The sequence below is a fragment of the Enterococcus sp. DIV0170 genome (genome assembly GCF_051710765.1).
Taxonomy (GTDB): Bacteria; Bacillota; Bacilli; order Lactobacillales; family Enterococcaceae; genus Enterococcus_A; species Enterococcus_A raffinosus.
Window position 1 is genome coordinate 692,060 of sequence record NZ_JBIOLG010000002.1, and the last position, 230,686, is coordinate 922,745.

Sequence of the window (230,686 nt, forward strand, 5' to 3'; positions counted from 1 at the left end):
TGCTCCCAACAGCCACCCTATCAATAGAACTGTTCCTTCAATTAATCCACGAATAATTCCTATTGGAACATTGGGCAGCCGCTTACCAAGAGCAACCATTAGTGCATCACGAGGTCCGCAACCGAGAGAAGCTCCTATATAAAAATAACTACCTACACAGATAGATACCTGCCCTAACAAAAGCATCAATACACCAGAAATAAAACTGTTCATTTGTGGAATAACATCCATCCCTTGAATCAGATCAACAAAGGTTCCGATCAAAATCGTATTTAAAATTGTTCCGAATCCAATTTTTTCCTTCAAGAGAACATCAATAATTAAAATGACGAATCCACTGATAATCAAGATGTTGCCATAGGTTTGATTCGTTAAATTTGCAATGCCCATACTAAACGCTTCCCACGATGCCAATCCGATATTCGCCTGAATCGTCAAAAAAGATCCCAACGCAAATAGAAACAACCCGAAGATCAGCTTTACCAGTCGAACACTATACCCTTTCATTTAACCCCTTCTTTCTACTCCCTAAACAGTAACATCAATATTCGTGCTTCTTCACCTGTTGTATTCGCATATTTATGGTTGCAATTCGCTAAAAACTGGATAGCTTCACCTTCTTCTAGAATAAAGCTCTTTTCACCAACTTGAATATCTAGCTTGCCTTGCGTACAAATAATATATTCTCTGATCCCTGCCTCATGGTATTCTGATAGGCGCTCTGAATGCGGCGCTATGACGTGCCGTAAAATTTCAAAACGTTTATCTGGATCAAACTCAAATAACGTGTAAGTATCAAACCCTTTCGACGTCGAATAATGCTTCGATGAGCCTTTTTTGATGACGGAAACCTCTGGTGTTTCCATATAAGTCAACTGCGCGAGAGGAACATTGATACCCACACAAATTTTCTCTAGCATCGAAATCGTTGGACTTTTTGAACAGCGTTCGATCTCACTAAGCATACTTTTACTTACATTAGACAAATGTGCAAGATCATCTAATGTCAGATTTCGTTCTTGACGAATCCGCTTAATATTGCGGCTAATCATTTCATTCGCTGAAATCATAGAAACCTCCATATTACTATCTCGGATTAAATCCACTATAGTGAATAGATTACTGACTTAACTTCTTCTTGTCAATATGAATCCAAAAAATTAAAAGAAAGTGACATTAAAAAAATCCTTCCTTGGGGTAGGTTTGATTTCTTCATACAAAAAGGCCTTGTCAAAACCAAATTGGTCTCTAACAAGGCTTTTTCAATTAAAATGAATTACAGGTGGTTTTGAATTAAATTTTCTCTATTCTTGTAGAGACAGGATGGCTCGCTTCGCCCAATCTGAATCCTTCAGTATAGCACGACCCACACCAATCATATCCGCTTTCTCTTCAAGCAGTAAGTTTTCAGCAACCGAAGCATCAACAATCCCGCCAGTTAATAAAACCGGAATATCAATTTCTCTTTTTAGCGCTTCTGTCAACTCGCTAAAATAGCCCTGTTCTTTCGAAATAGGATTTGTATAAAAGCTAAAGCCGCCTGAAACATCCAGTAAACAAATCCCCGCTTTTTCAAATTCTTTTGCGGCGATGATACTATCCTCAATCGTCGTGCCGCCAGCCATGTGGTCACTTGCGCCTAAGCGAATCGCAATCGGATAATCCAATCCGACAGCTTCACGAACTGCTTGAATGATCTCTAAATGAAGTCGAATTCGCCCCTCAACATCTTCTCCACGATAAACATCTTTTCGTTTATTCGTTAATGGAGAATAGAACTGGTTTAGCAAATACCCATGAGCGGAATGCAGTTCGACACCATCGAAACCGGCTTTTTTTGCTCTTAGTGCTGCCGACACAAAGTCAGTAATGACTTTTTGTATTTCTTCATAAGTCATTTCCTGCGGAATAGCTGTGCTTCGAGCAGTTTTAGGTAGCACAATGGAACTTGGGCCTTTGGGTTCAAGACCTGTGAGTGGTTGCTTTGCCAGTCCACCAGCATGTGCGAGCTGTGCGAATACTTTGGTTCCACTGTGATGGATCGTCTTTACTAGCTTCTTTAGTCCTATAATATCCTCATCTTTCGCGATAGATAGCTGTCCACTGCTTGCCCGCCCTTCTGGACTGACAAAGCTATGCTCCGTAATGATCAATCCAATATAGCCGCCAGTGGATTTTTCTCTATAATATTCACAAAGGGCTTCTGTTACTTCTCCGTTATCTTGAGATTTTGCCGTAGCCATCGGCGGCAATACTAGACGATTAGGCAATTTCACTTGGCCAATAGTAATCGGTGACCCGAGTAGACTCATTATCCTTCCTCCTAAACTTCTATACTTTATTTATTAGTTTATCAGTTTGTTGATTGCTGCGATAGCCTCTTTAACAGATTGACTTCAACATGAAGAAGCGTTTTTATTTATGGTTTTTTTGCTTCAACAATAACCCACCTGACTCAATCATTTGAGTTAGGTGGGTTTAAGTTTATTCCTTCGTTAAATCTCGCATAAAGAACTCAGTATCTACATCCATCAAGTGATAATCCTTTGGCATAGCTGACTTATCAATGCGCTCAAAATGATGTTTTTGATAAAATCTTTGCGCTGCCTTCAATACCTCTACCGTTCCTAGATACAAGCGTTCATAGCCTTGATCTTTGCAATAAGTAACCAACGTTTCCAGTAATTTTTTGCCAACTTGCTTTTCGCCGCGAAAGGACTTCGCCGCAAACATTTTTTTAATGGCGCCATAATGATTCTCCAGCTTCACTAAGGCAATGGTTCCAATTACTTTGCCTTCAGAAAGCGCGACCCAAAAATTTCCGCCAGTATCGATGTATTCTTCCTTGATTCTCAAAAGATCGGGCTGATCTTCAATGCTGATATCGATATTGAATTCATCTCGCTGAATTGGAAGAATCAAATCAACTACTTCGTGGGTATACTTTTCTTCAAATGGTATGATGGTGACTTCTGACATTGAAATCCTCTCCTTTAAATAAATGATTGCAACTACTCTAAATCATTTGGGACAACCCTATATAATATTTTTTCGATCGTATTCATCGCAGCCACCAGCTCTTGATAACTTTCTTGATCTAAAGGCTCCAGTAACGCTAACACCTTCTTGTCTGACTCCTCTTCCACATAGCTGTTTAATTCTTTCCCTTTATCAGTGAGATAAAGCTGTAAGCTCCGGCTGTCTTCAGGATCTTTTTCCTTAAAAATATACGCTTCCCGCTCCAATTTACTTAACTTGCGACTTAAATAGCTTTTTTTAATGTTTAACCATTTTGTCAGTTCATTGGCGGTAATACTAGGGTGACGTCCGATTTCTCCCAAAATCCGCATCTCAATCATTGAATAATCCAGATTAAACACCTTTTGATCGAAGACGCCCAATATCCGCGTATAATAGCGATTAAACCGTCTAATATCACGAGTATCCAGACTCATCACATCCTCTCATTTAATAGTTTACTAAATCAACTAATACAAGTATAAAACTAATGGTTTACTTTGGCAACTAATTAGTCCTTAAATTTACCCGCAATAAATAGAAAAGACTTGTAGAATTGAAAGGAATGCTATATTCTAACGTAGGTATGAATCATGCAACACAAGGAGGAGATCCTGATGATAAAATCATCTTGTATCGTACGTTCAAAGAAATTAATAATGTGCCATTAATTATTAGTTCTTTGAAGGAAAACTATTTTCCTCAGAGAAAAGAAACGAGGAAAATCATGAATACAGAAAACTTACTATTACAACCAAACGAATATTGGTATTGCAAACAACAGATCAGCGAACTTGTCAGCGCCTATCACTCAGTGAACGATAAACAGACTATCGTGACTCTGCAAACATTAATCAAAGGAAAAACGGAAGAATTCTTCAGCCGCAGTACTATGCTGGAAGCCTATTGGGACAAATTTCTTGATACCAGCCTTACCCGTGAAAAATTCGAAAAGCTTTTTGAAGAAATGAAAGCTTTTGTAATTCCAATGGAAGCCCCCTCTACGAAACAAATCGAGAAGAGCTTTCGAAAGGTTAAAAAGATGCAGTATCCAGAATTGGATAGTTTAGATTTTCGTGAGTTAAGCTATTTAGGCTGGAATGATAGTGGGACAAATCGCAAATATTTGCTTCGAAAAATTGATGGGCGGTTCACTGGTGTTTATGGAAGCTTCAGTACCGATGTCCAAAAAGGACATTGCGCCATCTGTAATCAAATCAGTACTGTTGCCTTCTTTTTAGCAACGACTAAATCTTCTGGTGACGGAACCTATACGAAAAAGGGCAACTATATTTGCACCAATAGCGATCAATGTAACCGCCAGCTAACGCAACTGGATACTTTGAACCGCTTTTGGGAAACAGTAACGAAATAATTGAAAAATGCTCTAGCCTAAAAAAGGCTAGAGCATTTTTCAATATAAGTATGTGAAATTTCCAAAGCGAAGTTAAAAATCTTTTCTCATCAATCGAAATAAATAGATGACCTTCATTTATTCGCATTCAAATAAGCATAGACCGCTCCAAATATTCCCGCTTCATTTCCTAAAGAAGCTTTTTTAACGGAAAAATGATTTTTGATTTGCGGAAAAACGCACTGGTCCATTTTTTTCTTCAGCGGAATCAGCAACGCATCGCCTGCCTCTGACAAACCGCCGCCGATAACAACTTCTTCCACATCAATCGTATTCATAATACCTGCTAAAGCCTGGCCTAATACATCTGTAAACTCATCCAGCACCTGTATCGCGTACTCATTATTTTGCGCTGCCTTTTCAAAGACGATTGGTGGTGTCATTTCCGACCATTGTTCTCCTACTGTCTCAAGCTTCTTTCTCATTGATAACGCTAAGCCATTCGCTGAAGCAAAGGTTTCTAAACAGTTTCTGCCGCCGCACCCGCACAACCTGTCTTCATCCGAACGAACAGGAATATGACCAATCTCTCCACCAGCGGAGTGACAACCATTCAAGACTTGACCATTTATCACGATACCGCCACCGACACCAGTACCCAGTGTTACAAATAGAAGGTCTTGTTTGCCTTTAGCAGCCCCTTGCCACATTTCCCCTAAAGCAGCCGCGTTGGCATCATTTAATAAACACACTCCGATTCCTAAATCGTTTTCGAGCATTTCTCTCAATGGCAGGTCTTTCCAATCAAGATTGACAGCTTGAACGACGGTCTTGCCGTCTGGAGAAATAGGACCTGGCACACCGATACCTATCCCAGTGACTATTTTTAGTGAGTCCTCGCCTAACGTCTTACGAATGGAAAAGCAAATTTCCTCTGGGATGAACCGCCCCTTTTCAGAGATATTCGTCGGAATCGACCATTTTCTATCAATTACGCCCAACGAGTTCATTAACGCAAATTTGATAAATGTTCCACCAATGTCTATACCAATGATTCTTTTTTCTTGATTATCCAAAGGCGTCACCATTAAACAAAGTTTCGCAAATAATGCGTGCTTTGTTTGATTGAGCGCTTAACATCCTCGTAATCCGTTTCATAAGCCCGGTCTTCTACTTCAATACAGGTATAGCCATTATAGCCAACATCCGTTAATGCTGAGACATAGTTGCCCCAATCCACATCGCCCAAGCCAGGAAGCTTAGGTGACATATATTCTAACGGTGTCGCCATTACACCGACTTCCTGTAATTTTTTCCAATATAGCTTGATATCTTTGTAGTGAATATGGAACAATTTATCCTTAAACTCATACAATGGAGCTAAGTAATCCATCTGCTGCCATACAAAATGAGAAGGATCAAAATTTAACCCGATATACTCACTATCCAAAATAGCAAAGATTTTTCTGAATAAGTCTGGCGTGGTCATCAGATTTTGTCCGCCGGGCCATTCATCTTCGGTAAACAGCATTGGACAGTTCTCGATAGCAATTTTTACCTGCTGTTCTTCCGCATAAGCAATAATTGGTTTCCAGACTTTCTCCATTTCCTTTAAATTTTCGGAAATAGTCTTTGTTGGCATCCGACCAATAAACGTCGTCACTAAATGAATATCCATCATTTTGGCCGCATCAATCACTGAATATAAATGATCGATCACTTGCTGCCGTTTCGCTAGATCCTCGTCTAAAGGATTGGGATAATAGGCCAAGGCTGAGATCGCAACCTTCTTTTCTTTGGCATAAGCGTTGTATTTTTCTGCTTGGTCTTTTGTTAAATTTTCTGTATCAATATGTGAAACTCCTGCATAACGCCGTTCGGCTTTTCCAGCTGGCCAGCAAGCAACCTCAACACATTCTAGTCCATTTTCAGCAACAATATCGATCATTTCATAAAAGTCACTTTGATCTAAAATTGCTGAAACTAATCCTAATTGCATGTTTTTCCCTTCTCTCTATTCAAAATCTACCGATCGATGTTCTCTTGCGGATACTCTAATGGCATCCACTAGTTTCATTAAGCGTAAAATTTCTTCTGGTTTTACCTTCAGGTCTTCTTTACCTGCTATATACTCATGATAATGATCAAAGAACATTTGATGATTTACATGAACTTCTGGTAATTCTTCTGTCACTAGACGGCCTTCTGGCGGGGGACCAAAGGAACGTGTCGGTCCAGCGGCTGTCATGGTGATTTTTCCAGGAACATTCGTTAATAATTCACTAGTTCGTACGATTTTTCCTTGAGGGTTGAAGCCATCTACATAGGCACTTCCTTTATTTCCACCTGCAAACCAATGGCGTTCAAACCAAGAAGCTTCATCCTTCAAGAAATAGGTTCCTAATTCAACCTGTCCGGTAATTCCACTATCAAAATACATCTGTATGTTAAAATAGTCGTCAACATTTTCATTAATGACGTTACGCACATCGGCATAGACTGTCTTCAACTTACCAGGGATCATCCAAAGCATTTGATCCAATAGATGAACGCCCCAATCGTAAAGCATCCCTCCGCCAAATTCAGGATAAACATGCCAATCATGCATATTTCCATTAAAGCCATAAAGACTATTTTTAATAGTAAAGATATCCCCCAGCGTGTGACTGTCAACAACTTCTTTTATTAAACGATAATCCTTGTCCCAGCGACGTTGATGATGAATCGTGAAACGAACTCCCGCCGCTTCTGTGACTGCCATCATTTCTTGAAATTCTGTTCTATTCATGGCAGCTGGTTTTTCTAAGATGATATCTTTTTTTGCTGCAGCGGCTTTTTTTACCATTTCCAAATGCAAATGATTCGGAACAGCAATAATCACCGTATCAATTTCCTTTACTGCTAGAAGTTCATCGGCTCTTAAAAATGTTTTTACGTCTTCTGAAACATCCTTAAGCTGATCCTTATTGATGTCGCATACTGCGAGTAATGTTGCATAGTCTAATTTTTTGATCGTTTCCCCATGGGTTTGTCCCATGAAACCATATCCAATGATGCCAAAATTCAGCATACTTCCTCCTCCTTACTCTCCTAAATCGTGACCGTTCGTTCCTTCACCCCCACCAATGGGACAGGAATATAAGCGGTTCTAGTCGCAACTGTTAATTTGACTTGATGGTCTCCTTTGACTAATCCCCCAGGCTTTAAAACACGGATGTACAAGGGTTCTCCATACTCCCATTTATATGTGGTAACTGTAGCCGCTTCCGATAGGTAAAACCAATCTTCTCTGTCAATAGAAATTTGGATCGTATCAGGAGCGGCTTCTTCCTCGTCTATTGCTACTTTGATAAACTCCACCATTGATAATGGGACTCCGCGATAATAGGTGATTAAGGTTTGTAATTCATAACCGATCACTTCACCGTTTTCTTCGAAATTCTTACAGGTATCTTTTTTAAAAACATTATTGTCAAACATTTGCTTCTTCCTCCTATCCCTGAATCTCTTTCAGACAAGCCTGCAAATATTTTTGATTTGCCGCAACTTGTTCTTTTTCCTGCATCGGTTTTCCAGGCAATGTGAAGCGATTCCCTTCATATTCCGTTGCCACGTACCCGTCATAGTTCTTTTCATGCAAGTATTCCAAGAGTCCCTTGTAATCCATAGAATATTCAGGGCCTTCTGGTGTCATCTCGAACATTTTAATATGAAAATGCTTGATGTATGGTATATATTCATCCATCACTGAGAATGGATAATTTTCGTAGCCATCGCATAGAGGCGCAAACATTTGATCTTCTTTGGTTTTAATGACTTGCTTGAAGTCCTCTGGATATTCTCCGTTGTTTTCTTTTACTACACGGTGAAGATCCGTTCCTTTTTCGAATAAACGATCTAAGTAGGCAAACATTTCAGGGCTAGCACCATTATTGATTTCATAATTCACGACTACTCGTGGAAATTTTTTGCAGAAGATTCCTGTATCGATTACCAAACCAACATAAGGAGAATCCAATCGTTTCATTTCTTCGATAAAATGTAGTGTTTCGGGTTCGTCAAAAGCCATCCCTGCATGGATCTCTAAAGCAATTGTCACATCATATTTCTCACAATAGGGCAGTAACGGTTCACATACCCAGTAAGGGACCATAGAGACTAGACGAATTAATTTGATTCCTAAGCGATTGGCTTGCTTGATTTCTTCTATTAATAAATCAATACATTCTCGCTTCGTTAACTGACGATTGTTGTACAGATTTGTATTCAGAAAAACATCTGCAATCACTGGCTTGATCCCTGTCTCTTCTAGAAGCTGATGCCAATGAGCAACATCCTCTTCTGCTGGATGGGGCGCATTTTTGATCATTTGATCTGGTAAAAGTTCTACCCCTTCGACATGATGCTCCTTCAAAAAGTTCATCATATCAGCCAAATTCATCCGATGGTTCAAATACTCATCTTGTAAACTATATAAACTTACTGCTGTCTTGATTCTAGACATTCGTTTTCCTCCTAATAATTGAACTAACGGCTTGGACGAGCGCAAATTCGTTTGACACTCGTCCATCACCTAAAATTACAATTCTACGACTTTACCTGTTTCGGCCGATTTGTAGATTGCTTCTAAAATTTGTGTTACCACAATTGCTTGTTCAGGTTTTACGACTGGTTCTGTATCGTTAAGAATTGCTTCGACCCATTGTTTCGCCTCTGCGTCCTTTTGTTCCAAACTACTTCCCTCAAAGCCGAAGACCCCGCCAGCATCAGAAGGCTCCGTCTGCTCCAATTGGTTATGATCAGCTTTGTTGAAGACCACATACCCTTGATCTAAGAAGGCTTTTCCAAACATTTCCGCACCGCCTTCTGTTCCGCATAAGGTCACCTGTGCTTCCTTCGGATTGATCATGTTTAATGCCCAAGCTGCTTCTAAGAAGATTGTTGCGCCATTTTCCATTTTGATTAGCCCAAATGCTGAATCTTCTGTTTCAAATGTTTCTGGATCCCATGGACCAAACATATTTGCCATAGGGTTGTCCTTCAATTTCTGATAAGTAGAACCTAAGACCATTTTTGGTTTGTAGTTATTCATATACCAAAGTGTTAGATCCAATGCATGAGTCCCGATATCAATTAACGGGCCTCCACCTTGCTTCTCTTTATCTGGGAATACGCCCCAAGTAGGGACTCCTTTTCTACGAACAGCATGTGCTTTCGCAAAGTATATATCTCCCAATTCTCCTTTGCTGCAGGCATCGTAGGTTGCTAATGAATCCGCACGGAAGCGATTTTGATAACCGATCGTCAGCTTCTTCCCTGTACGTTCTGCGGCATCCAACATTTTTTTTGCTTCCTCATAGTTAATCGCCATTGGTTTTTCACACATGACGTGTTTTCCGCTTTCCAATGCAGCCACAGTAATAAATGAATGTGAGACATTTGGTGTCAATACATGAATAACATCAATATCTTCCTGTTTCACGACTTCCTTATAGTCTTCTGTCACTAACGCATTTTGGACGCCGTATTCTGCTGCTGCACTTTCTGCACGCTCTAGTACCGTGTCACAAAAAGCAACTAGCTCCACTTGTTCACTTAGTTTTGCCAATGCTGGAAAATGTTTTTGATTAGCAATTCCACCACATCCGATAATACCGAATTTTAATTTTTTCAATTTTCTTCCTCCTTATAAGCCGACAAATTTCTTAAGCTGGTCAACTTTTTCGTTTAGGTATCGCTTACATTGATTAGTTTACTTAAAAACGCTTTTTCTTACTCTTTAATTCTCCCAAAAAAGATCAACTCTTTTTGCATTTATTCTTCTTTTCTTTATTGATGTGCAATTGAATACCACACATTTATGTTCAATCATTTTCTTTTTCACGTTTTTCATCTAATTGTTTCCGAATATCATCCGTATCCTTGTCACTTAAGTTCCATAATAAACAAGCAAGCGCCGATACAAAGAATAAGATTGCCGGAATTAAATTAACGACTAGATTGATTCCGTTTTTCGTCGCCAATGATTGCTCCATGTTTGCTTTGTAGCCAAAAGAATGAAGCAGCATAATTCCCACTGATGCGCCGAGAGCATTTCCGATTTTAGTTGCCAAGCCATACGTCGCATAAGCTGTGCCATCTGTTCGAACCCCAGATTTCAACTCTTGATAATCAACAGAGTCTGCTACTAAAGAGAGCGAAATTGGAAAGCCCATATTAAACAGTCCAAAGATGACATGCCCCGCAATAATCATCGGCAAGTTATCAAAATCTGCGAAATAAACCACCAACAATCCGATCCCTTGAAGGATCAAAGAAATCATAAGCACATTTCGTTTGCCAAAACGTTTAACCAGTGGAACAACGGCTAAAGAACAAACGGCTCCACCAATCGAAGGAATTGTCATAAGCAAAGCGATTAAGGTAAAAGCCCCTAAACAATAAATGACATAAAAAGTTGTTACGGCAATTCTGCCCATAAATGCAGTCATTTGAAGTATCATAATTAAAAAGACGATCATCAAATACTTGTTTCCGATGACATTTTTTAGCGTCGTACGTAATGGAACTTTGTTCTCATTTTTCATCGGTTGAACGACTTCTCTAGAGGTCACAAAAACCGCAAAAAACAATGGAATTGAGATCACCGCATAAATCAAAGCGGTCATGAAGTAGCCTCGCCCTGTGGCTACTTGAGAACCGTCAGAAAACGCCAACATAATAAATGAGGACATTGAGTTTACAATAATCATTCCAACATTCATTCCAACAGAACGCCAAGCATTCAATTGATTTCGTTCATTTGCATCCTCACTCATTACTGCAGCCAAGGCACCATATGGAATATTAACCAATGTATAAATCATTCCCGCAACGATATAAATGATTGCTGCCCAGATAACACCCGCTGTCCCATTTCCAAATGGACCGGTAAATGTTAGAACTGAAAACAACGCTAGAAAAGGGGATCCAAAGGCAATATAAGGACGGAAACGTCCAAATTTACTTCTCGTCCGTTCAGCGATCATTCCCATCATCGGATCATTGATCCCATCCCACAAACGTGCCACCAACATGATCATAGAAACCGCGACTGGCGCTAAACCCACGATATCAGTATAGAAAACAGTTAAATAAGTGCCGACGAATGTCCATACAAACTGACTCGCTAAATCACCCAAGCCATAGGCGATCATAGAAAACTTCGTTAATTTCTTCTTTTCAACCTTCATTCCATTATCAAAAACTTCCTTTTCCATGTGTACCTCCCAGAATAATTAGTTTTTGTAAACGTTTACAGATTCTATTTTAGCGTCCTCCATAAAAGAATACTCTGCACTTTCTAAACATTCTGTTGATACTTTCAAAGGATGATAGGCAACGTAGACACAAAAAAACAAGATTGTATTATACAATCTTGTTTAACGAGAAACTTTTTGAACTTCAATTAATTGAATATCTTGGGGTGATAGTTCCAATTCAATTTTTAATTGACGATTCCTAGAAACAGCTTCCTTAACCTCAATTTGCGGTTGGCAGCGATGCTTCAAATAGGCGATCAATTCTTCATCCAGTCGATCCGAATGACTCAATTGATTCATTTCTTCTAAAATATTCCCTGATTTCGGACCGATTCGGTAACACTTCAATCGATAAAGGCTCTCCTCTTCCTTCAAGTTCATCAATACAATCTGTTTCTTTTGTACACTAGCTGAAGTAAATAAAGCTTCTGCATTTCTACGTGTAAAAACACTATTAAAATCATAATAATACGTAGAATTTAAGTGACTATAGGAAAAACACAATAGCTGAATACGGTTTGGATCGTCCTTTGTAATCAGCAGCTCCTCTGATTGATAGACAACTTCATCACTTAACTTACCTAAAAAGCGATAGGCATAGTAGCCGATTTTAGGGACCCCGCTTTTTGAGATCAATCCAGAACCGCCGAATATCTCCTTATTTGCTGTATCAAAGGTAGTCACAGATAGATCCGTCAGCTGCCAATAACCAATCAAATCGCAATAAGGCACTACTGCGAGAACATTTTTTAGAATATAGCTACCTTTAAAGGCCGTATCATTGATAATATCCCGACTTAAAATCGTAACATTGAATTCTGTAATGTAGGTTCTCCCCTCGTAACCAATGTCTGTGAGCAACTCCTTGAACTGCTTCATTTGATGGAGCATATAATTGGAATCTGGAGAAATAGGTTCATGATGATTTTTGTGCTGGTGCACCTGCTGCTTCACAGCATCCATCGGATAAATCGACAAGCTGATAAAATCTGGTGCTGCAGTTCCTTTGACCCATTGCGTCAGAAAAGAGCTTAGGTCGCGGTCTTCAATGTCTAAGCTCAAACCGCAGCCACCAATTTGAATCCCAGGAACAATTTGACGAATGACTTGTTGGATTTTTGAAAAGACATAGATATAATTTTTTTCGTTGGCTAGATTTAACTGGACACCATTATCATCTATTCTTGTTAGTTCTTCGCTGCCAATCGTTTTTAAAACCAGAGGGTTAGGCTTCCATATTTCGATAATCCACGTCGATACCTCTTCCAAACCAAATTTATCCACACAGTGATGAAAAAAAGCTTGGAATCGCTGTAGCAAATGAGACAACTCATACGATTTCCTCGTAAATAAATGACTTTTTATAATTTGTGTATGGGATTCATGAATCAATTTTCCTTTGAACCCCAGTTCTAAAAATGGCCTAATCCCCGCTTTAATCATAACCTGAAGAATTTCATCCACCGCTGAGAAATCATAAGCGTCTCCCACCTGCTCCAAAATTTCTTCACTTAACAATCCCCAGATCCTTCCATATAAAAAGGGACTATTCTCTTGTAGATAATGGATTTGTTCTACAAATGAGGCATGAGTAAGATCTCCAGCGTACCCTAAATTAATCATGTTTTTTTGAAAATTTTGCCGTGAGTATTCCTGCATATCCACTAAGAGTGTTTCGTCGTCAATTTTCGCATCCTTTTCTTTGAAATACACCTCTAAATTCTGAATGTCTTCCTCCGCTAAATCGTGCTGCTTCGTTTCAACTTTTACCGTGTCTTTTATTTCCTTGCGAAACTCACTGGGGGTCAAACCTTGATACTTTTTGAATAAGCGATTAAAGGAATTAATGTTTGAAAACCCAGCAGAAAAGGCAATATTCGTCACGGTTTTTTCCGTTTCCAATAACTCCTTTCGTACCTTTTCCAAGCGTTTGCGAATCAAATATTCATTCATTGGCATGCCAATCTCACTAGAAAAGCTTCTGGATAGATACTGATCAGAAACATATAATTTATTCGCAATATCAGCCAAACGAATATCCTTGTCGAAGTTGTTATCAATGAAAAATTTCAGCTCATAAACCTTTTGCTTCATACTTCGGTCTTCATCTAGACTAGAGAACACGGTGTATTCCTTCTCTAGTAAATGAATCATGCGAAAATACTCTTCAAAAACTTCAGAAACAGAATGCTTCTCTTGCAAAATATACAGCTTCAATAAACGCTCAATAGACTGAACTATTTTTTGATCCGAACTTTTGCCTTGTGTGACAGAATTCCCTTCAAACGCCCGTCCTTCTTGATCTTCGAAGGTATAAGTTAAAACGATTTCAAAAGCTCGAGCGTTTTCCCCATAAACAGTATGTACTAAAGACTTTGATAAAATATAAAAATCGTTTTTTTGCAGCGAAACAATCGTGTCTTCTTTTTCGACGGTTACCTCCCCAGCTAATACATAAATGAAATGAATGTTCTCATCAAAATGCTGCATGACCCGATTTTCTGACAGCACATTGATTCTGATATTCTCCCATGGTTCAATCAAGCGCATAACTATTCTCCTCCAAGTTTCACAAAATAAAGTCATATTACTATTCCACTAATTAAAAGCGCTTTCGATTCATTCAATCAATTTTGCCGCTTATCTCAATAATACATGAAACTCTTGCTAGCATTCTATCTTTTTTAAAGTTAAAGAGAGAAAAAAGACACCTTTCCTGATAGAAAGGTGTCAATAGCCTTTTTCAGTTTAAAGTGAAGCTATCTCTTGACTGCTTACAGACTATATTTAAAATTTGAAAAATCACCAAGCTTTATTCTTTAGAAAAGAACCAAGTAAGGTTAATCCCATAAGAAGTCCCCCACAGATAATCACCAGCCATTGAATCTTCACGATATCTGCCAACGGTCCAAATAGAGCAGTTCCAAGCGGCATAAAACTATTGTATATCGCCCCCAAAAGGCCAAAAATACGACCCTGCTTTTCCTCTGGAACTTGCTGCTGAAGCATCGTTGTCGTGGATGATTGTACAACGGGGATGAAAAAGCTCATCAAAAACATCAAGGAGGCAAAAAGCCAGAAAGAATAGGTAAATCCAAGAGCGAAGGAGAACAAACCAAAGCAAAATAAGCCAAAAATAAAGGTTTTCCATCTTTCCTCAAAACCGCCCCAAGCGCCTAAAAAAATCCCTCCTAAGACCATTCCGGCAAAGCCAGCCATTTCATTCACTGTCAAATACAGATAATTGTTACCAAACGTTCTTTCAATCATTAATACCGTTAAGAAGCTTGATGGCACACTTAGAAAAATAAACGTCCCATAGGTGATTAGCAATCGCCTTACCTTTGATTCTCCTATGGCATAACTAATTCCAGCGCTCATATCTTCAAAAAAGGTTGAAGATTCTGCTTTCTTAGTCCTTCTTTTATTCACCATTGGTATGAAAGATAGTATCGAGATACCAATAATCGCTGTGACCACATCGATTAATAATACCCAATGAAACGACCCCAATGATAGAATCGCTCCCGCTGCTGCCGGCGAAGCAAATTGAACAATCGCCATCATGCTGCCATTGATCCCGTTAAACCGAATCAAATGATCCTCTGGCACAATTTGAGGGATAACCGCACTGACTGCGGGTGTTTGTATCCCCGATCCAATTGATCGTATAGCCGAGACTACGATTAATAACGGCAGAACATTTATTGACTCTCCAGAGAGAAAGACCACCGCTAAAAATAGCGTGACCAATGCGATTCCCGCATCTGCCAGAATGATCAGCCGTTTCCGTGGATACCGATCCGCCCACACGCCTCCAAAAAAGGAAAGAATCGTTTGTGGAATTGTTGAACTAAGTGTGAGAAGAGTTACCCATAATCCTGATGAAGTTTCTAAAGCTACCTGCCAAATAATCGCCATCTGCACGATTGACGAGCCGAACAAAGTAATCGCTTGGCTAAAAATAAATAGAATGGTTTTTTTACGCCAACCTACCGATGGTTCTTGTCTCTCATTTTCTTCCATTTTGCTCCCCCACTTTCTTGTAACTATGGTAGTTTACCAACAAACGAATGAGTGGTGGGTCAGTGGAGGGTTATACGGCGATACTTTTAGATGAATCAAAGAGATGTAATTAACAATACTTAATAGGATTCGTTTAACAGCTTTTCACTGAAATATTAGAGGATTTGGGATATTTCTTTTGCGATATTTTTAATTCATATTTTCAATCTTACCTTGTTAATTTTATTATGTAATCAACCATTTAGAAAAAACTTCCAACAGTTGAATGGTAATTATACAACCATTTGTTGATCACTATATTTTTTGTTGTCAGATTAAATTTCATCTAGCACAATGTCACTTATTGCTTACGTCTCGCAGATTTCCAGATGCGCATCGCTCTTTTGCAATTTAAGAAGTTCTTTAATGAAGCCCGATATTTCTCCCAGTGAATACCGAAAGACGGATAATAGCTTGAAGAAAAAAAAAGCCTCGGACCATTTAACTTACTTAAACCTGTCCGAGGCTGTGATACCTACATGATTCTTCCCCTCAAAAACAGCTGAGGAATCTCCCCAGCTGTCCTAATAATTATTAAATTGTCTATTCCACCAAATTCTCAGCATTATCCTTAATCGTTTCTTTGTACCATTCAAAGGAATCTTTGCGTGAACGTGCTAAGGTACCTTCTCCTTCATCATCCAGATCAACATGGATAAAGCCATAGCGCTTGCTCATCTGACCAGTCGTTGCACTTACTAGATCGATCGGTCCCCACATTAAATAGCCGATGCAATCTACCTGGTCGATTTCAATGGCTTTTTTGATTTCTAGAATATGATCCTTTAGATACTCTATGCGATACTCATCATGAATTTGCCCGCCTTCTTCGACTAAATCTACTGCTCCAAGACCATTTTCCGTGATCATGATTGGCAAGCCATATTTGCGATACGTATAATTTAGTAAATAACGAATACCGATGGGATCAATGGACCAGCCCCACTTGCTGACCTTTAAAAATGGATTTTGCAGACCGCCAAAAAGGGCACTCGCACCATCTTCGGCTCCTTCATATTCCGCAACCGAGGAAGCATAGTAATTCATCCCGATAAAATCCAGTTTTCCATTTTTAAAGGCTTGTTGATCTGCCTCGCTGATCTCAAGCTCAATGCCGATGGCTTGATATTCCTTCATTTTATACTTCGGAAATTCCCCATTGCACATCGCGTCAATTTGGTAAAAATCTCGATCCATTTGTTGAAAAGCATTCAAAACATTTTGCGGGTTGCAGTCCACAGGATAGACCGGCTCAATGCCAAAGACACATCCAACTTTGTTTTGCGGATCAATTTGCCGTGCTAGATTCACAGCTAAGCAACTAGCTAAGGTCATATGATAGCCAATTTGTGCCAACGTATCTTTTTTATTTTCAATCTCAGAATACTTGAGTCCCGCAATAATATAAGTAAAAATATCACTCGCTTCCGTCTGCGGATCAATATGATTCATCTCATTAAACGTTACCCAATACGTCACTTTTCCCTTCAAGCTACGGAACATCGTTTCACAAAATTTCAGGTAGAAATCAATTACTTGGCGATTTGTCCAAGAACCGTATTCAGTGACTAAATGGATCGGCATTTCAAAATGATAGAGCGTCACGATTGGTTCGATATTATGTTTGAGAAGTTCATCAACGACATCATTATAGAAATCCAACCCCGCCTGATTCGGAACTTCCTCATCCCCTTTTGGAAAAATTCTCGACCAATCAATCGAAATTCGCAGAGCCTTAAATCCCATTTCAGCAAATAAAGCGATGTCTTCCTTATAACGATGATAAAAATCAATTCCCTGATGAGAGGGGTAACGGCAGTCTTCTTTGAATGCCTCATGAATTTCTCTTGGTTGTCCATAAGCCCCTACCGTCACCAAGTCCATAATACCCGTTCCCTTATTTCCTTCGTTCACTGCACCTTCACATTGATGGGCGGCGATGCTGCCGCCCCATAAAAAATTCGTATCTATCTTCATCCTTTATCCTCTATTCAAAAATAATATTCATTGAGAGATCACTATCACAGACAGGCTTATTTGTTTCTGGAATCACATCCAGGTAATCATTGGTATTAGTCACAACTACGATCGTTGTCGGATCATAGCCCGCCTGCTTGATCGCTTCAAAATCAACAGTCCCTAATTTTTGCCCTGCATGGACTTTATCTCCGGCTTTTATCGAAAGTTCAAAGCCTTCACCATCCAGTTCAACCGTATCAATACCTATGTGGATCAAGATTTCTGCGTTGTTCTCCCCTTTGATCCCAATCGCATGCTTGGTCGAAAATACTACAGTTACCTCTCCATCGATTGGCGAATAAATCGCATTGTCCTCAGGGATGATTCCGACACCTTTTCCTAAAGCACCTGTTGAGAAGGCCTTGTCCGCAATCTCTGATAATTGAACCAATTGGCCTTTAACCACACTCTTTAATGGAATGGAGCGGACACTGATCTTTGTTCCTTCTTCAACCGCTTTTTCAGAAGAAAGTTCTTGCGTCTCCTCGTCATTTTCAGCCGGCACACCTAACATGTAAGAAGCAATCGCTGCACCTAAGAAGCTGATCGCAACGGCTGCCACCATGAACCATAAATTCGCAAAGTCTCCTTGACCGATATATGAAGGTAGGCCAAACAATCCCCAAGCCATCGAATAGGCCTTAACTCCCGTAATGCCGGCAAATAATCCGCCTAATCCGCCGCCGATCATAACGGCTACGAATGGACGACGATATTTTACAAATACCCCGTAAATCGCTGGCTCAGTGATCCCTAAGATTGCCGAAAGAGTCACCGTACCAAATAATTGTTTTTGTTTGTTGTTCTTCGTACGTAAAAAGTACCCAAGCATCGCACCGCCTACCGCGATATCAGAAATCGTACAAGCCGTAATAAAGGCTGGATCATACCCATTCGCCGCAATCAGTGAAGCCACTACTGGCATGATAAAATTCCCTGCCCCTAACATAATCAGAAACGGCTGCAATGCTGAGTACAGCATCAATACGAACCAGCTGCCGACAGTATTTAGCAACCAATTGAATACACCGATAATGCCTTCCCCTAAATAAAAACCTAACGGACCAAAAACTAATAACGTTGCCGGCAGCATCACGATCATTACCAATAAAGGGGTTAAAAACAGCTGCAATGAATCAGGAACAATTTTCTTCACGTATTTCGTCACATAGCCCATGATCCAAACGGCTAATAAAATTGGAACAAAGCTGTTAGAATAAGTGATTTCAGGCAATCCGATCCCGAACATGTTCAAACCAGATACGCCGTTAATCGAATCCGATAAAATGGTTACCGCTAAAGCAACCGCTAAATAAGGATTCGCCCCCAGCCGCTTCGCACAGCTCATTGCCATAAAGATCGGCAAGAAGTAAAATACCGCGTTGCGTAATGTATCAAAGATCATATACGTCGAGCTTTCCGGTGAGATAAGCCCGGTTAGTGAAACAATCGAAAGAACCGCCGCTAACAGCCCTGCACAGATAATGGGTTCTAAAATCGGGGTCATTGATTCAGAAACAACATCTAAAGCTGCTTTAACAAAATTCTTTTTTTCTTTTTTGCCTGTTCCTTGGGCTTCAGAGTCTAGCCCAAGCATACTGATCAATTCCTTATGAACGTCATTCACGTGTGTACCTACAATAATTTGATAAGCGACTGGATTACTGACGACATCAATGACCCCATCCATTTCTTTGATCGCCTCTGTTTGCGCTTTTGATCGATCCTTCAAGGTAAATCTCAGTCTGGTCATACAATGAACAACCGCTTCGATATTGTCTTTTCCACCCACTAAATCAATAATTTCTTGATTGAATTCTTGGTATTTCATTCTTTTTCTTCCTTTCTCTCAGTCACACGATTAATGTGAATCATCAAATAGGTATATTCGTCCTTCGACAGATATTGATTGAATCTGCCCTTCACATAAATATCAATTTTTTCCGTTGCCTTAAAGGCTTCTGGGTAAAGCAGTCTTACTTGTTCGAACAGCCCGACACTGTCTTCACTGTAAACCTCCTGCTTTCTTAACCGCTCGATAAAATACTGCAAATGTGTTACTAACCGCATATAATTCATCGAGGTTTCATCTAATGAAATATTGAAATGGTACTTAATAATGTTCAAGATATCTCTCAATATTTCCATGCTTTCCAACGTTTCATCCAATAGTGATTGACTTTCCTGAATATTGACAAAATGTAAGGCGATAGACACAGCTTCCTCATCTGGAAACTCATAGTGGAAGGTTTTACGCATCAACTTAACCGCATACAACCCGATATCATAGAACTTGGGATAAAATTTCTGGACCTCCCAGGTCAATGGACTGCGAATAAACTGATCCTTTTCTCCCCGCTTTATCGCAAAAGTAAGATGATCAAGCAGCGCTAAATACAGATAATCATTGGCTTTTTGTTCTGCAACAAACTCGCCGTAAGCGACAATATCATTCAACAAATGAATCATTTTCTCATCTGAATGAGTCAGCAAATAGCTGAAATGCTCTAATCGATCCTTAGAATCTAAGACATACGTTTTTTCAATTTCGGAATCCGTTATTCGTTGGCCAACGCTTTTTTTAAAGGAGATTCCCGGTGAATAAACGATTGATTCATGACCGCCCTTATCAATGATTGCGATATTGTTATTTAAAATTTTTACTACTTTCATCATTTACTCCTTTCCAGAAAAAAAACTCAGATTACAGACTAAACAAACTGAAAAGATTTCAGTATATTTAGTGCATAATCTGAGTTCTGCCTGCATTACCAGTCACATAACTCTAAGAACAGCTACCTTGCTATTCCTAGCTCTTTTTCTTTCTTACAAGCTTATAATAACTGCCGAAAGTTTTGTTGTCAACGCTTTCTTTAGTTTTTTCTAGAATAAGCTCTAGTTATTATTTAGGCAGGAGAGAATATAAATAGCCTCTTTTACAGGATCAATGCATCATGAAAGTCCTTTTTATACAAAGAGAAACTGTAACTTTATACTTAAAAACCACTCTTTTTATTATCTGAGATCAAAACTCTCTGATAAGAAAAGAATGGTTTTTTTGCATCTATTAAATCACTTGCTGGCGTCTTTTTTCTAACTCAGCAAGAATGTGATCTTCCTGTTTTTCAAATCTTACATAAAGCAGCATTATTACGGCTCCAATGATGCTCGTCATCAACAACATATAATTCTGACAATGACCATCTTTCGAAATGTTTAAATCAAATGTACGATTCTTTTGTCTCAAATACTCCGCCTCCTTTTTTCAGAACCTAGTCTACCACCCATAAGAAAGCGCTTCTATTTTCGATTTCAATCAAAAGTTAAGAGATTTCACTTTTTTGTAATGAGATTTCGTGCATTCCATTCTAAGAGATAAACTATTACAGACCAAAAAAACACCAAACATCCTCTTCTGAATGCTTGGTGTTCCTCTCTTCAACCTATCCCTTCGTCAATCTCACAAATAGTTCGAGACTTTCCCCCAGATCTCGACAGCGTTCTTCTACTTGCCAATCTGAAGTCAGAAGATTCAATGTATAGGGTTGGTTTTTTGGTAAATTTATTTTCCCTTTTATCTCTTCTTCTGTTTGAGTCCATTGAAGCTGGATTTTACCGAAGGGGGTTTGGATACTGCCAGATATAGTCTCGAGCGAAAAAGCTGTTTGCGGAGTGATGAATATTTGTCCATTTATTCCTTCTGGAAAGCTGATTCCTAGAATCTGCCTGACCATCCACGCGGAGTAGGAAGAAAACATCGCATGGTTTAATGAACCGTTGTACGTTGCCGCTCCTTCTTGAAGAGGAAAATGTTCGGATAAGGTTCCAGTTTCAGCTAGCATCGCTTGATAGCTTGGTGCTTCCGACCTAGTGAGCCAATCAAATAGAATCATCTGATGCTCCTCGATAGCAAGCAGTTCATATATCCAAGCCATCCCAAAAATTCCTAAAGATATGACACCATCGTTGGCAGCTATCTTCTCGATTAACTGCTGGATCAATTCCTCTCGAGATTCTCCTTGAACCAAATTCGCTTTTAAGGCGAAAACTGCACTCGATTGTGTTCCTTCTCCAAAAGAGCCATCTGCATGAGCATATTCAGAGAAAATGGATTGGTTTACTTCCACAATTTTTTTAGAAAGAAGACCGGCTGATTCATATTCGGCTAACTCTTTCATCAGCTGCTGATACTCTTGCAGAATAATGCTGTAGCTGCAAGCAGAGCAAAATTCCTGGTCTGGCGAAGTAATAACAGCGCCATTGGTTTTCTCATCAATTGATCCCCAGTCGCCTAAGCTGCAGGCTTTGATATAGTCAAAGTCAAAGCTAAGAAGATAGTCGATATGCTTCTTGAAACTAGCAGTACATTGTTGAACAAAGTGCATTTCATCATAAAACTGTAACAAACTGTTGGCAATCGTCGGCAGCACCAGCTGCCAATCAATCGCACCGGCTTTATTACTTGGTCCATTCGTCATAATACCTACAAATGGTGCTGTCGCTGGAATGCCGCCATCGATGGTTTGATCGTTGATGAAATCGATCATCACCTTTTTCAGCAAAGCTACGCCATTAATTGAATACTGATGGGACGACATCAAGGCGACAATATCTCCGCCATAACCAAATCGTTCTCTCGTGCAGTCTTCAAAATAAGAATGGATATTATTTAATCGTGTTTGCAGACCACTCCGCCATAATTGATTCAACAGCGGTAGCGATGTTTCAAATTCAGTGATCACTTCAACATTCGTATGCACTCTATAAGCGCAGAGTTCTTCAATCACCGCTTCAAAAGGAACGGCTTCGCTAAAAATAAACTCTACATAACGAAAAGAATGATAAGAGTATTGATTAGAAAATTGAAAAGTCGCTTTTTTAGTTTTCTCGAGGGTATCACTTTGAATAATCCGTTGATTCGCTGTAATCCCCAATTCAGGATCGGTAATACCATAAACGCCGCTAATCGTGCTTGAGAAATCCAGTGCTTTTTTATCATACATTCTCTCAGAGTAATTGAGAATAATTTTTCCAAGATAGTTCTTTGAAACAGTCAACGATATTTGACCAGATAGAATCTCTCCAAAGTCTACAATTACTTTATTTCCTATAGTAGTTATTTTCTTTGGTGAGCTTTTTTCGACTCGTTGTATTTTTGGAATACTTCCAGGTATCAGCGTTCCTGCAGGCCCGAGAATTTTTACTGTTTTGGCTTTCTTTTCACCGCATTGATCTGTAACTTTTTCTCCGACAAAAACATTATTCATTAGAATATTCCCTTCGGCGCTCTTCCATGTGGTATCCGTCAAGACCTGCTGATGATTGCCTTCAAAATCTTTTACCTCGATACTAGCTATTAAACAAGGTTTCCCAATCGATAGCTGTTTTCGTACATTGTATTTCCCTAAAATATTGATTGGAGCCGGATTATACCAACCGTTGCCCAACTCAACCGAAATACAATTCTCCCCTACTGTCAAATACTTCGTGATTTCGTAAGTATCATAATAGACAACCTTATTATAGTTGGTCACATCATTGATTAAATAGTCTTTTCCAACACGTTTGCCATTAATAAACAAGGTATAGTAGCCTAATCCGCAAAGATCAATCCACGCCTGTTTCACTGATGTATCAAGCTTCAGTTGTTTCGATAAAACAATTGTAGGATTGTCTCTAAAATACGTGGCTTCTTTCAAAATCGGATTATCTAATCGGGTGATCCACTCTGCTTCTTGGATTCTTTTGCTCGCTGTTGTAAATTGACTAGTCAGTTTTTTCTGCTCTTTAGTTGTAGAAAACAAAGTGAGCTGAACAAAATATGTTTGCCGTACCTGCTCTAAATGACTTAGGTCAACGTTCACTTTCATTGCCGTCGCTTGCTTTTCTTCTTTAAAAATCTGTTGTCCCTGCTCGTCAGTTATTCGTAGTGTATATCCAGCTTGGTCAAAAGCCACTGTACGCCAGTCAATTGACAGCGGGGAATCTAATAAAACTGTGTAAGGTTCAGCTATACCATTAATCAAAATACTGATAACTGTCCCCTCCTTCCCTTCTCCGATGATCAAGCCAAATCCGTCGCCTTTTCCGCTTCATAGATTTGCTTGTCAGCTGCTTTAACAAATGGCAGCCAGAGGAACGTAACCACCACTAACAGCACAATCTGCAGGATCGATCCTCTGATACTTCCAGTAACAAAATAACCGCTAAAGATAATCGGTGTCGTCCAAGGCAGTTGGGCTAAGCCTGTCGGTACTGGAACTAAGCCTGTCGCAAAGGCAATGTAGGAGACAACTGTCGAAATGGTGTTTCCTAATAGGAAAGGAATGATATAACTGAAATTCAGCATCAACGGAATCCCAAACAAGGTGGGTTCTCCAATATTAAACAGATAAGGAACAAAAGCGATCTTCCCCACTTCTCGATATTGACGACTTTTTGCCACAATCAAGATTGCGATAATCGCTCCAACTAAACCAATTGATGCAAAGTGATTTCTAAAGCTCATGCTGATAATATTTTCAGGAAGCTCCCCTGCTAAGGAAGCAACTTTGTTTTGATCCTCTAGCACCTGATGAATAGGGTCCATAACCGCTGCGATGATTGAAGAACCATGTAACCCAAAGAACCATAAAAATTGTTCAAAGATTTTTACCACAACAATACCGCCTAAAGAACCTCCAAGTAAGGTCAAGGGCACCCCTAAAACAGTATTGATCAGGCTTAGTGCATCATTTTTCAAACCAATCTCTAAGATCATTCGCAAAATAAAGAACACCAGTACAACAATAAATGATGGAATCACTGACTCAAAAGGTCCAGCCACTGCTGGCGGGACAGACGCAGGCATTTTAATCTTTATATCCTTATCTGCAATCAATTTGTACAGTTTTACACTGATGATGCTAACAACAATGGCAAGAAACATAGATTGTGCGCCAATACGTGAGATGTCCAGCATTGGACCACTTTCAGTTTCAGTTAAAGGGGTCAATAATAGAAATGAAACTAACGCCGTTAAAATATTTTGGGTATTGTTCACATTCAGTTTTTCTGCTAATGATTTGGATAAAGAAATTACAACAATAAGTCCGCCTATAGCAAGCGTGGCATTGTTTACATACAGCAATTTATTTTGCCAAACACTGGCATCCGCTGTTCCCAGCAGCTTTGTAATAAAATTCGTAACCGCGTCGATTGGAAAAAAAGCAATAATCAAAAAGATCGAAGCCACAAAGGTGAAAGGCATATACGCGAGCATTGCATCTCGAATCGCTTGGATATAGAGATTTCCATTTACTTTGGCCGAAAATGGCCCCAACTTTTCTTGTATCTTGTCCCCTAAAGGCATTTTTTCACTATTCATCTTGTCACAGCTCCTTCTATATTCTGTAGTGACTATCAATGATGTCCGGATCATCTTTTATGATATCGCTATCATAATCATCATAAAGGATGATTCGCTTCAAGATAATATCTAATTTTGACAAGAGCATTGACCGATTTTTACTTCTTCTCTTTTATCCGAGTAGAACTTCCTCGTTCAACTCTAATGAAATAAAATTAAGAGATAGATTGATTTAATAGTCTTAATCAATACTCTCAAATGATTAGCTGAAATTATAATTTTATTGACACCGCTATCATTTTCAGTCTACCATAGGAATGAGATCAGTGGATATTGACTATTTTTACAGGAGGGAAGCGCATGGACAAAAATGAAATTCGCAAACGATTGACTGCCTACACCGATACTGAATTAGCACTGCTTAAGCCTTCCGAGTCCAAAGACGTCCATTCATTAGATGATGAGAATTTTTCCTTTGTTCTCACGGAGGCGGGACAAAAAGTCTATCTATATACCTACAAAAAGCATCTAGAAAGCGCCTTGAAAAAAGATTTTGCCTATAAAAATTTTTTAGAAAGCAGCCAAGTAATTATTCTGAAGCACGCCCGACATTCCTATACCCCTTTCCACATGCATGATTTCATTGAAATGAGCTATGTCTATTCAGGCAATGTAGAGATGATTATCAACGAGGAAAAGGTTCAGTTGAATAAAGGAGCCTTTTGCCTATTAGATACCGAAGTCATTCACCGGATCATGGAAACCTCAGAAGAAGATATCTTGATTAATTTACTGATGAAAAAAGAATACTTCTCTTCTCGAATGCTTAGCCGTCTCGCCTCCAACAGTACGATCGCTCAATTTGCTGTTGATGCTCTTTCTGAGACGCAAAAACACGATCAATTCATCGTGTTCGAAGCGCTGAACAATGAATTTCTACTCGATGCAATGGAAGGTCTGCTCTCTCATTATTTCGATCCTAGTACAGATTCACACGAAATTATTGACGCCTATATGATCATCATTTTTTCAGAATTGTTGCGTTCCTTTCAAAAAAAACAGGCGCAAGAATCCAGAAATGCCAACGAATTTTATATCGGAGACATTTTGGATTATATGGAGAAGAACTATATGAACTGTTCGTTAAAGGAAGTTGCCGAACACTTTGGCTATAACCCCAGCTATCTGAGTCGGATGATCCATAGACAGGTAGGCAAGTCTTTCATTTCAATTATTCAAGAGATTAAATTGAATCATGCTAGTCTGCTGCTGAGAAACTCGACTCTCCCCGTAGAACAAATTATTCAACAGGTAGGCTATAAAAATTTGAGCTTTTTCTATAAGATCTTTTATGAAAAGTTTGCCCTCTCTCCGAATGACTATCGACAATCAATAAGTTAATAATTATTAGCAAATACACCTCTCACTTCCTTTTCTATAATGACTTGATATAAGTCATAAAAAAAACTGCAAACAGCTTCCGTAAAACGGAAATTGTTTGCAGTTTTTTTACTTACATAATCGTTCCCATCGCCACATTTTGATCCTCGTCTATAGTTACAGCGGCAGCGATTGCTGCTTCCAGACCCTTAGCAATAGTTTCTACCGGCATGCTTGGTGTGCCGACTGGCAGGTCTATCACTTGTTCGGGTAAATACGGAACGTGGATGAAGCCGCCTTTGATATTCTTGTTTTCTTTATCCGCTAAGTATAGTAAACGGTACATAATATCGTTGCAGACAAAGGTTCCAGCTGTGTAGGACACGCTTGATGGGATGCCAGCTTTTTTCACATTGCTGACCATCGCTTTGACTGGAATAGTCGCAAAGTAGGCTGTTTCGCCATCTTCGTGAATGACTTGATTCAATGGCTGCTGCTCCTCGTTATCGGGGATGCGGGCTTCCATTAAATTGATAGCGACTTTTTCAATCGAAATATCTGAGCGCCCGCCTGCTTGTCCGACACAGATCACGATGTCAGGATTTTGCTCTTGGATGGCTTTTGCTAAGACTTCCCCATCCTTTTTGAAGACGGTTGGGATTTCTAATTTATGAATGTTAGCACCTTCGATGGTGTCTGGCAATAATTTTACTGCTTCATAGGCGGGGTTGATTGCTGCTCCGCCAAATGGATCAAAACCGGTAATTAATACGTTCATTATTCTCACCTTTCTTTATACAAAACTTATTTGAAAACAATCATGTAGCCAATTTGGAAAACTAAGAAGACTACGGCCAATAGTGCTTGATTCTTGATTACACCAAAGCGGTCTTTCATTTCCAGCATAGCAACGGGAACGATGTTGAAGTTTGCGGCCATTGGTGTACATAAAGTTCCGCAATATCCGCAGGTTAATGCCACCATCCCAATCAGGGTAGGATCAGCGCCATAGGCTAAAACAAATGGTGCACCAATTCCGACAGTCATAACGGTGATCGCCGCAAAGGCATTCCCCATAATCATAGTAAACAACATCATACCGATAGCAAAAACGATGATCCCTAAGTTGACATTTCCTTTAGGAATAACTTTTGCGACAAGCTCTGAAATGACTTCCCCAACTCCGGCAGCGGTAAAGATCGCTCCTAAGCTTGCTAACAGCATCGGCAGCATACTTAATGGCCCCACTGTTGACAGCATCCGTTCCGCATCATCTAAAAACACAATCGGTTTGTTTGAGTTTGAGTAAACCATCAATATAACAATCGCGACTAAAACACCGACACCCACACCGACTAACGCGCCTAATTGAGTGAATACCGCGAAAATGATCGCGAAAATTCCCATCGCTAAGGCTGGAATGAAGATTTTCATCCCGATCTTGTCCGCCATTTTCTTCGTAACAGCTTCTGTTGGGGCACTTTCTTTTCCTTTGTTTACCTTTTTAAAGATTGGCGGCAGGGTCATAAGAATGACTAAGACACCATTGATCATTGGCGGAATCCAACGACCAAACATCATAACGATTCCTAAGGCACACCAAAAGATCGCTGTTCCAATCGGGGTTGCGTTGGCTTTGTCACGGGCGTTTTTGATCCCGGTATAGATAGCGACAGCACCCATAATAAGATAAATAATTTCAAGTAATTTTTCAGATAATAAAACGTCTTGACTTAGAAAAAATGACATGTATGTTCCTCCCTATTTCTTACTGCCGTAGTATTTTTTGTATAATTTGCGGTCTTTTAAGAAGTAATAAACAATCGCCACGATGACGGCAAATAACGCAACGGGAATTTCAACCTTGGCTAGATCAAGCAGGCTGGTTTCGTAACCTAAATCCTTCAATGTCGCTTGCACCAATAACGCTCCCGGTCCGCCGACGAACAATACTTGGAAGAAGAACCATGCGATATTTTCCATTCCTGAAGACATGCCCTTCAGCTCTTCCACATAGTCCTCTTCTGGTTCCTTGCCTTTAGCTTCGATCGAACCGATCACCATCGGCATGATAATCGGACGTACAAATCCAGCTACCCCACCAAAGCTGATGTTAAAGGCCGCAAAGATGGAACGCATAATTCCGTAGGCACCGATAACCGCACCAGCTGACGCATTCTTGATTTTACTGATTAATTTCGCTGCAGATTCCTTCAAGCCATTTCGTTCCAAGGTTCCTGTTACAAGCATGATTAGAATGAAAATTGCCATTGAACGGTTTGAAACAAAGCTTGTTCCCAGGGTCGTTAGTAACCCTTCTACACCTAACCCGCCGGTGAGCGCTGTAACGACGGCAGCTACTAAAATAATCAAAATTGAATCCAATTTTAGCGCAAAGCCGACAATTACGATTAAGATACCTATTAATTTAACTAATTCCATATAAAAATTCCTCCTTAAGTTGTTGCAATAATCGGTCGAAGCCGAGTATGACTAATAACAATTTCTTCTGTCGTTAAAACAGTCGAAGTTTGATAAAGCATGGTGGCCGCCAGTAATAAATCAATGATGGCTAAGTCATGCACCACGTGGGCTTGGGCACATAAGGTTAAGTAATCTCCCTGTGCAGTCTCATCCGCAACTTCACTGGTATAGGCGACTGAAGTCAGCCAAGGGAAGCGAATAGACGGATAGCGATGCTGCGGATCAGCCGCAAAACCGATCCAGTAATTGATCATTTCCTTGTAATATTCAGCTGGAAAGAGCTTCGGCAGCCATTTATGGGCATAGGTCTCAAATTGTGCCGCCCATTCTTCATTCCAATGTTTCATCTCAGGAACCGCACCAATCGCTTCTGCGATCGCGTCTTCAATTTTTTTGTTCAATACAATATTTGAACGATATTCTTCATTCGTAGGCACCCAGAAATAGCCGTATAATAAGGAACGCGGCAGCCAAAAGCCCTTATAAGAAGGCGATGTATAGCCCGAAAATGGCTGCTCCCACTCGTGAGTAGGCACCCCATGATTATCAACCATGACATCTGGAACAAACCGTTCGTAAAGTCTTGTCATCCCCATTGCCTCTGGATAGTTGGTATCGAGATTGAAGTATTCATAATAAAATTCTTTCCCCACACCATTGAAACGAGCAACATGCAGCTTCCATTCAGGATTATCCTTCTGCAATTCATAATGAATCGCCGCCCCGTCCACATTTTCTAAGGGAACAAGAACCAAATTCAACCGATCAGCAATCCCGTGATACTTCGAATCAGTCAATAATTCCTTCAATAGTAGGAAAGCGCCGTTGGTTCCTGAAACTTCGTTGGCGTGATGCCGCGCGTTAATGATTTCTGAGGGATAGTTGGTCAGCCGTTTGGTTCTGGAGACGTATCCTGTTTGCGCTGCCTGCGATACGAATTCAATCGCATAAATTTCTCGTCCTAAATAGGAGTTCGCGATTTTATAGACCTCAAGCTGCGGCACACGCTTCAGCTGTTGAATGATTTCTAAGTATTCTTCATAACCGATCACTTGATCGGGGTAGAGATTGATTTGATCAATCGTCAAATCTTGGGAAATCTTAGTCGTTTTCGGCGTTTGCTTCACCAAAAAGTGCTTATCCGCCACCTGAAAAATAAGCTGATCGTATAAATCAAATTCAAATTCTTTTGCGACAAGATCTTTTCCTAGCAAGCTTGCATATGCCTCTACCACTTCAGGCGCTACACCCTCGATCTGGATCGTCGCGATCAATTTTCCCTGCTGATACGTGATGGAATGAAGCGTACACTGGACTTCTTTGCGCTCCTTAGGATGAGGCAACACATGATCGCCCGCCAAAATTTGCGGTTCTTTTTTTACATGATCAAAAATCGTTGCTTCAAATTGCGGCTTGCCGATCTCCTGACGGATCACAGGTAAAATCAGCCCCGGCTCTTCAAACATTGCACCGCAAGCTTCTAATCCATAGTTTTTAAAATAATCCGCACCAGCAAAGTAAATATCCTCATGTAGGGCATCCAAACTTGACAATAGGTCTTTACGGCTTGCTAATTGCTCATTCGGCTCACTAGCAGAAATAGCTAATTTCAACTGCGCGAAAAAAGGCTGCTGTTCTATAGTCAATTGATCTTTTCCATGTTCTTCGACCCACGCACGAGTAGTCGGCAGCACTTCCTCTTGATACAGCGTCCAAATTTTTTCGACATCTGTTGCGAATTGCTTAGATAAACAGCACTCTCCGTTAATTGTCACTTGAATTCGACCCGTCGGCGGATGAACCTTACCCATTCCAGGATAAGCGGATAAATAGGTTCTTTCCGAATAGCTGGCCTGATAGGTCCAACGCTCAATGCCAGTCTCCGTTTCCGCTAATACTTCATAGGTCAGCTCTCCTGTACCGGAATACGTCGCAAACTCGATCTGATCAGCCGACAAATCCAGTGCAGTCATGAGATTGTCTTGAATCGGATACAGCTCTTGCAAATAGCGAATCGGCAAGTCGTTCCATTTCTCAGGATCATGGCCATCCACAGTATTATAGGTGGGCGTCGCACCCGCTTCATCCGTCCAGTCGGTGATCCCTTCAGGTAAAAAAGGCTTGAAATTGATCGTAACTTTTTCAATTTTCTGACTTTTCAGTGTAGGTAAAATAATTTCGTCTATCCACGAATAGCCTTGCTTATGAGCGCAAATCAACTCAACGGTTCCGGTTACCTGACGCGCCTGCAATTCTGCTTCAATTTGGTCTTTTAGCTCTGCTCGTACTTGCCGGTCTTCGCTTAAAACTCCTTGAATCTCAATCTGATCTCCTGGCTGTAACTTCGAGTAAACAGCAGTCAATTCGGTTAGAAACACATCCACTTCCCAGTCTAAATCAAAGGATTTCTGCCAGCTTTTCACCATCGAGCGATGATTCACAAAGTTTATTTCAGGCAATGCTGCCTCAATTTCTGCTTGCCGCTGCGTGATTTCAGGAGAAACGTAGGCAGTGACCTTCTGATCTGAGAGACTCGACGCATAGGCCAATTGCCCATCCAGATTTTTCAGCAAAAAGCCGTCTACCAGCTTTTGCAGATAACTGGTCCAGGTTTCAAAGCTTGAAAGCTTTGGGAACTGCTCACAGATAATTGCTGAGATTTCTTCTAGCTCCTTGCCGCGACCTTCGATGATCACCAACTCGTCTTGCTGCCGAATTTGAGAACTTTCCGCTTCACGAAAAAGAATGGCGGGACCGCCTTGATAATTTTCAACAAGGAGCCAATCACTAATCGCTGTTGTTTCCATCCCTAAACGAAAGGCTAGATTACTGGCGGCTGTCACGAAAGATGCATCACATTTTTCTGGTAGAATCATTTTGACCGTCAGCTCATCCGGCAATAAGTCATTATTTTGATCCTTTATAAAAGGCCCAATGCTGAAAAGCTTCTCTAAGCCTGTTTCCTCACGCCAGTCAAAAATCATCATTTTGTCGGTGTACTCATTCACCGCTTGATAATTCTCTGGCACTTGCACACCTTCTCCATCGACTTTTTGCTTCGCTGCCAACTCCTGCAATGATGGCGCGGCTTCGCCTACTTCTGTGCTGGCAATTGGAAAGGTTGTCTGTTCACAGTAAAATCCAGAAAGTAAGGCCACTTGAATCGCTTCTCGTTGTTTACTAAAGGATTGTCCACCTTGTACCTTTAACATCGCTTTTCCTCCCGTCATTTCTTAAATAGTGTGCCAACCTCGCGTCCTGCTAAAATATCGAACAATACCTGAGGGCTCTTTCCATTGGCTAGTACCATGGAAATATTGGCGGTTAATGCACCGGTCGCAGTCTTCAACTTACTGCGAATGCCTCCACGGCTCAATTCTCCTAAATGAGGATCAGATTCTTCCAGTAAGCGTTGATCAATCTCACTTAAATGCTGAATCATCGTCGCTTCTTCATTCAACAAAGGATTCTCAGAATAAAGGCCGTTTACGTCCGTCAGCATCACTAATAGATCCGCCTGCACCGCCTCAGCTACTAATAAGGACAACTCATCATTGTCTTCAAACTTCATTTGGTGCCCTTCCCCATCTATCGTTACCGCATCATTTTCGTTAATAATCGGAATTATTTGATGGGCCAGAAGTTCCTGCAGTGTTTGAATAAACGCCTGACGACTATTTGGCTGCTCTAGAACCTCTCGACTTAGTAGAAGCTGACCGATTTTTTGCTGGTGCTCCTTAAATGCATCCTCATACAAACCCGTTAAAATTCCTTGGCCGACCGCTGCTGCCGCATATTTCGATACGTCACCTAATTGCGTAATGCCCACACCAACAGCACCAGATGAAACTAAAATCAGACGCTTCCCACTGGTGGTCAATTCCGATAACACGCTAGCCAGCTTAAATATCGCTGACTCACTCACACCGTTTTCTGGTGAGACCAATAAGCTGGTCCCCACCTTTATTACAATAATATCCGCTTCTTTGATTTCTTCTCTCATCTAAAACACCTTAACTATAAAAAACAGACTACACATCTTAACAAAACTACAATCGTCTATTACACTTTTATTATTTTTGGCTAATCATATCACAAATCGAACCGCATGAAAATATTTTATTTTTCTAACCTTTTCTTCCTTTCAAAAATAATCTCTTTGTGTTAAAGGATTTTATTGATCAATCATAGGATAAAAAAATGATTTTACCAACAAAACAGTTATCTTAACCAAACTAACTATTATCTTATTATAATAAAGATTTATTTTAAAAGAACGTATGTAATCATTTAAAATAATCATTTCACACAAAGCTGTGTTCATTTTATTTTCCTACACGTTCAGAATTACCTCAGATTTTTTTTATCCTGAACAAAAAAACTGTACATACCTTTGATTCCCACGTTGGAAGAGAATCTAAGAGTATGTACAGCTATTTCTCAACAGCGAACTTCTAAGCGTTGGTTGATGGTAAAATTGTTTCTACCTCTGAATGAGGGCGTGGAATAACGTGAACAGATAGTAATTCACCTACACGCTGCGCCGCTGCTGCACCAGCATCCGTTGCCGCCTTCACTGCACCGACATCTCCACGTACCAAGACGGTCACGATTCCGCCGCCGACACGTTCTTTCCCGACTAAGGTCACATTCGCCGCTTTCACCATTGCGTCTGCTGCTTCAATTGATCCGATTAATCCTTTTGTTTCGATCATTCCTAATGCATCTGATTTCATTTTTGTATTCCTCCTAAATTATTTTCTAATTTTTATTGATGTTCCTGGCATAACACCAAGAGCATTGGCTTCTTCGGTATCAATATGACACTCCAAGCCTGAATTCGCAGTCGCGCGAATTACTACATTGTTTAATCTTCCGCCGCGTTCTCCTTCAAAATCGATAGAGACGACTTGACCGTCAGTCACACCAAATTGCTCAGCTTGTTCTGGTAACATATGGATGTGACGTTTGGCAATAATTACTCCCTGCTGAATTTCATAGGAACCGTTTGGCCCAATCAGGGTGATTCCAGGAGTATTGGCTAAATCACCTGACAACCGCAGGGCTCCCATTACTCCTAATTTAAAGGTATCGCTTTGCAAGATTTCTACTTGTGTCGCTGATCTGACTGGCCCTAAGACACGCACCTTCTCGATTACACCTTTGGGGCCAGCAAGCGTGACACATTCCTTGCAGGCGTATTGGCCAGGCTGAGACAAGTCCTTTAGCTTAGTTAATTGATACTGATTGCCGAATAATTTATCGACTGCCGCTTGACTTAAATGAATATGGCGGTTCGAAATCCCAACAGGAATCGTATCGTCTTTCGGTTTGTCTTCAGGATTTAAATGCGCCATGATGGCATTTAGAATCACTTCATAATCTTCCATTTGTACTCCTTTATTTCTTTATTTGCCTCAGAAAGCTTAGGCATTCATGGTGGTTAAGACTTTTCGAACAACCTCCGCTAACTCAGATAATTCAGCAGCAGAGAAATTGAGTTCTTCTGAATCCCCGCCTTTTGGCTCGCTAGTAGCTGTTTGAGTGGTCAAACATGCATCGATGGGATCTTCCAGTTCTGGATGTGTGAAGCTGTTGTCTTCAGTGACTAAAGTCGTAACATCCTTTAAGCCATAGGCCACCTTCTTAATATTTAATAGATGCTTCGGACTAACGTTTTCAGAAACAGAGCTTCCACCAAAGGTTCCACAGCCAAGAGTGAAGGAGATTGGCAAACCGGTGCTGATTCCTGTACCACCTTGACTCCCGCCAGTGTTGACTAAGATTCGAGAAGCCGGTTTTGCGGCAAATTTCAACACAATATCCCGATCATTCGTATGAATACTCATCGTATGCCCGATGCCGTTTTGTAATAAATTAATACTCAGTTGGCAAGCTTCTTCCCAATCCTTCACGGTGTAGAAAGCTAGAACGGTGGTTAATTTCTCAAAGGACAATGGATTTCCAGCACCCACACCATTTTGTCGACCAACCAAAACTGTGGTCGTATGAGGAACAGTAAAACCAGCCGCTTCTGCGATCACTTGCGGTGTTCGACCGACAAATTTAGCGTTCATCGCATGACTCCCGCCTTTGAAGAGTAAGCCGCAAACCTTCTTAGTCTCTTCCTCTGACATAAAGTAGGCTCCTTGAGCTTTCAGCTCAGCGATTACTTCTGCCTCATTGCTCTCTTCACAAATGATTGATTGTTCTGAAGCGCAGATCGTTCCATTGTCAAAGGTCTTGCTGGCAATAATTTGACTGATCGCTCTCTTCACATCCGCGGTTTTCTCGATATAGGCAGGAGAATTCCCCGCACCCACACCAATCGCTGGTTTTCCAGAGCTATAGGCCGCTTTCACCATTCCAGGACCACCTGTTGCGATAATTAATTTCACCTCAGCTGCATGCATCAGCTCATTGGTAGAGGCCATGGTTGGTGTCGTTACACAGCTAATAATTCCTTTCGGTGCGCCTGCCGCTTCTGCTGCTCGGCTCATCATATCCGCCGCTTTTTTTGTACATTCAGCTGCAGCCGGATGCGGTGCGAAGACGATCGCGTTTCTCGATTTCAGTGCGACCATCGCTTTGAAAATCACAGTTGATGTTGGATTGGTGGAAGGAATAATCCCTAATACTAATCCGACAGGCTCCGCCACATCGAAGGTGCCCTTCGTGGTGTCCTCGTGAATGATCCCAACAGTTTTCTCATCTTTAATTTCTTCATATAGCAAAGCTCCCGCCGCATGATTCTTATAAGCTTTATCCGCGACCTTTCCAAACCCTGTTTCATCCACCGCTGCTTTTGCTAAGCAAACTGAAAATTTTTCTGCGGCATCCTTCATGTTCTTCAAAATGTCATCTACTTGTGCTTGAGTAAATGTCGCGAATTTTTGAGCTGCCGCCTGTCCTGCGCGGGCCAAATCTCGTGCTTCTTGGACGGAGCATAAATCTTTGTCAAATGTCGTCATTTTCTTTTACTCCTTTAGCGCTTAAATTGCTGACTGCCTCTGCAATCAGTGTTTTTTTCAAATTGATCGATCTACTTCTTAGTGAAGTGCTGCATCAATGCCGCAATAAGCTGCTCTTTATTGGCTTTATGGACATCATTCTTATTAATAGAGAAGTTTTGCTGCTTCTTCGCTAGCTTTCGCAGCTCTAAAACCTTCATAGCAGACAATTCGTTTTCAATTTCTGCTGTTTTGCCGGCTTTTCCTAGTTCTGAGTACGAGACTTCTGTCATTTCTTGGCTAGGAGAAGTAGGTGTCGTATCATTTTCTGTTTCCTTTGACTCTTCCTGAAGTGTCTCAGCTTCTGACTTTTCGTTAGCTGCTTGGCTCTCTGCCTTGACAGCCCCTTCTTCTTTTTGTGAGTTGAGATCATCCGCTGGATTTTCAACTTCAGCTTTTGTTTCGATTTCCACTTCGGCGGCAGCTTCAAACAATCGTAAACTCTCATCTGGTCGAGGGATCACGTGTGTCGTCGCCAATAATGATTCTCCAAGCTTTGTCACAGCGGAGGCTGCAGCGTCCACGGCTGTTTTTACCGCGGCTACATCCCCCTGCACCATAATGGTCACTAAACCTCCGCCTACAACTTCTTTTTGAGTCAACGTTACTTCAGCCGTTTTCAGCATGACATCACTGGCTTCGACAGCTGCCAGTAACCCTTTTGTTTCAACTAATCCTAATGCTTTCATACTCTTGCTCCTTTAATGTCAGTCACGGCTCGTTGGAAGGATTTCACAACAAATCCGGCCAATTTGCTGGATACGTCGCGTAAAACAGTTTCACCTTGTTTGGTGAACACCAAGTAACCTTACTGTCTTTTGGCACAAAGACGACGTCTCCCGGATTGGCTGTAAATGTTTGACCCTCGATCGTAATCTCCAAAGTGCCGCTGATCACATAATCGATCTCCTCATAGGTTAGCTCCCAGTCAAAGGAGGAATGATCGATTTCAAGAAAGCCGGCGCTGATCTGTGCTTCTTCCTTACTAATCAACTCTTGATAGCAGACCTTGGCATTGGGATCACCTGTGTCGAAGAGCGCCATTTTGACACTTTCACCCTTTACGACTTTCAAGCCGCTGTCGTGCTGTTCACATTGGAATGAAGCCGTTTCCCCTGCCAAAATCATCTTTAATAGTTGGATTAACGTGTTCTTATCGAGCTCATTAGGAATAGCCGCTTCTGTTAACGTCGTTTCACAGCTTTCCTTGATGGGCAGTTGAAAGGCTTCAATCAAATCTTGTGCCGCTGGTGTGATGATCGTATTTCCATCAACGCATAAAGCTATTCCGTCTGCCTGCGCCTGTTCAACATCCTCGACACAAATCAATTTTTTCATCGCTTCCGATCCTTTCTATACAGATTCACAACTTTCATCAATAATACCGATTACCGCCGCATCTACTGGAATCGCATCATTTTCCAGCATTCTTCTGGCGGCACTCCCGCAGGTGACAATCACGCGATCACCGATTCCAGCTCCGATGACATCACAGACAATCAGCTGTTCGCCATCACGAGAACCGCCAATTACCTCTGCAATCATCAGCTTTAACCCATTTAGCTGCTCCGATTTGCGTGTCGCCCAGATATTATCGATCAATCGTGCCGTTACCATTTTCGTTCCTTGTCTTTTCGTTTGATTTCTTCAATGGCTGACTCAACGGATGCGGTATCGCCAAAAATTGCCAAAAGTATCATATTTTGCGGACAGCTGCCACGAATATCCTCCACCGTCACACCGACAGCTTTTTCCGCGACATCTGCGGCACAAACCATTTCGATCAGTTTCCCCTGTACGAGTCCCACTGCGTCTGGTGTTTCCAAAGCCGATTTTGGTCCTGAGCCTTTGCGGCGATTCAAGATGGCTAGGGTGCCTTCACCAGGAGACTTAATTATGCGACAATCCATTTTACTGTTCCTCCTCTACCTCAACTGCTCTGCTCCGGCAATATGATAAAAGAATAAAAGTCCTGCTTTGAGACTTTTAGCTTATTGCCAGATTCGCCTACAATATTTCATCCGTACAGCTCAACGCGATCCCTAAAGGCGTTACGAACATGGGGTTTAACGGTTTATAGGTCTTAATTCCTGTTTTTGACTCGATGATTGTTTCGATTCCTGTCAAACAAGCTGTCCCACCAACTAAATACAGTCCATCAATTTCGAAGCCCTCGATTTGTGCTGTGATGATCGTGGCGATTTTTTCTACTACTGGCTTTAAGACCCCGATCAGCTCTGAATGATTGTTCTGATCTCGTTTGTAAAGTTCCGCTTCAGAAAATGAAAAACGATAGGCCCCGGCGGTGACTAGTGTCAAGTGGGTCCCCCCAGTTGCGTCATCTGCAACTTTTACTACCTCTCCATCCTTAATAATGGAAATCCCCGTTGTTCCGCCGCCGATATCGACGACCGCACCATTTTGAATGGATAAAACTTGATTGGCAGCAGTTGGTTCGTCTAACACATTGGTTAACTCAAAGCCCGCACCTTGAACCACATTTTTTATCGCTCCACCATCCAACGCATCGGTTCCTGGGGGAATCGCCGCTGCTGCGTAAATTAATTCGGTGTCCAGCTTTTCCTCTAGCTCCGCCTTTAATTCTTTGACGATACTGATAGCGCCGATATAATCAACGACCATCCCATCTCGGACAACATCAGCATAGCGATAAGCTCCCGCCACAGGTTGGAAATTTTCGTCCATAACAGCCAAGACGATACAGGCTGTCCCAAGATCGACACCGGTATAGTAAATCCCTGTCGCGCTTTTTTTCGGCTCTTTAATTACTGCTTCAAATTCTGCGACTAATTGGTCACAGGCCTTTCTATCGTTCATGATCATCACAGAAATTTCCTCCGACTTTTAGAAATTTTTTAAAGGTTTTGTAGCTGATCTTCTGCTTGTTTCATCCAGTAAATCAGTTTTTTTAGAGCGAGCTCTTGTTCTGCTGAAACAAAAGCTTGTAAGGTCCCCGCATAAGCAGCCGCACGATGCAGACTTAAAATTACTTTGCCGCCTGGCTGAAAAAGGAGCGCTTCATTTAATTCAGAAAGGTCATTCTCTTCATCAGAAGCAGCTTCCGACAGCTCAAGCTCATCAAATTTTTCTTCCTTAATGCGAGTTACTGTTTGTGCTAAACCAACGATTCGACGGCTGGCTGCCGTGCTTAGTTCATTTGCTTTCAACGCGGCTTCCCATAGCTCGATCTCGAGTAAAGAAAAAAAGTTTGCTCTTTTAATCGCAACTTCCCTTTCCTTCGTGTCATTCCCTTCAGCATGACTTCCTAGTTCTGATCTGCCCTCGCTAATAAGCTTAATCTGATGATCTGACAGAAACTGCTTTGCTCCGGGGGTTAGTCGCTCATTCGTATCTAAAAATAGTTCTTTAAAAGGCTGGTGACGGTTCTTCACTTGCAGCTCTTGTTCTGTGACGTAGCGCATCAATGACCACCTCGACAAATCCTAGAGTAAATACCTGCCAGATCCTCACAAGTTACTTTTCGAGGATTCGTTAACGTGCATTTATCCTTTAACGCAGCTTCGGTCATTTCGGGAATAGCCGCAAGAAACGCCTCTTCGTCAATCCCTAGCTCAGTGACATATTTCGGCACCTCAAATTTCCGCGTCAGTTTCTGAATCCCCGCGATAAGCAGGCTCACCGTCGTCCGCTCAGTCATAGAGCGAAGTCCTAACAGGTTCGCGGCTTCTGCGTATTTCGTTAAAGCTGGTGAAGCGAAGTCACCCTCTATTCCTGCATTGAATGAAATCACATGGGGTAATAGAATGGCATTCGCACGACCATGCGGGATATGAAAACGTCCACCCAGTGCGTGCGCCAAGCTATGACAAATCCCTAATGACGCTTCACTAAACGCCATACCCGCTAAACAAGAAGCATTGTGAATTTTTTCTCGCAGCTCTTTGTTTTCGCCATCTGCAACAACCTTGTCTAGATCCTGCCATATGATCCGCATCGCCTTTTCCGCACAGGCATCGGTGAAATCTGTTGCATCCGTTGAAACATAAGCTTCTAATGTGTGCGTCAACACATCGATCCCTGTATCCGCAGTCACTCCGCTTGGTACAGTGAAAGTAAAAGCTGGATCAAGAATCGCGATTTCTGGAATCATTCCGTCATCTACTAAGGCATATTTTCCATTAACAGAGGGATCAGAAATCACCGCAAAGGAAGTCACTTCACTGCCTGTTCCACTTGTGGTGGGAACACAAATCAACTGTATCTTCTTTTCCTGTTCAACTTGCTGGTAGATTTGGCGAACTGCTTTGGCCGTATCCAGAGCAGACCCGCCACCTAATGCAAGGACCGCGTCTGGTTGAAACCCTGCAGCATAAGCCACTCCTTTTGTCACTACCTCAATCGTTGGATCAGGGACAATTTCAGAGAAAAGCTGAAATGCAATTTCACTTTCTGTTAGAATGGTCGTCACTTTTTTTACCATTCCGCTGACGACCATAAAAGGATCACAGATTACTAATACTCGTTGATAATCGAAATCCATTAAAGCGTTTATCGCTTGATTACCGGAATATATTTTTGTCGCCATTTTAAATGTTTCCATCGTCTCTCCCCCCTTCTAAAATAATTTTTTTAATTGAACACAGATTAGGCTTTGCTAAATCAAGCAAGCCGTCAATAGGATCTATACCACAGGAGAAAAGCTGCCCTTTCGCTTTTCTCAATCCTTCTTCCGTATAAGCTTCGTGATAAGTGATTACGCCATAAATAGGAATTCGAAACGCTTTTGCAAAATTCGGCGGGTAGCTGCGGCGACTCGCCGTAACTGGCTGCAGAAAGATACCGCAATCCGCCGACTGCTGCAGGGCAATGACATGCTTGTGCATCCAAGGACTTTCCAAATAGCTGTCAGGAACAATGATTGTCCGTTTGTGATAAACGATACTGGCGACTTTTCTTAACGGTTCTTCCTTTTCTTCAAAATAATTCGCCAAAGTCATTTTCCCACTACTTCGTGGACCCACTAAAAGAATTTTCATGTTCGAGTCACATCGACGACACTAAATTTCAGAACTTCTTTGAAGACTCGCAGCACTTCTCTTAAGCTAGTTTCTACGCTTTCTACATCACCTGTAATTACGACCGAGCCGGTAAAACGGTCTAAGAAACCAATCTCTACATCCGCTACCTTTGCTGCAGTATCAGCCGCTATCATCGCCGTTTCAAAAGGTGAGAGGGTCAAAATTCCGATGGCTCCCGCCTCATCAATCCCCAATGATTGATAGACACTGCCTATCGGCGCCGCGATGACATGCGCCAACGTAATCTGCTTGCCTGGCACCGACTCTTCAATCACTCGTTGCGCGATTATTTCTGACATGACTGCTCCTCCTTAATGTCGCACGACTCTGACCGGGAAATCATATTCAGCAATCCAGCCTTCAATCTGATCCAGCTCATTATCTGACAAGCTCGGATCGCCCTCCACAGGATAGTCCATCCCTAACTGGCCGTATTTATTGACGCCCAGCTTATGGTACGGCAGCAGATCGATCCCCTTAAAATTCGGCAGTTCCTTGTAAGGAAGTAAAAAGTCGACGATTTCCTTAATTTCCTCATGGCTGTCATTAATCATTTTCAACATCGGCATTCTGATCTGAACTTTGTAGCCACGTACCAGCAATTCTTTCAAATTCGCTAAAATTTTCTCGTTACTGATACCCGTTAATTCATTGTGTCGAACAGGGTCCATATGCTTCATGTCATATAAAAAGAGATCAGTGTAATCCGCCATCTCCAACAGCTTCTTCATCCCGCTATGGCCGCAGGTCTCAATCGCTGTATTGATGCCATCTGATTTACATGCCTTCAAAAGTGCCAATGCCGCTTCTGGCTGGGCGGTGCATTCACCACCACTAAAGGTTACCCCTCCGCCGGACATTTCGTAGAAAGCATCGTCTTCGTGGATGACCTCCATCAATTGTGAGATCGTTTTGATCGTCCCTGTAATGTTCAACGCCTTCTTAGGACAGGCGTCGACACATTTTTGACACCCGTTACAGGAAATATCGCGACGCACTTGATGTTTGCCCTTTTCATCCAGATAATGAATGCCTAAAGGACACGCCTCAACACACGTGCCGCAATCGTTGCACACGCTCTCTTTATACATGACTTCAAACTTACGCTTGATTCCTTCTGGATTGGCACACCACTGGCAACGCAATGGACAGCCTTTGAAAAAGACGATAGTTCTGATCCCAGGACCGTCATACAGGCTGTATTTTTGTACATTGAAAATCATCGCTTGCCGTTCAATCCGTTCCTCTTTCACATCAACCATCCATTCCAAGCTCCAGCTTATTTTCTAAAATTTTGTCAACATTGTCCGTGAGATAATTTCATCCTGAACATCTTTACACAGCTCTACGAAGAAGGCGCTGTAGCCCGCCACACGAACAATCAAATCACGGTATTGTTCAGGATGCTTTTGTGCCTCGATCAGCGTATTATTGTCCAAGTAGTTAAACTGCATTTCTCCATTTCCTAAATGACAAGCCGTTTTCAACAATGTAATCAGGCTTTCTTCTCCTTCAGGCGTATCCAACAGCCCAGACATGATCTTGAAGTTGTGTACCATTCCGATGTTCATGCTGTCATTAGACATTTTTGAGATGGATTTAATGATAGCTGTCGGCCCTTTGTAATCGGCTCCTTGGGTTGGACTGATCCCATCTGATAATGGGGTCCAAGCTTTTCGTCCGTTTGCGGAAGCACCCGTCAATTGTCCAAATGGTGTATTGTTAGAAATTGACAACGTTCCATGGCTCAAAACAGAATACAAGGTTTTGTATTTACGATGCTCTGATTCTGTAAAGTTGATCAAATCTGCTGCGATTAGATCGGCATAATCGTCATCATTTCCATACTTCGGCGCGTTCAAGCAGTCCGTTCTCATGCGGTCATAGTTCACGAAGTCCGCTTTTAATCCTTCGTTCAATTCCTGCAATGAATATTTTTTGTCATCAAAAACAAGTTTTTTGATGGCCGCCATTGAATCGGCGTACGTCGCTAAACCTGACCAAACAACTCCAGGACCAAAGTTATACATCGCCCCACCAGAAGAAACATCTTTTCCGTTTTCCATACAGCCTTCATACATGATGGACATTAATGGTTTTGGCGCTAGATCACGATGAACTCGTTGTGAAATGACGGTTGCCACATCTGTCCATTTAGTGATGTACTTGATCTCTTCTTTAACCGCCGCTTCGAATTCCTCATAAGTAGTAAAGCGCGACAGATCCCCCATATCTGGGCAAACTTGTTTCCCATACCACAGTGGAACACCCTTGTTTAAAACCAACTCGATACAAATCGGCCATTGTGTATAGGCAGTTGAGGTCCATTGATACAATCGACCCGATTTTTGCGGCTCCACACAGCCCATCAAGCAATAATCCCGAGCATCCTCGATCGAAACCCCTTTAGCCAGCATCATTTTGATGTGAGTATCATCGAAATGACAAGCTGGGAAGCCCATTCCTGCGCGAACCACATCAACGATTTTCTTCAAGTATTCTCGTGGTGAGTGATTATGGATTCGGCAAGCAAGAGACGGCTGATAAACCTTCACATGACGAACAGCATCCATTAACAAATACGTCAGCTCATTCGTCGCGTCACGACCTTGGCGTGTCACGCCGCCGACACACATATTGACAAACGGTTGGTATCCTGCGAAGAATTTAGACCCGCCTTCACTGGTAATCCACATCATTTCTGACATCTTAATCAACATACAGCCCGCCAGCTCAAAGGCTTGGAACTCGTTCATTCGTCCTTCTTCCAAGTCCGCTTTGAAGTATGGGTACATGTATTGATCGACCCGTCCGATGGACATTCCTGTTTGATTTTCTTCAACAACTAGCAAGGATTCAATAGTCCAAACAGCCTGAATCGCTTCCCAGAATGTTTCCGGTTTATGCGCTGGAACTTTACGATTAACCTCTGAAATTTTCAGAAGCTCGGCTTTACGTCTTGGATTGGTTTCCTTTGCTGCAAGCTCCGCAGCATAATCAGCCATACGACGGGCATAGATCATTACACCCTCTGTCGTATCAATGATTGATTTATAGAAGTAGATTTTTTCAATATCCTCTGGATTTTCATAGTCAAGCTCTTCCAAATGGGCCTTCGCTTCATTTTGAATATCCAGCATGCCTTTTTTCATCAAGATTACATCGTAGCCAGGGTTCGAATCACCACCGCCATTTAACGCATGGTAAGAACAGTCTGAAACAAAGGACTCACCAGACAATTCCCAAACACCCGCTTCACGGTATTGGTCCTCGCAATATTCATCCACAGATTTACCCTTCCAAAATGGGAAAAGCTCTTCTCGCATGATCTTCTTGTCTTCGTCAGAAATGTAAAACGGGTCCTGTGGACGATTGCCGATCGTATCAATCTCATCCTCCATCCAACGCCAAGCGATATCTGGTGAAAATGCTCCGGCACGAGGTTTTCCATTGGGTGCCCCGACAATCAGTTCATGATCCTGAATCACTAACGGCGCTGTTTCACAGCAATAGCGGAAGCATTTCGCCCGCAAAACAATTTTTGGCATACCAGGATTTTCTTTAGCGATTTTCGTGATGGCACGGGCACGATAAGTCGTAATTGATGGAACCTGCTCTAAATAATTATCCTTTAAGGCCTGCAAACGTTTCGTAATCCCATTAGGAATGGCAGTTCCTTCTTCTGAGGCTAATGTTTCTGTTACGATGTCATCCTTTTTGACTTCATCGGAAACAGAGGCGAACATTTTCATTAGCGCCTGTCTTTCTTCCGAGCTTAATTCTTTGGTTGCTTCAGCCAGCTTGGCTGAAAATTCTTTGATATCCATTTATCTCCCTCACTTTACTGCTCCATAATTTTTTTCAAAAACTTTTCTAATAGTGCTTGTTCATCTAAGATCGGATCGTCTTTCACTTTTTGCCCATTAAAGGTCTCACCCTTTTTGTACCCAATCTCACGAACATACCTGAGGTCTCTGGCAGTGATGCTTTCTGCTTTAAACCCGCGTCCAGTCGTCAAACCACCTAAGATCAATGACACGGGCAACGTTGAATCCAGTCCGATTCCGGCTAAGCTCGCACCAGTGTTGACGAGCATACGGCCCACGGGTTTCTTTAATGCGAATTCGCGGATAATCGCTTGATCCTTAGAATGAATCGCTAGTGTATGACCGTTCTGCTTTTCTTTTAACAATTGAATACACTTGTCACAGGCGTGAATCCAATCTGATTCCAAGTAGAAAGTCAGAATCGGACACTGAAGAGCCGTTGCGAATGGATTCTCGTCAAAAATATACGGCTGTTCCGAAACTAGTACACGTGTTTCTTCAGCGACAGTAAATCCGGCCAAATCAGCCAATACCTTGGCTTCTTTCCCAATAAACGCGGGATTGATTTCACTGCCTAAATACAGATGTGCTAGCAGCTGCCGCTCTTCTTCCCCACTCATGAAGTGAGCTCCCGCCTGCATCATCTGCATTTTTACCTCACTGGCAATCATACTTTCCGCAATCACAAACTGCTCAGCAGAAGGCAAAAGTCCATTATCAAAGGCTCGGCTGGAGATTATTTCTTCTGCAGCCTGTTGAATATCCGCAGTTCGTTCAATGAATACCGGTGTAGAACCGCTGCTCCCATAAATCATCGGTTTTGCTGCAGTTTTCAAATTGAAATACGCAGGACTACCGATATTGATAACCAAAGCTACTGATTCGTGTTTCATCATCGCTTCAATTCCTTCTAGCGCTGTGTTTTCCATGAGACAAACACTTGATTGAGGAAATCCAGCTTTTACAGGTTGAAAAATGTCAAAAAGCTTTGAAGCAATGGCTTCTGTTTTGCCCGTAGGAATTAAAATGACTGAATTTCCAGATTTTAATGCGCTTACAGTCGCAAACAAAGCATTTAGCAGAATATTTTCTGCTGGCAGAATCACTGCAATCACTCCCAGCGGCACGCCAATATGTTTTAGTGAACCTTCTGTCTCCAAAGAACCAATGGTCTGCTCTTCCAACGCTTCGCTAAGCTGCCCTAAAAAGGATTGCCATAGCTGTAATTTATCCTTCTCATTTCCTCGCTTTGTCTCAGTCACTTCATAGGCGACCAGCTCCGGTAGCTGTTGCTTTACTTCGCCTAGGAGTTGTTCGAGCATGCGGTCAATTGTTTTCTGATCATATTCCCGCAATAAACATTGCGCGTCACGAGCGGATTCTGCTAAGATACGGGCTTCTTGGATCGATATTAAATCTTTATCCACAAATTCCATGCGTTCCACTCCTTATGCTGGAAGCAGCTGCTCCAACGAATAACGATCAATGATTTTTCCTAAATCAATATGAGGACTAGCAATAACGACAGAGCTGTATACTTCAGCACCCATCTCCTCAACTGCTGCGACTCCTGTTTCCACAGCTGTTTTACAGGCTGCGACATCGCCTCTTACGATGACCGAAATGTAGCCAGAGGCTACATTTTCATAGCCGACTAGTGCTACATCAGCCGCCTTGCACATCGCATCGGCCGCTTCTAAAACAAAAACTAACCCGAAGGTCTCAATTGCTCCGATTGCTTCGTATCTTTCCATATTCCCACTCCTTATTGATCAATGTCGTGAACAGAAACAATATCTCCCACCGCTCGGATGGGTCTTGGCATCACGTTTTGCGCGGTTAATTTACCGATCGCTTCAGCAGCGCTAGCACCAGCTGCCACCGAGGCCTCGACTGCCGCCACATCTCCTTTGATCATGATTGTGACTAAAGTCGATCCAATGTTTTCATAGGAAATCAGTTCTACATTTGCTGCCTTCAGCATTTCATCACAAGCCTTTAGCGCAGGAACTAATCCGATCGTTTCAACCAGTCCTAGTGCTTCTTCACCCTTGTACCTCACCTTTTTGCCTCCTTACATTTTTCGATATGCCGCGTCCACATATTTCATTACAGTGCTTCGTCCATCCTCTGTAATCTTGTAGCGCATCACCAATTCATTCTCTTTATCCAAATCGTAGCTAGTCATTTCGACTAAACCATTCGCCTCTAAAGCTAATAAATGATCCAAATACATTTTTTCGTTAAACTGTTTTTCACTTCCATAGTCTTTTTTTAGCGCGGTCATTACTTGCTTTACATCCACTTCAGTATCGTCAGACATATGATTTAAAACAGCCATTCTGCTTGGTAGTACCATCCTATGCATCTCCTTTTCTGATTAAATCTAAAGGATTCATCGTAACGATAATCGCCCCTAATACGATGACAATTGACCCAATGACGATCGTTGCCGTTAACGTTTGTCCTAAGAAGATTACGCAGAACAAAACGCCCCAGAAAGCATACGTTACGTTTAGAGACATTCCGATCGCACAGCCTACCATCGAATTCGCTTTGTACCAGCAAACGAAGGAGACTGCCGCACTTAAACCAGATAAAACCAGCCACAAAATCGGGATACCAGCCGTTAAGGTACCGCCTAACAAATTCATTCCCCCCACAAGAGGAACGATTAGTACTAGAACTACCAAACCAGAAATCAATTCTCTGAGGTTCACTGCTACGTCTGTATCAATCATGGCACCGCCAAAGCTAGAGAACACGCCCTCAAGTCCCCAGCAAATTGCCGCGATCAATGCACAGATGATCCCCAACGTAAAGTTCGGTGCCCCTTCTGGTTTCACGAAGTTGATGATGATGGCACCAACCACACACAAGACCATTCCGAAAACAACGCGTTTTGTCGGACGTTGCTTCAAGAATATCCAAGCGAACAATGCGCCAAAAAGGCTACAGGTTGCTGAAATCGGAATCGCGTAAGCTCCAGCCATTGCTAGACCGATCAAATATGCGCCGTTTGCTACTGGTCCCCCAAGTAAAAAGCCGATCACCAGCATTTGTCCCGGCTTTGTTTTCAATGTACGAGATAATTCCTTTAAACGCCCCTGCTTCGCGTTATAGAATAAAAGCCAGATTCCTGCAAAAAAGTCATTTAAACCTGAACAAACAAAAGGTGCCGCTAAAAAACCCGCTGCGCTAACCAATGGATCATACCCGCTGGCAACCATTACTAACGTGGAATAAATGCCGTAAGTTAAACCGGAAATTAACCCATTACTTATTCCAGCAACACGAAATTTTTTACCTACCGCTTTCATTTTTGTTTCTGCAGAAACTGCCGATTGCATGACACTTTTCTCACTATTCATATCAATTCCCCTTATTCATTCGTTGTATGCGGCAGAATGGATTCAACTTCCCCATGAGGACGTGGAATCACATGGACAGACAATAGCTCCCCTACTCGCTGTGCCGCTGCTGCTCCAGCGTCAGTTGCAGCTTTAACCGCTCCAACATCACCACGAACCATAACGGTTACAATACCGCCACCGACAAGCTCTTTTCCGATTAGAGAGACATTTGCCGCCTTGACCATTGCGTCTGCTGCTTCAATCGAGCCCACGAGTCCTTTTGTTTCTACCATTCCTAATGCATCGTATTTCATTTGAGTTCCTCCCATTTGCGTTAAACACGCAATTAATTTTTCCTTCTTCACTTTAGATTGTTCCCTTACGGTAGGAGTCAACAAAATATTTTAAAAAAATTGTTCAATAGAACACAAACTTTTTTCTTGAAACAGAGAGTATTCTCAATTAACTGTACCAATCGAGAATCTACATCCGTTAACTCGGAAACAAAGCTTAGAATCTTCTTGTTTGTTCCCTTTAACTTATTTAAAATTATTTTTCTCTCAACGACTCGTGTCCCCATCTCAATTAATACAGAAACAACGAAAAAAAAAGAATCTCAGTAACAATTTAATCTTTTTTGAAAGGTAAAAGTAAATCATTTTAAGGAAATAAGTCATGAATGAAAACGTTTTCTTTGTTTTCTTTTTTTAAATAATCCTATTTTGACGGTCATTTCTTTGCATTTGTTATGAATATTCGGAAACCTTGCCCTTAGAGACAAGGCTCATTGACGTTTCAGATTTTCAGAAATTTTCCTCTGTATTTTTCATAAATTGATCAAAAGAAACAGCCAAGCATCATAAGGACGCTTGACTGTTTGCGCTTATCTTTTTGTTGCCGGAAGCATTATCTCTGTTACAAATTTATTCGGATCTTGAATAGACCAATAATCAATGACATATCGCTCATAACAGTTGGGTCCAATTTCATAATTGTTTTCGACTGCCCACTCTTCTATAAGACGATACTTTTCAGAAATTGTTTTATGATCACCTAAATGATACAAACAAGCAAAAATTTGACCGCCGAAATCCTGTCTTGGTATAAGCATTTTACTATTGCGAACCGGTTTTTGGATGACAGTCGCTCGTTGTATACTGCCATTCGCTTTTGAATGATAGTCACTAAAACTTAAGATAACAGGACCCGTAATCTCACTTTCAAAATGTTCTAGATAATTCGTCCACTCGATATTGATAATCGACGACTTGTAATCGTATTCAAAATCCTGTTCTAAAAAATAATAGGAATCACGATCAATGTACTTCAAACTAATGTTATTGATGTGGTTCTCCATTGCCATCGTTCCCTCATTGAGCAGTCCAACCCAATCGGACACTGACTCATGGCAATTTTGAATGCGTTCTTCTTCTCTTTTCAATTCATCCAGCTTACTTAAAAAATTTCGTTGGTGATAAAAATAATCTGTCGTGTCTGAAACACCTGTCATTTCCTGCAAACGAAACCCCATCTGCTTGTAATATTTCAAGATAGGTATCATCATTACTGTATCTTCACTGTAATAACGATAGCCGTTTTTCGGACTTACATGATCCGGTACGAGTAGCCCTAATTCTTCGTAAAACCGTAATGTTTTTCTAGAAACGCGACAGATTTCTGCAGCCTCCCCGATGCTATGCAGTTTTTTCGCCCCCATGTTCATTGTCATTTATCCAGTCACCTCCCACATAATTTCTCTAAAAATTATGGAGCGTTCTGTTATAGTTGTCAAGATAAATTATAATCTGCACTATAACAGCAGGACTTATTTTGTGAATAAATGTATTTGTATCAAGGCTTTTAACAATAACTTTTCTTTTAAAAGAAAAAAATAATAATCGAATAGTCACATGAAAAAAAATTAGGGTGATAAAACAGACAACGTCAATTTTTATCACCCTATACTTTCGTATCTATCCGTTATTTTATATCTAATTGTCAAACTAAACAAAAATAACATTTTTTACCATTCTATTCAATTAGATATCTTCATGCTCTTGTACCTCACGAGCGTATTCTTTACTCGCTTCATATTTAGCGATCGCCTTCTTCCGACGATCCTTATGATCAACAATAGGCAATGGATAATCCTCACCTAAAATTACACCGAACTCTTCCTGCTCCTCTTTTGTCAGCTTTTCTGGCTGATGAATCCAATTATTAGGCAATGCTACTAGTTCCTTTACGTATTTTCTGATAAATTTTCCCTCTGGATCAAATTTTTCCGATTGTGTTGTAGGGTTAAACACGCGAAAATATGGAACAGCATCCGTTCCAGTGGAAGCCGCCCATTGCCAGCCTCCTATGTTACTGGCAGGGTCATAATCGATCAGCATTTTCTGAAAATAACGTTCTCCCCAACGCCAATCAATCAACATATCTTTGGTTAAGAAGGATGCCGTAATCATTCTCAAACGATTGTGCATCCAGCCGGTTTCATTTAGCTGACGCATCGCCGCGTCGACGATCGGAAAACCCGTATTCCCTTGCTGCCACTTTTCAAATTTTTCTTGATCATTTTCCCATTGAATGAATCGAAACTGAGCTTGAATCGGTTCTTTTTTTTGGCGAGGTGCATTGGTATAAATCATGTTGTAGAAATCTCGCCAGCACAATTCTTTTTCAAAGGTTCGGCTCCCCTGCGTTACCTTTTCATCCTGTAAAACCTGCCACACTGTACGAACCGATAGCTCTCCTGTACGGAGATAGCGAGATAGATGGCTTGTTTGATCTAAGCTAGGAATATCACGCGCCTTTTCGTAGTTTGCGAGATATTTTTTTACAAATTTTTTCAACTGACGTTTTGCTGCTTCCTCACCAATCTCGGTATCCCTAGGAAAGCTCGAAACAAAATCCTCAAATATTTTTTCATCGTCTAAAAACAACGGCTTTGAGTAAATTAAATCTGGTTCGAATGATACCGCAACTGGTGTTTCCTTGACACGTTCCTTCCATTTGTTGTAATAGGGAGTGAAAACTTTGTAGTATTCTCCCTGCTGATTTTTTATTTCTCCAGCACCATGCAGATAATGATCTTGAAAACGAAAATACTCGATGTCGTTTTGTTTAAAGAACGCCTTTGCTTCCGCGTCGCGAATAGCACCATAACCTGTCGTATCCTCGTTAAAGTAGACCCTCCTCCAATCTGGTAAAGCCTCCTTTAATTTTCTGAACAGCTCTGCTGGATCGCCATATTGAATGTGAAGATGACTTGTTTGGTCGATCGTCTCCTTAAATTGCTTTACGCTGGCAAAAAAAGCTTGATGGTTTTTGCTATCTTCCAAAAACTGGTTCGGGTTGACTTGAAATAACAGAACCAACTCGTCCGTATCTGTTAAATCCTGAATCGCATGATACAAAGCTTTGTTATCCTGTATACGTAAATCCCGTCGAAACCACATTACTGTCTTCATAAAATGCCTCCTTCAACTGATTGATTCTCTCATTCGACGCTACCATATTTTTGCGGAAAAGGCATTTCAAACGTACTGCCTTGGTTACCATCCTTCCACTCATGGAGATTTCAAAATAACTGATCTGCTTTGTTTTTATTCTAAATGCTCTTTCTAATAAGTTGTTATTATTTCCGATTCATTAGTAGGCTTGCCGCCTGACAAATTCTTTTAATAGACTTAGTGTTCATAAGATAAAGAGAAAAACCAAAGAAAAAATTTTCTTTGGCTTCTTGTTAATTCTATTGACCTTCTGAATCTGACTTCCCATCTTCACTGATAAAATGGAACGGTCCTTCATGTGTAAATGGTCTCCTGGCTCCGCGGTACTTCTTATCTGGAAAAGTCATAAAGCTTTTGACGTAATGATTCAAGGTATCAATCGTATAGGAAACGCATAAGCCGGACTCTTCTATCCAATCAACGGAAAAAATCCCCCCTGGATATTGCTCGACATGGATTGTTTCAATATCTGTTGCTCCGGCGTCTTCTTGCCGGATAGATGTCCATCGCAATTGATTGTCCTGTAAAAAATCAATGCGAAATTGAAGTCCTGAATCAAATAGAATTTTCGCGCTCCTACCTTCTAATGGATTGCTCTTCATCGCTACACCTGCTTTTCTTGTATTTGTTAAAAGATCTACCTCCATCATACAGGTTTTAGAATAAGAGAGCTATCCTTTCTCACACCGACTAATTATTAAGAAAACATTAAGGTGAACAAATTTACACTTTCTTTCTCTTCTTGAATCCTCGCAGTAAGAAAACCCAAATCCTCTTCATATCAAGAATAATGCGGAAAGCATAAAAGCTCATCGTTGTCAAAGTACTGAAAATTGCATTGGGGGCTGAATTTTACAGTTTTTTTCTCTCTACTTTTTGCTAAAGCCTCTTATACGAGGATTCTTCAAAAATAATGCGCATTTCCCCTGCAAAATTGCCCCCTTCATGTAATTTTCTAAGGTTTGACCTAGTTTGCATTTGTGCTTTATCTTTATGCCATCGGCCGATAAGAAGAATTATATGAAATGGAGGATTTACCTGTGATTGATCAGACATTGACTTACCGTCAACTATTTAACCTAAGACCAACAACACTTGAAAAACGAATTAAAGAATACTATTACACAACTCAAAACAGCAGTTTAACCATCAAATACATCTTGACTTTACGCATACGCCATCAACTTGGTGCTGAGGAATTCGCCCTTATCTTAAAGGATCTCGTTCATGAGATTTTTATGAGTACCAAAGCGACTCGTACCATGAAACGCTTCTTCTATTATTTTCAAGATTATTTTATGGCTCCTGAATGGAAAGCGTTAAAGCTTAAGCTTTTCCCCATCCGTAACTTCGGTGAAAAAGCCGTATCACTTGTCCATTCCCTTATTTCTAAAGTTCGCCCTTCTGAAACAACCGAACCCTGATAGGAAGGCACTCTAGCCAGATAAAAAATAAGAAAGGAAAACAATCATATGAAACAGGATTTAGTTGCGACTTTTACGAATGGTCTAGGAAAAAAACACGACTGGACATACAAGAATTTGAAGAAGGATTTACCGATCCCCGTTATCAAGGAAGCCTGCAACCTTTTGACTTCCTTAGATATTTTTGAAGAAAATGGTATAAAGCTCTTTGATAAAGTGGTAACAGCAAAGATTGTCACTACTAAAGAAACCGAGATTTTTGATATAGAGAAGGAAACTAAAACGAACGACTACAGAAATGTCGAACCTTCAGCCGCAAAAGCAGAAGCACTGTTGAAAAAAAATGAAGAAGCTCCTGTAAAATCAACAGAAGCTCTAAAAAATGAACAGTTAATGCAACATTCATTTACACCTGTTCCAAAAATAAAACCGCCGTCAATGACAGTAGTAAAAAAACGGTCCGATGAAAATCCTCCTCCTGTCAGGATTACTAGGGATTCCTTGCTTCCTTCTTTGAAGCCTATGGAGACTATAAAAGGGTTGGTCTCTTGGATTCGTAATAGAACAAAAAATGAAGAAGAAGCACAAAAAGGACATGACTCTAGCTAAATTTTGCCGCTATGCTTTCAGTTTTTCTCGATTAAATCTCCGACATTCTCCTTTTTATGAATGTCGGGGATTGGGAAACATTTTATTTAAAATAGTTGAAGTTGAAAAGACAAAGCGTAATTAGAATCAAGTTATATTCAAGTACTCTTTCTATTTAATCTTATGCAGCTTCATTTCTTTTATCTTCTTCTGGTTATTGAATATCTGTATTATCAGATGTTCCTTGTCCAGTTTTAAAATATGATACTCCGTATTGCTGCCGCTTCGTGCTAATACGATCCTTTTTACAGAAGAATTGGTCGCGATTTGTGCATCTCTCATAAGGATATAGCCATTTTGTTTAACATCCCACGATCTGCATGTCTTATTTTTCGCCTTAATCGCGTATTGCTCAGAACGATGAGCCCATGTTCCTTCCAGCCAAGCGGCATTATTTTCCACTTGTGCATTGATAAAGCTCATCAGGGAAATAGCACAAAGAACTGCCAAACAAATGACTAGCTGCCTTTGCCTTTTTGTCAACCTTTGAAAGAGCTGACCAAATTTATATAATTCTTTGTCTAGTTGACTAAAATACTTCGTTATTCCTGTTAAACGTCTTACCAACCAGCTCTCCCTCACTTTTATACACATTTATTTAAACTATAAAAGAAAACCGTTTCAATAGGAGCAAACTATCCTAAAAGGTCTGATTTCCATCATGAACGTTGCTTGCTGCTTAAGAATTTCTTGGGAATCGTCACGAAAAGTGTATCATACAGTTGAAACTGCAATGTTTTTATTCATCATTCTCCAAATGCCACTTCTCAATGGCTTCTTTACGCTCTTTGAATCGCTTTTCGTTTCCTTGCATGGTTGGCAGATAATACTTATGCCCTTCTAAAGAAGGCGGCATTGTCTTCATAGAGGTCAGTTTGTCTTCGGAACTGTGGGCGTATTGATAATCTTCTCCGTAGTGTAGGTCTTTCATTAGCTTCGTAGGGGCATTGCGAATAACCAAGGGAACTGGCTCATTCCATGTCTCATAGACATCCTTTTTGGCTGACTCATAAGCAGCGTATACGGCGTTGGATTTAGGGGCCAAAGATAAGTAAATAACTGCCTGTGTCAAATGAACATTGCATTCAGGCAAACCGATAAATTGGCAGGACTGAAAAACTGTATTCGCTAACTCTAAAGCTCTGATGTCTGCCAAACCGATGTCTTCGCTGGCAAATCGAACGAGACGTCTAGCAATAAACAATGGATCTTCACCAGATTCAACCATTCTTGCCAGCCAATAAATCGCTGCGTCCACATCGCTATTGCGCATCGATTTATGCAAAGCAGAGATGGTGTTGTAATGTTCCTCGCCTTTTTTATCGTAGAGAAACGATTTTCTTTCAATCAGATCGAGTAGTTTCTCCTCTTTGAGGGTAACGGTACTTGCTTCCTTCTCTCCGTTAAGAACTGCCATTTCCAATGTATTCAGCGCCACTCTGGCGTCTCCATTGGCATATTTTGCGATGGAATCCAGTACTTCATCGTCCATCTTAAATTTAAGCTTAGGAAACCCTCGCGGACTATCGATCGCTTGTTTCAATAGACGCAAAATATCTGTGTCCTCTAGCTGATTCAATACAAAAACTTTGCTTCTAGATAATAACGCTGAATTGATTTCGAATGAGGGATTTTCTGTGGTAGCACCAATTAGAATAATACTGCCATTCTCCACATATGGTAAAAAAGCATCTTGTTGTGCTTTGTTGAAGCGATGGATTTCATCCACGAATACAATCGTTTTTACCCCATAAGCTTTGTTTTGTTCAGCTTCCTTCATCACCGTCTTTATTTCCTTAATCCCGCTTGTCACCGCACTGAAATTAATAAATTCTGACTTCGTCTGATTCGCAATGATCCGAGCTAAGGTTGTCTTGCCCACACCTGGAGGGCCCCAGAAGATCATTGACGACACACGGTCATTTTCGATGATTTCTCGCAGTAGTTTCTCCCTCCCCAATAAATGTTTCTGTCCCACAAATTCATCCAAAGTCTCCGGTCGCACACGTGTAGCTAAAGGCTCGGTTTCTTCTCTTCCTCTTTCAAAAATTGATCCTTGTCTCATTCTATCCCTCCTACAGAAAAACGAACGTTTGTTCTTATTTTAGCATTTTTCGTTTGAGATTACAAAATGAGCCCCTTGATCAAGAAAGTGTACAGAAAAAGCCCAACGATTTAGGTCGTTGGGCGGGATGTACATGGGGGTGACAAGTAAAATTCTTTTTACAAAGATGTTGTCCAAACACGAAGATCCGTTTAGTTTAATATCCTTGCTGCATACCAAGCGGTCCCTTCCGACCTCCACCCGGCTTTCACCAAACTATCTCTTTCAGAAGACAACGGCGTGTAGTGATGACTGTCTTCTTTAGGTGCAGCGTGAGGATTATATAAACGATAGACCGGTACAGTTCCTCCTGATAACCAGGATACTCCTTCATACTTCCAACCAGCCTTAACTAGATCATTCTTCTCAAATACATGTGGCGTATAGTGATGTCTGCCGTTATTAGGATTGTACATTCGATAGACAGAAGCTCCTGTTGCAGGAGACACCCAACCGACACCTTCGTAGTTCCAACCAACATTGATCAGGTTAATCGCTTCACTAGTCAGCTGTGTGTAGTGATGATGCCCTGCATTCTTGTTATACATTCTAAAAATGAATCGCTCATTTGCCGCTTGCCCTTCTGTAGATGGATAAACATTTGGATTCGTGCCCGATGATTTCAAGATTCTTCTAGCAAACGTTGGATAAAAATAATTAATATCTACCGCGGTAACCGTTTGACCTGGCTGAGGAGAATGGATCATTTGATTGTTGCCAATGTAGAGGCCAACATGATAAGTGGCGCCTCGACTACCATAAAAAAGCAGATCTCCTGGTTCTAAGGACTTCAAACTTGCTTCTTCCCCATACTTTTCTTGATTGATCGTCCCCATCGGCAAGTCAACATTCACCGCCTGCTTGTACACATATTTCACTAAACCACCACAATCAAACGCATTCGGCCCAGAAGCTCCCCAAGCATAAGGCTTGCCAATTTGCGCTTTGGCATTAGAAACTACCGCATTCTGTTGACCAGTTGCTCGGCTCATCGGCGACATAGAAGCCGTTTCTAATTGAGGAATACTCATAATTTGATCAAATTGCTGTTCCGTGTAACCAGCCTTTAGCGCCTGCTCCTTTTCAGAAAGTCTCTCTGCTGTATTTTTTGGTTCACTCTCCGCTGTTTCAGACTGTATTGTCATACTACTCGTATGACTAGTTTCCACCGTTCCCTCTGCTCGTACACTATCTGTAGCAGCAAAAGCAATGAAACTTAATAGGCATAAAGAAGTGCTAAATAAACGTAATGTTGTAGTATCCTTCATAAAATAACTCCTGTTTTTTGTATTTTTGATATCGGAACAGCTTATAATAAACGAAATTGCTTAATTAACAAACCAAAATCCTTGGTTTAATAAATAGTTTCATTTTCTATAAAATAACCATCCGTCACAAATGATTGTACAGGAATTACTTGATTTTTTCACCCCTACTTTTTTAGCGATTAATTTTTAGTTACCTATATAACTTTTTATATTAATAATAACTATATTTGTAATTCATCATAAAAAAAACAAAGATATCCTCAACGGTCAGTTTTTCACCTTAAACGCATTCCAGAACTTTCAGTCACCATTAACGATTGATTATCGACCGTTTACGCTATAGCCCTTATCAAATCAAAAAAAGTACTTAAAATAGTTATTAAGGAGGTTCGACTTATGAGAACATCAATTGTTTTAGAATCAAAAAAAGGAACAGTCATTATTCAAGCAGCCGAATTACTTTATATTACTGTGGACTCTGCCAAAGACCATTCCCTATGCTTTATCACAAAAAATGAAAAATACTACTGCAAAGGCGACCTCAACGACTTTGAGGATTCCAATTGGAACTGGCTATTTCGTTGTCATCGCTCATTTATTGTTAACCTATTATCAATCAAAGAGATTAATAAATACGAAAGACGTGTTTATTTTTTAGATGATTATTCGAATAGCAGCTGTCCTTTTTCAAGAAGAAAGTACGCACCGTTGAAGGATTCATTGAAAAATTTTCTACTTACCGAGCAAAACGCTTAACTGTCTAATAAAAATTAAATTTTACATTGTAGTTAGGAAGCAAATGGATTACAATCGAACAATACTGAGCGTTTATTTACAAGAGGTGTAAATCATGACACACAATTTCACGTTGTTTCTATTAAATAAAATTCATGCGCGAAGCCACATGTCCGAAGACGAATACGAAAATGTCGCCTACTCACTAGAACTTTTGTTCATCAATATTTTTAAAAGTATCCAGGTCTACGTTGTAGCGTTTCTCTTAGGTGTGATTTTTGAAACATTTGTGATGAATTTAGCTTATGTTCTTTTACGATGGCAGGCTGGTGGTTGGCACGCGAAGTCGTCACTCAATTGCTCGCTTTTTAGTCTATTTAGCTTTGTGGGAATACCATTGATTTTTCAACATACTGGTTTTATATTAAACAGTAACTGGTCATTAATCTTAGCGCTGTTTGTTTTATTCAACACGGCGCTCTATGCGCCAGCTGATACAGAAAAGAATCCTTTAGTCAGTGTAAGTGAGCGTAAAAAAAGGAAAATTCTTGCCACTTGCACCGCATTTGCTCTAGTTGTTATCGCCATGTTCTTCGTTAAAAATGACATTAGGACACTTCTATTAACTGGGTTGTTTGTGGAAATCATTATGATTCATCCACTATTTTATAAAATAAATAAAAGGAGCTATAAAAATTATGAAAAATATCAAGTTCAACCATAGTCAATTGTTTCAGAACATTTCAAGAATTCTTATCGTAACTGCTATTGCATTACTTGATCGACCATGTTTCCTCTTTGGTTACGAACCTGAAAATCCAAAACTAAAAAATTTAAAGAAGAAAAATGGATAGCTTGGTTTTTTTGCCAGTCATCTTTGCTTCCTTTGTAGAATGTATGGCACAATTGCTCATCTATTCTAAAGTTGTAAATAAACGACTTCCTTTGAAAATGATTATTTTACTTCCCGTACTTTCAATTATTACTTACTTTATGTTTAATTACGGGATTTTTTTATTGATCTTTTTTTACTTTCTTTTTATAGGAAAAAAACTCAATAAAGATCTCAATAATAATATGATTTGGTTTTATAGCATATACACAATATTTTCTTATAGTGTATTCGCTTATACCATGAATTCAACAATACTTTTTTTTATCGGTGAGGACATATTTAATCAACATATGTATCTGATTAATATGTCTATATCTCCGATTTTTTCAGTCATTTTCAATCTAATTCTTTTACACTTAATCAGACCAAGTATTGTTTTTTTAGAGGAAAACCAAGATAATGTTAATCAGTCCTTTCTATTATTGATAAACATTTTATTGACTCTTTGTTACGTTATTCAATTCGGAAACTATTGGATTGAACAGTATCTATTAATTGATGAAAATCCCATTCGAAAATATTTGATTGCTTTTTTTATCTTGATAATCGTTTTGCTAGTCGTTTATTTAAATAGAAAAACTCGCCAACTAGACAAACAGAGGATTCAACAGCTAAAGGACAATCAGTTAGCGGATCTTACCTCTTACGTTCAGCAAATAGAAACCATGTATAGCGAACTTCGCAGCTTCCGTCATGATTATCAAAATGTTCTTATTAGCTTGAATGAAAGTATTAAAACAAAGGATCTTGCTGTGATTGAAGATACGTATAATACTATCTTGAATAAAGAAGGTATTGTATTAGAGGATGAGCATTACTCGTTAGCCAAATTGGACAATTTAAAAACCTTGCCGATTAAAGGAATCATATCTACTCATGTCATTCAGGCGTGGCAAAAAAATATCCCTGTTCATTTGGAAATTGACGATGTGATTCAAGATGAACCCATCGATATTTTAGACTATGTACGAATAACTTCTATTTTATTGGACAACGCGATTGAAGCGGCAGAAAAATCAGAAAATCCTTTTCTAACCATTGTCTTTTTAAATAATGCTGAAGATAATGAAGTAAAGCTTCTGATTGAGAATTCTTGTCCAAACGAAGTGATTGATATTACTAAAGTATTCAAAAAAGGCTATTCAACAAAAGGTAAAGGTCGTGGTTTAGGTCTAGCTACTGTGCAAACGATTCTTCAAAGCTACATGAATCTCTCATTACAAACCGAATTTCAAACAGGCGTGTTTCGACAGGTCTTGATTATTAAGGAGGAGCTTCCACGATGAATATTTTCTTATTAGAGGATGACATTCTGCAGCAGCAAAGGCTAGAATTGATCATTCGAGAAATCTTAGTGGAAAATCGCTGGTCGGCTAATTCCCTCATTACTACCGCTAGACCAGACTATCTTTTAGAAAAGGTCCAAGAAACAGTCGATCAGAATATTTATTTTTTGGATATCGAGCTTGATGGTGAGCAGAAAAAAGGATTAGAGATTGCCAGCGAGATTCGGCAAATTGATCCCCAAGGCGTCATAGCGTTTATCACTACCCATTCTGAGTTTGCGCCGGTCACTTATGCTTACAAGGTTTCAGCCTTTGATTTTATTGCAAAGAACAGTCCCGTTGATGATCTAAAGCAGCATGTACAAGACTGCTTTAAGCACCTCTTGCACACGCAATCTTCGGGGAAAAAAGAAGAGATATTTATGTTTAATAATCAGCACACCAGCTTTCAGGTGCCTTTTTCAGATATCCTTTATTTTGAGACCACTGAAATTTCTCATAAGTTACGCCTTATCTGTAAATCTCGTTTAGTCAATTTCTATGCTACACTTGATGAAATTGAAAAACTGGATACTCGCTTTTTTAAAATTCACCGCTCATTTGTCGTTAACCTTGAAAATATCGCGGAAATCAATCGTTCAGAAGGTCTTGTCTATTTTGACAAAAATCATTCTTGTATGATCTCCAGAAGAAAAATTCGAGCGGCGCTTGAAAAAATGAATTCACTTCATCAAATTACGAATAAACACTAAAATTGTAAAAACTATAAGGAGAGTACAAGGAACCCAGTGTACTCTCCTTTTTGTAAAATTATCGTATATTTACGTCGATTACTTGATAAAAAGCATTCGTCGTATCGCTAATATTCCAGACAGCTAGAATAATATTGTAGCCTTTTCGATTCGAAGGAATTTTAATTTTTTGATTCACAATCTTTTGTGGTACAGCACCATGATCATCGATCTGTTTGATCTGTTCAAAATCACTGATTTTCAAAGGATTGTTAGGGTTCCACCCTGGCTTGGTGATGTAATAATCCCACGTACTTGTTCTATGGGGTGCGGTCAAATACCAAGTGATACTTAAACTTCCTGTAGAAATAGTGTTTTTATGCCATCGTGACATTGTTTGATCATCCAGCGGCTCAAACCCGCTCACTCCTGCACTTGCAATTTTTCCTTCTATAAAAGTATTCTTTTTCGCTTCAATGCTTTGCGGCTCCCATTGTGCACGCCCAACATTTTGATTGAGCCTTCCACCAGCAGTTGTCCCTAGATACGCACGGCTTCCAGGAGATGAAACATATCCGTGAGCGAATCCTTTTATTGAAAAACCAAACATCCCTAATAACACACTAAAAACAACTAAGCAACGACTTAATTTCCTCATAAATCAGCCTCCTAAATTTTTATTCGATTGCGAACGCATTCAAAAATGTAACAAGCTAGCTCAGTTATTATTTTATCGTTAAAATAATAGTACAACAACGAATCATCACTATAACTTAGCTGATTATCACAGCTCATAAGAATATTAACTATTCTCCTAATATATAATGTTAGTTATTTTAAATTCCCGTTATCTCATGCTGCACTATTCCCCTATCAGCCTATTCTTAAAATCTAGTATCCAGAAGGAATGATTATAAAAAAATTTTCGGGTAATGAGAACAATATCCTTTATCCTCATCATTTCTCAATATAACTATTATCACGTTGACTTACTCTTCACAAAATCTTTGTGACAAAATCGTTAGTCGCTTATTATCCAAATCCATGGTGCCTCGAGCTGATTATTGTTAACTTTTAAGTATTAGATATTTAGGGGGAATTTTTTTTGCATACTGATACCTTAAAAAAAGGATTTTCAACCTTTGACTTGAAAATTTTAGGAATTGTTCTAATGTTTATTGATCATATTCATCAAATGTTTGTGCCAATGGGAGCACCTGATTGGCTAGATTGGTTTGGCAGACCTGTAGCTACACTGTTCTTTTTTGTCAGCGTCGTCGGATTCAGTCATACCCACAGTAAAAAGAACTATATGTTGAGATTGTTTCTCTCAATGGCGCTCATGTCCGTGTTTACTTTTGCATTAGGACAAATTGTCGGTTATGATCAAGTCGTTTTAATGAACAATATCTTCAGAGACCTTTTTGTGGGAACATTGATGATGTACGCTATCGATCTTTTTGTTGCCGGAAAAAATGCGAAAAACTGGAAGAAAATCAGTTTAAGTGTACTATTGTTCATTCTACCAACGCTACTTTCTTTTTTGGTTCCAATTATTCTTTCTAGTCCAGCACTATTACAAAATCAAGTGGCGTTTCTTGCCATCACCTCTCTTCTACCGGCATTAATTTTGGCGGAGAATAATTTTATGGTCTTCTTGATTCCATTATTATACATTTCAAGAAATAATCGAAAAATTCAATGTTTATTAATCGCCATCGTTGCGGCAATTTATTTCTTTTTAGGAACAACTCAATGGATCATGATTTTCGCGATTATCCCAATAATGCTATACAACGGCCAAAAGGGAAAGGGAATGAAATACTTTTTCTACGTCTTCTACCCTGCCCATATTGCCGTACTCTATCTGTTGTCTGCTTATTTGTATAATCGTTAAAATCCAAAAAGAACTCATCTCTAACGTAATAAAAATAAGAAAAAGTGTCCTTCCTAGAAATAGAAAGGGCACTTTCTTTGAATGTTCATATGGATAGATTCAATAGAAATTATTATAGACTGTCTATCAAGTAAAGTTTTATACTATTGCTTCTAGTTTAATAGTTCTCTTTGAGCCAGATTCAATGCTTCCTCAATGACTTGATGCATATCAAAATATTGATACATTCCTAACCGACCACCGAAAATTACTTGCGAATTTTTTAGGGCTAAGGTTAAATATTTCTGATATAGCTGTTGATTGGTGTCGTTATTGATTGGGTAATAAGGCTCTTCGCTTCTTAGCCATTGTTTCGGGTATTCTTTAGTGATCACTGTATTTGGTTGTGTCCCGAATTCAAAATGCTTGTGTTCGATAATACGTGTGTAAGGGCATTTTTTATCAATATAATTCACTACTGCATTCCCTTGAAAACTATCAATAGGGAAATGTTCATGAACAAAAGTAAGCGACCGATATTCCAACTCACCAAAACAGTAATTATAAAATTCATCAATCATACCTGTGTAGATGATCCTGTCATATTTATTTAACCACTCTTGTTTCTTGATCATAAAATCAGTCTGTAGTTGAACGGTAATGTTGGGATGGTCAAGCATTTTTTCAACGATTTGAGTATACCCGCCAATTGGGATTCCTTGATAAATATCATTGAAATAATTGTTATCGAAGGTAAATCGGAGAGGAAGCCGTCGAATAATGAAGGCTGGCAGCTCCTTACAGGATCTCCCCCATTGTTTTTCTGTATACTCTTTGATTAGCTTCTCATATATATCTTTTCCTACTAATGACAGAGCCTGCTCTTCCAAATTTCTAGGTTTTTTATTTTTGAAGCCTTTTGTTTGATCCGCAATTATTTCTTTGGCTGCCTCTGGGGTTTCCACTCCCCAAAGTGCATAGAATGTATTCATATTAAAGGGCAAATTGTATAACGATCCTCTGCTTTTTGCTAACGGTGTATTGGTGAAGCGATTAAACGTCGCGAACTGATTGATATAGTCCCAAACTCGTTTATTCGATGTATGAAAAATATGTGCTCCATATTTATGAACCTGAATACCTTCCATTTCTTCTGTGTAGATATTGCCAGCAATGTGATTTCTTTTTTCGATTACCGTTACTTTGTCTCCACCATTGGCCATCTGCTCTGCAAAGACCGCACCAAATAGGCCACTTCCTACTACTAAATACGATGTCATCTTAATCGATCTCCATTCTTCTAAAGCCACCAAATTAGCTAGTGCCTTCGCCAAAAGTGAATGTAGCTTTTATTTCATACTATTCTATTTCTATGATTAAAAAATAATTTTTCCCAATATTGAGACGTTCTAAATCCAATGAAATGAACTATGAGATACTTGTTTTACAACGTCAAAATCTATTATTTTTTGAAAGGAGATTTTTTGAACAATATGGGACGAAAAGAAATGCGGAAACAATTAGAAAAGGATATGAAAAGAAAAAATAAAGATAATAAACATGGGAAAAATTGGATGTATGCCACTTTAACAGCTGTTGGTGGTGTCATCGGAGTCACTGCTGCCTCCTCCAGTGCTCAAGCAGCTGAAACTACTCCCCAAACTAATGCTGGAATAGAAGCTGATACTGAAAAAGTATTGGCAAATAGAAATACAGCCACGATTCCGGCCTCATCGACGGTACAGTCGACAAGCAACTCAATGGCTGCACCTACAAGTGCTTCAACTAGTAGTTCGACAACTGAATCAACTAGTGCTTCTCTAACAGAGTCAGCAAGCACCTCGACGACAACCTCTAGTAGCGACTCTATAACTGAATCAACCAGTACTTCAACAACCGAATCAACGAGCGGTTCTGTGACTGACTCTTCAAGTGCAAGCTTAAGCTCTTCTACCTCGGTAAGTGAAAGTACGAGCACGATCAATTCTGAAATCTTGAGTGATTATTGGAGTGAAAGCTCTTCAGAAAGTAACTCTACATCGTTTAGCGAAAGTTCGTCTGAAAAAAATTCGGCTGTAAATAGTGAAAGTTCAAGTACTCGTAACTCTGAAATTCTGAGTGAATATTGGAGTGAAAGTACATCTACCTCTGCTTCAGATAGCTTAAGCACTTCCAATTCAACTAGTGGAAGTACTGCTTTAAGCAAAAAAACAACAGCAAGTAGCACTACTACTGGAAAGAAATCCTCCGTGGCAGGAACAAAGACTTCTTCAAATAGCGGTGGTTCCAGTTCTAAAAATACAACAGCTTCTACAAATGCAAAAACTTCTGGAGGTACAGGAAACGAACTTCCTAAAACAGGTGAATCAAACAAAGTGAGCGCTGAATTATCAATACTTGGTTTTGCCACAGTGTTCGGAGCAGGCGCCTTTTTCCATCATTTAGAAAAGAAAAAAAGTTTATAGCTTCTATTTATAAAAGAGTGACCAGTTATCTAGATAATTGGCCACTCTTTTATTTGCTTAACGAAATTTTTTTACTCAACTACCTCAGAAGACAAACGAATGAATTCTGCAGCGGTCAAACGTTTTGGTCGAATCGCTTCAATTGCTTCTTGATCAATCCAAGCAGAGAGTTTATCAATAAAAGAGTCTACCGGCTCATTTCCAGAGATCGCAGAACAATTCCAGAATGGATATTCCCACCACTTCAATTTCAATAAACGACGACAGATATCCTCCTTAAATCGACAACGGATGACCTTCGCAGGTACTCCTCCAACGATGGCATATGGAGGAACGTCTTTGGTTACTACTGAACCAGCAGCAATTACTGAACCAGTACCAACACAGATACCTGATTTCAATAATACGTCTTGTCCAATCCATACATCATTTCCAACAATTATTCCGGTTTCATTGAATTTGTGTTGATTAAAAGGAATTTGAGTAAATCCGCCACTTTGAGCTTTGATATCAAAGTCCCATGATTGACCAATAATTTCTCCAGAAATGGTTACTGGAGAAGTGGTGAATCGAGTTAAAGGGTGTTGCGCTGACATGATTCTAACGTTTGGAGCAATGGAACAATATCTTCCAACGGTAGTTTTTGAAGAAAGCATACTCGCAGAATAGCTATACATCCCCATCGTTGGCAATGTTTTGTCAAAAGAATCCACTGTATATAAACAATTGCTCTCCATAAAAAAAGAGTCATCGATTGTTAAATAGTGACCATCTGCCAATCCTTCTTGTCGATAGACTGAGAAAAATATTTCTTGTCTTTTAAAATGTGCTCTAATTGCTGGTGTAATTTTAATAGTATGCATAAATTTCCTCACTAATCATCAATTCTTCCATCTACTAGTTTGTATAATCCATCTTTTTGATCATATATAGATAATCCCAAAAGTCTCTTTCCCATTGATCCCACACAGAAAAATGTTCCCACGGCATCGAATTTTTTTCAAATTCAACAAAGTGTCGTACTTTTATATTTTTTCGTGCTTTTTTGATTTCTAAAAATTTGTCTGGGCTCATTTCTTTTGCCCAGCCAAACAACCAATGATCATCTTTTTGGTAGTTGTATTCATAGGGCAACAGCTGGACACTTTCTTCACAAAGAATATTTAAAATTGTTTGATCTAGATATAAATATTTACGACCATGTATCCTATCTAAAATTTCTTCAGGGCGAATCACCTGGTTAAACTTCTCTACATTAAATAGGATAAAACCGGAATTAAAATAATTTTTCATTGTCTTGACCCCAAAGTATCTAGCGCTATCTTCTATTTCACTGATAATTGAAAAATAAAAATCTCTTACTGCGGCAATTGTATTTTCTTCCGAGACCAGCTTAAAAAAAGGCGTAATGTCCTCATATATTAACGTATCATTATCTAAATACAATAGAGTGTCATAATCCTTTAAGTAGGAAGGCAAGAACAATCGCCACAACGTAACTTCTGGAAAACGCGCATTTTCGTAATTCCTTATGCTTTTGACCATTTCAGGTGGATACCAAATATTAATTGAAATATTTTTATCTCCATACAATTTTGAAATATTTTTTAATTTTAAAATATCGTTATTATTTAGTTTGTCCACAATAATCACTAAGTCTATCGATTCTTTACTTTTATAATTTTTTACAATTGAAGCGATTGATACTGCTGTTAGCTGTATGTGCGAACCTGTAACGCAATAAACAACTGCATTCTTCTTCATTTTTTCACCTCCAACTAATTCTTTGAACTACCTTTTATAAGCAGTCAGCTAAGGTGCTCTACAATTCCGATTTAAAGTATTTTTTTCAAGTAATATTTTCTCCCATTTTTTGGAATACATTTAATAAACAGTTGATTTATCAAAATGGGAAATATAGTTATTGCATATGTTCTTTTACAATCGAGCAAAGGGAAAAATTAACTAACTTTCCTCTTTTACTCGCCTGATTTACCCGATAAGTTTACGCACATCTTTTGGACGTTAGTTTGTATAGGAACCTTTTCCACTTACCGAGCCTTGGTATCATTCTGTTCGTCGAGCCAAGACTTTGATACACGCTTCCCTCAGTCACATATTCACAAATGCCACCTTGCTTTTCTCAAGCGATTGGTCGATGTGTACCCTCGCAGTGGACTTTCACCACCTAATTAGTTGCTTTGCCTGGCACACTATAAAAAATCCAAAGGAAAATTTCCTTTGGATAAAAAGCCGTTTTCAATTATTGAGTAAGGTATAGAGTTCAATTATTGATCAATTGAACCCTGTACCTATTTCATTTATGAATATTAGTCTTTTTGTTCTTCATCTTTCTTTTTCATTAAGGCAATTGCTGCAAGGACACTTGCTAACCCAACGAATGAAAGTTGTAAACTTGATTCAAGTGATTCACCAGTTTTCGGATATTCTTTTCCAGAAGAACTTGTTCCACCTGAACTCGTTGTGCGTGATACTCCCCCTGAAGAGGCTAATCCAGAACCACCAATTTGTGATTTTGGCGTTGATCCTGTAGTACCTCCACGACTACTTGTCGACGTGCTTACAGAAGTCGGAGCAATCGCACTCATTGAAGCGCTGCTACTCATACTTGCTGACTCGCTTGTACTTAAGCTATTGCGCGTACTATCGCTAGTGCTTGCTGACGTGCTACCGCTATAGCTTTGCGATTCGCTTCTTTCACTTGCACTAATTGAGGTACTCAAGCTTGTACTGTCACTGTTACTAATGCTCGTGCTGATTGAGTTTGAGTCACTGATTGACGTACTCATGCTCGTGCTTTCGCTTATGCTTGCTGACGTACTTCCACTGTAACTTGCTGATAGACTCGCACTTTCACTATTGCTTGCGCTTGTGCTATCCGACCTTGAATCACTGATTGACGTACTATCACTTGCACTGTCGCTCGCGCTTACTGATGTGCTGCCACTATAGCTTTGCGATTCGCTTCTCTCACTTACACTGATTGAGGTGCTCAAACTTGTACTGTCGCTATTACTAATGCTAGTACTGTCCGATCTCGAATCACTAATTGATGTGCTTGTGCTTGTACTATCACTAAGACTAGTACTCGTGCTTGTTGAGTTTGAATCACTGATTGAGGTACTCAAGCTCGTGCTTTCACTTGTGCTTGCTGACGTACTTCCACTGTAACTTGCCGATAGGCTTGCACTTTCACTGTTACTTGCGCTTGTGCTATCCGATCTTGAGTCACTCGTTGATGTGCTATCACTTGTACTTTCACTTGCACTTACTGACGTGCTGCCACTGTAGCTTTGCGATTCGCTTCTTTCGCTTGCGCTAATCGAGGTACTTAAGCTTGTGCTTTCGCTTATGCTTGCTGACGTACTTCCACTATAACTTGCTGATAGACTCGCACTTTCACTATTGCTTGCGCTTGTACTGTCTGATCTGGAATCACTGATCGACGTGCTATCACTTGTACTGTCACTCGCACTCACTGACGTGCTGCCACTGTAACTTGTTGACTCGCTTGACGAATCACTCACACTTGTCGAAATAGATTCACTGATTGACGCACTGATACTTGAACTTTCGCTGTTACTGATGCTGGTGCTGATTGAATTCGAATCACTTAGTGATGTGCTTAAGCTACTGCTTTCACTATCACTTACGCTGGTGCTTTCTGATCTTGAATCACTGATTGAAGTGCTATCACTTGTACTTGTGCTCGTACTTACTGATGTGCTGCCACTGTAGCTGGTTGATTCGCTTGCCGAATCACTCGTACTTGTCGAAATAGATTCACTGATTGATGCACTGATCGAATCACTGATACTTGCACTTTCACTGTTACTGATACTGGTGCTGATTGAGTTCGAATCACTTAGTGATGTGCTTAAGCTACTGCTTTCGCTATCACTCACACTTGTGCTTTCTGATCTTGAATCACTGATTGACGTGCTATCACTTGTACTGTCGCTCGCACTTACTGATGTGCTGCCGCTGTAACTGGTTGATTCACTTGCCGAATCACTCGTACTTGTCGAAATAGATTCACTGATTGATGCACTGATCGAATCACTAATACTTGCACTTTCACTGTTACTGATACTTGTACTGATTGAATTCGAATCACTTAGTGATGTGCTTAAGCTACTGCTTTCGCTATCACTCACACTTGTGCTTTCTGATCTTGAATCACTAACTGACGTACTATCACTTGTACTATCGCTTGCACTTACTGATGTGCTGCCACTGTAACTGGTTGACTCGCTTGCCGAATCACTCGTACTTGTCGAAATAGATTCGCTAATTGACGCACTGATTGAATCACTGATACTTGCACTTTCACTGTTACTGATACTGGTGCTGATTGAGTTCGAATCACTTAGTGATGTGCTTAAGCTACTGCTTTCGCTATCACTCACACTTGTGCTGTCTGATCTTGAATCACTGATTGACGTGCTATCACTTGTACTGTCGCTCGCACTTACTGATGTGCTGCCGCTGTAACTGGTTGATTCACTTGCCGAATCACTCGTACTTGTCGAAATAGATTCACTGATACTTGCACTTTCACTATTACTAATGCTGGTGCTAATTGAGTTCGAATCACTTAGTGATGTGCTTAAGCTACTGCTTTCGCTATCACTCACACTTGTGCTGTCTGATCTTGAATCACTGATTGACGTGCTATCACTTGTACTGTCGCTCGCACTTACTGATGTGCTGCCGCTGTAACTGGTTGATTCACTTGCCGAATCACTCGTACTTGTCGAAATAGATTCACTGATTGATGCACTGATCGAATCACTGATACTTGCACTTTCACTATTACTAATGCTGGTGCTAATTGAGTTCGAATCACTTATTGATGTGCTTAAGCTACTGCTTTCGCTATCACTTACGCTCGTGCTATCGGATCTTGAATCACTGATTGACGTGCTATCACTTGTACTGTCGCTGTTACTGATACTTGTACTGTCTGATCTGGAATCACTAACTGACGTACTATCACTTGTACTATCGCTTGCACTTACTGATGTGCTGCCACTGTAACTTGTTGACTCGCTTGCCGAATCACTTACACTTGTCGAAATGGATTCACTGATTGATGCACTGATTGAATCACTGATACTTGCACTTTCGCTGGTACTAATGCTGGTGCTGATTGAGTTCGAATCACTTAGTGATGTGCTTAAGCTACTGCTTTCGCTATCACTTACGCTCGTGCTATCGGATCTTGAATCACTGATTGACGTGCTGTCACTTGTACTGTCGCTGTTACTGATACTTGTACTGTCTGATCTGGAATCACTAACTGACGTACTATCACTTGTACTATCGCTTGCACTTACTGATGTGCTGCCACTGTAACTTGTTGACTCGCTTGCCGAATCACTTACACTTGTCGAAATGGATTCACTGATTGATGCACTGATTGAATCACTAATGCTTGCACTTTCGCTATTACTAATGCTGGTACTAATTGAGTTCGAATCACTGATCGACGTGCTATCACTTGTACTGTCGCTCGCACTTACTGACGTGCTGCCACTGTAACTGGTTGATTCACTTGCCGAATCACTCGTACTTGTCGAAATAGATTCACTGATTGATGCACTGATCGAATCACTGATACTTGCACTTTCACTATTACTAATGCTGGTGCTAATTGAGTTCGAATCACTTAGTGATGTGCTTAAGCTACTGCTTTCGCTATCACTTACGCTCGTGCTATCGGATCTTGAATCACTGATTGACGTGCTATCACTTGTACTTGTGCTCGTACTTACTGATGTGCTGCCACTGTAGCTGGTTGACTCGCTTGCTGAATCACTCGTACTTGTCGAAATAGATTCACTGATTGATGCACTGATCGAATCACTAATACTTGCACTTTCACTGTTACTGATACTTGTACTGATTGAATTCGAATCACTGATTGACGTACTATCGCTTGTACTGTCGCTCGCACTTACTGATGTGCTGCCACTGTAGCTGGTTGATTCACTTGCCGAATCACTCGTACTTGTCGAAATAGATTCACTGATTGATGCACTGATCGAATCACTGATACTTGCACTTTCACTATTACTAATGCTGGTGCTAATTGTGTTCGAATCACTTAGTGATGTGCTTAAGCTACTGCTTTCGCTATCACTTACGCTCGTGCTATCGGATCTTGAATCACTGATTGACGTGCTATCACTTGTACTGTCGCTCGCACTTACTGACGTGCTGCCACTGTAACTGGTTGATTCACTTGCCGAATCACTCGTACTTGTCGAAATAGATTCACTGATTGATGCACTGATCGAATCACTGATACTTGCACTTTCACTATTACTAATGCTGGTGCTAATTGAGTTCGAATCACTTAGTGATGTGCTTAAGCTACTGCTTTCGCTATCACTTACGCTCGTGCTATCGGATCTTGAATCACTGATTGACGTGCTATCACTTGTACTTGTGCTCGTACTTACTGATGTGCTGCCACTGTAGCTGGTTGACTCGCTTGCTGAATCACTCGTACTTGTCGAAATAGATTCACTGATTGATGCACTGATCGAATCACTAATACTTGCACTTTCACTGTTACTGATACTTGTACTGATTGAATTCGAATCACTGATTGACGTACTATCGCTTGTACTGTCGCTCGCACTTACTGATGTGCTGCCACTGTAGCTGGTTGATTCACTTGCCGAATCACTCGTACTTGTCGAAATAGATTCACTGATTGATGCACTGATCGAATCACTGATACTTGCACTTTCACTATTACTAATGCTGGTGCTAATTGTGTTCGAATCACTTAGTGATGTGCTTAAGCTACTGCTTTCGCTATCACTCACACTTGTGCTGTCTGATCTTGAATCACTGATTGACGTGCTATCACTTGTACTGTCGCTCGCACTTACTGATGTGCTGCCGCTGTAACTGGTTGATTCACTTGCCGAATCACTCGTACTTGTCGAAATAGATTCACTGATTGATGCACTGATCGAATCACTGATACTTGCACTTTCACTATTACTAATGCTGGTGCTAATTGAGTTCGAATCACTTAGTGATGTGCTTAAGCTACTGCTTTCGCTATCACTTACGCTCGTGCTATCGGATCTTGAATCACTGATTGACGTGCTATCACTTGTACTGTCACTCGCACTTACTGATGTGCTGCCACTGTAGCTGGTTGATTCACTTGCCGAATCGCTCACACTTGTCGAAATAGATTCACTGATTGATGCACTGATCGAATCACTGATACTTGCACTTTCACTGCTACTGATGCTGGTACTAATTGAATTCGAATCACTGATTGACGTGCTATCACTTGTACTTGTGCTCGTACTTACTGATGTGCTGCCACTGTAGCTGGTTGATTCACTTGCCGAATCACTCGTACTTGTCGAAATAGATTCACTGATTGATGCACTGATTGAATCACTGATACTTGCACTTTCACTATTACTAATGCTGGTGCTAATTGAGTTCGAATCACTTAGTGATGTGCTTAAGCTACTGCTTTCGCTATCACTCACACTTGTGCTTTCTGATCTTGAATCACTGATTGACGTACTGTCACTTGTACTGTCGCTCGCACTTACTGATGTGCTGCCGCTGTAACTGGTTGATTCACTTGCCGAATCACTCGTACTTGTCGAAATAGATTCGCTAATTGACGCACTGATTGAATCACTGATACTTGCACTTTCGCTGGTACTAATGCTGGTGCTGATTGAGTTCGAATCACTTAGTGATGTGCTCAAGCTACTGCTTTCGCTATCACTTACGCTCGTGCTATCGGATCTTGAATCACTGATTGACGTGCTATCACTTGTACTGTCACTCGCACTTACTGATGTGCTGCCACTGTAGCTGGTTGATTCACTTGCCGAATCGCTCACACTTGTCGAAATAGATTCACTGATTGATGCACTGATCGAATCACTGATACTTGCACTTTCACTGTTACTGATACTTGTACTGATTGAATTCGAATCACTGATTGACGTACTATCGCTTGTACTGTCGCTCGCACTTACTGATGTGCTGCCACTGTAGCTGGTTGATTCACTTGCCGAATCACTCGTACTTGTCGAAATAGATTCACTGATTGATGCACTGATCGAATCACTGATACTTGCACTTTCACTATTACTAATGCTGGTGCTAATTGAGTTCGAATCACTTAGTGATGTGCTTAAGCTACTGCTTTCGCTATCACTTACGCTCGTGCTATCGGATCTTGAATCACTGATTGACGTGCTATCACTTGTACTGTCACTCGCACTTACTGATGTGCTGCCACTGTAGCTGGTTGATTCACTTGCCGAATCGCTCACACTTGTCGAAATAGATTCACTGATTGATGCACTGATCGAATCACTGATACTTGCACTTTCACTGCTACTGATGCTGGTACTAATTGAATTCGAATCACTGATTGACGTGCTATCACTTGTACTTGTGCTCGTACTTACTGATGTGCTGCCACTGTAGCTGGTTGATTCACTTGCCGAATCACTCGTACTTGTCGAAATAGATTCACTGATGCTTGCACTTTCACTATTACTAATGCTGGTGCTAATTGAGTTCGAATCACTTAGTGATGTGCTTAAGCTACTGCTTTCGCTATCACTCACACTTGTGCTTTCTGATCTTGAATCACTGATTGACGTACTGTCACTTGTACTGTCGCTCGCACTTACTGATGTGCTGCCACTGTAGCTGGTTGATTCGCTTGCCGAATCACTCGTACTTGTCGAAATAGATTCACTGATTGATGCACTGATCGAATCACTGATACTTGCACTTTCACTATTACTGATACTTGTACTGATTGAATTCGAATCACTGATTGACGTGCTCAAGCTACTGCTTTCACTATCACTTACGCTTGTACTATTGGATCTGGAATCACTGATCGACGTGCTATCACTTGTACTGTCGCTCGCACTTACTGATGTGCTGCCACTGTAGCTGGTTGACTCGCTTGCCGAATCACTCGTACTTGTCGAAATAGATTCGCTAATTGACGCACTGATTGAATCACTGATACTTGCACTTTCGCTGGTACTAATGCTGGTGCTGATTGAGTTCGAATCACTTAGTGATGTGCTTAAGCTACTGCTTTCGCTATCACTTACGCTCGTGCTATCGGATCTTGAATCACTGATTGACGTGCTGTCACTTGTACTGTCGCTGTTACTGATACTTGTACTGTCTGATCTGGAATCACTAACTGACGTACTATCACTTGTACTATCGCTTGCACTTACTGATGTGCTGCCACTGTAACTTGTTGACTCGCTTGCCGAATCACTTACACTTGTCGAAATGGATTCACTGATTGAATCACTAATGCTTGCACTTTCGCTATTACTAATGCTGGTACTAATTGAGTTCGAATCACTGATCGACGTGCTATCACTTGTACTGTCGCTCGCACTTACTGACGTGCTGCCACTGTAACTGGTTGATTCACTTGCCGAATCACTCGCACTTGTCGAAGTAGATTCACTAATTGATGCACTGATTGAATCACTAATGCTTGCACTTTCGCTATTACTAATGCTGGTGCTGATTGAATTCGAATCACTGATTGAGGTACTTAAACTACTGCTTTCGCTATCACTTACGCTTGTACTATTGGATCTGGAATCACTGATCGACGTGCTATCACTTGTACTGTCGCTCGCACTTACTGATGTGCTGCCACTGTAGCTGGTTGACTCGCTTGCTGAATCACTCGTACTTGTCGAAATAGATTCACTGATTGATGCACTGATCGAATCACTGATACTTGCACTTTCGCTGGTACTAATGCTTGTACTGATTGAGTTCGAATCACTTAGTGATGTGCTTAAGCTACTGCTTTCGCTATCACTTACGCTTGTACTATCAGATCTGGAATCACTGATTGACGTACTGTCACTTGTACTATCGCTCGCACTTACTGACGTGCTGCCACTGTAACTTGTTGATTCACTTGCCGAATCGCTCGTACTTGTCGAAATAGATTCACTGATTGATGCACTGATCGAATCACTGATACTTGCACTTTCGCTGGTACTAATTGAATTCGAATCACTGATTGACGTACTATCGCTTGTACTGTCGCTCGCACTTACTGATGTGCTGCCACTGTAGCTGGTTGACTCGCTTGCCGAATCACTCGTACTTGTCGAAATAGATTCACTGATTGATGCACTGATCGAATCACTGATACTTGCACTTTCGCTGGTACTAATGCTGGTGCTGATTGAGTTCGAATCACTTAGTGACGTGCTTAAGCTATTGCTTTCGCTATCACTCACACTTGTGCTATCGGATCTTGAATCACTTACACTTAGACTTTCACTTGTGCTAATACTTGTACTGATTGAATTTGAGTCACTGACAGATGTACTTAAGCTGTTACTATCACTAAGTGAATCAGAAGTAGACTCGCTTGTACTTTTACTATCACTTTCACTTATCGAAATAGACAACGATTCAGAATTGGAAATACTAATTGATGTGCTTTCACTGTCTGATAAACTACCGCTTTCGCTCTCACTATCACTAAGTGAATCAGAAGTAGACTCACTTGTACTTTTACTATCACTTTCACTTAGGCTTTCACTTATCGAAATAGACAACGATTCAGAATTGGAAATACTAATTGACGTGCTCTCACTGTCTGACAAGCTGCCACTTTCGCTCTCACTATTGCTAAGTGAATTAGAAATGGACTCACTTGTACTTTTACTATCACTTTCTGACAAGCTTTCACTCACTGAGAGAGATAGTGATTCAGAATTGGAAATACTCTCCGATGTACTATTACTATTCGAAGTACTATTGCTCTCACTGTCACTTAAGGAATCAGAAATAGAGCTGCTATCACTCTCACTATCACTGTCTGAAATACTTTCACTCACTGAAAGAGATAGTGATTCAGAGTTGGAAATACTTTCGGATGTGCTGCTACTTTCGGAGATACTTTTGCTTTCACTTTCTGAATTAGAATTTGATTCGCTTTCTGATATAGATTCCGAAATTGATAAACTTTCGCTTTCTGAGTCTGAATTCGACTCACTTTCTGAAATTGAAGCCGATAAGGAATCACTATCACTGTCTGAATTAGAGATAGATTCACTTGTAGAAAGCGATTCAGATGTAGACTCACTTTCACTGTCTGAATTAGAGTCAGATTCACTGTCTGAAATTGAAATTGACAACGATTCACTCTTAGACACAGATTCGGAGGAAGAAATACTTTCGCTTTCTGAATTAGAATTTGATTCACTCTCTGATATAGATTCCGAAATTGATTCAGACGTGGAGTCTTCGGATTCTGAAATTGATTCACTCTCTGATATAGATTGTGAAAGTGAAGTGGATTCACTATCTGAATCTGAGTTAGAAATAGAACTACTTTCGCTCTCTGATCTAGAAGTAGACTCACTTTCTGATGTTGACGTTGATTCAGACACAGGATCGACCTCATAATTTACAGTGAAGGCTTGTGGTGAACCATCCGTTGAAATACCATTGTTTGAAGTTGTATCAAACAAACTGTTATTTGCCAAAGCCTCAGCTAATGTCGCATAAACTTGTCCATCTGGACCAGTCACTGTATAGATATATCCATTTCTAACTAAATCTGCATCCGTTACACCTAAAACAATTGTCCCATTGGAGACACCGGCTGCACCGTATTGTCCCTCAGAAACACTCGTCGGTAATTGGTCATAAGGATTACCGGTTGCTGGATCAGTAGCTGGTTGGGTATTAGAGATGACCCCAGCCAATTGATAGTCAGGATACAATGTGATAGTTAAAGTTTGTGGTTCGGCATCTGTTGTATTGGTTCCATTCGCTGTAAAGTCAAAAATAAATGTACCATTTGCATCTGCATAATAACCTGCCTCAGTTAGATAACCGTATACCAAATCCGCATAACTAATTTCAGTTCCTGATGTTCCATTAATCGAAACCGTTGGAACTTGACCTACTAAAGGAGTCCCATCTGAATTAACAAAAGTTACGTTAACGGTTTGAATATCTGCTACAACATAAATTGTAACCAAAGTAGCATCTGTTCCAACAGTTGTTGAAGTTGGTTGCACAAAACCATTCAGCTCAGCCCCAGTTGCATAATGATACCCTGAAGCTACATTAGTCGTAGTATAGTACGTATCTAACCAATCAATAATATTTCCATAGTTCGCAGGTGGTAAGTTCGTCCCCGACGCTTCTTGTCCTGAGCTCAAGTAATCCGCGGATATCACCATTCCTGTTTTAGCATCTACGTATTGATATTGAACATTATTATTTTCAACACCATAAACGTAAATATTGTAAACATATTCTGTGCCCTCCATTGGAACAATGGCCACGTTCGCCTGTCCATAAGCATCACCATCATCAGCCGTTGTTGTGCTATCTCCGCCACTTTGTTTATCTACCAATGCAGAAGCTGGAACTTGGCTTGCGATTGCCCACATATAATTCGGCGGCATGTTTGTTAATGCGTAATCTTTATTTACTAAGTTAATATACTGCCCAATGTAATTCGCATCTTTGTCGATAGGAACGTCAATTGTTTTAATGACGTTTCCATACTGATCTACATAATTAACTTTTACAGTACCTGGATCTATGGCTACAGTTGCTAATTCGCGAGTACTACTATCAACAATATTAGATGTAGTTATGTTTCCAGCAGTATCCTTAATAGTAGTTGTACTTCCTGAAATAGTCATTTCAGCAAATTTATTATTTCGATTTCCATTAGGTGTCGCTGCTTGTGAATCGCTCCCTTGCCAGGTACTAATTTGTGAATTATTCATGGTAAATGTTCCCGCTCCAGTGAATATTGCACCATTAGTCACCGCTCCAGAGCTCGTTAATCTCGCTAAATGTAGTGCTTTCGGAGAGATAAAAATGATTTTCGAGCCACTATCTGTACGAACAACGGTATTATTATTCCACTGTTGCAAGTCTAAAATAGTCCCTGCATTAAAGGTTACTGTAGAATTATTTGTTGCATACAATGAATTATTTCCAACTGTTCTAGTTGCAGTCATTTTCAAATTTTGACCGAATGTAACTGTACGTCCACTTCGATTGCTACCAGTATAACGATCTAAGTCCAACAGCATTTGAAACCCATCTTGTGTCCAATTAACATTGTCCCCTACTAATATTCCGTTATAACCGTAATAAACTAGCGGATAGTTATTAGAATTATACGTACTTAATTCATTACCAATAATTGTCGCACCGTCTCCGGCTGTAAACGTATGGTCAAATCCTGTATCTGCTGCATTATTAGCCCTAATTCCCATAAAGTAGAACATAGAGTAACCAGTTGTGCCCACTGTTCGATTTAACTCGACATGTGCCCCATTAACTATCTCAACTTGACCTATCTGCATTAACTCTTGTTTTACGTCAGCCTTAACTGTACCCGAAAGAGTAACCTTGCTGTCTTCAGCATCTAATAAACGACGTCCTGAATCACTAGTGGTAGTGCCACCATTTCCTTTAAGGATTACATTATTAATATTGAAATTCCAATAACCATATCCGCCAGTCGCGTTTCGTGAATCAATTACTCCATCGGCCGCTGTACTATCACCACTATTAGTCCCACTTTGCCAGTGGATCAAATTAATATCGGTAATAGTAAATATTGATCCTCTCGTTGTGGAAGACGTACCCACATTAAACGCTGCACGCTCCATGTTTACAGTATGTCCGCCACCATCTATGATTATTCCGTTTTGACGCCAACCTAAATCTCGAACAGCTACGCCAGATTCTGCAGAAAAATCAGCAGTTACTTCAATATAGGTTATAGAATTATCCCCATACGCTGCTTTTAACGTCGCCCAATCATTTACCGCCGCATAGGTTCCATTAGCTATAGCTGTTTGTTTGTATGCCTCCTTATTTGTAACCTGATCAGAAGCTGTTACCGTAACAGAGGTCGGATTTTTAGGTGTTTGCCCACTGTTAATCGCATCTTCAAAATCCTCACGATTGATATCTGGATCTGAGGAAACATTGATTTTCGTAGACTTTCCATTAGCTCCTCGAACGGAGAAATACGCAATTAAGTCATTGGCAGCCGCATATTTTTGTGCGGCATGAATTAAAGCAGTACTTGGTGCCACCCCGGTTTTCATAGTAAAAACGAGTTCCTTCGTTGCTGAATCAACTTTTACTTCTGTACCATTTGGAGTAATTTGATCAAAAAGTTCTTTGGCCTTATTAGTATCGGTTTTACTTTGCTCTTGAACAGAAGGTTGCTTACTCTTTGCTTCATTTAATGAATTTGTCGCACTTCGTTGAACAGAGTTGCTCATTGATTCGGACAAACTGGTTGAAACCCACATACTAGAAGATTCTGAACTTTTCATAGAATCAGAAATACTTGTTGACTGCTTTTCATCCAATGCAGCAAGCTCACTCGTTGAAATCGACTCACTAACTGAAGTAGATTGACTCGTCGAATCCGACAAACTAATTGATTCAGATACGCTCATTGATTCGGATAGACTTTGTGACTCGGAGGTCGTTTCTGATTCTGTTTGACTCTCTGACTGTGTCGTACTTTCTGATTCTATTTGACTTGATAATTCTGTAGTGCTCTCAGATTCCACTGTAGTTGAATTTGTGATATTTTCCGAATCTACTACAGCTGTACTATCTTGGGTAGATGAAGCTGGAATCTGAGCGGTATTCTGGTTAGCGAGTACCTCATCTGTATCAATTTCCATACCTGTATCATCAGGACTAGTGGATGTTGCATGTGCATCTGGTGTGATTAAAGTACTAGCTCCTAGCACACTAGTAAAAGCAGTAATAGTAGCAAACATCCAATGTTTCCCGCTCTTGTACATCTTGTATCGCTCTTTTTTATTCGATCTCAAAAGCTTATACAAATTATTTTTACGACTCATAATTAAGCACAACTCCCCTTTCTTCTATATAATTTTGTTGTGTTTCTCCGTGGTGCTGAAGGAATTATCTCACAGAACATTATAAGTAGATTAAAATGTATCAATATTGGGAAATAAGTTTTTTATCTAAGAATATTATCCCTAACTTTCTATTGATTCTAATTAATAGATAACTAATATTTTAAATGTGATTCATTTTACGAAAAAAATTTCATCAATAAAAAATAATCTTCCATTCCAGAATAGTAATAACATTTTCTGCTAAAACAATAGTAGTTCTTTTTTTTAGCGAACTAACAAAGGTATTCATAAATGAAAAAAAAATTAAAATAACATAAACTTTATTTTTTAGATATCTGCTGTGTTGTTGACTAGTCCAACTTTTTTTGCTTATAATAAAATAGTCGATTGGGGAAGTACTCAAGTGGCTGAAGAGGCGCCCCTGCTAAGGGTGTAGATCGTTAACACGGTGCGAGGGTTCAAATCCCTCCTTCTCCGTAATCTGATAATTATATTAAAAGGCCCGATCCTCATTTAGAGGATCGGGCCTTTTAATATAACTAATGGCTAACATTTAGTGCAAAGGTCGCCACTCGTTGATCTCCTGAAACAAAATCAATTTCAACTTCATTGAAATCAGAACCTATTACTGGTAACTCCCAAAAAATTTGAGTGGTACTCGATTTTCCTTTAGGAACCTCATCTTGACCTTTTTGCTGATTTACTGGTGTCAATCGTTTGCCATCTTTCGAAAAAGCTTGAAAAGATTGCAAGTAGGGCAAAAATGGAGTGTCCATATCAATATTTTTATACTCAATTGTCACTGCAACCATACGCTCGATATTATAGTTTTCCAATTCCCTCATTCCTTTAGGAAAGGAAGAAGGTTTCGTGGTGGCCTCCACAATTTTCATTTCAGCCAACTTATTCTCTCCATCGCCAAACTCAATGCTTTCATTATTCGAGAAAGTTTTTACCTCCTCTGTGAAGCGTAAATCCTCATTTGTTGATTCTTCCTTCTTCAACGGTTTGTTTTCTGCTAGTTTCTTTTTTAGTTTAGAATTTTCAGTTTTTAAATGTGCTACTTCCTTTTCCAAGCTGGAATTTGCTGTAGTGGACCACTCGGAAGAACAGCCTGAGAGCAAAAAAATCGATACTAGCAACCAACTAATTACTGATTTCTTTATCATTTCAATTAAACGCCTCATTCTACGACCTATAAAGGATTGTCATCAAATCCAACCAATGAACTTAACAGGTCAGCTTGTTCTTTTAAAATATCTGCTACTTCATCTGTAGTTTCTGTTGGTTTTTCTTCAAGCATAGTCTCGCTGATAGAAGCTGGCTCCACTTCTTGATCGCTTACCGTCCCTAAGTCTGAATCTCCTTCATCAGACACCGATACAATACTTTTTTCAGTTTTCGTATCATTTTCTTCTGAATATTCTGAATCCGATAGCGATAAAATTGTTTCTGATTGCGTCTCTTCCTTGCTCTCATGACGATCGCGAAAGTTGTCTCCTAAAAAAATCGTTCCAAAACTATAAATCCCACATGCACTTTTATTGTCTAGCTGTACACAATTTAAACCAAAGCTTTCTAAGTACCGGTTCACACTTTTTTGATTAATAATCCCTGATTCCAAATCTCTGATAATGACATTATCTGCATACTGAACATCACTATCCTTTGTTAAATAAGACAATACTTTCTTCGTTTCCTCATTCGTTTCCTCACGTACCAAATCAGTCAAATCGATTTGTTGGCGGCCGTTAACAACAAGCAGTGATTCACTATTTGTAATAACGTTATAAACCATATCTTTATCAATTTGAAGCGGACGTTTGTCCGTTTGAACACAGTTTGTCTTATATTCCTGTACGATACGGTCTGAGAATTCATAAATACCATGTGAAATATTTTCGCTTTTAATTAATTCTCCATTATCATACACATCGCATTTTACATGGTGGTCACTCACGTCGATGACATAGTTAAGACCATCAAACACGCGAACTTTTCCTTCATCATGTTTATAATACTGTCCGTGTTCAATTTCCAATATTGAACAAAAGGTTTTTGGCACAAGTACAGCTTTTTCTATAATGATAGATAGCTTTCTGCCATCTACAGTGGTCTCAAATGATCCTTCAAAATGCTGTTCATTTTCCATTAATTCCTTTGAACTTTTAGAATTTACTCCTATGAAAATGGAACACTTAAGCTGATCTTCTTCCACTTCATCAAACAGATCACGACGATTTTTCGCTAGATAGGAAATGGCGCTTCTAACTAGATTAAGCGAATCAACTTCTTCTATTTGTTCAAGAACATCTCCAAACGTATGATAGGCGTTTGTCCGTCGACTCTGCCTTTTCTTGATCCCCCATAAAATGGTCTCGGACATGTCGGGTAGTTTAATCTCACTCCCTTCTATATCTGTTGTCTGATTGTTAAAAAAAGACGGTTTCCAGGAATTTTTTTTTACTCCTGAATACACTGAACTAAAAATCTCTTTATAATTTGTGCTAGATATCCCCACTCTAAACTGATCAATATCTAGTGCTATTATATTCTTCACCATAAGCTCCTCCAATAGTCTTTATTACGCCATTCCATTCTTAAAACAACTAACTTCTTATTATTCTGACGCTAAAATTGATGCAGAAAGAGTTCGCAACTGCTCCTCCTGCTTTTCAATCATTACCGAGATCGTTTCAACATCTTTTACCATTTCTTCTACTTGGTCATAGCAGGCAGTGAAGCCATTAATGTAGCAACAGAGTTCATCAATTTTAGTGTATTCTGAAGCTAATAGATCAATGCTTTCTCTCACTTGAAAAAAATTATCCAAAGTTATGTTCTTCATAGTTTTTATTTCTGAAATTAGTTCTGTTAAATCACTGATCTTTACATCTCGAACTTCAACGAGCGTATCGATACGTTGTAGTAGTTCATTTAACGTAGCTTTGCTAGTTTCAAGCTCGTTTTCTAAGCCTATCATCGTCATTCTATTTACTCCATTTCTTTAAGAAGAATATCGTGCTCTACTTGAATTAAAACTTGTTTTGTAAAAAGTCCTTCTCTTAATAGACAGCCGAATCGATTCACCCGTTGCTTTAATTGTTTTAACTCATCCTCTTCAATGCCTGCCATTAATGGATCAATCTCGGACAACGAACTGATGGCAAAACCTAGTCTGTATTTCACTACAAAATCTGCTATCGCTGAATCCTGCCACACAATTACAGGAAGACCTAACGCCAAATACAATGAAACCTTATGCGGCGAATTGTACTTTGTATATTCTTGATAGTTTCCTCCCTGGAATAAATCGTTGTCCCAAGCAATTCCAAATCGGTCCTTTGGTATTCGTCTAAGTAACTCAGGCTGAGAATACACACCTTTGTAATTTACCGTCTCACCCAAAGGAATATCGCCCTTAAGCCCAAAAGCATCAATTCCTGTTTGATATCTCCAGTCTTTTAAAAATACAGACTTCTGTAGATTTCCTGCGAAGACAAGTGAACGATTAAGCGAAGAAGTGAACAGTATCTGATGCTCATCTATTAAATAATCAAATAGTTCTTTTTTTATCATTGGCGTCAAAATGCCAAAACTTCTTAGCTTATTTTCCATCTTTTCTCCATGTGTAATAAGCATATCTGCTTTATTAAACAAATGAATCTCTTTTAGGAAACTATTATCCCTCAGCAGCTCAGAATCATGGATCAATAAAACAAGTCTTGCACCTCTTTGCTTTACTCGATCAACAAAGGTTTGCTCAAACTGAAACTGATTATAGCTAGGATATTGATAGACAATTAAATCTCCTTTAGCTACTCCAGCTGTAATTCCATCAATTCTTGCTGTCAGGGCTCTTTCATCTTCTCGCTCATCGAAGTAACGATAGATGTACAGTTTGTTATAACCAATTGACTCAGCTACGGTCGCTACATCTCCTCTAGCTTTAGAAACTGAATCGACAGACTGGCCTTCCACAATATAGGTTACCCACTTATTCAAAGACACATTTCTCCTTGATAGTTAAATTTTTGAAGAAATCAAATTCATTTCTTGGTAAATAAAAGGACGAATTAGCCATATCGGACTTGATTTTTTGAATGACGACATCCTCACTAGAAATATCTTTCTTTACATATAGATAAGCTAAAAATTGAAAAATTTCTTTTGTTTGCAGATTTTCACCATGCTGTTGCTTTAGAATTGATGTCGCCTTATTCAACAACTTAATCGCCTGTTTATGATTGTTCATATCCACAAAACATAAAGATAAGTCAATCACACAGCCAATAAGAATATCTTTCCACTCATTTGACTGATTTTTCAAAAATTTCTTCAGTATGCTATTTTCTAGGATAATACTTTCTTTCTCCATCACTGAATTGGAACAAGAAAAATTCAGATTCACCCGTAAAGTTGCTAAATAAAGCAAAATATCAAACATTGTGAAGTAATCAATAGATGAAAAATAATCGGCAATTTGTTTTACTTCTTGACTAGAATCATTCCCGTAACAACAATGCACTACTAAATCGGCATACGTTAATATAAGCTTATAGGAGATATTATCTTCACTAGCATTACGAAATTTTTCTAACGATTTACGGAGCGTTAAAAACTGTTTACACTCTCGTTCCTTGTTCGATAGAGAGGTATAAATTACTAATCCCAACATTTGAATCTGTTCATCTGTAGAAGAAACAAATAGGTTTAATAATTCTCGATCTGACATATTTAAAACTTTTTTTAGTCCCATCACCAATTCAAGCGGTAAATCTGTTTGATACCGCAGCCATCGGTAATATCTAGATTTTGAAAGATTAATCTTTCTTTCTAGTGTTCGAATTGGAATTCCTTTTCTTTTCCGTATTTCTTCGATCGCTTCTCGATCAATGTTTACCGCTACAACCGAGTTTTGTGGTTCGGTCAGAGTTGGATTCATCGTATTAATTAATCTGCAAATGCTCAAAAGACTACTTTTCATCATTCCACGCTCCTCAGACTCAACAGTAAAACTATTTCTCCACTTATCGTCTATTCTTTTATCATGCAAAAGGATTAATTACATACTTACCTTCCAATTGACTCAATCAAAGAATAGACAAGTGATCCTAAGATAACACTGGACATAATTACTGAAATAATAATAGTCAGCAATTTAGAATGTTTGTCCTTATCCTCAGCATTATCTATAACCTTATTGCTTTCCTGCTTAAATTTTTCTTCTATCTCTCGTGATAACTGATCTTTTTTCATTTGCTGCCCTCCTAAAAAATCTTCTCTAAAAGGATATAAAATTTGTTGAGAGGGATCCTTTTTAGAGAGTTCCATTTTCACTGTATCGAAAAAGGACCCTATGCTTCTCCAAGTACCTGTATATTTTCACTTAATTGAGCAATCTGTAAATTTTGATCAGTGGTCTTTTCTATAATTTTAGAAAGAGCCTGCTCACTTTCTACAAAAAAGCAACGTTTCAAAACATCTTTTTCCGTCTTAAATGACACCGAAATTGTTAAATAAATTTCCTTCAACAAAAGATATTCATCCATGTATTCTTTATGAACCTGATTAAAACACTCCTTCATCGTTTTAATAGTTTCAATAGTTGTGTCTGATTGATTAAGCATGTTCGTCATTTCTTGATGCAGCTTTTGTAACTGATTCACCTTATCATGCTGCTTAGTGACTATATCTGACGCATTTTTCTGCTCCGTTGCAAAATCTAGTAAGGACGATGAATGCTTTTCTATCATTTCATTCATACTTAATAAAAGCTCGTCTGCTGGTATCACTGTATCCATTATTTTCTCTCCTTCATGTCCTCAAAAAAAGCGTTTAACCTGAGGGGCTATTTTTCTATTTCATTCACGATACTCAAAATAATTTTTTCATTTTCGTTAATAACGTATTGCTTAGCGATGATCTTTTCGGTATCATATGAGACCCTCAACGTTAACAATATTTCTTGTAGTGCTGCATATTCTTGTTTGTATTCTTCGAAAAGACCATTAAAATCTGTTTTTAGCTGTTTAATTTGATCAATCGCTGCTTGGCTACCAGCTAATTGCTTGATTTGTTCGTTGATCGCCTGCATGATTGTTAATTGTTTCTTTTGCTGCTCTAGCAATGTTTCTGCTCTCTCTTGTTCCTGATCAAAATTTAACAGCGAATCAGGATTTTCATTGACTAGCTCTTGAATCTTCTTGAAAACTTTTTCTGCTGGAATCGTCATAGTTAGAAACTCCTTAATCAATAATAGTTACTTTATCTAAACAAACATTTTTATTTGTCAATTTTTGGTACTGTGTTTTTAACATCTTTACTTCTTTGATATAAGAAATCCTATTCTCAAGTATGCTCAATAAGTTTTCCTTAATATCACCGGTATTAGTAAAGGGAGATTCGCTCAAATAGAGCACATTGTCCGACTTTGTTTGGGACAACGAAAAAAGTTCCAATCCCATATAAGCGATCGACACACGGTCTTCTTCAGTAACAATATTTGCTACTTGATCCGCTAAAAACTGGACAAGACTGCTATATTTATTAGAAACCTTTCCTGTATTTTTATCTCTTATAGTCACTAAGTTAATTTGTCCCTCATAAAAAAAATATTGGACAATCGGATGTTGCTGACTATCAAAAAAATCAATTTCTTGGACAGCGTCGTTAAAAAAATGAATATTGCTATAAAGTGCTCCGTCATCTGCATACTCTTCAATGAAATCTGTCGTACCATCCCTATTCAGATAGTTAACTTCTTTCACATGGCGGCGTGTTTCTGGGTACGTCACGACCTGTCCGATTTCATCTCCATCATTAATTACAGAGATACTACGATCTTCATTCATATAAACTTCCGCTGTTGAAACTGTTGGAATTTGATTAAAAAAGAGAAAGGCATCTGAATGATGGTTTCGTTGAGTGAGATGATCTAAAAGATTTATTCCTTCAACGCCTTCAGATTCTTTTAACTTGTTAAATGTCGGGCTAGGAGAAAGTGAAATAACTTTTCCCTTATTAGTAATTAATCGCTTTTTTTGGCTTTGCCAGATATTATTTGTTGGTTTAATTACACTCACTAACTCATAATCCATTGATAAGCTCCTTCCATTGGTTCGCAATAATTGAATCCTGATAGTCCCTAACCGATATTCTTGTATTGTTGACTATTTCTTGATGATTTGCCTTCAGCAATTGAAGAATTCCCTCCTTCAGTTGTTCACGGCTGTATTCTTCATCTGTACGAGAAAAATCCTTTAAATATCCATTCACTCCGTTTTTTACTAGTTCTAACGCGCCGAATCTCGCTTTAAAAGTCACAATCGGCAATCCTGCATCTAATGCTTCAATATACGTTAGGCCAAACCCTTCAGAATAAGAACCAGAAATAAAGGCATCGTAATTTGGATAGACTTGAATTATTTGATTGGAATGTCCCTTTAGTTTTACAAAAGTCTCCGCCTTCATTTCTTTGATTACTTCGCGCAACTTATTATCTTCTCCACCCTGACCATAAATATCTAAAGAAATCATTGGAAATTGTTTCCTAGCATCACAAATCGCTTTGATAACAATATCGATATGCTTTTCTGATGCCAGACGCGAGACAGTGATAAACTTCTGAATCGGTTTATTTTTGAAAGGTTCGCTTTCTTGTTGAATAGCCTGATCTCGGATGCCTCCAACTGGAATCGCGCAAATTTTTCCAGTTTCCTTGGGAAAATCTATTAATAAATCTTCCCTTTGAAGTTTTGTAGCCACAACGACTCGATCAACCATCCCCATATGCGTCAATAGATACTCATAATAGTTATTCCATAATGGGGCAGAAGGAACATCCCGATCTGAGAGATGGTCTGCATGAATAATTTCAATAATATTTGTTCCCTCAGGCTTATGATTAAATAATGCCGATTCAGCTTCCTGCCCACGATCAACAAAATAATTTTTGACTCCTGAAAATTGTTTAGCCAAACACTCAAAGAAGAAACGCTGCAGCAATACTTCTGTTCGGAAAAATAAATGTTCTCCTTCGAAATCAAAAAGATGGATATTACTGATCAGCTTTCCTCGGTGTTTATCATCGATGTATTCAAACATTACTTTTCTTTCCGACGTTTTATAATCAAATATTTCCGTCTTATACGTGGAGACTAATAATAAGTTTTCCTTTTTTTTACTTGGCGATTTTTCCAAATGTTCTACAATAAACATCCCAGACGATGTGATTGTCTCTTTCGTCCGATGTGTATTTGTAAAATCTAGAAGAATCTCCTCTTTGTGTTCATATGTTTTTGTTGCTCCTTTTTTTAAATACTCATTTCCAAAAACAAAGTATTCCCACATGTTAATGACTTTGTTATCTGGTATACGCCAAGCTTCCATGGCTTCGTGTAGATTTTTTACCAGCTCCACAAATACATATTTATATGGAAGCTGAACCTTTTCGAAACATTTTGCTCGATAAAACTGTGCATGCTCCACACCAGAATTTCCAATCCCCATTGCTTTATTTATAAAAAAGTTCATTTATCCTTCCCTCCTGATCGTGTTTTTCTGACTATTTGCAGAATCACGAGATGTGGACATGTCCACAAACGACGAATTTCTTTTCTTAATCGAAACAATTGCCTGTAAAATAGTGGTTTGATAATGATTCAAAAATGCTTTTTCCTTCAAAAGAGCAGAACGATTCTCTGTGTTTATTGGCATCTCGTGCATTTTGCATCTAGGTATGAGTTTTTCTAATATATATGGTAACGCTCGATTTTTATGATCCAAATTATTGAAACGAAGACCTCTGTTAATCTCAATCGGTGAGCTTTTAGGGATTGATTGAAGTCGATCCACTACATAGGTTGCTGCTTCTAGCCAATCGCCTTCCGATTCATTACTCAATAGAAAAAAATAATTTCTGTACTCGTTTATCTCTAAACTCGTCACGTACCTTGAATTTTTTAAAACAACGACCGTCGTCTTTAATCCTTCATAGGAATGCTTGGCTTTAAAAAAAAGAACACTTAAATTCTTGTTTAATTTGAAATCATATTGTTCCTTGAGCGGCTCGCTAAAAATCAATAAATACTTAAAAATAATAAGCTCATGTTTTTTATTGACCAGCTGAACCTTGTACGTGACAGCGTTCTCTGGATAAGTAAAGTTTCCTGTTAAATCTTGAAAATGAACTTTATCAATTAAATCCTGATTGACATCAAAAAATTCAATGGTCAATTGACCTGCATCAGCATTATCAAACTCTGCCTCCAACACTATTCTGTATTCCTTTCCGTTCATTAAAATAGGAAGCATAGGCGACTTTCGATCTGCGTGGTATTCCGTTTTTGACTGCCATACTTTTATAGGCGTTCCTGCGGGCATAAATGGAGAAGAAAAACGAACAAAATCATTTTTTAACAGCTCTATTCTAGCTCCGTAATTATAATTGTCACTAAAATCAGTTCCCCACTTTATCATGTAAAAATTTTCCAAGACCTCACCCCGCTTGTTATTCAAAATCATCCATGATTCTTTGGAAACTATTGAATAAGATATTTCGATATTGTTTTAAAAACCACTTATTTATTCCGGTACTATTATCGTTATGTCTGCCGGTTAGCCCCTTGTACAACACTCTGGCAGTAGAACGGTTCTCTTTTAATACCTTAAAAAGTTGCGGAAAGGCATCCTTGTCATAGTCATCCTGTTTCATATACGCCACTGCAAAAGTAGTATGACTATAATCTCCAGCAGAAAACTTATCCCAGAACTTTTTATTCAATCTTTCTGCCGCCTGGATGGATGATTCTCCAGTATTGTAAAAAAGCATGTCTAAAGAAGTTGGAAACCCATTCGGTCTTAAAACGCGTTCATTCAATGCAATTGTTCCAATATTGGCTAATGGTTTACCGATAATGACACTATTCGGTCTTAAATCACTTGCATAATAAAGGGCACCAAATGTTCCCATAGATAAGCCAGATAAAATGAGGTCCGCAGATGTAAATCCTAAAAGCTTTAATTTATCCTGAATAGTCTCGACAATTTTCTGTTCAAAGGCCTTACTGCCTAAGTAAAAATTTCCACCTTCTAATCTAGGATCTGCAATCAACATATAGGGGCCTCCTCCCATGCTGCTCATCATCCTTCGCCCTTCAAATCCTTCCGCAGGTCGATAACCTGAGAAGTAAACGGCTAATGGTGGTTTCAAATCTCCCGCATTAAAATAGTAGAAAACTTCTCCCGTTAGATTTTCTGAATCAATGATTTTTTTTCCACCAGGAATCATTGAACTACTATCTGCTAATGCTTTCCGAACGTGTACTTGACTAACTCGAAGTTTTCCAGTACCTCCTCGCGCATACAAGGAAACGTTAATATACGTATTCACCTGCTCCTTAAAAGTAACTTTTTCTCCTTGCTGAAGCCGAGCTAATGGAACTTCAATCACTTGAACAACTTGCGAAGTATTCTCTTTCACTAGAAATATTTTGAATAATAGTTCTATTTCTCCTGAAAGAACACCTACCTCCGAAAAAAACTCCATTTTTTCATCTGCTTTGATGAGATTTGTCATCTTCCAAGAAATTACTTGTCGAAACTCTTTTGAAAAATTTCCATTTAGCTCCACGTAGGAATTTCCACACTTTTGGATAGTTCCATCAAAATTCGGTTGCACTTTGATAAAGTCATTTGACAATTTATAGCCGGATTGTCTAACTAAGTACTGTTGATTGATAAATTGAAAAACCTGGCCCATTTCCTTCATTTCAACAGAAATGGCTTGCTTTAAGGTCAGTATTTTTTCTATTTCACTCGAAATAACTGCCTCGTTGTCGTAAAAAATTTGATAAGCAGGCAACTGTACTAATAAATGACTATTTGATACAAGAAGTTCCGCATGCGATTCTAAAATAAAAATAGCTCTTCCAAAAGCTGTGTTAAACTGACCCTCAATAAATATCCCTGTCTCATTTTCATCTTGAGAAAAATCATAATTACTAGGCAACCACTTGTATTGAAATTTGGAGGACAGCTGATCTACATTCTCTGCTGCTTTTTTTCCGATGTGAAAAAGATTAATTTTCTTAGCCATTCAACGCCTGCCTCCATTTTTCTAGTATGATTTGTGGACTAAAATCCTCAATTATCGTTACATTTTTAACTAACGCATTGTTCCAGTTACTTAAATTTTCTAAAAAGTAACTCAATGCTGGTTCTAGTTCAGAGATTCTCCTTATAATACGACCATTTTTATAGTCTTCGATAAAATCAGTTTTCGCTTTCGTAATCTGAGGGATCCCTGCGCTGATCGCCAATGACTGCATCTGTAAATCGTATTTATCACTGATATCGATATAAAGTCTTGTTCTCTGAAAATCATTTCTAATGGACAAAAGTGTTGGCTGAACTCGAAATTCGATTCGATTATAAACATCAATTGCTTTTACCAAATTTTTCCATAAATCCGTTTTTCGAATTTCTTCAATAGCAAGTTCATCTGCCTTATACAAATGCTTCGTCCTTTTAGCTTCAATAAAGTGTGCTGCTTTTTTAAAATCTTCAGACTCACTATCGACATCAAAGTAACCATCAATAAAATCTTTTTGAAGTTCCTGAAATTTACTTTGATCAAGTATTGTGCTCACTTCGATAATTAAACTGTACTTGGTATTGCTGATTAGGTTCTTAATCAAAACCTCATTTGCTTCAAATAAAACATCCGATAACTGAGTTGCTCGCCAATACATAATCAGCTGCGCAACTGAATTACTCATTCCTAAATCCAATTCGGTATTGAACATTGGAATAGTATGAATTGAGGTGTTGCTTAATGCTGGATAAGCTTTTCTTACTGAAAGTAGCTCTCGATGCTTGGCGGATGTGTCTGTGACAATTGACTTTGCAGTTTTCATGCAATTTATAAAAAGTTCTCTATTATACTCACGAAGAACGTTGTCATCTGAGACAATTCGAACAAGTGATTCTTTCTCCTGAAGAACCTGTGTCGCTTTAAGTACATCCTCGTCCGTCGTTGTGAGAATCTTCTTGTCATTCTTTTTGTTTTTCTCAAACTCTATTTGCAGAACAGCCGATACGACCTCATCCATTGTGAAAAATTTGGTCTTTTTCAATTGATCGTTTCCTGCTTCTTCGATGATTATCTCCGGATTATCACCTAGGAGCTCTGTGACTGTTTTTTCACCGTACTCATTGAAATACTCTCGTTTATATATTTTATTTGATTTTGATGCGAATTCTTTTTGTGATAAAAACCCACGGTCATCGTAATAATCAATGAAGTAGCCATCTGATTCAAAAAATTTCACACGCTCAATACAGCCATACTTGTTATAGGTTACTTCCCCATAGGATTGATTGTTTTGAAGAAGCACCATCCCAAAAGGGGTATAGACACTTTCGACATCCTTTGGAAAGCATAAGTCCTCTATGCTCAGTGGATGCCCTTCTTCTAAGGAAACGTTTTGAATGACATCATAAGCTCGCCAGTAGCAGTCAGAAAGCAATGAATACTCCTGCGCCTTATACCTTAAAAAGGGCAGATAATTCAATAAAAATAATTTGTATTGCTCGCCACTTTCTGCAAAAAGTCTTGTAATATTTAAAATCCGGTCATTCTCTAAATTATTGTCCGCCTGTTTCCAATTCGGGATTAAGTAAATCATGAATTTGTACACTCCTGCTTCTCGCTAAAAAATATTGTAATTTCGTTTCGAAAAAATAAACCTAATTTCTTGGGTGAGCGTATCCAGAATGATAATCAACATGAAGACACTCCCAAAATAGAAGGCCAGATTTGCTATAATTTCTATTTTTAACCCAATAAATAATGGAACAAGGGAGACGATTACTAGATAAGAATTCCCTACCATTGCTATAGTCGATAGTTTCTTTTTAATATACGTCTCAGTGTCTGCACCAGGAACTATTTCATATATATAATCTCCTGATTCCTTTAAATGCTTAGCGATGTCATGAGGACGAACATTTATATAGCTAAACCCCATCCCCAATGCATAAAGAATGATCCCATAGGTAATTATTCCTTCAACCGTATTAAAAGAAAAAAGCCTTGAAAGGACACTAGAAAAAAGAGTATTAGTCCATCGATCGTTCAATAGCAATAATTGTGGAATTGAAAAAACTGTTACCGCAAACATAAAAGGCATGGCCCCTGCAGTTAATAATCGAATCGGAATGTATGAATGATTGAATTTACTATCTATTCCTGTTCGTTGAATAGCGATTCGATATTCTGAATTGTATAGAAATACCGTTACAACAATATAAATCAGAGTGATAATCAGCAAGCCGATAATAAAACTGCTATTAATTCTCAAGGTCCCGCTTTGTCCAGATACGAGCATGGCAGGAATATTAGAAATCAATCCCGGTAAAATAAACAAGCTTTGTGCTCCGACGCCCTTTTCACTATTGATATCTGATAGCCAAGAGACAAACATCGCTCCTGTTGTTAGTATGAGAATTGCTACACAAAAAAAGGTGAGCTTATTTACGTCAGGAAAGGATTTATAATCAATCAGATTTTCAAATTTGAACATCAAGGCAATCCCTTGTGCAATAGCGAAAATGAGCGTCAGTACTCGCTGAATATAGCCCCTTTGTTTAATAGAAAGATTGTTAATTCTATCGGTATCAATCATGCTTATTGTGGTCCAGATGATCAAAGCTGTCATATAAGGTCCCATACCAAGAGAGAGTAGTGTTGGTTTAGCTAAATTCCCTCCGGTTGTCGTTGATAAAAAGCGAATGATTAGGTTTTGTGATCCCTCTTGTGGAATAGTTAAAAATCCTGGAACATCAATTTTTTTCCCAAATTCCACTATTGTAAGCAGTAGGATGCTCCAACAAATTCGTTTGACTATTTCTTTATTGTTTTTCATGGTTACCGTCCTTTTTTTAATACTCATCTACAGCTGAACTAAGGAAAATCTACATCAATAGAACCATCGGAATTGTAAACTAAATCCGATAATAGTAAATTTCTAAGGATGTTTAGCCATATTTCCTCCTTCATTTCAAAAAAGGATCGTCTTGCTTCAATTTGGAATTCATAGATTGGTCTGTGCTGACCCCAACTTCTTCCATTCACAACAGATTTTAATTGCTGTAAATTATCTGATTGTTCGATCCACATCGCGTCAACTGCTTTCAAAATGACAATCCTCTTGAAGTAGAGCTGTTGAAAGCTGTCTGGAATTTTTATTTGCACTTCTTCAATTTGTCTTGCAATCAGCATATTTAAGTATTCAGTCACACTTTTCTTACTATATTCCTTAAGCTCCTGATCAAATAAAGACGAATCAAAGTTGTATTGAATATTGTTGTAAATGAAATCAATCAGTTCGTTTCTATTCAAATTATTCTTATTTGAAACAAACGCCTCGATCACCTGACTTTTTGCACGTTGGATGAGTTCTTCTAAAAAGATTATGGAGCCTTCCATCACATTATTTCGAGCGGAATAAATTTTTTCTCGCTGTACACTGATAATCTCGTCATATTCAAGAATATTTTTTCGACTTTCAACTTCCTGATTTTTCCGATTCGCCTGTGACTTATTAATGATTTTTTCGTACTTCTTTTCATTCAACGGTTGATTGTCGCTGCTTGGCGCATGTTCATTCTTTTCAATTAATTTTTTTCTGGACTTCGCTACCCATTTAGGTGCACTTTCTACAACAATTTTATCCTCCATCGAAACAAAGAAAATGGTATCGCCAGGATCTCCTTGTCGTCCTGCCCGTCCTCTAAGCTGGTAATCAATACGGTCACTTGTCATTCTTTCCGTTCCTAAAACTAACAAGCCACCATTTTTTCTCGCTTCCTCATCGAGTTTTATGTCTGTTCCTCTTCCAGCCATTGAAGTTGCAACCGTAACTGCACCCTTTCTTCCGGCTTCAGATACAATTAAGGATTCTTTTGCGACTGTCGTAGCGTTCAAAATATTATGAGGAATTTTTTGCTGAAGCAGTAGTAATGAGTATAGATTCGACATTGCTACAGAACCTGTTTCGACCAAGACAGGACGATCTTTTTGAAGAGCATCCTTTACAACTCTCAATGAAGATAACACTTTCTCCTTATTCGTTACGTATACCTCATCAGCATGATCTACTCTTTTAATAGGCTTATTGGTTGGTATCTGAATGACATTTACATTGTAAGTTTCGCGAAATTCTTCGGCATCCGTCTTTGCCGTTCCTGTCATTCCAGATAAAATTTTAAATTTCTTAAACAGATTTTGATAAGTGATGGAACCCATTGAGCGTGTTTCATTGGTAATTTCTACACCTTCTTTTGCTTCAATCGCTTGATGTAATCCTGCTTGTAATTTTGTTCCAATTAACTTCCTTCCGTTTGCCTCATCCAGAAGTAGTATTTCTCCCTCTTCAACGACATAGTCGCGATTTTCTTCCAATAGTTGATTCGCTCTTAGCGACAAAACCAGATGTCGATATAAATCCCGCCATTCTTCTGTAAGAATCCCTTGAATACCAAAATATGTTTCAGCTTTTACTATTCCATCATCTGTGAACCAAACATTTCTTTTATCTTCACTTCTTAAGAAATCCTCTCCTTCTCTGAGACTTTTTACAAACCAATCAGAGGTTTCAAACAGATTAGATTGCACTTTAGGTGCACCAGAGATAATTAACGGCGTCTGCGCCATATCAAGTAAGATGGCATCAATTTCATCAATTAGTACGTAATTAAACTTATTAACGTACTGTTCCTCTATAGTTGTCGCTAAGTTATCAAATAGATAGTCAAACCCTAAGGCGCTGTGTGTGGTGTAAACAATATCCGAACCATAGACAGCTTCTTTATCAATCTCTTCTTCGCTAGCGTCTTTTGGAACACCAACAGAGATCGTTAATCCTAACCATCTATAAACTTTCCCAACTTCTTCGGCATCCCTCCAAGCTAGATAGGAATTTGAAGTAATCAAGAAATTGCCTTTTCCCATAATGCCTCTTAAATACATCGGCATTGTAGCGGTCAATGTTTTCCCTTCACCTGTTTTCATCTCCGCTACATTTCCAAAAAATAAAGCAATCCCGCCTAATATTTGTACGTAGTAGGGCTCTAACCCCAATACACGTCTGTCCGCTTCGGCGACCACGGCATAGGCTGTTGGAAGCAATTTCTCTATCTTTTCGCCATTCTTTACCCGTTCCCTTAGCAACATTGTTTGCTTTTGTAATTCACTATCTGACATTGCTCGATATGTGGGTAAAAGTTTAATAATTCGATCTGCAATTTTTTTATACTTTTTTAAATGTTTATCTCTCATGTCAGTCTCGCTACTCTTTTTATTTTTCTAAAACTTTCTAGATAACAATAATCTCTAACAATTTAATCGCTCACTATTCGATATCCTTTTCCCCAAATAGTTTGTAAATCGCAATTAACGAAGCCCGATTCTTCAAGCTTCACTTTAATCCGTTTCACAATGGTTGACGTCTGAGCTAAGTTAGATTTTGTCACTTGAGACCAAACTTTTTCGCATATCTCTTCTCTTGAAATTAGTCCTCCCTTTGCGTTATACAAAATTTCAAAAACCTGTTTTTCTTGCTTGCTTAACAGCAACATGGTATCTAGATCTCTAATATCAAAAGACAAAACATTCAGACTATTTTTTTCTTGACTATTCATTTGGTTTCTCTTCAATTTTTTTCCTATTTCTTCTAACGGTTCGTCCATAAACAACATACTTAAAAAGTCACTGCTTTGACTTTTATAATTTCCCAAAAAAGTTGTTGCTTTCCTAAAAAAACTTGCTGCTTGTACCGTTTCGTTTTTTAGAATCTGATCTACCTCTTCATCAGATACCGTTTCACTAAAAACGATAATAGGAAAATAGTTAATCACCGGATAAATGGATGTTTTCACTGTTAATCCTTTTAATAATTTACTGCTACAAAATACTTCGTGCCCAAGCATACTTAGCTTTCTAACTAACTCTTCTTCCGCAAAAATACATTTTGTCAAAATCAATACATTCATTTTTATCTTCCTTTTTTCTTTTGTAGTTTCTTTTTTTATAAAACAGGTCTTTTTTCTCAAACACATTCCAACGATAAACATAAAACTCAATTGGAAAGAAATCCTTTTTGTTTTGTAGAGAATATTTGTTATTATATATTGAGACTTGTTGTTTTATTTTTTTCACCACATTCCAAAAAATGATTCAAAAATTTTACGTTTAAACAATTGTTTTGATAGTTAATCATTCATTCCATTTTTCATACTTATCTCAATAATTTTTTTGTTTTTAAGTATAAAAAAAGTTCTTGGTCTTATAAAAAACTAGAAAAAAAGCTCAACCTCTTGTGTATCAAGAGATTTGAGCTGAACATGACGTCGAATGACGGCTTAATTCTTTTTTTCACTATTGAGAAAAAAGGAATGCTATTTTAAATCAAAGAAATTAGATTTCAAAGAATCTATTTTCAAGTTTTACGGCACTTAGAAAGCGCTTTCCTAATAAAGTAAATTTTTTTATCCGAATATATACACCTTCTTTTTTTAAAACGTTTTACTAACTTGCCCAGTTCTCCATTTTTGCTATTACTTGATATCTTTGCTCTAATAGGGCATGTACGTAAGTGTCTAATGTCATTTGGGTAGAGGCATGACCCAGAAGGGCACTGACAGAAGAAATATCTCCTTTCATCTCTAGGCAACGTGTAGCAAATGTATGCCTTAATTGATGGAAGTGTATTTTAGGCAAATTCGCCTTTTCTCTGATCTTATGAAAATAGTAAGACAACAATCGCGGCTCCGTTGGTTGTCCATTAGTAGAAAAAACAAATTCACCTTTAACTGTCTTTTTATGATTAAGCAGTAATTTCTTTAATGGTCTTGTCATGGGGATCATTCGTACCGAAGATTCAGTCTTAGAATCAGCAAATATCAGTTGTGTACGTTTGTTTCCTAAAGATAGCCCTATTCTCTGATACGTGTTGTTCACATGAATTAAATTGGATTCAAAGTCAATGTCCGACCAACGTAATGCTGAAATTTCTCCAATTCGCATACCAGAATGTAAAGCTAGTAACACAGGTAGCCCTCTTTCATTTTTCTCTACGGATGCTATTTCCATTATTTTTTTTTGCTCCGAACGCGTTAAAGCACTCACTTTTCTTCTCTTTACCTTTGGTAGTTGGATCTGGGAAAAAGGATTTGAAAAGATTTTCCCATTTTTTTTAGCGTTGTTCACACATTTATTTAGAATTCTAAAAATCACTTGAATTGTTGAACGGGATAGCTTTCCAGAAAGTTCCTTAAGCATGATTTTTCCTTGCTCCTTTGATAATTCGTTCAAAGGTATATCTCGAAGTGTGGGCAAAATGTATTTGTACATTTTGTAGTAATAGCTTGAGAATGTGGCTGGTTTAACTTCATGCTGCACATTTCCGAGCCAATTTATCGCCCATTCTTCAAATGATTCGCAGGAGATACCATGAACTTTTTGCAGTGTGTGGTATTGAATTCTCAAAGGAAAAATTTTTTCTCGAACCTCAGTATAACTTTTTCCATAAACATACCCATATTTTATTTTTCCATCCTTTTTTCTGCCTTTTGAATATCTTCCTTCCCATCGTCCATCCTTTCGTAAGTATATGTTTTCCCCTTTTCTCATAGACAAAATCCTCCTATTTTTGACGGCTTAAATGACGGCACATTTTTTCTTCTATTGACTAATTAATCCTTTAAAAATATAAAAATTACATACTCTTTTTACAAATTAAGTTTTTGAAAACTCAGATATGATTAATTATATGGTCAATATTGCTTAATTCTAATCTATATTTTATAATAGCATTACAAAACGATTCCAAAACGATAAATAAATAAGTTAATTTAATTTTCTAGATAACAATCATTTTCTAGTTTTTTATAAGACCAAGCAATTGATGAATTAAAAAAAATTATTTTATTTTTCTAATCCTTTATATTTTTGGCTTTATAAAAGAAGCCTGTAGTTTTTGAAAATATACTCAAAATTTGTACTCCTTTCAGAATTTGCCTTCACTCATAGGTACTAAAAGTTCCTCGGCATAATTAAGCTAAAATTTTCTGTACATAAAAAATCCCTACTATCAACTAGTAGGGATTTAAAACATTCTCAGAGCTACTCAATTGGAATAGCTTTTTTGTGCTCCAATTTTTCTGCTGTTTTTGGCAATGTCACTTTTAAGATGCCATCTTTGTATTCTGCTTTTATCTCTTCTTCTCGAATATCCCGAATCGCAAACTGGCGATGAACACTGCTGAAGCTTCGTTCACTTCTTACCAAATTTCCTTTATCGTCTTCGGATTTCGTATCTGCCTGATGTTGCCCTTCAATTGTTAGCACACCATTTTCGTAGTTGATTTGAATATTTTCTTTTGGAATTCCTGGTAGCTCTGCTTCTAATACATATTCTTTGTCTGTTTCATGAATATCTGTTTTAACCATATTGCCTTTAAAACCTTCAAAAAAATTTCGTCCAAAGTCCTCAAAAAAATTGAAAGGTGTCATGTCAAATAAATCAGAGCGACGTGGAATCATATTGTTAGCCATCTTGACCATTCCCTTCCTTTTTTATCTTCCTTCACCTATAATTTTACTCGTAGCAACAGAAATTTCAAGAGTGAACAGTTGCGATCAACCGCGCGTTTTGTTTGCTTTTGCTGTCACTTGGTATAAAAGTTTGTAAAAAAAGGAGAACTAATTCTTACTAGTTTCCTTTTCGGATAGCTCATTAACCAAATTTTGAATCGCGACAATAGCTTGTGGTGTGACATAAGGATCCATTAAAACTAGTGGAAAATCTTTCGGCAAGTCTTCTCTTGACCCTGTAGTGATTAAACCATCATAGGTCAAAATTTTCTTGTTCATTTCTTCTTCGCCATACCACGCATCCTTAAAGTGATGGATCTCAAAATTCCCATAAACAATTTGTGAGATAACGTTGGTGATGAACTCCTCCTCTGTAGGCGAAAGATCCGAAAGAATTAATAAGTGAATCGTATTTTCTTGAGAAGCCAATCGCTCTAAACTGTCTGCTTCGGCAGTTAATAGCAAATAAGCATAATTAATAATAAAATCCTCACTCTGATAGATCTTGTATGTCTGTACAAACTCCTTTGCAATCCCTAATACCTTCTCAACCGACTGCTTGTGCATGATTTTTACCATTTTTAAAAAGATTGCTCGACTTTTCCGTAAAATAGTCAAAAATTCTCCCTTTTCATCAAACAAATAATGGTCATTAACTAACAACGTGGTAATTTCTAGTATTCGTTCTTCCTCAAAGGAGCCTACCATCAACTGAGTAAATTGCTCCGTCATTGTGCGATGTGCTGCAAATAATCTTTTGTACCGTGGATTATCCTTCAGGGCTAAATCTCGATGTTCTTTGCTGAAAACAATAGCATCAGAAAAAGAAAGCCACAGGCAATCGCGCATCATTTCTTCAGTTAGATTCAGTTGATAGGCTTCAGAGACCATATCTCTAAAAAGCTTTGCTGTTTCGTCTTTGGGCAGTGACAAACCATTTGTTCGTAACTCTTCTTTCGGAAATGGATGGCCATTTTTAATTCGCCAGAGACTGATAAAAATATTATAGGTCATTCGTTTTTGATAAATATATTTTTTTTGCAACCCATTAATTTCAGTAAACTCCTGAACAAATTTTTCAATTGTACTCAATTGATAATCCTTTATATCTGGTAGAACGGTTTTCAACGCGTATTGCTTCTCAATGAAATATAAGAAAAAGAAATGGCGTACCACACTTTCTCTACCTTCCAAACGCAATGGTCTGTAGCATAATTTAATGTCGACCTTCTGCAAGATATCTTCCATTTTTTTCAGGTATCGTTGTGTATTTGAAGAGCTTAAAAATAGCGCTTTTGACAATGAACCAATATTATCGTGTTGTTCGTAAAGCAGCTGTTCCAAAATTTGAAATTCCGGTGATGTCGTCAAAGCGGAAGAGTACAGCTTTCCTATACTGATGTCTCCCTTCAACTTGACCCGATAGACACCTTTTTCCTTCTCAACAAAAAAACTATCCTGTTGTGTATTTATCAAATTGATATCATTCAATAAAACCGGCAATGAACAATGTAATTCACTAGTCAACTGCTCACTTGAAGTTCCTTCCCGATTGTAATACAGTATCTCTACTAGTCTTGTTCTACGTCTGTTACTTACTCCCAAAACCTGGCGAAAATCCATTATTTCCCCTCCAAATTAGTCTGAATACGACTCTTTTAACCACTACAGGACGTTCCCTGAAAGCTATTTCAATGAATATAAAATAACTAACATCATTTAAAAGATAAATGGTCCTACATTATATTTATTTTACCCTTTTTCAATTCGTATATATAGTGTTTTTACACATAAACATGAGTATAATTTTAAAAGTTTTTATCTCATTAATTATTATCAATTTAATACTATTTACCAACTATTGTATATAAGAAATTTATGTAATAAAATGCTTTGAGTCTCCACTTCCAAAACAGCTAAAAAGGCTATTACATACTATTGATTTTTAAGCTAAAAAAAACGACATTTCTAAATTAAGTGAAATGTCATTTGATATTCTTAGATTTTTTAAAGTTTTTTAGAAGTCGCTCCAAACTTCTTCAGCCTCTGCTTCAGCTTTTTTTCGTTGTGCTTTAGTCTTTCGTGGTCGATCATAGTCCGCATGATACTGCGCATTTCTGCCATCCGCTTTGGGAATGATCAGTGCCAATAATATATATAAAAAGACGGGTGCTCCTACTAAAACGATACTGATGAATACAAAGATGACCCGGGCGATGGTTGGATCGATTCCAAAATATTCTGCGATCCCGGCAATTGTTCCGGTTATCATCCGATTCGTTTGTGATTTTGTCATTCTATTTTTCATTTTTAGTTATTCCTCTCTATTTATCATAATCTTTCAAGAAAATATTTCCTGCCTTAGAGGAGACTTCGATTTGTGCTGAGTCTCCTGCTTTTCGTTGGAAATGTAGAATTTTTTGTGTATCTCCATTCCTTTCCTGCATGGTTTCACAATTTGCAAAGCGATAGTTGATGGTTCCTATTCCTGTTTTTGCAGAACCTTCGATACCGACTGCTTGCGGCAGTGAAACTTTAACATCGCCGTTGACCGATTGCGCTTCGATTTTCTTCAAGTTATCATTTTTTGCAGTTAGTTTAATGTCCCCATTAATTACTGAATACTCTGCCCGAACGGTATCTGCTCTTGAAATAATTGTTCCTGTTACTGTTTCAATTGACGCGTCTAAAATTTCACCTTCACGAATCTCGACTTCATTGTTTGTTCCTTCAATTTCCAGCATCGAAGAATCCAGTGCTTTAATCAGTATTGTCCCACTCGTTGCTTTGATAGCAGCATTTTTGGCCATAGCTTCTTCAATCATTAAGTCCCCGTTTAATAGGCGGATCGATAAATTATTGTATTGTCGCTTTGGTAAATAAAAGGTCAATTTCGCATCGACTCTTTTATTGGGGACATGAAATAAAACTTGATAGTTATTCACATCGATTCGACTACGTTCCAAGAATGCATCGACAGGGTCTGGCTCGTCCATTTGCCCCAGCAGAGCAACGGATGCTTCAACCTTGATATCGTTGATTGATTCATTCTCCCAAGTTTTCAGAATGACCTTTCCCTTTGCCAATTTAATATCAATGGTCTGGGCATCAATGTCTTCGAAGGTAAACTGATGGGTGAAATGTGTTTTCGCTGTCCCATAAAATTTTTGATTAATGCTTTTCCAGTCAAAATCACTATTATTGACCGTATCATTCACCGTTTTTGCTGCACGATTCACCACTCGTCCAATCCGACTGGCCCAGTCGTTCGGCTCCACCTGTGGACGATCCATCGGCCGGTATTTTTGCTCTTCAAAATCATCGGGAACTTCAAAAAAGCCATCCGATACGTACGGTCTTTCTGGCGAAGCAAAGAGATCTTCATCTATCGCCTTTCGCTCATGCTTTAATAACTCGATTTCCTCTTCTAGTTCCTTCAATTCAACCTTCATTTGTTTATAAAGAACGTCATTTTCTGCTGAAATAATCCCCAATTCAGCCTCTAGATTTAATTCTCTAAACACTTCTTTTTTTTCTCGTAATGTTTCAACTTTGGTTTGCAGCGCTTCATCAAACTCATCAATTTTTGACCTTACTGGATCACTTTCTTTTGTCTCAGGCTCTGCGATATTTTCCCATTCATCGATCATACTAGCAACACTATCAGAGATCTGTTTTTTTTCTTCGATAGCTTCTTCTGGAATTTGTATTTCTGGTTCCTGTTCAAATGTTTCCTCAACGGCTTCTTCTGAAATGTCCAACTTTTCTTCGCTCAATTCTATTTCCGGCTGAAAGGAGTCAGAAAAATCCGTTTGTTCTTCAAATTCAGTTTTCTCTTCAAAGGATACCAGTTCTTCTATATTTATTTCATTTTCAGACTGCGGTACTTCTTCTAAATCAGATGATACATTAGTCTCCGATTGTGAGGCTGTTTCACCTTCACCCTCTGTTTCTTTTAATCCAAGACTTTCTAATAAATCCAATCCTTCTTCTGGAGATAGGATGCCTTTTTTAATTGATTCTAAGATTTTTGACCGTTCATTCATACTGATCTCTCCTCAACGATTTGTTCTATGTTCCTATTATGCACAATCATTTTCACCTCGTCATGGGTCGAAAGGACTATCTTTTATCCATTAACCAACTAAAAGAAAAAAGAGCAAACCGTTTTTAAACCGTTCGCTCTTAGATTTATTAATAAAGATTGAATAGATCAATCGTTGTTTTAAAAATTAAAAATCACTCCATGCATCGTCAGCGGTTGTTTCTGCTTGCTTCGGCTGGCTATTGGTTGTTTGAGTATAAGGCTGTCTATATTCATGAGAATTACTTCCCGCTTTTGGCATGACCATCATTAATAGAAGGTAAAGGAAAATCGGTGCGCCTTCTAAGAAAAAGACACTGAGAACAAAGGCTACCCGAACCATCGTAGGATCAATACCAAAATATTCTGCGATCCCCGCTAGTGTCCCCGTTAATACTCGATTGTTTTGTGATTTCATCATTTTTTTCATTTTCATTCTCTCCTTTGGATTTTTAAAAACACTTTTTTAGGGACGCATTTTTATGCTACCTGTTCATTGCTTTTCCTGTTTGCTATGTGTTTTTATTTTATGTCTCTATTATGCAGAATCTGCATTGATTCGTCATAGGTCGAAAGGCCGATTTTTTGTCTAGTTATTTGGTAGGAATTCTTCTAGTGCTCGGGCAAAACATTTAAATCTAGTTTCATTCGTAAAGTGTGGTAAAGTAACTTTTATAAATAGGAAGCATTTTTTTGAGAGGAAGCGTTTAGTTGATTCAAATCCGCGAAATGACCACGCAGGACAAGCCAAGACTGCGTGAACTTTATTTAGATAGTCGTAGAAAAACATTTTATTGGGACGATCCTGAGTTGATGCTCATGGAAGACTTTGATCGTGATACAGAGGATGAGCGTGTCTTTGTTGCCGAGTCGAACCAAGCAGTCGTTGGCTTTATTTCCTTATATGTACCAGATAGTTTCATTCATTGTTTATTTATAGACGACCGCTTCAAAGGACAAGGTATCGGGCATTTGCTTTTAAACGAAGCCAAGAAGCAGCTAACTCTACCAATGCGTTTGAAATGTCTGTCTCGCAATACGCCCGCATTGGCCTTCTATGAAAAGGAAGGCTGGGAGAAAGTGCACGAAGTAAAGGTGCATGATGCTTATTGGCAGATGATTTATCGCTAAGTATTTTGAATAAAACTGAACAAAAAAATGCATACGTTCAAAAAAACGCTTGCATTTCCATTGATATCATGTGAAAATAAACACACAAGTTCTTCAGGGCAGGGTTTAATTCCCGACCGGCGGTGATAGTCCGCGAGCCTTTTGGCTGACTCAGTGCAATTCTGAGACCGACAGTACAGTCTGGATGGAAGAAGAAAAGTGTGTGTTTGTTGATCCTTCAGATAACAAACGCTATTTGATGAATCAATACACCCTTTTTCTACTTTGACTGTGCCTTGCAAATGTTGTTGTAAGGTTCTTTTTTATGTTTCAAGAAAGGTGTGTTGAAATGAAATTTACTGCAAGAAAGTTAGTGATGATCGCAATTTTTGGTGCTCTCGCCTATGTACTGATGCTCTTCAAGTTCCCACTGCCCTTTATGCCGCCATTTATGGATTTTGATTTGGCAGGTGTCCCAGAATTATTAGGGACCTTTTTATTAGGACCTGTTGCTGGGATCTTTATCGTGTTAATCAAGCTCTTAATTAAACTAGCTACCGTGGGTACAGCCTCAATGTTTACTGGAGAAATTCAAAATTTTATTCTAAGTATCAGCTTCATTTTGCCTGCTAGTCTGATGTATCGGCGATCAACGTTTAAAAATTCTGCCTTAAAAGGAATGCTGACGGGAACCGTCGTCGTGACTTTTGTCGCTTGTCTATCAAATGTGTACTTTATTATTCCCTTTTATACCAAGCTGTATGATCTTTCAATGGAAGCTATTATTGCTATGACACAAGCGGTGAATCCCATGGTGGACAGCGTTTGGAAACTAGTAATTATCGGGATCATTCCTTTTAATTTGATCAAATACGGTGTCACCACTGCGATCGTTTACTTTTCTCTGGATCGCTTACGCTCAATTTTTCTTAGACGGGAGTTTTTATAGTGGAATTTCAAGCAGCAGTCAAACATTTTTATCAAAAACTTGGCCGAAAGAAGATTATGGCGCTAGCGACAAGTTTAAATGACCATGTCATGGTGCGCAATGTCAGCGTCATTATTCATGAAGGGAAAATTCTCTTTAAAACGGATAAAAATTTCAGAAAAACAAAACAACTATTGGAGAATCCTCGGGTAGCAATTTGCTACTGGGGCGTTCAAATCGAAGGCATCGCTATTAATCATGGATTAGTCGCAGATCAGCCGGACCAATCCTTTCAAGAGCTGTATCAAAAATATTGGGAGAAAAGTTACAACGCTTATCCTCACAAGGATAGCGAGATTTTGATCGAGGTCGTTCCCAAACTAGTTGAAATCTGGGATCAAGATAAGAACGATAAGGGCTTTCAATTGTTCATTGATTTTGAGCAGGAAAAAGCTGAAATAGAGAACTATGATTAGGCTAAAGCAAGGAGACCAAACAGTATAATTGTTTGATCTCCTTGTTTTTATTGATTCAATTGTTTCGCTTTATCGACAATATCTTTCGCAGTCAATCCGTAATGCTCTTTTAATAAATCAGGATGACCTGACTGTCCAAATTGATCCTGAATACCAATTTTTACTACCTTTGTTGGTCGCTGTTCTGAAAGAAACTCGGAGACAGCACTGCCAAGCCCGCCGATCACACTGTGTTCTTCAGCAGTAATAATCCAAGGAGTCTCTTCAGCTGCCTGTATAACTAGCTCTTCATCCAAAGGCTTGATAGTTGAAAAATTTAGTACTCGAACACTGATACCTAGTTGTTTTAACTGTTGTGCAGCGATCAAGGCCTCTTGTACCATTAGTCCTGTTGCGAGAATCGTTCCATCGTCTCCATCAACAAGTGTTTCGCCCTTTCCAATCTTGAAAGGCTGTTTTTTTTCATGGACTCTTTCGACAGCCAGTCTGCCCAATCGTAGATACACTGGACCTTCATGCCGTAAGATCGTTTCTATCGCGGCTTCTGTTTCGAGATCATCCACTGGGTTAATAATCGTCATCCCAGGAATTACACGCATCAAAGCAATATCTTCAATTGCTTGATGAGAGCCTCCATCTTCACCAACCGTGATTCCAGCATGTGTCGCGGAAATTGTTACATTTAATTTTTGATAAGCCACTGCATTTCGTATTTGTTCATAAGCCCTTCCTGCTTCGAAGATGGCAAAGCTGCTAGCAAAAGGACGTTTCCCACCTAAAGCTAAGCCTGCAGCTGTTCCAATCATGTCCGCCTCAGCAATTCCAATATTAAAAAATTTCTCAGGTGCTTCCTTCGCGAAACTATCTGTTTTTGTCGCTGCCGATAGATCCGCATCCAGTACCACCAATTCTTTATTCTCTTTGAATTTTACCAGCGTCTCACCGTAAGATTGTCTTGTTGCCTTTTTCACTTTAAAACGCCTCCTTCAATTCAGTAAGTGCCTGCTCCGCTTCTTCAGGCGAAGGCGCTTTTCCATGCCAACTTACCTGGTCCTCCATAAAGCTAACACCTTTTCCTTTGTTCGTTTGACAAACAATAACGGTAGGCGCTTCATCATACTCTTTGGCCTTCTTGATCGCTGTTGCTAACGATGAAAAATCATGGCCATCAGCGGTCAAAACATTCCAATTAAAAGCGGCGAATTTTTCTCCAATACTCGCTACACCCATTACCTCATCGTTGGTTCCATCAATCTGTAAACCATTATTATCAATAAAGGCGATCACACGATTCAATTTGTAATGCGCTGCAGTCATCGCTGCTTCCCAAACTTGTCCTTCCTGGAGTTCTCCATCACCTAGTAAAATATAGACATTCTTTTGGATTCCATCTAACCTCTGAGCCAAGGCTAAACCATTCGCAATAGACAATCCTTGTCCCAAAGACCCGCTTGACGTATCAATCCCTCGTGTTTTGATTCGATCTGGGTGTCCTTGTAGATGACAACCGAATTTTCGTAAATCAAGCAGCTCCTCTTTTGGAAAGAATCCTTTATCAGCCAAAACAGCGTACAAAGCTGGTGCCGCGTGTCCTTTCGAGAGAACAAAATGGTCACGGTCTTTTTGATCAAAGTTTTCTAAAGAGATGTCCATTTCTTGATAATAAAGTACGGTCAGAATATCAATTGCCGAAAGCGACCCGCCTGGATGTCCAGATCCCGCGGAAGCAAGCGAACGAATGATCCACTCTCGCAACTCACCTGCTTTTTTTTCTAAATTTGTCATCTATCTCATCCATTCTATTTTTTCATTTCCTCAAGAAAGACGTTTATCAGCATCCACGAAGATTCTGAGCCAGGATCTTTATGTCCAATCGCCCGCTCGCCTAGACGCATTGCTCGCCCTTTTTTTGCAATTAGCGGAACAGTTGATTCTGCTCCTTGTTTCATGATTGCTACAGTCTCTTCCATCACTGCAATTGGGTTCTCATCATTTTTATGCGCATCCAAGTAATTCATTCCAGGTTGTAGGGCATCAATCATGGTTTTATCCCCAATTTCAGCTTTACCACGCAACTGAACAGCTTCAATTCCATTTTTTAGCATATCGGAAAACTCTGAAAAAGAGACTTCTACTTTTCCAGCAGCATCTTTTCCCATTTTAATAAAGAAGCTGCCGTATAATGGTCCTGATGCCCCACCAACTTTACTCAACAGCAGCATACCGGATTTTTTCAGTAATGTCGTAACGTCTTCTGCCTTGTCTAAATTTTCTTCCAAGTTAGCCATTACAGCCCTAAACCCAATACTAAGATTAATTCCATGATCTCCATCGCCAATATCTGAATCTAATTTTGTCCAATAGTCACGATTTTCCTCTGCGAGCTTAGCCATGTTGGCTAAACAATTAGCGAAGAATTGTTTGTCTAGCACCATTTCACTCATGTTTACACCTCTTTTTTAGTTTAGTTCATCAGAAATATTTCTGCGTATCAACTCGTTGACGACGCGATGAAACCCCTTTCCTTAAAGTTTATAGTACGGTGTATCACAAGGTGCATCAAGTAATTCTTTCAATTCATCATCTAATTTTACTAAAGTTACAGACATACCAACCATGTCCATAGATGTTGCAAAATTTCCGACATCCGTCCGATGGATCTTGATTTGCTTCTCATTTAAGATCTGATCGACACGACGGTAGCAAACATATTGATCCATCACTGGCAAAGCTCCCAACCCATTTATCAATACATATACTTCATCTCCGTCAGAAATCTTGGAATCTTCAAGAATAATTTTCATCATTTCATCAATAATCACATCTGCTTTTTCAACTTTGCGACGTTCGATTCCGGGTTCGCCGTGAATCCCCATTCCAATCTCCATATCCCCTTCGTCCATTTGGAAAATCACCTCACCTGTAACAGGTAATGTAGAGGATGAGAGTGCTACACCTAATGAATACGTATTGTCATTAGCTTTTTCGGTTACTGCCTTTACCTTATCCAAGTCGTATCCTTTAGCTGCGGCACTTCCGGCAACTTTAAATACAGGCAAATCTCCCGCCACACCTCGGCGATCTTTTTTATCTTTTGCAGAATATACATCATCAGTAGTCGTTACCGTCTCAACTCGAATACCATCTTCTTCCATGGCCATTTCAGCACCCATATCAAAGTTCATTACATCTCCCGCGTAATTTCCGTAAAGATACAAACATCCTTTGCCGCTATCCACCGCCTTTACTGCTTCGTAACAGGCATCTGGTGCAGGAGAAGTATTCACGTTTCCTACAACTGCCGCATCAGCAAAATCTTTCCCCACATATCCTAGGAACATTGGTTCATGACCTGATCCTCCACCAACGATTACTCGAACGCGCGGTTCTTCACTCATTAATTTACTAACAACTACACGATTTTCCAGATCCAATGTGACATATTGCTTATTTGCTGCTGCATACCCTTCTAACATTTCTTCTACTACTTCATATCCATCGTTAATTAATCGTTTCATATCCCATTTCTCCTCTTCACTATTCATAGTTTTTTTCTAATATTTATAAGAATAAAGACAGTAATAGTCCACCTAATAGGCCGCCTGAAACTGCAGCGATAATTTTTGGAATAGATTTTTTTACATTTCCACCAACCAGCGCAGAGGCTACCCACACACCGACTCCAGCAGCTAACCCTTGATCTACCCAAGCTGCCCCAGATTGTGTGATCATTGGTGTAGAAATTCCATGATTAATACACCAAACCGTTCCAACAATAAATAATGCCGCCATCCATCCTCCGATGGGTCCCCAATGATCAACCATTTTTCCCCATGCCATGCGAATTACAAAAGGGAACAAAAATCCACCACAAAGCGTTGCAAGTCCTAAGCCTAAAGTCATTTATTTTTCCTCCGTTTCCTAATAAAGGTTATTCTTCGCCAACTAATCGATCCAATTCTTTTTCAGTCATACCAGGTTCAGGTGCTTTTTCTTCTCGTAATTCTTCTTTTGCCACACTCTTTTCAAAAGCGGCCGCAACGATGCCACCTAGTGTTGCACCTACGATAACAATAGCGATCGTAGGCAGTGACGCAGTAAATGCTGAAGCTCCTTGTATAAAGGAATCCCGAGCGATACCACAGACCCCAATCGCGAGTCCCATGTCTACAAACGCTGCGTCATCTTCGTTGCCGGTCAAATTGAGATAATGATTCATAAACCACATAGGACCGATAATTATACCCGCAGCTAAGTACCCGCCAAATATGCCAAAGCTCCCTAATTCATTCCAAACAGACATGACAATGGTTCCAGCGATCATGTATCCTACCATACTTCTTAGAAATTTCATTTTTCTCGCTCCCTGCTTTTTTTAGTTTATAATTGTGCCAATTCCTGAATAATTGTTTCCCTTTCCTGACAAACTGTCGCCTGCACAGCCGCCGCAAATGCACCTTCTACTAGTGGACAATCCATGATTTCTGTTTTTCCGGCTAACTCTGCGTCCTCAATCAAATCAATCGCGGTTTCCGAGCTAAGTATAGCGCTTCCAATATCACAAAAAATTAAAATGTGAGCACAATCACTATTAGCTTCAATCGCTTCCATGATCATGATTGAATTCGTCCCTAGACGCCCGTCACCTGTTCCGCCAGCGGAAGTAATCCTGACTGATTCAGAGGTTCCGGTCATTTCTTCAATCATTTCCTTTGTCCCATCAGTAATTTTTTGACTGTGAGAAACAAGAATAATACCAAACATGTTTACTCCTCCTTTGCTTTTTTTACCGTCTCAACGATTGAAGCATATTGTTTCGGATTATGCCCAAATCGACCTACAAACACACCATCAACATTTTCATCAGAAACAAGCAACTTAACGTTTTCCTGTGAGACTGATCCTCCATAAATTATTCGAATGTTCTCAGCGATTTGATTATCATAAAGCTCTTTTATACACTCACGAATCAATCCATGTACTTGATGGACATGTTTCGCACTAGCCGCACAAGTTTTTCCGACAGCCCACGCTGGTTCATAAGCTAAAATGATTTTTTCTGCCTGTTTTCCTTCGATCTGGAACAAATCCAAGAATAGTTGTTTTTTCATCAGATCTTTGATTTCTTGGTAATCCTCTGTTTTGTTGACCTCACCAATACATAAAACTGGTGTCAAACCATAATCCAACGCCAAACGAACTTTTTGGTTGATCATCTCATCCGTTTCTTGAAAAATCCTGCGGCGTTCTATATGACCAATCTCCACATAACCGCCTTTCATCTCGATTAATGATTCAATTGAGAATTCACCTGTATATGCCCCGTTTGGTTCAGGCGCCATGTTTTGTGATCCTAGACCTATTTCAGATTCCTTTAAAATCATTGCAACTGGGTAAAGAACGCCCATCCCAGGACACATAAACTGCTCAATCTTTTTCTCTTCACCAACTTCCTCGACAATGGCATGTGCAAAGTTACGCGCATTGTCAATTTTATTTTGATAAAGTTTTAAACTGATACCTACAATTGGTTTACGCATGATTATCCCTCCTTCTTTATAATTTTCTTCTTCTCTATTGAACAACCGAATAAAATGAAAACTTTTTCTACTATTTATTAAAAGATTCCCAATCTTTCAAAAAAGCTTGTATTCCAGCATCTGTCAAAGGGTGAGACCATAATTTTGGAAAGAGTGTTCCAGGTATTGTTGCGATATCAGAGCCTAATTCAGCTACCTCTTCTACATGCTTCAAGCTACGAATACTAGCTGCGATAATTTCAGTTTGATAGCCATAGTATGTTAGAACTTTTTTCATATTACTGATGAGAGCTAAGCTGTCTGTAGCGATATCATCTAAACGGCCAACAAATGGACTTACAAAGGTGGCCCCTGCTTTCGCTGCCATTAATCCCTGTGCTACTGTGAAGATTAACGTAACATTCGTTTTAATGCCCTCTTTTGATAGAATATTGACCGCTCGCAATCCTTCTTCAGTCATGGGAATTTTAACCACTACATTATCGGCCCAAGTCGCTATGTCTCTTGCTTCTTTCACCATACTTTCTGTATCAAGCGCAATTACTTCTGCACTAACTGGTCCTTCGATCATGCCACAAATTTCGGTAATAACTTCCTTGAAGTCTCTTCCTTCTTTAGAGATAATCGTCGGATTCGTCGTTACACCATCCACAAGACCTAATTCGTTGATTCGTTTAATTTCTTGCACATTTGCTGTATCTAAAAAGAATTTCATTTTTTCTCACTCCTATTTTGAATATTCCGCTTCTTTTTCCATAATCTGATCAATTTTTCTTCCAGAGTTGCCACCTTCAAAGGTAACTGATAAATACTCATCAACAATTTTTTTTGCGACATCTACACCGATAATTTTCGATCCCATTGTGATAATTTGCGCATTGTTACTCAATTGTGCCCGTTCAGCGGAATAAGTGTCGTGAACTTGTGCCGCTCGAACTCCTGGAATTTTGTTGGCTGCAACAGCCATTCCTATTCCTGTACCGCAGCAAAGAATTCCGCGATCAATTTCTTTGTTTACTACTCCGTTCGCTACATTAAAAGCAATATCTGGATAATCAACCTCCTCAGGAGAAAAACACCCATAGTCTTTCACCTCAAAGCCCTTCTTTTCTATATATGCCAATAATTCACGTTTCATTTCGAATGCGTTATGGTCTGATCCGATTCCAATTTTCATTTCTCTCTCTCCTTTTTCTTTTTGTATCCTCATAATAGTCGCTAGCTTTCGTTTTGTCAATTGTTATTTTCGTTTGTTTTCGTTTTTGTTTTTAAAGCGAAACATAAACTTGTTTTAAACGACAAAACGAAAGTAAAACAATAATTTCTTGTTGTTTTTTTTCGTTAATTGTTTTATACTATATTCAATTACTCATCCTGGAGGCGTTACTCATGTATACAAACCAACGAAGAGAGAAGATTTTATCTTTATTGCAAGAGCAAGAATCTGTCTCTGTCAATGACCTAACTGAATTGTTATCCGTTTCAAAAGCAACGATTCGTTCTGATTTAAATTATCTTAGCGAGAACAACATGCTGATTCGGACACACGGTGGAGCAACTCGATCAAAAGAAGATGAAACACTAAAAATCGATAAAAACTATGATATACGAAAACAAAAGAATATAGAAAAGAAAGCAGAGATCGCAAAGAAGGCTTTCCCATTGATTAAGAATGGTGAGTGTATTGTTTTAGACGCTAGTTCAACTTGTTACGAATTAGCGAAGCTTATCAGTCAATCTGACTTACGCATCACTGTCTTAACGAATGGTCTGCGGACGGCTTCTCTTTTAAAAGAAAATTTGAATTTAACTGTTGTATTAATTGGCGGTGTTGTTAAGGGTAGCTCAAATGCTATAGAAGGAACACTCGGAATAGAAATTCTAAAAAAAGTCAATATCGATACCCTATTTACTTCTGCTTATGCCATCTCAGCTACTGAAGGTCTCTCAGATTTCAATCTTTATGAAGTTGAATTAAAAAAACGAATGGTTGAACTTGCTGCTCAAACAATTGCTTTGATTGACAGCTCAAAATTTGAGAAAAAATCAATTGCAACGTTTGCTACACTACCACAGCTTACAGCCTTGATAACAGATGATGCCATTCTGAGTGAGGTTAAAGAGCATTATGGCTCTGTCGTGACATTTTTAGATTAAATTGAGAAAAAATTCTCTAGAAATCTCTTTATCATTCGACGTGGATTGCTCTGAATTTTGATTGATTTAAGATCTCCTATCCTGCTTTTAAGCTTTCTATAAGCTAAGGATCGTACACTTTAGTCGTGGATGAACTTGGTGTTTAAACTCAGAAATGGGACTTAAAACGACGGTTTGTTTCATTTAATACGAGGTGCAGGTTCGATTCCTGTCATCCACGTTGGCATCGTAAAAAGCGATCAGGATTGTAAAAAACAATCTTGACCGCTTTTTTGAGTCTCTAGAGGATATCCATTCTTTAGTTGCCTTCCCTTACCAATGCTATATAATTTTTATTGAGGTGAAGGAATGAAGATTGAAGAAAAATACGCTATTAAAAAAAGATTTTTAATTGCTTACTTTGTGTTGCTTTTTATTGGTTTACTGCTGACTATAGGCAGATGGCTTAGTGTGCTGATGCCAGCGTTTGTACTTGTCAATGCTGAAATCCATTCACACATCTCTAATCTATCCTTGAGTATGATTTTTTACTTAGCCATTGGACATACTTGGTTACTTTCTGGAATAAAGTTTCGTTGGATTACTCTGCTCGGTTTAATGATCCTGTTAGCAAATTTGATTTGCGAGACGTTGTTAGGCTTTATAAATACACCAGATATTATTGATGCCGTTTATGGTGTAATCGGCACAAGCATTGGCTTTGTATACCTGTTTATTACCTATAAATTTGGCTTAGTTGACCTGAAAGAAAAATAAGAGGCTCCTCGTTCAATAAGCATTCGATGCCTAAAGCCCCTCATCATTTTCCACCGCCATTTACAAATGAAACCATTTACATTACTTATTTGTGACTATAGACTTAAGGTAACACGACGGAGGATGTGATGAAATGGAGATTAAAGCAATCGTCTTGGATATCGACGGGACTTTATTAACTTCGAAGAAAGTAATTTCAGCAAAAACAAAACAAGCCTTGATTACCGCTCAGGAGAAAGGCATTAAAGTAATTTTAGCTTCAGGACGCCCTACTACTGGAATGTTCACACTTGCGGAAGAATTGGAAATGACCAAATATGAAGGTTATCTTGTCTCTTATAATGGTTCGCGAGTGACAGATTGTAAAACAAATGAAGTACTTTTTAATCAAGCAATGAGTGTTGAAACGGGACAATCAATTCTAGAACATCTGAAAAATTTCGATGTGCTACCGATGATTGACAAGGAAGATTATCTTTATGTAAATGACGTTTACAACAATATATTGAAATTACCCGACGGCGATTTCAATATTATTGAATACGAAGCGCGAGGCGGAAATTTTAAGCTTTGTGAAATTGATGACTTGGCAGCGTTCGCAACATTCCCAATCAATAAAATTTTGATTGCGGCACAGCCTGAGTACCTTCAAAAACATGTAAAGGCAATCCACGCGCCTTTTGATGAGACAGTTACCGCAGCTTTTTCGGCGCCCTTCTATTTTGAGTTTACTGACAAAGGGATCGATAAAGCTAAAGCTCTTAATACTGTTTTTCCTGACTTAGGTATTCATTCTTATAACATGATCGCATTCGGCGATGGACATAATGACCGGTCAATTATTGAATATGCTGGAATCGGTGTAGCGATGGGCAACGCTGTGGACGAACTGAAAGCGGTAGCTGATGATGTGACCCTTTCTTGCGATGAGGATGGTATTGCTGCAGGGTTGGACAAATATCTGTTCAATTAAAAAATTTAAAAAATCAACCAAGCAAAAAACTTGGTTGATTACTGGTTAAATGAGGGGCATTTTATAACTAGAAATCTTTGAAAAATGACGATACCTCAATTTTGATTGTGTATTCAAATTTCGTCTAAAGTTATAAAAAGACAATACTCAGTCGCATCACATCTATAATTATTTAGTACAATCCTATATATTTTTTTGATTGGCTTCCCAATATTGTATTTACTGATGTATAAGGTAGCTCTAGATCATTTGCAACGGCTTCAATTGTTAGTTGCCCCTTATAAGTATTCAGACCACGACGCAATGCTAAATTTTGATTTAGCAAGCTTATTAAATCATTATTCGCTAACAAATTGGCGTATTCCATTGTTGAATTTGATAGTGCATAAGTCGCAGTTTGAGGAACAGCACCAGGCATATTTGCAACGGCATAATGAACCACATCTTCTTTGATATAAGTTGGATTGTCATGAGTAGTTACTTTATCCGTTGTTTCAAAAATCCCACCTTGATCAATCGCCACATCAACAATCACTGAATGGAACGGCATACCGGCAACCATTTCTTTTGAAACTAACGTTGGCGCTCTATGACCAGGAATCAAAACAGCACCTATCACTAAATCAGCTGATTTCAATACTTTTTGAATATTGTAGCTATTAGACATTAAGGTTTGGATATTTCCGTCAAAAATTAGATCTAATTGTTTTAAACGTGGAACACTCACATCCATTATCGTTACATTTGCTCCGAGACCGGCTGCGATTTTTGCAGCATTCATGCCAACAACTCCACCACCAATTACAACAACATTCCCACGTGCTACACCTGGAACACCTGAAAGCAATACTCCGCGACCACCGTTAACTCGTTCCAAAAAATTTGCTCCTATCTGTGCTGCCATTCGTCCAGCAATTTCGCTCATCGGTGTAAGCAAGGGTAACGAGTTATCGGCAGGCTGAACATTCTCGTAGGCGATTGAAATTACCCCTGCTTCTAATAAGGCGATGGTTAAGGATTTATTTGCAGCTAAATGAAGATACGTAAATAACAGTAATCCTTTTCGAAAATAACGGTACTCTTCAGCAAGTGGTTCCTTAACTTTCATAACCATTTCTGCCGCCCAAGCACTCCTCGCATCTGGTACGATCATAGCACCAGCTTCTTCATACTGTTTATCTGTAATACCAGAGCCCACCCCCGCCTTTGTTTCAATCAGAACTTTATGACCACGGTTGGTAAAATCGAATACGCCGGATGGTGGCAAAGCTACTCGGTTCTCGCTATTTTTAATTTCTTTTGGAACTCCTATTATCATAAATGATCTCCCCCACCTTTTTTATACTACAGAAGAACGCGTATTGCTGTAATCCTCATAAATCTTTTTACTAACAATTTTTTTCAGCGTTTGAACAACCAGATTAATATCTTCATAAGATGTATATAAAGCAATTGGAGCTAGACGAATCACATTGGGTTCACGAAAATCTGGGACAACACCATTATTCCTTAACGCAGCAGCAATTCGATAAGCTTCTTCATGTTGCAGACAAACGTGACCGCCACGGACTCTATCATCTGTACTATTACCATAAGAATAGCCGTAATCAGCTAATTCCTTATCGATAAGATACATTAAGTAAGCGGTTTTATTCAAAGAATTTTCTCGAATTTTTTTCATTCCCAATTGATTGAAAATCTGTAAAGAACCTTCCAACCCTGCCATTGAAAAAATGGCCGGTGATCCAATTTGCCAACCACTTGCATCAGGTTGCGGGTCAAATTGATGTTTTAATTGAAATTGAGTGTCATTTCGATTGCCAAACCATCCTGCTAACCCGGGTTTCATATCAAAATGTTTTTGATTGATATATAATCCGGCAGTCGATCCAAGACCACCATTTAAATACTTATAGGTGCACCAAACAGCAAAATCTGGTTGAATTTCTTTGAAATCAATTTCAATTGCACCAATCGCATGACACAAGTCAAAGCCAATAATAATTCCACGTTTATGTGCTTCTTCTGTCAAACGCTGCATATCAATAATCTGGGCACTTCGATATAAAACCGTTGGCAATAAAATCACGGCTACATCATCTGTCATCGCCTCAATAACCGCAGCTTCATCGATAAATTCCCCATCTAAACTTTGAACAACCTTAACAGCATCATCAATTGAATATCCCTTTAATTCAACAATACTATCAACAGCATAGCGATCTGTCGGGAAATTTAAATCATCGACTAAAATTTTATAGCGATCTACCGTCGGTTGATAAAAAGTTGCTAATGCGGAATGAATATTAGAGGTTGTACTGCCAGTTACAGTAACCTCTTGAGGGTTCGCATTAACCAACGGTGCCATTAAAGCAGAAATTTTTTCGCCATAAATATACAAATCATTCCAAGCCTGAACGCCCTCTTTTTTCCAGCGCTCAATCATATTTTCAATACTAGCTACAGCTGCTTTAGAAGCCATTCCTAAAGAGTTTCCGTCCATATAGATTTCCCCAGGCTGAAGAAAGAACTCTTCACGATATTGATGCAACTCATCCTTTTTATCTAATTCTTTTGCATAATCTAACCCCGTTTGAAATGTTGTGTTCATATTGTTCCCTCCTAATTTTTAAACGCTTCTTTCGTTGTTAATAAATAGATAATTGAACCAGCCACGCCGAGAACTGCTATACTTGTCAGAACCAGTAATCCAGCCATCCAAGAGAAGTGCTCAATTACTTTGGAAATGACTGGTGCACCGATCACAATTGCTGTGTAATAAAATAAATTGACTAAACTCATTGAGTAGCCAACCAAGTTCTCCTTTCCTGCGGATCGTGGAACTAGGATGGTAATTGAAGAGGAAGCTAACATTGCAGCTGCCGATAAGAAAAAGACTTGGGCTATGATTAGTCCGCTGATTCCACCTAAAAACGGCGCAGCTAAACAGGAAAATCCCATTGTTATAAAAGCTGCTAAAATTACGAGTCCTGATTTTTTTACTCGGTCCAGTAAAAATCCTGCAACTACACCAAAGGGAATTCCAAATAGGCCAAATAATCCTGAATAAAAATTAGCCGTTGCTTGAGAAAGGTGATAATAGTCACTAAATAGAACTGGATATAACGCAATATAGGCATATAGTACAAATGCCATACATCCTTGTAAAATTCCTAATATCCATACCGTCTTATTCTTTATAACCATCCTTAATGGTGAATCTTCTACCTCTTCTTTTGCTAAGGTATCCTCCACAGGGGCATCCAAAAAAAGGAAATAAAGAATCCACATAATTATGGATAAGCTACCAATTAAATACCAACTAGCAAAGTTTCCAAATCTCTCAGACAATGGTAAAAACAAGTTCATTGAAATCAACGACGACAAAGCTGGAAAGGTCGTAAAAATGCCGATTGCTGTTCCTGAATGAGGACTATCCTTAAACCAATAACTAATTAGGACCACAGCCGTCATCACAATTGTCGAAAATGAGATTCCTTCAATTACTCGAGTCATTAAAAGTAAAGAGAATGATCTAGCAAGCGTACCTAAAAAATTCCCTACCGCTAATAATCCGATAATCACCAATAGCAATTTCTTTGCCCCAATTTTAGTAACGAGCGCTCCACCTGGAATTGCTATAAAGATGCCTGAAATCGTGAAAACCGAGGTCAATAAAGACATCTGTGTCAATGAAGTATGAAGGTATTGAGACAACGGTCTAATAACCGGGGCTATCTTCAATTGTGACATTCCGATCAATGTTCCACCTGCATAAAGCATGAAAAATTTCATCCATTTATTCACTTATTTCCTCCTTCCATAAGTAAGTCGAAAAGCGCTTTCAAACCTTGACCTCATTATAACGAAATGCTTTTTAAGTTGAATATGCAAAAAAAAAGTTTATTTCCTCTTTTTTTTCGTTTAAACTACAAATAGTCATTTATTATTTAGCTAAAATAATTATTTCAATAAATTGATACTATTATGCCTGAAAAGGGGGAATCGATTATGGATACGATTGATGAAACTGATATAAAGATTTTGAAACTGTTATCCGCTGACAGCCGCATGCGTATCAAAGATCTTTCAAAAACCGTGAGGATGTCTGAGCCAAGTGTCAAACGACGAATTGAAAAAATGGTTGATAACGGTGTTTTGCGGAATTTTACTATTGAAATTGATTATAGTAAATTGGGCTACAATATTCCTTTCTATATAAAAATCAGTAATTTAACGATTCACTTCAATGAATTCATAAAAAGAGCACGCCATCTCAATCCTACTTTATCGATTGATTCCGTCACAGGAGAAGAGAACTATATCATGCAGGGGCGTGCCCAAACAATTGCTGAAGTAGAGAAATTATTAGCGTCAATGATGGCGTATGGTAAGGTTTCCACATCAATTATTTTGGAAGAAACGACTGGGAAAAAAATAATTGAACTTTTATAAAATACAATCCCCATAACCAAGATATGAGTAATTGTGTCTTGGTTATGGGGATTATTTAGAATCGAATTAAAACGCTAACTTATAAATCAAACAAATGATTAAGAATTGAAACTACAAAAAGAACGTAGTTGGAAACAACAAAATATGATCCTTATTTCACTGACATCTATACCTAACAAATCGCTATATTTTTTTGTTTACTAGTATTTTAAGTGGATTAATCAGTTCCTTCGCATCTTCTTTTATTGTGTTACTCCCTTCAATAGTGAATTTTTCCTATCGGAAAAGCAGGCATGTGAGTCTCAGCGCATAGAATAGCTCAACTCGCACCAAACAAGCGTAGAAAGAACGAGTTTTCTACGCTTGCTTTGCTTTTTCATTTCTTTTCTGTATGATTTTTTGACCAAGATTGGCCCAATCTAACGGTCGTGGTGGCGACAGCCAAACGACACATTCTTTCTTATAAGTATCACCAAGCGCTCGAGAATCCGTCAATAATATATCTGCCGATGCAATATCTGTTGTGATTTTCGCGCCAACTAAATGAAAGAAGTTCAAGTTTTCCGTAATGAATTGATTGTATAAACTTCCGAAAGAAAAATCGACATATACATTGATCGGCTCAACCAAGATCTCTTTCGGAAAACTATCCAAAATCAAAAAGAGATATTGAAGAAGAACTTGCTTCTTCTTTTTATATAACTCTGGGTCTGTCTTCTGCAACTGTTTGACATAGGTTCGACAAAACTCCAATGCGGCAGGGTAATTTTGTTGAAAATACTGGATGTTGATTTCAGGCTGAATCGTCTCGCTGGCACTGCTCGTCTCTAATAATTGAAAATGCAGGAAGCGACATCGTATCAAAAAAATCTCATTACAATCAGAATGATCCCTCAGCTTAGGAAAAGAAGCGACGAGCTTATCTAACAAGTTCTGACTCCAATTTGCAATTTGTGTGTTTTTATCCAGTCTTAATCCGTTTCCTAATTCTTCTGAACGAGAATAATAGTAATAAAGGAAGGCAGTCACTTCTGCTTCCCGAAAGCCATCAGGAACAGAACGAAAAAAAGGGGCTTCCATTTCTCGTTTTATATCTGTTTCACCCAACAGCGCATCCTGCGTTTCTTTTTCAATATATTTCTGCTGTTGAATCCTTAAATTGGCGATATAAAGATAATGCGTTAAATTAATTTTTTGATGGACGGTCAGTTTCGATTTTTCCAGCTGTTCTTGCATTTCAAGCACACGATGCTCGTTTGTATGAGTAAAGACTTGGTAATGACACTTATAAATTCGAGAAAACAATTCCGTCAGAAACAGGCGAACATTTTTTTCGCTTTCACCAATTAGTCGAAACTTCTTATCGATTTTTATTTCATAAGGAGACAAGTACTGATTCAACAGCTTGAAGTTGTTGTAAACAATAGGATAACTGATTAGACGCTTTTCAGATAATTCATTCAATGATTTATACTTACCAAGTACTGCGTCCAATAATATGGTAAAACCGATGGACTCCTCTACGTATTTTTCTAAAAGTGTCTCTGAACTGGCCGTACCAGTAATCTGCAGCTGAACAAAAGGATCTTCTAGACAGAGTATGATTTCTTGACTCAAATCATACTTCTCAATGTCCTGAATTAATTGCTCAATCGTACTTTTTAGGACATAATTTGAAATCTCTAGATGATCCATTAGTTCCTTTTTTGTCAGCGCAAAATAAGAACTCCGCTCTAATAGCTTCAGCAACTGATATTTCCGCCATTCTTCCTTTGCTAATAAACTATCCAACAAGAGAATCACTCATCCTCGCTGTTAGCTGCCCATTCGCTTCTCCATATAAAACAACTCCAGATAAAAGATAGGCGGATTGAGCGATATCCGCAAAGTCATTCGGTGCACCAGCAGAACCGCCACTACTTTCTGGTGGTAAGGCAGGCGGATTGACAGAGGTAAAGAAATCATCATCCAACATTAATACTTGATTAAGAGGACGGGCTTTCGATTTTGGTAAATAGGGATCTGGTTTTGGAAACTCGTTAGGTTCTTCCTCTCGTTCTTCCTTCACAGGCCCCCCACCTAACTGTTCCTCTATTTTAATTGCTTCTTTTGGCGACTCATCTTTTTCTTCGCTTTCTAAGATTACCTCAGCCTGCTGCGTTTCGGAGACAGTGGATTCATCAGTATCCATTGTTGATGAGTCAGTAGTATTCGGATCAGTTGTTTCTTGGTCAGTATTTGGTATTGGAGTAATTGTATTATACGGATCCAGCGGGTCATAAATAGCGGTATTGGCAAAGACATGTTCCGAATAGAGAAAAATCGTTGCCCCAAACGCTACCATCAATGAACGTGTCACCATTTTCTTCATTCCATCACTCCTCTAAAAGCATTTACTTACTCTCTTACTTGGTTGATTCGGTATAAACCGACCCCTAAACAAGACAGGTATAAAAACAAAATAACCCCACAATAAGTAAGATTTTTTTGCTTGTTTTTATCTTGAATCGTACGCATTTTGCTTAGTATTTTTTCTTGCATTTTTTTGGTTGGAGAACGGACAAGCTCGCCCTTTACGACAAATCTCTGATCTGTCTGAGTTGGTTTGTCACAGGTTATCAGGGTGATTTCTGCTTTCGTTCCTTCCTCCAGCACCTTCAGCTCTGTTTGCTGAATTTTTTTCGCCTCGCTGACTCGGTATTGATAGAGCTTGTTTTGACGTTCTAAATAAATGTTATCGCCAACTTTGACCTTCATTAATTTTCCAAATAGCAGGTTTGATCTTCCTAAGTGATGTCCAACGATGACAACATTTTGATCTTCAACCCTTCTTTCAGGAAATAAAATTCCCGCACCAATCAAAAGCTGTTCATTCGACAGACCTGGGAAAAGCGGCAGAGCAATCTCAACTTTTGGAATAATGATCCGACCAGCCGCTGGAAAGTTTTGCTGTTCTTTGAATGCTAAGACATCTGATAAGTCAGGTGGTTGAACGGCTTCCAATGGGACTGTTTCAAACTGATTTGTCGTTTCAATCTGTTGCACAGAAGCTGTTTGTGTTCGGAAAATAATCAATGCTTGCTTCATAAATGGAAGAAACAGCAATGTAATTGCTACGCAGTAAACCAGACTGAGACTAATCCTGAGCTTTTTTGTCATTTTTCTTTTTACGCCAAACAAAAAATAGTATAAGTAATATCAGTAATAAAAGTCCAATCAAAAGATATACCCATGTATAATCTTTTTTAATCGTCACATCGGAATCATTCAGCTTTTTCGCTTCATCTGCTTTGATCTCGAAATCCTTTTCCAGCGACCAATGGTACCGGTAGTTTTCTTCCTTTTGGTTTCCCTTAGCTTTAAAGGCAAAATCTCCGTTTTCCTCTTTTTGTCCATAGGCTTCGATCTTCATCGTATATTTTCCTGCCTTCAGGCGTTCCCCCTTCAAGGGTACAGATAAGTTGAAGTTAGAATTTGGTGCCATCTGCATTTCAGACTGTTCGTCAGTGTACAACGCATCAGAACTTCCTTTTTTGGTAATGATCGTTTTCGTCGCCAATTGATTCAAATAGGTTGCATTGGGATTTTGCAGATTTCCTTGTATGACGTTTCGAGCATTTCGCTGATTTGGATTCACCTGCTGCAGCTTCAGATCTGGATCACCATTATCGGTTGTTTGACGCATTAACAGAGCAACCACATAGGAATACTCATTTTTGATTGCTAAGCCCTTATCATTTTTATCGGAGGAGGCATTGGTTTGCTCTGATTTTTTTTCTTTAAAGGTGATTCCACCAGCGTTGACCCCATCAAATTTTTCATTCGGCATATGTATTTTGACCTTGTATTCTGCTGCTGATTGAGGCTTTAATGTAACTTCCTCTGGCGCTTCTACATAGTCTTTTAGATTGTATTTTAATGTTCCGTCGTTTTTGATCTTATTTTCGCTGTACTCTACCACTCCATTATCATTCGTCGTTGCACTAGCGATTTGTGCTTCAACGACCACTTCTTTATCAGTATCATTGCGTAGATCAACGGTTAACGTATCTTCTTGATTTGGCGCTAATAATAGATCAAAGTAAGTTTTTTGTTTGTCAATTTGATTTTCTGACGGTTTAGGCGTTACAGCGAAATTAAATTCCGAAGCAAGACCTGGGGTTGCCACTAGCAAAGTACTTAAAAGTGTCACGATTAGCATCACAGTTTTTCTAAATTTCATCGTCTATTTATCTCCTCAGTGAAAGAAAGGGATGCTGAAAACATCCCTTCTTCGTCCTTGTTATTGATTAGTTTCCTGGTGTGTCACTAAGAACCCAGGTAAAGGTAGTTGAATATTTTTTCGCGTATTTTGTCGTTGAGCCAGGCACACTTAGTTCAATACTATCTGCACCTGTAGCCGCATCTGTTCCCCAATCAAGCAAGTAAGTTCCAGCCCCTTGACCATCCTTAGCTGACATTACATTCTTCAAGTTTCCAGCCGGATCAGCGACGATCGTTGCTTGACCTGTTGGTTTTGCTGAATCAGAGGCAGTGACGATATTTCCATTTTTAAAGGTAATTTCCGCACCTGTTAATTCATCTGCATCTGCTGTTGCAAACTGACTGTTTTGTTTCATTTGTAAGGTCCATCCTGTTTCAGATCCACGATTATCTGTTACTTGAACAAAGTTTGGACCCGTTTTTTCAACGCTGTCTTTATCAATGTATTTTTGTGCCTTCGCTTTGTAAACTTCATCTTTGGAAGTAATCTTTTGTGTGCCGAAATCCAAGCTAGATGCATAGTCAATAGATAATGGTCCGGCTGTCCCTGGGTTTGGTCCGCTTGGATCCGTTGGGTCAACTGGTGTAACTGGATCAGTTGGATCTACGGGATCAACGGGTTTTGTTGGATCCGTGTTGGGTGTAAAAGTAATCACACCGTTCGAATCATAGTTGCCGCCATCTGCCGCAAATGATGCTGCGGGCGCTAAAGTAATCCCCGCTAAAATTGCTGTTGCTAAAAATAAAGAACCAAATTTTTTCATGTGTATTTTCCCCCTAAGTTCGATTAATTTCCTGGTACGTCTGACAGACTCCATGTCAATGATGTACTATATTTCACTGCATCCTTTGGTGTACTTCCGGGTACTGCCAATGTCACTGCTTTCGTTACTTCTGCATCGACTGCATTGCCGTCTTTATCTGTTTCCTTGACTGTCTCAACCGTTCCCCAGCGGTCAGCGTAAGTCCCAGCTCCCTGGTTTGCTTTTGCGGACATTACAAGACTTTCTGTGCCAGCTGGATCTAATTTGATCGTTGCAGCAGCGGTCGGAAAGACGGCCGTTGAGTTGCTTGATACGGTTGGATTGACTAACTGAACCTCTGAACCTGTCAACGTATCATTTAATGTGCCTGTCGCTTTGAACTGCCCATTTTGTTTTACCTTCAATGTCCAACCGCCGTTATTCCCACGGTTATCTGAAACTTGGACATAGTTTGGCGTTGCAGCACGACCGTCCTTGAATTGCTGTGCTCGAGCATAGTAGACTTCATCCTTATTCGTGATTTTATTAACCCCAAAGTCTAAAGAAGAAGCATAGTCGATAGATAATGGACCGTCTGTTCCTGGATTTGGACCAGTTGGATCGGTTGGATCCACTGGATCAACGGGATTCGTTGGATCTGGATCGGTTGGGTCAACCGGCTTTGTCGGATCAGGGTTCGGAATGAACTCTACCACACCATTTGAATCATAATCCACTGCTGCTGCGTAAGAGGTCAAGCCTCCAGCTGTTGATAACGATAGTGCCGCTAACGTAGCGACTGTCATTAATTTCACTTTTTTCATTGTGTTTTTCTCCTTGTATTGCTGTATTTTCTTTAAGGTACGTTTTTTAAACTCCATGTCAGGGAAGTTTGATATTTTTTTGCATATTTTACAGAGCTTCCTGGAACTGTTAATTGAATAGAGCTGCTGCCAGTGCTCTGGTCTGAGCCAAAGCGATACAGCCATGTACCAATTCCTTTATCGTTCGCAGCGGTCACAACATCCACTTCTGTATCCAGTGGCAACTCGAAGGTTCCATTCGCGAGTGGTGAATAGGCACTTGAAAGATTAGAAACCATCTCCCCGTTTTTAAAGGTCAATTTTGCTCCTTTTAGCTCCTGACTCTGAGCCGTTTGAAACTGCCCATTTTGCTTCACACTTAATTGCCAGCCGGCACCAGTTCCTCGTATGTCTGTTATTTGGACATAGTTCGGTCCTTTTTTCTTCACACCATCAAAATCGGTATACTCCTGTGGAAGCGCTGTGTACGTTTCATCTTTAGTAGAAATTGCTTGACTGCCAAATTGAAAGCTGGAGGCAAAATCAAGGGAAAGACTACCACCGGTGCCCACCGGTGGACCCGCAGGATCCGTTGGATCAATAGGGATGACCGGTTTTGTTGGATCAGGAAGTAACGGATCAAGAGGTTTGATGGCTGAACCATCACCACTTTGATACTTCATATGGGTATTCGTATCATCAGCCTGTGCTGCCGTTCCCCCGACTGTTATCGTACACAGGAGAAGAAGAAAACTAGCAAATTGAATTTTTTTCAGCATTTTCAACCCCCTTCAGCTTAGAAAGGACAAGCGCTAATAAAGCAAATCCTAATAAGACTGGGAAGAAGCTGAACGTATCTCCTGTGAGGGGAAGGATTGCTCCGTGTCCCTTATATGAAGGAAGCGTCCCCGCCAGTTCGGCTGTCGTTCCACCCGCTATTTTTTGTCCTTCTCCCTTTACAGAAGTGCCGTCTTTTTCTTCTTTATTCGTCTGATCCTTTTTAGGGTTCTCTTTTGGGTATTCATATTTTCCGTAAAATGCGGTGACCCCGTTACTATCATAGTTAGCCTCTGTCGCGTAGGCAGGTATCGTAGTAAAGAGCACCAGCAATGTCAACAAACCTTTTATTACAAATCGTCTCATCTACTCACCTAATTTCCTGGGACATCTTCTAGTTTCCATGATAATTTTCCTGAATACTCTCCTACTCGTTGTTTCTCAACTGGGACTTTCAAGTTAAAACCCTTGCTGTATTGCCAATCATCGGAGATATTTTTAGAACCGTCAGAGGTAAATTCCCCGGATTCAACAATTTGAGTCGCTGTTGAGATTTGTTTTTCTCCTACTTGAGACGTGTAATACAAGGCCTCTCCCAAAGAAATCGTGCCGTTTTTCAACACCTCTGATTGACTCAATGTCAAACGCCATGGTTTTCTGGCTCCTCCTCGGGTATCTGAAACGACCAACTCACCATTGACTGTTGGGCGGTAATTTTCTGTCTTGTTTGAGACTTTATTACTCCCGAAGTCAAGTCCATCAGGAACAGAAGCTAGAGATAAATAACCTACGACTGTTGCTTTTGTAGCTGCTTTGAAGGTTGCATCATGATAAGTCATCTCATTTTTAGGATTGATATTTCCAATCGTATTGTTTGTACTTGGACGATCTGCTTCACTCAACTCGGTAATTGGTCCGCTTTGATCTTGTAAAAAGAATTGCAAAACATCGTCTTTTACAAGCTGCAAACCCGAGATATCTATTTCCCATTTTCCATCCGCTCCAACCAGCTGTCCCGGAATTCCCGATGGCTGGTCGTTAACGGTTAATGTTATAATGCTATTAGGTTCCCCAGTGCCCGTTAACTTTGTAGTAATACTTTGGATGGCGTCCGAATGATCTACTTTAGCGGGTTCTGGTGGAGTTACATCTATTACTGTCGCTTCAATCGGGTCAGGTGTTACCCATGGACCACGTTCGGCTATCCCTGAAATCGTCTCTCCTGCTTTTTGAAATTGAACTGGATCGCTCGTATCAGTATAAGAAACATAGCCATTGGCATCCGTTGATAAATCCGTTCGAACATTTCCATAAGTATCTGTCAATGTCACCTTCGCTTGATTTTCTGATGCATAAACTGGAATATACTTAATTTCTCCATTAACCAGACCATTATTATCTGGAACTTCCCCGATAGCTACACGTCCTTTAATCGTTTTATCCGCATCAGTGACTGGTGTCCACTCAATCTTAGGATTCTGGTTCATCCCCGAAATTCGTCGGTAGTTAGCTTGCTTAAACTGATCCAAGCCAGTAACAGAGGTAGCGATCGCTTCCCTGCTGCCACTTCCGGTTACCTGCAAGCTTGGTACTTTTGAATAGGTTTCATTTGATGGACCAAGCACCGGTACACCAACATTCCACAAATCAATATCGGAATCAAGAATTGAAAAGGTATTGTTCGCTTCATTTCCATATGCGATCTTGACAGCGGATTGACTGTCATTTAGATTTCGTAAATCATATTGTGCCGGACTATTTAATGTGAAGCTGTTCCCCGACCGACTGACACTACCTGTTCCCGTACCATTCGCAGCTAAATTGATTAAGGGTTGATTACTTGTTCCGATCACGTAAAAGTAACTGCCTGTTTCTGCGTTTAAATAGGTATTGTTCGCGCTGAATGCCACGATTGACCCTGCAGGCTGCTTACTAGTTAAATTCACGACTGCCCCTTTTTTGATCGTCATACCTGCTCCTGTATCATCAAAACGTACAGCATTCCCCGGCATATCGACGTTATAGACACTGTTTTCTCCAACGGTTAAGGCCAAATAGTGCTGATAGACAGCAGGATAAGTTCTACCGGAAGTCTGTGTCTGTCCGACGTCTACTCGACAATTCTTTCCTATCGTAAACTCTCGCGAGGCACCCGTTGAGTTGGCACCAGCGGTAACGTTGTACCAAAAGACGGAAAAGTTATAGTTGTTTACATTTCCTCGATAATCCGTCCCGTCCTCCATGATCATACTTCCCAAATAAAAATTTTCAGCACGAGTATCAATATCCATTTTGCCATAAACCCTTACTTCTGAATAAGAAGCTCTCGCCAATCGTTGTACCCCCGGTTCGGTTGTGATATTTCCAAAGCGGTATTTCCACTTCGCTCCGTTCGTGTTATTCAGTCGTGTACCAACAATATCTTCTGAAGAAGCGCCGACATAATTTTGATTCAGTACAATATCATGCATGTGGAAGAGTCCGGTTGTGTTAGTTGGACTCCCTAACTGAATTGAAGAATTTCTAAAATCTACGCGATACCCTTGACCATCAATTTCTAAGTCATTTTTACGTGAATAGCCTGAAAGACTCGAGTCAGAGGCGCTAGGATTACTGAAGCTCGCCGTTAAAATAATTTTTGTAATGTTCTCATTACGCACAGCACTAACAAAATCAGCCCATGTACCTACTGCTTCTTCATCTGCTGCCAACAGACTGATATCCGTTTTTTCAATTTTGGAGTCATCTGCTTCTATCTCTGATTGCTCCGTTTTATCCTCTGACGTTGAACTTTCGGTAGTCGCACTCGTTTTCTCTGAATCAGAGGAAGATTCTGGTATTTCACTACTTTCAATGCTCTTACTAGAAGTATCTAAAGTTTTCTCCATTTCACTCTCTGATTCATTCTTTTCTGAAATTTCCGTACTTGAGTCTATCGTTTCATTAGCTTCCGCTATAAAAATATTCGCATTTGGAAGTAAAATAATTAGTAATAAGAAAAAAATTAGTTTGCGTCGTTTCATTTTTTTCTCACCTCCTTCACATCCAAAATCCTAACATATCTAATAACCCATTTTTATAATTATTTTTAAAAAAAATGGCAATTAACTTATAACCAACGCTTTAATAATATATTTTTATTAAAACCAAAAAGAAATTTAATTAATGTTAAACAAGAAAATAATGCTTGTTACATTACAAATGAATCATGAAAAATAGTCACTTCTGCTAACATTTCAAGAATACTTAAATAACATACTATTTATAATCATTCTAATTTGAAAATCAAAATAATTCATATAGACCAAATATCCATTTTAGGAATGAGAATGTTTTTAACTTTTTCTTAATTTTTATTTACTTTTGGATATTTTAATTTTTTTCATCGTTTTCCTTTAGTTAGCTAGAACCGTGTTCAGCTTTTTGAGCTCTCTTTCTCCTTTTTCGCTAAGTATCTCTTACATTTCGATCAAAACATGTTGATGAACACCTCTTCAGTAAAAAGCTTCTATATAATGACTATTTCTATGAATATCTTATTTTAAAACCGAGGCATCCATATGTAATAAAACATAACATTGAATGTTCTGAAAAAATACTTTTTTCAACAAAAATACGTTTTCAGTCAATAAAAACCTTGACCAGTCAATATGACAAGCGTAATATGTTAGAAAATATAACATATACAGAAAGGGTTGGTTTTATGTATTCTTCAATTGATGTTGTTTGGACGCTTCTTGGTGCTTTTCTGGTATTTTTCATGCAGGCGGGATTCACACTTGTGGAGTCAGGATTTACTCGGGCTAAAAATGCCGGAAACATTATTATGAAAAACTTGATTGATTTCTGCTTCGGGACATTACTGTATTGGGTGATTGGTTTTGGGATTATGTTTGGGGGAAGCAGCGCGATTTTCGGTGGGATTCACTTTTTCGCTGGAAACTCTCTAGCTTTTGATCTTCCTACACCAACCTTCTTACTTTTCCAAACCGTCTTTTGTGCAACAGCGGCAACGATCGTCTCTGGGGCAATGGCCGAACGAACAAATTTCATCGCCTACTGTATTTTCAGTGCAGTGATTAGCGGGCTGATCTATCCTATCTCAGGTCACTGGATCTGGGGCGGCGGCTTTTTAGCAGAAATGGGCTTCCATGATTTCGCCGGTTCAACAGCCGTTCACATGGTTGGCGGGATTGCAGCCTTCACTGGGGCAGCCATCGTTGGTCCCCGAATCGGTAAGTATACCAAGGATAAGAAATCAAATGCCATCCCTGGTCATAATCTTACTTTAGCCGCATTGGGTGTCTTTATTTTATGGTTCTCATGGTTTGGCTTTAATGGTGGTTCAACCACTTCAATGACTGGTGATGACACCTTGGTATTAGCTTCAAATGTTTTGGTCAATACGAATATTGCAGCGGCTACAGGAACATTAACCGCATTGGTTATTTCTTGGTTCAAATATAAAAAGCCAGATGTCTCTTTAACTTTAAATGGAACTTTGGCTGGCCTAGTAGGGGTTACTGCTGGCTGTGACATGGTGAGCGCAGGCGGCGCATGTCTCATCGGATTGGCCTCTGGAGCCGCGATGATCTTCGCGGTCGAATTCATTGATAAAAAACTTCGGGTGGATGATCCTGTTGGAGCTGTAGGGGTTCATGGGGTTTGTGGAGCTCTTGGAACGATGTTGACTGGATTGTTGGCTTTAGATGGGGGACTTTTCTACGGTGGCGGCGCAAGTTTCTTCTTTACACAAATCTTTGGTGTGTTAATTACCGCTGCTTGGGTTGGTGCTTCAACCACTGTTCTCTTTTTCGCATTAAAATACACGGTTGGTCTAAGAGTCTCAGAAGAGGTTGAACTCGCAGGACTTGATGTAACAGAACACGGTCTGCAAAGTGCCTATAGCGGTTTTGTCGTATCACCCGATATGACAGACAGTAATGAGATTCCACAGACAAATAGCAACCTTGCTTCTCCAACGATGTTCGCAAAAGAACCTGCTTTGGCAACAGATATTTCAACTCTGCAAATGGAAGCAGTAGAAACAGCTGAAGGAAAAACGACAACAACGCAATCAGGATGGAAAAGAATGAGACCTGATGAATTAGAAACGCTACCAATCTCAATGGTATCGGTGGTAGTCAACGAAAACAAATTAGAAGACTTGAAAAAAGGTTTAGAAAAAATCGGTATTGAAGGTCTGACGGTGACACAAGTATTAGGTCATGGTATTCAAAAAGGCAGCACCGAATACTATCGAGGCTCTGTCGTTCCCACCAAACTTTTGCCAAAAGTAAAGGTGGATGTCGTAATCAGCAGCATTCCAGTACATCAGGTAATTAATACAATGAAACGGATTTTACACACCGGACAGCCCGGTGACGGAAAAATCTTTGTCTCTGCAATGGATAATGTGGTTCGCATCAGCAACAACGATGAAGGAACTGAAGCATTACAAGGGTACCACGCAGATTAAGAAACCCATCAAATCAATCCTTTTCTCAGAACTCTTAATCTGCTTGAACTGTCGATAAGATTTTTCTTATCGGCGGTTTTTTTATCCTTCACCGTTCGTTTCCTTCCTGAATTAATTCTCTCAGCTTCTGCGAATCAATCAAATAGCCGCCTTTAATTTTTTCAATATACCCCTGCTCTCGCAGGTTTTTAAAGGTATGCATCAGATGCCGGTAGCTAGTACCCAAATAATCGGCGATTTGCGTATTGTTTTCATGGTATTGCTCATTAACAGCAACCTCTAACAACAACGCCGCCAAACGATATTTCAATTCAAACGTTTGGGCGTTTGAAAAATGTTCCATTCTAAGCAGAAGTTTTTCTCCGATATATCGAGCGATGTATGTTGGAAATTCAGGCTCCTGCATCAGCTCCTCTTCTATTACCGTAAATGGGATCGCAAGGCACCGAGCAGCGCCGATTGCGATCACATCCTTAGGTGTCTCCTCCGCTTTCACCAGCGTCAGTTCTCCAATGAAGTCTCCTACTTCAAGAAACTGCAGAATCAAGCTTTTTCCATTTGGCTCTTGCTGGAGGATTCGTGCTTTCCCTTCTAAAAGAAGATATAAATAATCGGGCTTGATTGTTTGCTTGACGATTTTTTCATTGCGTTCATAGGTTACTAAGAAACTTTGTTTTAAAATTGATTCTGTCAAAAAAGGAAATGGACCGTTAAATTGCGGCCTATTTTCCATGCTAAATTTTTCTTTTTTCATTTTTTCTCCTAATTAGGCTATATCTCCTAGTGATAATTTTTTTATTCCGTCATACTCATCCTATCAATTAGTTAATGGAGGAACAATTATGACGAATCAAAAAAAATTAACTCTTTCTTTTTTATACTATCTTTTAAGTGCTTTCGGCATCAGCTTAACACTGAAAGCCAGCATCGGAGTGAGCAGCTTCAACTCCCTAAATGCGACACTGGCAGAATTTAGCCACATTAAAATTGGTACGATTACCGCTGGTTTGAATCTTTTATTCTTGATTGGTTGTCTATACCTAGATCCGAAGAAGAGGCTGAAAAATTATTTGACAATGGGAATTGCCCTGCTGTTTTTTGGCTCCACAATTAATCTCTTCACGTATTTTGTTTTCCCACTTTTTTCCCTGCATGCCTATATTCTAAGATGCCTACTCTTTATTCTAGGAACAATCATCGCTGGAGTCGGTACCGGAAAAGTATTGAAATATCAGTTACTTAAATTCCCAATCGAAACCTTTTGCCTCTTCCTCTCCGAGAGAACAGGGCATAGCTTCAAGTTCTATCGTTACAGCATTGATTTGATTTGTATTTTGACCGCACTACTTTTCACCGTTTTCTTCCATTTAACCTTGATGGTGCGTGAAGGTACAGTGATCAGTTTTCTATTATTGTCTCCCGTTATCGCTTGGGCAAAGGAATAACTAATTGTATGAATAAAATTATCGTTGGCGCTATGTAAGTATCACTCATGATAGAGCTGCTCCTCTAGCTCTATCATATAAAAAGCAATAAGCAGCGTTCGAAAAGTCTTTGGGTCTTTTAATGACAGCTGAAACACTTCCTCAATCCGTCCAATTCGATACAGAAGAGAATTTCGATGAAGATGAAGCTCTTTAGCTGTGATAGAAGTATTTAGCATGTTGTTCACATAGCATTTTAAGGTAATAAAAAGCTCTTTACTGTTTTCTCTATCATAATCGGTGATATCTTTGAGAACTTTCGGGACATAACTGACCCTAGCGAGCTCTTTCACTCGCGGCAAAAGGATCGCCGAAGTACGGTAGTCATCGAAATTGTATAATAGCTTTCCCTTGTCTACTTCTCTGCCTATTTCCAGTGCGTCCTCGGCTTGCCGTTGATAGATCGCCACCTCTAATAGATTTTCAAATTCTTGACTGACGCCGCACCGCGCTCCGAATATTTCTAAAATCGCATTGACACTATCCTCAGTATGGCTTTTTTGTTCTGCTTCATACTGGTATCGAAGGGTATACAGCATATTGTTCTGAATCAATAAAACCTGATGCTCCGAGAGCTTTTGCAACGCTTTGCGCATATAGGAGAGGACATTTTTTTCATGCTCGGTCTCGGTACTGATTACTGCAACCTGAAACGGCGGCTGTAGCTCATGCTGCATATTGTAAAACCACGTCTGCAATTGCTTTTCTGTTTGAATGCGGTTATTGAACAACTCACTAACGAATACCTTTCGATAAGTGTCATTCATGCTGCTCTCAGAATCATTTCGAACGAAGAAATAGGAGCAGATATTCATGATTATGTCCATTGCCTTGATGCGTGCAGGCGTGAGCTGTTCACGGCTGCAGCACATGGTTACATACCCTTCCACGATACCGTTGACCTTGATGATCCCCTGAATTTTCGGCTGCTCTTTACTCGATCCCCAGTCGACGATATAGGGAGCCTTCTCACTATCAACGGACTGAATAATTCCATCTTCGTAAAGAGAAGCGATCTGCTCCGTGTCAAGCCCGCCTCGGGAAATCAGATCATCCCAAAGCGGGTCCCCGGTCTTTTCCTTTGGTGCATTTCCCAAAACATTGTATAAGATATCAACAACAAGAATCGGCACACCAACGATCTCATAACAAACATCCAGTAACATTTGAATATTTCTATTGGGCAGACACTTGTATATTTCTTCATACAATTTGATAAAATCCAACTCTTTTTCCATTTCCAATACACCCCCATGTTTCCCATTTTAAAAACGCTAGATTGGTCTACCTTCTTTTTTAAAATTATATAGCACTTTGGGCATTATCACAAAATTCTCTTTTTTATTTTTGCTAATCCCCCGAAGCTGAAAGAACTAGCCTTGTGATACGATGAACGTACCAACTATTTTATAGAAAAGAGGAAATTTATATGTTTGATTTAACCGGGAATGTTGCAGTCGTAACTGGTGCATCGGCGGGACTTGGTCGCCAATTTGCATTAGCTTTGGCGAAACAAGGTGCCGATGTCGCAATCCTTGCAAGAAGAACCGAAAAATTGAAAAGCGTCGCTGAAGAAGTAGAAGCCCTAGGCGTGAAGTGTCTACCAGTAACTTGTGATGTAACCGATACCAATCAGATTGAAAAAGCAGTCAAAGCGGTAACTGACAAATTTGGTACAGTTGATATCTTAGTGAACAACGCCGGCGGAGGCTCTGGTGCGCCGATTGAAGAACTATCTGAGGAAACTTGGCACAAGGTTATTGCTCTTGATCTGGATGGCGTCTTTTATTGTATGAAGTATTTTGGTCGGGTAATGCTCGAAAAAGGCTACGGTCGAGTAATCAATGTTTCTTCCATTCTAGGTAAAGGTGGCTTGAAAGAATTACCAATTTTACCTTATGCAACTGCTAAAGGCGGGGTCGTCAATATGACACGTCAAGCAGCCGCGGAATGGTCGCCAAAAGGAATCACCGTAAACGCGCTTTGCCCTGGCTTTTTTGAATCAGAAGCAAACAGTTCAGAAGCGATGGAGGCCATGAATGAGTTTATTACCTTACGAACAGCGATTAATCGACCTGGCCGCGAAGGAGAATTGGATTCTTCATTAATTTTCCTTGCTGCAAAGGAATCTTCTTACGTCACAGGAACCATATTAACATGCGATGGCGGTTGGACAGCAATCTAACCCCAAAAGAAAAATGAGGTGCTTTAAATGACCTATAATTATCAGAAATTAAGATGGCCGATCAAGATAAACAAGATGCGAATAAAAAACCAATGCCCTATTTTTAGATAAAAAAATCTGAAAAACAGCACACTATTTCATAAAAAGTAAAACCGCTTGTATCGTTTCAATCATACAAGCGGTTTTTAGGATGTAATCCTTTAAGTTAGATAAAGCTTTTTTGTGAAATATTTTAATAAAAACGGCGACGATAACGTAGTGAATAAGATGACCAAAATAATAGAAGAATAATACTTTCCCGTAACTAGATGTGCTTGGAATCCTAGCTGCACAATAATCAGAGCCATCTCACCACGAGACACCATGCCTGACCCTACCATTAAACTGCTTTGCTTATCAAACCCGCAGAAACGGCTGCCCATAAATCCGCCTAACAGCTTGGAAAAAATAGCGATAACTGTGAAAAAAAGAATAAATAGCAATTGCTTCGCTAGATCGTCAAAAGTCACCTCCAGACCGATACTAATGAAGAAAACCGGAATAAACACTGCATAACCGATTGCCTCAATATTGTAACGCACATCCTTCCAAACGTTGGTTTGACCAATCGCGATCCCGGTAGAAAAAGCACCAATCACTGAACTTAAGCCTATGAAATCCGCGATAAAAGACATACTTAGACAAAGCGTTAAGGATACGATGATGACAGAGGACTGAGCGAATATTTTCTTACTTAATCCCATCAAGTAAGGCGCCCCCCAACGAATCAAAAAGAAGACTGCGATAAAGAAAAGAACCTGTGCGATCAGCATGAAGCCTAGCGGACGTTCACTTCCGCCTTCAACGCCTAATAACGGCATGCATAGACTAACGATCAAGACGACTAAAATGTCATCTACCACAGCCGCGCCTAATATGGTGGACCCTTCTTTGGTTTTCACGACCTTTAATTCTTTTAGAACTTCGACGGAAATACTAACAGAGGTCGCCGCTAAAATTAATCCGAAGAAAAAAGATTGGCTTATTGGAACACCGAAGAGACTCCCGCTCCCCGTTCCTAATAATAAAGGAAATAAAATCCCCAACAAGGCAACGTAAACGCCGGGCCGAAAATACTTTCGCAGCAGCGGTAAGTTGCTTTCGATTCCTGCTAAAAACATCAGTAAGATCACTCCGATCTCAGAAAAATCCTTCACTAGGATATCTGGATGAACAATCCTTAAGCCGCCGTTTCCCAAGAGAATTCCCACGAGCAATTGTCCGATCACTGCTGGAATCCCTATTCTTCGTGAAAAGTGACTAGCTAAGGTAACACTTACTAAGATCAAACACAAAACACCAATAAACTCCATCTCTTCGCCTCCACCTACGCAAAATGAAAAGCTAGCGTTAATTCAATTGTATCCGCTTCCAACAAGGAAGTCTATTGGAAAAAGCAAAAGAAAATAAAAAGAATGAGCACCTTTTTTGTTAGTGAGTGCTCATCCCTCGTTTCCATCTATTCGCGAGTATCGTCCGCTTCGTAATTAACGTTCCACAATTTAGATGCTAATCTCAATTCAATAAATGATTGTCTGTCCACTAAAAAATAGTATTCGGATAGCTCATAAAAAAGAGTCAGTTCCCACCCTGATAACCTAAAGGTTTTTTTCTTGGAAACGCCAGGCATCGGTAATAATCTCTTCAATCTCGCTATGAGCAGGATGCCAATTTAAAAGCCTCTCGATCTTATCGTTAGATGCAACTAAAATCGCCGAATCACCTTTCACACGGGGCTTCACTTTGATAGGGATCGGTTTTTTCGTAACTTTTCTAGCCGCCTGAACCACCTCTAAATTAGAGCAGCCCTTGCCGGAGCCCACATTAAGAATCTGGCTTTCCCCGCCATTAGTCAAATAGTTCAACGCTAAAATATGGGCCTCAACCAAATCTAAAACATGGATGAAATCTCTAATACACGTCCCATCAGGTGTGTCGTAGTCATCACCGAAAAGCAGCATGGTCTCATCCTTCAACGCCTTTTGCAAAATCATTGGAATAAGGCGCTGCCGAACTTCTCCAAGAGTCCCATCCTTTTTCGCTCCAGCAACGTTAAAATAGCGCAAGGCGATAAATCTCAACCCCTTCGCCTTGCTTTGCCAGTCCATCATCGTTTCCATCATCCGTTTGGTTTCTCCATAAGGATTGATTGGTGCTAAGGCGCTCGTTTCCTTTACCGGGACCTTTTCCGTATTCCCATAGACAGTTGCAGAAGAAGAAAAGACGATGTTTTTGACTGAAAATTCTTCCATCACCTCTAATAACACTTGAGTTCCACCTACGTTGTTACTAAAATAATCCAACGGTTGCTCCATTGATTCTCTGCCTAGCGATAAGGCGGCAAAATGCATGACCGCTTCAATATCTTCCTTTTGAAAAACAGAGCGTAGAAAAGATTTATCCCGAATATCCCCTTTATAAAAGCGCGCCTCCTTATGCACTGCTTCTCTAAATCCTGTCACCAAGTTATCTACTACAACAGTCTCATAGCCTTGAGCAATCAATGCATCCACAGCATTGGAGCCAATATATCCTGCGCCACCTACAACCAAAATCGTCATACGATCCCTCCTAAAATCTCTACAATTATTATTGTCATTCATTTATTTATGCAAATTTTTTAAAGTATATCGCACTTTCATCGGAAGTCCGTTGATTTTGCTTCGTCCAAGCAGAAAGAAAAGGACTAACCTGAATTCGCTAGTCCTTAACTATTGCTTTTTACTTTTATGATCAGGCCTGAAGTCCCTTTTGATACTTTCTCCATGAACCGTAATGTGTAATGTTCTTCTTTTTTTCTGCGGAATAATTTTGGCAGACAAACCCTAGTTTTTCTGTGCCATTTTCCAGCCTCACTTTTCCGATGGCTAAAGGGTAAGGAATCGTTTGAATAAACTGACTAAGCTGTTTATAAGGAATGCTCCAGACCTCTACTTCGATCGGTTGACCGCACTCCTCACTGCGAAACAAGCCAGGCTTGCGGGGGGCTGTGTGCAGCTCATATAAAAGATAATCAGAAGAAGTCTTAGTTTCATAGGCGAACTCTGCTCCATAAGCATGCATTTCCTTTTCAAGAGGAAACCCTCTCATGTGAAGACCGCATACAACAAGCTCCGTCTTCGCCTCGGTTGAATCAAGCTCTGACGCAAAACTTCTCAGCAGAGGTTCATCTTCTGGAGTTGAAAATAACGTGATTCCAAAAGGCATTTCACTAGCCACTGGCGCAGGAACCGCCGCAGCACTCAATCCTAGTAAATTGCAATGATTGGTATAAAGTCCCATTTGACTATTGGTAAAGAGAGGATCAGCGACAACTTGGTCGATTCGCCAAGTACCGGTGCAGGTCGGCAATACCAGCAGGCTGTCCGCTAGTTTATTTTTTAGGTAGCGTTCAACTCGTTTACAAACATGCTGGGCTTCAAAAAGTGCTTTTGCTGAATAATCGGCTTGTCTTGCCTGCTTTATTATCGTTGTTAATGGCGCCACAATCGAAGCTTTATGTGAATCCGCAAATTCGCCAATCGCGACATCCCGTTCAACTACAAAAGGCCCTTCATAAAGAGAACGCGCCACCTGCTGAAGCTGAGCCATTTCTATCGTCTCGACGTGCGCTGATTCTCTGAAATACTTTACGGTCTTTTGCCAAGCAGCTTCATACATTGCAGCATATGGGCCGAAAAATTCTACTTCATCAGGCAAAAGAAGCGTTTCAGGCTGCGGGTTTTGATTAGATGTTACTGTCGCGCTAGCGTTTAACTGCTGATCAATCAGGCAAATATCCTCCATCCCGCGAGCAAAAATTGAAACACAATCAAGAGATTCACAGGCCGGCACCACTCCTTCTGTCGAATAGCTTCCCAGTGCGGCTTTATAGCCAAAGATATTGTTCAATGCCGCTGGAACTCTTCCTGAACCGGCAGTGTCTGTTCCCAGCGCAAAACATACCTGTCCTAACGCCACCGCGACAGCTGAACCAGAACTCGAGCCTCCGCTGATTAGCTCTGGATCAAGAGCATTTTTCGTTGCACCATAGGGAGAACGTGTTCCCACCAAACCGGTAGCGAATTGATCCATATTGGTCTTTCCGATAGGAATCGCCCCTGCATGAATCAACTGCGCCACTACCTTGGCTGATTTTTCAGGTATATAGGAAAACTCCGGGCAGGCAGCAGTCGTCGGTACATGAGCCAAATCAATATTGTCCTTAATCGCAAATGGAATACCCCACAATGGCTTTTCTTCAAAATTCGGAGACGGAAGCTTATCTACATAGGCCATAATCTCCGTTTTTTCCAGTAAATAAATCCAGCAATTATAGTGTGCGTGTTCCTTCGCTGAGTCGAGTACTTGATCGACAACTTCCTCTACCGTGATGTTTTTCTCTTGATAGCACTTTTGCAGCTGACGAATCGTTTGTTTCAGCATTCTTCAGACCCCCTCAATGTACGCCAGTGATTCTCCCGAGCGTAAAATATCTCCTTGCTTAATTAAAATTTCAGATATTTTTCCGTCACAAGGAGCATGATAAGCAATCTCTGTTTTCATACTTTCTGTTACGATCATCGGTTCGCCGCTTCTGACGAAATCGCCTTTGTCGACCAAAATTTTCCAAACACTGCCGGGAATCGCGCATTTCAATACTTCATTGTTTTCAGGGACTGCCGCTTCAACTGCCGGCTCTGGATCCCCTGTTTCCGGAGTATACTCAGCCAAGCCTTTTTTCCGCCAAGACTCTCTTTCAGCTTCGAAGGCCGCTTGCTGCCGCTCTTTAACCTGAGTAATTTCTGAACGGTGCTCCGCTAGCTGCGCTTGGTATTCTTTGATCGAAAATTCTGTTTCCTCGATATCAAGCTCATAGTTTCCATTGAGAAAATCTTTACGGTATTGCAGCAGCTCTTCAGGAGAGACGAGGAAAAACTTCAGTTGATCAAAATAGTCTAGTAGCCATGGCTTTTCTTTTGAAAAATAATGCGTCTCCTTCTGCAGGTTCCACATTTGGATCGTTCGACCAAACAGCTGATAGCCCCCAGGACCCTCCATTCCATAGACGCACAGATAGGCTCCGCCAATTCCTACAGCGTTCTCAGGGGTCCACGTTCTTGCGGGATTGTATTTCGTGGTCACTAGTCGATGCATCGGATTGATCGGCACAGCGACTGGCGCACCTAGGTAAACATCCCCCAAGCCTAATACCATATACTTAGCCGACAGGATTGTTTCCTGAACAGCAGCCCGGCTTTTTAACCCATTGATTCTGCGGATGAACTCAATATTATCAGGGCACCACGGAGCATCGCTACGAACATTGTCCTGATAACGTTCCATCGCTTTAACTGCCTGAGGATCCTCCCAAGATAACGGCAGCTTGACAATTCGAGAAGGAAAGACCGCATTTTCCAGATTCGCCAATTCCTCATCCATTCTGACGACTTCTCGTAACACGGTCTTCAGGGCAATTTTTTGAGTATCAATTTGAATTTGCAGGCTTCGAATTCCCGGTGTCAGGTTAACAATCGGCAATGCACTTTCCTTCAACTGACGATACAGTGCATGAATACGCACTCTTAAAATAAAATCCAAAGCCATTTCACCGTACTCCAGCAGTAAATACCGATCACCAGATAAGCGGATGGTCAAATCAATTCCTGCCGGATTTTTTCCTTGATAAAAAATTGGATATTCCGGCTGCTTGACCAGTACCGCTGTTTGATCCGTTTTTCCATTACAATAAAGCGCCTGAAGCATTGTGGCACTTAAAGGACGTAGCAGCAGCTCTTCTTGCTCCTTGTTTAAGCGATTAGCCGTCTCAATATCGACTAAACAAAATTGCAGTGTATCCCCTGGTTTTAACTGACCGATTTTCCATAAATCACTGGAAATAACAGTCGCTGGACAGACAAAACCGCCCAAGCTTGGACCGTCTGGGCCTAGAATAATTGGCATATCGCCAGTGAAATCAATAGTACCAATCGCATAGGCGTTATCATGGATGTTCGAAGGATGCAACCCTGCCTCCCCACCATCCTCTCGCGTCCATTTTGGGGCAGGGCCAATCAAACGGACACCTGTACGTGAGCTGTTGAAATGAACCTCCCATTTGGCTGCGCAAAATTCCTGTAAAAACTCAGGCGCAAGAAATTCAGGCGTACAGTGAGGACCTGGTGTGACATGAATCTGCCAGACTTGCTCTTCTTTCGTTAGCTCAAAAGGCTCTTTTACTAGCGGCGTTTTGCTGGTTGCGACAGATAACGGATGCAATACATCTCCAGTTTGCAGCGAACGACCATTTTTCCCGCCAAAATTTCCCAACGTGAAGCACGAAGCACTTCCCAGTACTTTTGCGGCAGTGAACCCGTTTTTTACCGCTAAATAGCAGCGCATACCCGTCTTCGACTCGCCGAAACTCAAGACTTGTCCAGCTTTTGCTGTGACCACCTGATACATAGGAACTGGCTGACCATCCAGTGTTGGTGTCAGATGGGCGCCAGCCAATGCAAATTCCATTTCGCCGCGAAATAACCACTTCCCGCCTGAAAGGGTCAACTCGATGACCGGCGCCTCTTCCGAATTATTCAAGATTTTATTAGCAATTCGGCCAGATAAAGCATCCATCGAACCAGAAGGCGGTACCCCAACACCCCAATAGCCGACTCGCCCGGGATAATCCTGTAGTGTACTATTCAATCCACCATCAAGTACTTCCAACGCTGGAATTTCAATTGACAGCTGCTCCAGCGTTTTGGTTGTCACTGTGCCAGCGGTTATCTGTGGTTTCTGCAATACTTCCTGGAGGAAGAAAAGATTCGTCTCAATGCCTTGAATTTGCGTTTCCTTCAAGCTTGAAGTCAATCGATCCAAAGCCGCTTGCCGCGTCTTCCCTTTCGTAATCACCTTAGCCAGCATTGGATCATAAAACGGACTAATCTCTAAATGATCTGAAATGAAGGTCTCAATTCGGGCATGCTCGCCCCATTCGACAGCATCAATGTGACCAACACTGGGGCGAAAATCGTGATAAAAATCCTCAGCGTAAATCCGTGCTTCGATGCTGACTCCTTGTGGAACCAACACTCTTTTCTCCAAATCAGGACACTCGCCACCCGCTTCCAGGATCATCCATTCGACTAAATCAATGCCAAAAACTTCTTCGGTAATCCCGTGTTCTACTTGCAGACGAGTATTGACCTCCAAGAAATAAAACATTTCAGTAGATACATCATAGAGAAACTCGACCGTTCCAACACTGCGATAGCCGACAGACTTCCCTAGTGTTTCTGCTGCTTGATGCAGCGCCGAACGAACAGCGTCTGTAAGACCAAAGGCCGGACATTCCTCGATCACCTTTTGATTTCGACGCTGCAATGAACAGTCCCGCTCACCGATGATTATCAGCTCTCCCGCCTGATTCCCAAAAATCTGAACCTCAATATGCCGAGCATTTTCAATATATTTCTCTAAAAACACTCCGCCGTTCCCAAAATTCGCCTCCGCCTGATTCACCACTGAATCAAAGGAAGACAGCATCTCCGCTTCATTGCGGCAGATCTTCATCCCAATTCCGCCTCCGCCAGCCGTGCTTTTCAGCATGATAGGATAGCCGATTCTTTCTGCTTCTTTTTTTACTTGATACTTTTTACTTAGCAATTCCGTTCCATTAATCATGGGAATCCCCACTTTGTTCGCGTATTCTCGTGCCAGATGCTTCATGCCGAACTCTCTTATATGCTGAACCTCTGGACCGATAAATATCAAACCATTATTAGCACAGGCTTCAACAAAATCGGCATTTTCACTAAGAAAACCATAGCCGGGAATCACAGCCTGTGCCCCGCTTTTTTTCGCAATCGCTAATAATTGTTCCTGATTTAAATAAGTCTCATCGACCGTTTCTCCTTGCAGTAGATAACTTTCATCTGCCAGCTCGACATGTCGGCTCTTTTCATCTGCTTCAGCATAAACAACCACTGAAGTAATGCCCATTTTCTTCAATGTTCGAAGAATTCGAACAGCAATCGTTCCACGATTAGCAATCAATATTTTTTTAAACATGCCATCACCCTTTTAGTTGATTTTCTGCCAAATTGTTTTCAAACGCTCGTGTATTTTCCTCGCAGCTCGTCACAACTGAATCGAGTAAATCAGCCGACGTTCCTCCATAAACCTCTAGCTGTATTTCTCCTTTTGGATACTCCTTGACTGGGTTCAGAGGATGCGGCGTATTAGATAAGATCAATAAAACCGGTGCATCAGTCCGTAAAACGACTTCCTTATTGAAGGTATTTTCTGGCTGATAACTCAGCTCTCCCCCCTTTGAAGCTGTGACTTTAGAAAAGAGGTTGATCACTGAAGATAGATCCCGCTTATCCAAACCGCGTCGAAAGAGCTCAATCGAAAAATTCTCATAACTGCCTCGGTGACGCTGATTGCGATCTGTTTGATAATCAGAAGGACCATATTGTTCATTGATTTTTCGCAAAAGAGTATGCCCGCACACAGTGTCGTGCCAGCCATATGTATCATGCAGCATACTCAACAGCATCTTCCCATTATCACTCATCAATAAATTCCCTTGTGTCAAAAAGAAGGTATGCTGTGCTTTTAAAGAGTCCGGCATATTGTATTTTTCTTCGGGATGCTCTGCGTGATAAGCACCCATCACTACATTGCAATCCTCTGCTTTGGCTATCAAACGTATAAGTTTATTCGCGCCTAAATACTCAGACCACTTTTCTCCCGGCAATAAACGTTTTGTATAGACTAATTTCATGCGTCTGCTCCTTTCCAAATCAGCACTTCAATAGGGGTTGGATTGTAATCGTTACAGGGATTGTTCAATTGTGGGCAATTGCTGATCAATACGATCACATCAGCTAACGCCTCCAACTCCACATAATATCCTGGTCCTGAAACACCATCCTTAAAATCTAGCTCACCTTCTGGATCAACCGGGACATTCATAAAAAAATTGATGTTTGGAGCTAGATCTCTTTTCGAAAACCGATACTGGTCGAAAAACTGACTCATTTGCAGCATGAAGGTATCGCGACAAGCGTGCATCGAGACTTTTTCTCGTTGGTAGCGGACGGTATTGCTCTGACAGGAGCAAGCACCGCCAATAGTGTCATGCTGACCACAAGTATCAGCAGTTATCTTAAGCATTTCCTGTCCAGCTTCACTCATTAATATGGTTCCCGTTGTTAGATACAAACTTTTTTGTTCCTGAATCGTCATACAAGCACTATAGTGATCAGCCGGATCATTTTTTAGAAAAAATAAGGTGTCGGCGGCCTGATTCCCTGCTTGATCAATGATTCGCAGTGTATCGCCCTTATGAATGGTCTTCATCCAGCCGTCACCGGCTAAAATCTCCTTTTTATAATCTGAATTTTCTGACTTTTTATTGCTTACTGTTGGCGTAAATTCCATTTGTTTTCCTCCTACTCACAAATATCTACGTATGAATGATCTGATCGATTTTTTTCTTCGTTGCAATAAACGTCGGCTCATCCTTCAACGTTAACTTCCTTTTGTATGGCAGATAGATGGGCACCGATTGTTTGATTTCTCCAGGGCCCGCACTCATAATCACGACACGCTGCCCTAAAAAGGCGGCTTCTTCAATGTCATGAGTGATGAATAAAATGGTCGGACGCTCCACTTCCCAGATTTCCCGCATCAGCAGCTGCATATTGCTCTTCGTTTCTGGATCTAGCGCGCCAAAGGGTTCATCCATCAGTAAAATTTCCGGACTATTCGCCAACGCCCGCGCAATAGCCACTCGCTGCTTCATCCCGCCAGAAAGCTCCTTGGGCAAACTATGCCGGAATTTTTCCAAACCAATTACTTCAATATAACGATCCACAATTGATTGGATTTGCGCTTTCGGCTTTTTACTTGTTTTTAAACCAAAAGCGATATTTTCCTCTACCGTCAGCCAGGGAAATAATGAATAGCCCTGAAAGACCATTCCTCGATCTGCTCCCGGACCTACCAACTCTTGATCATTCAGTACAATACTGCCTGAAGTGATATCCTCTAACCCGCCGAGAATCCTCAACAACGTCGACTTGCCGCATCCGGAAGGTCCTACAACACAGAGAAATTCATTGTCTAAAATTTCTAAGTTAATGTCCCGCAATGCCGTTACTTTATTTTTCTTTGAGGTGTAGATTTTGTTCACCTGTTCAAAGGAAATTTTACTGCTGGCGACCTTTGCCTCCAGCCCAAGCTCTCCTGTTATCACTGCCATTTTCATCCCCCCTATTCTTCTACCCAACGAAACAACACCTTGTTCAGCAAGCCAAACAGACGATCCGTGATCAACCCTAAAAGACCAATCACCAATATCCCCATAAATATAGAAGAGGTATCCAAAAAACGCTGTGCCTTTAAGATGTTATAGCCTAAGCCAGAGTTAGCAGCCACCAATTCTGCTACTACTAAATATGTCCAGGCCCAGCCCATTATCATCCGTAAGCTTTCCATCAGCTTCGGCAGCATCGCTGGAATGATGACTTTAAAAATCACTGTGCTGGATTTGCCTCCCAGCGTGTAGGCGGCATTGATCAAATTGGAAGGAACACTTTTTACGTTGTCCGCCACCATCGGAATCAATTGAAAAAGAATCCCGAGAAGAATGACTGCCACCTTGGCATTTTCACCAATACCCACCCAAACCATAATTAATGGAACAAAGGCTGGGACCGGTAAATACCTAAAAAATTCTGTTAGGGGCAGAACAAACGCTTCGATTTTCGAAAAGGAACCCACTAAAACACCTAGCGGCACACCAAGGACAATCGCTAACAAGAAGCCCTTCATAATACGAGAAAAACTGATCCATGTATCAGATGCCAATGAACCATCCATCAAACTCTTTACAAAGGCTTCGACCACTGCAGCTGGCGCCGGCAAGAAAATCTGACTGACCATCTCACTAGTGCTCAACAGATGCCATAAGACTAAAACTAAAATGAAGGCTCCAGCTGCGATCATGCTGTATTTTGTTTTCGAAATCATTTTTCGCAGTCTAATTTTCGTGCCTGTTTTCGATACTGCTCTTATTTCCATCAAATCGCCTCCCGCGAATTCCTGCTAAATTACTCTGCCTGCGTGTCTGGAACCTTCATATCCGCTGCATCCTCATACAGCTTGTCAATATAACTGGAATCAAAGATACTTTCTGGGTCTTTGAGCTCCTCTGAAACCATCTTTTGATCCAAAAGAAATTTCGCGGTCTCTTTAGCTGTATACGGCAGATAAGAATAGTCCTCCGCCTGCTCGTGAAAGGCCGCATGGTTGTCCGCAATTGAGAATAAACGTGCTCCTGCCATCGCTGTTTTCATTTCCTCAGTACTAATATCTGCCTGCTTAGCCATATACCCTAACGCTTCATCTGGTTTTTCCGCATAGACCTGCATCCCATCAAAATAAGCTTTAACGATTTTTTGTACCTCAGCAGAACGATTTTTCAAGACCTTTCCACTAACCATTAATGTATCAGGAATTAAACCAGGAATTTCCGAGGAATCAAAGAGTAAATTTGTATCACCTTCAGAAGCTGCGTAGCTTAACGACGGTTCCCACAAGCTAGCGGCATCTACCTGCCCAGAAATAACCGCTGGACCAGCATTTTCAACTGTCATGTTCGTTAATTGAATGTCTTTTTCAGATAGGCCAGCTGTCTCTAAAGCATTTAATAAAAAGAAATGCTCGATCGTTCCAACCTCTGTTGCAACTGTTTTTCCTTTTAACTCCTTTAACGACTTGATCGACGATTGTGCCACGATTCCATCTGCTCCCGCCGAGTTGTCATTGATTAGTACTACCTTGAAATCAACGCCGTTAATGGCTGGCGAGATTGTATCACTTAAAGCTGCACACACCGCATCAATCTGTCCGCTATTGAAGGCCTGCAGCGAATCACTGTACGTATTAAACCAAACCAGTTCCACGTCCACATCATTTTTCTCGAATGCGCCAAACCCTTGAACAGCGTACCAGGTATACCATCCCGGAAACGCGCTGACACCGATTTTGATCGCTTGATCAGAGGACTTCTTACTAGAATTTTCAGCTGCTCCACTATCTTTTCCACCGCAGCCGCTCAACAGCAGCAACAGCAAATACATCGCCGTTAAAACACTCATCACTTTCTTCATATAGTCTCCACTCCTTACTTTTTACGCTAAAGCGTCAATGCCCGTTTCCTTGGTTCGAATGCGAATTGCCTCTTCCAAAGGTGTCACGAAAATTTTTCCATCGCCCTTGTTGCCGGTCTGGTTAACCTTTAAGAGAATCTGGATTAGACGTTCCACATCCTTTTCCTCTAGATAGATTTCAATGATTCGCTTGCTGACAAACGGATACTCTTTGACAGATTTTCTAACATCAGCATTCTGTACATCATATTGCTGCTGCTCGCGACCACGTCCCAACACTCGGTAGGTATTAAGGGAGAAAAAATTTTCATTCAATAAAGCGGCTTTTGTTTCATAATATTTCGTATCGCGTATGATCGCTGTTACTAATTTCATGACTTCATCTCCTTATAATTTTTCTTCACCGCTGCTGACGGTCACAGCCTTTTCTACTGGAAGAACAAAAATTTTCCCGTCACCAAACGATCCTTCAGAGCCTGAACGACAGATCTTTTGAATACAATTGATGACCTTTTCACCATCCGTGTCTTCCACGACTAAAACGATAGTCTCCTTGGGAATCTCATCATAATAAACATCTCCTAATTTCAACCCCCGCTGCTTCCCTCGCCCCAACACACTGTATCTAGTGGCCGAGACAAAGCCGTTTTCAGCCAACTCATTCATTACCTCGTTTACCTTTTCCGGTCGTACTACCGCGCGAATCATTTTCATACTCGTCATTCCCTTCTGAATTTAAAAAAACTGGTAGACCTCTCGCACTCAGAGGCCTACCAGTGCTAAGCATTCTCCATATGAACCATTCACCCCGGCAGGCAAATCATTCTGGATATTTTTTTACTATCATAATGAATTGCAGCATACTTTTCAATAGCATATGTTATATTTTCTAACATGATTTAAAAGTTTTTCTAAAAATGAGACATTTCGCGTCACTTTTCATTACATGGATAGGTATCGAAACACAAAAATCATTAAAAAAATGAAGGCCGCCAAAATTATTTTGGCAACCTCCACTGTTTTACAATTGAATCAATTCTTCTACTGATAGTTCCGATAGATCAGCAGCCCATCGGTCGGCGCCTTTTAATTGCTGCGTGTCGCCTATTCCAATCGCATACATGCCGCATCCTTTGATCCCATCAATCCCGGCTTGGGCATCTTCAAAACCAATGACTTCGGCTGGTTGAAGTGCCATTAATTGCGCCGCTTTAATGAAAATCTCTGGATCTGGTTTTCCCTTTGTCAAAGCTGCCGGATCGACCACCCCCACAAAGTAATCATTGATCGCTAATTTGGTCAGAATGAGCGGGGCATTTTTAGATGCAGAGGCAACAGCACAGGGAATCTCAAGCCGGCGGGCGTTCATTAAGAAGTAGCGCACACCTGGCAGAACCTCTTCCGGAGTCAGCTCTGCTAACAGCTCGACATAATGACGATTCTTTTTTTCCGCCAGCTCAGCTTTTTCAGCATCCGAAAAGATCTCGATTTTGCCGCCATAGATTAAAATTCGTTCCAGTGATTCCTCACGGTTGATGCCTTTTAATTGTTCATTGAACTGTTTGTCAATCGTAATGCCAAGTTCAGCTGCCAGCTGCCTCCATGCCATGTAGTGGTATTTAGCCGTATCGGCGAGCACACCGTCTAAGTCAAAAACAAAGCCCCTCATTACGCCTCTCCTTCTATTTGCTTTTCTATCGAATGTTCCTGATGATTGACATAGATCCGATATTTTTGATTTTTAAAATACGTATAAAACTCCAGCTCTTCGATTTCTGCAGGCAAATTTGGAGCCATGGTCAATGTATCATTCACCACCTGCAAATTGCAGAATCCGTAGACGATCGTCATAAACGTACCGCCCATCGAAGCCGTATGGATGCCGTCCTTAGTATTTTTATGACTATTATCAAGGTCAGTACGGGCATTTTTCAAGAAATAGTCATAGCCTTTTTCTACCTGACCCAAACGGCTATAAACAGTCGAAAACGTTGAATAGGACAAGGAAGAATCATGAGTCGTAACCTCGTCATAATAGGCGACACTTTTTTCGATCGTTGCATTGTCAAAGGTATCCTGAAACAGCATCAAGGCTAATACCGCATCTGCCTGCTTAGAAATTTGATAACGATAAATCGTTAAGGGATGATAATTCAGCAATAAGGGATACTTCGTTTCGGCCTTTGAATACGGCCAAGCACCTTTATTTAGGAAGTCGCGATCCTGCGCGATAATTCCCCTTTCTTCGTCAAATGGCAGTGTCATTTTTTCAGCGAATTGCGGGAATGCTTGAAGCTCCTCATCCTTCAGCTGGAGTTTTTCTGTTAATGCCCGCCAACTTTCAGGGCGTTGCTTCTTCAATATTCGCGCCAACCGATCAATCCACTTAAATTGATACGCCACTAATTGATTGGTGTAATAGTTATCGTTCACCAGCACCGTGTATTCATCCGGTCCGGTGACTTTATCAATGTGGAACTGGCCATTTTTCATATAGCCAATTTCAGTGAAGACGCGTGCTGTTTCCAGCAGAACCTCAAAGCCGTAATCCGCCATGAAGTCCAGATCCTCCGTGTAGCGATAGTATTGAATGAAGGCATAGGCAATATCCCCATTGATATGATGCTGCGCCGAACCACCTTCAAAAAATGGTGAAGACTCTGTTCCAGAAATTGTCCGCCAAGGGTAAAGAGCGCCTGTTTGGTATCCAAAAAGCTGACGATTCTTGCGAGCTTGGTCCAAACTATTGTATCGGTATGTCAGTAATTGTTTGGCTAGGGTTGGATTCAAGTGTAAAAAGACTGGAAAGACAAACATCTCTGCATCCCAAAAGTAATGTCCCTCGTATCCGCTCCCGCTTAACCCCTTAGCTGCAATACTAGTCGTCCCATTAGTCCCTAGAGATTGCAGCAGGGCGAAGGTACTATAGTTAACACTTTCCTCTAATCGTTCAGTACTTTTGATTCGAACCTTCCCACTTTTCCAAAAGGTGTTTAAAAAACGCGTTTGTGCTTGTACCAACTGGGAAAATGTAGCATCTAGACCCTCATGCTCCTGCTGCTGGAAGGCATAGCTTAGATTTTTTTGGTAGCTAGTCCCCTCCAATTGGGTGCGAATGACGATTCGGTCTGCTTCAATCGTTTGAGCTACAGTGTGATTATCAATCGACCAGGCCAATTCCGCTTCTAGTTGGGAACCTGTTGTACCGAAACGACATCGTTTTTCGGTTAAATCAATTGTCTTGACCGTGATTTTTTGCAACTCATGGCTCATTCGCGGGTCCTCTTTATCAATCGTACGGATAGGATAAAAATTCAAATGGATAGTTAATTCGATCTCCTCTTCATGGTTTAACCGTTGAAAATCAATTTTCATTGAGAAGAGATTTTTGTATTGAAAAGATGCTAACCGCGAAATCGTCAGCTTCGTTCGACGCCCCAAAGGCGAACACCAAACCAAACTGCGAACCGTGATCCCCTTTTCCATATCTAAATAGCGTTCGCTTTCGCTGATCGTGCCGTTATTTAGTGAAAATTGCTCGCCTCCGATCGTAATCAAGGTGGTCTGCCCATCAATAACGCTGATCATCGTTTCTCCTGTGGGGGTGAAGCCATACATTTTTTCAGGATAATGGATCGTCTTCGTTTCATAAAATCCGTTGATGTAAGTTTCACGATTGGTTGAAAAATGATCGTAATACTCTTCTTCCAGGTTTCCCCGCAGACCGATGAAGCCATTGCCATTAAACAAGAGACTCTCGGCCTTTTCTAATGTTTCAGTTTCATAATCATTTAAATAAATTTTCATGCTGTCCTCCAAAAAAGCAGGATGGAAGCTTCATCTCCCAACCTACACTCACGTTTATGAATTTGCTGCTAAGCCCTCAGCAGGTTTTTCCGCCGGTGAGGCTTCGATTTTCTCATCTTTTTGTAAAACAAGCGTCAGTACGAAGGATAGAACAACGGACATCAGCATCATTGCTAGACCGGCCACCACATTACTCGTACCTTTTTCACCTGAGAATCCTAAGATCGCCATCAGACTGTTTTGCGGTACATATAGCGTCACATGCATCAAACCGGCGAAGCAGCCAGAAATCCCGGCGCTGATACACGCTGCCACTAACGGCTTTTTGTATTTCATCGTGATTCCGTATAGCGCAGGCTCAGTAATCCCCATAATGGCAGACACTCCTGCCGCAGCCGCGATTGATTTGACATTTTTCTGTTTTGATTTGAAGGCCACCGCCAAAGTAGCACCACCTTGAGCTAAATTCGCACAGACTTGCGCCACTAAAATCAATGATTCTGTTCCAGTTGCGGCAAAGGAAGCCACAAAGATCGGTGTTAACGCATGGTGCATGCCGGTCATTACGATAAATGGCATCGCGGCGGCCAACAACGCCACCATGATAAATCCTAGCTGTCCCTGCAACAAATTGATTACCCAAGCCAGCCCTTGTCCTGCGAAATTCCCCAATGGACCGATGACGATTAATGCTAACGGTGCAGTAATCAATAAGGTTAAGGTCGGATTCAATAAAATTTTTAATGATTGCGGAGTGATCTTATCAACGCCGCGTTCAATATAAGACATCGCCCAAATCGTCAGCAGCGCTGGAATTACTGATGCCGCGTAGATCACGCCCTGAATAGGCATCCCCAGAAAAGAAATCGGATCTCCCGATGCTACCCACTGGCTAAAATTCGGATGCAGGAAAACACCTACAACAATAATTGCGATGGAGGTATTTACTTTAAACTTGTTTGCCGCAAAGACCGCCAATAAAATCGGCATAAAGTAAAAGGCGCCGTCCCCGATAAAATCTAGTACGCGATACGTGCTGGATTCATTGGACATCCAATGAAAAGTCGTCGATAGAGACAATATCACTTTGATCATCCCGGCAGCAGTTAAAGCTGGAATCATTGGTGTCATACAGCCGGTGATGGTATCGATGACTTGATTAAAAAGACTGGTTTCCTTCTTGGCCGAACCGGCTGCTGCATCAGATTGTTTACTTGGCTCCGCATCACCATTGGTTATACCTTGACGAATAATTTCTTCAAAAACCTCTCCCACATGACTGCCGATAATCACCTGTAATTGTGTCGGCGTCGGATTCACACCAACCACCCCGTCAATCGCCTTCAAGCTGTCCAGATCCGCTGCTTTTGGATCCTTTAAATCAAACCGTAAACGTGTCGCACAATGAACGGCAGAATTGACGTTGGCTTTTCCTCCTAGACCTTGAATGATTTCTTTTCCTAACTGTTGATACTTTCTCATTGATTTTGCTCCTTTCTATTCAAATACAACGGCACCATTTGATGCAATAACCTTTTGATAAAACGCAAAACTGTCTTTTTTATAGCGCTGATGCGAACCATTGTTTTCATCATCCTGATCCACATAGATCACGCCATAACGTTTACTGATTTTTCCTTCACTCACACTGGGAAGATCAATGATCCCCCACATGAGATACCCCATCAAATCAATACCATCTTCCTCCATCGCTAGCTTCATATTTTTCACATGTTCTTTTAGATAGTGGATACGGTAATCATCGTGGACCTTTCCATCCACAAAATCATCCTGCGTTCCAATCCCATTTTCAACAATAAATAAAGGTTTATGATAGCGATCCTGCAGCTGATTTAACGTGATTCTCAATCCCAACGGATCATCTTGCCAAACGCTCTTGGCTTTTGGTAAATACGGATTTCGCAGCGTGGTATACCCATTTGTAGCGACACGATCAATCCCGTTTTCTTCTGCTGCGGTACAAGCACTGGAATAATAGCTGAAGGAAACAAAATCAACGGTATTTTTCTGAAGGGCCTCTCGATCCGCTGGATAAATAGTTAGGTTCAGCTGTTTATCTTTTATGAAATGCGAGAAGAACCTTGGATATTCACCAAAAACTTGAACATCTGAGAACAGCAGATTTTCCTTTTCCTGCTGAAGCGCCGCAAAAACATCTTTAGGATCACAAGTGTAGGCATAGGTTTTCCCCGCGGCCAACATTGCTCCGAATTGATTGTCCGGATCTATTCGCTTGCCGGCTTCAATCGTCAAAGCATTCGCCAACAATTGATGATGTCCTGCTTGATATTGGATGGACAGATTGTCTTTTCCTTCTTCAAACAGGATGCCGCCACCGATAAACGGTATGTGCAAGACCATATTCATTTCATTAAATGGAATCCAATAGTTGATCCGTCCTTTAAAGCGCTGCATCACTGTTTCAGCATAGTGAAGAAATAGCTCAACCACTTTACGGTTTTCCCAGCCATTATATTTTTTCACTAAATGAAACGGAATCTCAAAATGCGATAGTGTCACGATCGGCTCCATCTGCAGCCTTTCCAGTTCCGTCAAAATATTTTCGTAAAACTGCAATCCCGCTTCATTGGGCGCCTCCTCCTCACCGGTTGGAAAAATCCGTGACCAAGAAATTGAGAAACGAAAACTATTCGCTCCCAACTCCTTCAATAAAGCGAGGTCCTCCTGATAATGATGATAAAAGTCATTGCCATTTCGTCCTGGATAAATTTCGTCACCTCGTGATTCTAAGATAGACGCTGACTGATTCTTATATACTGCCTTAAGACGTCGATCATCTAATGGCAAAAAATCAAAATTTGATGGCTGCCGCCCATCAGCCAGGTAATTCCCTTCACTTTGTGCGGCGGAGGTTGCTCCGCCCCAAAAGAATTGCTTTTCCTGCTTCATCTATTTCTTCTCCCTTTTGGTTCGTATTCGCTTTCATTCGTGTTGATACTTTTATTATAGCGGGGAATTCTTTTTTTCATTCCCCCATTTTTGTTCTATTATTCTCAAAAATTGTCTTGATAAAATGCCGTTTACGAAAAAAAGAAGATGACAAAGACATTGTCATCTTCCTAGAACTTAGTCAATTTTCATGGCATTTCGGTATTCCAGCGGCGCCATCTCCATAGATCGTTTAAACAGACGGTAAAAGGTTTTGTCACTTTCAAACCCTGTCTGAGTAATAATCTCTGACACCGGCAAATCACTATTTATCAGCAGCCACTTAGCCTTATCAATACGATAATCGTTTAAAAAGCTCAAAAACGTTTTGCCCGTGTTTTTCTTGAAAAATTTGGTGAAGTAAAACGAGCTATAGCCAGAAACTGCTGCGATATCCTGCAATGTCAGAACCTCTTGATAATTAGCCTCGACATAACTAAAAATATCATCCAGCTTTTCTAGCACATCTTTCGTTGCCAGCTTGTTCATTTTTTCGGATGACCTGGTCCTTTTCGGAATATCACGAATCAATAGAGTGAGAAGCTGAAAAAGCTGGGCTTTTAAAGCAACGTGATAGCCTAGAGACTGCTGCTTTATTTCCTGATTCATCCCTTCAAGTAAATGACGAACAGAAGCTTCTGTCTCTGACTCCCATTGAGGACTTACCGGTTGTAATTCCGCAAGTACTTTTTGAAGATCAGCCTGCTGCTTTCCTGCCGAAAAATACGGTAAATCAAATTGATAGACAAGCCGCTCACTGCCTGGCGAAGCCAACACATAGTGAATCAGCCCACCGCTAATAAAAGCGATCTCTCCTTCGCTTAATTTATAGGGCACATCATCGATTCCCAATGCTATGGTCCCTTTCGTCACGTAGATCAGCTCAACTTCGCGATGCCAATGGGGCGTTGTTAGAATATCACCATCATTCATTAGCATCCGAAAGGGAAACGCTGTATCTAAATCTGGCATTTCTAAATAGATGGCCATCCTGTTCACCTCTCACCTCATTTTGACTGAAAATAATGGGAATGTAAACGACCTTTTTTGATATGCCTGCTGATTCTAAAACTAGTTATAAATCAGTTAATTAGTATCCGAGGAAATTCAAAAAATTTCCCACGTTTCACTATAGACTGTAGTTACTACTTCGCTTCTTTATGTTTCTTCCTTTTATGATACTCGGCGAGTGCACGATTGAAATTTGCGATCACGGCAGTAATAATTCCCACCCCGATTAAAACATAAATAATCGTAAAAACTTTCCCTAAAGCCGTTTGGGGAGATAAGTCCCCGTACCCAACAGTAGCTAATGTCATAACCGAAAAGTACAATGCATCCAAATATGTCATCCCTTCCACATTATGATAAAAAATGGTTCCAATCGTCAGGATAAATAGCACCGCCAACATGATGGCCTTTTGTTCTTCCTGCCGAAATAAAATTTTTAAAATATGCCACAAGCTTCGAAATAATAATGCGAATGCAACCATGAGAACCGCCTTTCAAGCCAGTTTGTATTTCTGAATTACTGATCTAGCTGCTTATACTGTTTATTTTAGCAGATATTTCATAATTAGAACGAGTAACAATTAGCCGATCACCTTCTTCTTTCTACAAAATAAAAATAAGACTACGCAAATACTTCGAATCACGTAGTCTATTCTTTATTTGCTGACTACAGCAACACCAAAAATCAGTTTTTAAACGTTGCTCTTTCTATTTTTCCGATAAACCAACATGGCGACAATCAATATCACTAGGCCTAAAATTATAAATGTATAGTTGACGACCTCCCCAGCTTTGATTAAGGACGTTTGTCCACTAGCGCTGCTGCCCCGTTGAGGGCCACCAGTAGTTTTTTGATTATTTAGACTCGTTACTTTCGAAACAACTTCTTTTTTGTATACATAGGTAACTGCTTGGGCGTTTATCGTGAACTGACCCTTAGGATTTCCTTGCACTTTACTAAATGTGTACCCTTTAATTTCCTTTACTTTTGTAATATAAGGATCGCCCACTTTTCCAGAAATCGTCTCAGAGTCACTAAGTTTTCGACCTGATTCATCCACATAGTGCACCGTCACAGCACCGTTTTGCTCTTTAATGGGCTCATTTTTTATATATACATAAATAACGGTTTGTTCTACATCACTGAATACACCTGATGAAGCTCCTTTAACTTCCTTGAACGTATAGCCGTCAATCGCTTTAGGTTTTGTACTGTAGGATTCACCGACTTTATCAGAAAGGGTATCCGGCTCAGCAATTTCAAGCCCTTTATCATCAACATATCGTACGGTTACCGTCCCTTGGGCAAACACCTTGAATGTCACCGGAATTGCGATAGTCGTTGCATTGTTACTGGTAATTTCCAGCGTTGTTTCGTAGGTTCCCACGGTCAATCCTACTTCTGGTTCAATTGTAAAGTTCACACTCGCTCCAACAGCTAATTCAGGAGCGTCAATTTCCCCTAATTGAAAAGGAGCTTTTTCTGTGCTTGCAACTGATAAATTAGTGACGGTTTCTTCACTAGTGTTTGTGATAGTCACCTTACTTTTAAGTGATGCAGGTGTGAAGCCAAGTGCCGCCTCCAAATTTAACTTTTCAGGATTTACAGATAACCTATCTTCCTTTTCTGGACCTGCCTTGATCTCGTATTCTCGTACTTTACTAGCGAAAGCTGTATTTGAAACAGGGTATCTAGCTTCGTAAGTACCTGGCGAAAGATTTTCTGTTGCACTTCCCACTACCGGTATCCATTCTTCTGTCCCTTTTTCTCGATATTCAACTGCCATCGTATTGTAATTCATTGTAAGTTGTCCATCGTTCGCACCCGCATAGGTTTCATGTTTAATAGTTATATAATTTGCTGGCATGTTATCACGCTGTGGAATGTTCAATGTTAGGGGATCACTATCTTGTTTTGTTGTGTCACTGGCCAATCGAACAATTTCCCAGTTTTTCCCTCCATAATTCGCACCCATCATCTCTTCTGTGATCTCATAATCGGATGCTTTAGTGACTTCTAATTCCTTATTTCCATTGGTCATTTTATAGCTCGCCGTTGGGTCAAATCCAGTCAGTTTTTCGTTCTTGTAGTCAATCTTAATTTCCGGTGTAGCTTCTTTTTCTAAACCTGCCTTGATCACACAATGTCTTACGCTACTTGCGAAATCTTTATCTGTGGCTGGATATCTTACTTCATAGGTTCCTGGGTCCAAGTTACTTATCGTGCCAGTAGAAATATCCCATTTTTCTTCACCTTCTTCTCGGTATTGGACAACTACGCTAGATGAACTCATTTGTAATTGACCATCGTGGGCACCTTTATAGGTTTCATGCTTGATTGTGATTACATTTGCCGCAATTACTCTGCGCATTGGGATGTTTACTGTCTGCGAGTCACTATCTTGCTTTGTTGTGTCACTGGCCAATCGAACAATTTCCCAGTTTTTCCCTCCATAATTCGCACCCATCATCTCTTCTGTGATCTCATAATCGGATGCTTTAGTGACTTGTAATTCCTTATTTCCATTGGTCATTTTATAGCTCGCCGTTGGGTCAAATCCAGTCAGTTTTTCGTTCTTGTAGTCAATCTTAATTTCCGGCGTAGCTTCTTTTTCTAAACCTGCCTTGATCACACAATGTCTTACGCTACTTGCGAAATCTTTATCTGTGGCTGGATATCTTACTTCATAGGTTCCTGGGTCTAAGTTACTTATCGTGCCAGTAGAAATATCCCATTTTTCTTCACCTTCTTCTCGGTATTGGACAACTACGCTAGATGAACTCATTTGTAATTGACCATCGTGGGCACCTTTATAGGTTTCATGCTTGATTGTGATTACATTTGCCGCAATTACTCTGCGCATTGGGATGTTTACTGTCTGCGAGTCACTATCTTGCTTTGTTATGTCACTGGCCAATCGAACAATTTCCCATTCGTATCCATGGGATGTCATTCCCATCATTTCATCGGTAATTTTATACTCTGAGACATTATTAATGGACAGATTTTTGATTCCACGGGTCATTTCGTAACTCGCTGTTGGGTCAAATCCAGTCAGTTTTTCGTTCTCGTAGTCAATCGAAATATTGGGTGTCTCTTCTTTCTCCTTGTTTAAAATAGTAAAATTATTTTTTTGCTCTGGTTCTGTATTTGTCGCAACTGAAGCTGGTTTCGACTCCTCAGTGGCTGATCTGCTTGTTTCTGTAATTGACTTACTTGTTTCCGCTGTTGCTACTGTTTTCGGAGGCTGACTTGTAGTCGAGCTGATAGGCATCGTACTCATTTGAGTTTGTGTGGTTTTATCATCTTGTTTCGTAGTTATGCTCGTATTCGATGTTTCACTATCATACTGCGCTTCTCCAATCACGTTGATTGGGACACTGGAAAGTCCTAATAAAAGAACTAATAAAATGGTGATTCCCTTCTGAAGCTTTTCCATAAGCTCACTCCTTGCTTTTTATTTAGTAAACGAAAAGCAAACAACGTTCTGACTCATCCACGTTTCCTGCATTTTCTACTGTATCCTTTAAAATTCAACGATCAATTGATTAGTTACTGTTCTCTCTCCTCCATTCAACCAAGGCTGCGTGGTTGTTTATTGATGTACCAACCTTTCTTATCACATTCTTTCATTTCATTAGTTAGACAATCCACACGAACAATATAAAGCTTCTCATATCTTCATTCTAATTAGTTTTATGGCACTAAACGCGGCATTGAGGATTTTCTCGTCCCAAAAAATTCGTATTTCATATAAAAATAGGTTTTAATTAAACGCTCAAAGTAATAGAGAAAGTCCCTTTCCTATTACTTTCTTTCCTATCCTGCTAAACTAAGAACAAAGGAAGTGTAACAAATGCTGCAAATAAAACGAGCTTACCTCCCAGCAAGTTTCTCAGATGGCTATCGCGTCTTAGTGGATCGCTTGTGGCCGCGAGGAAAATCTAAAGAAACGGAGAAAATTGATTTGTGGTTAAAGGAAATCGCCCCGAGTCCAGAGCTGCGGAAATGGTTTAATCATGAGGCGGATAAATATGCTGAATTTACAGTCAGATATCGTAAAGAATTACAAACCGGTTCATCAAAAGAAGCGTTAGAGAAATTAAAGCAGGTGTTGAAAGACCACGAAACCGTCACGCTGGTTTATGGTGCGAAAAATGAGACACAAAACAACGCACAAGTCCTATATGACCTGCTAACAAAAAAAAAGTCCTAAAACCAACAATTCTCTGTTGCTTTTAGGACTTTTAGTTGTTTAAAAATCACTTCTATTTTTTATTGTAGACTGGAAAATTACTTGACTCTCCGTAGTTTTCAATCGGTTGAATGGCTTTCAAAAGCTCCATATCTTCTTTAGACAATTCAAAGTCTACCTCGCCATTACTTTGTATATGAGCCTTATTTGCTGATTTTGGCAATGGCAGCAAGCCTAATTCTAAGCAATAGCGAATCGCCAGCTGGGGTACACTCACCTGATATTTTTCCGCCATTTCCTTCAGCTCTGGATTTTTCAATAGTTCCCCATGTCCGACTGGAGAATATGCCTCAATCAAGATATCATTTTCTTTACAATAATCGATCAATTCAAAGGGCGTATTGGAAATGTGCGCCAAAATTTGATTCACTGCGGGTTTGATAGTTGCATGCTGCAAAATATTTTCAACATCATGCTGATTGAAATTCGATAATCCGATTGCTCGAACCTTGCCTGCCTTGTAGGTATCTTCTAATGCACGCCACGCTTCAACATTTCCCTCGTCATAATTCGCTTCTCTGAACTCAGCCCATGGCTGTGGTGCATGAATGATCATCAAATCAATCGTATCCAACCCTAGTTTTTCCAAGGATTCGTCGATAGATTTTGAAGCTGATTCATACGTTTTATGTTCAGCGGCGACTTTGCTAGTCAGGAAAATTTCTGATCGTTCGATGCCAGAAGTACGGATGGCTTCTCCTACACCACGTTCATTTTCATAAGCCTGCGCAGTATCAATGTGGCGATAGCCAATCATTAAGGCATCCTTAACTGCTTGAACGGCTGCCTTATCTTCGATCATCCATGTCCCAAAACCGACCTTAGGGATTTTTACCCCATTATTTAATGGATAGCTCTCTTGTAAAATCATTGTTTTGTTCTCCTTTCGATGTTTAAAAACTTACACTCTAGCTTCTTTCAAGCATACTCTTTAAAGTAAGCTTTAAGTCAAGTAGTAGCTTCCTCTTGATTGATTGTTTTGTATCGCAACCATATGGTGTCCTTTTCGATGATCTCAACTTTCTTCAAATTGAAGCCTATCATTGAGGACGGATCAGTCATACTCTTATTTTCAAAAATTGTGTTGGTGGTTGGCAGGCCATCTGTGACAGGGGCTACCACGATACTTACTTCATCAACGATTTGTTCCTTTAAAAAAGCCCAATTGATCGCACCGCCACCAGATACCATCAGTGTTTTGATATTGAACAACACAGCTAATTTTTCTGAAGCGAGTGTACAATTGATTTGTTTCTCTCCGGCAAAAATATAGGAAATCTTTCGTTTTCTCAGAAAGGCAAGATAGGCATCGCTCACCTTCTCCGTTAATACCTCAATAACATGGACTGCTGGCCTTTCAGCATAGTTGACTGTGTTCGTCTGCCAGCCAACTTTTCCAGAAGGATCCGCTGAAACAATATACATCTTCGCATCTGAAACAGCTACATAATCTTCACGAGGATAAACTGGCGCAAATTCATCTAAAACCGGTGTTTGATAATGGGTAAAGTTTTCTTCCATCGTTACTCTGCCGCATAACCAAGCTTGGCTATGATACTGATCATTCGTTCTTTCATAGGAGTTACTTCCTATTTCTGTGTAATTTGAACGCATGTAAGGGCCGCTGATTTTTCCATTGATCGAGGTAAGCATGTGACAAACAATATGGGGTCTAGCCATTTGTTCTCCTCCCTAATAAAAAATGAGTTGTACGAGCGATATACTCATCGTACAACTCATTTTATTATTCGTCTAATACCTACTTTATATATCACTATGCCTTCAAAGCATGGTGAATCACACATTCAAATGGACATCAAGGACTACTCTCGCTTGGACAAAGCCGCCGTTCACCAAACATTTTAACCAGAAAAGCTAGGCGGAAGGCACAGAAAAACGTCAGTACACCTGTAAAATTATCGTAATTTACGTATAAATCTTTCTCGTAAAATACTTTAATAAGAACGGTGATGACAGCGTCGTAAACAGGATCACCAAGATAAAGGCCGAATAATACTCTTTGGTCACTAATTGTGCCTGAAATCCTAATTGGACAATAATCAGCGCCATCTCGCCTCGTGAGATCATCCCTGAACCAACCATTAGACTACTGTGATTGCTAAATCCAGCAAGCTTTCCGCCGATGAAACCGCCGAATAATTTTGAAAGGATCGCTAAAACAGTGATTGTCACGATCAGCAATAATTGATTTCCAATCCCGTTGAAGGAGATTTCTAGACCAATGCTCACAAAAAATACAGGGATAAACACTGCGTACCCAATCGCTTCGACGTTGTATTGAACCTCGTTCCAAACCTTGGTTTGACCAATCGCAACGCCTGTAAAGAAAGCACCAATTACAGAACTCAAGCCAATAAAATCCGCTAAATAGGACATGCTTAAGCATAGGATCAATGAAACAATAATCACAGATGATTCGGCTAGCAATTTCTTGCTAAGCCTCATTAAATACGGGGCCCCCCAGCGAATCAAGAAAAAGATCGCTACGAAAAATAGTACTTGTTCGATCAACATAATTCCCAACGGACCGTCATTTCCACCCTTTGCTCCTAAAAAGGACATACTCAAGCTGACGATCAAAACGACTAAAATATCATCAACGACAGAAGCGCCGAGAATCGTTGAACCTTCCTTCGTATTAATCACATTCAGTTCCTTCAACACCTCTACGGAAATACTGACAGACGTTGCCGCTAAGATTAATCCTAAGAAGAAGGACTGATTCATCGCGATATGAAAAACATTTCCACCCAACGTCCCTAAAACCACTGGGAATAAAATCCCCAACACAGCCACATACATCCCTGGCCGAAAGTATTTCCGCAGCAGTGAAAGATCACTTTCGATCCCAGCTAGAAACATCAATAATATCACGCCGATCTCAGAAAAATCCTCGACCAAAATATCTGGATGAACAACCTTTAATCCTGCATTTCCTAATAGAATTCCGATTAGTAATTGTCCAATCACCGCAGGAATACCAAACCGACGTGAAAAATGGCTGGCAATCGTTGTGCTGATTAAAATCAGACATAATACACCAATAAATTCCACATTCCTCATCCTCTCTCAAAACATTCATACTGATTAAGAATAACGAAAAAAAGACAGAATGAAAAATAATTCGACTGATAGAATGATAGGTATTCTATTTGATAGAGCAAAATCTTGAAAAGAAAAAACTTCTCAAAATTGAGAAGTTTTAATTACTTAACATGGATCATTCCCATCCTTGACTATCCGTAGTCTCCTGTTCTTTTTTTGATTCTACATTCTTATCTGTTTCCTGTTCGATACGATTTTTAAAATATTGATCCAAGTATTTTGACATCTGATTCCCATCAAGCTCGGAAAGATTGGGAACTTGATCGACCTCCAGAGTAACATTGTCCAAACCATATTCTGGTAACTCCTTCTGTAGTGCTTGAATACTGGCTCGAGGCAGTCTTTCCCCGGAAACAGTCAAGATAAGCTTTCGTTTTTCCTTATCATAGGTTTGATTTAAGATAACATACTCCGAAAATTTCTCATTTACAAGCTGGTTGATCGCTGATTTGCGGATACTCTCTCGCACCAATGTTGACGCGGAAAAGATACTTGGAATCACAATCAGGAGAGAAATCAAAATTAGGTAACCATTCATCTTACGTGCATCCTTATTGGTCAAACGAGCCACTACTGGAAAGCGCATGAAACGTATACCGATAAAAGTCGCGATGACGATGAACGCGCAATTGATAATAAACAAGTAAGACGCGCCCATAAAGTAAGTGAGATTTTTTGTAGCGAGTGAGTAGCCGACGGTACAAGCAGGCGGCATTAACGCTGTAGCAATCGCAACTCCCGGTACAATATTATTACTCCCCTTTTTTCTAGCACCAATAATTCCTGCAAGACCTCCAGCAAAGGCAATGATGACATCCCATATTGTGGGAGAGGTGCGTGAGATTATTTCGCTACTGGGATAAGTGATCGGCGAAAGCGAAAAATAAATCGTAGCCACAGCCAAACTGACCGCTACCTCTAATAGCAATAGTTTCGCGGCTTTCTTAACAACCGCAAAATCAAAGACAGACAGTCCATAGCCTACACCTAACAAAGGTGACATGATTGGAGAAATCAACATCGCTCCAATAACCACCGGTATTGAATTCATATTTAGACCAATCGATGCGATCAATATCGCACACATTAAAATCACCGAATCGTTTGTCTTTATCTCAATATCAGAAAGGATCTTTTCGCGAAACTCATCGGCTGTATATTCTTGTTTTCCCATAATTTCCCTCCACACGTTTTCTCTTAGTATTATTTTAGCGTGTAGGTGTTAGAAAGGCACATAATATACTCGATGATATTGATTTCACAATATATTTTCGAGAGATTGTCCTTGTCTCCTGATAGATTTCGGTGATTTCCTGTTTTCGCAATAGCCAGCCTAAATGTGTTTCCTCATTCAACTTTGAATTTATATAGTTAGTCTTTCCTATAAAACAGGAATACTTTTATCCCTCATGTATCTAAACTTCTTTAAAAACTATACTTTTCTTTTTGGAATTTCAATGGATACAATAAACGTCTCTGATCTAACCTGGAATTGAAGATTTGTATTTGGATACTTTTTTAATACTTTATTTAAGTTTGATAGTCCTAATCCTGTGTGTCCCTCCTTCGTAGAAAAATTTTTATTCAAAATCTTCGTGACGTCTACTTTGGAAGTTACTGCATTCTCAATCTTAAAATTCCAAAAATCTTGATCATTTGTAAGTACAATATGGATATAAGGATTTGGTTCATCTAAACTCGCTTCAAAAGCATTATTAATTAATATCGATACAATCCGTAATAAATCAATCTGATTAAAAGGTATCGGATCTCCTTGATCATTCACAATAAGCTCAAAGTATATATTATTTTTTTTACATTTTTCGATGAATTTTGAAATCAATCCACGTAAAGCAGCATTATGAATCGCTATTGTTTGTGAATGATGATAATCCTCTAAATAGTCAGAAGTAACCTCTGTTAGTTCGGATAAATACTCTTTTGCTCCTTGAATATCATTATTTGCTAGATACTCACTTAGTCCCAACAATGCAGAATTGAAATCATGACGATACTCCCTCGCAAGTTCGTAATTCCCCCTCTCCTCCTCGATAGACAGACTTAAATCTCTTAAAAAGGATTCTCTTTGATAATTTTTATTAACTAAAGTGACTAGGGAAAGTAAGGTAAAGGATAAAAGAATGATTAAAACGATTAGAACAAAAAGTGTAAAGTGATACCTTTTTACATATAAATATAAGTGGCTAGTGAGTAATAAAAAGAATAGAATTAATAAAAGAATACCTTGGAATGATATGCTACCCCTAACTAGGACAAAGAAATAATTAAGTCCTAGTTAGGGGTATTTATTATGGGAAAAAGACAGATGAAACTTACTGTGGAAAAACGAGTACAGTTTGTTAAGCAGTATTTGAATGGAGAACGAGGATCAGCTCGAACCGCTAAAGAAGCTGGAATTAGTTCCACTACGTTGAAACGATGGTGCGCAATTTATGAAAACGAAGGTCCTGCTGGGTTGATTGCCACAAGAAAGAATAAGGGATATTCAAAGGAACTAAAACTTGAAGCCGTTCTTGATTATCTGAATGGCTCAGACAGCCTATTGAGAGTAGCTAAAAGATACGAATTAAGAAGTACAACTCAACTTCGAGACTGGATTAAGAGATATAATACTCATGGAGACTTCAAATCAGAAAGTGGTGGAAGCAACGTGAGACAAACAAAAAAATTCAGTTTGGAAGAACGTGTAGAAATGGTCCTGTATTGTATCGCAAATGACTATGATTACAGCGGGACCGCAGTCAAATACCAAGTGAAATATGCCAATCTCTACAATTGGGTAAAGCGTTACGAAAAAAAAGGCAAGGCCGGTTTAGAAGATCGTCGTGGACAACGAAAAGCCAAACAAGAAAGTCGCACCCCAGAGGAAGACGCGCAAATCAGAATCGCTCAACTCGAAGAACAAGTAAAATACCAACAGATGGAGATCGACCTGTTAAAAAAAGTAAAGGAATTAGAAAGAAGGGATCGCTAGGACAAGTCAGAAAAGTAGTTGCTTACGAAGCAATCAAAGAACTTCACGAAGAAAAAGCCTATGCCATCTTACCCATGTGTAAAATCATGAGTGTCACTCGTTCGGCTTATTTGCGGTGGATCGAACATCCCTATAGTGAACGGACGCTAGAAAACATGGAATTGGCGAAAGTTATACGGATCATTCATAATGAACATCCTGAAAAAGGGTATCGCGGGATTAATAATGACTTGCTTCGAGAACACGATATTCATGTCAATGACAAACGCGTGTTGCGTATCTGCCGACATGAAGGGATTCAGTCGACCATCAAACACTCTGCCAACAGTATTACAAAAGGAGCGAATCATCCCTACCACACCGCCGAAAACATTTTAGATCGTAAGTTTACTGCCGAAGCGCCGAATCAAAAATGGCTAACGGATGTAACGGAATTCAAATATTATGAGGGACCAGAAATCCACAAGGTTTATTTAAGCGCGATTTTAGACCTCTATGATCGTCGGATTGTTTCTTACGTCATTAGTGATACCAATGACCTGAATATTGCCTTTGATACCTTCGATCAAGCAATCGAAACAGAACCTGATGCTCACCCGCTCTTTCATAGCGATCGTGGATTCCAATATACGCATCAGAATTTTTATAACAGAATCATTGAAGCTCAAATGACGCAAAGCATGTCTCGTGTTGGAAAATGTATCGATAATGGTCCGATGGAAGGGTTTTGGGGAATGATCAAACGAGAAAAATATTACGGCAAGAAATTTACGAGTCGTACAGAGCTAGTCACGATGATTGCGAATTATATGGACTATTACAACAATGGGCGCTATCAACGGAAATTGCATGTGTTGACACCGATGGAGTATCACAATCTGTATTACGAAGCAGCCTAATCATTCGTGCGTTTCAAACATAAAACGCCCTTTGTTTTGTGTTTGAAACGCATGACCAACCAAGCGGCAGCGCGGTAGTTGTTTCTTAAAAAAGTTAAAAACTACTCTTCAAGAAGCGAAGAGTAGTTCTAAAAATTATTCATTATTTCATTGTCCTATTGACGGGTAGCCCACCAGAATGGATAATTCTTTTTTAACTCTTTTAGCATGGGGGCAACTCTGTATTTCTTATCTAATCTTTTCAGAATATACGAAATACACGCTATAAGAATGGCTTGAATACACGCAATCAAAAAAAGATCGTACATATTTGTAAAAATGGAATTTTGGGAAAAATAGACAGGGAGGTAAAAAGTGACCAATCGAACAAAAGTTACTAACATATCCTGTAGAATAATGAGTACAGAGGGCAAAAGCCAACTCGATAAATAATGCCTCATAATCAAATACTCTATTACATACAATACGTAGATATAAATTACGGCATATAGATCATGGAAAAAGAAACTTATGGCAAAAGAAATGATCAAAAAAATGGTTAAGAAATTCGTCCCCTTCTGAAAAATAAATTGATGGTTCAATAGAGTCCACAAAATGATCATATAATTCAGTGCATAGAGTGCAATAGAATAGGTATTGGTCATTTTAAATCATTCTTTCTTAAATATTGATTTATTTTTCTCGTACCAGTAATGCCTACGTCTAGAATTGTTTTATCTTCAAACTGCACAATCCCTTCAATTTGATTAATTATTTCAATTTTATTTAAATTAATGATAAACGACTTTAATTCTTTAAAAAAATAAGGGCCATTTAATTGTTTTCGAATGTCCTTGAGCCGACTGGATACTAGCATCTCCCCCTCAACGATCTTTATCAACAGCATTTTTTTATATCCTGGTATCGTTGATACGTATAGAATGTTCTTTTCATAAACAATAACTTTTTGGTTATTCGACTCAACTGTTATTTTCATTTCATTACTCTCTCTATCTTGAACAGTTCTTAAATAACTGTCGATTAATATTCTAGATCTTGCAATAAGTTGATCCATTGGCAAGTTTTTGCTTAAATAGGCAAAAGGCATAATCTGACGATTAATCACTTCAATCCCATAGGTTTCAAAAAAAGTAATAAATACAATAAAACAATCAGCGTTTTTTCTCCTAATTTTTTCGGCTAAATCAATTCCATTAAAATAATTCTTTAATTCAATATCAATTAAAAAAAGATCCGAATCGGTAATTTCAAGAGCATCAAGTTCCTGATAGAAGCTTCGTTCATTACTTACCTCTACAAATTCAAAGGACTCACGATTTAGTTCACTGACAATCTTAATTATTTTTTTTCTTATAGCAAATTGATCATCAATTACAAAAATTTTCAATTTTTTCACCCACTATAATTAACTATCTCACTCATTTTTATGATACCAAAAAAAGATACATTCAAATAATAATACGACCTTTTATATATAGCCTTTTTTCAGAAGATAAAATTGAAAAAATTTTGAGAAAATTTTTATACTTGATTGAACAGAGTTTCATTTTTAAACCAGCCAATAAATAGCTAACATTATTAATCACTAAAAAGACGAACTCTTAAAATTAGTAGAGTTCGTCTTTTGAAAATTATATTTAAAACATGAACCGCGTGCACGTATATGCTACGAAAACTTAGTTTATTTCCCTTCATCAATTCCTACTTCTACATTTTCACGCGTCCCCCAGCTCGCAACTTTCCATACAGTGAGTAAGCCGTATATCTGTAAAATACTACAAATTAAAAGATTAATAATCGTTGAAAATGGAGAGAAAACAAGGTAGGAAATAAACTGGGAGAGTTTGCTCATGTCATTTCTTTCAAAGGTTAACGTACGAATATTTCTAAAATAGCCCAATGCAATCATATAGAGCAAGACAATAATTGGTAATTGTCTATTCACAATAGGATAATAAAAATAGACAGCAATGAACACAGGAGTATATGCACCAAAAGAGATGTAATGACTTAGCTGTATCCACCACGCAGCTTTTTTAGGGCTTTGATTTTGGATAAACCAAAGTCCACCCCACCAAAAGCTTCTCCACCACCTTGTACGTTGTCGTAGCAGATGACTTAGTTTTACTGGATTCAAGGTATAGCCGATTGATGTTTCTTGATAGACTGTATCTCCCATAATCGACGCATATTGAGTTAGCATGCGATCATCACCAAATTTAGCTTTCTGCGAAAAAATAATTTGTGACAGATAATGATCAATATAACTGTTAATTACTTCAGAGCGATAAAAAGCTAAACAGCCATGGTTCACATTGACAGCCTTCCAACGAGAATAAGCAGATCGACCATTTGAAAAAGCGGAAACAAAAGAAACCCCCACTGATCTCGTCAAAAAATTATCACTGTTGTTATAATCTAAAAGTGCCCCTCCTACTGACATAATTTCTTCGTCAAAGAAGGGATATAATCCTTGTTCTATAGCATCGACATTTAAAATTGTATCACTGTCTATCGTTATAAAAATATCTACTAAATCTTTTAGTTCATTAAAAGCTACCGCCTGAGCCTCACGTTTACCAGCATTTTCTTTATAAATATATTTCGTACTATTAGGAAAACGATCTTTCCACTCATTGAATAAGTCCTCACACTTGTTTTCTTCAAGTGATCCATCTTCAATCACATATACGTAGTCAGGTAAACTGGTTTGAAGAGACAGGCTATTCAATACTTTTTTGAATAGCTCCCTATCTTCGTTATAAACAGGAATAATAACTGCTGTGCGAAATTCTTTTATGGATCGATTTTCAGGACAAATGTAAATTGGGTTGAAATAGGAAGAAACTGTTAGAAAACTATTCCATAAGAACGCAATCACAACAAAAGGAATCGTCCAAAACAAAATAGTGTTGATTGAATAATGATGATAGATGAGAACTAATACAAAGGAGAGAAGGTACATCACCAACGTGATCTTGTGCCATTTATTTCGCTTTAAACTAGTTTTGGAATCATTCGCAAAAGTTCGTATCCTGTTTTCTTCATTTTTCTCTCCTAGCAATGAGAGGATTAACCCACATAAAATCATTACAGCTACATATAATAATGACAGAAGCCAAACGTACAAATTAAAACACATCCTTATATATGATAGTTAGGACTTTAAATCCTTTTTCGATGATTAAGAGCTACCTATAAACTAGAAAAATTATTACTTCCTATTTTGAGAAAGGATTTTATCTGCAGATTCTCATTAATCCCGACCAAAAATATCTCTTGAATAGACTTTATCCAAGACATCCTGCAGATTGTTATCCATTCGGTTCGACACAATCATGTCCACCGTTTTTTTGAACGTCTCTAAGTCATTAAGAACAAACGCCTCCATATACTTGTTTTCTTCAATACTTGGTTCATAAATAATCACTTTGATTCCTTCCTTTTGAAGGCGCTTGACTATATGCTGAACTGAAGACTGTCTAAAGTTATTGGCGTTTGTTTTCATAGTTAATCTGTATATACCTACAACTTCAGGCTTTTGCTCTAAAATTTGATCTGCAATAAAGTTTTTCCTCGTTTCATTTGACGCAACAATTGCCTTAATTAAGTCATTTGGTACCTCTAAATAACTAGCTAACAATTGCTTACTATCCTTAGGCAAGCAATATCCACCATATCCAAAGGAGGGATTATTATAAAAATTACCAATTCTTTTATCTAACCCAATACCTTCAATAATACTGCGAGTGTCTAAGCCATACTGTTCCGCGTAGGAGTCCAATTCGTTAAAATAAGCTACCCGCATAGCTAAATAGGTATTTGAAAATAATTTTATTGATTCTGCTTCTCTAGAATTTGTCAGCAAAATTGGTACATTATCGATTTGTGCATTTCGCGAAAAAAGTTCGGCGATTTCAGCTCCTCGTTGACTCCGTTCGCCAATAACTATTCTTGTAGGAAATAGGTTGTCATACAAGGATTTCCCCTCTCTTAAGAACTCGGGTGAAAAAATGAAATGATCTGTTGAAAAGCGCTCTTTTAAGGAATCTATAAAACCGATTGGTATGGTAGACTTGATCAAAAAGAGTGCCTCAGGATTGATCTCCAAAGCACGGCGGATAACCATTTCTACTGAAGAAGTATCAAAGCAATTCGATTTATCATCATAGTCCGTTGGTGTTGCAATAATTAACAACTCTCCGTGCGTTACAGCTTCATTAAACTGATCAGTAAAATGTACATTTAAATCTTTTGACAAAAAGTCTTGAAATTCCGGCTCATCAATTGGACTTTTCTTCTTTTGTAAAAGTTGAATTCTTTTCGAATCTACATCGTATCCAACTACACTTTCATTTTGAGCTAATAGTAAAGCGTTTGAGAGACCTACATACCCTAATCCGAAAACGGAAATATTCAATAACTAACACACCTCTGTTCTAATATGAACTGTATAAAAATTTCCAAAGTGGCAAAAATTTGCCATTATGTCCATTTATGCTTTTTTGCTAATTTAAGTAATCTTTGATCATCAAAAAGCTCTTGCTAAGGAGTCATCCTTTAAAAAACCGAAAATCAGATATTCTTGAGATTTTATTTTTTCGATTCTCAAACAAACTAGCTTGACTAAAAATTTCTGATACAGCAAACTCCTCAAAAACCATTGTAAAATCTAATCAAATTCCTAATTTGTATGAGTTTTCTTGGTTAGTAGGATATGATATTCTTAATGCGGTAATATGAATGTTGAATTTATCCTGAGATAGTCTTCATCGTTTTTTTTTGATTTAAAATGGAATTTATTTACTTTAATCAATGTTCATGTGCTAACTCCTTCATTTTTTCTATTAGATAAAAATCAATAATTCTTTTGTTATCTTGACTAATATCTAGTGGTTCCAATGAAACTTATTTTTTCTTGGATTGATGTAATCTAAGAAAAACAGAGATTTTAGTTACTAAATAGCTCTTAAAAAAAATTGCTGACGGCTAATTGACGGTATAAAAAAAGAATAAGGAATGATTTTTTCTAAAAAAAACGTTATTGAAAATTGCATAAAACGCTTCTTAAAAACGTGCATTAGAAAAAAATCATTCGTTATCTTTAGTTTTTTAGTAGATAATCAAACAACCCTCTCCATCATTTTTAATGAACTATATTTTTCATCAAAGACGGTTCCGGCATATATATCTAACGTCATCTGTGTGGATCTATGTCCTAATAATTCGCTAATTGAAGTGATGGTTACTTTTGATTCCAGCAATCTTGTTGCAAACGTATGTCTCAACTGATGAAAATGGATTTCTGACAAACCTGCCTTCTCTCGAATTTTATGAAAATAGTAGGTAATTAAACGCGGTTCCATCGGTTTGCCTCTTACTTGAAAAACAAAGGACCGTGAATCATCTTTTTTTAAGTTTTGAAATAGCACAATCATTTGATCCGTTAATGGAAGAATACGATTGGATGAACGCGTTTTTACCGGCCCAATAGATAACGCTGTATTAGAAAGCTTATTTAGACGTTGATAGGTTTCCTTTACATGGAGCTGCTTTTTTTCAAAATCAATATTTTCCCACTTTAAGGCAGATATTTCACCAATACGCAAGCCTAAGTGAAGAGCGATAATAATTAACTCTCCATTTTTTTCTAACCTTGCAGTTTTTTCTAAACATTTTTGTTCAGTTAAAGATAATGGATTCACTTTTTTCAGTTCTTGCTTTGGTAAGGTAATACTTGTACATGGATTTTGAGAAATTAATCTATTATTAAAAGCATCTCGAAATATTCTACTAACTAGTTGAAATAACATATGGATCATCTGCGCTGATAGCTTTAATCCTTTCCAATTTTCAATTAATTGGCTTAGCTGCCTCTGATTCACTTCAACTAAACGTTGCTTTCCTATATACGGAAGAATGTACTTTTCTAATTTATATTTGTATGTATTATAGGTAGAATCCTTAATCGTAGCCTTCCAATTTTCAAGGCAATTTTGACTCCAGTCCTTGAATGAACATGGATAATATTGGTTAGCTTCTTCTTTTTGAACCTTTCGGTATTCAAATTTCTTTAATAGAAGTTTTTCTTTCGTTTCTTTATAAGAATGGCCATAAACATAGCCATATTGAATACGACCAGATTCTTTTCTAAATTTAATGTAGCGACCTTCCCAGCGTTGGTCTTTTCTTTTATAAATATTTTCTCCACGACGACTCATAATTTAATCCCCTTTTGCACTAAAGTGACGGCGTTTCTGACGGCTAAAAATTAAGTAGCCAGTTTAAGGCAATTGCTCCACATTTTTTTCTAAAAAATCATGAACCTTTATCTACATGGGTAATTTTTTCTCTTTTTTTCGAAAAATTTATAGTTTATATTGAAAAAAAATGATTTGTATTTTATACTAAATTTACATTTTAGAATCATTCTAGTTATTTTTTCTTGAATTACATCAATCCAAGAAAAAATAACTTTTTTTTACGCTATGCTACAAAAAAATGGATATCTTTCATTTGTGTCTTTTCTGAAAAACCCGCCTTTCTCTCTGATGTTTTTTATATTTTAGCAACAAAAAAACACCTCCAAACCATTTTGGAGGCGTTTTCATATTGTTTTGGTTTCCTTTCTTATTTCTACATAACTAGAGAAATCAGCAACGCACCCATTAAAATCACCGAATTACTTGTCTTTATCTCAATATCAGAGATGATCAAAAATACCTTCTCACCTTTGTCTGATATTGACGGTATCGCTCGCCAAATGTTTTCAGTAAAAACTTTTCTTCTCCGTGGATTTGTAAATCAAATAGTAAAATTGCAATCAAAGCGGTCAGAATCATCAAAAAATTTGGAAAGACAAAAGCAAAGCCGATATATAGCAAATCAAAGGCGACAAAGGCCGGATTGCGACTAAGCTGATAAATCCCAGTTGTAACTAGATTGGTCTTCTGTTCCTCATTGAACCCTGCCCGCCAATTCAACCCCATTGCTTTTACAGCAATTAAAAACAGCAGAACTCCTAAGTAAATCAGGAACACACCTAGATACCCCCAGCTAGTCGAATTCCTTTCGAACAAAAACGGTGCCACAAATTGAATAGCCCCTCCGAACCCAGTCAGAGCCCGTAAAACGATTTCAAAATACTTTTCGCGAGAACGACGTTTATCTCCTAATAGGTTCACGGTGATTCCCTGTTTTCTTAATAACCACCCTTTTACCAAATAAATCAAATAAAACAGTGCCGCTCCTAGCAACGTTAAATAGTTGATGATCATCTTTTATCCTCCTTCAAACACATGATAAATTATTCATATGTTTATTATTTCATATGAAGAAGGACAAGTCAAAAGAAAGTGACAGAATGGACCCAATTTCTATACACTTTCTATTACTATCCTATACTAGAACATGTTATCCAGAGATACGTGTTGATCTATTTTCTATCATTTATATACCTTTGTAAATGCTTTGCCGTGTAGGAGTCTTTCATCTTTAATAAATCAATTGGGTACCCTTCAAATAATACCTTCCCACCTAGATTACCTCCACCCGGTCCCATATCGATAATCCATTGGGCATTACTAATAATTTTGAGATTGTGCTCTAAAACGATTAATGTTTTCTTTTTTTCTAAAAGCTTATGGAATAAAAGAAGCAATTTATCAATATCGCTTTCATGCAGCCCTGTTGATGGTTCATCTAAAATTAATAAATCAGATGCCTCTTGGTAAATTATCTTAGCTATCTTTAACCGTTGGCGTTCTCCACCGGAATACGTATCCAAAGACTGACCTAGCTTTATATATCCTAAATTGACGTCAATGAGAGCCTGCATAACTCTTGTTAGTCCGTCATCGTCAAATAAATCTATCGCTTTATTAACTGGCAATTGCAAGAGTTCATAAATATTTAAGCCCTGCCATAAAACAGAAAGAGCCTCAGCGTTATATCTTTTCCCATGACATGCTTCACAAACCTGCTCAACATCCCCCATATAAGCCAAGTCTAGTTTAATGTATCCTTTCCCTTTACAGATAGGACAAGCTCCTTGACCATTGTAGCTGAAAAGCGATGCGCTTTTGCCTGAATGATGAGCGAATATGCTTCGAATCTTATCGAATACATTTAAATACGTAAGGGCATTTGAACGAACGCTGCCAATTATCTGACTCTGATCTAATATATTTGCTTCAGGATATTTACTTTTAAAAAGGTAGCGAATGAGGGTGCTCTTACCTGAACCGGCTACTCCTGTTACAATTGTTAAGGACTGCTTGGGTATCTTTATCGAAGCTCTTGTAACATTGTGTAAGCTGACCTTCTCTAAGGTATACTGAGAAGAAAATTTCTTTCTTTCTGGATTAATCGTTAGATTAGTAGATAACACTTTCCCGGTCACTGTATTTGACTTCAACAGTTCTTCATACGTGCCTTCAAAGGTAATATGTCCGCCTTTCTCACCAGCACCTGGACCAATTTCGATAATATGGTCCGCAATTTCGATAATATCTGGATCATGATCGACCAGCACTACCGTATTTCCCTTGTCTTTTAACCCCTTAATTATTTTTGATATTCCTTGAATATCTTCTGGATGAAGCCCAATACTTGGTTCATCAAAAATATATAGAACATCACTAAGAGCGCTGTTCAGGTGTTTGGTCATTTTTATTCTTTGAGACTCGCCTCCTGAAAGGGTTGTCGTTGGACGATTAAGAAATAAGTAGTCTAAGCCAACATCCTCCAAACTCTTCAATTTTTTAATTAGATCCTCTAAAATTATCTGAACGGCAGGAGATTTGATCTCTTTGACGAATGTTACTAGCTCAGAAATAGGCATGGTTACACAATCTGCTATAGATTTATCATTAATTTTTGCAGAGCGAACTCGTTTATTCACTCTAGTTCCTCGACAGCTAGGGCATTCTTTCACTTTTAAAATTCGGTTTAACTGTTCAGTATATTTATCGTTTTCTTTTTCAATGAATTTTTTTGTAATTCTTGGAATAACTCCAACATAATTGGCAGTCTTTGGCCATTTTGCAGATGGATGAATCGGAGAGCTTCCGAGATCATTTAGTAAAAGATCCAATTCTCTTTCATTATATTCCTTAATTTTTTTATCATTATCGAAATTACCAGATTCTGTATATCTAGTCAGACGCCAACCGCCGGGCTGAAAGGTAGGGAAATCAATCGCTCCATCATTTAAAGACTTATCAAAATCAATCAATTTAGATAGATCAATCTGCTTCGTTTCACCTAATCCCTTACACATCTCACACATTCCTTGAGGATTATTAAACGAATATGTCATAGAGTAGCCAATGAAAGGGGTCGCGATTCTTGAAAATAGGATTCTCAAGCTAGAATATATATCTGTCACAGTACCTACTGTCGAGCGAGCGTTCCCTCCTATTTTCTTTTGACTAATCACAATAGAGACTGGCAAATTTTCTATTTTATCGACGATGGGTTGAGTATAATGTGGAAGCAACTGTTGAATATAACTGGAGTAGGTTTCATTTAATAATCGTTGAGATTCAGCAGCTAAAGTATCAAATACTAATGAAGACTTACCCGATCCAGAAACACCAGTAACGACACTTATTTGATATTTAGGGAATTCAAGAGAAACATTCTTTAAATTGTTTGTTTTAGCTCCTTCTATTGAAATGTACTCATTCATGATATTCCAACCTCTCTAGCTTAAGGGCATTCAGATACTTTTCTGCCAGATACTTGAATTGCTCTTTTTCCTCCGCTTCAAAAACTGAATTTGCAACTTGTAAAAGATGGGTGTGCCCATTGTCAATTTGAGCTAGCAAATGGCGGCCGTCTTTTGTTAGAGAAGTAAGTAATTCCCTACCATCTTTCTCACTTGGCTTCTGTTTAATATAGTTCATTCTTTTTAATTCCTTTAATGCCTTTGACAGCTTTGTTCGATTTGTTCCAAGTAAAATACTAATTTTGGATGGCAGCAGCCCGGACTCTGAATTTAGAATATTTAAAATATCGTATTGAAGCCAACTAATCGTTTGAGGATTAATCCTTGTTCTTTCTGCCACCAATTCACATTGCAAATTTTTTAATACATTCTCTAACTGAGTCAATTATAAGTCCTCCTTGAATATAGTTTCTATATGGAAATTATATAAAAAAAGAAACTATACGCCAAGTGTTTTGACCTAGAAATCTATTCATTAGAAGCTGTTCGTTTGCTGAAAAAAATGTTTTTTAGCAATAGATTTTGATGCCATTTAAATCCAAAAATAATCCCATGGATGTACAGAGAATAAGCAAAACTCCTTCCCCTTCAGTAATAACACTTAGTCATAACTGAAGGGAAAGGAGTATTGCTATTCATTACTGAAACTTAATTACCTCATGCGACAGGGATACGGCATCTGCTTCTTTTGCATTAAATCCAGTGAGTCTGAAAGATAAATCGAAGGCTTCAAAAGTTGTTCGATACTTCTCCAACTGCCATTGCCCACAGGAATAGCTTCCTAATGCATTTTGTTTGTAATCGACATTCATGACAATGTAGTCTCGTTCTTTTAACTCACACGTATGCTTGGCATGATCCAGATCCGATTCCTCGTAATAGGAAGTACTGAAGTTGAATCCAGTGGTTGCTTCCGCGAAAAGGCCTTGTCCGCGATCATCTGTAAGAGCTACCCAGCTTGTATCCATTCTATTTCCATTAGCTTGAGGAACTACATAGTTCGTAAACATTTTTTCGACGGTTGAGGTGTAGACCCCAAGATAGCCTGCCTCTTTTGAATCCACATAATTCTCTCTTGGTCCGCGTCCTAAGTATTTCACTTGATCCAAGTCCTTGTTCACGTGCATAGACACGCCTAATCTCGGAAGCATGTTTGGTGCGGTATCGATTTTTCCACTTGGCGTTCCTTTTAGGTCAAAGAGAATATCTCCACTGCCATAGATCGTATAGGTGTATTCACACTTGTAATGCCACGCGCTGTTTGTAGTTGAATTGATCGTCTTCACACGGACTTGCACCGCTTGATCGATTTCTTCCCACTCAAAAGAGTTCACGATTTCATGCTCTAAATGCAGAAAATGCTTCTTCTTCATTTCATCGATAATTTCCATATCGTTACTAATTGGTGCCCGCCACATCGTGAATTTCGGTCCTCGCTCAATGATCGATTGACCGTCTTTTACTAATTTTTGAAGCGTTCCCCGAACTGTATCAAAGGTTACTATAAAGTTTTCCCCTTCTACACGCAGCAGCGTTTCTGTTTCATTTATACTCAATTTTCCCCTTGGTACAATTCCTATGCCTGCAGTGTGAATGGGAAGTTCAAAATTCGCAGAAGCTAGTTCATATCCTCTCACTGCGTAGGCTGTCGTTGCTCGTAATTGGTAAGAAATATTCAAGAAATATCGTGCTCCTGCTTTCGGTGCAAAATCCAATTGATAAGGCAGCGTGAGTTTTGTTTTCTCCCGTGCTGGAATCGATGGCAAGGAGATCGTGCCATCTTCGATTAAGGTTTCATCTTGGAAAATCGAATAATACAAATCAAAAATCTGCAGATTCTGGAAATCGAAACGGCTTAATAGCTCAATTTCCCCTTTACTCAAATCGATCGCTGTGGTTTGGACTGGTTCAATAACTTTTTTGTATTCGTACAGACTTGGAGAAGGGGTTCGATCCGGCATTAACATTCCATCGATGCAAAAATCCTTATTCGATGGATCATCACCAAAATCACCACCATAGCGATAGTATTTTTCCCCATCATCAGTATAGGATTCAATCCCATGGTCAAACCATTCCCAAATAAATCCACCTTGCAATTTATCATGTTCATAGAAAAGATCTTGATAGTCCTTTAAGTTACCTGGACCATTTCCCATGGCATGACAATATTCACATAAAATATGCGGCTTTTTCGATTCTTCGATAATTGTTCGCATCAGTGGTTTCTTTGTTGGATGCTCTAGCCAAGTGTACATCGTTGAGTAAATATCTGCCGCTTCTACCTCAAAATCCCCTTCGTAGTGAACTAAGCGAGTAGGATCCATTTCTTTTGCGACCTCAGTCATTTTGATAAAATTATGACCAAAAGCAGACTCATTTCCTAGCGACCAAAGAATGATAGACGGATGGTTTTTGTCTCGTTCGATCATTCTCACCATTCTGGAAACATAGGCCATTTCCCATTTCGGATCGTTGCTGATCCAATCGTATTTTCCTGTTAATTCGAAGCCATGACATTCCAGATCTGTTTCATCAATAACATACATCCCGTATTCGTCACATAGATCGTACAAATAATAAGAAGCCGGGTAATGACTGGTTCGAATGGCATTGATGTTGAACTGCTTCATCAAAATAATATCCTGTTCAATTTCCTCTTTTGATACAACACGACCATTTCTAGGATGATAATCATGGCGATTGACTCCTTTGAATTTGATCGCCACACCATTGACTAAGAACACTTCTCCCGCCAGTCGAATATTTCTGAAACCAACCTTTTGCGGAATAACTTCAATGAGCTTGTCGCCTTCATAAACGGAAACCAGCAGTCGATACAGTTCTGGTGTTTCCGCCGTCCAATGTGCGGCATTAGGAATTTCCGCTTGAAGGAAGTCGCCTTCCACAGATTGAGTGAAGACTTTTTCACCAGTAGAAGCCATCAACTCGACCTCGAGGCGTTGCCCTTGTTCTTCACGGAATTTGACCGACAGTTTCAACAAACCGTTTTTATAGTCCCCATCCAAATCAGCGACAACCTTGATATCGTTGATACCGGCATAAGGAACGCCAAGCAATTCCACATCTCTAAATATTCCACTAAGCCACCACATATCCTGATCTTCTAAATACGTACCATCCGACCATTGATACACTCTCACGGTTAGATCATTTGTGGCATCCTCTTGAACAAACTCGGTAATATCAAATTCCGCTTCATTTCTAGCACCCTTGCTGTAGCCCACTTCATTCCCATTAACCCAAACGTGAAATGCTGAATCAACACCACAAAAACGAAGAATGATTTTCTTTTCTCTAAAGCTTTCATCAATCACAAATTGTCGCTTATAGATTCCTGTTGGGTTTTCAGTTGGAACATAAGGTGGATTAATTGGAAAGTTGTACCACAAATCGGAATAATGCATCTTTCCATAACCTTGCACCTGCCAATTGCCGGGGACTTTGATATCTGCCATCTCGTTCGTATCAAAATCCGGCTCATAAAACTTGCTTGGACTATATTCCGGCGCATCTACCAGCAAAAATTTCCATGTCCCATTCAAATTTTTAAAGGCATGTGTGTATTTATTCTCATTCAACAACGCCTTCTCTTTTGTTGGAAACGTTAAAAAATGCGCACGCGGTTCTAAACGATTGATCTGATCTAATTGATAGTTTTCCCAAATTTTCATTTTCCTGTCACCTCTACATTTGTCTCTTCTTTAGTAAGCAAGTTTGTCTTTCTTTCATAACGATTCCAGCAGATCCACGCAAAGCCCATAAATATTACCAGCCCTACGATATTGTAGACCAGCATACCGATTGGACTTGCTTCACCCACAGGCAATGTGCCATTTACCTCTGCTATGATTAACTGAGGATCTGGAACCGTCGACATAAAGAAGACAAAGATAAATATCAGCAGCAAAACAATTCCTGCCGCAATACCAAAGGGGCGACTACCAAAACGGAAACTGCGAGGCATCGCATCCTTTTTCAATCGTAAGCCAATATAGGCGATCAATAAGAACAATACCGGCAATAAGGATGTAGATGCTGTCATATTGATCAATGTTGAAAGAAAACTGTCCATGTTTCCGATTCCCAATGCAGGAATGATCAAAAGCAATGTTACGATAAAACCTTGAACAACTAACGCATTTGTCGGATTCCCTTCCTCATTCGTCTTCACTAGCCATTTACCAAATACACCTTCTGGAATTTCAGAGAAGAAGACTTTCACAGGAGCTGCTGTCCATAGCGCTAAAGAACCTAAACTCCCGATAAAAAGAATCAATCCTACTAGTCGTACCATCACCCCGTTTGGTATATGAAAATGCGTTCCTAAGATTTTGAAGATATCAAAGATGCCATTTGAGAAATTACCTTTTAAGACTTCTGACGGTACGATAAAACCTACTGCAACCGCGCCTAAAACATACATGATGCCGACAATAATCGTTGCACCGATCATCGTACGAACAAAGGTGCTATTCCCGCCCTTCACGTCTTTGATGTAAACACCGATACTTTCGCCTCCACCGACCGCCTGTAGAATCCACGCCATCGTCATGAAGAATGTCCAGTTGAAACTTGGGGTGATTGACTGCATCGTAAAGTCCTGTGCAGGTTCTTTACCAAAACCAAATACAACCACAAAAGCCAAGACAACAAAAGCTACACCCATAAATAGCCGCGCACTGCCAGCAAAGCTAGTTACTTTGGAAATCCATGAAACACCTTTAATACAGACCCATGTCATCAGCCAAAATAGCAAGATTGAAATAATTGCAATAATCACCGTACTCTTGCTGCCTTGAAACACATTTCTTCCAACAAAAGCATAAGACCCGTAGATCAACGTATTCGGCAACAAGGAGCAGAAGAAAAATAGATTCACGAAAAAATAAGACCAAGCACCTAGGAATGCCCATTTCTCTCCCAGAACTGATTGCAGCCAGCTATGGACCCCAGATTCCTTCCCTGAATTGGCTGAAGCGAATTCCGCAATCATCAAAATAAATGGTAAAAAGTAAAAGATCGTACCAAATAAATAGCCTGGAATTGTTGCTAGACCAATTTGGATACTATTGTTGACAATACTTGGAAATGCAAAAACTGCAGAAAAGGTCATCAACATTAATGCAACCGACCCCAAGCGCTGTCTTGAATTAGAGTTCTCCATCTCAAACATCCTTTCAATATTTATTTACACATTGATTTTATAGCGCTTTCATGATATAAAAAATAAGAAATGTTTCCAAAAACTTGTAATAATGTTGCCTATTCAAAAAATGTGAGAAGGAGACTACCCATGTACAACTCATTACCTAGCGATATCAGCATCTTGATTAACAACAATCAAATAAGCTCGGAGTTTCATATTTGCGAAGTCGGATTTGAGAAATGTCGCTCAACCAAGCCAACAGAGTACGCTCCTATCGATTACTGGGTAATTCATTATTGTGTCGAAGGAGAAGGATATTTCTCGACGCCCTCTTTTCCTGAAAGAAAGATTACAGCAGGTGATTTTTTTATCATCCCTTCAAATTGTAAAAATGTTTATTATCCAAATCGTGAGAACCCTTGGCACTATCGCTGGGTAGGCTTTTCGGGGAAACGAGTAGACCAATGCTTCTCCAAACTAAATTTAGCTAAGAATCACTGCGTCATCAGCCATTCCTTCGATCATCGTATCGACGTCTTATTTCAAAATATTTACGAGGCCTTTAAACAGGAAAATCATTTCCGAACGATGGCCTCTTCCTTCATTCTATTCGATACCATCGACCGAATGAACTTAAAAAAACAAGATTATTCGCAAAGTGAGCAGCTCTTTAAAAACATCCTGAATTATATCGATGAGAATATATCAGAAAACCTAAGCGTAAACCAAATCTCAGAGGCAAACAGCATCGATCGGACTTATCTCTACAAACTTTTTCAATCTTACAAAGGCATTGGTCCGAGTGAGTATATCCAGGATTTGAAGCTGCAAAAAGCCTGCTCCCTGTTGCGAAAAAGTTCGTTGACGATTACGGAGATCGCCTATGAAACCGGATTTTCTTCCTCTTCCTATTTTTCGAAATTTTTCCATTCTAAACTCAATATTTCACCCTCCACATATCGGAAGAAGTTTATTATCAAGTAAAACAAACAGAATTACATTTGAAGTAGACTGTTGCCATTTCTACAAAAAATAGTGTTGATAGTTTTCCACTAACACCAAAAAAAGATCAGAATCTTAATAGCTTTAAGCGCCGCCTTTCTAGCCAGCATGTAAAAAGCGATGAAATTCCTCATGAAGGAATTTCACCGCTTTCTTAATTTCTGCTTTCTAATTTTAAAATTGAAACAGTTATACTGATTGCAAGTTGTTCCTATAAAAATGGAACGATATCCAGCACATCGCTAGAAGTCAGTTGGATATCCTTTCCGGAACCGCTTTCAACATTACCAGGTATTGCACGGTCACTCACTATTTGAATTTTATGCTCTTTATCCTCTGTTTCAATAGTCATCACTTCCGCAAATACCGTAGCGGTCGTCTCCGTTCCCATACCAACCATTTCAAAATCACCAATAACTTTACAGCTTTCTTCTGCCTTATTGAACACATCTTTAACCGCGTCACGAAGTTTCGTGTCTCGTACTTCAGTATTAATAGTTGTTTGATTCCTATACTTATCGTAACTTCCTCCACTGGCAATCCCAAATAGACCAAGCAGCCATGAGGTCCTTCCCTCATTATGTCGAGCACGCTCTTCTAATTGCTCGTAGTGCTCTCCACGATAAGTATTCGTCACTTGATGGACAATCTCTTTAAAGTTTTCCTCACTGATGGTGGTCACTTTGATGTTAACCTTCAACTTTCCCTTTACTCCACGAGAAATTCGAGCACCGTCCTGTACCAATCTCCCCTTTCCGCGTTTAATAGAAACTTTCTGTAATTCCTCCGAGCTGACACTGGAATTGGCTGTCGCATCTTTGGTCGGAAAATCCTCTAAAATACCACCTAATACCTCAAGCTCTACTGTCTCATTCATTTCCATCATATTAATATTTCCTCCGATTTTTTTGTTTTTTGGAATTACTGACACCTAAAATTCAAAATCTTTTATTTCTACTAGCGAAACATTGTCTTGAGGATCTTGGTTGATCTTATAGACCACCCATTTTTTCCACCTTCTGGCGAAAGTCCCTCAGCCATACATAAAATCCAATAATTTGTCCCAGCCACCAACTGCATACCTAATAAAACTTGGGGAGTAACTTTATTCCCATCCAATAACGATTTTCGTGCTTCCTCCACCAACCGCTTGTGCTCATCCGTGATGATTGGTGATTCTGGAATAATAATTCCGCCATACATGTTTGCCATCAATCTATCCTCCTAAAAAGAATTTTATAAAGCGCTTTCACTTTATAAAATAATGATAATATTGATTATAAAAAACATTAACTATAACCTTAGTTATAAATAAAAAAGTTTCAAGGCTTCTCAAATAAATAGAATATCTGATAAAATATTATTAATATAGAGGAAATCTGCTTTCACTCAAATAAGAAAAAAAGTTTCCCTACTACTCTTTTTTCTTCATAGTCTTTTACAATAACAGGTATTATAATTTTAGATAACGATTCTTCATTTTTTAAGCACCCTTCTTCTTTTAGTTTTTTTTGCCACTCATTGAACCAGTTTTCGGAAAATTCAAATATCATTTCTTTTTGCGAAGGGAACATGATGTTTTGAGAATTTTTCATGGCAATCAAAAATACTGCCGCATTCGGATATTTAGTTGCTTCAACCTGAATGCTTTCCTGATATTCTTCCTGACAAAAAATCCAGTTACTTTCCTCCATAATCACTAGAGAGCCCACTAGACTTATTTCAATACGGTTAGAATGGATCCCATCCAGCAAAATACTTTGCTGCTCCTGTTCAAATAATTCAAACTTTACCTTCATAAAATCTCTCCATTTCTTTTGTTTCCACACTTCTCCTTATTGATAGGGATATTATGGAAGTATTTTTTAAATCGTTATTTAAATTCATTTATTCAAAGGATACCTCAATCATATCAAACATTAATATTTAATGATCATCAGAAAATTAAATTTTTATAGTTATTTTATAAGTAGTCCACTCTACCGGAATATCAAAAATTTTATCGCCTTTTTTATATCTTGATTTTAAGTGTCTTACATAAAAATGACTCAGAATCAATATCCAACTAGAATCGGTGCATCGAGTACATGAGAGGAAAACGCGCTCATTTATTTGTTGCAATACAAACAGAAGAAGTCTGCGAATGTCATTCAACTGTTCTGATTGTTTAGAAAAGGCACCTTTAATACCCCGTGGTTGTCAATAAAGGGACAACGTTACCCTAATTACGCATTGGACAAGACAAAAAGCAGTCAACAATTGACTGCTTTTTGTTTTTGATCTTACTAAGCTGGTTTTATCCATATTCGCCAGAAAACCACTAATGTTTTTTTATGATCGCAGGCTCAAATATATGGCATCAAGTATCTTTTCGCTGGCATACCCATCTCCGTACGGATTGACTGCTTCGCTCATTTGTTGATAAAGAACAGTGTCTGTTAGCAATTGTTTCGTGGTCTCATATACCTTTTGCTCACTGGTTCCAACTAGTTTCAGTGTTCCAGCTTCCACTCCTTCAGGTCGCTCAGTCGTATCCCTCAAAACCAAGACCGGTACGCCTAAGGATGGCGCTTCTTCTTGAACACCGCCTGAATCTGTTAAAATCAGAAAGCTTTTCGCGGCAAAATTATGGAAATCCGTCACATCAAGGGGCTCGATTATTTTGATCTGATCTGACTTGTTTAATACAGAATTAGCAATTTTTCGAACAGCTGGATTTTTATGGATCGGAAAAATGATTTGAATATCTGGAAAATCAGTGATCAAACGATTGATTGCTCGAAAAACTTCTACCATCGGCTCACCCAAATTTTCTCGGCGATGCATAGTTAGTAAAATATTTTTCTTCTTTTCATCTAAGTTTTCATTTTTATAATGCTCAGTAATTGTATACCGCATCGCATCTATCGCTGTGTTGCCAGTTACAAATATTTTTGATTCAGAATGATTTTCTGCTAGCAAATTGTTTTTGCTCACTTCTGTTGGGGCAAAATATAAATCCGCTAGAACATCCGTCAATTGTCTGTTCATTTCTTCTGGGAAGGGAGAGTATTTGTTCCAGGTTCTCAAACCAGCTTCTACATGCCCCATCGGGATTTGATTATAAAAAGCAGATAAACCAGCAGCAAATGTTGTTGTCGTATCTCCATGAACTAAAACAATATCTGGCTTTACCTCCTTAATCACTTTATCTAATTCAACTAGGACTTTGTTGGTGATCGATGACAAGGTCTGTTCTGTTTCCATGACCTTTAGATCAAAATCGGGAGTGACCTCAAAAACCGATAATACCTGATCCAACATTTGTCGATGTTGCCCTGTAGAAACGACTGTCGCTTCAAACCGCTCATCTTTGGCCATCACCTTTACTAAAGGTGCCATTTTTATCGCTTCTGGTCTTGTTCCAAAAATGATCATCGCCTTAATTTTGTTCTGCAAGATCTTGATCCCCTTTACCTATAGACTGATTAAAAAGAAAGCAATAATTCCAATTACTAAGCTGACAAATGATAAATTTCTTAAACTCAAATGCTTTTCCATTTTCTAACCAACCTTTTCGAATTTCGCGTTATGAACGGTTTTATTCCATTTGTTTTGTGGTCTGAACCACGATACAAACCCAAAAACTTGGGCAATCATATAAGTGATAGAATTGTAGATGAAACTATAAACTAAGCGGAAGAAAAGAATTATTTTTCTCCAAAAATTATTTTGTGCCTCAAAGTACGGTGTCGCTTCTTCTAGGAAATAGACTGTTGGGATAATCAAAAAATTCAAACATTCCATAGATACCCAAAAAACAAGCAATGAAAAAATATGTGGAAGATAAACAAAGAAGCGATTGTCAATAAGTGAGAACGCTAAAATAATTAAAAAAGCAACGGGTCTTACCATCGAATAAGAATAGAAAAGTGTTTCAATCTTACTCATTAATTCTGGTAAACTTCGTGATTTGAACCATGAGATCAACTGTTTAAACGTCGTTGTAAAGGCAACATACCAGTGTCCCTGCGCCCAACGCAATCGTTGATTATGACTAGCTATAAAGGAATTCGGTTTTTCATCATGAACAACTGCAAAATGATTCCAGCCACTTTTCATTCCTTCTATGGACAATTCCACCTGAAGCTCAAAATCCTCCGTATAGCTTCTTGGGTTCCATCCGCGTTTCTCCAAGTATTTTGTATCTAGAATAAAACCCGTGCCGCCGATGGCAGAATTCCACCCTAAAACATAGTTTGCATATTGTACGGCTCTATTTGTAATGAAATAGACAGCAGCATAGCCCGATGCAGTTATCGAGCTGACAACATTTTTCATACCAAGATACCCTTGTATGACAACAAGTTCAGGATGAGCGATACTTTGAGAGTTCATTTCCGTAAGATAGTTAGGCTCAACAATGTTATCTGCATCAATAAACGCGATAAAGTCATAGCGCAACCAGTCACCTGTATCAATATACTTGGCGATCGCATGGGGCTTGCCTCTGGGTTCGTCTGGTTTGGAGACATTTTCAAAGACTTTGGCTTTCCCTAAACTTCTAACAATTTCCGCCGTTCTATCCGTGCAATTATCTGCAATGACCACGATGTCAAATAGATCTGGATCATACTCCTGATCAATGAGTGACTTTACTGTATCTGCAATAACATCCTCCTCGTTATGTGCAGGAACTAAAAAGAGAAATCTTTTTTGCGGCGAAACGATTTCATAATCTCTTTTTGGTTTTTTTAAGCCGAAAATGGATAGAGCTGTAAAAAATAGTAGATTCCCAAAGACAATAATGATCAAGATGATAGAAATAAGTACTAATGGTTCAAATAAAAAATTTGGTAATCTAAACATAATGTAACCTTCTTTCCATATATTTATGAGTTCATAGTTTACACGAAAAAATATAAACGACCATAAATTAAATGGATTTCAATATCATAATGTGTGTTTTTTTATTTCCTTCGAATTTATAATTAATATTAAGAAGGATTAATCACAAACTAGAGTCTTCAATCGTCTTCCGTATGAACTCATTTTACATAAATAAGTATACTTATTTATTTCAAGCTTACAAATAATTAGTATCCTTGTGTTTTTTCGTTTAAAAAATAGTATTATTATTATTTATTCTGATGAATTCGTTATATATTTTAATTTTCTCATTTAGCAGAACTTTCTAATATTGATAAAAAAATCACACTTATGACCATTTCAAAAGAAAAAGTCCTGATACATTTTGTATCAAGACTTCAGATTCTCTTTATTGAATGATCAAATAGCCTACGCCATTTGTATTTATTAAACTCAATTGTTTCCCATTGCCAATATCGTTACTTTCAATCTCGTTAAAGTTTGGATGGTAGTCTCCAATTGTTCGTGTTGTCGCTCCAACATTTAAATCTTGTGTTACATCCACGCCATCTGTTGTTTTCAAATTGATTGAAAGCTTGTATTCCCCACCTTCAAGCGTATTTAATTCTGTGTTTTCTAAAATCCCTTGATACCCGTTGAACACACCGGAATTGTACCAATCGATATTCGTACAGTTAAAGGATTTTACAACTTCACCTGCATCATTTACTAGGTTCAATGTTTTTGTCACGTTTTCATTATTGGTCAAATCAAATTCTGCGTTATCGATTGAACCTTCAAGAACCAATCCATAGGGCTGCCAGTAGCCTAGTTTAAAGAAGTTCACCGTTTCCGTCGCCAGATGTGAAACGGTTTGAGAAACTGTTGGGCTTTCGTTGCCATCGATCACTTGAATGACATCAATTACAGTACCTTCCACCTGCGGATTAATCGGCATTGTCCATCTTAAATCAGAACCTACAGTAGTAGTACCGAGTAGCTGTCCGTTGATAAATGCATTTATTGTAGCACCTGCTTCACCCAATCCCGTCAATTGCTTATCCTTGTCATTCACCACATTCAAAACAGGCGCTGGGACAATCACTTCTGGTGTTTCGATAAGTAATTTGTAAGGATCGTTATAGGTCATTTTTGCTTGTAAATCTGGGATGTTTGAGTAAATCACATGACTAATCTTGCCACCGTCCATTCCTAACATCGCATCAACCGGCTCATTTACTGAAAAATCGGGCGTTTCAATAGTGCTTGATTCCCATCCACTAATTTTTTCAGCTTGAATCTTCATCGTTCCAGCTTCTGGGAAATTAGTCGCAAGGTTGCCAACTTTTGAGGTTAATTCGATTTTTTTAGGGCTATTGAATTCAACCACACTATCTTTTGCGAAATGCAGGACATCTCCTGTTCCATTCGCACCGTGATTTACAAGGAAGCTCGCTCCTTCATTTACTTCAAGCAGGCGATCGATATCTACAGTCGCTTCAGTAGCATGTGCCTCTGTTTGTCTATTTACTGTAAGTGCAGCATTGCTTTGTACGGTTAAATCACCAAACCCATTCACATCTGTCAGCTCACTTGCACTATTTATTGTTACATCCGCATTCGGCTTGATAATTAAATCTAGCGAATCATTGGCGTTGTTAAACACACAATCATCTTCATTCGTAATCGTTACTTTGGCGTCATTATCAATCACTAAGTAAGGAACGCCAATATTTCCACCATTGAAGCTAAAGGTCGAAAGTGTATTTTTTTCGTGCATTAAATCAAACTCACCGGAAATCGTCACACCTCCTACTTGAGCAAACTCTTGTACAGGAGAAGCAGAGCCCACGTCCTTGATATTGATTTTACTGCTGCCTGAAAAGGACACATATCCCTGTTGGTTATAAATCATTTGCGGACCAGTGTAGGTAATATTTTCATAGCTTAGAGTAACCCCAGCAAAACTATCGGCAACTGAAACCGGACCATAATAGTTTTTTCCTTGTATTGCGCCATTTTTGATGGAAATTGTCTTCGTTGCGCTTTCTGTCGCTAAATGGATTGTATTAGACAGACTCGTTGAATTTACATCTGTATATGTGTGTCCTTGCAAATCGATAGAGAGACTCGCTTTATTCTTATTAATTGCAATCCCGCCAGTTGCCTCAATATTCGCAGAAAATTTAACCGAGGTTATTCCATTGTCCTCTTCTAACGCGCTTTTTAAATCCTCGAAGGTTGAAACTTCTACTTCCGTTGCTTTTGAAGTTTGTTCAACAGGTATTGCAAATACCGTTTGAACACTGTTAATGGCTGCCGTACCTAAGCTAGATACGGTTATTAGTCCCGCTAAGACCTTCACCGTTTTTTTTCGATAACTATTTCTCTTCATAATTTTGTCTCCTTATTAAAAATTTTTTATACTACATGAATACCAGCATAACCATCTAATCGCTTTGATCCATCACCACACTTTTGTTATTTATAATTTTTAAAAATCATATTAAAAATATCCTTAACACAACATAAAAATGCATTTGACCAATCAAATAAATCATCCTACACAAAAAAATATAAAGCAAAAAATAACTATCCACCCGAAGTATTGTATTAGTTTTCTAAAACAATAAAGCTTTAATACAAGCTATGATAGCCTTCACATTTATAATTAAAACATTCTTTTTAATAAAAATCAACCAATTTCAAAAAGAAAAATATAACAAAATATCTACCGGATAAACAGATTTTTATTATAGATTCAATTTTTCTAAAAGCTCCATTAAATAACAAAAGTATAATTAAAATAAAGATACGCAAACGTTTTTTATTTTACATTAGAAAAGTTATTGTTTTTTTTGCAGAACAGCGTCGTTCCTATTTCACAAATCCCCTTCAACTTGGATGTTGCATTTGGTTTGAATCACTTCCTATTTTCGGAATTTTGCTGAGGAGTTCCATTTAAATATCTCTTAAAGCTGACAAATACTTCGTAATAAAGAGGAGATACATGGAGTATGGGACTCTTAATACTTGATTCTGATTTCTTTTTTTGTACATGCTAAAGAAAACTTTCTAAAGTTTTTAATTCGTTTTACTGTAAATTATTCAAAAAAAGACTTTGGATTCCTTATTCAGAAATCCAAAGTCATCTCTACTCATAAAATTTTTACCTGTCTCTACCCTAACTGATACGTCCAATTGTCATTATAGAGCGAGAATCGTTCTGCTCGATATGCCCAAGCGCTCGTTGGAAAGTCTGTTAAATCAACATCCAGCACGGTCTCGCCATCTTCGGTCACCTCTATGATCGAGCTGGTCTTCCCTTCCTCACGGTAGCCAAAGTTGACTAGGCGGTTGCCGTTATCGGTCAGATAACGGGCGCTTCCGATAATTTTGGTGAAGTAGGCTTCCCCTAGGTCTTCGCCGAAGGTCCATACTTCTTCGATCGTCCTATCTTCTTCGTTGATCCGGACTTGCCGAGCCTCAGAGTATTTTTCGGAGTCGGCTTCGTCGCCGCGAGTGACGGAGATATTGTTGTCGTAATACAGGATATCCGTAGTCTCTGCGTTGTCATCCTGATCGGGCAGGACGATCGCGGCGTGTTGTCCGCCACTGGCTTTGATGTCGCCGTCTAAGAAATATTTCTGATAGCTCTCAGGCCAGCCGCTGCTGTCGCCCATGATCCACTTGATCTCGTTCGTGGAATAATCAATCTTCATAATCGTATCTTGATGCCTCCCCGAAATAATAATACTGTCATCTGCCTCATCGTATTCTACTGAGTTTTGGTGGAACCAATCGATCTTGCCGTCCTCACGACTGGTTGAATCATACTCTTCGTAAAAGGATTCTGGTAAGATATCCTTTAAATCAATCGTTTTCTCGATCTCCCCTGTTTCACGATTTAATTCGATCATCGTGTCTTCAATGTAGTTACTGCCGTCATTGACCGTCAAGAGCAGGTTGCCGCTCGGCAGCTCGATGCCGTCATGATGGATCACAGTCATTTCACCTTCGCTTTTACCGGTATCGTTGGAGGCGCTAGAGCTGGAAAAATCGTAACGGTTGTAGATTTTTCCTAAGTAGTCCGTCTCTAGCAGCACATTGTAGGTATCGGCGTCATTGCTTTCTTTTGTAAGATATAGCAGATTTCCATTGGCTAATTCTTTGAAAATATGACTGTTGTAGCGGGTGGAATACCAGCGAACATCGCCATTTGCATCAAAGGCATAGGCACGTTTCGTACTTGGAACCACAAAGGTCAGTTCACTGTCTCCTAGCGCCATTTTTTCCGTATCGGCGTCATTGACCTCGATATCAGCGATGGATTTCGCTAACGCTCCTGTTTTTATCGTTACCTTTTTCTCCATGCTGGTACCTGCTTCATTCGTCAGCTTCACCGTTACTTCATTGTCCGTATCAGCATATAAGCCTAAAACGGGAATACTATGGTCTGTCGTATAGTCATCAAAATTATTTTTGATTGTACTCTCATCGTCCTTGCCAGCCACTGAAATTTCTACCTTCATTGCTTCTTCTGTCTGGAAAAGCAGCAGTGCTGACAGCGGGCTGGCATCGTAAGGATCGACCTTGGCATAGATATTGTCTGCATTGTAATCGCCGCTTTTCAGCAGTTCTTGATATTCCTTTTCTTTTTCGCTTTGATCCTCCTGCCACTCTTCATTCAGTGTGACCGATAGCTCTTCCGGCTCTGTCTCATTGGACACCGTGCCGCTTACACCGCATCCTGCTAGGCAAACTATCAATCCGATAAAAAAAGTCGTTCTCTTAAAATATCCCTTCACGCGCTTCCTCCTTCCTAGGAAACCTGACTAAATTCTTTATTTTTCAGCTCATAGACCACATCGCAGGCCTTCGCCACCTCCTGTTCATGGGTAACTAAAACAATACATTTTTTCTGCTTATGAGCGATTTCCTGAAACAAATTGACGATCTCACCTGAAGTCACTTCGTCTAAATTTCCGGTTGGTTCATCCGCGACGATCAGGTCATGCTCACAGCACAGAGCCCGTGTGATCGCGACCCGTTGCTGCTGCCCACCAGATAGCAGCGTCACTCTTTTCTCCCCTAATTCTCTGGTGATGCCGACTTTTTCTAGGTTCGCCAGCGCATAGGCCTTTTTGTCTGCCTGCTGGCTTTGGGCGATCTCCATCGCTGTCACCACATTGTCCACAGCCGATAAATACGGCAGCAGGTTGTAGGCTTGAAAGACGATGGATACATCTTTACGACGGTATTCTCGCAAACCGATTTTTTTCAACGAAGTGTCTTCATAGAGAATTTCTCCGCTTTTGGGTGTATCTAAGCCTGCGATCAGGGACAGAAACGTCGTCTTCCCTGACCCGCTAGTGCCTAAAATCGCGTACATCTTGCCCTTTTCAAATGTCAAATTCACGTTTTCAAATAATGGACCGCTATTTTCATACCAGTAGCCTAAATCCTTTGTTGATAGTGTCATAAATACTTCCTCCTTCTTCTATTCGCTTACGAAATCAAAATCTTTTTCGGGTTCAACCGCAGAATGCCTGCCGATGATAGGACAATCGAGAATAGGCTGATGCCTAAGCCAATGCCTGCCAGACTGAGAATTTCCATCGGTTGGACAGAAATGTTTAAGTCTTGGATTTCCTCTGTTTGAGTGAATGGATTACCGCTCATTTGACCGCCGCCACGAGGTCCGCCATTGCCGCCTCCTGGCATTTGTCCTTGTCCAGGGCCGCCATTATCTGCGGCATCTGCCTGACTATCCGTTTTTTGCGAGGTGGTTTGCTGGCTTAGTAGCTGGTTTCCTACGGCGTTTCCGACAACGTTCCCGCTGGCTGCTGCGATTCCTAAGGCAAAGACCATGCAGACAAAAATTTCAACGAAAAATTGAGAAATCACCTTCATCCGTGATTCGCCTAATGAGAGTAGGACGCCGATTTCATATTTCCGTTCTCGAATCGAAAGCATGATGATCAACGTCAAGATGATCACGCCGGCTGCGGCTACTAGGATCACGATGTTTTTGGCAAAGCTTGACACGTTGTTCAATGGCTGCAGCATTTGCTGATACATTTGATCATTAGTCTCTAAGCTGAAGGTATCTGTGTCGATCAGCTTGTTGGCTTTCTTCACGAAGCTGTCCATTTCCTTTGGATCATCCAAGTTGTAAACAGCCGAATCGATGGTTTTTCCATCTGAACCAGTCAAGGTGCTCACCATGGTATAAGAAGAAAAGATCGTGTTTGATGGGTTCATAAAGTTGAAGCGTGCCCCCATGCTGTCTCCTGAGCTGCTGGTTTTGTAGATTCCTTTAATCGTCACTTCGACATCCTTGTCGTCGCTGTCTTTGATCTTGAATTTATCACCAACACTCAAATCATTGGCCTCTGCTAGACTTTGTTCGATCAAAACATTGTTGGTTCCTTCATCTTCAGCCGTAATGGCTTCCCCTTTTACGAGGCTAGCTGTTCCCGCTGAGAATTCACTATAAGAGCTGCTTTCTGAAACGCCTTTGATCTGAAAATCCCCTTGGCTCATCCCGCCAGGTGCACCCTGTCCACCGAAGCCAGCTGCCTGCTCATCAGAAGATTCCTCGTCACTGTCGCTGTCACTAGATATCGGTGTGATCCCTGTACTTTTATCTGCGGAGGTACTTGCCTCAAAGGAATACGATTTGACATTGGCTAGTTTCGCGATTTTTTCCGCATCGCTCAGATTGACCGGCGTCTGTTCGAAGCTTCCGGGATCTGGTCGGCTGCTTTCCCCATCAGAATCTGATTCGGCATTTTTAAACATCGCCTCCCGATTCGTCGATAAGGTGACCGTCGCTCCGACACTCTTTTTCGCGTTTGTGGTCGCTAAGTCTGCGCCGCTGCGGATCGTTAACCCCGCCAGCACAAAGATTAATATGGCTGAAAAGACAGCGATCATTAAAATGCTGCGCCCTTTCTTTGCCCAAAGGCTTTGGATCGCCCGTTTGATATAGTTCATAATGGTTCCTCCTTCATTTGTCTGCCTGTAGAATAGTCAAGCTGGCTTAACCGAAGCTTAAGCGAGAGATAAAAAGTTTTAAGGTTGATTTAGGAAAGCATGGTAAACTGAAGGAGGAATAAAGATAAGGGGAATAAATATGATAAACCTATTAATAGTAGAAGATGAAGTGACACTTTCTGATAACATCAAAGAAATCTTGTCAGACTTAGGAGAAATCACTCAAGTGTACGATGGCGAAGAAGGACTGTTCGAAGCAGAGAGCGGCGTGTATGATCTGATTTTGCTAGATTTGATGCTGCCAGGTAAAAGCGGCTATGAGGTCTTAGCAGATTTGCGAGAAAAAAATATCCAGACACCCGTATTGATTTTAACAGCCAAGGATAGTCTGGAAGATAAGGTGACCGGTTTTCAAAAAGGCGCGGACGACTATTTAACCAAGCCCTTTTATCGCGAAGAGCTGATCATGCGTGTCAAAGCCTTACTAAAGCGCTCGTTGGGACTGTTTGCCGAAAATCAGGTGATGTATAAAAATATTACCTGCAACCTCGCAACAAAAGAAGTCGCTGTAGAGGAAGAAATCCTGCCGATCCAAGGAAAGGAATTCGATCTGCTGGTCTACTTCATCCAAAATAAAGGTGTGATCCTGACCAAGGAGCAAATCTTCGATCGGATCTGGGGCTTCGATTCAGATACGACCATTACAGTCGTAGAAGTTTACATGAGCCATTTACGAAAACATCTCAAGCCGGCCGGTGTCGATCAGTACTTCAAAACACTACGGAATGTCGGCTATATTTTACAAAAGGATTGATGCAATGAACACGGAAATAACACGAAAACAACGCTTAAAATTTTTCCTGATTAATGCAGGCGCCTTTGCGGGAATCTTCCTGCTGTTGGGCTTCATTACCCTGCAGCTGCTCCAAAGCTCAGCCTATCGCCAAACAGACCTTTCATTAGAACAAATGGCGAAAAATGATCATTTGATTGAGATGGAGATCAATCGTTACCAGCAGGACAACCCCTTCCTCGCTCAAATACCTGACGAGCAGAAGATGGATAAGGGCCCTGGCGGAAACAACCGTTTCAATACTCAGATCATTTTATGGTCAGAGCACGGGGAAATTTTGAATAAGGATGTTCTGGGGGGACGCTTCACTGAACTGGAGTATCTAACCTTAGACAAGGAGAACTTGGACACGATTCAGTCGCTAAAGTTAGAAAATTCTTCTGATTCCGATGAGAAGCTGGCCTTTCACTCCTACACGATTGCGGCGGATAAAGAAAAAAAAGCAGACGGAATTGCCTATATTCAATTTTTAGCCAATACGAATCAGATCGTCGATTCCATGAAAACCTTCGAGACAACGCTTATTCTGTGTATGATCGTTTTCTGGCTGCTTTCCATCGGCTTAAGCTTTTACATTTCAAAAATGAATATGCAGCCAATCATGAACTCTTGGCGCAAGCAGCAGGAATTTGTCGAAAATGCCTCCCATGAATTACGGACGCCGCTGGCGATTATCCAAAATAGTCTGCAGCAATTGTTCACTAAACCGGATCATACGATTTTGGAAGAATCCGAACCGATTGCCCAAGCCCTGAATGAGACCCGACGAATGAAGGGCTTGACTGAAGACCTATTGACCTTAGCTCGCAGCGATTCCAACCAGCTGCTTTTACAAAAAGAAGCCATCGAACCGAAAGTCTTCATTCAACAATTGGCTCAGCCCTTCCAGGAAATCGCGGAAATGAACGAAAAACAGTTCATCTTGGAAAATTTCGCAGATCAGCCCATGATGATCGATGAGAAACGTATCCATCAAGTGCTGGTGATCCTGCTGGATAACGCCTTGAAATACACCGATACCAAAGAAAAAATTGTCCTGCAATCGGAAGTTTCCGGCGACAACTGGCTAATCGAAGTCAAAAACAATGGGCCTTCCATTAGTGACGAAGACAAGAAGCACATCTTCGAACGCTTCTATCGCGAAGACCGCTCCCGCTCCAAAGAAACCGGCGGCTACGGCCTCGGCCTCGCTATCGCCAAGCAGATCATCAGCCAGCACAAAGGCAAGCTGACGGTGCGAGATTGGGAGCCAAGAGGCGTGGTGTTCCAGATTAAGCTGCCGATGAAGTAAGTATGTAAAAAACGCCCAATCGACTCCAGATCGATTGGGCGTTTAGTATTTATTGTCTATTTGATTATGCTTCATAGGTTGTTTTATCCATTCTGTCGATAAAATTACCAAATAATCGGGTGTAAATGTAAAACTAACCCAGTAATTTGAAAAAAGGCATCGATTTTATGCGATACCTTTTCAACACTGATTATTCAATTCTTATTACCCAAATTTCCCCCGTGGTTTTCCAACCACTGCTTCACCTCAGCTACCAGGGTTTCCGGATAAGCATACTGATAATGGGTCGCTAATTTGCGTGACAGACCTTCGTATAATGACATCGTCTCCTGCAGCGCACGCCAGCTGTCTTCCGCATCGAATCTGCCAAACACGCCATTCAATTGGTCAAAAATATCCTTATCCACCCATTCATAGATAAAACGACCGGCATGCCATGTATCATAGTCATCGCCGTGAACCATTTTTTCATACCATTCAATCGTTTGCAGCAGCACCTGCTTGCATTCCGCTTCCCGCAGCTTGACGGTCCACAATTCTTTCCGCAGAATCTGCTTTGCTAAATAAATCGCTAGGAACCAAAACATGTTTACGGTATAGTCAAAGCTTTCAGCTGAAATTGTGGACGAACCAGAGTGCTCAAAATGTTGAGGTATCAGCCGCCCCGCGTCACCAGTCTTGTCAAAGAGCACCCGTGCACCACGACAAAACCATTTTAGTGGAACATCCCGCTCGGTTTGTGCTTGAAACGTCGTCAGCGAATCGATCACAAAATCAACCTGGTAACCGCCTTCAAAAAGCGTCAGCCATTCCAAACCACCACCGCCATTTTGAAAGGGTATTGCCGTGTTTAGTTTTCCTAATTGCTGAATCCAGCTGCTGGTATCAAGATAACGCTTCGGATCATCCACGTACATTTGAATATCCAGATCAGAATACTCATCTGCACCATGATCTTTTCTTGCCCGAGAACCAGCTACATAAGCAACGTGAACATCGTCCTGCGCCTGCCCCCATTGAATAAACCGCTGTTCAATTTTCTGGTAGAACTCTCCGCTTTTCATCCCGCTTTCCTCTTTTCTCTTGAGTGATCATTTCAAAATAAATCAAATCCAGCCGAACTTCCGACAGGCGTTATAGATCCCGTCATCCACATTGCGATCCGTCACATAATCAGCTCGTTCCTTCAGCTCATCTACCGCATTTCCCATCGCGATGCTGGTCCAGCTTTTATCGAACATGACCAAATCATTCACATCATCGCCAAACACAACGACATCCTTTTGCGGCCGATCAAAGTAATCCAGCACATCGAGGATACCCTGCTTTTTGTTGTCATGCTGGCACATCGTATACTCTGGAACAAAGCGCAGCTTGGCAAAATTCTTCGGTTCAGGAATCAAATGATCCTGCTCCTTAGGCAATGCCAAATAGAACTTGAAAATATCCACTTCCTCCACGTTAAATGCCGGGTCAATGAAATACTCCGTCGGCTCCTGTCTCGGCCCTACCTGTTCTCTAAATAAATCATTCTTGGCATAGACCTTCTCCGAATCATCTATCGCAACAAGGACACCGATGCCTTTTTCCTCGGCTTGGCGGATCACCGCCAACGCTTCCTCTTTATCCAATGGCGTATTTTTCACCAATTTATTGTTAATAACCACACCCATACCGCCGGAACACACCATATTCTCCAATCCAAGCTCCGTCAGTAATTTCCGACTCTTATAATGCGCTCGCCCGGTCGCGATTGAGACAAAATGACCGTTTTCCTCCAGTAACTCCAGTGCCCGCTTCGCACTAGGAACCACCTGCCCCGTCCTTCGATCCGTCAATGTCCCATCGATATCAAAGAAAAATAGCTTCTTTTCCATTTTTACCCGCTCCTTCAGTTTTGTAACACTTGTCAATTATTGTATCACACTTGATTGAGCAGAAAACCTGTCTGTATTAGCAGCCTCCTAAATTTGTCATATTAGATCGTTTACTTAGTCATGACTAAGTTAGTTACGACTAAGTTTGCTAAATAGCATTTATCAGGTTCTCAGAATGCTTATTTACAGTCATGATGACTCCTCTAAAGAATTTTTAATCCAATATTTCCTCCAAATGTGTTAAACTCAGAAAAAAGCAAACAGAGGAGAATTCTTGTGACTGAATATACTGGCTTCGACAAAATTTATCGCGACATCGTCATGGATATTATTGAAAACGGCACGGATCAAGATCCTGCCTTGGTTCGCGCAAAATACGCGGACGGCAGCCCCGCACCTACTCGTTTCATTCAAGGGGTCAACTTCAAGATCACCCCGGCCGATGGGATCCCTATCTTGAAATCAAAACGTGTCTTCCAAAAGACGCCATTAGTCGAATTGGAATGGATCTGGCAAGAATTATCCAACGACGTCACTTGGCTTCAGGAGCATAAATGTAAAGTCTGGAACGAATGGGCTGATGAAAATAATACTATCGGCAAGGCATACGGCTTCCAATTAGCGAAAAAATGCCGTAAGCTGCCCGATCATGAAGAAAAGCTCAATCAGGTGGAATATGTGTTGCATCAGTTGGAAAACAATCCCGGCTCTCGTCGCATCATGACCAGCCTGTGGGATGTAGATGATCTAGACGAAATGACTCTAGAGCCTTGTGTATGGGCAACGAACTGGAAGGTCAATAACGGTGTCCTTGATCTCCACGTGAAGCAACGCTCAGCCGATATGGCGCTAGGTCAGCCTTTCAACACCTATCAATACGCTGTGTTGCATCGCCTGATCGCGGATCAACTAGGCTTCGAACTTGGGACGATGCACTGGTGTATCGACGACGCCCATGTATATGATCGCCATATCGATGCCTTAAAAGAACAATTGTCGCAACCAGTGCCAGACAGCGAGCCAACCCTTATCTTGCCTGACAAATACGATGAAAACGGCAATAAGCGTACCTTCTTTGAACGTCGCCTATCCGATGTGAAATTGGAAAACTACGAAAACAACGGCGTATTCAAATACGAAATAGCAGAATAAAAAGAGAGGAGTCAACGGTTTTTGAATCGTTGACTCCTCTTTCTATCTAACAGAATACAGATGATTATTCTCCTTCCATCGTTTCTTCACTCCTTATCAGCTTCACGACAAATAGCCCACAGGATAGCGGGCTAAAAATTTTACTACATCCTAATATTTCGTTTTTTCAATCCGCCCCATACCAACGTTGGATTTTTGATGAGGCGACATTCATCCGCTATTCTCGTTTGCGAATGCGGTCAATGAGTCGCTTTCGTCTTCTTTTCGTTTTTTCTGGCGGCGATTCGTCGATATCCGAGGATTCCGTCTGAACCGCCTTATCCTCAATCGCCTCTGTAACAATCAGTCGCGCCGGCACGGACTGATCGTCGACTTCGATATTTAATAGTGATGCCCCTGCTGGCATGCAGGACAGTATTAAGCTAAAGGCTTGTTCTTCATTCAAAGACCAAGGATCACACCCTTTCGGTAATCCGATCGTCTGGATCAACACGCCCGGTTCAGGACGCTCCTCCATAAGGGTCAAATCTTTGGGAATCTGAGGAGTCGCTAAAGTTGGCGCAGATTTAGGCTTTTGTGCCTGCACCTCCGCATTTACTGGTGATGGCACCGTCTTAGTCTCCATACCTTTCCTTAATGAATCTGCTTGTTCATTGATTCTTTTATCAAAGATCGTTTCTTCGATCTTTTCGATAATGGTCGCGTGGCGCACCTCTTTAAATAAGCCGACCCCGTCTTTCTCAAACAGGTCAAGCTTGGTTAATTTAGTCAAGGCTGTCTTGATTTGATCCGCCGTTTTGGTTGGATCAACGTTTTTTAAGCGGAGATGGCGCGCTTTGCCATCACTATCCGCGAATTCTGCATCTAATGTAAAAGTTCGTATCATTTCGTTCAATCCTTTCTTTTTATTTTTTCACCTTCCTTTCTCGCGGTACGGTCATGATTCAGCTAATCCTGCCAAGGGTCTTTTGATCACTTGGGTATAGAGCTGCTCAAGCTTTTCCACGATAAATGTTTGTGCTGGAAATAATTTCACTGACAATAATTGCCAGTCTTTTTTGCCGAAATAATCTGTAAAATATAAATAATAGCGTCGCATCGCGGCGGTAGATCGTGTTTTTAAAAAGATATGTTGAACCATTCCTCGTAGGATATTTGAAAAATCCGCCTCACACAATTCTTCCCTTACCTGCAGTGTAATCAACATTTCGATGGTGGCCTTCTCATCTTTTGTTTGTTGGTAAAAATGGCGAATACGGTTCTCCAATGTCCGACGGGAGAGTCTGAATAATTGCTGGTTGCTTAATCCATGTTCGATCAAACATCTTCCTCCTTTCGAGTTAGATTTTAGTCATTATTAGTTGAGATATCTACACCAACAAAATACGCCATTTGTCACGTCTTTTACACTCCAAAAAATTAATTTGAAATAAATAATAATGATTTTCAACTGCTAATCACTGTCATATCAAGCTTTATTGAAGGATAAAATAATGAAAACCCTTACAAAATTATTCTGATTTTTGGTATTCTTTTTTAATAAGACCATCAAAAAAAGAGGTCAAACAGCCCTAACTGTCTAACCTCCTAAGTTTCGATCCTACTTTCCGTCAGTTTCAGCAATCAAGAAGCACATAGCCCCTGATCTTAGCTAACACCAATCGCTCGGCCGTCCCATTCCTTGGCAAAGTCGGTAATTGATACCCATGCCATCGCGCCTCGGTCATAGGTCTTATTGGGACCGCCTGATCCAGCCTTCGCGTTTGCGCTATAGTACAACGGATCGTAGACCAAGAATTTATTGTCCTTATAGCCTGCGATGACCTTGCAGTGATTGCGGATCGTATTCGCTTGATACGAAGAATAGCCATAGTACAGCACCGGATTGCCATTGATGATGCGATCTACGATGTTTTGGGTGCTGACATTGCTGATGTTTGAGACATTCTTGTACCATTTTTTGGCATAATTCGCTAAGGAATCTGGGGTGATTACCCAGCCAAAGCCGGCGCCAGTGTATACATTCCCCTTTTGACCGCCTTTATCATTCGGATACATTGGCAAATTGTCCTGAACATATTTCAGATCGACTGTTTTTCCTTTGTATCTCAGCAGCATCGTCATGGAAGCCCCGGCACAACCCCACGGACTAAATACAGGTACATATTGACTCACATATGGCACATTCAATGTCCGTTCAACCGGAGCGATCGGCTGCGCGCCGCCTAAGGTGTACCAAGAAATCCCTTCATTGCGCCAACCCAGCTTCAATAGGTGGTTCCGTTCGCTCAGCAGCATCGTATAATGGTGAGAACCCGCACCTCTTGAATTCGGATTAAATACCCGATACATCGGCATTCCAGCCCAAGGCGTGTGCCAAGCAATCCCCTCATAACGCCATCCAACACGTTTCAAATGGTCTCGCTCTTTGGCATCTAGAGTAAAGAAATGTTCACCAGAATTCGGGTTATAAATTCTAAACAGCTGTCTACCTGTCAATGGCACCCGCATACTGATCCCTTCATAGCGCCAGCCCAGCTTCACCAGATAGTTCTTCTCATGGACATTCATCGTATGCAAATGCTCACCAGAGTTGGGATTATACACACGGTAAATCGCGATCGTTTGCGCTGGAGCAGCCTTGGCCGCAGCTTTCGGCGCAGCAGTAGTCGCTGCTTTTGGTGCTGCCGCAGCTACTTTTGGCTGTGTTGTTGTGGTCGCAGCTGCAGCCTTATTACTTACAGGTTCATCCTTGACTGGCTCTTCTTTACTGCTACTATCTACCGTTGGTGTTTCAATCACTTCTGTAGAATCAGAAGCTGTAGTGTCCTCTTTTTTTCCTTCGTCTACCTCCGTAGAATCCGTCGTTTCCTCTTGATCCTTCGGCTGCGTATTCGTTGTCTCACCTTGCTCCTCTTTCGGAACCTCTGGCTCAGTCGTTTCGCTTGTGCCTTCCGTTTCAGCAGGTTTACTTGGCTCTGTCGGTTCTGTTGAATCGCTTGTTTCAGTTGCCGGTGGTGTTTCCGCAACTTCTCCTTGCGCATCATTGGCTTGATTCTCGGTTATTGGAGCAGCTTCCTCCAACGCTGCCGGCTCCGGCTCGACAACCTGAACCACCCGTTCCTTCCCAACTTCATCCGCGTAGACAGCCTGCTCGTCCGTCGCAAATACCGAAGCACCCAACAATCCAAAGAAGACGATCGGTGCTACAACCCACGTTTTTTTCTTCTTATACATCTTAAAACGCTTCTTCTCCATGTTCACCCTCCTATAAAATAATAATTATCATTATTATTAAAACATGAACCGCTCATTAATAAAAGCCCTTTCAAGAACATTAGTTACTTTACTTGTTTATTTTTCGATTTAAAAATATTTTTTAAATATTTTAGAAAATGCGTATCTTCAATCTCAATAATTAATTCGATTCTACATTGAAATCCATATTAAAAACTATTTAATTACCTTTGTGGTAAAATGATCAAAAAGAAGGATCCCAATTAATGAAACTTATTATTATCGGTAACGGATTTGACCTGTACCATGGTCTTCTCACTAACTATAGAGAATTTATTTTGTTTCTAAAAAGTAATTATCTAGATGTTTATGAGGGACTCATTAAAGCAATAAGAAAATATTCCATATCTCATTTTTCAATTGACGTAGCCCATAAAAACTATAATTGGGCAGAATTAGAAGCTATAATAGGCAGTTTTGATCCTTTGGAATTGGTTGAGGAATATAGAGACTGGGATTCTCCAATTGACTATAACGGAGAGCCAGATGCGGAAATTGAAGAGATGCTAAAATTTGGTATGAATATAAATACGTATCTTACTTCATGGATAAAGGAAATCAATTACATTTTAAATGCAGTGGAAAAGAAAGAAAAAATAGACAAAATTATTAGTGCAACTGATCTCTTTTTATCTTTTAACTATACGCTAACTTTGGAACAAATATACAATATACCTGACGTTCTTCATATTCATGGAACGCTTCCAAGAAAACTAATTATGGGACATAATGAACTTTATAATATCTACTATAGCGAAGAATATGGTATTAATTCAGTAAATGAGAAGTACATCAAAAGATATTTTAATAGAACTGAAAAAAAAACATCGAATATTATCAATAAAAACCAAACCTTTTTTAATAAAAATAGTTTAGAAAAAATTACACATGTTTATATATTAGGACATTCAATGAATCAAATAGATATACCTTATTTCAAAAAAATTTTAGAACTTACTAATAGTGACGTCGTTTGGTATATCACTTACTACGATTCTAAAGACATTGACTTTTTTAGAGAAACCGTTACTAAGCTTGGAATTAAAAAAGTAAAGTTTATTTCTTGGGATGATCTATAACAAAATCTTTAGATACTCTTTTATAAATGGGTAAATACAGGTTAGTGTTTCTTGTCTACCTTTAGATTATTCGTTTCTTGAAATTAATTTGGATAAATAAAAACCGTGTAATACCCACACAACTGTAATTAGTCTGGTCCTTACACGGCTTTATATTATACTTTTCTAAAAATGCTAAGCATTAAAATCTAGTTTACCTCAACTCGTCTTCCAACGGGATCAACTCTTCATCAAGAACCTCACGCCACGCACGTTTCATATCTTGTGGATATTTGAATGGCTTAGCTTCTGAATTTAGCGATTTATACCCTTCAAAATTTTTACTCTCAATAATTCCTTTGATATTTGGAATCGGATCTTCACCAATGATATATTGCACTCTTGAAGACTGGAGTTCATCACCTGAAACAAACCAATCCTCAGCAAATTGACCAACGATTTGATCAATTGCTTGAGTAAAGTAATGACGTTTAACCACAAAAATATCTTCATTCGGCTCAATTTGTTCTTCATCAAACGCATTCAGAATCTGACGATACACATCTTTAACGCATTCGGTTTTGTTTAATTTTTTCAGAGCTTTTTCGATTTCTTCACGAACGTCTGGACTATTGGCTGCATAGGTCCCTAGAAGCTGATCAATATATGAAGAATCAATATCGTATAACTTGATTGAATTATCACTGTAAAATTCGATTGATGAAAGATCCGTTTTTTCTACACCACCAGGGACTTCATCAATTAAAGAGCCCTTTACCGTCTGATAAACACCCACTTGTTCTTCCAAAATAGAAACTTGATTTTTCAGAGAATCTGAACTTATGATATCCTCATTGTACTCATCATAAGTCACCAATGCTTCATAGGAGTTATTCATTTCCTGAAAAGCTTTTACGTAATCCACACGTGTTTCCAATGGCGTATCTTCACTAACACCTGGTACAAATGTAAATTCTTGTAGTTTTCGATAGGCTTTTTTGAAACGTTTTTTTGATTCATTATATGTTGGATAAATTAGAGAAGATTCTTCATTGGATTTAGAATAAAGTATGGTTGCATCTTCAACATTCTTTTCCATTGTATTCGGTTTTCTAAAGGTCACGATTAACCCTTTAGTCTTTTCAGGATAAGTTCGATTAGTACGGGAAAAAGCTTGGATCAAGCCAGCATACTCTAAGTTTCGATCAACAAATAATGTTTGAATCGTCGGTGCATCAAAACCGGTTAGCAACCGATCGACAACAATGACTAAATCAATGTGGCGACCGAATTGCTTAAACTCCGCTTTTTTTCGAGCCAGACGATTATTAATATCGCCATTGTAACGTTCAATCTCCGCTAAATTCCAAGCGGTACCGTAATAGGCATTGTAATCATTGATAATCCTCTGCATTTCCTCTTGTTGCACTTTGGCGTTATCCTTATTTTCATCTAAGGAATACGTAATCGCAATTCGTGGAAAATCTGGATCATCCATCGTACGACCTTCACGGATCGGTTGGTTCGGGTATTCCCGTTTCATCCAATCTGATTCTTTCATCATTTCCTTAATTGCTTGGTAATACTTTTTCGCCATTTGAATGGAACTGGTTGTCAGAATCGCTGATTTGGTTGGACGACCATTTCGAAAATCAAATTTTGTGTAAGCATTATTGGGACGGAAGATTTTATGAATCACTTTTTGAATGTGTTCATCATTTTCATAGATCGCTGGCTCAATATAACTTTCCTTCTTAATAGGATTCATATTATCAACGATTAGATTGATTTGCTCAGGAGAATAATCCATGTATTTTTCAACTTTACTTAACTCATTGTGAATCTTGTTATCCAATGAAGTTGTTTCGATCGTATTCTCATGTTCTACCTGAAACCCAAGAACAGAACCATCTTCTAAGGCATTTTTGATGGTATAAGTGTGTAGCACTTCGCCATATTGATCTGTCGTTGTCCGTGCTAACTGTCCTTTCGCTTGCTTTTTATTCACTTCAAAAATCGGTGTCCCTGTAAAACCAAACCAAGTCGATTGTGGGAAGAACGCTTTGATTTCTTCCATGTTTTCAGCACTTAACGCACGATGACATTCATCCACCACAAAGACAATATGTTGTCCCATTAATTTTTGATAGCGATTGGTGCCGTTCTTTTCTTCTTGCTTCTTAGCATATTTCAACGCAGCATCTAATTTCTGACGCGTTGTCACAATCACGACATTCGCATTCGCATCAGCTAAAAGCGTATCGCCTAGTTCTTTTGCACTCCCTGTTCCAACGATCAAACTATTCGATTTAGCATTTCCAGAAGAGATGCCTGTATTGTATTCAGAGGCAAATTTGGTAAATTCGCTGGTAGTCTGACTATCTAAATCTTTTCGGTCGACCAACATAATTGTGCGATCGATCCCAGTTTTTCATGCCAGTAGCTTCGTTGAGACAAAACTTGTCAAGGTCTTCCCAGAACCTGTCGCATGCCAAACAAAACCCGATTTATGTTTATTTGCAGCAGTAAATAGCTTCTCAATCGCATGAATCTGATAAGGATGAAGTACCATCAATACCTTATTGTCTTGATCCTCGCTGACAATTGTATAGTCCGCGATTAACCGATGAGCTTTGGGTATATTCAGAACTTGCTTACAAAACTCATACAAGTTCTCCACTTTTTTATTATCCGTTGTCCGCCAACTGAATAAGAACTTCTTATGCATATCTTTCGGCATCGCATTAGCAAAATATCGCGTCGTTTGTTCATTTGAAATGACAAATAATTGCAACGTCGAAAAGATATTATTCCGAAACATCCCTTCTTCCGCATACTTCTTGATTTGATTGAAGGCTTGGTACACACCATCTTTAGCCGTCGTTTGTTTCAACTCAATCTGAACAATCGGCAACCCATTAATCAACAAAGTCACATCGAAACGACGATCTCGTGCATCCGCACTACTCCCTTGTTTCGCAATCTGATTAACCACTTCATAAGTAGAAAGTCCACCACCAATATCTTGATTGGAATAAATTATTGGTGAAATTGATCCTAAACTAGCATCTTCACGCTCAATCGTAATCCGCGCAATCCCATTCTCGCCTTTTAACCATTTCGCCGCATCAAAAGGTGTCTGAGTACGTAACAAAATTTCCGTCTTAATCGTTTCAAACTCTTTATCCGTAAGCGGATGTTCACCAATTTCAGATAAATTATTCTGAACAATTTTTTGACGTAAGTTTTGCCAAAGATCCGCTTCTGATTTTAACTCTGGTCGAAAAGTCCACTGATTGTGACCTTCACCTAGAACATCAATTAAATGACGTTCCACTTCTGCTTCTTCTCGATGAGGAATTTTCATTATGACACCTCCTAGACAAATAGTTTCTGTAAGAATGCTTTTTTGGTTAATTGGAGAAGTTCTAGTTCATGTTGGTGAAGAGCGATAGTTTCGTCCAAATATTTGAAAAATGAGCCGATTTTTTGTTGTTCTTCAACCAACGGAATATTTACTTTGATACGATAAAAATTTGGATGTTTCAAATCAGGAATTGTAGATGCCCCAGCACCTACCTTTATTTCTTTTTGAACATATTTTGTATTCAATAAGTAATACAAAAATAATTTATCGGTTTTCAATTTATCGTAGGAAATTTTAAAAAAATTATTATGGAAAGCTCCAATCACATTCGTTACAACTTTTCCAGTATTACCAGTGCGCGTCATCAAAATATCGTCAATATTAGCAATAACAGATTTTGGAGCATCCTCTATATAGTATCTCACCGTCGAAGAAGGATTTAAAAACTCATTTGTAATATAGAAAAGACGATTTTCTCCCCCTTCTACGAAACGGTCAGAAATTGCTATCTGCAGACCCTGAGAAATTTTCGTGAAATCTTTAAATCTAACCTGCTCCCAATCATCAGTAAAACCTGGAAATCGTACTTCTGGTACTTTCTCTCCTTCTTTTGGAAACATCTTTTGCAAGAAGCCTTGTTTTGTTTGTTTTAGAGTAGTGAGTTCTTGCTGATTAAGGGTAATAGTTTTATCAATTTTCTCCAATAGAATTGCAATCTTTTTTTGTTCAGATTTTATAGGAATAGAAAGTGGGATATTCTCAAGATAGGAATAATAAAGATTTGAAACGTTTCCCCCTTCTACCCTCTTTGCAAACTCATATCGCATTTTACTACGAAAATAATATGCAAAAAACTGTGGATCTTCTTCAGTATTATAAACAGAAATCATTTCTCCAATTGCTACATTTGGTATGCTAAGCCAACTGCACTTAGCAAAATCAAGTGGGTCTTCTCCTACCCGCGGAACTAATACTTCTTTTCCAGAACTAAATTTCAAATTTTCTTTAGGAATATTCGTGTGAGAATAAATTGTATCTATTTTTGCTCCATATTTTGTATATAATTCACCATATCTTACACAAGGAATCGTAGCATCTTCAGTAACAGACCATTTAGGAGCGCTCTTCCCATAATAAAAATAACCATACTCGCCTAGGAATTTTTGTTCCCATTCTTCATCAAAACCACGGAAACGTAGTTCTGGCTTTTTCTTATTCTCCATGATCAAACACCTCTAATGCACCTTTTAGCCACTCCTCGTTTTTTGGACTGGCCTGCAAGTTAGAAATCGTTTCAAAAAGACTTTTTTCTAATACTTCTTTTTCCTTTCGAAGTTGTTTGATTTCTTTTCCAACAGTAACCATGTTAACAGGCTCTTCTTCTTCAAAGGTATCAACATAACGTGGAATATTTAAGTTATAGTCATTTTCTTTGATTTCATCAAAACTTGCTAAATGAGCATATTTTTCAATATCTTTTCGTTCAACGAAAGTAGAAACGATTTTTTCGATATTTTCTTTTGATAGTTTATTTTGATTCTTACCTTTAATAAAATCATTGCTAGCGTCAATAAATAGAACATCACGTGTTGTCCGGTTTTTCTTCAAGATAATTACGGTTGTTGGAATTGATGTACCAAAGAATAGATTGGCTGGCATACCGATGACTGCATAAATACTACCGTCTTCCAACAATTTCTGACGGACGGTACCTTCTGCTGCACCGCGGAAAAGCACACCATGAGGTAAAACGATTGCCATTGTTCCGGTTTCTTTTAAGTGATAATAACCGTGTAATAAGAACGCAAAATCAGCTTTTGATTTTGGTGCTAATTTTCCATAGCGGTTAAAGCGCGAATCATCCAAGAAAGAAGCATCTGCTGACCATTTTGCTGAATATGGGGGATTCATAACGACTGAATCAAAAGTATACGGTTCATCTGTCGGCCAATCTTTATTCAAAGTGTCCCCGTTACGCAAGTTCATATCTTCTGAATCTACACCATGTAAAATTAAGTTCATTTTGGCTAGGTTAAACGTTGTTGTATTCAATTCTTGACCATGAAATTTCACATTTTCTGGATAAGTTAAATACTTTCGAACATTCAACATTAATGATCCAGATCCCATCGTCGGGTCAAATACACTAAACAACTTTTTATCCTTTTGATCAATCGTTACGATTTGCGCCATCATATCTGAAACCATACTAGGTGTGTAAAATTCTCCTGCTTTTTTCCCAGCCTCAGAAGCGAACTGACTGATTAGAAATTCATAGGCATCACCGATAACGTCTCCGTCATGTCCGATCACATCAACATCATTTAATTTCTTCAAAACTTCAGTAATCGTTACATTACGTTGTTGGTCATCTGAACCTAGTTTTCTCGACTGCAAATCAACATCGTCAAATAAGCCATTGAACTGAGCATATTTTGAAGACAAGTCCACAAAGGCTTTGTTTAAATCATTCAATTGAAAAACATTTTGTTTTGCCTGATCTGCTAATACATTAAATAAATAGGTTGGATCGATGTCATAACCCAATGTGTCAACGATTGTTGCAATTAAATCTTCTTTTGAGTCTTCATCAGATAGTAGCTCTTTATATAACTCTGTTTGCTTTTCTGGTGTGTCATATTCCTCTAGTGATTCGTCGGCTAATAGCACGACTTGTTGTAACAATTTATCTGATAAATATTTATAGAAAATCAATCCTAATAGATAATTTTTATATTCTGATGCGTCCATTTTGCTGCGAAGATTATCCGCCGCACTAAATAAACGTTGATTTAATTCTGCGCCCATTTATATACTCCCTTTTTAAATAAAAATTCAATTATTTGCGTACTTTAGTATTTTATCATTTTGAGTCTGTAATCTCATGGATTATCTTGTATTAATAATGCTAGTTTCCGAAGTATTATTAACTAATCATAAATTGAGTAAAATTCTTCTTTTACTTGTCTTCTTTCCATTACAGTTTTTCATAGAGTTTTTCTATTCCCATGTTCTGGTATAGTTTATCTTTATTTTCTATTTGTTCCTTTCTTAACCGATTAAACTCAATTTCTATTTGTTTTTCTTTCTCCTTAAAAAATGAAACAAACTTTAATTGTTGTTCCAGAGGAATGTTTGGAATTCTATAGTCTTTCAACTTAGCAATTGGAAGCTGACGAACAGTAGTTCCCATTGAAAAACTATTAAATTGTGCCATTCCAACCGGGCTTTCCATAAACAATTTGACAAACTCAGGCAAGTAATCATTACTATTAACACGAATACGTACTAAGTTTGAATTAATTATCGTTGGTAAATCAGGATCATCAGCGATTGCTACCTTTGTTGTCGCTCCTCTAATAGATAGAATAATGTCCTCATGTTCAATTTCATAATTTTCTACTTTAGTACGTTCTTCAATATTTACTTTAGATGTTGTTTGATAATTTATATGATCTCCATCAATATCTGAGATTTTTAAAATTCGGTACTTACCATTTAAAGCTTCATTATCTAAAGTCATATTAAACCCACGACTTATTGAAGCTATTTCAGAAAGAGCTTGCGTTTTGCTTGTTTGAAACTTTTTCAAATCTACTCTGAAACTTTCTCCCCCTATTACAAATTTTGAATCAGTAATATAGTTTTCTACTAACATTGAACTGGGATCAATATCATCGTTTGAAACAACAACAGAGTAATTTTCTACATCTATAAATGACTGATAGGTTTTAATTATACTTGTAACTTCTTCTTCAGATAGTTCATTTATTGAACCTCTCTTCACACATGTTGCTTCTGAAACCTTAATGAACTGTATTTTATTCTGACGCTTTCTATCCTTATCGCGATTAAAAATTAGAATTGTAGTGGGGATAGTTGTATTATGGAATATTTTAGGTGGTAAAGAAATAATTGTTTCAAATAAATCATATTTCAACATTCTCTCTCTTATTCTCTTATCAGCACCACCTCTAAATAAAACCCCGTTGGGAACTACCATAACAACTTTTCCAGAATCAATTTTTGTAGAGCTGACAGCATTACTAATAAATGCCCAATCAGCAGTCGATCTAGATGGTTCACCAAAAGGAAACCGATAATATTTATCATTAAAAAAATCTGTTTTTTCTAAGCGGATACCAAATGGAGGAACCGTGACAACTTTGTCAAATTTCATCAGCTCTCCTCCTTCAACATATTCAGGATCAGCTAATACATCGCCACGAAATACTTTACTATTTTTTCCCCCACTAATTTCTAAAAGCAACTGTGCAAAAGCTGCATGTTCTGTATTTATATCTTGTCCTACTACAACCTGTTCTTTTTCTTGTAAAAGAACCCTAAATAGGGTTCCGCCAATACCCACAGTAGGATCTAATACTGTATCAGATTTCTTAATGTCTGCTAGTTTAACTAATAAATCGTTGATGATACTAGGAGTTAATGACCCTTCTGCTGTGTATCCAACCTGTTCAAATTGATAATAAATTTCAGAAGCAATTGAATCTTCAGTGATTTGATCAATACTAATTTCTAAAACTTTTAAGTAATCGTCATCACTTATCTTTTCAAAAATATTCTCAATAGATTTTATCAAACTTGAGAGAACTTTCTTTTTCTTACTATCGTGAATGATGTCTGAAAAATAGCGGATAAACTCTTTTTTTCCCTGAAAAGGAAGTTTACTTTTTAAAGAGAAGTCATTAAATATTACGTAGAATATTGCTGAAACCAACAATAGTATTTGATCAAAGTCCAAACTTCTGCTTAATGAACTTCTTAATTGCCCAATCTTCATATGTTTCATGTTTTCTTTTCATCTCCTCAAAATAAAACCTAGTATACCATATACTCCTTTATAAAATTCGAAAAATACGAATGATCGTCATTTTTCTGCATATGATTTCTCTCTGTAAAATTTTATTGAATCCAATAATGCATTCTCAAAAGTTTCTTTTGAGATTCCAAAACTTCCACTACTATGTCGGAGTGGATGAACCTTTGCATATAGCTCTTCTTTGTGCTTAATCAAAAAGCGATACGGACTAGTGCATCCATCGATATTCTTACAATTGTGAGGTGTTGGACCAATAAAAATATCTACATATCGACTGGAATTAATTAAACCTTTAAAGTTAAACTGATTAAGTTTATCATATGGAACGAACTCAAAATCAGAGATGTCCATTCCGTATAAATTAATGACCTTACAAATGGCTTTCTGTGCGACTTCGTAGCTCCCTAAAACCAGTACTTTCCCCCCGCTAAAACTCTTTTTCATATCGTTCCACTCCTAATTATTTGATAAACATATTAAAACACAAAAACGGAATACTGTCAAAAGGTATTTAAATTAATTTTGAATAGTATATTGAATACTATTTTAAATAGCGTAAGATTATTACTTAACTTTTTAAATCAATTCGGTAATAGCTAGCATTAGCGAGTTAAAAATGTCTTTCATTTCTAGCTTGATTCACATTTATAATTTAAACAAACCTTTCAAAAAAAATATAACATGGAGATTCGCAATAAAGATAAGCACCCTTCAAGATAAATGGATAATCATGTTCAACCAACTATCTCCAAAAAGAAAAAATGATCAAGAATGCATGAGTACAAACGGCAGGCACCTTCATGAACTTCTTTCAACTAACTTTGTACCAATTATACTAAAAGCTTCTATGCGTTTTCGGGAAAAGCGGCACCTATCTAAGAGTCGTCTCCAGTAAAAACATATCGTTTTAGGTTTTAGATAAAAATTAATGCTCTCAACTTCCCCATTTAATTTCTTTTTTTTATCAAGGAGTTTGAATCAATGATTGACAACGTAAACCTAAAGGATAAGGTGAATTCAATTCCAGAAATTTTTCAGTATCAAAGAGTCAGGACCTTGTATAATCGTCAACTAATTTTGAATAGCCTTCAATCAGATAATGATCGTTCCTTTTCAATAAAAATTTGAACTGAGAGTCCCTTGATTTAAGAAAGAGTATTCTTTCTGCGGAAATTCTAGGAAATCAACTCGAAAAAAACCGAACACATCATTCATGTTCGATCTCATTATCCTCAACTAAGCTTTTCCAAAACATTGGCTATCTCAATCAAGACTTCTGAGTCAGTCTCGGTTTCTTTTAATTCTTGCAAAAGACTAATCGTTTCCTCAGGCGCTTTTTTAGTCAGCTGACCTAGTGCCCAGACAGCAGTTCCTCGAATGACTGGTCGCTGGTCCTGTAGACAGGCTTTAATTTCTGGTATTGCTTCTTTCCCACCGAGATTGGCTAGGGCGATCAGTGCATTGCGCTGCAGCGGCTTTTTCCCACGCCAAGAGCCGGCTAAGTGTCCGAACTGTTCCTTGAACTCGCGATTTGAGATGGATAGCAGCGGTGCTAGTTTAGGATGGACCTCATCGACTTTTGGCTCCATTTCTTCGTGAAAATGAAAATCTTTGCCACGGTTGTATGGACAGACAAGCTGACAGATGTCACAGCCGTAAATGACGTTGCGCATTTTCTTTCGATATTGCTCTGGCATCATGCCTTTGGTTTGTGTTTGATAAGAGAGGCATTTTTTCGCATTCATCCGACCGTCTCCTAATAAGGCACCGGTTGGACAACCGATAATACAACGTGTACAATCGCCGCAGCCGTTAGACACTGGCTGGTCTGGCTCGAACTGAATATTGGTGATTATTTCGCCAAGATACACGAAGGAACCATATTCTTCTGTGATCAACAGGCCGTTGCGCCCGATAAAACCCAGACCCGCTCGTTGCGCGACTGCGACATCCACCAATTCACCTGTATCAACCTGTGGAGTAAAGCGCCACTCTGCTTGAACCTGTTCCGTTTCAGCCTGTTCTTTGATAAAGGCAATCAGCTTCTTCAGTCGTTCTTCTAAAATGAAGTGATAGTCTGTGCCCCACGAAGCTCGCGCAAATTGTCCACGTTTTTCATCACGGGGAACTTTTTCGTGGATTTTGGTTGGATAGGCTAAGGCAATCGCGATGATACTTTTGGGATCTTCAAAGGTTTCTTCTGGATACAGCCGTTCTTTAATATTTTGATGTTCAAAACCAGAAGTATGCCCCAACGAGCGCTGCTCAATCAATGATTCCTCCAAATAATCGAAGGGCTCGGCGGTTGTAAAACCAATTTTATCTATCCCTAGCTGCTTACTTTTAGCGATGATCCGTTCTTTTAAGGTTTGCATAGTTCCACTCCTAGTTCGTATTAACGTAATCATTTTTCAAAAACGGAAAAATGAATCTGATTCTCTCCACGTATGTCATTCTACTAATCCCGCTGAAGCCGGAAGTAGAACTGAGATCCTAGTTCGTACTATGGTAATCATTTTTCAAAAACTGGAAAAATGAGTCTGATTCTCTCCACGTATGTCATTCTACTAATCCCGCTAAAGCCGGAAGTAGAACTGAGATCCTGATACGAAATTACAGGCTTACTATATCATATGTGTCTTGCTTGCAAAAGAAATCACCTGTTTTGACCGAGCCCTGTGTAGTAAATTCATCGACATTCACTAGTTAACCATTTCTACAAATGTATTTACTTACTAGCAATTCCTTAAAAACCAAAAATCCACCCATTAATTAGGTAGCATACTAGTCAAACAGTGAGCATTGAAAAAGAAAACCCGTGTAAATATCAATGCATGATATTTACACAGGTTATTGTTAGCCTATTTATTTTGCTCCATTAATTTCAACGCTTCTTCGACAATTCGCTCTACCGTAAAATCATACTCTGCCAATAACTCATTAGCAGGACCCGATTTACCGAATTGTTCGATCCCAATTGATTTCCCTTTAGCCCCTACATATTTTGACCAGCCTAAGGTAGATCCTAATTCGATGGACAACTTATTGTCGATTGATGGCGGCAAGACGGAGTCTTTATATTCTTGACTTTGAGCATCGAACAATTCCCAGCTAGGAAGAGAAACAACGTTGACCGCATACTGATTCAGTTGTTCTTTTGCCTTCAAAGCCATTTCTACTTCAGAACCAGTCGCGATTAGGATAATATCCGCGGTATCCGAATCTTTTGAAAGGATATACCCACCTCTTTCAGCTCCTTCGATCTTCACATCAGCAATGGCTGGAACATCGTGACGACCTAGAGCAATAAGAAATGGTCTGTTTTTGGATTCCACAGCTAACTTCCATGCAACGATTGTTTCATTCGCTTCTGCCGGACGATATACGACTAGATTTGGCATAGCTCTTAGTGATGCAAGGTGTTCTACTGGCTGATGTGTCGGCCCATCCTGTCCAACTTGCAGACTGTCGTGTGTCATGATATAAGTCACCGGCACACCCATTAAGGCTGAATGACGAATGGCTGAACGCATGTAATCTGAGAAGACTAGGAATGTTCCACAATAGCCTCGCAATCCTCCGTGCAAAGTGATACCGTTACATATTGACGCCATCGCAAATTCTCGAACGCCAAAGTGAATGTTTGGTCCTTCATGGTTCACTTCATCCATAAACGGCCGACCTTCGATAGTTGTTTTGTTTGAAGACGCCAGGTCCGCAGAGCCTCCTACAAAGTAAGGCAAATCTTGATAAATACGATTCAACATTTTTCCGCTGGCTGTACGTGTCGCCATCTTTTCCTCAGTAAAAAATTGCAAGGTTTCTGAACGAAGCCCCGTTTTTCCTTCAATCATTTTTATCAATTCAGCTGCTTCTGCTGGATACGCCTTTTTATAGTCGTCAAAGCTTTGGTTCCATGCTCGCTCTTGCTTCTCACCTTCTGTGATAATCTGACCAAAGTTTTCTTTTACCTCTTCTGGAATAAAGAATTCATCGTACTCCCAACCAATCGCTGCCTTAATTTTCTTCGCTTCTTCCGCTCCAACTGGATTACTATGAATTTTCTCTGTCCCCTGTAGACTTGAGCCGAATCCGATGATATTCTTCACTTCAATTAAAGTTGGTTTACCTGTTTCTGCTTGCGCTTGTCTAATTGCTTCAGCAACTTCATCGGTGTTATTTCCATCCTTTACTAACAGGGTCTGCCAATTCATTGCTGCAAATTTTTGATGGATGTCTTCATGAGAAGAACAGCTTAACGGTCCATCTGAAGTAATGTCATTTGAATCATAAAGAACAATCAGCTTGCCTAGACCTAATTTCCCAGCGATTGCAGCAGATTCTAACGCCACACCTTCCTCTAAATCGCCATCACCACAAATCGTATAAGTGAAATGATCAATCAGCTGGTGTTGTTCTCGATTAAACCGCTCACGTAAATGGGCTTCGGCAATCGCCAGTCCGACTGTCATGGAAAAGCCTTGCCCTAATGGTCCTGTAGTCGCTTCTACGCCTGGTGTATGGAATACTTCGGGATGCCCTGGCGTTTTACTGTTTAATTTACGAAATTGTTTGATATCTTCCATTGATAATTCATAACCAGATAAATGAAGTAATGAATAGAGCAGCATCGAGCCGTGACCAGAAGTCAATACAAAGCGATCTCTATTGAACCAATGAGGATTATTAGGGTTGTGCTTTAAATGATAGCGGAACAACTCGTAGCCCATCGGCGCCGCTCCTAAGGGGGCTCCCATATGACCATGGTTTGCATTTTCGACACTATCTACCGTCAAGTTCCGTATTGTCGCGATTGATTTTTTATCAATAGTATTCATTAGTAATTCCTCCAACAAATTCTTTATTTAAAATATACTTTGTAATAATTGTCCGATATAATAAATAAGTAGCCCTACAATATTAAAGTCTGTTTCTGGGAACGATGTACCAGTTAAGCCGATATTTTCCATAATTGGGTAGATTAATGCTGGGCCAACAGCAATCAAGATACCCACCACAAAGGAACCAACCACGCAGCCTTTCCAGCCGCCAGTGGCATTTCCGAATACACCAGCGGTTGCACCAATGAAGAAATAAGGTACTGCTACCGGGATAATCACGATTGTTCCAATCAGTCCCATAATGATCATGGTAACTAGCCCACCTGCATAAGCTGCCAGAAAACCAATGACAGTCGCAGTTGGAGCAAATGGAAAGACTACCGGACAATCTAAAGCTGGCCTTGCGTTAGGAATAAGCTTTTCTGAAATTCCAACAAACGCGCTGACGATCTCTCCCAGAAACAGTCGTACTCCGGTTATGATTACATAAAGAGCTGCTGAAAAGCCTAAGCCTTGAAACAATGGATAAACTAACCAATTCACCCCGCCAGATAACTCTTCAACGGCTCCTTTTCCAGCTGCGATCGCTGCGATATAAAAGAAGATGATCATCGTGATGGAAACCCCTACGACATAATCCTTAAACATAGTTAACCAGCCCGGTAATTTCAGATTCTCCGTGCTATCCTCCGGTTTACCGACTTTCGAGCCAATCCAACCTGAAATCGCATAACCGACTGTTACATAATGCCCCATTGCCAGCTCGTCATCGCCTGTAACTTTTCGCATGTACGGCTGAGCGATTGCAGGAAACAACCCGGCACAGATACCTAAAATAATTCCTCCAAAACCGATTGTCAGTGAATTGTTCATTCCTAAAGACTTGAACATGATGGTTAGCAACGCCGCTAAATATAGATTGTGCTGTCCTGTTAAGAAGATATATTTTAACGGCGTAAATTTCGCTACCAGCAAATTACACAAAAACCCGATCAACATAACCAATGAGACAGTCGTACCGAATTTGTCCTGCGCCAGCGCTGTTACCGCTTCGGCTAATGGTAAAACACCTTTTAAGCCGAATCCTTCTGCAAATAGTGCCTGAAAACTATCCAAAGAGGTAACTGCCGCTGCCGACCCAACTCCAAAAACTAAAAAGCCAACAATCGTTTTTAAGGTCCCTGAAATTACTTTATCTGCTGGCTGTTTTTGCAGCAGCAGCCCTGTTAAGGCAATAATACCAACTAAAATAGGTGCTGAAGATAGTAAATCAAACACCACTACCTTTAAGATTCCCATTATTTTTCCTCCTTTTTATTGCTTTTGACTGTCAAAAAAAGCCTGTAATTTTGTTTCAATCTCTTTTTTGTCCATCAAATTATTAATCCCAATGATGTAAGGCACCTGACCTTTCAGCTCATCCGCAACATCTGCCATTGTAATTAACAGATCTCCCTTAAAACTTTTTACATCATCCAATGTGCTATGTTGAACCTCCAACGGAAACTGGTGTGCTCGCACGACTTGATCCACTTTGATTTTCAACATCATACTGGACCCCATTCCTGTTCGGCAGGCAATAAGTGCTTTCTTAATCATTTTTGCATCCTCTCTTTCTCAAAGTTTGTGATGAAATCAATAACTTCCTCTGGTTTTTCGGCATTATCCAATATTTGATAAAAAGCTTTTTGATCCAATAATTCGGCCAATTCAGACATAGCAGTCAAATGAGTTTGATTATCCAATGCACTTAACCCAAAAATGTATTTCACGGGATCATTCTCTTTGTTACCGAAAACGACTGGTGTCTTTAACGTTGCAATGCTTATACCGATTTTTTTTGCTCCAGATTCAGGACGAGCGTGAGGCAGTGCAACATGTTTCGTAATGACGATATACGGTCCTGTTTCTTTCGTGGTTTGAATCATTCCATCTATATAGCTAGGTTCTGCAACTCCCGTACTGACTAAAACATCTGTAGAGTTACGAATAGCCTCTTCCCAATCGGCAGCTTCGACTTGCAATTTCACCAAGTTCTTATTCGTAATTTCACTTAACAACGGATATTCACCTCCTTCTTCAATAACAATTTTAGAATGATTGGTATCTGCCAGAATCAGCAACTCATTTTCAATTTTTTCATATTGCTCACTAGTAACATGTTTTTTAACAACCTTTAGAGCATCTGCTAGTATGGGATCTAGTAATGATTCATCGTTCAATAGTCCGTACACACGCCCGATCAGCTCAAACTTTTCCTTTGCTGTCATGATTGGATTCACCACAATAAAGGGAATACTGATACTTAAGATATTTGGGGTAATCGTTGTGGTAAAAACAATATCGAAATGATCTGTTTGTAGTTCTTTATGGTAATCTTGAACAAAGAATTCGATACTCGGAAAGAGCGATTCAAGCTCTTTTTGCAAAATGATCGAAGTACCAATTCCATTGGGACATAAAATTAACCCTCGATTTCTCTTTACTTGTTCCTCTTGTTCCTCAAATGCAGCAGCAGCAAAATGAACCGTCAAAAATGCAATTTCATCTGCAGGTAGTTCTCGCTTAAACAATGGCTGGAGCGGCCTAATTGCCTCATTCACGAGAGCATAGGTTTCTGAATATTCTTTTTTTATTTTTGGTGTCAACGGATTAATAATTGGTAAATGATAAAATAATCGATAGTAGGTTGGTCTAAAATGTTCATACAATCTGCGAGTTACCGCTTCCCTGTCCAAAAATCTAATACCAGATAAGCTCTCAAAACGCGCAATCAATCGCTGAACAATCTTCTTGATCATTGAACGGTCAGAAGTAGCACTATGGATATTTCCAGTGGATAATCCTAAAATCCATGCAGCGATATAATAGATATTTTCTATTCGTTCAATGTCAAAATATTCGCAGATATTCAGACTAAACTGATATTCATTTGACTGCTTATCAATAAAATCACTATTTATTCTTTGGAAGCTTTTCTTTTTGAAGCGTTGGATTAATAAAATAAAACAATACGTAAACTCCTTAAATTTATTCTCAAAAAAAGAAATTTGATGTTGCTTACTTGCAGCTAAAATCTTACTTTCAAATTTTGAGTAATCAATGCTAAACTGCTTTTTCAAATAGCTTTCCAAAAAAAGCTCCCCATTATCCTGATGCAAAAAGGTAATTATTGTTTTCATTACCATGTAGCGAATATTTGCCTCATCACCGGATAAATAATACCCTCTAACTCGAGTGTATTCGACATTAATATCATTCCTTCGAAGCTGCTGTTTCACCTCCTTTAAATCACCAACAACTGTAGACCGACTGCTATCCAACATTAGAATCAAATGATCGATCGAAAGATATTCCAATGAACAAGATAAGGTTAAGAGAATCATCAACCGACGATTTTCTTTTGAGTGATAAACATCCGAAAAAAATTCCATTTTTAGCAAATAATTTTGCAGATGTTTTTCGGCCTGACCGTTAATCCTCAGCTCGTTGCCACTGACTTTAATCAACTCTTCACTATCAGAAAGCAAATCATTGATTTTTTTGATCGAATACGTAATCTGTCTTCGTGTTAGTAAAAATTTGCTTTCCAATTCGGCGGTATCCCTTTGATTTCTAAAAGCAATCTCATGAAGAATTTCTAAATCTTGACTATCAATCATTTTCCTCAGCTCCTAAACAAAATATACTGTCAGCGCTTTCTCTATTCAATATTTATTGAATTCATCTTTTGTTTCAATGCCTTACAAATAATAAACAGACAGGTGTGAAAGAATTAAAAATCTCATCCTTGTTAACGTTTATTCTGCACTAAAGATAGAATAAAAAAACAGTATGTAAAAATCTGTTTATTTCCAAAACTTCCCATCTTTCCATATCTTGAAATCAAAATGACTTAGAAATAAAAGAATGGCATTCTGATGATCGACATGCAAAAAAAGGCACATTCTTCTCGAATGCACCTTCTTTGTACGTGTGCTAATATATTTTTTTAACAGTTCTGCTAACATTTGACTGGCCTATTTGCTGCCATAACATTCATTAAGTAGTAGTAGTATTCATATCACTTTTAAAATATTCTAATGATAAATTTTTACTTCAAATATTTGAATTTCGTCTCGATTTCCCTTCATAATTCTACCAAACAAAACAACCCATGATCCAATGATCACAGGCTGCCTCTTCCTATCAAACGCTAGACAATCGGGATATAAATATCTGTCAAACTGGTGTCCTTCATATTTTTCGGTGGTTCCGTTACATATAGTTCAAATGGTACGGCATCGCGGGACTTGGCTTTGTCTTTAAATAGCCATTCCTGATACATATACTGCCAGGCCTCGCCGTACTGCTTGGCGTTCATCTCAAAGTGTCCAACGCCAAATTTTCCTGAAATGCTAGACTCGCAAACATTTCCGCTTTCAATTACTTGTGCCTCTTGCGGAATGGTCATCGCAACACTGGTGCGCAGCTTCTTTTCCTGCGTGACAAAGGGATTGTCATCGTAGATCGTTATCACCTTGGTTTCGTCTTGAACGATCAAGTCATTTTTAGTTGCGAAGTCAAACAGCTCCTTGAACAGCTTCCTACTTTGTTTTCTGAATTCTCCATAGCTGCCTCGAAAGCGAATATAGATGATTCTCTGATTCGATAATTCCTCTGTGGTGATAGCAATTGGTTCAATCATGGAATCTCCTCCTTGTTTTTTTCTTTTACATGATTGATTATTCCATGAACCAATCAGGATTTCTTGGCATTTCTTGCTGTTTTCGATAGTTCCGCGGACTAACACCAAATTGTCTTTTAAACGAGCGGCTGAAGGAACTGGAATCTGTATAGCCATATTCCATCGCAATCGTCGTTATCGACAGCTTTGGATTGACGCGTAAAAAAATTGCAGCACGCTCTAGCTTGAACCTCGTAACGAATTCATTGACGGTCTCAGAGGAATACTGTTTAAAGATTCGATGAAAATGAAAGTCGGACAAATGAGCATTTTTCGCCAGATCACTTAACGTAATCGTTTCCTTGAGATGACCCTCGATATAATCTTCGGTTTTGTTTATTAATCGGAGATAAACCTGCTTAGAGTTCGTCATCGTCTCTTTCCTCTCTTAAATCACTGATATGCAATTATTATAGCAGAATGGAACCCTCCATTTTTTTCGTCGAACAGTCTTCTAAAAAACTTCGTGAGGATAAAGATATTGGTTAGTCGTTTTCGATAGCAAGTTTTTCTGTTTGTAAATAATTTTTTAGAAAGTATCTATGCAACAACGACTAATACCATCACAGAAATAATTCCTGTTTCCCCAACAAGAAACGGCCGCTGGTCAAACACTTCCTGAGCGCAGCATTACAGCAGCCATTGGATACGCTAAAGCCAAAATTAGGATGAATAGGGTTGGCAGCTGGTACCATAAAGGGATCGCCGAAACGTCGCTAGCTGAGAAGACTGGGAGATACCAGAGGAACTAGAGAATGCCGTAAATTACTGTTCCTTTCTCGAATACATAGAGCGCATTTAGTTTAGGCATCATTTACCCCCAACAGTCAATTTCTTCACCTAATCCTGTGAAAAGATAGGTTAATAATAAAAAACAGCTGCGGTCGCTTCAGAAGCTTGAACAGCATGTTCTCACCGAGGACAGAGCTGCCATAAATCAATGCATAGATCGAATAAGAAATCCCCCAATATATCAGCGGTAATAAAAGAGCATAGAGCAAGTACTTTATTCGTACTTTTCTGATCATCAGCGTCTTTTCTCCTCGGTGATAGATCAAATGCGGCAACACCAGGACACCACATGAGGAAGGGGCTGGCATCAAGCACGTTCTTATCGGTAATCAAGCAATAGAAAATACTGCTGAGAGTTAAACAGAGAATAGTAAAAAGAAGCAATGTTTTTTCGTTTTTGTCATCTATTATTCCATCCTTCAATCATGTTGGAAGCATGAACCGAGTATGCCATTTGAAGCTTGTTCTTTCTAAAATAGAGTAGTTAAAAAACCGAATGAAGACGGGATATCCCAACTTCACTCGGCTTCTTAACACAAAATTCTATACCAACTCATTTTCTATATGAAACATTCACTGTTGACCTTTGAGACAATCAGCAAATGGAAATTTCTCGGATATTAGGTAATATCTGATTTTGAATAGCTCCGTAGGCCAAGATACAAAATAAGCCCGTCTAAGACCATCCAGAATAACAGCACCAACCCTACATAAAGAAACGGAAAATCCCAAAATCTCGCCATCATTGAAAAGGACGACAGCGGATCGCATAGCTTTAACCATTCAGCTTTTGGAAACAGCTGATAGATTTGATAAGTAACGGATGGAAAGACGATCAAGCCAATTAGATAAGCAGCTATAGTAATACTCGTTTTTTTGGAGAAAACCAAGAGAACGTATCCAATGGCGATCATCCCAATATAAAGTGGGACAGACAAAACTATTTGAATCATCATTCTTAGTAATAGACCAAAAGTAAAACCGCCAAAGCCAAATAGAATGATCCCTGCGACCGCACTAACAAATAAGCAGCAGACTGTGTAGGTAAAACAGCAGAGAACTCCTGTGATGCATTTTGCAAGGTATACCTGCTTCCGATCAACAAAATAAGACAAGCTGTTTCGAATCGTGCCGGCTGAATAATCTGCACCTAAAATCGCTACCGCGAAGGTTAAGATGAAGAACGGGAATAGACCATCGTCACGCATCTGTTGAACAAAGGCACCACCGTTTGCTGGGAGTGATCGAGCGGCGCTCGCTGTAGATTGAACACCAACACCGCCAAAGCCGCTGCCAGAATTCAGCATATTCATTCCGGTAATAAGAATAATCGTCATGCCCGCCAGTAGTACATTGCGAACCGCCGATCCCCGTTTCAATCGGTATACATCCGCTCGGATCATATTTTTCAAATCCATCTCTTTAATCTCTCCCTTCGATAATTTGGATGAAATAATCCTCCAAGTTGATTTTTACTTCATTAGTAGAATAGATTTTTATCCCATTCTTACTCAACTGTTCTAGGGCTGCCGGCAAGTCGTTCATATAGTCAAACAATCGAATTTCGTTTTTAGGGTAAACTTCAAATCTATCTTTTTTGATCATTGATTGAAGGATAATCCTTGATTTATCAGCATTATCTACCCTCATGGAGAGGTGTCCTTGCGTATTTTTTTCTAGTTCTTTTGAGGTAAACTCTTTTAAAAGTTGTCCATGGTGAATCACACCATAGTGAGTCGCGACCTGTGTCAGCTCAGAAAGGATGTGACTTGAGAGCAAAATCGTAATGCCGTGTTCCTGATTTAATCCATGAATAATGTCACGGAATTCGATCATACCAGTTGGATCTAAGCCATTAATGGGTTCATCCAAAATCAGCAGCTCCGGCTCACCCATGATCGCTAGAGCCAACCCAAGCCGCTGCTTCATCCCAAGAGAAAACTGATGAAACGGTTTGTCGCCAGTGTCGCTTAGATTCACCTGCTGCAATACCCGTTCAATTTCCTGTTCTTCAGAACTCCCTCGTTGAATACGGTAATACTCGAGGTTTTCTCGAGCCGTCAGCTTCGGAAAAAGGCGGGTGTCTCGATCATGGAACCGATTCGTTTGCGGGCTGAAATCAACTCATTTTTTTCACTGCTGCCAAAAAGTTCGATACTTCCGCTCGTAGGCTGGATTAATGCGGTGACCAGTCGCAATAAGGTCGTTTTCCCCGCGCCGTTCTGCCCGATGAAGCCATAGATTTCTCCCCTGTTCAATGTCATTGACAGGTTATTTACCGCCCTGCGGCCTGAATACTCTTTAACAAGCTTATTTGTTTTTAAAACTATTTCGTTCATTTTATGGCTCCTTTTTTCGTTCGATACTGCTATTACTATAGCCCTCCAACCTATACCGAACCTTGAATTTTGAGCCTCGATTGCCCTTAACAAATGGAAATCGAACTGCAGTGTTTTGAGTGTTTTTGAAATGAGGAATTTCCTTCATGCAGAAAAAAACACCCACCATAATTGGCGAGTGCAGGGGGATCTGTCTTCAAATTTGCATTAAACCTTGGTTTATTGCCCTTGGCTATCAAACCATGCTAAAGCGTTCTTCAATACCTCAACAAATTTTTCACGATGTACTTCTTTTAAAACGAATGTGTTCTTATCAGCTGAAGCAATTCTTCGAAAATCACCATAGGTCAATCCTCGCGCGGGAGACTCATCTGTAATGACATGAATATCTGCGAAGCTTCCTTCGAAGATCTCTGGTTTTAATAGATAGACTATCGCGCATAGATCATGAATCGGAGAGTCTATAAAGCCGAATTGACGACCCGACTGGTTATAAAAGGACAACAGCTCATACGCTAAGTGACTGACTTTTCCTTTATTCTTAAGCTGTTCAATCTCAGTAACGGTGATCTCAGCCTTTTCCGTCACGTCTAAACCAGACATGATAATTGGGATACCGCTTTGAAAAACAATCTCCGCGGCATCTGGATCAACGTAAATATTAAATTCGGCTAGCGGTGTTTGATTGCCGTGATGAAGCCCGCCCCCCATCAAAGATATTTCTTCAACCAGAGGAAGGACCTCGGGATAATTTTTGATGAGCAATGCGATATTGGTCAAGGGACCTAGGGCAACCAATGTAACAGGTTCATTGGTTTTTAGAATCGTCTCCGCTAAAAACTGAACACCGTTGGTTGAACAGATCGGGTAATCCGCACCATCAAAATAGGGCCCATCCATTCCAGAAGCCCCGTGAGCTTCAGGGGCAGTCTGGAGTGCCTTAACTAAAGGACCTGCTTGTCCTGATGCCAAAGGAACCTCAACATTTAAAAAGCTTAAAACATTTTTCGCGTTATCTGTGACCTTCTTCAGCGTTTGATTGCCGCCGATCGTAGTGATTCCCAACACAGTAAAATGCTCTGGATTCGCTAGAGCGGCAATGAGCGCCAGCGCATCGTCATGACCTGGATCGCAGTCAATCAGAAGATTTTTCATGCGGTAACCTTCTTTCCTAGTTCATCCATCGTCATGATGCCTTCAAAGCCCAACGCTTTCGCTAATTGACAAATATATGGCTGCTTTAAGGCACTGACCCTTAGGATTTTTTCATCCCAAAAAATTTCTCTCGGTGTTCCTTCTTTTTGTAATTGCTTCTGGGCAAAAACTAACACGCGTTGAAATTCCTTAATTACAAACTCCATATCATGTGTGATGGTAATAACGGTTTTATTCTTGGCCGTTAATTCCTTAATTAGTTGACCTAACAATTCTGTCGATTCGCGGTCTTGACCAGCCGTTGGTTCATCCAGTATCACAACCTTAGGGTCCATAGCCATAACCGCGGCAATGGTGATAAATTTTCTCTTTGAATAAGGTAAATTATAGGGATGTTCCTTCAGGACTTCTGTTAAGCCGCATAACTCGGCTGCTTCCTCCACCCGCTCTTTAACAATAGAGGTAGATAGTTTTTGCTTTTTCGGACCGAAGGCGATTTCCTTTTCAATGCTCTCTTGAAAAATTTGATCGTCTGGATTTTGAAAAACATAGCCGACGTGCTTTGCCATTTGAGCGGTAGTAAGTGTGTGCGTTTCTTTTTCATTAATTAAGACTCGTCCTTTAGTTGGTCGCAATAGACCGTTCATTAATTTGACCGTTGTTGTTTTACCAGCACCATTTTGTCCTATGATAGCCACAGATTCTCCTAATTGAAAGTCCGCCGAGATGTTCTGGACTGCCTCAAAGCCATTGGGATAGGTAAAGCTGACATTTTCTAAGGTTAAGACATTCATGATACGGCGCCTCCTTTTAGTTTTCTGATTGCTTCAGCCATCGTAATTGGCACAGCCTCTGTTTGCTTTAGCTGCTTTAAATAGAACAGCGCTACCTGCGGCAAGGAACCACCGTGTATTAAAATGTCAGGATCGCTTAAAACCTGGTGGGCGGTCCCATGCTTTATGACTTGTCCCTCTTCTAATAGAATAATTTCATCACAATACTCGGCTAATAGATCCACCTTATGTTCAATCACGACGATCGTCTTTCCTTGTTTTTTTAGTTTGGCGATAATTTCAAAAACTTCTTCCGTACTTTGTGGGTCTAGCTGTGAAGTCGGCTCATCAAGAAGAATTACCTCCGGATCTAACGCAACAATCGAGGCCAAGGCGACACGTTGTTTTTGTCCGCCGGAAAGCTCGAAAGGGTTCTTTTCTTTTAACTCCTCTAGCTTGAAGAGTGCTAATAATTCCTGTACCTTTTTGCCCATGACTTCTACGGATAGACCAATATTTTCCATCCCGTAGGCCAGCTCTTCCTCCACTGTATCCTTTACTCCAGAGATTTGAGTGAACGGATTTTGTGAAGAATAGCCGATCTCAGCTGCCAGTGCACCGATATTGTATTTTTGAATAGATTTGCCCTTATAAGTAACCGTGCCCTTCAGCTCTCCTAAAAACATCGCAGGAATGAAGCCTCGCATGATATTACACAGTGTGGTCTTCCCTGATTGATTGTTGCCGATCAATCCATAAACTTTCCCTTCCTCAATGGATAGGTCAACATTTTTGATCGTCGCTTCAGCATCTAATGGGTATCGATACGTAACATTTTCAAGTTCAATTATGCTCATAATGGCCCTCCTACAAAATATGCGATTAATCCTGATAGACAAAGGATCACGACAATATAATCCACTGCGGTTTTTTTAACTGAGTAATAGGCCGTCTTCCGGATTGGCGCAGAAAATCCACGAGCCTCCAAGGTCAATACGCGTTCATCTGTTTGCTGGATGGAGGTCAACACTAATGGTCCCATCATAGGGATAAACGCCTTCATACGAACAAGAACAGAGCCTTCTGTCTCTATCCCTCGTGCCCGCTGCGCGTCTGAGATCGTGCGCGAAAGCTTGCTCATTTGAGGAACCAATTGAATCGTCGCAGAAATAACAAAGGTTACCTTCTTTGGAATCCTAGCTTTTTCTAACGCTGAAACGATATCCTTCACACTAGTGACCTGAAAGAACCAGATAATAATGGAGCTGATCGCTACAATTCGTGAGGATAAGCCAATGCTTGTGGCCAACCCGATTTGAGAATAGCCGATAAACCACCAGATCGATTGACTGTCCTCGTTTTGCACGATAAATACCTGAACTAGAAAAATAAACAACACAATGATAAAAATAGATTTAAAAAAGGTAGCTAAAAATCGGCCTATATTCCCCGAACAGAGGCTCAATAAGAGAGAAAGTCCAAACAATACATACTGCACCACATTAGCTGTCGAGAACATACTGATGATGATTACTGTCAGAACAATCATTAATTTTGTTGATGGGTACCATTGATCGATCGATTTAGCCATGCTTCAGGACCTCCTTGCTAATGTAAGGTGCGCCATAATTCAGTTTAATTAAAAAGCGTGGAGGAATACGTTTGACCACTAAAAAGCTGATCGCAAAATTCAAGATCGTATTGATCGTACCAGTAATCATATTTGTTGAAAAAACGGAGTCCCATAGCTGACGGCCAGCCGCTAGAAAGGCCGCGGTCACCAAGTCTGTCCCTGCTCCTGTAATCCCGCCAAACATAAATACAGTCACGACTGCTGCTGTCCCAGCAGAAACGATCGTTAATACTCCGCAAGCCACGATTATCCCGATTAGATGATTAAAAAATTTAAAGCGTGAGAAAAAGCCGGCAAAAAGGCCAATACTCATAGAAACTAGACCATAAGGAATCGCAACTGGATTCAGCATGCCGTTTACTACATTTCCTAAAAACCCTGTCATCAACCCAACCCACGGACCAGCGACCATTGCTACCAAATATGTACCAATTTGATCAATAAAAACTGGAAGCTTTAATATCGTACACAGTTGATAACCTACAACATTCAATGAAACACCTACAGGAATCAGCATCAATGCCTGCAGCCCAAAGTCATATCTTAAACCTCGTTTCATTTCTTCTCCTACTTTCCTTTTTTAGAAAACAAGCCGTCTCTGTAAGGGCTTCCTTCCTTTTTTTCTTAGTATAGTCAAAATGAAAATACCACGAAAGGTCACATGTCCTTTCGTGGCGGAAATACCCAATTTTCAAATATGGATCAAATGCTCCTGTAATCTTTGCCGTTCATTCGGCCCGATATAAATTTTACGGTTTCTGCTGCTGATTTCTTGATTGTCTCGCAGCTTCTTTAAGGAGCGCCCGACGGTTCGAACACTCATACCCAGCTTATTCCCAATCTTTTCTCGGTTTTCCTTCACCTCAATGAAATCAGTCGTAGTACCCGCCTGCTTGTCATAGTACTCAACGAGAAAATAGCGGAGTCGGTCCACGCCTTCAAGCTGATAAAAAAGACCATCATTTCCTGAGCGATGATACAAATCCTCTGCTAAAAGATTTGCGCTTAGCCTTAATAAATCTAAGTCCTGCATGATCCATTGATAGACTGTCGCAGATGGAACACGTACCGCGTCAACATCAGCGGCGCAAGTAACCGTCGCGATGATTTCCTCTTTCTGAGCTAACGTTTCCAGAAGCCCGATGCTGCCATTCGTTTCATCAAGTTGGAAATAGTCATACTCGCTGCCGTCTTCATATTCTCTTATCCCGACGGCTACGCCACTACGAATAAAATAGATATATTCTGGAAATTCACCACGTGTGACGATCTGCTCATTGTTTTTAAACTTTACACTCGTATACTTGTCGCCTAGCCTATCTTGGATTTTAGTATAGTTAAACCGCTTCTCACTCCCGTAAAGCTGCCACATTTTTTTTAATCGATTCCTCTCCAATAGCGTCTCCTCTCAATTTTCCATCATCCAGTTACCCTCAGCATCCTGTTCATTGACTGTTTTAATGACTATAGCATACGCACGTATCCTGACAATACCAACAGTATCTCCTTACCCAATTTTTCTGCTGCCGTTGTGTCCTTCCTTTTTAAGGGGAAGTCGAAGAGTGAACTTCGTTGTCTCATTTAGGGTACTCTCCACCTTGATCGAACCATCTAATTGCTCTACGATACTTCGCGCAATAGAAAGGCCTAACCCAT

Annotated in this window: 194 protein-coding genes, 2 tRNA genes, 3 pseudogenes and 1 riboswitch (2 of these 200 cut by a window edge); of the genes and pseudogenes, 30 read left to right on the forward strand and 169 right to left on the reverse strand. The window is 39.5% G+C overall.

Annotation, left to right across the window (positions count from 1 at the left end; all coding sequences use genetic code 11):
* The 5 genes from IGI50_RS18965 to IGI50_RS18985 form a co-directional block, all read right to left on the reverse strand.
* On the reverse strand, positions 1-507 hold the 5' portion of the coding sequence (locus IGI50_RS18965) for a YczE/YyaS/YitT family protein (protein WP_438778123.1). It extends 132 nt beyond the left edge of the window; the window shows 507 of its 639 coding nt (coding positions 1-507); the start codon lies at positions 505-507; its stop codon lies off the left edge, out of view.
* Positions 508-521: 14 nt separating this feature from the next.
* Positions 522-1,070, reverse strand: coding sequence for a helix-turn-helix domain-containing protein (locus tag IGI50_RS18970; protein WP_438778124.1), 549 nt, complete (start codon positions 1,068-1,070; stop codon positions 522-524).
* Between the two features lie 234 nt (positions 1,071-1,304).
* The gene (locus tag IGI50_RS18975; RefSeq protein WP_438778125.1) at positions 1,305-2,312 is read right to left on the reverse strand and encodes an NADH:flavin oxidoreductase; all 1,008 of its coding nucleotides are present in this window, start codon (positions 2,310-2,312) and stop codon (positions 1,305-1,307) included.
* Between the two features lie 172 nt (positions 2,313-2,484).
* The gene (locus tag IGI50_RS18980) at positions 2,485-2,979 is read right to left on the reverse strand and encodes a GNAT family N-acetyltransferase (RefSeq protein ID WP_438778126.1); all 495 of its coding nucleotides are present in this window, start codon (positions 2,977-2,979) and stop codon (positions 2,485-2,487) included.
* Between the two features lie 32 nt (positions 2,980-3,011).
* Positions 3,012-3,455, reverse strand: a complete 444-nt coding sequence (locus tag IGI50_RS18985) for a MarR family winged helix-turn-helix transcriptional regulator (RefSeq protein WP_245001350.1) — start codon at positions 3,453-3,455, stop codon at positions 3,012-3,014.
* A 128-nt stretch (positions 3,456-3,583) separates the two neighbouring features.
* Here IGI50_RS18985 and IGI50_RS18990 point away from each other — a divergent pair, with 128 nt between their 5' ends.
* Entirely contained in the window at positions 3,584-4,393 is an 810-nt protein-coding gene (locus IGI50_RS18990; RefSeq protein WP_438778127.1) for a FusB/FusC family EF-G-binding protein, read from the forward strand.
* A 113-nt stretch (positions 4,394-4,506) separates the two neighbouring features.
* Here the strand turns inward: IGI50_RS18990 and IGI50_RS18995 are convergent, their stop codons facing one another.
* The 15 genes from IGI50_RS18995 to IGI50_RS19065 all read right to left on the reverse strand — a co-directional run bounded on the left by IGI50_RS18995 (position 4,507) and on the right by IGI50_RS19065 (position 25,123).
* Positions 4,507-5,460, reverse strand: coding sequence for an ROK family protein (locus tag IGI50_RS18995; RefSeq protein ID WP_438778128.1), 954 nt, complete (start codon positions 5,458-5,460; stop codon positions 4,507-4,509).
* The gene (locus tag IGI50_RS19000; RefSeq protein ID WP_438778129.1) at positions 5,460-6,371 is read right to left on the reverse strand and encodes a sugar phosphate isomerase/epimerase family protein; all 912 of its coding nucleotides are present in this window, start codon (positions 6,369-6,371) and stop codon (positions 5,460-5,462) included. Before IGI50_RS19000 ends, IGI50_RS18995 begins: the two co-directional genes overlap by 1 nt.
* A gap of 15 nt (positions 6,372-6,386) precedes the next feature.
* Positions 6,387-7,442, reverse strand: coding sequence for a Gfo/Idh/MocA family protein (locus IGI50_RS19005; RefSeq protein ID WP_438778130.1), 1,056 nt, complete (start codon positions 7,440-7,442; stop codon positions 6,387-6,389).
* Positions 7,443-7,462: 20 nt separating this feature from the next.
* The gene (locus tag IGI50_RS19010) at positions 7,463-7,852 is read right to left on the reverse strand and encodes a C-glycoside deglycosidase beta subunit domain-containing protein (RefSeq protein ID WP_438778131.1); all 390 of its coding nucleotides are present in this window, start codon (positions 7,850-7,852) and stop codon (positions 7,463-7,465) included.
* Between the two features lie 13 nt (positions 7,853-7,865).
* On the reverse strand, positions 7,866-8,876 hold the full coding sequence (locus IGI50_RS19015; RefSeq protein ID WP_438778132.1) for a sugar phosphate isomerase/epimerase family protein: 1,011 nt from the start codon (positions 8,874-8,876) through the stop codon (positions 7,866-7,868).
* Between the two features lie 75 nt (positions 8,877-8,951).
* Positions 8,952-10,046, reverse strand: a complete 1,095-nt coding sequence (locus IGI50_RS19020; RefSeq protein ID WP_438778133.1) for a Gfo/Idh/MocA family protein — start codon at positions 10,044-10,046, stop codon at positions 8,952-8,954.
* A gap of 190 nt (positions 10,047-10,236) precedes the next feature.
* Positions 10,237-11,631, reverse strand: coding sequence for an MFS transporter (locus IGI50_RS19025; protein WP_070510016.1), 1,395 nt, complete (start codon positions 11,629-11,631; stop codon positions 10,237-10,239).
* A gap of 162 nt (positions 11,632-11,793) precedes the next feature.
* On the reverse strand, positions 11,794-14,223 hold the full coding sequence (locus tag IGI50_RS19030) for a GH39 family glycosyl hydrolase (protein WP_438778134.1): 2,430 nt from the start codon (positions 14,221-14,223) through the stop codon (positions 11,794-11,796).
* Between the two features lie 252 nt (positions 14,224-14,475).
* Positions 14,476-15,699 (reverse strand): MFS transporter, encoded by a 1,224-nt coding sequence (locus tag IGI50_RS19035; protein WP_438778135.1) that lies wholly within the window; start codon positions 15,697-15,699, stop codon positions 14,476-14,478.
* 582 nt (positions 15,700-16,281) lie between these two features.
* On the reverse strand, positions 16,282-17,715 hold the full coding sequence (locus tag IGI50_RS19040) for a glycoside hydrolase family 1 protein (protein ID WP_438778136.1): 1,434 nt from the start codon (positions 17,713-17,715) through the stop codon (positions 16,282-16,284).
* A gap of 10 nt (positions 17,716-17,725) precedes the next feature.
* Positions 17,726-19,588, reverse strand: coding sequence for a PTS beta-glucoside transporter subunit IIBCA (locus IGI50_RS19045; RefSeq protein WP_438778137.1), 1,863 nt, complete (start codon positions 19,586-19,588; stop codon positions 17,726-17,728).
* Positions 19,585-20,430, reverse strand: coding sequence for a PRD domain-containing protein (locus IGI50_RS19050; RefSeq protein ID WP_438778439.1), 846 nt, complete (start codon positions 20,428-20,430; stop codon positions 19,585-19,587). The genes IGI50_RS19045 and IGI50_RS19050 overlap by 4 nt, the downstream gene beginning before the upstream one ends.
* 394 nt (positions 20,431-20,824) lie before the next feature.
* On the reverse strand, positions 20,825-21,004 hold the full coding sequence (locus IGI50_RS19055; RefSeq protein WP_438778138.1) for a hypothetical protein: 180 nt from the start codon (positions 21,002-21,004) through the stop codon (positions 20,825-20,827).
* Between the two features lie 196 nt (positions 21,005-21,200).
* On the reverse strand, positions 21,201-23,825 hold the full coding sequence (locus IGI50_RS19060; RefSeq protein WP_438778139.1) for a family 78 glycoside hydrolase catalytic domain: 2,625 nt from the start codon (positions 23,823-23,825) through the stop codon (positions 21,201-21,203).
* Entirely contained in the window at positions 23,822-25,123 is a 1,302-nt protein-coding gene (locus IGI50_RS19065) for a PTS sugar transporter subunit IIC (RefSeq protein WP_060789547.1), read from the reverse strand. The genes IGI50_RS19060 and IGI50_RS19065 overlap by 4 nt, the downstream gene beginning before the upstream one ends.
* A 342-nt stretch (positions 25,124-25,465) precedes the next feature.
* Here IGI50_RS19065 and IGI50_RS19070 point away from each other — a divergent pair, with 342 nt between their 5' ends.
* Positions 25,466-26,506 (forward strand): AraC family transcriptional regulator, encoded by a 1,041-nt coding sequence (locus IGI50_RS19070; RefSeq protein ID WP_438778140.1) that lies wholly within the window; start codon positions 25,466-25,468, stop codon positions 26,504-26,506.
* 112 nt (positions 26,507-26,618) lie between these two features.
* Here the strand turns inward: IGI50_RS19070 and pcp are convergent, their stop codons facing one another.
* From pcp to IGI50_RS19210, 28 genes are all read right to left on the reverse strand, one after another.
* Entirely contained in the window at positions 26,619-27,263 is a 645-nt protein-coding gene (gene pcp, locus IGI50_RS19075; protein ID WP_438778141.1) for a pyroglutamyl-peptidase I, read from the reverse strand.
* A 26-nt stretch (positions 27,264-27,289) separates the two neighbouring features.
* A complete protein-coding gene (locus tag IGI50_RS19080; RefSeq protein ID WP_438778142.1) occupies positions 27,290-28,234 on the reverse strand; it encodes a DUF979 domain-containing protein in 945 nt (314 codons plus the stop codon).
* Between the two features lie 12 nt (positions 28,235-28,246).
* Positions 28,247-28,927 carry a DUF969 domain-containing protein gene (locus IGI50_RS19085; protein ID WP_060789425.1) on the reverse strand — a complete coding sequence of 227 codons (681 nt, stop codon included), beginning with the start codon at positions 28,925-28,927 and terminating at the stop codon, positions 28,247-28,249.
* A gap of 14 nt (positions 28,928-28,941) precedes the next feature.
* Positions 28,942-32,181, reverse strand: coding sequence for a M14 family metallopeptidase (locus IGI50_RS19090; protein WP_438778143.1), 3,240 nt, complete (start codon positions 32,179-32,181; stop codon positions 28,942-28,944).
* A gap of 14 nt (positions 32,182-32,195) precedes the next feature.
* A complete protein-coding gene (proB, locus tag IGI50_RS19095) occupies positions 32,196-32,972 on the reverse strand; it encodes a glutamate 5-kinase (RefSeq protein ID WP_070510051.1) in 777 nt (258 codons plus the stop codon).
* 451 nt (positions 32,973-33,423) lie between these two features.
* Positions 33,424-33,705: a BMC domain-containing protein gene (locus IGI50_RS19100; RefSeq protein ID WP_016178630.1), complete on the reverse strand. Its 282-nt coding sequence runs from the start codon at positions 33,703-33,705 to the stop codon at positions 33,424-33,426.
* Between the two features lie 18 nt (positions 33,706-33,723).
* Positions 33,724-34,359, reverse strand: coding sequence for a phosphate propanoyltransferase (gene pduL, locus IGI50_RS19105; RefSeq protein WP_438778144.1), 636 nt, complete (start codon positions 34,357-34,359; stop codon positions 33,724-33,726).
* Between the two features lie 36 nt (positions 34,360-34,395).
* On the reverse strand, positions 34,396-35,940 hold the full coding sequence (locus IGI50_RS19110) for an acetaldehyde dehydrogenase (acetylating) (RefSeq protein WP_438778145.1): 1,545 nt from the start codon (positions 35,938-35,940) through the stop codon (positions 34,396-34,398).
* Positions 35,941-36,011: 71 nt separating this feature from the next.
* On the reverse strand, positions 36,012-36,668 hold the full coding sequence (locus IGI50_RS19115; protein WP_438778146.1) for a BMC domain-containing protein: 657 nt from the start codon (positions 36,666-36,668) through the stop codon (positions 36,012-36,014).
* Between the two features lie 43 nt (positions 36,669-36,711).
* A complete protein-coding gene (locus tag IGI50_RS19120; RefSeq protein ID WP_438778147.1) occupies positions 36,712-37,317 on the reverse strand; it encodes a cupin domain-containing protein in 606 nt (201 codons plus the stop codon).
* Between the two features lie 15 nt (positions 37,318-37,332).
* Positions 37,333-37,596 carry a EutN/CcmL family microcompartment protein gene (locus IGI50_RS19125; protein WP_010744272.1) on the reverse strand — a complete coding sequence of 88 codons (264 nt, stop codon included), beginning with the start codon at positions 37,594-37,596 and terminating at the stop codon, positions 37,333-37,335.
* Positions 37,590-37,889, reverse strand: a complete 300-nt coding sequence (locus tag IGI50_RS19130; protein WP_010744271.1) for a BMC domain-containing protein — start codon at positions 37,887-37,889, stop codon at positions 37,590-37,592. The genes IGI50_RS19125 and IGI50_RS19130 overlap by 7 nt, the downstream gene beginning before the upstream one ends.
* Positions 37,890-37,986: 97 nt before the next feature.
* A complete protein-coding gene (gene eutJ, locus IGI50_RS19135; RefSeq protein ID WP_438778440.1) occupies positions 37,987-38,823 on the reverse strand; it encodes an ethanolamine utilization protein EutJ in 837 nt (278 codons plus the stop codon).
* Between the two features lie 32 nt (positions 38,824-38,855).
* Positions 38,856-39,422, reverse strand: a complete 567-nt coding sequence (locus IGI50_RS19140) for a hypothetical protein (RefSeq protein WP_438778148.1) — start codon at positions 39,420-39,422, stop codon at positions 38,856-38,858.
* A complete protein-coding gene (locus IGI50_RS19145; protein WP_438778149.1) occupies positions 39,422-40,561 on the reverse strand; it encodes a 1-propanol dehydrogenase PduQ in 1,140 nt (379 codons plus the stop codon). Before IGI50_RS19145 ends, IGI50_RS19140 begins: the two co-directional genes overlap by 1 nt.
* A complete protein-coding gene (locus IGI50_RS19150) occupies positions 40,548-40,997 on the reverse strand; it encodes a EutP/PduV family microcompartment system protein (protein ID WP_438778150.1) in 450 nt (149 codons plus the stop codon). Before IGI50_RS19150 ends, IGI50_RS19145 begins: the two co-directional genes overlap by 14 nt.
* Positions 40,994-41,338, reverse strand: a complete 345-nt coding sequence (locus IGI50_RS19155; RefSeq protein WP_010744266.1) for a BMC domain-containing protein — start codon at positions 41,336-41,338, stop codon at positions 40,994-40,996. Before IGI50_RS19155 ends, IGI50_RS19150 begins: the two co-directional genes overlap by 4 nt.
* Positions 41,339-41,350: 12 nt before the next feature.
* The gene (cutD, locus tag IGI50_RS19160; RefSeq protein ID WP_028020145.1) at positions 41,351-42,301 is read right to left on the reverse strand and encodes a choline TMA-lyase-activating enzyme; all 951 of its coding nucleotides are present in this window, start codon (positions 42,299-42,301) and stop codon (positions 41,351-41,353) included.
* Between the two features lie 24 nt (positions 42,302-42,325).
* On the reverse strand, positions 42,326-44,866 hold the full coding sequence (gene cutC / locus IGI50_RS19165; RefSeq protein ID WP_070510078.1) for a choline trimethylamine-lyase: 2,541 nt from the start codon (positions 44,864-44,866) through the stop codon (positions 42,326-42,328).
* Between the two features lie 14 nt (positions 44,867-44,880).
* Positions 44,881-46,302, reverse strand: coding sequence for an aldehyde dehydrogenase family protein (locus IGI50_RS19170; protein WP_438778151.1), 1,422 nt, complete (start codon positions 46,300-46,302; stop codon positions 44,881-44,883).
* 12 nt (positions 46,303-46,314) lie between these two features.
* Positions 46,315-46,620, reverse strand: a complete 306-nt coding sequence (locus tag IGI50_RS19175) for a BMC domain-containing protein (RefSeq protein ID WP_438778152.1) — start codon at positions 46,618-46,620, stop codon at positions 46,315-46,317.
* 11 nt (positions 46,621-46,631) lie between these two features.
* The gene (locus IGI50_RS19180) at positions 46,632-46,928 is read right to left on the reverse strand and encodes a BMC domain-containing protein (protein ID WP_010744261.1); all 297 of its coding nucleotides are present in this window, start codon (positions 46,926-46,928) and stop codon (positions 46,632-46,634) included.
* 12 nt (positions 46,929-46,940) lie between these two features.
* Positions 46,941-47,225: a hypothetical protein gene (locus tag IGI50_RS19185; protein WP_438778153.1), complete on the reverse strand. Its 285-nt coding sequence runs from the start codon at positions 47,223-47,225 to the stop codon at positions 46,941-46,943.
* Position 47,226: 1 nt separating this feature from the next.
* Positions 47,227-48,237, reverse strand: a complete 1,011-nt coding sequence (locus IGI50_RS19190; protein WP_010744259.1) for a DMT family transporter — start codon at positions 48,235-48,237, stop codon at positions 47,227-47,229.
* Positions 48,238-48,248: 11 nt separating this feature from the next.
* Complete coding sequence (eutM, locus tag IGI50_RS19195; protein WP_028020141.1) at positions 48,249-48,533, reverse strand: ethanolamine utilization microcompartment protein EutM; 285 nt, start codon at positions 48,531-48,533, stop codon at positions 48,249-48,251.
* Between the two features lie 569 nt (positions 48,534-49,102).
* Positions 49,103-49,948, reverse strand: coding sequence for a MerR family transcriptional regulator (locus IGI50_RS19200; RefSeq protein WP_438778154.1), 846 nt, complete (start codon positions 49,946-49,948; stop codon positions 49,103-49,105).
* A gap of 310 nt (positions 49,949-50,258) precedes the next feature.
* On the reverse strand, positions 50,259-51,692 hold the full coding sequence (locus IGI50_RS19205) for a cryptochrome/photolyase family protein (RefSeq protein WP_070510092.1): 1,434 nt from the start codon (positions 51,690-51,692) through the stop codon (positions 50,259-50,261).
* Positions 51,693-51,973: 281 nt separating this feature from the next.
* The gene (locus IGI50_RS19210) at positions 51,974-52,336 is read right to left on the reverse strand and encodes a MoaF-related domain-containing protein (RefSeq protein WP_070510157.1); all 363 of its coding nucleotides are present in this window, start codon (positions 52,334-52,336) and stop codon (positions 51,974-51,976) included.
* A 423-nt stretch (positions 52,337-52,759) separates the two neighbouring features.
* Between IGI50_RS19210 and IGI50_RS19215 the strand changes: the two genes are divergently transcribed.
* Together IGI50_RS19215 and IGI50_RS19220 are read left to right on the forward strand one after the other, a co-directional pair.
* Positions 52,760-53,158: a hypothetical protein gene (locus tag IGI50_RS19215; protein ID WP_438778155.1), complete on the forward strand. Its 399-nt coding sequence runs from the start codon at positions 52,760-52,762 to the stop codon at positions 53,156-53,158.
* A 48-nt stretch (positions 53,159-53,206) separates the two neighbouring features.
* Entirely contained in the window at positions 53,207-53,767 is a 561-nt protein-coding gene (locus tag IGI50_RS19220; RefSeq protein WP_438778156.1) for a DUF2922 family protein, read from the forward strand.
* A gap of 150 nt (positions 53,768-53,917) precedes the next feature.
* Here the strand turns inward: IGI50_RS19220 and IGI50_RS19225 are convergent, their stop codons facing one another.
* The 3 genes from IGI50_RS19225 to IGI50_RS19235 all read right to left on the reverse strand — a co-directional run bounded on the left by IGI50_RS19225 (position 53,918) and on the right by IGI50_RS19235 (position 57,178).
* On the reverse strand, positions 53,918-54,373 hold the full coding sequence (locus tag IGI50_RS19225; RefSeq protein ID WP_438778157.1) for a hypothetical protein: 456 nt from the start codon (positions 54,371-54,373) through the stop codon (positions 53,918-53,920).
* 172 nt (positions 54,374-54,545) lie between these two features.
* Positions 54,546-55,871 carry a replication-associated recombination protein A gene (locus tag IGI50_RS19230; protein WP_438778158.1) on the reverse strand — a complete coding sequence of 442 codons (1,326 nt, stop codon included), beginning with the start codon at positions 55,869-55,871 and terminating at the stop codon, positions 54,546-54,548.
* 191 nt (positions 55,872-56,062) lie between these two features.
* Entirely contained in the window at positions 56,063-57,178 is a 1,116-nt protein-coding gene (locus IGI50_RS19235; protein WP_438778159.1) for an NlpC/P60 family protein, read from the reverse strand.
* A 396-nt stretch (positions 57,179-57,574) separates the two neighbouring features.
* On the opposite strand from IGI50_RS19235, the gene IGI50_RS19240 reads away from it, so the two are divergent.
* The 4 genes from IGI50_RS19240 to IGI50_RS19255 all read left to right on the forward strand — a co-directional run bounded on the left by IGI50_RS19240 (position 57,575) and on the right by IGI50_RS19255 (position 60,846).
* Complete coding sequence (locus tag IGI50_RS19240; protein WP_438778160.1) at positions 57,575-57,934, forward strand: LytTR family DNA-binding domain-containing protein; 360 nt, start codon at positions 57,575-57,577, stop codon at positions 57,932-57,934.
* A 94-nt stretch (positions 57,935-58,028) separates the two neighbouring features.
* Positions 58,029-58,637 carry an accessory gene regulator AgrB gene (locus IGI50_RS19245; RefSeq protein ID WP_438778161.1) on the forward strand — a complete coding sequence of 203 codons (609 nt, stop codon included), beginning with the start codon at positions 58,029-58,031 and terminating at the stop codon, positions 58,635-58,637.
* A gap of 461 nt (positions 58,638-59,098) precedes the next feature.
* Entirely contained in the window at positions 59,099-60,094 is a 996-nt protein-coding gene (locus tag IGI50_RS19250; protein ID WP_438778162.1) for a sensor histidine kinase, read from the forward strand.
* A complete protein-coding gene (locus IGI50_RS19255) occupies positions 60,091-60,846 on the forward strand; it encodes a LytR/AlgR family response regulator transcription factor (RefSeq protein WP_070537547.1) in 756 nt (251 codons plus the stop codon). The genes IGI50_RS19250 and IGI50_RS19255 overlap by 4 nt, the downstream gene beginning before the upstream one ends.
* Before the next feature lie 58 nt (positions 60,847-60,904).
* Here IGI50_RS19255 and IGI50_RS19260 read toward each other — a convergent pair whose 3' ends face one another.
* Complete coding sequence (locus IGI50_RS19260) at positions 60,905-61,483, reverse strand: lytic polysaccharide monooxygenase auxiliary activity family 9 protein (protein WP_438778163.1); 579 nt, start codon at positions 61,481-61,483, stop codon at positions 60,905-60,907.
* Between the two features lie 447 nt (positions 61,484-61,930).
* Between IGI50_RS19260 and IGI50_RS19265 the strand changes: the two genes are divergently transcribed.
* Positions 61,931-62,722: a TraX family protein gene (locus tag IGI50_RS19265; protein ID WP_070510113.1), complete on the forward strand. Its 792-nt coding sequence runs from the start codon at positions 61,931-61,933 to the stop codon at positions 62,720-62,722.
* Between the two features lie 152 nt (positions 62,723-62,874).
* Here IGI50_RS19265 and glf read toward each other — a convergent pair whose 3' ends face one another.
* Entirely contained in the window at positions 62,875-63,981 is a 1,107-nt protein-coding gene (glf, locus tag IGI50_RS19270) for a UDP-galactopyranose mutase (RefSeq protein ID WP_070510116.1), read from the reverse strand.
* A gap of 228 nt (positions 63,982-64,209) precedes the next feature.
* On the opposite strand from glf, the gene IGI50_RS19275 reads away from it, so the two are divergent.
* Positions 64,210-65,166: a hypothetical protein gene (locus IGI50_RS19275; RefSeq protein ID WP_438778164.1), complete on the forward strand. Its 957-nt coding sequence runs from the start codon at positions 64,210-64,212 to the stop codon at positions 65,164-65,166.
* 71 nt (positions 65,167-65,237) lie between these two features.
* On the opposite strand, the gene IGI50_RS19280 is transcribed toward IGI50_RS19275, so the two are convergent.
* The 3 genes from IGI50_RS19280 to IGI50_RS19290 form a co-directional block, all read right to left on the reverse strand.
* Positions 65,238-66,029, reverse strand: a complete 792-nt coding sequence (locus IGI50_RS19280) for a CatB-related O-acetyltransferase (RefSeq protein WP_070537545.1) — start codon at positions 66,027-66,029, stop codon at positions 65,238-65,240.
* A 34-nt stretch (positions 66,030-66,063) separates the two neighbouring features.
* Positions 66,064-66,930, reverse strand: a complete 867-nt coding sequence (locus IGI50_RS19285) for a glycosyltransferase family 8 protein (protein WP_438778165.1) — start codon at positions 66,928-66,930, stop codon at positions 66,064-66,066.
* A 566-nt stretch (positions 66,931-67,496) separates the two neighbouring features.
* Positions 67,497-80,132 (reverse strand): KxYKxGKxW signal peptide domain-containing protein, encoded by a 12,636-nt coding sequence (locus IGI50_RS19290; RefSeq protein ID WP_438778166.1) that lies wholly within the window; start codon positions 80,130-80,132, stop codon positions 67,497-67,499.
* A 410-nt stretch (positions 80,133-80,542) separates the two neighbouring features.
* On the opposite strand from IGI50_RS19290, the gene IGI50_RS19295 reads away from it, so the two are divergent.
* Positions 80,543-80,630: transfer RNA gene (locus tag IGI50_RS19295), tRNA-Ser, on the forward strand.
* Positions 80,631-80,692: 62 nt separating this feature from the next.
* Here the strand turns inward: IGI50_RS19295 and IGI50_RS19300 are convergent.
* From IGI50_RS19300 to IGI50_RS19405, 22 genes and pseudogenes are all read right to left on the reverse strand, one after another.
* On the reverse strand, positions 80,693-81,322 hold the full coding sequence (locus IGI50_RS19300) for a hypothetical protein (protein WP_438778167.1): 630 nt from the start codon (positions 81,320-81,322) through the stop codon (positions 80,693-80,695).
* Positions 81,323-81,348: 26 nt separating this feature from the next.
* Positions 81,349-82,716, reverse strand: coding sequence for a hypothetical protein (locus tag IGI50_RS19305; RefSeq protein WP_438778168.1), 1,368 nt, complete (start codon positions 82,714-82,716; stop codon positions 81,349-81,351).
* A gap of 57 nt (positions 82,717-82,773) precedes the next feature.
* Positions 82,774-83,142 carry a hypothetical protein gene (locus tag IGI50_RS19310; RefSeq protein ID WP_010744230.1) on the reverse strand — a complete coding sequence of 123 codons (369 nt, stop codon included), beginning with the start codon at positions 83,140-83,142 and terminating at the stop codon, positions 82,774-82,776.
* 5 nt (positions 83,143-83,147) lie between these two features.
* Positions 83,148-84,164, reverse strand: a complete 1,017-nt coding sequence (locus IGI50_RS19315; protein WP_438778169.1) for a sugar transferase — start codon at positions 84,162-84,164, stop codon at positions 83,148-83,150.
* Positions 84,151-85,143 carry a helix-turn-helix domain-containing protein gene (locus IGI50_RS19320; RefSeq protein WP_438778170.1) on the reverse strand — a complete coding sequence of 331 codons (993 nt, stop codon included), beginning with the start codon at positions 85,141-85,143 and terminating at the stop codon, positions 84,151-84,153. Before IGI50_RS19320 ends, IGI50_RS19315 begins: the two co-directional genes overlap by 14 nt.
* 83 nt (positions 85,144-85,226) lie before the next feature.
* Positions 85,227-85,412, reverse strand: coding sequence for a hypothetical protein (locus tag IGI50_RS19325; protein ID WP_010744227.1), 186 nt, complete (start codon positions 85,410-85,412; stop codon positions 85,227-85,229).
* A 98-nt stretch (positions 85,413-85,510) separates the two neighbouring features.
* Positions 85,511-85,957, reverse strand: coding sequence for a hypothetical protein (locus IGI50_RS19330; protein ID WP_438778171.1), 447 nt, complete (start codon positions 85,955-85,957; stop codon positions 85,511-85,513).
* A 47-nt stretch (positions 85,958-86,004) separates the two neighbouring features.
* Positions 86,005-86,388 (reverse strand): hypothetical protein, encoded by a 384-nt coding sequence (locus IGI50_RS19335; RefSeq protein WP_010744225.1) that lies wholly within the window; start codon positions 86,386-86,388, stop codon positions 86,005-86,007.
* Positions 86,389-86,401: 13 nt separating this feature from the next.
* A complete protein-coding gene (locus tag IGI50_RS19340) occupies positions 86,402-87,253 on the reverse strand; it encodes a hypothetical protein (RefSeq protein ID WP_438778172.1) in 852 nt (283 codons plus the stop codon).
* A complete protein-coding gene (locus IGI50_RS19345; RefSeq protein ID WP_438778173.1) occupies positions 87,243-88,688 on the reverse strand; it encodes a glycosyltransferase in 1,446 nt (481 codons plus the stop codon). The genes IGI50_RS19340 and IGI50_RS19345 overlap by 11 nt, the downstream gene beginning before the upstream one ends.
* On the reverse strand, positions 88,689-89,648 hold the full coding sequence (gene asp3, locus IGI50_RS19350) for an accessory Sec system protein Asp3 (protein ID WP_438778174.1): 960 nt from the start codon (positions 89,646-89,648) through the stop codon (positions 88,689-88,691).
* A 16-nt stretch (positions 89,649-89,664) separates the two neighbouring features.
* Positions 89,665-91,251, reverse strand: coding sequence for an accessory Sec system protein Asp2 (gene asp2 / locus IGI50_RS19355; RefSeq protein ID WP_438778175.1), 1,587 nt, complete (start codon positions 91,249-91,251; stop codon positions 89,665-89,667).
* Entirely contained in the window at positions 91,244-92,842 is a 1,599-nt protein-coding gene (gene asp1 / locus IGI50_RS19360; RefSeq protein WP_438778176.1) for an accessory Sec system protein Asp1, read from the reverse strand. Before asp1 ends, asp2 begins: the two co-directional genes overlap by 8 nt.
* 24 nt (positions 92,843-92,866) lie before the next feature.
* Positions 92,867-94,081 (reverse strand): preprotein translocase subunit SecY, encoded by a 1,215-nt coding sequence (locus IGI50_RS19365; RefSeq protein ID WP_010744219.1) that lies wholly within the window; start codon positions 94,079-94,081, stop codon positions 92,867-92,869.
* 38 nt (positions 94,082-94,119) lie between these two features.
* Positions 94,120-96,522, reverse strand: a pseudogene (gene secA2 / locus IGI50_RS19370) (accessory Sec system translocase SecA2); the annotation flags it as partial.
* Between the two features lie 35 nt (positions 96,523-96,557).
* Complete coding sequence (locus IGI50_RS19375) at positions 96,558-97,208, reverse strand: helix-turn-helix domain-containing protein (RefSeq protein ID WP_010744217.1); 651 nt, start codon at positions 97,206-97,208, stop codon at positions 96,558-96,560.
* 535 nt (positions 97,209-97,743) lie between these two features.
* A complete protein-coding gene (locus IGI50_RS19380) occupies positions 97,744-98,847 on the reverse strand; it encodes a tyrosine-type recombinase/integrase (RefSeq protein WP_438778177.1) in 1,104 nt (367 codons plus the stop codon).
* Between the two features lie 492 nt (positions 98,848-99,339).
* Positions 99,340-99,771 carry an Hsp20/alpha crystallin family protein gene (locus tag IGI50_RS19385; RefSeq protein ID WP_438778178.1) on the reverse strand — a complete coding sequence of 144 codons (432 nt, stop codon included), beginning with the start codon at positions 99,769-99,771 and terminating at the stop codon, positions 99,340-99,342.
* A gap of 147 nt (positions 99,772-99,918) precedes the next feature.
* Complete coding sequence (locus tag IGI50_RS19390; protein WP_438778179.1) at positions 99,919-101,433, reverse strand: helix-turn-helix domain-containing protein; 1,515 nt, start codon at positions 101,431-101,433, stop codon at positions 99,919-99,921.
* A gap of 394 nt (positions 101,434-101,827) precedes the next feature.
* On the reverse strand, positions 101,828-102,118 hold the full coding sequence (locus IGI50_RS19395) for a PspC domain-containing protein (RefSeq protein WP_438778180.1): 291 nt from the start codon (positions 102,116-102,118) through the stop codon (positions 101,828-101,830).
* 16 nt (positions 102,119-102,134) lie between these two features.
* Positions 102,135-103,856 (reverse strand): daptomycin-sensing surface protein LiaX, encoded by a 1,722-nt coding sequence (gene liaX, locus IGI50_RS19400; protein WP_438778181.1) that lies wholly within the window; start codon positions 103,854-103,856, stop codon positions 102,135-102,137.
* Between the two features lie 186 nt (positions 103,857-104,042).
* Positions 104,043-104,324 carry a PspC domain-containing protein gene (locus tag IGI50_RS19405; protein ID WP_438778182.1) on the reverse strand — a complete coding sequence of 94 codons (282 nt, stop codon included), beginning with the start codon at positions 104,322-104,324 and terminating at the stop codon, positions 104,043-104,045.
* Between the two features lie 281 nt (positions 104,325-104,605).
* Between IGI50_RS19405 and IGI50_RS19410 the strand changes: the two genes are divergently transcribed.
* From IGI50_RS19410 to IGI50_RS19420, 3 genes are all read left to right on the forward strand, one after another.
* Positions 104,606-105,025 carry a GNAT family N-acetyltransferase gene (locus IGI50_RS19410; protein WP_438778183.1) on the forward strand — a complete coding sequence of 140 codons (420 nt, stop codon included), beginning with the start codon at positions 104,606-104,608 and terminating at the stop codon, positions 105,023-105,025.
* A gap of 85 nt (positions 105,026-105,110) precedes the next feature.
* Positions 105,111-105,225: riboswitch (FMN riboswitch) on the forward strand.
* 128 nt (positions 105,226-105,353) lie between these two features.
* On the forward strand, positions 105,354-105,953 hold the full coding sequence (locus tag IGI50_RS19415; protein ID WP_438778184.1) for an ECF transporter S component: 600 nt from the start codon (positions 105,354-105,356) through the stop codon (positions 105,951-105,953).
* Entirely contained in the window at positions 105,953-106,408 is a 456-nt protein-coding gene (locus IGI50_RS19420) for a pyridoxamine 5'-phosphate oxidase family protein (RefSeq protein WP_438778185.1), read from the forward strand. Before IGI50_RS19415 ends, IGI50_RS19420 begins: the two co-directional genes overlap by 1 nt.
* 47 nt (positions 106,409-106,455) lie before the next feature.
* On the opposite strand, the gene IGI50_RS19425 is transcribed toward IGI50_RS19420, so the two are convergent.
* From IGI50_RS19425 to rpiB, 10 genes are all read right to left on the reverse strand, one after another.
* Positions 106,456-107,379, reverse strand: coding sequence for a transketolase family protein (locus IGI50_RS19425; RefSeq protein WP_438778186.1), 924 nt, complete (start codon positions 107,377-107,379; stop codon positions 106,456-106,458).
* A 1-nt stretch (position 107,380) separates the two neighbouring features.
* Positions 107,381-108,193 carry a transketolase gene (locus IGI50_RS19430; protein ID WP_438778187.1) on the reverse strand — a complete coding sequence of 271 codons (813 nt, stop codon included), beginning with the start codon at positions 108,191-108,193 and terminating at the stop codon, positions 107,381-107,383.
* Positions 108,194-108,207: 14 nt separating this feature from the next.
* Positions 108,208-108,852, reverse strand: coding sequence for a dihydroxyacetone kinase subunit DhaL (gene dhaL / locus IGI50_RS19435; RefSeq protein ID WP_438778188.1), 645 nt, complete (start codon positions 108,850-108,852; stop codon positions 108,208-108,210).
* Between the two features lie 81 nt (positions 108,853-108,933).
* Positions 108,934-109,926: a dihydroxyacetone kinase subunit DhaK gene (locus tag IGI50_RS19440; protein WP_438778189.1), complete on the reverse strand. Its 993-nt coding sequence runs from the start codon at positions 109,924-109,926 to the stop codon at positions 108,934-108,936.
* A 43-nt stretch (positions 109,927-109,969) separates the two neighbouring features.
* Positions 109,970-110,311, reverse strand: a complete 342-nt coding sequence (locus tag IGI50_RS19445) for a Lin0368 family putative glycerol transporter subunit (RefSeq protein ID WP_221674115.1) — start codon at positions 110,309-110,311, stop codon at positions 109,970-109,972.
* Positions 110,312-110,339: 28 nt separating this feature from the next.
* Positions 110,340-110,762 (reverse strand): Lin0368 family putative glycerol transporter subunit, encoded by a 423-nt coding sequence (locus IGI50_RS19450; RefSeq protein ID WP_438778190.1) that lies wholly within the window; start codon positions 110,760-110,762, stop codon positions 110,340-110,342.
* A gap of 26 nt (positions 110,763-110,788) precedes the next feature.
* Positions 110,789-111,172, reverse strand: a complete 384-nt coding sequence (gene dhaM, locus IGI50_RS19455; protein ID WP_438778191.1) for a dihydroxyacetone kinase phosphoryl donor subunit DhaM — start codon at positions 111,170-111,172, stop codon at positions 110,789-110,791.
* 2 nt (positions 111,173-111,174) lie between these two features.
* Positions 111,175-111,948 carry a triose-phosphate isomerase family protein gene (locus IGI50_RS19460; RefSeq protein ID WP_438778192.1) on the reverse strand — a complete coding sequence of 258 codons (774 nt, stop codon included), beginning with the start codon at positions 111,946-111,948 and terminating at the stop codon, positions 111,175-111,177.
* Between the two features lie 70 nt (positions 111,949-112,018).
* The gene (fsa, locus tag IGI50_RS19465) at positions 112,019-112,663 is read right to left on the reverse strand and encodes a fructose-6-phosphate aldolase (protein ID WP_438778193.1); all 645 of its coding nucleotides are present in this window, start codon (positions 112,661-112,663) and stop codon (positions 112,019-112,021) included.
* 12 nt (positions 112,664-112,675) lie between these two features.
* Positions 112,676-113,125, reverse strand: a complete 450-nt coding sequence (gene rpiB, locus IGI50_RS19470) for a ribose 5-phosphate isomerase B (protein ID WP_438778194.1) — start codon at positions 113,123-113,125, stop codon at positions 112,676-112,678.
* A gap of 212 nt (positions 113,126-113,337) precedes the next feature.
* Here rpiB and IGI50_RS19475 point away from each other — a divergent pair, with 212 nt between their 5' ends.
* From IGI50_RS19475 to IGI50_RS19490, 4 genes are all read left to right on the forward strand, one after another.
* Entirely contained in the window at positions 113,338-114,105 is a 768-nt protein-coding gene (locus IGI50_RS19475) for a DeoR/GlpR family DNA-binding transcription regulator (RefSeq protein WP_438778195.1), read from the forward strand.
* 125 nt (positions 114,106-114,230) lie between these two features.
* Positions 114,231-114,325 (forward strand) — tRNA-OTHER (locus IGI50_RS19480).
* A 128-nt stretch (positions 114,326-114,453) separates the two neighbouring features.
* Positions 114,454-114,861 (forward strand): hypothetical protein, encoded by a 408-nt coding sequence (locus IGI50_RS19485; protein ID WP_010744207.1) that lies wholly within the window; start codon positions 114,454-114,456, stop codon positions 114,859-114,861.
* A gap of 133 nt (positions 114,862-114,994) precedes the next feature.
* Positions 114,995-115,834: a Cof-type HAD-IIB family hydrolase gene (locus tag IGI50_RS19490; RefSeq protein ID WP_438778196.1), complete on the forward strand. Its 840-nt coding sequence runs from the start codon at positions 114,995-114,997 to the stop codon at positions 115,832-115,834.
* A gap of 172 nt (positions 115,835-116,006) precedes the next feature.
* On the opposite strand, the gene ald is transcribed toward IGI50_RS19490, so the two are convergent.
* From ald to IGI50_RS19505, 3 genes are read right to left on the reverse strand one after another with little or no spacing between them, the layout of a single operon-like run.
* The gene (gene ald / locus IGI50_RS19495; RefSeq protein WP_438778197.1) at positions 116,007-117,152 is read right to left on the reverse strand and encodes an alanine dehydrogenase; all 1,146 of its coding nucleotides are present in this window, start codon (positions 117,150-117,152) and stop codon (positions 116,007-116,009) included.
* 21 nt (positions 117,153-117,173) lie between these two features.
* Entirely contained in the window at positions 117,174-118,445 is a 1,272-nt protein-coding gene (gene kynU, locus IGI50_RS19500) for a kynureninase (protein ID WP_438778198.1), read from the reverse strand.
* An 11-nt stretch (positions 118,446-118,456) separates the two neighbouring features.
* Positions 118,457-119,641, reverse strand: coding sequence for an MFS transporter (locus tag IGI50_RS19505; RefSeq protein ID WP_438778199.1), 1,185 nt, complete (start codon positions 119,639-119,641; stop codon positions 118,457-118,459).
* A 204-nt stretch (positions 119,642-119,845) separates the two neighbouring features.
* Here IGI50_RS19505 and IGI50_RS19510 point away from each other — a divergent pair, with 204 nt between their 5' ends.
* Positions 119,846-120,289 carry an Lrp/AsnC family transcriptional regulator gene (locus tag IGI50_RS19510; RefSeq protein ID WP_438778200.1) on the forward strand — a complete coding sequence of 148 codons (444 nt, stop codon included), beginning with the start codon at positions 119,846-119,848 and terminating at the stop codon, positions 120,287-120,289.
* A 357-nt stretch (positions 120,290-120,646) separates the two neighbouring features.
* On the opposite strand, the gene IGI50_RS19515 is transcribed toward IGI50_RS19510, so the two are convergent.
* The 9 genes from IGI50_RS19515 to IGI50_RS19555 all read right to left on the reverse strand — a co-directional run bounded on the left by IGI50_RS19515 (position 120,647) and on the right by IGI50_RS19555 (position 129,898).
* Complete coding sequence (locus tag IGI50_RS19515) at positions 120,647-122,092, reverse strand: helix-turn-helix domain-containing protein (RefSeq protein ID WP_438778201.1); 1,446 nt, start codon at positions 122,090-122,092, stop codon at positions 120,647-120,649.
* On the reverse strand, positions 122,073-122,660 hold the full coding sequence (locus IGI50_RS19520) for a hypothetical protein (RefSeq protein WP_438778202.1): 588 nt from the start codon (positions 122,658-122,660) through the stop codon (positions 122,073-122,075). Before IGI50_RS19520 ends, IGI50_RS19515 begins: the two co-directional genes overlap by 20 nt.
* 26 nt (positions 122,661-122,686) lie before the next feature.
* Positions 122,687-123,448, reverse strand: a complete 762-nt coding sequence (locus IGI50_RS19525) for a class A sortase (RefSeq protein WP_438778203.1) — start codon at positions 123,446-123,448, stop codon at positions 122,687-122,689.
* Positions 123,426-124,511, reverse strand: a complete 1,086-nt coding sequence (locus tag IGI50_RS19530; protein WP_438778204.1) for a DUF916 and DUF3324 domain-containing protein — start codon at positions 124,509-124,511, stop codon at positions 123,426-123,428. The genes IGI50_RS19525 and IGI50_RS19530 overlap by 23 nt, the downstream gene beginning before the upstream one ends.
* Positions 124,512-124,578: 67 nt before the next feature.
* Positions 124,579-125,316, reverse strand: coding sequence for a WxL domain-containing protein (locus tag IGI50_RS19535; RefSeq protein ID WP_438778205.1), 738 nt, complete (start codon positions 125,314-125,316; stop codon positions 124,579-124,581).
* A gap of 23 nt (positions 125,317-125,339) precedes the next feature.
* Positions 125,340-126,119, reverse strand: coding sequence for a WxL domain-containing protein (locus tag IGI50_RS19540; RefSeq protein WP_438778206.1), 780 nt, complete (start codon positions 126,117-126,119; stop codon positions 125,340-125,342).
* A gap of 32 nt (positions 126,120-126,151) precedes the next feature.
* Positions 126,152-126,877, reverse strand: a complete 726-nt coding sequence (locus IGI50_RS19545; RefSeq protein WP_438778207.1) for a WxL domain-containing protein — start codon at positions 126,875-126,877, stop codon at positions 126,152-126,154.
* Positions 126,852-127,241 (reverse strand): LPXTG cell wall anchor domain-containing protein, encoded by a 390-nt coding sequence (locus IGI50_RS19550; protein WP_438778208.1) that lies wholly within the window; start codon positions 127,239-127,241, stop codon positions 126,852-126,854. The genes IGI50_RS19545 and IGI50_RS19550 overlap by 26 nt, the downstream gene beginning before the upstream one ends.
* Positions 127,242-127,249: 8 nt before the next feature.
* Complete coding sequence (locus IGI50_RS19555; RefSeq protein ID WP_438778209.1) at positions 127,250-129,898, reverse strand: pectate lyase-like adhesive domain-containing protein; 2,649 nt, start codon at positions 129,896-129,898, stop codon at positions 127,250-127,252.
* Positions 129,899-130,578: 680 nt separating this feature from the next.
* Here IGI50_RS19555 and IGI50_RS19560 point away from each other — a divergent pair.
* Positions 130,579-132,354, forward strand: coding sequence for an ammonium transporter (locus IGI50_RS19560; RefSeq protein WP_438778210.1), 1,776 nt, complete (start codon positions 130,579-130,581; stop codon positions 132,352-132,354).
* Positions 132,355-132,442: 88 nt separating this feature from the next.
* Here the strand turns inward: IGI50_RS19560 and IGI50_RS19565 are convergent, their stop codons facing one another.
* Entirely contained in the window at positions 132,443-133,108 is a 666-nt protein-coding gene (locus IGI50_RS19565; protein ID WP_438778211.1) for a cyclic nucleotide-binding domain-containing protein, read from the reverse strand.
* An 88-nt stretch (positions 133,109-133,196) separates the two neighbouring features.
* On the opposite strand from IGI50_RS19565, the gene IGI50_RS19570 reads away from it, so the two are divergent.
* Positions 133,197-133,799 carry a YczE/YyaS/YitT family protein gene (locus IGI50_RS19570; RefSeq protein ID WP_438778212.1) on the forward strand — a complete coding sequence of 201 codons (603 nt, stop codon included), beginning with the start codon at positions 133,197-133,199 and terminating at the stop codon, positions 133,797-133,799.
* Positions 133,800-133,840: 41 nt separating this feature from the next.
* Here the strand turns inward: IGI50_RS19570 and IGI50_RS19575 are convergent, their stop codons facing one another.
* Positions 133,841-135,076, reverse strand: a complete 1,236-nt coding sequence (locus tag IGI50_RS19575) for a PucR family transcriptional regulator (protein WP_438778213.1) — start codon at positions 135,074-135,076, stop codon at positions 133,841-133,843.
* A 191-nt stretch (positions 135,077-135,267) separates the two neighbouring features.
* On the opposite strand from IGI50_RS19575, the gene IGI50_RS19580 reads away from it, so the two are divergent.
* Positions 135,268-136,023, forward strand: a complete 756-nt coding sequence (locus IGI50_RS19580; RefSeq protein ID WP_438778214.1) for an SDR family NAD(P)-dependent oxidoreductase — start codon at positions 135,268-135,270, stop codon at positions 136,021-136,023.
* A 200-nt stretch (positions 136,024-136,223) separates the two neighbouring features.
* On the opposite strand, the gene IGI50_RS19585 is transcribed toward IGI50_RS19580, so the two are convergent.
* The 18 genes from IGI50_RS19585 to IGI50_RS19670 form a co-directional block, all read right to left on the reverse strand.
* On the reverse strand, positions 136,224-137,375 hold the full coding sequence (locus IGI50_RS19585) for a cation:proton antiporter (RefSeq protein WP_438778215.1): 1,152 nt from the start codon (positions 137,373-137,375) through the stop codon (positions 136,224-136,226).
* 285 nt (positions 137,376-137,660) lie between these two features.
* A complete protein-coding gene (gene galE / locus IGI50_RS19590) occupies positions 137,661-138,623 on the reverse strand; it encodes a UDP-glucose 4-epimerase GalE (RefSeq protein ID WP_438778216.1) in 963 nt (320 codons plus the stop codon).
* A gap of 172 nt (positions 138,624-138,795) precedes the next feature.
* Complete coding sequence (gene atzF / locus IGI50_RS19595; protein ID WP_438778217.1) at positions 138,796-140,487, reverse strand: allophanate hydrolase; 1,692 nt, start codon at positions 140,485-140,487, stop codon at positions 138,796-138,798.
* Between the two features lie 3 nt (positions 140,488-140,490).
* Positions 140,491-144,111 carry an urea carboxylase gene (gene uca / locus IGI50_RS19600; RefSeq protein ID WP_438778218.1) on the reverse strand — a complete coding sequence of 1,207 codons (3,621 nt, stop codon included), beginning with the start codon at positions 144,109-144,111 and terminating at the stop codon, positions 140,491-140,493.
* Between the two features lie 4 nt (positions 144,112-144,115).
* A complete protein-coding gene (locus tag IGI50_RS19605) occupies positions 144,116-144,829 on the reverse strand; it encodes an urea amidolyase associated protein UAAP1 (RefSeq protein WP_438778219.1) in 714 nt (237 codons plus the stop codon).
* Complete coding sequence (locus IGI50_RS19610; protein ID WP_438778220.1) at positions 144,826-145,488, reverse strand: urea amidolyase associated protein UAAP2; 663 nt, start codon at positions 145,486-145,488, stop codon at positions 144,826-144,828. The genes IGI50_RS19605 and IGI50_RS19610 overlap by 4 nt, the downstream gene beginning before the upstream one ends.
* 25 nt (positions 145,489-145,513) lie before the next feature.
* Positions 145,514-146,311, reverse strand: a complete 798-nt coding sequence (locus tag IGI50_RS19615) for an ABC transporter ATP-binding protein (RefSeq protein WP_438778221.1) — start codon at positions 146,309-146,311, stop codon at positions 145,514-145,516.
* A gap of 11 nt (positions 146,312-146,322) precedes the next feature.
* Positions 146,323-147,132, reverse strand: a complete 810-nt coding sequence (locus IGI50_RS19620; protein WP_438778222.1) for an ABC transporter permease — start codon at positions 147,130-147,132, stop codon at positions 146,323-146,325.
* 29 nt (positions 147,133-147,161) lie between these two features.
* Positions 147,162-148,223: an ABC transporter substrate-binding protein gene (locus tag IGI50_RS19625; protein ID WP_438778223.1), complete on the reverse strand. Its 1,062-nt coding sequence runs from the start codon at positions 148,221-148,223 to the stop codon at positions 147,162-147,164.
* Positions 148,224-148,244: 21 nt separating this feature from the next.
* A complete protein-coding gene (locus IGI50_RS19630; RefSeq protein ID WP_438778224.1) occupies positions 148,245-148,598 on the reverse strand; it encodes a P-II family nitrogen regulator in 354 nt (117 codons plus the stop codon).
* Positions 148,599-148,610: 12 nt separating this feature from the next.
* Complete coding sequence (locus tag IGI50_RS19635; RefSeq protein ID WP_028020093.1) at positions 148,611-148,937, reverse strand: P-II family nitrogen regulator; 327 nt, start codon at positions 148,935-148,937, stop codon at positions 148,611-148,613.
* Positions 148,938-149,244: 307 nt separating this feature from the next.
* Positions 149,245-149,892, reverse strand: coding sequence for a beta-phosphoglucomutase (pgmB, locus tag IGI50_RS19640; RefSeq protein WP_438778225.1), 648 nt, complete (start codon positions 149,890-149,892; stop codon positions 149,245-149,247).
* Entirely contained in the window at positions 149,892-152,030 is a 2,139-nt protein-coding gene (locus tag IGI50_RS19645) for a glycoside hydrolase family 65 protein (protein WP_438778226.1), read from the reverse strand. The genes pgmB and IGI50_RS19645 overlap by 1 nt, the downstream gene beginning before the upstream one ends.
* A 54-nt stretch (positions 152,031-152,084) precedes the next feature.
* Positions 152,085-153,512, reverse strand: coding sequence for a PTS transporter subunit EIIC (locus IGI50_RS19650; protein WP_438778227.1), 1,428 nt, complete (start codon positions 153,510-153,512; stop codon positions 152,085-152,087).
* A 15-nt stretch (positions 153,513-153,527) separates the two neighbouring features.
* On the reverse strand, positions 153,528-154,961 hold the full coding sequence (locus tag IGI50_RS19655; RefSeq protein WP_438778228.1) for a family 1 glycosylhydrolase: 1,434 nt from the start codon (positions 154,959-154,961) through the stop codon (positions 153,528-153,530).
* A gap of 177 nt (positions 154,962-155,138) precedes the next feature.
* Positions 155,139-155,990: an AraC family transcriptional regulator gene (locus IGI50_RS19660; protein WP_438778229.1), complete on the reverse strand. Its 852-nt coding sequence runs from the start codon at positions 155,988-155,990 to the stop codon at positions 155,139-155,141.
* A gap of 155 nt (positions 155,991-156,145) precedes the next feature.
* Positions 156,146-156,493, reverse strand: a complete 348-nt coding sequence (locus IGI50_RS19665) for a potassium channel family protein (RefSeq protein ID WP_438778230.1) — start codon at positions 156,491-156,493, stop codon at positions 156,146-156,148.
* Positions 156,494-156,703: 210 nt separating this feature from the next.
* Positions 156,704-159,451: a MucBP domain-containing protein gene (locus tag IGI50_RS19670; protein ID WP_438778231.1), complete on the reverse strand. Its 2,748-nt coding sequence runs from the start codon at positions 159,449-159,451 to the stop codon at positions 156,704-156,706.
* Between the two features lie 417 nt (positions 159,452-159,868).
* Here IGI50_RS19670 and IGI50_RS19675 point away from each other — a divergent pair, with 417 nt between their 5' ends.
* Positions 159,869-160,228 carry a DUF488 domain-containing protein gene (locus IGI50_RS19675; RefSeq protein WP_438778232.1) on the forward strand — a complete coding sequence of 120 codons (360 nt, stop codon included), beginning with the start codon at positions 159,869-159,871 and terminating at the stop codon, positions 160,226-160,228.
* A 52-nt stretch (positions 160,229-160,280) separates the two neighbouring features.
* Here the strand turns inward: IGI50_RS19675 and IGI50_RS19680 are convergent, their stop codons facing one another.
* The 5 genes from IGI50_RS19680 to IGI50_RS19700 all read right to left on the reverse strand — a co-directional run bounded on the left by IGI50_RS19680 (position 160,281) and on the right by IGI50_RS19700 (position 165,380).
* Positions 160,281-161,138 (reverse strand): aldo/keto reductase, encoded by an 858-nt coding sequence (locus IGI50_RS19680; protein WP_438778233.1) that lies wholly within the window; start codon positions 161,136-161,138, stop codon positions 160,281-160,283.
* A 77-nt stretch (positions 161,139-161,215) separates the two neighbouring features.
* Positions 161,216-161,947, reverse strand: coding sequence for a dihydrofolate reductase family protein (locus IGI50_RS19685; protein WP_438778234.1), 732 nt, complete (start codon positions 161,945-161,947; stop codon positions 161,216-161,218).
* 246 nt (positions 161,948-162,193) lie between these two features.
* Positions 162,194-163,342: a cation:proton antiporter gene (locus IGI50_RS19690; protein ID WP_060789591.1), complete on the reverse strand. Its 1,149-nt coding sequence runs from the start codon at positions 163,340-163,342 to the stop codon at positions 162,194-162,196.
* A 166-nt stretch (positions 163,343-163,508) separates the two neighbouring features.
* On the reverse strand, positions 163,509-164,567 hold the full coding sequence (locus tag IGI50_RS19695) for a DUF389 domain-containing protein (protein ID WP_438778235.1): 1,059 nt from the start codon (positions 164,565-164,567) through the stop codon (positions 163,509-163,511).
* Positions 164,568-164,825: 258 nt separating this feature from the next.
* On the reverse strand, positions 164,826-165,380 hold the full coding sequence (locus IGI50_RS19700; RefSeq protein ID WP_060789656.1) for a sensor histidine kinase: 555 nt from the start codon (positions 165,378-165,380) through the stop codon (positions 164,826-164,828).
* 324 nt (positions 165,381-165,704) lie between these two features.
* Between IGI50_RS19700 and IGI50_RS19705 the strand changes: the two genes are divergently transcribed.
* The gene (locus IGI50_RS19705) at positions 165,705-166,388 is read left to right on the forward strand and encodes a helix-turn-helix domain-containing protein (RefSeq protein ID WP_010745472.1); all 684 of its coding nucleotides are present in this window, start codon (positions 165,705-165,707) and stop codon (positions 166,386-166,388) included.
* A complete protein-coding gene (locus IGI50_RS19710) occupies positions 166,367-167,287 on the forward strand; it encodes an IS3 family transposase (protein ID WP_438777579.1) in 921 nt (306 codons plus the stop codon). Before IGI50_RS19705 ends, IGI50_RS19710 begins: the two co-directional genes overlap by 22 nt.
* 640 nt (positions 167,288-167,927) lie before the next feature.
* On the opposite strand, the gene IGI50_RS19715 is transcribed toward IGI50_RS19710, so the two are convergent.
* From IGI50_RS19715 to IGI50_RS19755, 9 genes are all read right to left on the reverse strand, one after another.
* Entirely contained in the window at positions 167,928-168,674 is a 747-nt protein-coding gene (locus IGI50_RS19715) for a LytR/AlgR family response regulator transcription factor (RefSeq protein WP_438778236.1), read from the reverse strand.
* Between the two features lie 294 nt (positions 168,675-168,968).
* Complete coding sequence (locus tag IGI50_RS19720; RefSeq protein ID WP_438778237.1) at positions 168,969-170,378, reverse strand: glycosyltransferase; 1,410 nt, start codon at positions 170,376-170,378, stop codon at positions 168,969-168,971.
* A gap of 165 nt (positions 170,379-170,543) precedes the next feature.
* Complete coding sequence (locus IGI50_RS19725) at positions 170,544-171,707, reverse strand: nucleotide sugar dehydrogenase (protein ID WP_438778238.1); 1,164 nt, start codon at positions 171,705-171,707, stop codon at positions 170,544-170,546.
* A 703-nt stretch (positions 171,708-172,410) separates the two neighbouring features.
* Complete coding sequence (locus tag IGI50_RS19730; protein ID WP_060789169.1) at positions 172,411-173,508, reverse strand: tyrosine-type recombinase/integrase; 1,098 nt, start codon at positions 173,506-173,508, stop codon at positions 172,411-172,413.
* 492 nt (positions 173,509-174,000) lie between these two features.
* Positions 174,001-174,564 (reverse strand): methyltransferase family protein, encoded by a 564-nt coding sequence (locus IGI50_RS19735; RefSeq protein ID WP_438778239.1) that lies wholly within the window; start codon positions 174,562-174,564, stop codon positions 174,001-174,003.
* Between the two features lie 158 nt (positions 174,565-174,722).
* Positions 174,723-176,978 carry an ATP-binding cassette domain-containing protein gene (locus IGI50_RS19740; protein WP_438778240.1) on the reverse strand — a complete coding sequence of 752 codons (2,256 nt, stop codon included), beginning with the start codon at positions 176,976-176,978 and terminating at the stop codon, positions 174,723-174,725.
* Positions 176,971-177,402, reverse strand: coding sequence for a MarR family winged helix-turn-helix transcriptional regulator (locus tag IGI50_RS19745; protein WP_060789172.1), 432 nt, complete (start codon positions 177,400-177,402; stop codon positions 176,971-176,973). The genes IGI50_RS19740 and IGI50_RS19745 overlap by 8 nt, the downstream gene beginning before the upstream one ends.
* A gap of 253 nt (positions 177,403-177,655) precedes the next feature.
* Positions 177,656-180,712, reverse strand: a complete 3,057-nt coding sequence (gene ebgA, locus IGI50_RS19750; protein ID WP_438778241.1) for a beta-galactosidase subunit alpha — start codon at positions 180,710-180,712, stop codon at positions 177,656-177,658.
* A complete protein-coding gene (locus IGI50_RS19755; RefSeq protein ID WP_438778242.1) occupies positions 180,709-182,205 on the reverse strand; it encodes an amino acid permease in 1,497 nt (498 codons plus the stop codon). The genes ebgA and IGI50_RS19755 overlap by 4 nt, the downstream gene beginning before the upstream one ends.
* A gap of 129 nt (positions 182,206-182,334) precedes the next feature.
* Here IGI50_RS19755 and IGI50_RS19760 point away from each other — a divergent pair, with 129 nt between their 5' ends.
* On the forward strand, positions 182,335-183,171 hold the full coding sequence (locus IGI50_RS19760; protein WP_438778243.1) for an AraC family transcriptional regulator: 837 nt from the start codon (positions 182,335-182,337) through the stop codon (positions 183,169-183,171).
* Positions 183,172-183,400: 229 nt separating this feature from the next.
* Here IGI50_RS19760 and IGI50_RS19765 read toward each other — a convergent pair whose 3' ends face one another.
* The 9 genes from IGI50_RS19765 to IGI50_RS19805 form a co-directional block, all read right to left on the reverse strand.
* Positions 183,401-184,075, reverse strand: coding sequence for a hypothetical protein (locus tag IGI50_RS19765; protein WP_438778244.1), 675 nt, complete (start codon positions 184,073-184,075; stop codon positions 183,401-183,403).
* Between the two features lie 71 nt (positions 184,076-184,146).
* Complete coding sequence (locus IGI50_RS19770) at positions 184,147-184,401, reverse strand: hypothetical protein (protein ID WP_438778245.1); 255 nt, start codon at positions 184,399-184,401, stop codon at positions 184,147-184,149.
* Positions 184,402-184,574: 173 nt separating this feature from the next.
* Positions 184,575-184,988 (reverse strand): hypothetical protein, encoded by a 414-nt coding sequence (locus IGI50_RS19775; RefSeq protein ID WP_438778246.1) that lies wholly within the window; start codon positions 184,986-184,988, stop codon positions 184,575-184,577.
* 532 nt (positions 184,989-185,520) lie between these two features.
* A complete protein-coding gene (wecB, locus tag IGI50_RS19780) occupies positions 185,521-186,606 on the reverse strand; it encodes a non-hydrolyzing UDP-N-acetylglucosamine 2-epimerase (RefSeq protein ID WP_438778441.1) in 1,086 nt (361 codons plus the stop codon).
* Between the two features lie 126 nt (positions 186,607-186,732).
* Positions 186,733-188,037, reverse strand: coding sequence for a glycosyltransferase family 2 protein (locus IGI50_RS19785; RefSeq protein ID WP_438778247.1), 1,305 nt, complete (start codon positions 188,035-188,037; stop codon positions 186,733-186,735).
* 409 nt (positions 188,038-188,446) lie between these two features.
* Positions 188,447-190,432, reverse strand: coding sequence for a pectate lyase-like adhesive domain-containing protein (locus IGI50_RS19790; protein WP_438778248.1), 1,986 nt, complete (start codon positions 190,430-190,432; stop codon positions 188,447-188,449).
* 784 nt (positions 190,433-191,216) lie between these two features.
* Positions 191,217-192,845: an aryl-sulfate sulfotransferase gene (locus tag IGI50_RS19795; protein WP_438778249.1), complete on the reverse strand. Its 1,629-nt coding sequence runs from the start codon at positions 192,843-192,845 to the stop codon at positions 191,217-191,219.
* 14 nt (positions 192,846-192,859) lie between these two features.
* Positions 192,860-193,519 carry an ABC transporter ATP-binding protein gene (locus IGI50_RS19800; RefSeq protein ID WP_438778250.1) on the reverse strand — a complete coding sequence of 220 codons (660 nt, stop codon included), beginning with the start codon at positions 193,517-193,519 and terminating at the stop codon, positions 192,860-192,862.
* Positions 193,520-193,545: 26 nt separating this feature from the next.
* Positions 193,546-195,036 carry an ABC transporter permease gene (locus IGI50_RS19805; protein ID WP_438778251.1) on the reverse strand — a complete coding sequence of 497 codons (1,491 nt, stop codon included), beginning with the start codon at positions 195,034-195,036 and terminating at the stop codon, positions 193,546-193,548.
* Between the two features lie 139 nt (positions 195,037-195,175).
* Here IGI50_RS19805 and IGI50_RS19810 point away from each other — a divergent pair, with 139 nt between their 5' ends.
* Both IGI50_RS19810 and IGI50_RS19815 read left to right on the forward strand, forming a co-directional pair.
* Entirely contained in the window at positions 195,176-195,850 is a 675-nt protein-coding gene (locus tag IGI50_RS19810) for a response regulator transcription factor (protein WP_438778252.1), read from the forward strand.
* A gap of 4 nt (positions 195,851-195,854) precedes the next feature.
* The gene (locus tag IGI50_RS19815) at positions 195,855-197,180 is read left to right on the forward strand and encodes a sensor histidine kinase (protein WP_438778253.1); all 1,326 of its coding nucleotides are present in this window, start codon (positions 195,855-195,857) and stop codon (positions 197,178-197,180) included.
* Between the two features lie 194 nt (positions 197,181-197,374).
* Here IGI50_RS19815 and IGI50_RS19820 read toward each other — a convergent pair whose 3' ends face one another.
* The gene (locus tag IGI50_RS19820; protein ID WP_438778254.1) at positions 197,375-198,244 is read right to left on the reverse strand and encodes an aminoglycoside 6-adenylyltransferase; all 870 of its coding nucleotides are present in this window, start codon (positions 198,242-198,244) and stop codon (positions 197,375-197,377) included.
* A 42-nt stretch (positions 198,245-198,286) separates the two neighbouring features.
* The gene (locus IGI50_RS19825) at positions 198,287-199,057 is read right to left on the reverse strand and encodes an HAD-IIB family hydrolase (protein WP_438778255.1); all 771 of its coding nucleotides are present in this window, start codon (positions 199,055-199,057) and stop codon (positions 198,287-198,289) included.
* A gap of 276 nt (positions 199,058-199,333) precedes the next feature.
* Here IGI50_RS19825 and thyA point away from each other — a divergent pair, with 276 nt between their 5' ends.
* Positions 199,334-200,209: a thymidylate synthase gene (gene thyA, locus IGI50_RS19830; RefSeq protein ID WP_010744155.1), complete on the forward strand. Its 876-nt coding sequence runs from the start codon at positions 199,334-199,336 to the stop codon at positions 200,207-200,209.
* A gap of 217 nt (positions 200,210-200,426) precedes the next feature.
* Here the strand turns inward: thyA and IGI50_RS19835 are convergent, their stop codons facing one another.
* The 3 genes from IGI50_RS19835 to IGI50_RS19845 form a co-directional block, all read right to left on the reverse strand.
* Entirely contained in the window at positions 200,427-201,095 is a 669-nt protein-coding gene (locus IGI50_RS19835; protein ID WP_438778256.1) for a DUF2922 family protein, read from the reverse strand.
* A gap of 51 nt (positions 201,096-201,146) precedes the next feature.
* Positions 201,147-201,530, reverse strand: a complete 384-nt coding sequence (locus IGI50_RS19840) for a hypothetical protein (protein ID WP_438778257.1) — start codon at positions 201,528-201,530, stop codon at positions 201,147-201,149.
* A 326-nt stretch (positions 201,531-201,856) separates the two neighbouring features.
* Positions 201,857-203,467, reverse strand: coding sequence for a C39 family peptidase (locus tag IGI50_RS19845; protein ID WP_438778258.1), 1,611 nt, complete (start codon positions 203,465-203,467; stop codon positions 201,857-201,859).
* Positions 203,468-203,712: 245 nt separating this feature from the next.
* Here IGI50_RS19845 and IGI50_RS19850 point away from each other — a divergent pair, with 245 nt between their 5' ends.
* The gene (locus tag IGI50_RS19850; protein WP_438778259.1) at positions 203,713-204,585 is read left to right on the forward strand and encodes an AbiH family protein; all 873 of its coding nucleotides are present in this window, start codon (positions 203,713-203,715) and stop codon (positions 204,583-204,585) included.
* A gap of 193 nt (positions 204,586-204,778) precedes the next feature.
* On the opposite strand, the pseudogene IGI50_RS19855 reads toward IGI50_RS19850, so the two are convergent.
* From IGI50_RS19855 to IGI50_RS19955, 21 genes and pseudogenes are all read right to left on the reverse strand, one after another.
* Positions 204,779-207,931: pseudogene (locus IGI50_RS19855) on the reverse strand (type I restriction endonuclease subunit R).
* Positions 207,932-207,942: 11 nt separating this feature from the next.
* A complete protein-coding gene (locus tag IGI50_RS19860; protein ID WP_438778260.1) occupies positions 207,943-209,154 on the reverse strand; it encodes a restriction endonuclease subunit S in 1,212 nt (403 codons plus the stop codon).
* Positions 209,144-210,739, reverse strand: a complete 1,596-nt coding sequence (locus tag IGI50_RS19865; protein WP_438778261.1) for a type I restriction-modification system subunit M — start codon at positions 210,737-210,739, stop codon at positions 209,144-209,146. Before IGI50_RS19865 ends, IGI50_RS19860 begins: the two co-directional genes overlap by 11 nt.
* Positions 210,740-210,908: 169 nt before the next feature.
* On the reverse strand, positions 210,909-212,741 hold the full coding sequence (locus tag IGI50_RS19870) for an N-6 DNA methylase (protein WP_438778262.1): 1,833 nt from the start codon (positions 212,739-212,741) through the stop codon (positions 210,909-210,911).
* Between the two features lie 78 nt (positions 212,742-212,819).
* Entirely contained in the window at positions 212,820-213,215 is a 396-nt protein-coding gene (locus IGI50_RS19875; protein WP_438778263.1) for a hypothetical protein, read from the reverse strand.
* A 788-nt stretch (positions 213,216-214,003) separates the two neighbouring features.
* The gene (queG, locus tag IGI50_RS19880; protein WP_438778264.1) at positions 214,004-215,146 is read right to left on the reverse strand and encodes a tRNA epoxyqueuosine(34) reductase QueG; all 1,143 of its coding nucleotides are present in this window, start codon (positions 215,144-215,146) and stop codon (positions 214,004-214,006) included.
* Between the two features lie 486 nt (positions 215,147-215,632).
* The gene (gene tkt, locus IGI50_RS19885; protein WP_438778265.1) at positions 215,633-217,609 is read right to left on the reverse strand and encodes a transketolase; all 1,977 of its coding nucleotides are present in this window, start codon (positions 217,607-217,609) and stop codon (positions 215,633-215,635) included.
* 27 nt (positions 217,610-217,636) lie between these two features.
* Positions 217,637-218,911, reverse strand: a complete 1,275-nt coding sequence (locus IGI50_RS19890) for a PTS ascorbate transporter subunit IIC (RefSeq protein WP_070508976.1) — start codon at positions 218,909-218,911, stop codon at positions 217,637-217,639.
* Positions 218,912-218,926: 15 nt separating this feature from the next.
* A complete protein-coding gene (locus IGI50_RS19895) occupies positions 218,927-219,211 on the reverse strand; it encodes a PTS sugar transporter subunit IIB (protein WP_338288632.1) in 285 nt (94 codons plus the stop codon).
* Entirely contained in the window at positions 219,208-221,274 is a 2,067-nt protein-coding gene (locus tag IGI50_RS19900; protein WP_438778266.1) for a BglG family transcription antiterminator, read from the reverse strand. Before IGI50_RS19900 ends, IGI50_RS19895 begins: the two co-directional genes overlap by 4 nt.
* Before the next feature lie 533 nt (positions 221,275-221,807).
* Entirely contained in the window at positions 221,808-222,299 is a 492-nt protein-coding gene (locus IGI50_RS19905) for an AraC family transcriptional regulator (protein ID WP_438778267.1), read from the reverse strand.
* Between the two features lie 37 nt (positions 222,300-222,336).
* Positions 222,337-222,711 carry a helix-turn-helix transcriptional regulator gene (locus tag IGI50_RS19910; protein ID WP_438778268.1) on the reverse strand — a complete coding sequence of 125 codons (375 nt, stop codon included), beginning with the start codon at positions 222,709-222,711 and terminating at the stop codon, positions 222,337-222,339.
* A gap of 1,039 nt (positions 222,712-223,750) precedes the next feature.
* Complete coding sequence (locus IGI50_RS19915; RefSeq protein WP_438778269.1) at positions 223,751-224,548, reverse strand: ABC transporter permease subunit; 798 nt, start codon at positions 224,546-224,548, stop codon at positions 223,751-223,753.
* A gap of 4 nt (positions 224,549-224,552) precedes the next feature.
* Positions 224,553-225,469, reverse strand: a pseudogene (locus IGI50_RS19920) (ATP-binding cassette domain-containing protein).
* A gap of 219 nt (positions 225,470-225,688) precedes the next feature.
* Entirely contained in the window at positions 225,689-226,624 is a 936-nt protein-coding gene (locus IGI50_RS19925) for a nucleoside hydrolase (RefSeq protein WP_338288614.1), read from the reverse strand.
* Positions 226,621-227,418, reverse strand: coding sequence for an energy-coupling factor ABC transporter ATP-binding protein (locus tag IGI50_RS19930; protein WP_438778270.1), 798 nt, complete (start codon positions 227,416-227,418; stop codon positions 226,621-226,623). The genes IGI50_RS19925 and IGI50_RS19930 overlap by 4 nt, the downstream gene beginning before the upstream one ends.
* Entirely contained in the window at positions 227,415-228,254 is an 840-nt protein-coding gene (locus IGI50_RS19935; protein WP_438778271.1) for an energy-coupling factor ABC transporter ATP-binding protein, read from the reverse strand. Before IGI50_RS19935 ends, IGI50_RS19930 begins: the two co-directional genes overlap by 4 nt.
* Positions 228,251-228,988, reverse strand: coding sequence for an energy-coupling factor transporter transmembrane component T (locus IGI50_RS19940; protein ID WP_070509007.1), 738 nt, complete (start codon positions 228,986-228,988; stop codon positions 228,251-228,253). The genes IGI50_RS19935 and IGI50_RS19940 overlap by 4 nt, the downstream gene beginning before the upstream one ends.
* A complete protein-coding gene (locus IGI50_RS19945) occupies positions 228,981-229,589 on the reverse strand; it encodes an ECF transporter S component (RefSeq protein ID WP_028020252.1) in 609 nt (202 codons plus the stop codon). Before IGI50_RS19945 ends, IGI50_RS19940 begins: the two co-directional genes overlap by 8 nt.
* Before the next feature lie 132 nt (positions 229,590-229,721).
* Positions 229,722-230,426 (reverse strand): Crp/Fnr family transcriptional regulator, encoded by a 705-nt coding sequence (locus tag IGI50_RS19950; protein WP_028020251.1) that lies wholly within the window; start codon positions 230,424-230,426, stop codon positions 229,722-229,724.
* A 111-nt stretch (positions 230,427-230,537) separates the two neighbouring features.
* Positions 230,538-230,686 carry the 3' end of a sensor histidine kinase gene (locus IGI50_RS19955; protein WP_028020250.1) on the reverse strand. Its footprint extends 1,174 nt past the window's final position, so only the last 149 of its 1,323 coding nucleotides appear in the window; its start codon lies beyond the right edge, outside the window — the gene reads right to left on this strand; its stop codon occupies positions 230,538-230,540.

Coding starts and splice junctions, on each gene's coding strand:
- IGI50_RS18970 (WP_438778124.1), bottom strand. CDS start 1,070: ATGATTTCAGCGAATGAAATGATTAGCCGCAATATTAAGCGGATTCGT.
- IGI50_RS18975 (WP_438778125.1), bottom strand. CDS start 2,312: ATGAGTCTACTCGGGTCACCGATTACTATTGGCCAAGTGAAATTGCCT.
- IGI50_RS18980 (WP_438778126.1), bottom strand. CDS start 2,979: ATGTCAGAAGTCACCATCATACCATTTGAAGAAAAGTATACCCACGAA.
- IGI50_RS18985 (WP_245001350.1), bottom strand. CDS start 3,455: ATGAGTCTGGATACTCGTGATATTAGACGGTTTAATCGCTATTATACG.
- IGI50_RS18990 (WP_438778127.1), top strand. CDS start 3,584: ATGCTATATTCTAACGTAGGTATGAATCATGCAACACAAGGAGGAGAT.
- IGI50_RS18995 (WP_438778128.1), bottom strand. CDS start 5,460: ATGGTGACGCCTTTGGATAATCAAGAAAAAAGAATCATTGGTATAGAC.
- IGI50_RS19000 (WP_438778129.1), bottom strand. CDS start 6,371: ATGCAATTAGGATTAGTTTCAGCAATTTTAGATCAAAGTGACTTTTAT.
- IGI50_RS19005 (WP_438778130.1), bottom strand. CDS start 7,442: ATGCTGAATTTTGGCATCATTGGATATGGTTTCATGGGACAAACCCAT.
- IGI50_RS19010 (WP_438778131.1), bottom strand. CDS start 7,852: ATGTTTGACAATAATGTTTTTAAAAAAGATACCTGTAAGAATTTCGAA.
- IGI50_RS19015 (WP_438778132.1), bottom strand. CDS start 8,876: ATGTCTAGAATCAAGACAGCAGTAAGTTTATATAGTTTACAAGATGAG.
- IGI50_RS19025 (WP_070510016.1), bottom strand. CDS start 11,631: ATGGAAAAGGAAGTTTTTGATAATGGAATGAAGGTTGAAAAGAAGAAA.
- IGI50_RS19030 (WP_438778134.1), bottom strand. CDS start 14,223: ATGCGCTTGATTGAACCATGGGAGAATATCAGAATCAATGTGCTGTCA.
- IGI50_RS19035 (WP_438778135.1), bottom strand. CDS start 15,699: ATGGAAGAAAATGAGAGACAAGAACCATCGGTAGGTTGGCGTAAAAAA.
- IGI50_RS19040 (WP_438778136.1), bottom strand. CDS start 17,715: ATGAAGATAGATACGAATTTTTTATGGGGCGGCAGCATCGCCGCCCAT.
- IGI50_RS19045 (WP_438778137.1), bottom strand. CDS start 19,588: ATGAAATACCAAGAATTCAATCAAGAAATTATTGATTTAGTGGGTGGA.
- IGI50_RS19050 (WP_438778439.1), bottom strand. CDS start 20,430: ATGAAAGTAGTAAAAATTTTAAATAACAATATCGCAATCATTGATAAG.
- IGI50_RS19065 (WP_060789547.1), bottom strand. CDS start 25,123: ATGAATAGTGAAAAAATGCCTTTAGGGGACAAGATACAAGAAAAGTTG.
- IGI50_RS19070 (WP_438778140.1), top strand. CDS start 25,466: ATGGACAAAAATGAAATTCGCAAACGATTGACTGCCTACACCGATACT.
- pcp (WP_438778141.1), bottom strand. CDS start 27,263: ATGAACGTATTAATTACCGGTTTTGATCCATTTGGCGGAGCAGCAATC.
- IGI50_RS19080 (WP_438778142.1), bottom strand. CDS start 28,234: ATGTCATTTTTTCTAAGTCAAGACGTTTTATTATCTGAAAAATTACTT.
- IGI50_RS19085 (WP_060789425.1), bottom strand. CDS start 28,927: ATGGAATTAGTTAAATTAATAGGTATCTTAATCGTAATTGTCGGCTTT.
- IGI50_RS19090 (WP_438778143.1), bottom strand. CDS start 32,181: ATGTTAAAGGTACAAGGTGGACAATCCTTTAGTAAACAACGAGAAGCG.
- proB (WP_070510051.1), bottom strand. CDS start 32,972: ATGAGAGAAGAAATCAAAGAAGCGGATATTATTGTAATAAAGGTGGGG.
- IGI50_RS19100 (WP_016178630.1), bottom strand. CDS start 33,705: ATGAAATCAGATGCATTAGGAATGATCGAAACAAAAGGATTAATCGGA.
- pduL (WP_438778144.1), bottom strand. CDS start 34,359: ATGGAAGATTATGAAGTGATTCTAAATGCCATCATGGCGCATTTAAAT.
- IGI50_RS19110 (WP_438778145.1), bottom strand. CDS start 35,940: ATGACGACATTTGACAAAGATTTATGCTCCGTCCAAGAAGCACGAGAT.
- IGI50_RS19115 (WP_438778146.1), bottom strand. CDS start 36,668: ATGAAAGCATTAGGATTAGTTGAAACAAAAGGGTTACTGGCAGCTGTC.
- IGI50_RS19120 (WP_438778147.1), bottom strand. CDS start 37,317: ATGAAAAAATTGATTTGTGTCGAGGATGTTGAACAGGCGCAGGCAGAC.
- IGI50_RS19125 (WP_010744272.1), bottom strand. CDS start 37,596: ATGGTAACGGCACGATTGATCGATAATATCTGGGCGACACGCAAATCG.
- IGI50_RS19130 (WP_010744271.1), bottom strand. CDS start 37,889: ATGGATTGTCGCATAATTAAGTCTCCTGGTGAAGGCACCCTAGCCATC.
- eutJ (WP_438778440.1), bottom strand. CDS start 38,823: ATGATCATGAACGATAGAAAGGCCTGTGACCAATTAGTCGCAGAATTT.
- IGI50_RS19140 (WP_438778148.1), bottom strand. CDS start 39,422: ATGCGCTACGTCACAGAACAAGAGCTGCAAGTGAAGAACCGTCACCAG.
- IGI50_RS19145 (WP_438778149.1), bottom strand. CDS start 40,561: ATGGAAACATTTAAAATGGCGACAAAAATATATTCCGGTAATCAAGCG.
- IGI50_RS19150 (WP_438778150.1), bottom strand. CDS start 40,997: ATGAAAATTCTTTTAGTGGGTCCACGAAGTAGTGGGAAAATGACTTTG.
- IGI50_RS19155 (WP_010744266.1), bottom strand. CDS start 41,338: ATGTCAGAAATAATCGCGCAACGAGTGATTGAAGAGTCGGTGCCAGGC.
- cutD (WP_028020145.1), bottom strand. CDS start 42,301: ATGGTTGATGTGAAAGAGGAACGGATTGAACGGCAAGCGATGATTTTC.
- cutC (WP_070510078.1), bottom strand. CDS start 44,866: ATGGATATCAAAGAATTTTCAGCCAAGCTGGCTGAAGCAACCAAAGAA.
- IGI50_RS19170 (WP_438778151.1), bottom strand. CDS start 46,302: ATGGAATTTGTGGATAAAGATTTAATATCGATCCAAGAAGCCCGTATC.
- IGI50_RS19175 (WP_438778152.1), bottom strand. CDS start 46,620: ATGGAAAGATACGAAGCAATCGGAGCAATTGAGACCTTCGGGTTAGTT.
- IGI50_RS19185 (WP_438778153.1), bottom strand. CDS start 47,225: ATGGTACTACCAAGCAGAATGGCTGTTTTAAATCATATGTCTGACGAT.
- IGI50_RS19190 (WP_010744259.1), bottom strand. CDS start 48,237: ATGAATAGTGAGAAAAGTGTCATGCAATCGGCAGTTTCTGCAGAAACA.
- eutM (WP_028020141.1), bottom strand. CDS start 48,533: ATGAAATACGATGCATTAGGAATGGTAGAAACAAAAGGACTCGTGGGC.
- IGI50_RS19200 (WP_438778154.1), bottom strand. CDS start 49,948: ATGACAATGAACATGGGGGCGAAAAAACTGCATAGCATCGGGGAGGCT.
- IGI50_RS19205 (WP_070510092.1), bottom strand. CDS start 51,692: ATGAAGACAGTAATGTGGTTTCGACGGGATTTACGTATACAGGATAAC.
- IGI50_RS19210 (WP_070510157.1), bottom strand. CDS start 52,336: ATGAAGAGCAATCCATTAGAAGGTAGGAGCGCGAAAATTCTATTTGAT.
- IGI50_RS19215 (WP_438778155.1), top strand. CDS start 52,760: ATGGAGGATTTACCTGTGATTGATCAGACATTGACTTACCGTCAACTA.
- IGI50_RS19220 (WP_438778156.1), top strand. CDS start 53,207: ATGAAACAGGATTTAGTTGCGACTTTTACGAATGGTCTAGGAAAAAAA.
- IGI50_RS19230 (WP_438778158.1), bottom strand. CDS start 55,871: ATGAGACAAGGATCAATTTTTGAAAGAGGAAGAGAAGAAACCGAGCCT.
- IGI50_RS19235 (WP_438778159.1), bottom strand. CDS start 57,178: ATGAAGGATACTACAACATTACGTTTATTTAGCACTTCTTTATGCCTA.
- IGI50_RS19240 (WP_438778160.1), top strand. CDS start 57,575: ATGAGAACATCAATTGTTTTAGAATCAAAAAAAGGAACAGTCATTATT.
- IGI50_RS19245 (WP_438778161.1), top strand. CDS start 58,029: ATGACACACAATTTCACGTTGTTTCTATTAAATAAAATTCATGCGCGA.
- IGI50_RS19250 (WP_438778162.1), top strand. CDS start 59,099: ATGTATCTGATTAATATGTCTATATCTCCGATTTTTTCAGTCATTTTC.
- IGI50_RS19255 (WP_070537547.1), top strand. CDS start 60,091: ATGAATATTTTCTTATTAGAGGATGACATTCTGCAGCAGCAAAGGCTA.
- IGI50_RS19260 (WP_438778163.1), bottom strand. CDS start 61,483: ATGAGGAAATTAAGTCGTTGCTTAGTTGTTTTTAGTGTGTTATTAGGG.
- glf (WP_070510116.1), bottom strand. CDS start 63,981: ATGACATCGTATTTAGTAGTAGGAAGTGGCCTATTTGGTGCGGTCTTT.
- IGI50_RS19275 (WP_438778164.1), top strand. CDS start 64,210: ATGCGGAAACAATTAGAAAAGGATATGAAAAGAAAAAATAAAGATAAT.
- IGI50_RS19280 (WP_070537545.1), bottom strand. CDS start 66,029: ATGCATACTATTAAAATTACACCAGCAATTAGAGCACATTTTAAAAGA.
- IGI50_RS19285 (WP_438778165.1), bottom strand. CDS start 66,930: ATGAAGAAGAATGCAGTTGTTTATTGCGTTACAGGTTCGCACATACAG.
- IGI50_RS19290 (WP_438778166.1), bottom strand. CDS start 80,132: ATGAGTCGTAAAAATAATTTGTATAAGCTTTTGAGATCGAATAAAAAA.
- IGI50_RS19300 (WP_438778167.1), bottom strand. CDS start 81,322: ATGATAAAGAAATCAGTAATTAGTTGGTTGCTAGTATCGATTTTTTTG.
- IGI50_RS19305 (WP_438778168.1), bottom strand. CDS start 82,716: ATGGTGAAGAATATAATAGCACTAGATATTGATCAGTTTAGAGTGGGG.
- IGI50_RS19310 (WP_010744230.1), bottom strand. CDS start 83,142: ATGACGATGATAGGCTTAGAAAACGAGCTTGAAACTAGCAAAGCTACG.
- IGI50_RS19320 (WP_438778170.1), bottom strand. CDS start 85,143: ATGATGAAAAGTAGTCTTTTGAGCATTTGCAGATTAATTAATACGATG.
- IGI50_RS19325 (WP_010744227.1), bottom strand. CDS start 85,412: ATGAAAAAAGATCAGTTATCACGAGAGATAGAAGAAAAATTTAAGCAG.
- IGI50_RS19330 (WP_438778171.1), bottom strand. CDS start 85,957: ATGGATACAGTGATACCAGCAGACGAGCTTTTATTAAGTATGAATGAA.
- IGI50_RS19335 (WP_010744225.1), bottom strand. CDS start 86,388: ATGACGATTCCAGCAGAAAAAGTTTTCAAGAAGATTCAAGAGCTAGTC.
- IGI50_RS19340 (WP_438778172.1), bottom strand. CDS start 87,253: ATGGATTATGAGTTAGTGAGTGTAATTAAACCAACAAATAATATCTGG.
- IGI50_RS19345 (WP_438778173.1), bottom strand. CDS start 88,688: ATGAACTTTTTTATAAATAAAGCAATGGGGATTGGAAATTCTGGTGTG.
- asp2 (WP_438778175.1), bottom strand. CDS start 91,251: ATGGCTAAGAAAATTAATCTTTTTCACATCGGAAAAAAAGCAGCAGAG.
- asp1 (WP_438778176.1), bottom strand. CDS start 92,842: ATGATTTACTTAATCCCGAATTGGAAACAGGCGGACAATAATTTAGAG.
- IGI50_RS19365 (WP_010744219.1), bottom strand. CDS start 94,081: ATGAAAAACAATAAAGAAATAGTCAAACGAATTTGTTGGAGCATCCTA.
- IGI50_RS19375 (WP_010744217.1), bottom strand. CDS start 97,208: ATGAATGTATTGATTTTGACAAAATGTATTTTTGCGGAAGAAGAGTTA.
- IGI50_RS19380 (WP_438778177.1), bottom strand. CDS start 98,847: ATGAGAAAAGGGGAAAACATATACTTACGAAAGGATGGACGATGGGAA.
- IGI50_RS19385 (WP_438778178.1), bottom strand. CDS start 99,771: ATGGCTAACAATATGATTCCACGTCGCTCTGATTTATTTGACATGACA.
- IGI50_RS19390 (WP_438778179.1), bottom strand. CDS start 101,433: ATGGATTTTCGCCAGGTTTTGGGAGTAAGTAACAGACGTAGAACAAGA.
- IGI50_RS19395 (WP_438778180.1), bottom strand. CDS start 102,118: ATGAAAAATAGAATGACAAAATCACAAACGAATCGGATGATAACCGGA.
- liaX (WP_438778181.1), bottom strand. CDS start 103,856: ATGAATGAACGGTCAAAAATCTTAGAATCAATTAAAAAAGGCATCCTA.
- IGI50_RS19405 (WP_438778182.1), bottom strand. CDS start 104,324: ATGAAAAAAATGATGAAATCACAAAACAATCGAGTATTAACGGGGACA.
- IGI50_RS19415 (WP_438778184.1), top strand. CDS start 105,354: ATGAAATTTACTGCAAGAAAGTTAGTGATGATCGCAATTTTTGGTGCT.
- IGI50_RS19430 (WP_438778187.1), bottom strand. CDS start 108,193: ATGACAAATTTAGAAAAAAAAGCAGGTGAGTTGCGAGAGTGGATCATT.
- dhaL (WP_438778188.1), bottom strand. CDS start 108,852: ATGAGTGAAATGGTGCTAGACAAACAATTCTTCGCTAATTGTTTAGCC.
- IGI50_RS19440 (WP_438778189.1), bottom strand. CDS start 109,926: ATGAAACGATTAATTAACGATGGATATGAAGTAGTAGAAGAAATGTTA.
- IGI50_RS19445 (WP_221674115.1), bottom strand. CDS start 110,311: ATGACTTTAGGCTTAGGACTTGCAACGCTTTGTGGTGGATTTTTGTTC.
- IGI50_RS19450 (WP_438778190.1), bottom strand. CDS start 110,762: ATGAAATTTCTAAGAAGTATGGTAGGATACATGATCGCTGGAACCATT.
- dhaM (WP_438778191.1), bottom strand. CDS start 111,172: ATGTTTGGTATTATTCTTGTTTCTCACAGTCAAAAAATTACTGATGGG.
- IGI50_RS19460 (WP_438778192.1), bottom strand. CDS start 111,948: ATGCGTAAACCAATTGTAGGTATCAGTTTAAAACTTTATCAAAATAAA.
- fsa (WP_438778193.1), bottom strand. CDS start 112,663: ATGAAATTCTTTTTAGATACAGCAAATGTGCAAGAAATTAAACGAATC.
- rpiB (WP_438778194.1), bottom strand. CDS start 113,125: ATGAAAATTGGAATCGGATCAGACCATAACGCATTCGAAATGAAACGT.
- IGI50_RS19475 (WP_438778195.1), top strand. CDS start 113,338: ATGTATACAAACCAACGAAGAGAGAAGATTTTATCTTTATTGCAAGAG.
- IGI50_RS19485 (WP_010744207.1), top strand. CDS start 114,454: ATGAAGATTGAAGAAAAATACGCTATTAAAAAAAGATTTTTAATTGCT.
- IGI50_RS19490 (WP_438778196.1), top strand. CDS start 114,995: ATGGAGATTAAAGCAATCGTCTTGGATATCGACGGGACTTTATTAACT.
- ald (WP_438778197.1), bottom strand. CDS start 117,152: ATGATAATAGGAGTTCCAAAAGAAATTAAAAATAGCGAGAACCGAGTA.
- kynU (WP_438778198.1), bottom strand. CDS start 118,445: ATGAACACAACATTTCAAACGGGGTTAGATTATGCAAAAGAATTAGAT.
- IGI50_RS19510 (WP_438778200.1), top strand. CDS start 119,846: ATGGATACGATTGATGAAACTGATATAAAGATTTTGAAACTGTTATCC.
- IGI50_RS19520 (WP_438778202.1), bottom strand. CDS start 122,660: ATGAAGAAAATGGTGACACGTTCATTGATGGTAGCGTTTGGGGCAACG.
- IGI50_RS19525 (WP_438778203.1), bottom strand. CDS start 123,448: ATGACAAAAAAGCTCAGGATTAGTCTCAGTCTGGTTTACTGCGTAGCA.
- IGI50_RS19530 (WP_438778204.1), bottom strand. CDS start 124,511: ATGAAATTTAGAAAAACTGTGATGCTAATCGTGACACTTTTAAGTACT.
- IGI50_RS19535 (WP_438778205.1), bottom strand. CDS start 125,316: ATGAAAAAATTTGGTTCTTTATTTTTAGCAACAGCAATTTTAGCGGGG.
- IGI50_RS19540 (WP_438778206.1), bottom strand. CDS start 126,119: ATGAAAAAAGTGAAATTAATGACAGTCGCTACGTTAGCGGCACTATCG.
- IGI50_RS19545 (WP_438778207.1), bottom strand. CDS start 126,877: ATGCTGAAAAAAATTCAATTTGCTAGTTTTCTTCTTCTCCTGTGTACG.
- IGI50_RS19550 (WP_438778208.1), bottom strand. CDS start 127,241: ATGAGACGATTTGTAATAAAAGGTTTGTTGACATTGCTGGTGCTCTTT.
- IGI50_RS19555 (WP_438778209.1), bottom strand. CDS start 129,898: ATGAAACGACGCAAACTAATTTTTTTCTTATTACTAATTATTTTACTT.
- IGI50_RS19560 (WP_438778210.1), top strand. CDS start 130,579: ATGTATTCTTCAATTGATGTTGTTTGGACGCTTCTTGGTGCTTTTCTG.
- IGI50_RS19565 (WP_438778211.1), bottom strand. CDS start 133,108: ATGAAAAAAGAAAAATTTAGCATGGAAAATAGGCCGCAATTTAACGGT.
- IGI50_RS19570 (WP_438778212.1), top strand. CDS start 133,197: ATGACGAATCAAAAAAAATTAACTCTTTCTTTTTTATACTATCTTTTA.
- IGI50_RS19575 (WP_438778213.1), bottom strand. CDS start 135,076: ATGGAAAAAGAGTTGGATTTTATCAAATTGTATGAAGAAATATACAAG.
- IGI50_RS19580 (WP_438778214.1), top strand. CDS start 135,268: ATGTTTGATTTAACCGGGAATGTTGCAGTCGTAACTGGTGCATCGGCG.
- IGI50_RS19585 (WP_438778215.1), bottom strand. CDS start 137,375: ATGGAGTTTATTGGTGTTTTGTGTTTGATCTTAGTAAGTGTTACCTTA.
- galE (WP_438778216.1), bottom strand. CDS start 138,623: ATGACGATTTTGGTTGTAGGTGGCGCAGGATATATTGGCTCCAATGCT.
- atzF (WP_438778217.1), bottom strand. CDS start 140,487: ATGCTGAAACAAACGATTCGTCAGCTGCAAAAGTGCTATCAAGAGAAA.
- uca (WP_438778218.1), bottom strand. CDS start 144,111: ATGTTTAAAAAAATATTGATTGCTAATCGTGGAACGATTGCTGTTCGA.
- IGI50_RS19605 (WP_438778219.1), bottom strand. CDS start 144,829: ATGAAATTAGTCTATACAAAACGTTTATTGCCGGGAGAAAAGTGGTCT.
- IGI50_RS19610 (WP_438778220.1), bottom strand. CDS start 145,488: ATGGAATTTACGCCAACAGTAAGCAATAAAAAGTCAGAAAATTCAGAT.
- IGI50_RS19615 (WP_438778221.1), bottom strand. CDS start 146,311: ATGGCAGTGATAACAGGAGAGCTTGGGCTGGAGGCAAAGGTCGCCAGC.
- IGI50_RS19620 (WP_438778222.1), bottom strand. CDS start 147,132: ATGGAAATAAGAGCAGTATCGAAAACAGGCACGAAAATTAGACTGCGA.
- IGI50_RS19625 (WP_438778223.1), bottom strand. CDS start 148,223: ATGAAGAAAGTGATGAGTGTTTTAACGGCGATGTATTTGCTGTTGCTG.
- IGI50_RS19630 (WP_438778224.1), bottom strand. CDS start 148,598: ATGAAATTAGTAACAGCGATCATACGCGATACGAAATATTATGAAACA.
- IGI50_RS19635 (WP_028020093.1), bottom strand. CDS start 148,937: ATGAAAATGATTCGCGCGGTAGTACGACCGGAAAAGGTAAACGAGGTA.
- pgmB (WP_438778225.1), bottom strand. CDS start 149,892: ATGAGGGGCTTTGTTTTTGACTTAGACGGTGTGCTCGCCGATACGGCT.
- IGI50_RS19645 (WP_438778226.1), bottom strand. CDS start 152,030: ATGAAAATTTATTTAAATGATTATGAAACTGAAACATTAGAAAAGGCC.
- IGI50_RS19650 (WP_438778227.1), bottom strand. CDS start 153,512: ATGAGAAAGTATCAACAGTTAGGAAAAGAAATCATTCAAGGTCTAGGA.
- IGI50_RS19655 (WP_438778228.1), bottom strand. CDS start 154,961: ATGAAGCAGGAAAAGCAATTCTTTTGGGGCGGAGCAACCTCCGCCGCA.
- IGI50_RS19660 (WP_438778229.1), bottom strand. CDS start 155,990: ATGGCCATCTATTTAGAAATGCCAGATTTAGATACAGCGTTTCCCTTT.
- IGI50_RS19665 (WP_438778230.1), bottom strand. CDS start 156,493: ATGGTTGCATTCGCATTATTATTTCGAAGCTTGTGGCATATTTTAAAA.
- IGI50_RS19670 (WP_438778231.1), bottom strand. CDS start 159,451: ATGGAAAAGCTTCAGAAGGGAATCACCATTTTATTAGTTCTTTTATTA.
- IGI50_RS19675 (WP_438778232.1), top strand. CDS start 159,869: ATGCTGCAAATAAAACGAGCTTACCTCCCAGCAAGTTTCTCAGATGGC.
- IGI50_RS19680 (WP_438778233.1), bottom strand. CDS start 161,138: ATGATTTTACAAGAGAGCTATCCATTAAATAATGGGGTAAAAATCCCT.
- IGI50_RS19685 (WP_438778234.1), bottom strand. CDS start 161,947: ATGGCTAGACCCCATATTGTTTGTCACATGCTTACCTCGATCAATGGA.
- IGI50_RS19695 (WP_438778235.1), bottom strand. CDS start 164,567: ATGGGAAAACAAGAATATACAGCCGATGAGTTTCGCGAAAAGATCCTT.
- IGI50_RS19705 (WP_010745472.1), top strand. CDS start 165,705: ATGGGAAAAAGACAGATGAAACTTACTGTGGAAAAACGAGTACAGTTT.
- IGI50_RS19720 (WP_438778237.1), bottom strand. CDS start 170,378: ATGATTTTATGTGGGTTAATCCTCTCATTGCTAGGAGAGAAAAATGAA.
- IGI50_RS19730 (WP_060789169.1), bottom strand. CDS start 173,508: ATGAGTCGTCGTGGAGAAAATATTTATAAAAGAAAAGACCAACGCTGG.
- IGI50_RS19735 (WP_438778239.1), bottom strand. CDS start 174,564: ATGATCATCAACTATTTAACGTTGCTAGGAGCGGCACTGTTTTATTTG.
- IGI50_RS19740 (WP_438778240.1), bottom strand. CDS start 176,978: ATGAATGAGTACATTTCAATAGAAGGAGCTAAAACAAACAATTTAAAG.
- ebgA (WP_438778241.1), bottom strand. CDS start 180,712: ATGAAAATTTGGGAAAACTATCAATTAGATCAGATCAATCGTTTAGAA.
- IGI50_RS19755 (WP_438778242.1), bottom strand. CDS start 182,205: ATGGAGAACTCTAATTCAAGACAGCGCTTGGGGTCGGTTGCATTAATG.
- IGI50_RS19760 (WP_438778243.1), top strand. CDS start 182,335: ATGTACAACTCATTACCTAGCGATATCAGCATCTTGATTAACAACAAT.
- IGI50_RS19765 (WP_438778244.1), bottom strand. CDS start 184,075: ATGATGGAAATGAATGAGACAGTAGAGCTTGAGGTATTAGGTGGTATT.
- IGI50_RS19770 (WP_438778245.1), bottom strand. CDS start 184,401: ATGGCAAACATGTATGGCGGAATTATTATTCCAGAATCACCAATCATC.
- IGI50_RS19775 (WP_438778246.1), bottom strand. CDS start 184,988: ATGAAGGTAAAGTTTGAATTATTTGAACAGGAGCAGCAAAGTATTTTG.
- wecB (WP_438778441.1), bottom strand. CDS start 186,606: ATGATCATTTTTGGAACAAGACCAGAAGCGATAAAAATGGCACCTTTA.
- IGI50_RS19785 (WP_438778247.1), bottom strand. CDS start 188,037: ATGTTTAGATTACCAAATTTTTTATTTGAACCATTAGTACTTATTTCT.
- IGI50_RS19790 (WP_438778248.1), bottom strand. CDS start 190,432: ATGAAGAGAAATAGTTATCGAAAAAAAACGGTGAAGGTCTTAGCGGGA.
- IGI50_RS19800 (WP_438778250.1), bottom strand. CDS start 193,519: ATGACACTATCAACAAAGGATTTAGGCTACTGGTATGAAAATAGCGGT.
- IGI50_RS19805 (WP_438778251.1), bottom strand. CDS start 195,036: ATGAACTATATCAAACGGGCGATCCAAAGCCTTTGGGCAAAGAAAGGG.
- IGI50_RS19810 (WP_438778252.1), top strand. CDS start 195,176: ATGATAAACCTATTAATAGTAGAAGATGAAGTGACACTTTCTGATAAC.
- IGI50_RS19815 (WP_438778253.1), top strand. CDS start 195,855: ATGAACACGGAAATAACACGAAAACAACGCTTAAAATTTTTCCTGATT.
- IGI50_RS19820 (WP_438778254.1), bottom strand. CDS start 198,244: ATGAAAAGCGGAGAGTTCTACCAGAAAATTGAACAGCGGTTTATTCAA.
- IGI50_RS19825 (WP_438778255.1), bottom strand. CDS start 199,057: ATGGAAAAGAAGCTATTTTTCTTTGATATCGATGGGACATTGACGGAT.
- IGI50_RS19835 (WP_438778256.1), bottom strand. CDS start 201,095: ATGATACGAACTTTTACATTAGATGCAGAATTCGCGGATAGTGATGGC.
- IGI50_RS19845 (WP_438778258.1), bottom strand. CDS start 203,467: ATGGAGAAGAAGCGTTTTAAGATGTATAAGAAGAAAAAAACGTGGGTT.
- IGI50_RS19850 (WP_438778259.1), top strand. CDS start 203,713: ATGAAACTTATTATTATCGGTAACGGATTTGACCTGTACCATGGTCTT.
- IGI50_RS19860 (WP_438778260.1), bottom strand. CDS start 209,154: ATGGAGAATAAGAAAAAGCCAGAACTACGTTTCCGTGGTTTTGATGAA.
- IGI50_RS19865 (WP_438778261.1), bottom strand. CDS start 210,739: ATGGGCGCAGAATTAAATCAACGTTTATTTAGTGCGGCGGATAATCTT.
- IGI50_RS19870 (WP_438778262.1), bottom strand. CDS start 212,741: ATGAAACATATGAAGATTGGGCAATTAAGAAGTTCATTAAGCAGAAGT.
- IGI50_RS19875 (WP_438778263.1), bottom strand. CDS start 213,215: ATGAAAAAGAGTTTTAGCGGGGGGAAAGTACTGGTTTTAGGGAGCTAC.
- queG (WP_438778264.1), bottom strand. CDS start 215,146: ATGCAAACCTTAAAAGAACGGATCATCGCTAAAAGTAAGCAGCTAGGG.
- tkt (WP_438778265.1), bottom strand. CDS start 217,609: ATGAATACTATTGATAAAAAATCAATCGCGACAATACGGAACTTGACG.
- IGI50_RS19890 (WP_070508976.1), bottom strand. CDS start 218,911: ATGGGAATCTTAAAGGTAGTGGTGTTTGATTTACTATCTTCAGCACCT.
- IGI50_RS19895 (WP_338288632.1), bottom strand. CDS start 219,211: ATGATTAAGAAAGCACTTATTGCCTGCCGAACAGGAATGGGGTCCAGT.
- IGI50_RS19900 (WP_438778266.1), bottom strand. CDS start 221,274: ATGATTGATAGTCAAGATTTAGAAATTCTTCATGAGATTGCTTTTAGA.
- IGI50_RS19905 (WP_438778267.1), bottom strand. CDS start 222,299: ATGATTGAACCAATTGCTATCACCACAGAGGAATTATCGAATCAGAGA.
- IGI50_RS19910 (WP_438778268.1), bottom strand. CDS start 222,711: ATGACGAACTCTAAGCAGGTTTATCTCCGATTAATAAACAAAACCGAA.
- IGI50_RS19915 (WP_438778269.1), bottom strand. CDS start 224,548: ATGGATTTGAAAAATATGATCCGAGCGGATGTATACCGATTGAAACGG.
- IGI50_RS19925 (WP_338288614.1), bottom strand. CDS start 226,624: ATGAAAAATCTTCTGATTGACTGCGATCCAGGTCATGACGATGCGCTG.
- IGI50_RS19930 (WP_438778270.1), bottom strand. CDS start 227,418: ATGAATGTCTTAACCTTAGAAAATGTCAGCTTTACCTATCCCAATGGC.
- IGI50_RS19935 (WP_438778271.1), bottom strand. CDS start 228,254: ATGAGCATAATTGAACTTGAAAATGTTACGTATCGATACCCATTAGAT.
- IGI50_RS19940 (WP_070509007.1), bottom strand. CDS start 228,988: ATGGCTAAATCGATCGATCAATGGTACCCATCAACAAAATTAATGATT.
- IGI50_RS19945 (WP_028020252.1), bottom strand. CDS start 229,589: ATGAAACGAGGTTTAAGATATGACTTTGGGCTGCAGGCATTGATGCTG.